This window comes from Agrobacterium sp. YIC 4121 (genome assembly GCF_002008205.1).
Classification (GTDB): domain Bacteria; phylum Pseudomonadota; class Alphaproteobacteria; order Rhizobiales; family Rhizobiaceae; genus Agrobacterium; species Agrobacterium leguminum.
The window spans coordinates 53,546-279,149 of the sequence record NZ_MRDI01000001.1; the positions used below are offsets into that span (position 1 = coordinate 53,546).

Annotated in this window: 214 protein-coding genes, 2 tRNA genes and 1 pseudogene (1 of these 217 only partly in view); 102 read left to right on the forward strand and 115 right to left on the reverse strand. The window is 60.8% G+C overall.

Annotation, left to right across the window (positions count from 1 at the left end; translation table 11 throughout):
- Together BTE54_RS00320 and BTE54_RS00325 are read left to right on the forward strand one after the other, a co-directional pair.
- A protein-coding gene (locus BTE54_RS00320; protein WP_078051115.1) for a heavy metal translocating P-type ATPase crosses the window boundary here: on the forward strand, nt 1-1,104 show its final stretch. The gene continues 1,647 nt to the left of window position 1, outside the view; only the last 1,104 of its 2,751 coding nucleotides appear in the window; its start codon lies off the left edge, out of view; the stop codon is at nt 1,102-1,104.
- A 153-nt stretch (nt 1,105-1,257) separates the two neighbouring features.
- Nucleotides 1,258-2,040 (forward strand): glycosyltransferase, encoded by a 783-nt coding sequence (locus tag BTE54_RS00325; protein WP_198939036.1) that lies wholly within the window; start codon nt 1,258-1,260, stop codon nt 2,038-2,040.
- 85 nt (nt 2,041-2,125) lie between these two features.
- Here BTE54_RS00325 and BTE54_RS00330 read toward each other — a convergent pair whose 3' ends face one another.
- From BTE54_RS00330 to BTE54_RS00345, 4 genes are all read right to left on the reverse strand, one after another.
- Nucleotides 2,126-3,091: an alpha/beta fold hydrolase gene (locus BTE54_RS00330; RefSeq protein ID WP_078051117.1), complete on the reverse strand. Its 966-nt coding sequence runs from the start codon at nt 3,089-3,091 to the stop codon at nt 2,126-2,128.
- A gap of 171 nt (nt 3,092-3,262) precedes the next feature.
- Nucleotides 3,263-4,888: a cisplatin damage response ATP-dependent DNA ligase gene (locus BTE54_RS00335; RefSeq protein ID WP_078051118.1), complete on the reverse strand. Its 1,626-nt coding sequence runs from the start codon at nt 4,886-4,888 to the stop codon at nt 3,263-3,265.
- A 1-nt stretch (nt 4,889) separates the two neighbouring features.
- Nucleotides 4,890-5,906, reverse strand: coding sequence for a ligase-associated DNA damage response exonuclease (locus tag BTE54_RS00340; protein WP_185740704.1), 1,017 nt, complete (start codon nt 5,904-5,906; stop codon nt 4,890-4,892).
- A gap of 308 nt (nt 5,907-6,214) precedes the next feature.
- On the reverse strand, nt 6,215-7,744 hold the full coding sequence (locus BTE54_RS00345; RefSeq protein ID WP_198939037.1) for an MDR family MFS transporter: 1,530 nt from the start codon (nt 7,742-7,744) through the stop codon (nt 6,215-6,217).
- Between the two features lie 141 nt (nt 7,745-7,885).
- Here BTE54_RS00345 and BTE54_RS00350 point away from each other — a divergent pair, with 141 nt between their 5' ends.
- Together BTE54_RS00350 and BTE54_RS00355 are read left to right on the forward strand one after the other, a co-directional pair.
- Nucleotides 7,886-8,401 (forward strand): MarR family transcriptional regulator, encoded by a 516-nt coding sequence (locus BTE54_RS00350; RefSeq protein ID WP_078051119.1) that lies wholly within the window; start codon nt 7,886-7,888, stop codon nt 8,399-8,401.
- An 82-nt stretch (nt 8,402-8,483) separates the two neighbouring features.
- A complete protein-coding gene (locus BTE54_RS00355; RefSeq protein ID WP_078051120.1) occupies nt 8,484-9,143 on the forward strand; it encodes a glutathione S-transferase family protein in 660 nt (219 codons plus the stop codon).
- A gap of 150 nt (nt 9,144-9,293) precedes the next feature.
- Here the strand turns inward: BTE54_RS00355 and BTE54_RS00360 are convergent, their stop codons facing one another.
- Both BTE54_RS00360 and BTE54_RS00365 read right to left on the reverse strand, forming a co-directional pair.
- Nucleotides 9,294-9,914 (reverse strand): glutathione S-transferase family protein, encoded by a 621-nt coding sequence (locus BTE54_RS00360; protein WP_078051121.1) that lies wholly within the window; start codon nt 9,912-9,914, stop codon nt 9,294-9,296.
- A gap of 134 nt (nt 9,915-10,048) precedes the next feature.
- Nucleotides 10,049-11,047 (reverse strand): asparaginase, encoded by a 999-nt coding sequence (locus BTE54_RS00365; RefSeq protein WP_078051475.1) that lies wholly within the window; start codon nt 11,045-11,047, stop codon nt 10,049-10,051.
- Nucleotides 11,048-11,120: 73 nt separating this feature from the next.
- Between BTE54_RS00365 and BTE54_RS00370 the strand changes: the two genes are divergently transcribed.
- Complete coding sequence (locus BTE54_RS00370; RefSeq protein ID WP_198939038.1) at nt 11,121-11,873, forward strand: DUF3750 domain-containing protein; 753 nt, start codon at nt 11,121-11,123, stop codon at nt 11,871-11,873.
- A 4-nt stretch (nt 11,874-11,877) separates the two neighbouring features.
- Here BTE54_RS00370 and BTE54_RS00375 read toward each other — a convergent pair whose 3' ends face one another.
- Nucleotides 11,878-13,221: a chloride channel protein gene (locus tag BTE54_RS00375; protein WP_162934038.1), complete on the reverse strand. Its 1,344-nt coding sequence runs from the start codon at nt 13,219-13,221 to the stop codon at nt 11,878-11,880.
- Between the two features lie 151 nt (nt 13,222-13,372).
- Here BTE54_RS00375 and BTE54_RS00380 point away from each other — a divergent pair, with 151 nt between their 5' ends.
- Both BTE54_RS00380 and BTE54_RS00385 read left to right on the forward strand, forming a co-directional pair.
- Nucleotides 13,373-13,645: a YlcI/YnfO family protein gene (locus BTE54_RS00380; RefSeq protein ID WP_078051123.1), complete on the forward strand. Its 273-nt coding sequence runs from the start codon at nt 13,373-13,375 to the stop codon at nt 13,643-13,645.
- Nucleotides 13,642-13,941, forward strand: coding sequence for a type II toxin-antitoxin system RelE/ParE family toxin (locus BTE54_RS00385; protein WP_078051124.1), 300 nt, complete (start codon nt 13,642-13,644; stop codon nt 13,939-13,941). The genes BTE54_RS00380 and BTE54_RS00385 overlap by 4 nt, the downstream gene beginning before the upstream one ends.
- A gap of 3 nt (nt 13,942-13,944) precedes the next feature.
- On the opposite strand, the gene betA is transcribed toward BTE54_RS00385, so the two are convergent.
- From betA to betI, 3 genes are all read right to left on the reverse strand, one after another.
- Nucleotides 13,945-15,594 (reverse strand): choline dehydrogenase, encoded by a 1,650-nt coding sequence (gene betA / locus BTE54_RS00390; RefSeq protein ID WP_078051125.1) that lies wholly within the window; start codon nt 15,592-15,594, stop codon nt 13,945-13,947.
- A gap of 231 nt (nt 15,595-15,825) precedes the next feature.
- Entirely contained in the window at nt 15,826-17,289 is a 1,464-nt protein-coding gene (gene betB, locus BTE54_RS00400; RefSeq protein ID WP_065654830.1) for a betaine-aldehyde dehydrogenase, read from the reverse strand.
- 30 nt (nt 17,290-17,319) lie between these two features.
- Nucleotides 17,320-17,940 (reverse strand): transcriptional regulator BetI, encoded by a 621-nt coding sequence (betI, locus tag BTE54_RS00405; RefSeq protein ID WP_065654279.1) that lies wholly within the window; start codon nt 17,938-17,940, stop codon nt 17,320-17,322.
- A gap of 368 nt (nt 17,941-18,308) precedes the next feature.
- On the opposite strand from betI, the gene BTE54_RS25210 reads away from it, so the two are divergent.
- From BTE54_RS25210 to BTE54_RS00430, 5 genes are all read left to right on the forward strand, one after another.
- Complete coding sequence (locus BTE54_RS25210) at nt 18,309-18,539, forward strand: type II toxin-antitoxin system ParD family antitoxin (RefSeq protein ID WP_078051127.1); 231 nt, start codon at nt 18,309-18,311, stop codon at nt 18,537-18,539.
- Nucleotides 18,540-18,705: 166 nt separating this feature from the next.
- A complete protein-coding gene (locus BTE54_RS00415) occupies nt 18,706-20,508 on the forward strand; it encodes an EAL domain-containing protein (protein WP_065654280.1) in 1,803 nt (600 codons plus the stop codon).
- 88 nt (nt 20,509-20,596) lie between these two features.
- Nucleotides 20,597-21,610: an NAD(P)H-quinone oxidoreductase gene (locus BTE54_RS00420; RefSeq protein ID WP_198939039.1), complete on the forward strand. Its 1,014-nt coding sequence runs from the start codon at nt 20,597-20,599 to the stop codon at nt 21,608-21,610.
- A gap of 62 nt (nt 21,611-21,672) precedes the next feature.
- The gene (locus BTE54_RS00425) at nt 21,673-21,954 is read left to right on the forward strand and encodes a DUF6516 family protein (RefSeq protein WP_078051128.1); all 282 of its coding nucleotides are present in this window, start codon (nt 21,673-21,675) and stop codon (nt 21,952-21,954) included.
- Nucleotides 21,951-22,316 carry a helix-turn-helix domain-containing protein gene (locus BTE54_RS00430; protein WP_078051129.1) on the forward strand — a complete coding sequence of 122 codons (366 nt, stop codon included), beginning with the start codon at nt 21,951-21,953 and terminating at the stop codon, nt 22,314-22,316. The genes BTE54_RS00425 and BTE54_RS00430 overlap by 4 nt, the downstream gene beginning before the upstream one ends.
- Nucleotides 22,317-22,835: 519 nt before the next feature.
- Here the strand turns inward: BTE54_RS00430 and BTE54_RS00440 are convergent.
- The 5 genes from BTE54_RS00440 to BTE54_RS00460 all read right to left on the reverse strand — a co-directional run bounded on the left by BTE54_RS00440 (nt 22,836) and on the right by BTE54_RS00460 (nt 27,520).
- The gene (locus BTE54_RS00440) at nt 22,836-23,876 is read right to left on the reverse strand and encodes a sulfate/molybdate ABC transporter ATP-binding protein (RefSeq protein WP_078051130.1); all 1,041 of its coding nucleotides are present in this window, start codon (nt 23,874-23,876) and stop codon (nt 22,836-22,838) included.
- A gap of 11 nt (nt 23,877-23,887) precedes the next feature.
- Complete coding sequence (gene cysW, locus BTE54_RS00445) at nt 23,888-24,760, reverse strand: sulfate ABC transporter permease subunit CysW (RefSeq protein WP_078051131.1); 873 nt, start codon at nt 24,758-24,760, stop codon at nt 23,888-23,890.
- Complete coding sequence (gene cysT, locus BTE54_RS00450) at nt 24,753-25,610, reverse strand: sulfate ABC transporter permease subunit CysT (protein ID WP_003494311.1); 858 nt, start codon at nt 25,608-25,610, stop codon at nt 24,753-24,755. The genes cysW and cysT overlap by 8 nt, the downstream gene beginning before the upstream one ends.
- Nucleotides 25,611-25,808: 198 nt before the next feature.
- Complete coding sequence (locus BTE54_RS00455; protein ID WP_065654285.1) at nt 25,809-26,834, reverse strand: sulfate ABC transporter substrate-binding protein; 1,026 nt, start codon at nt 26,832-26,834, stop codon at nt 25,809-25,811.
- Nucleotides 26,835-27,079: 245 nt separating this feature from the next.
- Nucleotides 27,080-27,520: an Rrf2 family transcriptional regulator gene (locus BTE54_RS00460; protein WP_003520468.1), complete on the reverse strand. Its 441-nt coding sequence runs from the start codon at nt 27,518-27,520 to the stop codon at nt 27,080-27,082.
- Between the two features lie 204 nt (nt 27,521-27,724).
- Between BTE54_RS00460 and BTE54_RS00465 the strand changes: the two genes are divergently transcribed.
- Genes BTE54_RS00465 through cysN form a run of 3 tightly spaced genes read left to right on the forward strand, consistent with a single transcriptional unit; the run spans nt 27,725 to nt 30,969 of the window.
- Complete coding sequence (locus BTE54_RS00465; protein WP_198939040.1) at nt 27,725-28,507, forward strand: phosphoadenylyl-sulfate reductase; 783 nt, start codon at nt 27,725-27,727, stop codon at nt 28,505-28,507.
- A 27-nt stretch (nt 28,508-28,534) separates the two neighbouring features.
- The gene (gene cysD / locus BTE54_RS00470) at nt 28,535-29,488 is read left to right on the forward strand and encodes a sulfate adenylyltransferase subunit CysD (protein ID WP_003520470.1); all 954 of its coding nucleotides are present in this window, start codon (nt 28,535-28,537) and stop codon (nt 29,486-29,488) included.
- Nucleotides 29,488-30,969, forward strand: coding sequence for a sulfate adenylyltransferase subunit CysN (gene cysN, locus BTE54_RS00475; RefSeq protein ID WP_078051132.1), 1,482 nt, complete (start codon nt 29,488-29,490; stop codon nt 30,967-30,969). The genes cysD and cysN overlap by 1 nt, the downstream gene beginning before the upstream one ends.
- Before the next feature lie 847 nt (nt 30,970-31,816).
- Here cysN and BTE54_RS00480 read toward each other — a convergent pair.
- Nucleotides 31,817-31,893: transfer RNA gene (locus tag BTE54_RS00480), tRNA-Pro, on the reverse strand.
- Between the two features lie 264 nt (nt 31,894-32,157).
- Here BTE54_RS00480 and BTE54_RS00485 point away from each other — a divergent pair.
- Both BTE54_RS00485 and mqo read left to right on the forward strand, forming a co-directional pair.
- Complete coding sequence (locus tag BTE54_RS00485) at nt 32,158-32,580, forward strand: hypothetical protein (protein WP_003520473.1); 423 nt, start codon at nt 32,158-32,160, stop codon at nt 32,578-32,580.
- Between the two features lie 388 nt (nt 32,581-32,968).
- Complete coding sequence (gene mqo, locus BTE54_RS00490; protein ID WP_164865343.1) at nt 32,969-34,702, forward strand: malate dehydrogenase (quinone); 1,734 nt, start codon at nt 32,969-32,971, stop codon at nt 34,700-34,702.
- A 446-nt stretch (nt 34,703-35,148) separates the two neighbouring features.
- Here mqo and BTE54_RS00495 read toward each other — a convergent pair.
- Nucleotides 35,149-35,223 (reverse strand) — tRNA-Gln (locus tag BTE54_RS00495).
- 202 nt (nt 35,224-35,425) lie between these two features.
- Between BTE54_RS00495 and BTE54_RS00500 the strand changes: the two genes are divergently transcribed.
- Nucleotides 35,426-36,334, forward strand: a complete 909-nt coding sequence (locus BTE54_RS00500) for an MBL fold metallo-hydrolase (protein WP_078051133.1) — start codon at nt 35,426-35,428, stop codon at nt 36,332-36,334.
- Between the two features lie 264 nt (nt 36,335-36,598).
- Here BTE54_RS00500 and BTE54_RS00505 read toward each other — a convergent pair whose 3' ends face one another.
- Nucleotides 36,599-37,519: a DUF1499 domain-containing protein gene (locus tag BTE54_RS00505; RefSeq protein WP_078051134.1), complete on the reverse strand. Its 921-nt coding sequence runs from the start codon at nt 37,517-37,519 to the stop codon at nt 36,599-36,601.
- A 519-nt stretch (nt 37,520-38,038) separates the two neighbouring features.
- On the opposite strand from BTE54_RS00505, the gene BTE54_RS00510 reads away from it, so the two are divergent.
- The 4 genes from BTE54_RS00510 to BTE54_RS00525 all read left to right on the forward strand — a co-directional run bounded on the left by BTE54_RS00510 (nt 38,039) and on the right by BTE54_RS00525 (nt 41,183).
- Nucleotides 38,039-39,403 carry a dicarboxylate/amino acid:cation symporter gene (locus BTE54_RS00510; RefSeq protein ID WP_078051135.1) on the forward strand — a complete coding sequence of 455 codons (1,365 nt, stop codon included), beginning with the start codon at nt 38,039-38,041 and terminating at the stop codon, nt 39,401-39,403.
- Between the two features lie 149 nt (nt 39,404-39,552).
- Complete coding sequence (locus BTE54_RS00515; RefSeq protein WP_078051136.1) at nt 39,553-39,951, forward strand: hypothetical protein; 399 nt, start codon at nt 39,553-39,555, stop codon at nt 39,949-39,951.
- A 193-nt stretch (nt 39,952-40,144) separates the two neighbouring features.
- Nucleotides 40,145-40,741 carry a demethoxyubiquinone hydroxylase family protein gene (locus BTE54_RS00520; protein ID WP_078051137.1) on the forward strand — a complete coding sequence of 199 codons (597 nt, stop codon included), beginning with the start codon at nt 40,145-40,147 and terminating at the stop codon, nt 40,739-40,741.
- A gap of 169 nt (nt 40,742-40,910) precedes the next feature.
- On the forward strand, nt 40,911-41,183 hold the full coding sequence (locus BTE54_RS00525; RefSeq protein ID WP_035260597.1) for a hypothetical protein: 273 nt from the start codon (nt 40,911-40,913) through the stop codon (nt 41,181-41,183).
- On the opposite strand, the gene ppdK is transcribed toward BTE54_RS00525, so the two are convergent.
- Nucleotides 41,161-43,887, reverse strand: a complete 2,727-nt coding sequence (gene ppdK / locus BTE54_RS00530) for a pyruvate, phosphate dikinase (protein ID WP_003520484.1) — start codon at nt 43,885-43,887, stop codon at nt 41,161-41,163. The genes BTE54_RS00525 and ppdK overlap by 23 nt on opposite strands.
- Nucleotides 43,888-44,115: 228 nt before the next feature.
- On the opposite strand from ppdK, the gene BTE54_RS00535 reads away from it, so the two are divergent.
- Nucleotides 44,116-45,093: a VOC family protein gene (locus BTE54_RS00535; RefSeq protein WP_078051138.1), complete on the forward strand. Its 978-nt coding sequence runs from the start codon at nt 44,116-44,118 to the stop codon at nt 45,091-45,093.
- A 323-nt stretch (nt 45,094-45,416) separates the two neighbouring features.
- Here BTE54_RS00535 and BTE54_RS00540 read toward each other — a convergent pair whose 3' ends face one another.
- The 4 genes from BTE54_RS00540 to BTE54_RS00555 form a co-directional block, all read right to left on the reverse strand.
- Nucleotides 45,417-48,884 (reverse strand): chromosome segregation SMC family protein, encoded by a 3,468-nt coding sequence (locus tag BTE54_RS00540; RefSeq protein ID WP_078051139.1) that lies wholly within the window; start codon nt 48,882-48,884, stop codon nt 45,417-45,419.
- A gap of 84 nt (nt 48,885-48,968) precedes the next feature.
- Nucleotides 48,969-49,649 (reverse strand): DsbA family protein, encoded by a 681-nt coding sequence (locus BTE54_RS00545; RefSeq protein ID WP_003520487.1) that lies wholly within the window; start codon nt 49,647-49,649, stop codon nt 48,969-48,971.
- Nucleotides 49,650-49,856: 207 nt separating this feature from the next.
- Nucleotides 49,857-50,315 (reverse strand): hypothetical protein, encoded by a 459-nt coding sequence (locus BTE54_RS00550; RefSeq protein WP_078051480.1) that lies wholly within the window; start codon nt 50,313-50,315, stop codon nt 49,857-49,859.
- Nucleotides 50,316-50,427: 112 nt separating this feature from the next.
- Nucleotides 50,428-50,958 (reverse strand): DUF721 domain-containing protein, encoded by a 531-nt coding sequence (locus BTE54_RS00555; RefSeq protein WP_078051140.1) that lies wholly within the window; start codon nt 50,956-50,958, stop codon nt 50,428-50,430.
- 97 nt (nt 50,959-51,055) lie between these two features.
- Between BTE54_RS00555 and mutY the strand changes: the two genes are divergently transcribed.
- Both mutY and BTE54_RS00565 read left to right on the forward strand, forming a co-directional pair.
- Nucleotides 51,056-52,156 (forward strand): A/G-specific adenine glycosylase, encoded by a 1,101-nt coding sequence (gene mutY, locus BTE54_RS00560; RefSeq protein ID WP_078051141.1) that lies wholly within the window; start codon nt 51,056-51,058, stop codon nt 52,154-52,156.
- Nucleotides 52,157-52,238: 82 nt separating this feature from the next.
- Complete coding sequence (locus BTE54_RS00565; protein ID WP_078051142.1) at nt 52,239-52,853, forward strand: HAD family phosphatase; 615 nt, start codon at nt 52,239-52,241, stop codon at nt 52,851-52,853.
- Between the two features lie 330 nt (nt 52,854-53,183).
- Here the strand turns inward: BTE54_RS00565 and BTE54_RS00575 are convergent, their stop codons facing one another.
- On the reverse strand, nt 53,184-54,329 hold the full coding sequence (locus BTE54_RS00575; protein WP_078051144.1) for a site-specific DNA-methyltransferase: 1,146 nt from the start codon (nt 54,327-54,329) through the stop codon (nt 53,184-53,186).
- A gap of 237 nt (nt 54,330-54,566) precedes the next feature.
- Between BTE54_RS00575 and BTE54_RS00585 the strand changes: the two genes are divergently transcribed.
- The gene (locus tag BTE54_RS00585; RefSeq protein WP_078051145.1) at nt 54,567-55,667 is read left to right on the forward strand and encodes a hypothetical protein; all 1,101 of its coding nucleotides are present in this window, start codon (nt 54,567-54,569) and stop codon (nt 55,665-55,667) included.
- Here the strand turns inward: BTE54_RS00585 and BTE54_RS00590 are convergent.
- Both BTE54_RS00590 and BTE54_RS00595 read right to left on the reverse strand, forming a co-directional pair.
- Complete coding sequence (locus tag BTE54_RS00590) at nt 55,627-56,088, reverse strand: DUF1284 domain-containing protein (RefSeq protein ID WP_078051146.1); 462 nt, start codon at nt 56,086-56,088, stop codon at nt 55,627-55,629. The two genes, BTE54_RS00585 and BTE54_RS00590, sit on opposite strands and share 41 nt — an antisense overlap.
- A gap of 45 nt (nt 56,089-56,133) precedes the next feature.
- Nucleotides 56,134-56,814, reverse strand: coding sequence for a GntR family transcriptional regulator (locus tag BTE54_RS00595; protein ID WP_065654301.1), 681 nt, complete (start codon nt 56,812-56,814; stop codon nt 56,134-56,136).
- Between the two features lie 222 nt (nt 56,815-57,036).
- Here BTE54_RS00595 and BTE54_RS00600 point away from each other — a divergent pair, with 222 nt between their 5' ends.
- Nucleotides 57,037-57,726: an HAD family hydrolase gene (locus tag BTE54_RS00600; RefSeq protein ID WP_003520496.1), complete on the forward strand. Its 690-nt coding sequence runs from the start codon at nt 57,037-57,039 to the stop codon at nt 57,724-57,726.
- A gap of 13 nt (nt 57,727-57,739) precedes the next feature.
- Nucleotides 57,740-57,931: pseudogene (locus tag BTE54_RS25475) on the forward strand (hypothetical protein); the annotation flags it as partial.
- A 251-nt stretch (nt 57,932-58,182) separates the two neighbouring features.
- On the opposite strand, the gene BTE54_RS00610 reads toward BTE54_RS25475, so the two are convergent.
- Entirely contained in the window at nt 58,183-58,722 is a 540-nt protein-coding gene (locus tag BTE54_RS00610) for a hypothetical protein (RefSeq protein WP_035236805.1), read from the reverse strand.
- A gap of 265 nt (nt 58,723-58,987) precedes the next feature.
- Between BTE54_RS00610 and thrC the strand changes: the two genes are divergently transcribed.
- The 4 genes from thrC (at nt 58,988) to BTE54_RS00630 (ending at nt 65,310) form a co-directional block, all read left to right on the forward strand.
- The gene (gene thrC / locus BTE54_RS00615) at nt 58,988-60,385 is read left to right on the forward strand and encodes a threonine synthase (RefSeq protein WP_078051149.1); all 1,398 of its coding nucleotides are present in this window, start codon (nt 58,988-58,990) and stop codon (nt 60,383-60,385) included.
- 21 nt (nt 60,386-60,406) lie between these two features.
- Nucleotides 60,407-61,705, forward strand: coding sequence for a pitrilysin family protein (locus tag BTE54_RS00620; RefSeq protein WP_065654303.1), 1,299 nt, complete (start codon nt 60,407-60,409; stop codon nt 61,703-61,705).
- Between the two features lie 93 nt (nt 61,706-61,798).
- Nucleotides 61,799-62,398: a GNAT family protein gene (locus BTE54_RS00625; RefSeq protein WP_003509108.1), complete on the forward strand. Its 600-nt coding sequence runs from the start codon at nt 61,799-61,801 to the stop codon at nt 62,396-62,398.
- Nucleotides 62,395-65,310, forward strand: coding sequence for a sensor domain-containing phosphodiesterase (locus BTE54_RS00630; protein ID WP_078051150.1), 2,916 nt, complete (start codon nt 62,395-62,397; stop codon nt 65,308-65,310). Before BTE54_RS00625 ends, BTE54_RS00630 begins: the two co-directional genes overlap by 4 nt.
- Before the next feature lie 196 nt (nt 65,311-65,506).
- Here BTE54_RS00630 and BTE54_RS00635 read toward each other — a convergent pair whose 3' ends face one another.
- The 3 genes from BTE54_RS00635 to BTE54_RS00650 all read right to left on the reverse strand — a co-directional run bounded on the left by BTE54_RS00635 (nt 65,507) and on the right by BTE54_RS00650 (nt 67,909).
- Nucleotides 65,507-66,613 carry a putative zinc-binding metallopeptidase gene (locus BTE54_RS00635; protein WP_078051151.1) on the reverse strand — a complete coding sequence of 369 codons (1,107 nt, stop codon included), beginning with the start codon at nt 66,611-66,613 and terminating at the stop codon, nt 65,507-65,509.
- A 393-nt stretch (nt 66,614-67,006) separates the two neighbouring features.
- Nucleotides 67,007-67,198 carry a CsbD family protein gene (locus tag BTE54_RS00645; protein ID WP_003521119.1) on the reverse strand — a complete coding sequence of 64 codons (192 nt, stop codon included), beginning with the start codon at nt 67,196-67,198 and terminating at the stop codon, nt 67,007-67,009.
- 105 nt (nt 67,199-67,303) lie between these two features.
- The gene (locus tag BTE54_RS00650) at nt 67,304-67,909 is read right to left on the reverse strand and encodes a YqgE/AlgH family protein (RefSeq protein ID WP_003521117.1); all 606 of its coding nucleotides are present in this window, start codon (nt 67,907-67,909) and stop codon (nt 67,304-67,306) included.
- Nucleotides 67,910-68,069: 160 nt separating this feature from the next.
- Between BTE54_RS00650 and BTE54_RS00655 the strand changes: the two genes are divergently transcribed.
- Entirely contained in the window at nt 68,070-68,918 is an 849-nt protein-coding gene (locus tag BTE54_RS00655) for a protein-disulfide reductase DsbD domain-containing protein (RefSeq protein ID WP_078051153.1), read from the forward strand.
- Between the two features lie 199 nt (nt 68,919-69,117).
- Nucleotides 69,118-69,603 carry a peroxiredoxin gene (locus tag BTE54_RS00660; protein WP_078051154.1) on the forward strand — a complete coding sequence of 162 codons (486 nt, stop codon included), beginning with the start codon at nt 69,118-69,120 and terminating at the stop codon, nt 69,601-69,603.
- Nucleotides 69,604-69,835: 232 nt separating this feature from the next.
- On the opposite strand, the gene BTE54_RS00665 is transcribed toward BTE54_RS00660, so the two are convergent.
- From BTE54_RS00665 to coxB, 12 genes are all read right to left on the reverse strand, one after another.
- Entirely contained in the window at nt 69,836-70,144 is a 309-nt protein-coding gene (locus tag BTE54_RS00665; RefSeq protein ID WP_065654307.1) for a Dabb family protein, read from the reverse strand.
- Nucleotides 70,145-70,279: 135 nt separating this feature from the next.
- Nucleotides 70,280-70,720: a ribonuclease HI gene (rnhA, locus tag BTE54_RS00670; protein ID WP_065654308.1), complete on the reverse strand. Its 441-nt coding sequence runs from the start codon at nt 70,718-70,720 to the stop codon at nt 70,280-70,282.
- On the reverse strand, nt 70,717-71,685 hold the full coding sequence (locus BTE54_RS00675) for a homoserine kinase (protein ID WP_078051155.1): 969 nt from the start codon (nt 71,683-71,685) through the stop codon (nt 70,717-70,719). The genes rnhA and BTE54_RS00675 overlap by 4 nt, the downstream gene beginning before the upstream one ends.
- Nucleotides 71,686-71,777: 92 nt before the next feature.
- On the reverse strand, nt 71,778-72,824 hold the full coding sequence (ispH, locus tag BTE54_RS00680) for a 4-hydroxy-3-methylbut-2-enyl diphosphate reductase (protein ID WP_003521111.1): 1,047 nt from the start codon (nt 72,822-72,824) through the stop codon (nt 71,778-71,780).
- 77 nt (nt 72,825-72,901) lie between these two features.
- Nucleotides 72,902-73,636 carry an SURF1 family protein gene (locus BTE54_RS00685; protein WP_065654834.1) on the reverse strand — a complete coding sequence of 245 codons (735 nt, stop codon included), beginning with the start codon at nt 73,634-73,636 and terminating at the stop codon, nt 72,902-72,904.
- A gap of 10 nt (nt 73,637-73,646) precedes the next feature.
- Nucleotides 73,647-74,033 carry a DUF983 domain-containing protein gene (locus tag BTE54_RS00690; protein ID WP_003521108.1) on the reverse strand — a complete coding sequence of 129 codons (387 nt, stop codon included), beginning with the start codon at nt 74,031-74,033 and terminating at the stop codon, nt 73,647-73,649.
- Nucleotides 74,034-74,324: 291 nt separating this feature from the next.
- Nucleotides 74,325-75,200 carry a cytochrome c oxidase subunit 3 gene (locus BTE54_RS00695; RefSeq protein WP_003521107.1) on the reverse strand — a complete coding sequence of 292 codons (876 nt, stop codon included), beginning with the start codon at nt 75,198-75,200 and terminating at the stop codon, nt 74,325-74,327.
- Between the two features lie 61 nt (nt 75,201-75,261).
- On the reverse strand, nt 75,262-75,879 hold the full coding sequence (locus tag BTE54_RS00700) for a cytochrome c oxidase assembly protein (RefSeq protein ID WP_065654310.1): 618 nt from the start codon (nt 75,877-75,879) through the stop codon (nt 75,262-75,264).
- Between the two features lie 29 nt (nt 75,880-75,908).
- The gene (locus BTE54_RS25405; protein WP_003521105.1) at nt 75,909-76,040 is read right to left on the reverse strand and encodes a hypothetical protein; all 132 of its coding nucleotides are present in this window, start codon (nt 76,038-76,040) and stop codon (nt 75,909-75,911) included.
- Entirely contained in the window at nt 76,040-76,993 is a 954-nt protein-coding gene (gene cyoE / locus BTE54_RS00710; RefSeq protein ID WP_003521104.1) for a heme o synthase, read from the reverse strand. Before cyoE ends, BTE54_RS25405 begins: the two co-directional genes overlap by 1 nt.
- 385 nt (nt 76,994-77,378) lie before the next feature.
- Nucleotides 77,379-79,079 (reverse strand): cytochrome c oxidase subunit I, encoded by a 1,701-nt coding sequence (gene ctaD / locus BTE54_RS00715; protein ID WP_003521103.1) that lies wholly within the window; start codon nt 79,077-79,079, stop codon nt 77,379-77,381.
- A gap of 16 nt (nt 79,080-79,095) precedes the next feature.
- Nucleotides 79,096-79,992 (reverse strand): cytochrome c oxidase subunit II, encoded by an 897-nt coding sequence (coxB, locus tag BTE54_RS00720; RefSeq protein WP_104679333.1) that lies wholly within the window; start codon nt 79,990-79,992, stop codon nt 79,096-79,098.
- 410 nt (nt 79,993-80,402) lie between these two features.
- Here coxB and BTE54_RS00725 point away from each other — a divergent pair, with 410 nt between their 5' ends.
- The 4 genes from BTE54_RS00725 to BTE54_RS00745 all read left to right on the forward strand — a co-directional run bounded on the left by BTE54_RS00725 (nt 80,403) and on the right by BTE54_RS00745 (nt 84,118).
- Entirely contained in the window at nt 80,403-80,927 is a 525-nt protein-coding gene (locus tag BTE54_RS00725) for an invasion associated locus B family protein (protein WP_078051156.1), read from the forward strand.
- Nucleotides 80,928-81,384: 457 nt separating this feature from the next.
- Complete coding sequence (tldD, locus tag BTE54_RS00735; protein ID WP_078051158.1) at nt 81,385-82,800, forward strand: metalloprotease TldD; 1,416 nt, start codon at nt 81,385-81,387, stop codon at nt 82,798-82,800.
- 202 nt (nt 82,801-83,002) lie between these two features.
- Nucleotides 83,003-83,440, forward strand: coding sequence for a VOC family protein (locus BTE54_RS00740; RefSeq protein WP_003521098.1), 438 nt, complete (start codon nt 83,003-83,005; stop codon nt 83,438-83,440).
- Nucleotides 83,441-83,443: 3 nt separating this feature from the next.
- Entirely contained in the window at nt 83,444-84,118 is a 675-nt protein-coding gene (locus BTE54_RS00745) for an HAD family phosphatase (protein WP_078051159.1), read from the forward strand.
- Here BTE54_RS00745 and BTE54_RS00750 read toward each other — a convergent pair.
- A complete protein-coding gene (locus BTE54_RS00750; RefSeq protein ID WP_065654313.1) occupies nt 84,107-84,415 on the reverse strand; it encodes a MazG nucleotide pyrophosphohydrolase domain-containing protein in 309 nt (102 codons plus the stop codon). The genes BTE54_RS00745 and BTE54_RS00750 overlap by 12 nt on opposite strands.
- 154 nt (nt 84,416-84,569) lie before the next feature.
- Between BTE54_RS00750 and BTE54_RS00755 the strand changes: the two genes are divergently transcribed.
- The gene (locus BTE54_RS00755; RefSeq protein WP_035263541.1) at nt 84,570-85,349 is read left to right on the forward strand and encodes a sulfite exporter TauE/SafE family protein; all 780 of its coding nucleotides are present in this window, start codon (nt 84,570-84,572) and stop codon (nt 85,347-85,349) included.
- A 31-nt stretch (nt 85,350-85,380) separates the two neighbouring features.
- Here the strand turns inward: BTE54_RS00755 and pdxH are convergent, their stop codons facing one another.
- A complete protein-coding gene (gene pdxH, locus BTE54_RS00760; RefSeq protein WP_078051160.1) occupies nt 85,381-86,001 on the reverse strand; it encodes a pyridoxamine 5'-phosphate oxidase in 621 nt (206 codons plus the stop codon).
- A 137-nt stretch (nt 86,002-86,138) separates the two neighbouring features.
- Between pdxH and BTE54_RS00765 the strand changes: the two genes are divergently transcribed.
- From BTE54_RS00765 to BTE54_RS00780, 4 genes are all read left to right on the forward strand, one after another.
- Nucleotides 86,139-86,507 (forward strand): RT0821/Lpp0805 family surface protein, encoded by a 369-nt coding sequence (locus tag BTE54_RS00765; RefSeq protein ID WP_174035754.1) that lies wholly within the window; start codon nt 86,139-86,141, stop codon nt 86,505-86,507.
- Nucleotides 86,508-86,718: 211 nt separating this feature from the next.
- The gene (locus BTE54_RS00770; RefSeq protein WP_078051482.1) at nt 86,719-87,834 is read left to right on the forward strand and encodes a DnaJ C-terminal domain-containing protein; all 1,116 of its coding nucleotides are present in this window, start codon (nt 86,719-86,721) and stop codon (nt 87,832-87,834) included.
- Between the two features lie 131 nt (nt 87,835-87,965).
- Nucleotides 87,966-88,784, forward strand: coding sequence for an enoyl-ACP reductase FabI (fabI, locus tag BTE54_RS00775; protein ID WP_003521090.1), 819 nt, complete (start codon nt 87,966-87,968; stop codon nt 88,782-88,784).
- A 30-nt stretch (nt 88,785-88,814) separates the two neighbouring features.
- Nucleotides 88,815-89,408, forward strand: coding sequence for a histidine phosphatase family protein (locus BTE54_RS00780; protein ID WP_078051162.1), 594 nt, complete (start codon nt 88,815-88,817; stop codon nt 89,406-89,408).
- A 246-nt stretch (nt 89,409-89,654) separates the two neighbouring features.
- Here the strand turns inward: BTE54_RS00780 and BTE54_RS00785 are convergent, their stop codons facing one another.
- Entirely contained in the window at nt 89,655-89,915 is a 261-nt protein-coding gene (locus BTE54_RS00785) for a DUF1344 domain-containing protein (RefSeq protein ID WP_003521088.1), read from the reverse strand.
- A 40-nt stretch (nt 89,916-89,955) separates the two neighbouring features.
- On the opposite strand from BTE54_RS00785, the gene BTE54_RS25030 reads away from it, so the two are divergent.
- The 3 genes from BTE54_RS25030 to ribB all read left to right on the forward strand — a co-directional run bounded on the left by BTE54_RS25030 (nt 89,956) and on the right by ribB (nt 92,575).
- On the forward strand, nt 89,956-90,204 hold the full coding sequence (locus BTE54_RS25030) for a hypothetical protein (protein ID WP_162933995.1): 249 nt from the start codon (nt 89,956-89,958) through the stop codon (nt 90,202-90,204).
- A gap of 160 nt (nt 90,205-90,364) precedes the next feature.
- Complete coding sequence (aroC, locus tag BTE54_RS00790) at nt 90,365-91,462, forward strand: chorismate synthase (RefSeq protein WP_078051164.1); 1,098 nt, start codon at nt 90,365-90,367, stop codon at nt 91,460-91,462.
- 12 nt (nt 91,463-91,474) lie between these two features.
- Nucleotides 91,475-92,575 carry a 3,4-dihydroxy-2-butanone-4-phosphate synthase gene (gene ribB, locus BTE54_RS00795; protein WP_003521085.1) on the forward strand — a complete coding sequence of 367 codons (1,101 nt, stop codon included), beginning with the start codon at nt 91,475-91,477 and terminating at the stop codon, nt 92,573-92,575.
- 162 nt (nt 92,576-92,737) lie between these two features.
- Here ribB and BTE54_RS00805 read toward each other — a convergent pair whose 3' ends face one another.
- On the reverse strand, nt 92,738-93,931 hold the full coding sequence (locus tag BTE54_RS00805; protein ID WP_078051165.1) for a winged helix-turn-helix domain-containing protein: 1,194 nt from the start codon (nt 93,929-93,931) through the stop codon (nt 92,738-92,740).
- Nucleotides 93,932-94,044: 113 nt separating this feature from the next.
- On the opposite strand from BTE54_RS00805, the gene BTE54_RS00810 reads away from it, so the two are divergent.
- The 7 genes from BTE54_RS00810 to dxs all read left to right on the forward strand — a co-directional run bounded on the left by BTE54_RS00810 (nt 94,045) and on the right by dxs (nt 100,386).
- Nucleotides 94,045-94,725: an ABC transporter ATP-binding protein gene (locus BTE54_RS00810; protein WP_078051166.1), complete on the forward strand. Its 681-nt coding sequence runs from the start codon at nt 94,045-94,047 to the stop codon at nt 94,723-94,725.
- Entirely contained in the window at nt 94,722-95,327 is a 606-nt protein-coding gene (locus tag BTE54_RS00815) for an energy-coupling factor transporter transmembrane protein EcfT (protein ID WP_078051167.1), read from the forward strand. Before BTE54_RS00810 ends, BTE54_RS00815 begins: the two co-directional genes overlap by 4 nt.
- A 31-nt stretch (nt 95,328-95,358) precedes the next feature.
- On the forward strand, nt 95,359-95,922 hold the full coding sequence (locus BTE54_RS00820) for a biotin transporter BioY (RefSeq protein ID WP_078051168.1): 564 nt from the start codon (nt 95,359-95,361) through the stop codon (nt 95,920-95,922).
- 25 nt (nt 95,923-95,947) lie between these two features.
- Nucleotides 95,948-96,883: a histone deacetylase family protein gene (locus BTE54_RS00825; protein WP_078051169.1), complete on the forward strand. Its 936-nt coding sequence runs from the start codon at nt 95,948-95,950 to the stop codon at nt 96,881-96,883.
- 2 nt (nt 96,884-96,885) lie between these two features.
- Entirely contained in the window at nt 96,886-97,140 is a 255-nt protein-coding gene (locus tag BTE54_RS00830) for an exodeoxyribonuclease VII small subunit (protein ID WP_003503059.1), read from the forward strand.
- 303 nt (nt 97,141-97,443) lie between these two features.
- The gene (locus tag BTE54_RS00835; protein WP_065654322.1) at nt 97,444-98,367 is read left to right on the forward strand and encodes a pirin family protein; all 924 of its coding nucleotides are present in this window, start codon (nt 97,444-97,446) and stop codon (nt 98,365-98,367) included.
- A gap of 99 nt (nt 98,368-98,466) precedes the next feature.
- A complete protein-coding gene (dxs, locus tag BTE54_RS00840) occupies nt 98,467-100,386 on the forward strand; it encodes a 1-deoxy-D-xylulose-5-phosphate synthase (protein WP_078051170.1) in 1,920 nt (639 codons plus the stop codon).
- A gap of 42 nt (nt 100,387-100,428) precedes the next feature.
- Here dxs and BTE54_RS00845 read toward each other — a convergent pair whose 3' ends face one another.
- Nucleotides 100,429-100,791: a nuclear transport factor 2 family protein gene (locus BTE54_RS00845; RefSeq protein ID WP_078051171.1), complete on the reverse strand. Its 363-nt coding sequence runs from the start codon at nt 100,789-100,791 to the stop codon at nt 100,429-100,431.
- 107 nt (nt 100,792-100,898) lie between these two features.
- On the opposite strand from BTE54_RS00845, the gene BTE54_RS00850 reads away from it, so the two are divergent.
- Both BTE54_RS00850 and BTE54_RS00855 read left to right on the forward strand, forming a co-directional pair.
- Nucleotides 100,899-101,693: a helix-turn-helix transcriptional regulator gene (locus tag BTE54_RS00850; protein ID WP_078051172.1), complete on the forward strand. Its 795-nt coding sequence runs from the start codon at nt 100,899-100,901 to the stop codon at nt 101,691-101,693.
- A 5-nt stretch (nt 101,694-101,698) separates the two neighbouring features.
- Complete coding sequence (locus BTE54_RS00855) at nt 101,699-102,007, forward strand: putative quinol monooxygenase (RefSeq protein ID WP_078051173.1); 309 nt, start codon at nt 101,699-101,701, stop codon at nt 102,005-102,007.
- A gap of 45 nt (nt 102,008-102,052) precedes the next feature.
- Here BTE54_RS00855 and BTE54_RS00860 read toward each other — a convergent pair whose 3' ends face one another.
- Genes BTE54_RS00860 through BTE54_RS00870 form a run of 3 tightly spaced genes read right to left on the reverse strand, consistent with a single transcriptional unit; the run spans nt 102,053 to nt 103,339 of the window.
- Nucleotides 102,053-102,424, reverse strand: a complete 372-nt coding sequence (locus BTE54_RS00860) for a nuclear transport factor 2 family protein (protein WP_078051174.1) — start codon at nt 102,422-102,424, stop codon at nt 102,053-102,055.
- 39 nt (nt 102,425-102,463) lie between these two features.
- A complete protein-coding gene (locus tag BTE54_RS00865; protein ID WP_078051175.1) occupies nt 102,464-102,847 on the reverse strand; it encodes an ACT domain-containing protein in 384 nt (127 codons plus the stop codon).
- A 39-nt stretch (nt 102,848-102,886) separates the two neighbouring features.
- Nucleotides 102,887-103,339 carry an Lrp/AsnC family transcriptional regulator gene (locus tag BTE54_RS00870; RefSeq protein ID WP_078051176.1) on the reverse strand — a complete coding sequence of 151 codons (453 nt, stop codon included), beginning with the start codon at nt 103,337-103,339 and terminating at the stop codon, nt 102,887-102,889.
- 119 nt (nt 103,340-103,458) lie between these two features.
- Between BTE54_RS00870 and BTE54_RS00875 the strand changes: the two genes are divergently transcribed.
- Nucleotides 103,459-104,421: a nucleoside recognition domain-containing protein gene (locus BTE54_RS00875; protein WP_078051177.1), complete on the forward strand. Its 963-nt coding sequence runs from the start codon at nt 103,459-103,461 to the stop codon at nt 104,419-104,421.
- Between the two features lie 184 nt (nt 104,422-104,605).
- On the opposite strand, the gene BTE54_RS00880 is transcribed toward BTE54_RS00875, so the two are convergent.
- The gene (locus tag BTE54_RS00880; protein ID WP_078051178.1) at nt 104,606-106,627 is read right to left on the reverse strand and encodes a methyl-accepting chemotaxis protein; all 2,022 of its coding nucleotides are present in this window, start codon (nt 106,625-106,627) and stop codon (nt 104,606-104,608) included.
- Between the two features lie 268 nt (nt 106,628-106,895).
- On the opposite strand from BTE54_RS00880, the gene BTE54_RS00885 reads away from it, so the two are divergent.
- Together BTE54_RS00885 and BTE54_RS00890 are read left to right on the forward strand one after the other, a co-directional pair.
- On the forward strand, nt 106,896-107,648 hold the full coding sequence (locus BTE54_RS00885; protein WP_065654332.1) for a TlyA family RNA methyltransferase: 753 nt from the start codon (nt 106,896-106,898) through the stop codon (nt 107,646-107,648).
- Complete coding sequence (locus tag BTE54_RS00890; protein ID WP_078051179.1) at nt 107,645-108,895, forward strand: class I SAM-dependent RNA methyltransferase; 1,251 nt, start codon at nt 107,645-107,647, stop codon at nt 108,893-108,895. Before BTE54_RS00885 ends, BTE54_RS00890 begins: the two co-directional genes overlap by 4 nt.
- On the opposite strand, the gene BTE54_RS00895 is transcribed toward BTE54_RS00890, so the two are convergent.
- From BTE54_RS00895 to BTE54_RS00905, 3 genes are all read right to left on the reverse strand, one after another.
- Entirely contained in the window at nt 108,896-109,219 is a 324-nt protein-coding gene (locus tag BTE54_RS00895; protein WP_078051180.1) for a hypothetical protein, read from the reverse strand.
- An 89-nt stretch (nt 109,220-109,308) separates the two neighbouring features.
- A complete protein-coding gene (locus tag BTE54_RS00900) occupies nt 109,309-110,067 on the reverse strand; it encodes a crotonase/enoyl-CoA hydratase family protein (protein ID WP_078051181.1) in 759 nt (252 codons plus the stop codon).
- Between the two features lie 10 nt (nt 110,068-110,077).
- Nucleotides 110,078-111,862: an acyl-CoA dehydrogenase gene (locus BTE54_RS00905; RefSeq protein WP_078051182.1), complete on the reverse strand. Its 1,785-nt coding sequence runs from the start codon at nt 111,860-111,862 to the stop codon at nt 110,078-110,080.
- A gap of 221 nt (nt 111,863-112,083) precedes the next feature.
- Between BTE54_RS00905 and BTE54_RS00910 the strand changes: the two genes are divergently transcribed.
- On the forward strand, nt 112,084-113,079 hold the full coding sequence (locus BTE54_RS00910; protein WP_078051183.1) for a transporter: 996 nt from the start codon (nt 112,084-112,086) through the stop codon (nt 113,077-113,079).
- Between the two features lie 57 nt (nt 113,080-113,136).
- Here BTE54_RS00910 and BTE54_RS00915 read toward each other — a convergent pair whose 3' ends face one another.
- The 4 genes from BTE54_RS00915 to BTE54_RS00930 all read right to left on the reverse strand — a co-directional run bounded on the left by BTE54_RS00915 (nt 113,137) and on the right by BTE54_RS00930 (nt 116,842).
- Nucleotides 113,137-113,652, reverse strand: coding sequence for a BA14K family protein (locus tag BTE54_RS00915; RefSeq protein WP_065654338.1), 516 nt, complete (start codon nt 113,650-113,652; stop codon nt 113,137-113,139).
- Between the two features lie 217 nt (nt 113,653-113,869).
- On the reverse strand, nt 113,870-114,331 hold the full coding sequence (locus BTE54_RS00920; RefSeq protein WP_065654339.1) for a BA14K family protein: 462 nt from the start codon (nt 114,329-114,331) through the stop codon (nt 113,870-113,872).
- 176 nt (nt 114,332-114,507) lie between these two features.
- Nucleotides 114,508-115,590, reverse strand: coding sequence for a hybrid-cluster NAD(P)-dependent oxidoreductase (locus tag BTE54_RS00925; protein WP_035237666.1), 1,083 nt, complete (start codon nt 115,588-115,590; stop codon nt 114,508-114,510).
- 7 nt (nt 115,591-115,597) lie between these two features.
- Nucleotides 115,598-116,842 carry an aromatic ring-hydroxylating dioxygenase subunit alpha gene (locus BTE54_RS00930; protein ID WP_078051484.1) on the reverse strand — a complete coding sequence of 415 codons (1,245 nt, stop codon included), beginning with the start codon at nt 116,840-116,842 and terminating at the stop codon, nt 115,598-115,600.
- A gap of 332 nt (nt 116,843-117,174) precedes the next feature.
- On the opposite strand from BTE54_RS00930, the gene BTE54_RS00935 reads away from it, so the two are divergent.
- Genes BTE54_RS00935 through BTE54_RS00945 form a run of 3 tightly spaced genes read left to right on the forward strand, consistent with a single transcriptional unit; the run spans nt 117,175 to nt 120,298 of the window.
- Entirely contained in the window at nt 117,175-117,783 is a 609-nt protein-coding gene (locus BTE54_RS00935; protein ID WP_065654341.1) for a DUF6656 family protein, read from the forward strand.
- 53 nt (nt 117,784-117,836) lie between these two features.
- Nucleotides 117,837-118,814 (forward strand): L-threonylcarbamoyladenylate synthase, encoded by a 978-nt coding sequence (locus BTE54_RS00940; protein WP_078051485.1) that lies wholly within the window; start codon nt 117,837-117,839, stop codon nt 118,812-118,814.
- Nucleotides 118,815-118,864: 50 nt separating this feature from the next.
- Nucleotides 118,865-120,298 (forward strand): FAD-binding oxidoreductase, encoded by a 1,434-nt coding sequence (locus BTE54_RS00945; RefSeq protein ID WP_078051184.1) that lies wholly within the window; start codon nt 118,865-118,867, stop codon nt 120,296-120,298.
- Nucleotides 120,299-120,312: 14 nt separating this feature from the next.
- Here the strand turns inward: BTE54_RS00945 and BTE54_RS00950 are convergent, their stop codons facing one another.
- A complete protein-coding gene (locus BTE54_RS00950) occupies nt 120,313-120,831 on the reverse strand; it encodes a hypothetical protein (protein WP_003521054.1) in 519 nt (172 codons plus the stop codon).
- 289 nt (nt 120,832-121,120) lie between these two features.
- On the opposite strand from BTE54_RS00950, the gene BTE54_RS00955 reads away from it, so the two are divergent.
- The 3 genes from BTE54_RS00955 to BTE54_RS00965 all read left to right on the forward strand — a co-directional run bounded on the left by BTE54_RS00955 (nt 121,121) and on the right by BTE54_RS00965 (nt 124,526).
- Complete coding sequence (locus BTE54_RS00955; RefSeq protein WP_198939041.1) at nt 121,121-122,278, forward strand: PA0069 family radical SAM protein; 1,158 nt, start codon at nt 121,121-121,123, stop codon at nt 122,276-122,278.
- Nucleotides 122,279-122,614: 336 nt separating this feature from the next.
- A complete protein-coding gene (locus BTE54_RS00960; protein ID WP_078051185.1) occupies nt 122,615-123,268 on the forward strand; it encodes a ribonuclease HII in 654 nt (217 codons plus the stop codon).
- 82 nt (nt 123,269-123,350) lie between these two features.
- Nucleotides 123,351-124,526, forward strand: coding sequence for a peptidase S41 (locus tag BTE54_RS00965; protein WP_078051186.1), 1,176 nt, complete (start codon nt 123,351-123,353; stop codon nt 124,524-124,526).
- Nucleotides 124,527-124,857: 331 nt separating this feature from the next.
- Here BTE54_RS00965 and BTE54_RS00970 read toward each other — a convergent pair whose 3' ends face one another.
- From BTE54_RS00970 to BTE54_RS01025, 12 genes are all read right to left on the reverse strand, one after another.
- Complete coding sequence (locus tag BTE54_RS00970; protein WP_020810758.1) at nt 124,858-125,343, reverse strand: F0F1 ATP synthase subunit B; 486 nt, start codon at nt 125,341-125,343, stop codon at nt 124,858-124,860.
- A gap of 1 nt (nt 125,344) precedes the next feature.
- Nucleotides 125,345-125,986, reverse strand: coding sequence for a F0F1 ATP synthase subunit B (locus BTE54_RS00975; protein ID WP_059760786.1), 642 nt, complete (start codon nt 125,984-125,986; stop codon nt 125,345-125,347).
- Between the two features lie 79 nt (nt 125,987-126,065).
- On the reverse strand, nt 126,066-126,293 hold the full coding sequence (locus BTE54_RS00980; protein ID WP_003494147.1) for a F0F1 ATP synthase subunit C: 228 nt from the start codon (nt 126,291-126,293) through the stop codon (nt 126,066-126,068).
- 72 nt (nt 126,294-126,365) lie between these two features.
- Nucleotides 126,366-127,115: a F0F1 ATP synthase subunit A gene (locus tag BTE54_RS00985; RefSeq protein ID WP_003521045.1), complete on the reverse strand. Its 750-nt coding sequence runs from the start codon at nt 127,113-127,115 to the stop codon at nt 126,366-126,368.
- 61 nt (nt 127,116-127,176) lie between these two features.
- On the reverse strand, nt 127,177-127,542 hold the full coding sequence (locus BTE54_RS00990; protein WP_078051187.1) for an AtpZ/AtpI family protein: 366 nt from the start codon (nt 127,540-127,542) through the stop codon (nt 127,177-127,179).
- A 270-nt stretch (nt 127,543-127,812) separates the two neighbouring features.
- Complete coding sequence (locus tag BTE54_RS00995; RefSeq protein WP_065654347.1) at nt 127,813-128,976, reverse strand: cell wall hydrolase; 1,164 nt, start codon at nt 128,974-128,976, stop codon at nt 127,813-127,815.
- A gap of 367 nt (nt 128,977-129,343) precedes the next feature.
- Nucleotides 129,344-131,182, reverse strand: coding sequence for a potassium transporter Kup (locus tag BTE54_RS01000; RefSeq protein WP_333779989.1), 1,839 nt, complete (start codon nt 131,180-131,182; stop codon nt 129,344-129,346).
- Between the two features lie 96 nt (nt 131,183-131,278).
- Nucleotides 131,279-132,256, reverse strand: a complete 978-nt coding sequence (locus BTE54_RS01005; RefSeq protein ID WP_198939042.1) for a magnesium transporter CorA family protein — start codon at nt 132,254-132,256, stop codon at nt 131,279-131,281.
- 340 nt (nt 132,257-132,596) lie between these two features.
- On the reverse strand, nt 132,597-133,727 hold the full coding sequence (locus BTE54_RS01010) for an Mrp/NBP35 family ATP-binding protein (protein WP_078051189.1): 1,131 nt from the start codon (nt 133,725-133,727) through the stop codon (nt 132,597-132,599).
- Between the two features lie 118 nt (nt 133,728-133,845).
- Nucleotides 133,846-135,069: a CmpA/NrtA family ABC transporter substrate-binding protein gene (locus tag BTE54_RS01015; protein WP_078051190.1), complete on the reverse strand. Its 1,224-nt coding sequence runs from the start codon at nt 135,067-135,069 to the stop codon at nt 133,846-133,848.
- A gap of 78 nt (nt 135,070-135,147) precedes the next feature.
- Nucleotides 135,148-135,888 carry an autoinducer binding domain-containing protein gene (locus BTE54_RS01020; RefSeq protein ID WP_078051191.1) on the reverse strand — a complete coding sequence of 247 codons (741 nt, stop codon included), beginning with the start codon at nt 135,886-135,888 and terminating at the stop codon, nt 135,148-135,150.
- A 211-nt stretch (nt 135,889-136,099) separates the two neighbouring features.
- A complete protein-coding gene (locus tag BTE54_RS01025; protein ID WP_198939043.1) occupies nt 136,100-136,969 on the reverse strand; it encodes an IclR family transcriptional regulator in 870 nt (289 codons plus the stop codon).
- 71 nt (nt 136,970-137,040) lie between these two features.
- Here BTE54_RS01025 and BTE54_RS01030 point away from each other — a divergent pair, with 71 nt between their 5' ends.
- Genes BTE54_RS01030 through BTE54_RS01045 form a run of 4 tightly spaced genes read left to right on the forward strand, consistent with a single transcriptional unit; the run spans nt 137,041 to nt 140,276 of the window.
- A complete protein-coding gene (locus tag BTE54_RS01030) occupies nt 137,041-137,823 on the forward strand; it encodes an SDR family oxidoreductase (protein WP_198939044.1) in 783 nt (260 codons plus the stop codon).
- The gene (locus BTE54_RS01035; RefSeq protein ID WP_078051192.1) at nt 137,823-138,737 is read left to right on the forward strand and encodes a 2-dehydro-3-deoxygalactonokinase; all 915 of its coding nucleotides are present in this window, start codon (nt 137,823-137,825) and stop codon (nt 138,735-138,737) included. The genes BTE54_RS01030 and BTE54_RS01035 overlap by 1 nt, the downstream gene beginning before the upstream one ends.
- Before the next feature lie 17 nt (nt 138,738-138,754).
- Nucleotides 138,755-139,384: a 2-dehydro-3-deoxy-6-phosphogalactonate aldolase gene (locus BTE54_RS01040; RefSeq protein ID WP_003521032.1), complete on the forward strand. Its 630-nt coding sequence runs from the start codon at nt 138,755-138,757 to the stop codon at nt 139,382-139,384.
- 4 nt (nt 139,385-139,388) lie between these two features.
- A complete protein-coding gene (locus tag BTE54_RS01045) occupies nt 139,389-140,276 on the forward strand; it encodes an SMP-30/gluconolactonase/LRE family protein (RefSeq protein WP_003521031.1) in 888 nt (295 codons plus the stop codon).
- Between the two features lie 228 nt (nt 140,277-140,504).
- Here the strand turns inward: BTE54_RS01045 and BTE54_RS01055 are convergent, their stop codons facing one another.
- Together BTE54_RS01055 and BTE54_RS01060 are read right to left on the reverse strand one after the other, a co-directional pair.
- Nucleotides 140,505-141,857: an EAL domain-containing protein gene (locus BTE54_RS01055; RefSeq protein WP_003521030.1), complete on the reverse strand. Its 1,353-nt coding sequence runs from the start codon at nt 141,855-141,857 to the stop codon at nt 140,505-140,507.
- Nucleotides 141,858-141,943: 86 nt separating this feature from the next.
- The gene (locus BTE54_RS01060) at nt 141,944-143,563 is read right to left on the reverse strand and encodes a response regulator (RefSeq protein WP_198939063.1); all 1,620 of its coding nucleotides are present in this window, start codon (nt 143,561-143,563) and stop codon (nt 141,944-141,946) included.
- A gap of 409 nt (nt 143,564-143,972) precedes the next feature.
- Between BTE54_RS01060 and mutL the strand changes: the two genes are divergently transcribed.
- The gene (mutL, locus tag BTE54_RS01065) at nt 143,973-145,805 is read left to right on the forward strand and encodes a DNA mismatch repair endonuclease MutL (RefSeq protein WP_078051490.1); all 1,833 of its coding nucleotides are present in this window, start codon (nt 143,973-143,975) and stop codon (nt 145,803-145,805) included.
- A gap of 139 nt (nt 145,806-145,944) precedes the next feature.
- The gene (locus BTE54_RS01070; RefSeq protein ID WP_003521027.1) at nt 145,945-146,166 is read left to right on the forward strand and encodes a DUF2093 domain-containing protein; all 222 of its coding nucleotides are present in this window, start codon (nt 145,945-145,947) and stop codon (nt 146,164-146,166) included.
- A 193-nt stretch (nt 146,167-146,359) separates the two neighbouring features.
- Here BTE54_RS01070 and lpxK read toward each other — a convergent pair whose 3' ends face one another.
- The 6 genes from lpxK to BTE54_RS01105 form a co-directional block, all read right to left on the reverse strand.
- Nucleotides 146,360-147,406, reverse strand: coding sequence for a tetraacyldisaccharide 4'-kinase (gene lpxK, locus BTE54_RS01080; RefSeq protein WP_078051195.1), 1,047 nt, complete (start codon nt 147,404-147,406; stop codon nt 146,360-146,362).
- Between the two features lie 149 nt (nt 147,407-147,555).
- Nucleotides 147,556-148,293: an HAD family hydrolase gene (locus BTE54_RS01085; protein ID WP_065654358.1), complete on the reverse strand. Its 738-nt coding sequence runs from the start codon at nt 148,291-148,293 to the stop codon at nt 147,556-147,558.
- A complete protein-coding gene (waaA, locus tag BTE54_RS01090) occupies nt 148,287-149,609 on the reverse strand; it encodes a lipid IV(A) 3-deoxy-D-manno-octulosonic acid transferase (protein ID WP_003521024.1) in 1,323 nt (440 codons plus the stop codon). Before waaA ends, BTE54_RS01085 begins: the two co-directional genes overlap by 7 nt.
- A 216-nt stretch (nt 149,610-149,825) precedes the next feature.
- Nucleotides 149,826-150,065, reverse strand: a complete 240-nt coding sequence (locus tag BTE54_RS01095; protein WP_003494094.1) for a DUF4170 domain-containing protein — start codon at nt 150,063-150,065, stop codon at nt 149,826-149,828.
- Between the two features lie 61 nt (nt 150,066-150,126).
- Nucleotides 150,127-150,933 carry a 3'(2'),5'-bisphosphate nucleotidase CysQ gene (locus tag BTE54_RS01100; protein WP_078051196.1) on the reverse strand — a complete coding sequence of 269 codons (807 nt, stop codon included), beginning with the start codon at nt 150,931-150,933 and terminating at the stop codon, nt 150,127-150,129.
- A 93-nt stretch (nt 150,934-151,026) separates the two neighbouring features.
- The gene (locus BTE54_RS01105) at nt 151,027-152,373 is read right to left on the reverse strand and encodes a TldD/PmbA family protein (protein WP_003522934.1); all 1,347 of its coding nucleotides are present in this window, start codon (nt 152,371-152,373) and stop codon (nt 151,027-151,029) included.
- A 116-nt stretch (nt 152,374-152,489) separates the two neighbouring features.
- On the opposite strand from BTE54_RS01105, the gene BTE54_RS01110 reads away from it, so the two are divergent.
- Complete coding sequence (locus tag BTE54_RS01110; RefSeq protein ID WP_078051197.1) at nt 152,490-154,319, forward strand: monovalent cation:proton antiporter-2 (CPA2) family protein; 1,830 nt, start codon at nt 152,490-152,492, stop codon at nt 154,317-154,319.
- A gap of 175 nt (nt 154,320-154,494) precedes the next feature.
- Here BTE54_RS01110 and BTE54_RS01115 read toward each other — a convergent pair whose 3' ends face one another.
- The 3 genes from BTE54_RS01115 to BTE54_RS01125 all read right to left on the reverse strand — a co-directional run bounded on the left by BTE54_RS01115 (nt 154,495) and on the right by BTE54_RS01125 (nt 158,088).
- A complete protein-coding gene (locus BTE54_RS01115) occupies nt 154,495-155,421 on the reverse strand; it encodes a patatin-like phospholipase family protein (protein WP_065654361.1) in 927 nt (308 codons plus the stop codon).
- A gap of 188 nt (nt 155,422-155,609) precedes the next feature.
- Nucleotides 155,610-156,167: a 16S rRNA (guanine(966)-N(2))-methyltransferase RsmD gene (rsmD, locus tag BTE54_RS01120; RefSeq protein ID WP_035259743.1), complete on the reverse strand. Its 558-nt coding sequence runs from the start codon at nt 156,165-156,167 to the stop codon at nt 155,610-155,612.
- Nucleotides 156,148-158,088 carry a pseudouridine synthase gene (locus tag BTE54_RS01125; RefSeq protein WP_078051198.1) on the reverse strand — a complete coding sequence of 647 codons (1,941 nt, stop codon included), beginning with the start codon at nt 158,086-158,088 and terminating at the stop codon, nt 156,148-156,150. Before BTE54_RS01125 ends, rsmD begins: the two co-directional genes overlap by 20 nt.
- 71 nt (nt 158,089-158,159) lie before the next feature.
- Here BTE54_RS01125 and BTE54_RS01130 point away from each other — a divergent pair, with 71 nt between their 5' ends.
- Nucleotides 158,160-158,618 (forward strand): nucleoside deaminase, encoded by a 459-nt coding sequence (locus BTE54_RS01130; protein WP_078051199.1) that lies wholly within the window; start codon nt 158,160-158,162, stop codon nt 158,616-158,618.
- A 50-nt stretch (nt 158,619-158,668) separates the two neighbouring features.
- On the opposite strand, the gene BTE54_RS01135 is transcribed toward BTE54_RS01130, so the two are convergent.
- The 4 genes from BTE54_RS01135 to BTE54_RS01150 all read right to left on the reverse strand — a co-directional run bounded on the left by BTE54_RS01135 (nt 158,669) and on the right by BTE54_RS01150 (nt 164,517).
- Nucleotides 158,669-159,313, reverse strand: coding sequence for a hypothetical protein (locus BTE54_RS01135; protein ID WP_198939045.1), 645 nt, complete (start codon nt 159,311-159,313; stop codon nt 158,669-158,671).
- A gap of 142 nt (nt 159,314-159,455) precedes the next feature.
- A complete protein-coding gene (gene ileS, locus BTE54_RS01140) occupies nt 159,456-162,359 on the reverse strand; it encodes an isoleucine--tRNA ligase (protein ID WP_078051200.1) in 2,904 nt (967 codons plus the stop codon).
- 280 nt (nt 162,360-162,639) lie between these two features.
- A complete protein-coding gene (locus BTE54_RS01145; RefSeq protein WP_078051201.1) occupies nt 162,640-163,620 on the reverse strand; it encodes a bifunctional riboflavin kinase/FAD synthetase in 981 nt (326 codons plus the stop codon).
- Between the two features lie 48 nt (nt 163,621-163,668).
- Nucleotides 163,669-164,517 (reverse strand): TIGR01459 family HAD-type hydrolase, encoded by an 849-nt coding sequence (locus tag BTE54_RS01150; RefSeq protein WP_078051202.1) that lies wholly within the window; start codon nt 164,515-164,517, stop codon nt 163,669-163,671.
- A gap of 368 nt (nt 164,518-164,885) precedes the next feature.
- Between BTE54_RS01150 and groES the strand changes: the two genes are divergently transcribed.
- The 4 genes from groES to BTE54_RS01175 all read left to right on the forward strand — a co-directional run bounded on the left by groES (nt 164,886) and on the right by BTE54_RS01175 (nt 168,715).
- On the forward strand, nt 164,886-165,182 hold the full coding sequence (groES, locus tag BTE54_RS01160) for a co-chaperone GroES (RefSeq protein ID WP_004440196.1): 297 nt from the start codon (nt 164,886-164,888) through the stop codon (nt 165,180-165,182).
- 74 nt (nt 165,183-165,256) lie between these two features.
- Nucleotides 165,257-166,891, forward strand: a complete 1,635-nt coding sequence (groL, locus tag BTE54_RS01165; RefSeq protein WP_063947704.1) for a chaperonin GroEL — start codon at nt 165,257-165,259, stop codon at nt 166,889-166,891.
- A 791-nt stretch (nt 166,892-167,682) separates the two neighbouring features.
- Complete coding sequence (locus BTE54_RS01170; protein ID WP_078051492.1) at nt 167,683-168,117, forward strand: hypothetical protein; 435 nt, start codon at nt 167,683-167,685, stop codon at nt 168,115-168,117.
- A gap of 151 nt (nt 168,118-168,268) precedes the next feature.
- Complete coding sequence (locus tag BTE54_RS01175) at nt 168,269-168,715, forward strand: DoxX family protein (protein ID WP_003519535.1); 447 nt, start codon at nt 168,269-168,271, stop codon at nt 168,713-168,715.
- 60 nt (nt 168,716-168,775) lie between these two features.
- Here the strand turns inward: BTE54_RS01175 and hisG are convergent, their stop codons facing one another.
- Genes hisG through hisS form a run of 4 tightly spaced genes read right to left on the reverse strand, consistent with a single transcriptional unit; the run spans nt 168,776 to nt 172,505 of the window.
- Nucleotides 168,776-169,468 carry an ATP phosphoribosyltransferase gene (hisG, locus tag BTE54_RS01180; RefSeq protein WP_078051204.1) on the reverse strand — a complete coding sequence of 231 codons (693 nt, stop codon included), beginning with the start codon at nt 169,466-169,468 and terminating at the stop codon, nt 168,776-168,778.
- Nucleotides 169,465-170,592, reverse strand: a complete 1,128-nt coding sequence (locus BTE54_RS01185; protein WP_078051205.1) for an ATP phosphoribosyltransferase regulatory subunit — start codon at nt 170,590-170,592, stop codon at nt 169,465-169,467. Before BTE54_RS01185 ends, hisG begins: the two co-directional genes overlap by 4 nt.
- A gap of 16 nt (nt 170,593-170,608) precedes the next feature.
- Nucleotides 170,609-170,977, reverse strand: coding sequence for a VOC family protein (locus tag BTE54_RS01190; RefSeq protein ID WP_078051206.1), 369 nt, complete (start codon nt 170,975-170,977; stop codon nt 170,609-170,611).
- Between the two features lie 4 nt (nt 170,978-170,981).
- The gene (hisS, locus tag BTE54_RS01195) at nt 170,982-172,505 is read right to left on the reverse strand and encodes a histidine--tRNA ligase (RefSeq protein WP_078051207.1); all 1,524 of its coding nucleotides are present in this window, start codon (nt 172,503-172,505) and stop codon (nt 170,982-170,984) included.
- 156 nt (nt 172,506-172,661) lie between these two features.
- On the opposite strand from hisS, the gene BTE54_RS01200 reads away from it, so the two are divergent.
- The 5 genes from BTE54_RS01200 (at nt 172,662) to BTE54_RS01220 (ending at nt 174,786) form a co-directional block, all read left to right on the forward strand.
- Nucleotides 172,662-172,889 carry a DUF6290 family protein gene (locus tag BTE54_RS01200; protein ID WP_013635548.1) on the forward strand — a complete coding sequence of 76 codons (228 nt, stop codon included), beginning with the start codon at nt 172,662-172,664 and terminating at the stop codon, nt 172,887-172,889.
- Nucleotides 172,873-173,130: a type II toxin-antitoxin system RelE/ParE family toxin gene (locus BTE54_RS01205; RefSeq protein ID WP_078051208.1), complete on the forward strand. Its 258-nt coding sequence runs from the start codon at nt 172,873-172,875 to the stop codon at nt 173,128-173,130. The genes BTE54_RS01200 and BTE54_RS01205 overlap by 17 nt, the downstream gene beginning before the upstream one ends.
- Before the next feature lie 18 nt (nt 173,131-173,148).
- Nucleotides 173,149-173,913: a hypothetical protein gene (locus BTE54_RS01210; RefSeq protein ID WP_078051209.1), complete on the forward strand. Its 765-nt coding sequence runs from the start codon at nt 173,149-173,151 to the stop codon at nt 173,911-173,913.
- A gap of 209 nt (nt 173,914-174,122) precedes the next feature.
- A complete protein-coding gene (locus BTE54_RS25215; protein WP_245316558.1) occupies nt 174,123-174,353 on the forward strand; it encodes a hypothetical protein in 231 nt (76 codons plus the stop codon).
- Nucleotides 174,354-174,411: 58 nt separating this feature from the next.
- Entirely contained in the window at nt 174,412-174,786 is a 375-nt protein-coding gene (locus BTE54_RS01220; RefSeq protein ID WP_078051210.1) for a DUF305 domain-containing protein, read from the forward strand.
- 52 nt (nt 174,787-174,838) lie between these two features.
- On the opposite strand, the gene BTE54_RS01225 is transcribed toward BTE54_RS01220, so the two are convergent.
- Complete coding sequence (locus BTE54_RS01225; RefSeq protein ID WP_065654378.1) at nt 174,839-175,756, reverse strand: LysR family transcriptional regulator; 918 nt, start codon at nt 175,754-175,756, stop codon at nt 174,839-174,841.
- 81 nt (nt 175,757-175,837) lie between these two features.
- On the opposite strand from BTE54_RS01225, the gene BTE54_RS01230 reads away from it, so the two are divergent.
- On the forward strand, nt 175,838-176,881 hold the full coding sequence (locus BTE54_RS01230) for a YeiH family protein (protein WP_143240686.1): 1,044 nt from the start codon (nt 175,838-175,840) through the stop codon (nt 176,879-176,881).
- Nucleotides 176,882-176,896: 15 nt separating this feature from the next.
- On the opposite strand, the gene BTE54_RS01235 is transcribed toward BTE54_RS01230, so the two are convergent.
- Both BTE54_RS01235 and BTE54_RS01240 read right to left on the reverse strand, forming a co-directional pair.
- Nucleotides 176,897-177,340: a hypothetical protein gene (locus BTE54_RS01235; protein ID WP_078051211.1), complete on the reverse strand. Its 444-nt coding sequence runs from the start codon at nt 177,338-177,340 to the stop codon at nt 176,897-176,899.
- Nucleotides 177,337-177,966 (reverse strand): DNA-3-methyladenine glycosylase I, encoded by a 630-nt coding sequence (locus BTE54_RS01240; protein WP_078051212.1) that lies wholly within the window; start codon nt 177,964-177,966, stop codon nt 177,337-177,339. The genes BTE54_RS01235 and BTE54_RS01240 overlap by 4 nt, the downstream gene beginning before the upstream one ends.
- Nucleotides 177,967-178,202: 236 nt before the next feature.
- Here BTE54_RS01240 and BTE54_RS01245 point away from each other — a divergent pair, with 236 nt between their 5' ends.
- A complete protein-coding gene (locus BTE54_RS01245; protein WP_078051213.1) occupies nt 178,203-178,979 on the forward strand; it encodes a L,D-transpeptidase in 777 nt (258 codons plus the stop codon).
- A gap of 262 nt (nt 178,980-179,241) precedes the next feature.
- Nucleotides 179,242-179,901 carry an outer membrane beta-barrel protein gene (locus BTE54_RS01250; RefSeq protein ID WP_065654383.1) on the forward strand — a complete coding sequence of 220 codons (660 nt, stop codon included), beginning with the start codon at nt 179,242-179,244 and terminating at the stop codon, nt 179,899-179,901.
- Nucleotides 179,902-180,108: 207 nt separating this feature from the next.
- Here BTE54_RS01250 and glcF read toward each other — a convergent pair whose 3' ends face one another.
- The 3 genes from glcF to BTE54_RS01275 form a co-directional block, all read right to left on the reverse strand.
- A complete protein-coding gene (gene glcF / locus BTE54_RS01260; protein ID WP_078051214.1) occupies nt 180,109-181,410 on the reverse strand; it encodes a glycolate oxidase subunit GlcF in 1,302 nt (433 codons plus the stop codon).
- 3 nt (nt 181,411-181,413) lie between these two features.
- Entirely contained in the window at nt 181,414-182,628 is a 1,215-nt protein-coding gene (gene glcE, locus BTE54_RS01265) for a glycolate oxidase subunit GlcE (protein ID WP_078051215.1), read from the reverse strand.
- A 259-nt stretch (nt 182,629-182,887) separates the two neighbouring features.
- Nucleotides 182,888-184,321: an FAD-linked oxidase C-terminal domain-containing protein gene (locus tag BTE54_RS01275; protein WP_078051495.1), complete on the reverse strand. Its 1,434-nt coding sequence runs from the start codon at nt 184,319-184,321 to the stop codon at nt 182,888-182,890.
- Nucleotides 184,322-184,431: 110 nt separating this feature from the next.
- Between BTE54_RS01275 and BTE54_RS01280 the strand changes: the two genes are divergently transcribed.
- Complete coding sequence (locus tag BTE54_RS01280) at nt 184,432-185,331, forward strand: LysR family transcriptional regulator (RefSeq protein ID WP_020812657.1); 900 nt, start codon at nt 184,432-184,434, stop codon at nt 185,329-185,331.
- Between the two features lie 56 nt (nt 185,332-185,387).
- On the opposite strand, the gene BTE54_RS01285 is transcribed toward BTE54_RS01280, so the two are convergent.
- Nucleotides 185,388-186,662, reverse strand: a complete 1,275-nt coding sequence (locus BTE54_RS01285; RefSeq protein ID WP_078051217.1) for a DUF3422 family protein — start codon at nt 186,660-186,662, stop codon at nt 185,388-185,390.
- A 295-nt stretch (nt 186,663-186,957) separates the two neighbouring features.
- On the opposite strand from BTE54_RS01285, the gene BTE54_RS01290 reads away from it, so the two are divergent.
- From BTE54_RS01290 to BTE54_RS01320, 7 genes are all read left to right on the forward strand, one after another.
- Nucleotides 186,958-187,731 carry a FadR/GntR family transcriptional regulator gene (locus BTE54_RS01290; RefSeq protein ID WP_065654388.1) on the forward strand — a complete coding sequence of 258 codons (774 nt, stop codon included), beginning with the start codon at nt 186,958-186,960 and terminating at the stop codon, nt 187,729-187,731.
- Nucleotides 187,732-187,834: 103 nt separating this feature from the next.
- Nucleotides 187,835-189,181 carry a glycosyltransferase family 1 protein gene (locus tag BTE54_RS01295; protein ID WP_161987672.1) on the forward strand — a complete coding sequence of 449 codons (1,347 nt, stop codon included), beginning with the start codon at nt 187,835-187,837 and terminating at the stop codon, nt 189,179-189,181.
- Nucleotides 189,178-189,924 carry an HAD-IIB family hydrolase gene (locus tag BTE54_RS01300; RefSeq protein ID WP_078051218.1) on the forward strand — a complete coding sequence of 249 codons (747 nt, stop codon included), beginning with the start codon at nt 189,178-189,180 and terminating at the stop codon, nt 189,922-189,924. Before BTE54_RS01295 ends, BTE54_RS01300 begins: the two co-directional genes overlap by 4 nt.
- 299 nt (nt 189,925-190,223) lie before the next feature.
- Nucleotides 190,224-190,664, forward strand: a complete 441-nt coding sequence (locus BTE54_RS01305) for an NUDIX hydrolase (RefSeq protein WP_004432806.1) — start codon at nt 190,224-190,226, stop codon at nt 190,662-190,664.
- Nucleotides 190,665-190,826: 162 nt separating this feature from the next.
- Complete coding sequence (locus tag BTE54_RS01310) at nt 190,827-192,332, forward strand: inorganic phosphate transporter (protein ID WP_065654392.1); 1,506 nt, start codon at nt 190,827-190,829, stop codon at nt 192,330-192,332.
- A gap of 17 nt (nt 192,333-192,349) precedes the next feature.
- Entirely contained in the window at nt 192,350-193,087 is a 738-nt protein-coding gene (locus tag BTE54_RS01315) for a 16S rRNA (uracil(1498)-N(3))-methyltransferase (protein ID WP_065654393.1), read from the forward strand.
- A gap of 118 nt (nt 193,088-193,205) precedes the next feature.
- A complete protein-coding gene (locus BTE54_RS01320; protein ID WP_004432797.1) occupies nt 193,206-194,579 on the forward strand; it encodes a glutamate--cysteine ligase in 1,374 nt (457 codons plus the stop codon).
- Between the two features lie 223 nt (nt 194,580-194,802).
- Here the strand turns inward: BTE54_RS01320 and BTE54_RS01325 are convergent, their stop codons facing one another.
- On the reverse strand, nt 194,803-195,096 hold the full coding sequence (locus BTE54_RS01325; protein WP_004432794.1) for a DUF1127 domain-containing protein: 294 nt from the start codon (nt 195,094-195,096) through the stop codon (nt 194,803-194,805).
- A gap of 203 nt (nt 195,097-195,299) precedes the next feature.
- Between BTE54_RS01325 and BTE54_RS01330 the strand changes: the two genes are divergently transcribed.
- A complete protein-coding gene (locus tag BTE54_RS01330) occupies nt 195,300-196,250 on the forward strand; it encodes a LysR substrate-binding domain-containing protein (RefSeq protein ID WP_004432791.1) in 951 nt (316 codons plus the stop codon).
- A 108-nt stretch (nt 196,251-196,358) separates the two neighbouring features.
- Here BTE54_RS01330 and BTE54_RS01335 read toward each other — a convergent pair whose 3' ends face one another.
- On the reverse strand, nt 196,359-198,797 hold the full coding sequence (locus tag BTE54_RS01335; RefSeq protein ID WP_065654395.1) for a DUF1217 domain-containing protein: 2,439 nt from the start codon (nt 198,795-198,797) through the stop codon (nt 196,359-196,361).
- A 366-nt stretch (nt 198,798-199,163) separates the two neighbouring features.
- On the opposite strand from BTE54_RS01335, the gene BTE54_RS01340 reads away from it, so the two are divergent.
- Nucleotides 199,164-199,730 carry a DUF6101 family protein gene (locus BTE54_RS01340; RefSeq protein ID WP_003503226.1) on the forward strand — a complete coding sequence of 189 codons (567 nt, stop codon included), beginning with the start codon at nt 199,164-199,166 and terminating at the stop codon, nt 199,728-199,730.
- A gap of 78 nt (nt 199,731-199,808) precedes the next feature.
- Here BTE54_RS01340 and ubiA read toward each other — a convergent pair whose 3' ends face one another.
- From ubiA to BTE54_RS01360, 4 genes are all read right to left on the reverse strand, one after another.
- Nucleotides 199,809-200,762 (reverse strand): 4-hydroxybenzoate octaprenyltransferase, encoded by a 954-nt coding sequence (gene ubiA / locus BTE54_RS01345; RefSeq protein WP_020813621.1) that lies wholly within the window; start codon nt 200,760-200,762, stop codon nt 199,809-199,811.
- A gap of 121 nt (nt 200,763-200,883) precedes the next feature.
- Nucleotides 200,884-201,684 (reverse strand): MipA/OmpV family protein, encoded by an 801-nt coding sequence (locus tag BTE54_RS01350; protein WP_031234593.1) that lies wholly within the window; start codon nt 201,682-201,684, stop codon nt 200,884-200,886.
- Between the two features lie 88 nt (nt 201,685-201,772).
- Entirely contained in the window at nt 201,773-203,029 is a 1,257-nt protein-coding gene (locus BTE54_RS01355; protein WP_078051220.1) for a cyclopropane-fatty-acyl-phospholipid synthase family protein, read from the reverse strand.
- A gap of 168 nt (nt 203,030-203,197) precedes the next feature.
- Nucleotides 203,198-205,516: a Tex family protein gene (locus BTE54_RS01360; RefSeq protein WP_078051221.1), complete on the reverse strand. Its 2,319-nt coding sequence runs from the start codon at nt 205,514-205,516 to the stop codon at nt 203,198-203,200.
- 213 nt (nt 205,517-205,729) lie between these two features.
- Here BTE54_RS01360 and purD point away from each other — a divergent pair, with 213 nt between their 5' ends.
- From purD to BTE54_RS01375, 3 genes are all read left to right on the forward strand, one after another.
- Nucleotides 205,730-207,001 carry a phosphoribosylamine--glycine ligase gene (gene purD / locus BTE54_RS01365; RefSeq protein ID WP_065654399.1) on the forward strand — a complete coding sequence of 424 codons (1,272 nt, stop codon included), beginning with the start codon at nt 205,730-205,732 and terminating at the stop codon, nt 206,999-207,001.
- A 157-nt stretch (nt 207,002-207,158) separates the two neighbouring features.
- Complete coding sequence (locus tag BTE54_RS01370) at nt 207,159-207,668, forward strand: plant virulence effector HPE1-like domain-containing protein (RefSeq protein ID WP_065654400.1); 510 nt, start codon at nt 207,159-207,161, stop codon at nt 207,666-207,668.
- Nucleotides 207,669-207,994: 326 nt separating this feature from the next.
- On the forward strand, nt 207,995-209,818 hold the full coding sequence (locus BTE54_RS01375) for a methyl-accepting chemotaxis protein (protein ID WP_078051222.1): 1,824 nt from the start codon (nt 207,995-207,997) through the stop codon (nt 209,816-209,818).
- A 115-nt stretch (nt 209,819-209,933) separates the two neighbouring features.
- Here the strand turns inward: BTE54_RS01375 and BTE54_RS01380 are convergent, their stop codons facing one another.
- From BTE54_RS01380 to BTE54_RS01435, 12 genes are all read right to left on the reverse strand, one after another.
- A complete protein-coding gene (locus BTE54_RS01380; RefSeq protein WP_078051223.1) occupies nt 209,934-210,419 on the reverse strand; it encodes a DUF523 domain-containing protein in 486 nt (161 codons plus the stop codon).
- Between the two features lie 241 nt (nt 210,420-210,660).
- On the reverse strand, nt 210,661-212,814 hold the full coding sequence (gene glyS / locus BTE54_RS01385) for a glycine--tRNA ligase subunit beta (protein WP_078051224.1): 2,154 nt from the start codon (nt 212,812-212,814) through the stop codon (nt 210,661-210,663).
- A 98-nt stretch (nt 212,815-212,912) separates the two neighbouring features.
- Nucleotides 212,913-214,850, reverse strand: coding sequence for a DUF2207 domain-containing protein (locus tag BTE54_RS01390; RefSeq protein WP_078051225.1), 1,938 nt, complete (start codon nt 214,848-214,850; stop codon nt 212,913-212,915).
- Between the two features lie 21 nt (nt 214,851-214,871).
- Nucleotides 214,872-216,149 (reverse strand): 3-phosphoshikimate 1-carboxyvinyltransferase, encoded by a 1,278-nt coding sequence (gene aroA, locus BTE54_RS01395; protein WP_078051497.1) that lies wholly within the window; start codon nt 216,147-216,149, stop codon nt 214,872-214,874.
- 87 nt (nt 216,150-216,236) lie between these two features.
- Nucleotides 216,237-216,788 carry a LemA family protein gene (locus BTE54_RS01400; RefSeq protein WP_078051226.1) on the reverse strand — a complete coding sequence of 184 codons (552 nt, stop codon included), beginning with the start codon at nt 216,786-216,788 and terminating at the stop codon, nt 216,237-216,239.
- A 78-nt stretch (nt 216,789-216,866) separates the two neighbouring features.
- Nucleotides 216,867-217,799, reverse strand: a complete 933-nt coding sequence (locus BTE54_RS01405) for a glycine--tRNA ligase subunit alpha (RefSeq protein ID WP_006699475.1) — start codon at nt 217,797-217,799, stop codon at nt 216,867-216,869.
- Nucleotides 217,800-217,909: 110 nt separating this feature from the next.
- Nucleotides 217,910-218,326: a PIN domain-containing protein gene (locus tag BTE54_RS01410; protein WP_078051227.1), complete on the reverse strand. Its 417-nt coding sequence runs from the start codon at nt 218,324-218,326 to the stop codon at nt 217,910-217,912.
- Complete coding sequence (locus tag BTE54_RS01415) at nt 218,323-218,553, reverse strand: AbrB/MazE/SpoVT family DNA-binding domain-containing protein (protein WP_078051228.1); 231 nt, start codon at nt 218,551-218,553, stop codon at nt 218,323-218,325. The genes BTE54_RS01410 and BTE54_RS01415 overlap by 4 nt, the downstream gene beginning before the upstream one ends.
- A gap of 52 nt (nt 218,554-218,605) precedes the next feature.
- Nucleotides 218,606-218,800, reverse strand: a complete 195-nt coding sequence (locus tag BTE54_RS01420) for a hypothetical protein (protein ID WP_004432742.1) — start codon at nt 218,798-218,800, stop codon at nt 218,606-218,608.
- 20 nt (nt 218,801-218,820) lie between these two features.
- Entirely contained in the window at nt 218,821-219,687 is an 867-nt protein-coding gene (locus BTE54_RS01425) for a S49 family peptidase (protein WP_161987679.1), read from the reverse strand.
- Between the two features lie 91 nt (nt 219,688-219,778).
- Nucleotides 219,779-220,579, reverse strand: a complete 801-nt coding sequence (locus BTE54_RS01430; RefSeq protein WP_065654410.1) for a tRNA1(Val) (adenine(37)-N6)-methyltransferase — start codon at nt 220,577-220,579, stop codon at nt 219,779-219,781.
- A gap of 6 nt (nt 220,580-220,585) precedes the next feature.
- Nucleotides 220,586-220,816 (reverse strand): DUF2007 domain-containing protein, encoded by a 231-nt coding sequence (locus BTE54_RS01435; protein WP_003503261.1) that lies wholly within the window; start codon nt 220,814-220,816, stop codon nt 220,586-220,588.
- A 111-nt stretch (nt 220,817-220,927) separates the two neighbouring features.
- On the opposite strand from BTE54_RS01435, the gene BTE54_RS01440 reads away from it, so the two are divergent.
- From BTE54_RS01440 to moaB, 4 genes are all read left to right on the forward strand, one after another.
- Nucleotides 220,928-221,944 carry a polyprenyl synthetase family protein gene (locus tag BTE54_RS01440; RefSeq protein WP_035261923.1) on the forward strand — a complete coding sequence of 339 codons (1,017 nt, stop codon included), beginning with the start codon at nt 220,928-220,930 and terminating at the stop codon, nt 221,942-221,944.
- Nucleotides 221,945-222,133: 189 nt separating this feature from the next.
- Nucleotides 222,134-223,981: a tetratricopeptide repeat protein gene (locus BTE54_RS01445; RefSeq protein WP_078051500.1), complete on the forward strand. Its 1,848-nt coding sequence runs from the start codon at nt 222,134-222,136 to the stop codon at nt 223,979-223,981.
- A gap of 6 nt (nt 223,982-223,987) precedes the next feature.
- Entirely contained in the window at nt 223,988-224,872 is an 885-nt protein-coding gene (locus BTE54_RS01450; protein ID WP_078051229.1) for a 4-(cytidine 5'-diphospho)-2-C-methyl-D-erythritol kinase, read from the forward strand.
- Nucleotides 224,873-224,980: 108 nt separating this feature from the next.
- Nucleotides 224,981-225,526 carry a molybdenum cofactor biosynthesis protein B gene (moaB, locus tag BTE54_RS01455; protein WP_004432727.1) on the forward strand — a complete coding sequence of 182 codons (546 nt, stop codon included), beginning with the start codon at nt 224,981-224,983 and terminating at the stop codon, nt 225,524-225,526.
- The last annotated feature ends 78 nt before the right edge of the window (nt 225,527-225,604 follow it).

Sequence of the window (225,604 nt, forward strand, 5' to 3'; positions counted from 1 at the left end):
GGCGACTGGGATACGTGGATTTATCGCGGTCTCGCCCTGCTGCTGATCGGTTGCCCCTGCGCGCTGGTCATTTCGGTTCCCGCCGCCATCGCCTCCAGCCTTTCGGCAGCGGCACGCCATGGCATGCTGGTGAAGGGCGGCGCGGTCATCGAAATGCTGGCGCGCACCGAAACCGTCGCCTTCGACAAGACCGGCACGCTGACGCTCGGCGAACCTGTCGTGACCGACGTGGTGGCGCTGGACGGCAACGAGGCCGAGCTGATTGCGCAGGCCGCAACAATCGAGCACGAATCGAGCCATCCGCTCGCCCGCGCCATCGTCAATCATGCCGAAAAGCTGGGCGTGAAGCCCCTGCCCGGCTCCAACATCAAGGCGATTTCCGGTCGCGGCATGCAGGGCAATGTCGGCGGGAAAGACCTGTTCATCGGCGCACCGCGCTTTGCAACGGAAGTCGGCACCCTCTCGAAGGAACTGGCCGACCGTATTTCCGCGCTGGAAAGCGAAGGCAAGACGGTGGCGGTCGTGATGACCGGCGGCGCGGCAAGCGGCCTCTTCGCCATGCGCGATGAGCCGCGCAAGGATGCGGCCGAAGGCGTGAAAGCGCTGAAGGAAATGGGCATTTCCTCGCTGATGCTGTCGGGTGACAATGCCCGCACGGCGCGCGCCATCGGCAACAAGCTGGGCCTTGAGGCGCGCGGTGAACTCTTGCCGCAGAACAAGGTCGAGGAAATCCGCAAGCTTGCCGAAAAGAAGACCGTGGTGATGGTGGGCGATGGCATCAACGATGCGCCGGCCCTTGCGGCGGCCAGCGTCGGCGTCGCCATCGGTTCGGGCACTGACGTGGCGATGGAAGCTGCGGACGCCGCGCTGATGCGCAACAATGTCGGCGACGCCGCCCGCCTGATCGGCCTGTCGCGCGCCACCATGAGCAATATCCGCCAGAACGTGACCATCGCGCTCGGCCTGAAGGCGGTCTTCCTTGTCACCACCGTCACCGGCGTTTCGGGCCTGTGGCTCGCCGTCTTCGCCGATACCGGCGCGACGGTTCTGGTGACCGCCAACGCCATGCGGCTGCTCGGCTATTTCAACCGCAACAAGGGCTGACATTCCATTCGCATGCAAGACGGCCGGGTCTCGTCAATCGAGGCCCGGCCGTCTCATTTACGGCATATTGACAAACTAATTGCGTCCAATAAATACCGCGTACCGCCGTTTCCACGTGCGTGACAATCGATTCCACGCGCAGGAGCGCTGAACTTGGCAAAGCATGGCTATAACCGCATCGCGTACCGCGCGATCAAGATCGGTGGAAACATCGCCAAGGTCATCTTTTCCATCGATTTGTTCATCCGGCCCGGCAGAAGAAAAACGCTTCCGCAATATCAGCCAGCCAGACGCAGCCCGAAATCGAAAAAGGCCATTCCCCGCATCATCTGGCAGACGAATTACTCCAACCGGGTAACGACGCCGATCTATGCGAATTTCCTGTTCAACCGTTGGCTGACGCCGGAATTCGAATATCGCTACCATGATGACGAGGCGTGCCAGACCTATATCGACCGGCATTTTCCCGGACGTTACGCCGACGCCTTCCGTCGCCTGCAGGTGGGCGCCGCCAAGGCGGATTTCTGGCGTATTCTGGTGCTGTTGCAGGAAGGCGGCATCTATCTCGATATCGATTCCAATTTTGCGGCCCGCCCTGAGGATGTGATCGGCTCGCAGGAAGAGGCCGTTTTCATCGCCATGAAAAGCGGCGAGATCACGAATTACTTCATGGCCTCCAGGCCCGGCCACCCGGCGCTCAGGCTGATGGCCGACCGTATTTCCCAGAATATCGAAGATGGAACGCTCGCCAGCGTCTATGACATGACCGGCCCGACGGTGGTGCATGCCGTCGTCAAGGAGCTCGGCCTGCCGGTCCGCAATTACCGCGAAATGTGCACCCAGGGGCAGTTCACCAACAAGCGCGCCCAATATGCCGACAAAAAAGACGGCGCATGGTGGGCGGAGCAGGCCAAGACGTCCATCGTCAAGAACTAGGGCGTCTCCGGCAAACGTGCGAAGCGGTTTTACCGGACGTGCTCCTGAACCTCAGACGTTCCTAGACAGCGGCACAGTTCGCATTTCAGACGAAGGCGTTGAAAAGGCGGATGCTTTCCTCGACCGCATGCGGCACCACGCCGTTATGGGTGCCGGGCAACAGCTTCCTGTCGACCTTGAAGCCGGATGTCAGGGCGCGATCCACGAAAAGCTGGTGATCGGCATCGAAAGGCCGTTCCTCCGTACCACGTAGAAGCAGCGCCGGACATTTGAGGCTGGGGCCGAAACAGACGGAGGAGCGCATGATGAATTCGCGCTCGTCGGTCTCGTCGAAACAGATCTCGTCGCTATAGCGGTTGAAATAACGCCAGGAATTGACGCCGGCGGAGATGGGTGCTGCGGCGCGGAACCTGCGGCTCATGGCGGCCAGAAGCGTCAGCGTGCCGCCATTGGAATGGCCGGCGATGAAGAAGCGGTTTCTGTCGATACCGGGAAGGTTTTCCAGATAGGTGGCCGCCGCCAGCGCATCCGCCGTTTCGTCGTAGAAACCGGAATAATTGCCGCTCTGGCCGTTTTCACCACGGAAGGACGGCAGAAGCACGACATAGCCCGCTTCCCAATAGGGCTTCATCAGCGCCCAATGGCCGTCTCCGGTGGCGTTGCCGCCATGAAGAAAAAGTACGGCGGGCTTCAACGTTTTTGACGGCTGGTAATGGGAGAGCCAAGCGACAAGTTCGATGGAGCCATCCGGCCCGCCGGGATAGGTGACCCGTTCCGCCCCGGGCGGCGTGCCGAGCGCCGAGGATTTTTCCGGCGCAGCCATTTTTCGCAAGAGATGGGTGTGGAACCGTTTGCGTGCCTCCGCATAATCCTGCCGCTCCAGCGGCAACACCTCGGGCGCGGCAATGCCCGCTTTCGCACGGGGTGGTAAAAATGCGGCCGCCGACAGCCCCATGGCGCCGGCCAGAAGGCTTCGCCGGGTCAGGCCCGGCAAGACGGTGCCGCTCTCTTCCTGTCCGAAGGCTGAGGAAAGAAAGCGTTTGTCTGCCATATGGTCACCTGAAGGGATGGTTGTAACAGCAGTTCAACACTGCGGCGGGAGGCTGTCCAATCACGGATTCGCGAATGACAACAATGTATTCGCAGCCATCATGGCAATTTCTGGACAGCGTCTTCCCCGTTTCCGTGCCTGCCACGAAGGATGAGGGGTGGCCAAGGCATCCTACACTTCCACGCCATCGATCATCGCCACCAGCGTCGAAAGCCTGTCCGCCTCCGCCGGCAGCTTGTCGGCACGCAGCCGCGCAATGCGCGGGAAGCGCATGGCGACGCCGGATTTGTGGCGAGTGGAACGGTTGATGCCCTCGAAGGCCACCTCCAGCACGAAGCCGAAATCCGGCGTGGCGCGCACCGCCCGCACCGGGCCGAAACGCTCGACCGTGTTGTCGCGCACGAATTTGTCCAGCACCTCCAGCTCCGCATCGGTGAAGCCGAAATAGGCCTTTCCGACGGGCACGAGCTGTTCGCCATCCTCGCCTTCCGCCCAGACGCCGAAGGTGAAATCGGAATAATAGCTAGAGCGCTTGCCGTGGCCGCGCTGCGCATACATCATCACGGCGTCGATATTATAGGGATCGCGTTTCCACTTGAACCATGGCCCCTTGGCGCGGCCAGCCTGATAGGCGCTGTCGCGGCGCTTGATCATCACACCCTCGATCACCGGATCGGGAGGGGCGGCGCGCAGCGTGTCGAGTTCCTGCCAGCTGGAAAACTCGATCAGCGGCGAGAGGTCGAAACGGTCATGCGGTGCGTGCTCGATGATATCCGACAGGCGGCCGCGGCGCTCCATGTAGCTTTCGGCGCGAATATCGCTCTCTCCATCGAACAGCAGGTCATAGGCGCGAATGAAGGCGGGATAATCATCCAGCATCTTCGCTGTCACCGTCTTGCGGTTCAGCCGCTGCTGCAGGTCGGAGAAGGTGCGGGTGAGATTGTTGGAGCGCGCTGTGCCGCCAATCAGCAATTCGCCATCCATCACGCCTTCGAAATCGATCGCCTCCAGAACATCGGGAAAGGCGCCGGAAATATCGTCGCCGGAACGGGAATAGAGTTTTCGCGTGGCGCCGGAGCGGGACAATTGCACGCGAATGCCGTCCCATTTCCATTCGGCGGCGTAATCGGCCGGGTCCAGCGCATCGAGGTCGCCATCGGAAACCGGCGTCGCCAGCATCACCGAATGGAAGATGGCGGGTGTGGCCAGTACCGGACGATCGGACTTGCCCTCCAGCCAGGCGAAAAGCGGCGTATAGGGCGGCGTCAGCCCGTGCCAGAGGGTCTCGATTTCGGTGATGTCTTTCCCGGCGAAATCGGCCAGCGCCTGCCGTGCCAGCCGCGCCGAAACGCCGATGCGCAGGCTGCCGGTGGCGAGTTTGAGAAAAGCGAAACGCGAGGATGTATCGAGCCGGTCGAGAAGATCGCGCACCGCGCCGCGCACCTCCGTGCGGCCGAGTGAATTCATCAGTGTCACGACGTCGCCGAGGCGCGGGTCCTGCGCCTCGGAATCATCCGCGCCGCCGATATTGCCCCAGACCAGCGAAATGGTTTCGGCCAGATCGCCGACATAATCATAGGAATAGCGGAACAGAACCTCATCCATCCGCTCCAAGACCAATTCGCGCAGCAGGGCCGGTTTGACGCTTTTGAGGTCCAGCGTGCCGGCAATCGCCGCCAGCCCGTAACCCCGGTCGGGATCGGGCGTATCGCGAAAATAATCGGTCAGCAGCTTCAGTTTGCCGTTGCGCGAAGGGGTGAGAACGAGGCGGTCGAGCAGCGTGGCGAAGGCTTTCATCTCAATCCCCCTCATCCTCGTAACCGACAAGATGCAGCGGCTTGGCGGCAATGCCCTGTAACTCGCACCAGCGCACCAACGCCTCCTCACGGCCATGGGTGACCCAGACGGCCTGCGGCGAGATTTCCTTGATCGTCTCCAGCAGTTCCGGCCAGTCGCAATGGTCTGATATGACGAGCGGCAGTTCAACTCCGCCCTGCTTTGCCCTCTGCCGCACCATCATCCAGCCGGACGCGAAAGCGATGAGCGGTTCATTGAAGCGTCGCGCCCAGCGTTCCTGAAAAGCCGAGGGTGGACCGACGACGATGGCGCCCTTGAAGGCGGAAGGATCGCTTTTTTCAAGTGTTGCCGGGCGCAGATCGCCGAGATCGATGCCCTGCGAGACGTAATAATCGCAAAGCCGCGCCAGCGCGCCGTGAATATAAATGGGATCGGAATAACCGTTGTCCCGCAAAAGCCGGATGACGCGCTGCGCCTTGCCCAGCGAATAGGCGCCGACAAGGTGCGTCCGCTCGGGAAACTGTTTGATGGAGGTGAGCAGCTTGCCGATTTCCACGCGCGGCAACGGATGGTGAAACACCGGCAGGCCGAAGGTGGCCTCGGTGATGAAGACATCGCAGGGAACGATCTCGAAGGGTGCGCAGGTGGGGTCGACGCCGCGCTTGTAATCGCCGGACGCGACGATGCGCAGGCCGTTCATTTCCACCGAGATTTGCGCCGAACCCAGCACATGACCGGCGGGATGGAAACCGGCGGTGACGCCGTTCACCTCCACCGTCTCGCCGAATGCCACCGCCTGCTCGCTGCCGCAGAAATCCTCACCGTAACGGATACGCATGATATCCAGCGTCTGGCGCGTGGCCAGTACCGCGCCATGGCCGGCGCGGGCGTGATCGGAATGGCCATGGGTGATGAGCGCCCGCGCCACCGGGCGCACGGGATCGATATAAAAATCGCCCGCCGGGCAATAAAGGCCCTTGGGCGTGGAATTCAGGAGCTGTTCCGGCTTCATATTCATTGAGATAGGGCCGCCCGCGCGAATGTAAAGTGCTGCGAGCATAACGCGGAACGGGCGTTAAATTTCCAGTGGGGGTGTTTTTGTTTTACGGGACCATAGTGGTGAGACACATTGCACGGCCCCTACTTTCCCTCATTCCTGTGCTCGTCACAGGAATCCAGCCAACGCGCGTCCGCGCGGTGGGAAGAGTCTTTTCAGCCCAAGGACTTGGGCCGGCTGGATCCCTGTGACAAGCACAGGGATGAGGGTATGGTGAGTAACGTGAACAAGGTGCGTCAATCCCATCGCACCGTCTTAGGTGACAGCTCTTACTCCCCCGCCCCTTCGGCCGGCTTTGCCTGCACCGCCGCCGGCAGTCGCACCGGTTTCAGCATCAGCGCCGCCGCAAGGCCGATGGCGGCGGTTGCGGCTGCGGCGAAGAAGAGCGGCGTAAACGCATCCGAATAGAGCGAGGCGACGGCGGCCTGCGAGGCGGCGGGAAGTTCGGAGAGGATTTTAGGCGTCAGTTCCTCGATCTTGCCGACGCCGGGAATGTCGACCGCCACGCCCTTCAGGCTCGATGACACGATGGCGCCATAGACCGAAATGGCAATGGCAGCGCCACCCATGCGGGTCAGGGTCACCGCGCCGCTCGCCGCACCGATATCCGCCTTGGGCGCGGAATTCTGCACGCCGATGATCGGCGCCTGCTGGCCGAGGCCGACCGCAAAGCCTTGTGCCAACATGAGGACCGCAATAACCCAAAGCGGCGTTCCTGCATGCATCTGCGTGAAGAGCAGCATGGCGATGACGTTGATGGAGAGGCCCGCCACCGAGAAGGGCTTGTAGAGGCCGGTAATCGAAATCAGCCGTCCCGCCGAAAGCGAGCCCATGACGATGCCGCCGGTAACGGCGATGAAGAACAGGCCGGCATGGGAGGGTGAAAGCCCGGTCGTGGTCTGCAGGAACAGGGCATAATAATTGACCATGCCGATACCGATGCCGCCGCTGGTCAGCGACACGATCATCAACAGCGGAAAGGTGCTGTCCTTGAAGAGACGCAGCGGCACGACCGGTTCCGGCGCGCGGCGTTCCACCTGCACCCAGAGAAAGGCGGCGATGACGGCGAAAGCAATGATGCCGAGGCTGGGGGCTGCGATGAGCGAGCCGAACAATTCGCTGCTGTCGGCCCAGAAGACCACGCTGGCAATGGTGGCCGCCAAGAGCACCGCGCCGAGATAATCGATCTTCGGCTGGCGGGCCGGACGACGGTACGGCAGCATCAGCGCCAGCCCTGCAATCACGATAATACCGAGTGGCAGGTTGATGAGGAAGATCGACCGCCAGCCGAACAGGTCGCTCATCGTGCCGCCGAGGATCGGGCCGACGCTGCCCGACGCCATGATGGTGAGGCTGGAATAGCTCTGGTAGCGGGCGCGTTCGCGCGGTTCGAACAGATCCGCATTGACGGAAAAGATCGAGACCATGATGCCGCCGCCGCCAAGCCCCTGCAACACGCGGGCGGCAATCAGCGAATCCATCGACCATGCCAGACCGCAGGCGAGCGAGCCGAGCGTGAAGATGACGACCGCCGCGATCATCACATATTTGCGGCCGAACAGATCGCCGAGCTTGCCGTAGACAGGCATGACGGCGCTAGTCGCCAGAAGATAGGCCGAGCCGATCCAGCCGAAACGCTCCAGCGCGCCGAACTCGCCGACGATGGTGGGCAATGCTGTCGATACGATCTGGTTATCGAGGGTCGCCATGAACATGGCCAGCATCAGGAACAGAAAGACGATGAGCCTGCGCCGATGATCCGACACAAGCGGCGCCACGGGGGCGGTGGACATATCCATGAAAAATCTCGTTGGCTTCCGGCGGTTTTGCTGCGACAATTTGTGTGCTATCAGCATATATATGTCAATGGCAAGCTTTTGACATCTGTGCTAATGCCGCTAAATGTGATCGGAAAACAGCATCGAAAGGGACGATGAAGCGTGGCGACTGAGGAAAACTGGAACGAGGATCTGCCCGAGGACATCAAGCGGATCGGCAATACGATGACGCGTATGCGCATCATGATCGGCCGCCGCATCATCGGCCGCATGGCGCTTGCCAAGCTCGCTCCGGGTCTCGAACTTTCCCATATCGACGTTCTCGATATTCTGCGCCGGGCGGAAGGCGATGTCACCGTGGGTGCGATTGCCGAGGGCATGCGCATCGACCCTTCCCGCGGCAGCCGGGTGGTGGCGGATATGGTGGGGCGCGGCCTGCTGAAACGCGGCGTTTCCCAGAAGGACGGCCGCCGCAGCATTGTCGAGATCACGCCGCTCGGCACCAGTCTTTTGCAGGAAATGCGCCGGACCAAGATGAGCGTCATCGAGGATGTGATGGATGGATGGCCGGCGGAGGATGTGGAAACATTCGCCCGCCTGTTCGAACGCTTTATCGACCGTTTCGAAAATCGTCTGTCGCCGGATACGGACTTCTTCACGGATCAGAAAAAATCATAGCTGCCCCGGCGATCTGCAACTTCACTTTAAAACGACGAAACCGTAACGTGCCGTGGATCGAACTGGTCAAGGGGTAATTTCGATGTTGACGATCTACGGTGTCTACCGTTCCCGTGCCACGCGCACGCTGTGGCTTGCGGGTGAACTGGGCATAGAATTCAAGCATGTGCCCGTGATACAGGCCCGCCGCCTTGCCGATCCGCTGGCTGCGGATGCGCCGCTCAACACGCTGTCTCCCGCATTTCTCGCCGTCAACCCGATGGGCACCATTCCCTGCATCGAGGATGACGGCATGGTGCTTTACGAATCCATGGCCATCAATCTCTACCTTGCCCGCAAATATGGCGGACCGCTCGCCCCCATCGACCTGAAGGAAGATGCGGCGATGCTGCAATGGTCCTTCTTTGCCGCCACCGAAATCGAGACCAATTCGCTGAAGATTTCCTCCGCCATCGCCGAAGGCCTTTCGGAAAGCGATAGCGGCAAGGCCGTGATCGATGTCGCCGCCCGGCTGCTGAAGCGCCCCTTCCGGGTGCTGGAGCAGCATCTTTCCAGCCACGACTATCTGGTGGGCGACCGTTTCACCGTCGCCGATCTCAACGCGGCGGAAATCGTTCGTTACGCGCAGGGCCACAAGCCGCTGTTCGATGCCCATCCGGCGCTGAAAGCCTGGCTGGATCGCTGCCAGGCCCGCACAGCGTTCAAGACCATGTGGGATACGCGTGCGGCCGAGGCGGCCTGAGCGGGAGAGCCCTTTACCCCTCCGTCATGCCGGACCTGATCCGGCATCCAGCCAGCCCAAGTCCTTGGGCTGAAAGTGCTCTTCTCGCCGCGCAGACGCGCGTCGGCTGGATTCCGGCTCAGGGCCGGAATGACGGAAATACTGAGCCCCTCAGCCCCTCTCGCCCGCCAGCGCCCGCTGCACCGCCGGGCGGTCGTTCATGCGGCGGAAGTGGTCGTGCACTTTCGGGAAGCGGGCAATATCCACCCCATCGCTTTCCAGCCAGCCGGACATGACGAAAAGATAGGGATCGGCAACCGAATAGGCCGTGCCCAAAACCCATGGGCCGTGCAGCATGCCGTGCTCGATCAGTTCGAAGCACTCGCCCATGGTCTGCGGCACCTTGGCTTTCATATCGGCCAGCGAACTATCCTCATTCGCCCAGCGGCTGCCGCGTCGGCCATGCGCGTGGGCGACATGCACGGTGGAAGAAATGAAGGCGTTGAAGGACTGCATCAGCGCGAATTCGAATGGATCGTCGAGCGGCGCGAGCTTCTTTTCCGGCGCCATCTGGGCGATGAAGGCGAGGATGGCGGGCGTCTCCGTCAGCACGCCGCTTGCCGTGGCCAATGCGGGCACGCGACCCTTCGGATTGATCTTTAAAAATGCCTCGGAGCGTTGCTCGCCCTCCGCGAAATTGACGCGATGAGCCTTGTAAGGCAGGCCGGATTCCTCAAGCACGATATGGCTGGCGCGGGAGCAGGAACCGGGGGAGAAAAACAGTGTGAACATGGATATGCGACCTCCAGAGCAATGAAGCGCCCGTTTCTTCCTCATGCGGACGCCGCCCTTCGGCGGCCATGGGATGGCCGTCACACGCAGGGCACGTCATCATCGTGCCCGCAACCGGCCGCGTCAAAGGTTATTTAAAGCCCGACGACTCTGACATCGCCGACATGGATGCCGTTCCAGTTGCGCATCTGCCGGTTCGCCATGCCGCTCAAAGCCTGCTGCTCGGCGCTGCCTTCATCGAAATAGCGCGCAAGCAATGCCGAGACCATGGCTTCCGCCGCCCGCGTCGTGCCGTCTTCGCATTTCACCGCCATGGCAATGCCCTTTTCCGGCAGGGCGGCGACGAAGACGCCCTCCGCGCCGGTCTTTGCGAAGATTTTTCCCGGCGCGATCTGCATCAGTTTCGTGCAGGCGCGGCCGGTACCCGCCACGTAAAAGGGCTCCGCCATGCAGGCCTTCACGAGACGGCGCAAGGCTTTCGCACGGCCCGGTTCCAGCCCCCTGCCCGTCGCCATTTTCGCGAAACCATGCGCCAGCCCTTTGAGCGGTACGGCATAGGTGGGGATGGAGCAGCCATCCACGCCGCAATTGTCCTGACCGAGAGCAGCACCCGTCAGGCTTGCCATCGTGGCGCGGATTTCCTGCTGCAGCGGGTGATCGTAACCGACATAGCCCTTGGGGTCAGTGCCGGTGTGGCAGCAGGCGCAGATGAAACCGGAATGTTTGCCGGAGCAATTATTGTGAAGCGCCGTCGGCTTTTCCAGCGTGCGGGCCTGATGGATGATGGTTTTCTGGTCGGAAGACCAGTGCGCGCCGCATTCCAGCGTATCGGCATCCCTGCCCGCCTTCGCCAGCATCGAAGCGGCGAGCTCCACATGCGCGTCCTCGCCGGAATGGGAGGAACAGGCAAGCGCCAGTTCGCGGTTGCCGAAGCCGTAGGCATCCGCAGCGCCGCTTTCCACCAGCGGCAGCGCCTGCATGGCCTTGCAGGCGGAACGCGGGAAGATGCCGCGCTCGATATCGCCCGCCGAAAACAGCACGCCGCCATCGCCATCCACCACCACGGCAAGGCCCTGATGGCGGCTTTCCACGAGGTTGCCGCGGGTGACTTCGACGGTAACGGAATTGTTCATTTTCGCAGCCTCAAAAAATTCTGATTTCATGTGGTTGATACCGCAATTGATTTTTCGATGCACGGGGCTGTTCGTGAAATTTGCAAAACGTCTGCTGCTGGCGATTGCCGTTATCTATCTGCTTCCCGCGCTGGCATCGGCCGGGCTGTGGGCCATGAAAGACCATCCGCGCGGCTGGAACGCCGCAAGATGGTCGTCCTCCGGCATGCTGCCGGCGGCGTCCAGCAACGCCGAAGCCGCCGTTTACATCTTTTCCGCCATGACCGGCGGCTTCAAGGGCTCCGTCGCCAGCCACGCCTGGGTCGTGCTGAAAAAGCCGGGTGCCGCGAGCTATGACCGTTATGACAAGGTGGGCTGGGGCACGCCGATCCGCCACAATGGTTATGCGGCGGATGCCTACTGGTATTCCAACATGCCGCGCCAGGTGGTGGCCATTCACGGTGCAGAGGCGGAAAAGCTGATCCCCAAGATAGAAAAGGCGATTGCCGACTATCCCTATGGCAAGCCGGGCGGCTATCGCATCTATCCCGGCCCCAACTCCAACACGTTCGTCGCGCATGTGCTGCGCAGCGTGCCCGAGCTCGGCGTCGTGCTGCCGCCGGACGCGGTCGGCCGCGACTATCTGCCGGACGGCGCATTCTACCACATCGCCGACGACTGGAAGGATGCGAGCGTTTCGCTCGGCGGCCTGTTCGGCATTTCGGCCGGTGCGCGCAGCGGCTTCGAGATCAATTTCCTCGGACTTGTCGCCGGCATCGATTTCAGCCGGCCCGGCGTGAAGATACCGGGGCTCGGTTATTTCGGGGTGGCGGGCATCAGGGCTTGAGCCATCACGTTTCAGTGGCCTGAGCGGCGCGTCTGGCGCGGATGCTCTGGGCGATGAAGACCCGCGACAGGCCATGATAAAGCGGCTCGCGGGAGAAAAGCCGCGACGTCAGATATCCGAGCATCGATGCGGCCATGATGGGCATGACGCCTTCATGATTGCCGGTCATTTCAAGGATAATGACAAAAGCCGTCATCGGCGCCTGCACCACGCCGGCAAAATAACCCGCCATGCCGACAATGGCGCCAAGGCCGATGCTGGTGCCGAGCAGGGTGGCCATGGTGCTGCCAAAGCCCGCGCCTACTGACAGCGACGGCGCGAAAATGCCGCCCGGAATGCCCGACATCATGGCGAGGAACGTCGCCGCCAGTTTTTCGATGAAGAAGAATGCCGGCGCGGCCTCGCCCTCGATTGCCGCGCGTGCCTGTTCGTAACCGGTGCCGAAGGTCGCGCCGCCAGTCGCGATGCCGAGGACGGCGGAGGCAAGGCCGCAGGCGGCGGCGACCGCCAGCATCCGCTTCAGCGGCATGGTCTGGGCAAAACGGCGGATACGTGCCGAGAGCCTCAGGGCACCGGCGCTGAACAGCGCGCCGAACGCGCCGCCGCCAATGCCGCAGACCAGAACCAGCAGCCAGTCCATGGTCGTTTTCGCCATCACCGAACTGGTGCCGAAATAGGTATAGCTGCCGACCAGCGCCAGCGAAGCGAGGCCCGACAGGATGACGGCAGTGAGAACGAGGCCATTGGCGCGGGATTCATAGGTCTTGCTCATTTCCTCGATAGCGAAGACGATGCCGGCGAGCGGCGTGTTGAAGGCCGCCGCAATGCCCGCCGCCGAGCCAGCGAGAATAAGTCCCTTCGCCTGCGCCATGCCGCCCCAGCGGGCGGCCTGCAGCATGATCGAGGCGCCAACCTGAACGGTCGGGCCCTCACGGCCGATGGAGGCACCGGAGAGCAGGCCAGCAACGGTCAACACCACCTTGCCGAAAGCGAGCTTCAGCGACAGAAGTCGCGAACGGTCCGCATCTTCCCGCAGGTGCCGCGCGGCGATGGCCTGCGGGATGCCGCTGCCGCCGGCATTGGGGAAAACCGTGATCGCGAGCCAGGCGCAGAGCGTGAAGCCGAGCGGCGTGATGATGAGCGGCAGCAGAAACGCCCATTCGCCCGATGAGGTTGCCGCGAAGAAAAGGTGCTGGGCCCGATCCGCCGCCCACGCAAAGCCGACGCTGATAAGGCCGACCGCAATCGCGCCAATCCAGAAAACCGCCCTCGGCCTCCACACCCGCCACGAACCCCAAACGACACGGGAACGGCGGAGCATCTTCAGCTTTTTGTAGTCGACGGGCATGACGGTCCAGATCGGTGATTTTGGTATTGTTTCTCGGGCGGGATGCCCGTTTATCTGCCTCCCTGGGCTCGATTGCAAGGTTTTGCATTTGACAGGTCGCCCCTATCGGCGCATTCTTTGCATCGCAATTGCAACGCACGGAGACGTAGACATGAAAACGGCAACGATCCCTTCGCTGCGGGTGACGGCGGATTTTCGCGAGGCTGCTGAAAGCGTGCTGAAGGAAGGCGAGACGCTTTCTTCCTTCGTTGAAGAGTCCGTGCGCAGGCAGGTGGAAATCCGTAAATCCCAGGCGGAATTCATTGCGCGCGGGCTGGCGTCACTCGAGGAATCCAAACGCACGGGGATTTTTTATTCGGCCGAAGAGGTGCATGCGGAATTGCGGGCGATGCTCGCCGCCAAGAAAGCTGAGCGTGGCGAGTGACCTTCAATCTCCGGTACACGATTGCAGCCCGAGCGGACATAACCCGGCTATATGATTTTTTACTGGAAAAGGATTTTTCGACGGCGGAAAAAGCCGTGGACCGCATCATTTCGACGATTGAGGGACTGAGCGAGTTTCCTTTCGCAACGCGCAAGGCGCCTGGGGACAACGCACTCTTACGAGAACTGATCGTTCCGTTCGGATCTTCCGGTTACATCGTCCTCATTCAAATCGAAGATGCGGAAACCGTGTCCATCCTCGCGATCCGCCACCAGCGCGAGGACGATTACCATTGATCCTTACCGGTCGCTCACGGCCGCGCGCGGGTTTACCCACGGTTCCTGATTGGAGCGCGGCAGCGGGGTCTTGCCGAGAATATGATCCGCCGCCTTTTCGCCGGTCATGATCGACGGGCCGTTGAGGTTGCCATAGGTCACATGCGGGAAGATCGAGCTGTCCGCCACTCTCAAGCCCTCAACGCCAATCACCCGGCATTCGGGATCGACGACGGCCATCGGGTCGTCCCTGTCGCCCATGCGGCAGGTGCCGCAGGGGTGATAGGCGCTTTCCAGATGCTCGCGCAAAAAGGCGTCGATCTCCTCATCCGTCTCCACATTTTCGCCGGGCTGGATTTCCGGTCCGCGAAAATCGTCAAAGGCTTTCTGGCTGAAGATATCGCGCGTCAGGCGCACGCAATGGCGGAATTTTTCCCAGTCTTCCGGGTGGCTCATATAGTTGAAGCGGATGACCGGGTCGTCATGTGGGTCTGCGGAACGCAAGGTAACATTCCCGCGCGATTTCGACAGGTTGTAACCTACATGCACCTGAAAACCATGGCTTTTCGCCGCCGCTTTGCCATCATAGGAAATGGCAACGGGCAGGAAATGATACTGGATGTCAGGCTGCTTCAGACCGGCTGCTGAGCGCAGGAAAGCACAGGCCTCGAACTGGTTGGAAGCGCCAAGCCCGCCTTTCGACAGCAGCCATTGCGCACCCGCCACGCCCTGCCAGAACCATGGCAGCCAGGAATAAAGCGAGACCGGCTTGGTGGAGACCTGCTGGAAATAAAACTCCATATGGTCCTGAAGGTTCTCGCCCACGCCCGGGCGATCCGCCTTCACCTCAATGCCCATGTCTTTCAGGTGCGCGGCGGGGCCGATGCCTGAGAGCATCAGCAGTTTCGGCGAATTGAAGGAGGATGCCGAGACGATGACCTCGCGATTGGCCGGAATGGTTTCCACCACGCCCTTGCGCTCGATCTCGACGCCAACCGCGCGGCCATTCTCGATGACGATCTTGCGGGCGAAGCCGTTGACCAGCGTGACATTGCCGCGCTTCAGCGCCGGTTTCAGATAGGCATTGGCAGCGGACCAGCGGCGGCCATTATGGATGGTCTGCTCCATCAGGCCGAACCCCTCCTGCTTGGAGCCGTTATAGTCGTCGGTCAGCTCGAAACCGGCCTCAGCGCCCGCCTGAATGAAGGCGTGGAACAGCGGATTGTTGACCGGGCCGCGCTGCACATGCAGCGGCCCGTCCGTGCCGCGCCAGCCTTCTTCGCCGCCATGGCTGTGTTCCATGCGCTTGAAGTAAGGCAGCACATCCGCATAGGCCCAGCCATGCGCGCCAAGCTCTTCCCAGCGGTTGAAATCCTCGGCATGGCCGCGCACGTAAACGAGGCCGTTGATGGAGGACGAACCGCCGATAACCTTGCCGCGCGGGGCCGTGATGCGGCGATTGTCGAGGTTCGGCTCGGGCTCGGAGAGATAGCCCCAATTATAGCGCTTCATGCTCATCGGCCATGCGAGTGCGGCCGGCATCTGGATGAAGGGGCCGAAATCCGAACCGCCGGCCTCGATGACGATCACCGAATAGCGGCCGTCTTCCGACAGGCGATAGGCGATGGCGGAGCCTGCGGAACCCGAACCGACGATGACGTAATCTGCTTGCATGATCTGCTCTCTCCGATGAGCGTTGGTTCCGATGACCGTATGCGGCTGGGGTTTCACCCCCCTCTGCCCTGCCGGGCATCTCCCCCTCAAGGGGGGAGATCGGCAAGCGGCGCTACCGCCGCTTCATTCGCTGACGTTGAGATGGGCGCGACCTCGCCGCATATCGATCTCCCCCCTTGAGGGGGAGATGTCCGGCAGGACAGAGGGGGGTTAGCCCCACGCACCGCCCCATCAATAAGGCGCGTCCACCTTCCCAGTGCTCACATAAACCGTCTTCAACTCACTATAATGCTCCAGCGCGGCGGCCGAATTCTCCCGCCCGAAGCCGGATTGCTTGGAACCGCCGAAGGGGATTTCGACCGGGCAGAGATTATAGGTATTGATCCACAGCGTGCCCGCTTCCAGCTGGTCCACCACGCGATGGGCGCGGGCGAGATCGGCGGTGAAGACGCCGCCGGCGAGGCCGAATTCGGTGGCGTTGGCGCGGGTAAGAACCTCGTCTTCATCGTCGAAATCCAGCACGCACATGACGGGCCCGAAGATTTCCTCGCGGGCGATGGTCATGTCGTCGGTCACATCGGCGAAGACGGTCGGCTGCACATAAGCGCCCTCGCCCGAGACGTTGTTGGGAATGCCGCCGCCGGTGATGAGCGTCGCGCCCTCTGCCTTACCCTTTTCGATATAGGAAAGGACCTTCTCCTGCTGGGCCTTGGAGACCAGCGGGCCGAGATGGGTGGCGTAGTCGAGCGGATCGCCGAGGATCATCGCCTCCGTGCGGCGCTTCAGATTGTCGAGGAAACGCTCCTTCGCCTTTTTCTGCACGAAGACGCGGGTGCCGTTGGAGCAGACCTGGCCGGAGGAATAGAAGTTGCCGAGCATGGCCCCGCCGACAGCGCTTTCGATATCGGCGTCGTCGAAGACGATCAGCGGCGATTTGCCGCCGAGTTCCATGGTCACGTGCTTCAGATGCCCGGCAGCGGCGGCGGCTACCTTGCGGCCGGTCGGGACTGAGCCGGTAAGCGAGACCTTGGCCACATCCGGGTGGTTAACCAGCAGCGGGCCGGTATCGCGATCGCCCTGAATGACGTTGAACAGGCCCTTTGGCAGGCCGGCTTCGATGAGGATTTCGGCGATCTTCAAGGCGCCGAGCGGGGTGTTTTCCGAAGGTTTGAAGACCATGGCATTGCCGGCGACCAGCGCGGGAGCGGCCTTCCAGCAGGCGATCTGCTGCGGATAGTTCCACGCTCCGATGCCGACGCAGACGCCGAGCGGCACGCGCTTGGTATAGGCAAAATCGCCGCCGAGGGGGATGTAATCGCCGTTCAGCGCGGAAGGGGCGATGCCGCCGAAAAATTCGAAGGCATCCGCGCCGGAGGTCGGGTCAGCGACGATGGTTTCCTGAATCGGCTTGCCGGTATCCAGCGTCTCCAGCGTGGACAACGCATCGTTGCGCTCGCGCATGATATCGGCGGCGCGTTTGAGGATGCGGCCGCGCGCCATCGGGCTCATCGCCGCCCATTCCTTCTGCGCCCGTTTGGCCGATGCGATGGCGCGCTCGACGATGGCAGGCGTTGCCGCATGCAGCCTTGCAATCACCTCGCCGGTGGCCGGGAAGATGCTCTCGAACGGCGTGCCGGTCGTGTCTTCGACATAGTCCCCGTCGATGAAATGCGAGGCTTTCGGCTGCGCCTTCAGCGGTGTCGCGATGGTCATGTCGAAGTCTCCTTAAAGAACGCGGATGGACGGCTTTGGGCGCTGTCCATCGGGAAAAGATTTGAGTTGCATGTCGAAATAATCCTCGACAAGCGCCGGTGCGGAGGCAAGGCCGAGCGGGGCCGAGCGCAGGCTGTGGCGAATGTAAAGCCCGTCGATCAGGGCGGCCGCGCCTTCTGCGATGCGTGCGGCATCGTCTGGCGGGCAAAGCCGGTTGAGGCTTGCCATGAGGTTGGAGCGCAGACGACGCGAATAGAGCACGAGCAGGCGGCGGGTTTCTTCCGAGCGCTGCGCCTCGACATAAAAGGCAAGCCATGCCGCCACCGTTTCGGGCGTGAACTGGTCGCTCTGGAAGGAGACATGCACGATGGCGCTCAACCTTTCACGCGGGCCGGAAGCGCGGGTCAAAGCCGCGACCGCATCACGCCTGAGATCGCGCAGCAGGCTGCGAATGGTTTCCAGCAGAAGCTGCTGCTTGCTGCCGAAATAATGATGCGCGAGCGCCGCCGATACACCCGCTTCCCGGGCGATATCCGACATCGTCACATTCAGCGAACCATGGTGGCCTATGGTGCGAAGCGCCGCATCCACCAGCGCCTTCCGGCGCAGAGGCTCCATTCCGATCTTGGGCATAAGCGTCTCCTTGATGGCGGCAAAATATTCTTGATTGATCGATCAATCAATAAAAAACGCGCCATTTTATGTCGCTGATTTGCGATGGATCATATTTTCCGCCGCCGGACAGTGATAGTTTCGCAGGCATCGGCCAGCGCGGCGAGCCCCATGCAGCCGCCCGGTTCACGGGGGAAAAACTAAACCGTGATATACTGCGAATTGGGAATGGAATGCGTTTCGTGCTAATATCGCTGATGATACAAATTTCGCTGGAAGCGGCGCCAGACGAAAGACGATAAAAACGCCCGCCTAGACCACGACGGCGCCCGATCCGCAAACCGGACATCGAAGGACCGATCGCAGCGTTTAAAGAAGGGAGTGATATCATGCCAATGGTAACAGTATCGATTTCCCCGGAACAGGCAGCAAGGATGCGTGAGGCCGTAAATTGCGGAGCCTATGCTTCCGGCAGTGAGGTCGTTCGTGAGGCCCTGCGCCTGTGGGCGGCCTCCACCGCGCACGGAGCGGCTTCAAGACCAGCGGCGGATGCGGACCGGGAGCGGCTCAACGTTGCGGACCTTTACGCCGCACACACCGGACATGCGCGGAGGGCCTGAACCGCCGCGCAACAACCTTTAATATCCAAGGGGTTGTTATAAAAGGTTCACGAAAGCTTCACAGTGGTGAAAGCTTTTGTTGACCTGTGATCTGCAATTGTTCGCCCAAAAATAATGTGCGCCCAAGGATTTAAAACCGGGCGTAAGAACATGAGCGGAGAAACATATGCAGGCCGTCACGCTGGAGAACGATGTCATAAGGCGTTTTGCCTCCGGGCACATGTTTCCCATGGCGAAACTGGTGCTCGAAACGGCGTTTCAGCCGATTGTAGAGGCGACGACAGGCACGATTTTCGGTTATGAATCGCTGATGCGCGGCCATGACCGGCTCGGTTTTTCCAATCCGCTGGCGCTTCTCGACCAGGCTGCCGCCGATGGCGAGCTGAAGGCCTTCGAGCAGATGCTGGCGAGCCGGGCGCTGGCGAAATTTTCCACCCTGCCCGATTTCTCCTCCGCCACCCTGTTCCTCAATCTGGATGTGCGGCTGATCCCGCATGGCGACGCCATTCTCGACAAGCTCGTTGGCCATCTGGCGCGGGCCGGCATTCCCGCCTCCTCCATCTGCTTCGAGCTTTCCGAACGTTTCGACAATACCAGCGTGCCGGAATTCACGGCGCTGATTGCCCGCATGCGCAAGGAAGGCTTCAAGCTGGCCATCGACGATTTCGGCGCCGGCCATGGCGAGATGAAGCTGCTGTGCGATTTTCCGCTGGATTACCTGAAGATAGACCGGCATTTCATCACCGGAGTCGACCAATTGCCGCGCAAGCAGCACCTTGTCCGCAACATCGTCAACATCGCCCATGTTCTTGGCGTCAGGGTCATTGCAGAAGGCATCGAAACGGAGGCGGAGTTTCTGACCTGCCGCGAATTCGGCGTTGATCTGGTGCAGGGCTGGCTGATCGCGAGGCCCACGGTCTTCACCAGCGAGCTGCCGGAGAGCTTTCCCCACATCAACCGCATGGGCGTGGCGCGGCGCAGCAGCCAGACGCTGGATGAGATTCTCATTCGCCGCGAAATCGAGCGTCTTCCGACCGTCTTCGAGCATGACAGCGTCGACAGCGTCTTCGAACTGTTCCGCAGAAATCCGCAGCAGGCGTTTTTCCCGGTTCTCAACGCCAATGGCGAACCGCGCGGCGTCATCAACGAATATCACCTCAAGGAATATATCTACCGGCCCTTCGGCCGCGACCTGCTCAAGAACAAGATCTACGAGCGTACCATTTCCCATTTCGTCGATCCCGCGCCGATTGTCGGTCTCGATGCGGATGCCGATCAATTGATGAACATGTTCGCCAGCATGGGCGGCAGCGCCTGCATCATCCTCACCGAAAACATGCGTTACGCCGGCATTGTTTCCGCCGCTTCGCTCATCAAGGTCATCAACGAAAAACAGCTGAAGATGGCGCAGGATCAGAACCCGCTGACGGCGCTGCCCGGCAACCGCGCGATTGGCGGTTTCATTGCCGACCGTTGCAGCGATGGCGACGAGGCGCGCTTCTTCTGTTATTGCGACTTCGATAATTTCAAACCCTTCAACGACAAATACGGCTTCAACGCTGGCGACCACGCCATCACGCTGTTTTCGGCCCTGATGCGCCGTTACTTTTTTGCCGGCGATTGTTTCCTCGGCCATATCGGTGGCGACGATTTCTTCATCGGCGTGCGTGACTGGACGGTGGAGGAGCTGACGGAAATCCTCGAGCGGCTGCTCAGCGATTTTCACGACGACGTCGCCGAACTCTATTCGGACGAGGACCGCGCCGCCGGCTGCATGAAGGGCCAGGACCGCCACGGCAATGAGCGGGACTTCGCGCTGCTGCGCTGCTCTATCGGCGTTCTGACCTTGCCGAAAGGGCTGATCATCGCCAATCCCGAGCGGATCGGCAGCGAGATCGCTGGCGTGAAGGCGGCTGCGAAGGAAAACGAAGGCGGTCTCGTCGTCCGGGTCTTCGGCGAGACAAATTGACACTCGTGACAAACGGCCTCCTTCCCTAAGCGGCGCATCTGACCTACATCTTCAGGCGACGTCGACACGTGAGGAGTTGCCCCTGGCCATGCCCGACACCAAGACCCTGCCCGAAACAATGCGCTTCATCGACCTCCCTTCCCATGGCGGCCCGGAGGTGATGCGGCTTTCGCAAGCGCCTTTGCCGAAGCCCGCAAAAGGCGAGGTTCTGGTAAAGGTCGAGGCGGCGGGCGTCAACCGGCCGGATGTGGCGCAGCGACAGGGGACCTATCCGCCGCCGAAGGATGCAAGCCCGATCCTCGGCCTCGAAATCGCCGGCGAGGTGGTTGCGCTGGGTGAAGAAGTTACCGAATTCAAGCTGGGCGACAAGGTCTGCGCGCTCGCCAATGGCGGCGGTTATGCGCAATATTGCACCGTGCCGGCCGGGCAGGCCCTGCCCTTCCCCAAGGGTTACGACGCCGTCAAAGCGGCGGCTTTGCCGGAAACCTTCTTCACCGTCTGGGCCAATCTCTTCCAGATGGCGGGCCTCACCGAAGGGGAAAGCGTCCTCATCCATGGCGGCACCAGCGGCATCGGCACGACGGCCATCCAGCTTGCCAAAGCCTTCGGCGCCGAAGTCTATGCCACGGCGGGTTCTGCGGAAAAATGCGAAGCCTGCGTGAAGCTCGGCGCCAAACGGGCGATCAACTATCGTGAGGAAGATTTCGCCGCCGTCATCAAGGCCGAAACCGATGGCAAGGGCGTCGATGTCGTTCTCGACATGATCGGTGCAGCTTATTTCGAAAAGAACCTTGCCGCACTCGCCAAGGACGGCTGCCTGTCCATCATCGCCTTTCTGGGCGGCGCCGTGGCCGAAAAGGTCAACCTCACCCCCATCATGGTCAAACGCCTCACCGTCACGGGCTCCACCATGCGCCCCCGCACGGCCGACGAAAAACGCGCCATCCGCGACGACCTCGTCGCAGAGGTCTGGCCGCTCATTGAAAGCGGTCAGCTGGCACCTGTCATCAACCGGGTCTTCACGCTGGATGAGGTCGCGGAAGCGCACCGGCTGATGGAAAGCAGCAGCCATATCGGCAAGATCGTGATGCGGGTGTCGTGACGTTTTGAGCAAGATCGTTGTTTTCATTGACAACACAGCAAAGTGTTGTCAAGAATAACAACATGAAGGCCATTCTGCTCGAAAAGACGCGCAAAGTGATCGACCAGACGGCCTTCTTTGAGGTTGTCCTGTGGCATCTGCCTGAGCCTGTTCCCGGAAGTCTTCACCCGTTCAAATATCGGCTGGCGCTGGTGATCAAAGGGGAATGTGTTCTGCGTTATGACAATGAACGCGGCAAAGGCGATCATCGTCATATGGACGGGCGTGAAGACCCCATCGCCTTCACCACGCTCGAAGCCCTGTTCGATGCTTTTCAGGCGGATATGGAAAGGATTTTGTCATGACCGCACTCACCGTCCGTCTCAGCACGATCAAGGATATCAAGAGCCGCTTTGTTGCCGCCGGTAATCTGGCCATGTCTGGAAAGCCGGTGGAGGCGAAACCATCCGTCGAATTTTCCAGCTATGAGGACCTGCACCGCATTCTCGCGCCGCTTCGCCTTGCCATCGTCAAGGCTCTGGCGGGACAGGGACCGCTTTCTATCCGGGAGGTTGCCCGTCGGGTCGGACGGGACGTACAGGCCGTTCATCGCGACGTGACGTCGCTCCTCCATGCGGGCATTATCGACCGGAACGAGGCTGGCATCGAGTTTCCCTATGACAGCATCCACTTCGAATTCGACGTAAAGGCCGCAGATGCGGCATAGGGGCCGGGCGTCCCCTGGAAGTAATCCCTCTTGCATTACTGACGAATCGTACTACCTTCTAGTTATGTTCAACGTATCGGAAGGAGGTGATCCAATGTCTAGTGAGATTTCGGTCTCTGGTGCAGGCAATGGAAAGGGTGTGTTTTCGACGGGGCAGCCCTCGGCGTAAAACCTCTAGCCTTCGGAACGTTGAGAAACAGTCCCGGGTCTGTAAACAGGACCAAACTCATGGAAGGGTCGCTTCGGCGGCCCTTTTCCGTTTTTGCTTATTGCTTCGACGATTGGGGAAATCTGTGCCTCGAATGCCGGTGCGGCAAGCTCTATGCTCGATGCTACTCGTGACACGTCTCTTCCGTCATGCCGGGCTTGACCCGGCATCCAGCCGGCGCGCGTCTGCGCGACGAAAGGACTCCTTTCAGCCCAAAGACTTGGGCTGGCTGGATACCGGCTCAAGGCCGGTATGACGGAGAACTGGGGAGAGCGACAAATCATCGACCGTCAACTGCGGTCACCTCTCCCCTATTTCTTCCCGAACACCTTCCACCGCGTCGGCCGGAAGCGCAGTTCCGCGCCCACCGCCACGGCGGCGTTGAGCGGCACCTCGATTTCGAGGTGATAGGGTTCATGGCCGTTATTGGCGATGTCGATTTCGGCAATGCGGGTGCCCGCAAGGCGGCGACAGGTGGTGACCTTGCCGTAAAGCGCATCCTTTTCTTGCGTCAGCACCACATCTTCCGGGCGGAAGAAAAGCTCGCCCTCGCCAGAACCGCTTTCATCGATGCCGATGCTTTCGCCCTGGAACAGCACGTGGCCGTCGCGGATCGTCACCGGCAGGCTGGAAGATTCGCCGATGAAGGAGAAGACGAAGGGGGAGTTGGGCGTGTCGTAGACGTCATCCGCCGTGCCCACCTGTTCGATCTTGCCCTGGCTCATGACGACGACGCGGTCGGCCAGTTCCAGCGCCTCTTCCTGATCGTGGGTGACGAAAACGGTGGTGTGGCCGGTGCGGTCGTGGAATTCGCGCAGCCAGCGGCGCAGTTCCTTGCGCACCTTGGCGTCGAGCGCGCCGAAGGGTTCATCGAGAAGCAGGACCTTCGGCTCGATGGCGACGGCGCGGGCGAGCGCCACGCGCTGGCGTTGACCGCCGGAAAGCTGGGTCGGATAGCGCTTTTCAAGACCGGAGAGATGCACCATGTCGAGAAGTTCGGATACGCGTTTGCGGATCTCGGCTTTCGGCGGGCGGTTGGCGGAGGGGCGCACCTTGAGGCCGAAAGCGATATTGTCGGCCACCGTCATATGGCGGAACAGCGCATAGTGCTGGAACACGAAACCGACATTGCGCTCCTGCACCGTGCGGTGGGACGCGTCCTCATCACCGAAGAAGATTTGCCCCTGCGTTGGCTGCTCGAGGCCGGCGATGAGACGCAGCAGCGTCGTCTTGCCGGAGCCGGAAGGACCGAGCAGCGCGATCAGCTCGCCGGAACGAATGTCGAGCGACACGTCGTTCAGCGCCGGAAACCGATCGAACTGCTTGGTGATGCCGGAAACTTTCACTTCCATGAAGATGCCTTTCAGTGCTTGCCGGCTGCGTTGCCCGCGCCAAAGCGTATTTCGAGAATGGTTTTGAGAATGAGCGTCACCAGCGCCAGACCGGCGAGCAGCGTTGCCACCGCAAAGGCCGCGCCCATATTGTACTCATTATAGAGTATCTCGACATGCAGCGGCATGGTGTTGGTCTCACCGCGAATATGGCCCGATACCACCGAGACGGCGCCGAACTCGCCCATGGCGCGGGCGTTGCAGAGCAGCACCCCGTAAAGCAGGCCCCATTTGATATTCGGCAGCGTGACATACCAGAAGGTCTGCCAGCCCGAAGCACCGAGCGAAATCGCCGCTTCCTCATCGCCATTGCCCTGATCCTGCATCAGCGGGATCAGTTCGCGCGCGACGAAAGGAAAGGTGACGAAGATGGTGGCAAGCACGATGCCGGGAACCGCGAAGAGGATTTCGATGCCGTAGCTCTTCAGCCATGGCCCCAGCACGCTGTGGGATGAGAACAGGATGACATAGACGAGGCCCGATATGACCGGCGAGATCGAGAACGGCAGGTCGATGAGCGTGATCAGGAAGGCCTTGCCCTTGAACTCGAATTTCGCAATTGCCCAGGCGGCCATCACCCCGAAGACCAGATTAAGCGGCACCGAAATGGCGGCGACGAGCAGCGTCAGGCGGATGGCGGAGAGTGCATCCGGCTCGACAATCGCCTCCCAGAAGCTTTCCGCACCCTTGCGGAAGGCTTCGAAGAAGACCGAGACCAGCGGCAGAACCAGAAAAGCAGCGAGGAAGACGAAGGCAATCGCGATCAACGCCAGCCGGGCGGGAAAGCTCTCGCTGGCGGGGTCGCGGAACGGCCGGGAGGACGTGCGGGAAGCGGTCTCAGACATAACCGTACCTCTTGCGGCTCCAGGCCTGAATGAGATTGATGAGGAACAGCATGGCGAACGAGATGATCAGCATGATGGTGGCGATGCCGGTCGCGGCCGCATAATTGAACTCCTCCAGCCGGATGACGATGAGAAGCGGCGCGATTTCCGAGACATAGGGAATATTGCCGGCGATGAAGATGACCGAACCATATTCCCCGACACCGCGTGCGAAGGCGAGTGCGAAACCCGTGAGGATGGCGGGTGTCAGGCTCGGCAGCAGAACGCGGGTGATGGTCTGGAAACGGTTGGCGCCAAGCGTCGCCGCCACTTCCTCCACCTGCCGGTCGATTTCTTCCATGACCGGCTGCACGGTGCGGACCACGAAAGGCAGGCCGATGAAGATCAGCGCGATGACGATGCCGGTCGGCGTAAAGGCGATCTTGATCCCGAAGGGTTCGAACAGCGAACCGACCCAGCCGCGATTGGCGTAAAGCGTGGTCAGCGCGATACCGGCGACCGCCGTTGGCAGGGCAAAAGGCAGATCGACGATGGCATCGACGAAGCGGCGACCGGGAAAACGGTAACGCGTCAGCACCCAGGCGACGATGACGCCGAAGACCGCGTTGACCAGCGCGGCAAGAAATGCCGTTCCGAAACTGACACGCAGCGCATTCAGCGTGCGGCTATCCGTGGCAATCGCAATGAAATCTGAAAAACCCAGTTTTGCCGTGGACCAGACAAGGCCGCCCAGCGGAATAAGAATGATGAGAAACAGATAGGTGACTGTGTAACCAAGCGTCAGGCCGAAGCCCGGTATGACGCTCGACTGCCGCCATTTCCACCTGTTTCCGGATGTATTATTGCTCATCAAGGCTCCGGATAATCTTTAGTTTGGCGCATTTCCGGACAGGAAACCGGGGTCCGCTTTTCCTGGAAATGCTCTCTGGGAGCCGGTGTTCCCCGGCGTTTATTATAAAGTATCGACCGGCACGGTGTCCGGTCGATCAGGTTTTGTTTTCTGTTGTCCGTGCGGACGCGGGCGATCTCTTTTCAGCCCATCATCCGCTTACTTTGCGGGCTTGTAAATCTGGTCGAAGATGCCACCGTCACCAAAATGTTCAGGCTGCGCCTTTGCCCAACCGCCAAACTGCGGGTCGTCGATGGTGACGAGCTTGATGTCGGGCAGCTGCTTGAGCAGATCCTTGGAGACCACGGCCGGGTTGGACGGGCGGTAAAAGTGCTTCGCCGCAATATTCTGGCCCTCGTCGGAATAGAGATATTGCAGATAGGCTTCCGCCGCCTTGCGCGTGCCCTTGGCGTCGACATTGGCGTCCACCACGGCGACCGGCGGTTCGGCAAGGATCGAGATCGGCGGCACGACGATATCGAAGGCGTCAGCGCCGAATTCCTGACCGGCGAGATAGGCTTCGTTTTCCCACGCGAGCAGCACATCGCCGATCTGGCGCTGGGCGAAGGTGACCGTGGAGCCACGGGCGCCGGTGTCGAGAACCGGGGCGCGCTTGTAGAGCTCGCCGACATAGGCCTTGATCTTGTCCTTGTCGCCCTTGAATTCTTCATTGGCCCAGGCCCAGGCCGCCAGATAGTTCCAGCGCGCGCCGCCAGAAGTCTTCGGGTTCGGCGTCACGATCTGCACGTCGCCCTTCACCAGATCGCCCCAATTATGGATGCCCTTGGGGTTACCCTTGCGCACCAGGAAAACGATGGTCGAGGTGTAAGGCGAGGAATTATGCGGCAGGCGGGTGCGCCAGTCCTTGTTGATCTTGCCGGAATTCTGAACGATGGCGTCGATATCGCTCTGCAGCGCCAGCGTCACCACATCCGCTTCCAGACCGTCGATGACCGAACGCGCCTGCTTGCCGGAGCCGCCATGCGACTGCTGGATGGTGACGTCCTCGCCGGTATCGGCCTTCCACTTCTTGGCGAAAGCTTCGTTGAAGTCCTTGTAGAGTTCACGGGTCGGATCGTAGGACACGTTGAGCAGCTTGGTCTGCGCGGCGGCCGAGCCAGCTGCGCCAAGTGCCAGTGAGAGGCTAAGCGCAACAACGCTCAAACCGGACAGAAGCTTGGACATCGGTATTCCCTCCTGATTGCGATGGCTTAACTCTACCGGTTGAGTAGAGTTGGTCAATGAGGCCGAATACGATCGAAAAAGTGTTTCCCGAGAGCGTTTTCCCGGGCAACAAATACAGCGCAGCATAAGCGAAAGGCGCAACAAGCGTCGTGTAAAACTTTGCTGAATGCAAAACCGTTTCACATTTTTGACGATTTTTTGCGCTGGCGGCGAAAAATATTATGGGGTTTTAGACGATTTTTTCGTCAGGCCGTCAAAAGCTCGGGCACTTCGACACCGGCCACGGCATCGGCGATGGTGGTGTTGAAAAGGATGTTGCGGGTGGCATCGGCCACGCGGGCAAAGACGTGGCGGATCTCGCACTGCTTCTCGCCGTCGCAATCCTCGCAGCGGCGATAGGCGGTCTGCGACAGGCAGGGCAAGGGGGCAAGCGGCCCGTCGATGAGGCGCAGCACCTCGCCGAAGGTGATATCCGCAGCCGGGCGCGCCAAGAGATAACCGCCCTGCTTGCCGCGCCGGCTTTCGACGAGGCGTTCCTTCTTCATTTCGAGAAGGATCTGCTCCAGAAACTTTTTCGGAATGGCCTGTTCGCGGGCGATGTCGGAAATCTGCACAGGACAGGCCCCGTCGGCCTTGGCCAGCGAAAGGAGCGCCCTCAGCGCATATTTTGCCTTCTGCGAAATCATCGTAAAACCAGTAGACCACAAGCCCGGAAACCCGGCAATTCCGGCTTAGCGCAGAAGTTGTCACAATTCAAATCCAAGCTGCGAAGAAGGTGAACGGGTATCTTTTGCTCATACCCTGCGCGCGTGAGGTATTTTTGCTCTCAAGTGCAGCGCACAAAGACTGTCATTTCTGTTCCAAAGGCCGGATTTCAACAATAATCGGCCATGGAAATCCCGGACGTGACAATGACGATCAATTCAGCAAATGCCTCTGCCGATGCCGCTTCCCTCGACGCCACCCTTGCCGGGCTCGATCTGGCGGGTCGGCTTTCGTTTATCGCCGGCCTCGGCGGGCGGGCGGTCTTCACCACCAGCCTCGGCATCGAGGATCAGGTCATTATGGCCGCAATCGGTACGCATCGCCTGCCGATCGACGTCGTGACGCTCGAAACCGGCCGGCTGTTCAAGGAAACCGTCGATCTCATCGATGAGACCGAAGAGCGTTTCGGCATCGAAATCCGCCGCTTTCGTCCCGAGCAGGACGATATCGACGCCTATGCCGAAAAATACGGTCTGAACGGTTTTTACGAAAGCGTCGAAGCCCGTCACGCCTGCTGTCATGTCAGAAAGCTGATCCCGCTCGGCAAGGCGCTGGAAGGCGCCGCCTTCTGGATCACCGGCCTCAGACGCGGCCAGTCGGGCAATCGCGCCACGACGCCTTTCGCCGAGTTCGATGCGGAGCGCAATCTCATCAAGATCAACCCTTTGGCTGACTGGGACATCGACCTCATCCGGGCGCATGTCGCCCAGGAGAACATTCCCGTCAATCCGTTGCATCAGCGCGGTTACCCCTCCATTGGCTGCGAGCCGTGTACGCGCGCCATCAAGCCCGGCGAGCCTGAGCGCGCCGGACGATGGTGGTGGGAAAACGACGAGAAGCGCGAATGCGGTCTTCACGTCGCCGGTGCGGAGCAGACATCCGCCGTTTCCGCCATCCCGCAACGATAATCATTCAGTACATTCCCGGAGTTCACAATGTCCAACGCAGTCCACGAGACGGACAGCAAGAATACTGTCGCATCCAAGCCGCCGCTCGATCCCCATCTGAAGGCGCTTGAAAACGAAGCTATTCATATTTTCCGCGAAGTCGCCGCCGAATTCGACAAGCCCGTGATGCTCTATTCCATCGGCAAGGATTCATCCGTGCTGCTGCATCTCGCGCGCAAGGCGTTTTTCCCCGGCCGCATTCCCTTCCCGCTGCTGCACGTCAATACCGGCTGGAAGTTCAAGGAAATGATCGAATTCCGCGACAATATCGTCAAGGAATACGATCTCGACCTGATTTCCTACACCAACCCGCGCGGTGCGAGCGAAAACGTAACGCCCTTCACCCACGGTTCGGCGCTTTACACCGACATCATGAAGACCGAAGCGTTGCGCCAGGCGCTCGATGCCGGCCAGTTCGATGCGGCCTTCGGCGGCGCACGCCGCGATGAGGAGGCGAGCCGCGCCAAGGAGCGCATCTATTCCTTCCGCACGCCCGACCATAAATGGGACCCGCGCAACCAGCGCCCGGAACTGTGGAACATCTATAACGGCATGGTCCGCAAGGGCGAAAGCGTGCGCGCCTTCCCGCTCTCCAACTGGACCGAAGTGGATATCTGGCGTTACATCGAGGCGGAAAACATTCCGCTAGTGCCGCTCTATTACGCCGCCGAGCGCCCATATGTCGAACGCGACGGTATGATGATCCTTGCCGAAGACGAGCGGCTGGAACTGCTGCCCGGCGAAGAGATCAAGCACGGCTCGATCCGCTTCCGCACGCTCGGTTGCTTCCCGCTGACCGGCGCCATCCGTTCCGAGGCGGCGACGCTTCAGGAAGTGATCGCGGAACTCGAAATCGCTACCGTTTCCGAACGGCAGGGCCGCGCGATTGACCGCGACCAGTCCGGCTCGATGGAGAAGAAGAAGCGCGAGGGGTATTTCTGATGAGCGCCACAGCCGCCAACACCCCCTCTTCCGCAACCATTCTGCCCTTTGCCGAGCATTCGAAGGCAGCGCGCGACACGCGCCCGCTGCGTCTCATCACCTGCGGCAGCGTGGATGACGGCAAATCGACCCTGATCGGCCGTCTTCTCTGGGACACCAAGGCCGTCAAGGAAGACCAGGCCGCGACGCTCCACCGCGACAGCGGCAAGCAGAACGATCTCGGCCTGCCCGATTTCGCGCTTTTGCTGGACGGCCTTCAGGCCGAGCGCGAACAGGGCATCACCATCGATGTCGCCTATCGGTATTTCGCCACCGACCGGCGCGCCTTCATCGTGGCCGACACCCCCGGCCACGAGCAATATACCCGCAACATGGCGACCGGCGCTTCGACGGCCGATCTCGCCGTGCTGCTCGTCGATGCGCGCACCGGCATTCTGGAACAGACACGCCGCCACGCCACCATTGCGGCGCTGATGGGCATCCGGCAATTTGTGCTGGCCGTCAACAAGATCGACCTGACGCATTACGACAAGGCCGGTTTCGAGCTGATCGCCCATGAATTCCGCGATTTCGCGTCCAATCTCGGCATCAAGCAGATCACCGCCATTCCGATGTCGGCGCTAAAGGGTGAAAACGTCGTTCTCTCCGGCAAGGCCTCCATGCCCTGGTATGAAGGCCCGACGCTGGTGGAGACACTGGAGCTTGCCACGGTGCGCTCCGCGCAATCCGGCGGCTTCCGCCTGCCGGTGCAGCGCGTCTCGCGCCCCGGTGAAAGTTTCCGCGGTTATCAGGGCACGGTTGCCGGCGGTTCGGTAAAGCCGGGCGACAGCGTCGTCGTCCTGCCTTCCGGCATGGTCGCGAACGTCAAGCAGATCGTCACCTTCGATCTGGTGCGCAACGCCGCCGTCGCGGGTGATGCGGTCACGCTCGTCCTCGACCGTCAGGTGGATGTGTCGCGCGGTGACATGATCGTCTCCATCGAGGCGCAGCCGCAGACCGGCCTTGCCTTCGACGCCCAGATCGTGGCGTTGCAGCCGGGCGGCATCGAGGCAGGCAAGCGCTACTGGCTGAAAAGCGGCAGCCGCCGCCAGCGCGTCAGCGTGCAGCCCGTCAGCCAGCTGAACCTGAAGGAGGGCGAATGGCAGGCGCATGAAACCTCACTGCCGATGAACGCCATCGGCAAGGTGCGGCTTTCCTTCGACGAGACGGCGATCTTCGATCCCTATGAACAGAACCGCTCGACCGGGTCCTTCATTCTGATCGATCCCGACACCAACAACACGGTTGCGGGCGGCATGATCGCCGGTAAGCGCAGCGTCGGTGCGACGGAAGAAAAGGGTGACCGGGTCATTCTCTCGCTGCCCGCCGATCTTGCCGAAAAGCTGCTGGCCAGCGAACTCCTCGCCAAGCACCGCGACGAGATCGACATCCGCCGCACGGACGGCGCAACGGCCGCGCGGCTGATCGGCGATCTGGGCTGACACGCCCCCTCAAACAAACAAAAGGCGACCGTCAAACCGGTCGCCTTTTTCGTTGCAGGGCCCATTCCGTGTCAGAGACTGCGGATGGCTTAGAATACGAACATATAAAGCAGAATGATCACGAAGATCGGAACGCCCATAGCCCACAATGCGATACCCTTCAGCATGCTATCCTCCATTGTTGTATGGTTAGATAACGGCTGAGGCGGCTTTCCGATCCATGCCGCTCTCCTGATTTTTACGGGTTGTTTCTCGGCGGCATAAAAGCTGTTTGTTCATTCGACGTTCATGCACGAAAGACGAATTTGCATGCGGTCGCTCCGCCAAGCGGCCCAACAGAGGCTCGTTGTTTGAAAAAGCAGCGGGCCTCTTTTTGATCGCGATAAGTTGATCGCGAGGATGCCCCTGAAATTCAGGGCTCATGACGGTGATGGATAACTTCTTGGATTGTGAAGAAGAATTGAGGCTTCTAAGACGATTCCTGTCGCGCGTCCCCTGAAACAGGCCGCGACATTGAGGCCTGGCGCTTGGCGGAGCGACGGGCCTCTTTTGTTGGGGTGCCGGGTGGCGACAACAAACGCCCGCCGAAGCGAACCATCTGCTGTCTGACGGCGACGATTCGCATCCGTGAGCGGATGTGGAAAGAAACACTCTCTCCCAAAACGCATACCAGTTGAAGAACGGCGATTTGAACGCAGTTATTCGCATCTGCGCCCTGATTTTCAGACGCGGTCGGCGAATGCAGTCCAGCCGGCACAGGTTTTCACAGGTCCGGTTTCGGTGCGAGATTTCGATCTTGGAATTTTCGAGATGAGTTGCAAGCCGCTGAAACTATTGGGCTTCAAGCTGGTCGGAGTGAGAGGATTCGAACCTCCGACCCCCACGTCCCGAACGTGGTGCGCTACCAGACTGCGCTACACTCCGTGACCAGCGGCGCTTCTATAGACCAGCCTCCGGCATTCGACAAGCGGCTTATTGCATTTTTTGTGACAAGTTTTTCCCATCTGTTGAAACAACCCTGCCAGGGGCCTGTGGCACCGGCTGGAAGGCCTCAAAACGTTACAAAAAAGCAATTGTGGCAGGAAATTTTCATCGAGCCGCACACCTCCCCTGCCCGCCGTCTCCAAATCTGCTAGGGGAACGGAATGACCGGCGGGAAGCCGGACACGGCACAAAGGACATTTCACCATGCTATCTCGCAGCGTAACGCTTGCAGCGTTTGCCATTGCGCTCTCGGCCTGCACCACTTCCACGGGCGGTTCCACTCCCTCTTTTACCCAGAAGAGCCCCGTTGAGACCCGCTGGGTCGGCCAGTCCGCAGGCATTTTCTTCGCAAAATTCGGCCCGCCGCTCAGCGATACGGAAACCGGCAGCTCCACCGTCTATAACTGGCGCGGCGGCTACAGAAAGGCCACCATTCCGGCCAGGTTCGAAGAAGGCAAGGATGGCAAGAAAGGTCGCCAGATCTCGCCCGCCCGCACCGCCTCGCTCTCCTGCACGGTGCAGCTCGTCGTTTCCAGCGATTACAAGATTACCGCGGTGCGCACGGTTTCCGACCGCCCCGGTATCAACGGCCCGAGCTATTGCGCGGAATTCCTCGCCGCAGACTGATCTTCGGCCACAGGCCAGACGCAGCAAGGCCCGCCCGAACCGGCGGGCCTTTTCACTTTTTCGGAATTATTGTCATTTTTGTGAAAAAAATTTTGCCTATAGCCGCACCCCGCGACCCGGAACGCGCCGAAAACAGCGTTATATCCGCCTTTCCGCGATATCCCGCTCACAGAACCCTTTCAACCGTTTGAAAGCGTCGGCTAATCTTCGCCGTCATAAAAATGACGATCGGCAAAACCGCAAAATTGGCCGTTGCGACCATATGTCCCTGCAAAATCCGTGCAAAACTGCTTGAACTGGAGTGAAAGAGTCCGGGTTGTGCCGGTTTGCGCTTTGCTGTAACGGGGCGAACGGGAGGAATGTTTTTAACACAAAACAAGAATCAGGTATGGCCGTGACTCCCATCGATCAAGACAAATCCCAGCTCACTGATCTTTCCCAGGAAACATCCCTTTCCAACGCATTTCCCATGAACCGCCGACAGGTTCTGGGCGGCGCGCTTGCCGGCATTGCCGCAGCGGCGCTGCCAGTTACACCTCTTCTCGCCAACACGGCTGCCAAGAAGGTCGATGTGCTTTTGATCGGCGGCGGCATCATGAGCGCGACGCTCGGTGTTTGGCTGCGTGAACTCGAGCCCACCTGGTCGATGCAGATGCTGGAGCGGCTGGATGGCGTGGCGCTTGAAAGCTCTAACGGCTGGAACAATGCCGGCACCGGCCATTCGGCGCTTGCCGAACTCAACTACACGCCGGAAGACGACAACGGCAACATCAAGATCACCCAGGCCGTCAACATCAACGAATCCTTTCAGATTTCCCGGCAATTCTGGGCATGGCAGGTGCGCAACGGCGTTTTGAAGAACCCACGTTCCTTCATCAACCACACGCCGCATATGAGCTTCGTCTGGGGTGACGAGAACGTCGCTTATCTGGAAAAGCGCTATCAGGCGCTCAAAGCCAGCCCGCTTTTCGCCGGCATGGAATATTCCACCGATCCCGAGCAGATCAAGAAGTGGGTGCCGCTGATGATGGAAGGCCGCGATCCTTCCCAGAAGATCGGCGCGACCTGGTCGCCGCTCGGCACCGACATGGAATTCGGCGAAATCACCCGGCAATTCGTCTCCCATCTGCAGGGCGACCAGAATTTCGACCTTCAGGTCAATAGCGAAGTCTCTGACATCCAGCGTAATGCCGATGGCAGCTGGCGCGTGACCTATACCAACACCAAGACCGATGCCGAACAGGTGGTGGATGCGAAATTCGTGTTCATCGGCGCAGGCGGCGGCGCGCTGCATCTGTTGCAGATGTCCGGCATTCCGGAAGCTGACGATTATGCCGGCTTCCCCGTGGGCGGCTCGTTCCTCATCAACGAGAACCCCGACGTGACGATGCAGCATCTGGCCAAGGCTTACGGCAAGGCCTCGGTCGGCTCGCCGCCCATGTCGGTGCCGCATCTCGATACCCGCGTGCTGGGCGGCAAGCGCGTCATCCTGTTCGGACCTTTCGCCACCTTCTCCACCAAGTTCCTGAAGGAAGGTTCCTATTTCGATCTCGTCTCCTCCGTCACCACCAGCAATGCCTGGCCGATGGTGCGTGTGGGCATCGATGAATATCCGCTGGTGGAATATCTCGCCGGCCAGCTGATGATGTCGGATGACGACCGTTTTGCCGCGCTGAAGGAATATTTCCCGAATGCCAAGCAGGGCGAATGGCGTCTGTGGCAGGCTGGCCAGCGCGTGCAGATCATCAAGCGCGACGAAGAAAAGGGCGGCGTGCTACGGCTCGGCACCGAAGTCGTCGCCGCCAGGGACGGCAGCATCGCCGGCCTGCTCGGCGCCTCGCCGGGCGCTTCCACCGCCGCCCCGATCATGCTCAGCGTTCTGGAAAAGGTCTTCAAGGACAAGGTGGCAACACCGGAATGGCAGGCCAAGATCCGCCAGATCGTGCCGAGCTACGGCACGAAGCTCAATGACGACCCGGAAAAGGTGCAGCAGGAATGGGCCTATACCGCCGAACACCTGCAGCTGCCCACCCCGCCGCAGATCGACCTTGAGGCGCTGAAGGGCGCCGGTGCGGCGCCTGCGGGTGCGCCGGTGAAGAAGGTGCCGGATATCGCGCTTTAAGGCCTGGCTGCGATTTAGGATTGGACGCCGCGTGTCTCTGGATGCGCGGCGTTTTTATGAAATCTATACGCAAAACTCGGTGCTTAGATCACCTAACTTCTTATAAGGCTATTTCCGCTTAATAAACTTGAAATAGACAAAGAGCATCGCAGCAATTCCCCCTCCGATGATACACGCCCATTTCAACTCACCGAGATATGCAATTACAGCAAACACGACGATGGGAAGCACCCAGAAAATCCATTCGAAATCGGGCTTCTTTGGAAGTTCGTTGGGGGATGGTCTGGGTTCTAACGTCTGGGTCACTGCTATACACTCCTAATGTCTGAATTCAGACAATCATAAAAGTGTTGCGGAATCTACAAAGTACAATCTAAAATTGTTACAATTTACATATTCTCGTAAAAAGCGTGAAAACTATATGCGATAAAATAGAATGAGAATTTTGGCTGGGGCGCCAGGATTCGAACCTGGGAATGCCGGTACCAAAAACCGGTGCCTTACCGCTTGGCGACGCCCCAACAGGGCAGCGATGGCGAAACGCCGCTGCCTGAACCGCGCCTGATTAGCAAAGCCTGCCCGGCCCGGCAATGACCCGGCGACTTATTTTTTCACAAAATTAAAGCTTTTTGGATGCCGTGGCGAAGTTCGCATGTTAGGGCTTGGCGATGGCGCGGTTGAGGCTGCGGCTCAAGCTGGCATGGCATTTTTCAGGAGGTCTCGATGGCGGACCCGGCATTCGATCTCGATTTCAAGCCGGCCTATGGCGAGGCGGTTCCTGTCGCCCCGCTGATCCAGCGCATCACCGTCAACAATCCCTCCGCCTTCACCTTCCATGGCACCAACTCCTATATTGTCGGCGACCGTTCCGTCGCCGTCATCGATCCGGGCCCGGAGGATGAGGCGCATTTTCAGGCGCTGATGGCGGCGCTGAGGGGCCGCGAGCTCACACATATCTTCGTCAGCCATACGCACCGCGATCACTCGCCGCTTGCCCGCCGGCTGAAGGAGGCGACCGGGGCGATAACGGTGGCCGAGGGTCCACACCGTGCCGCCCGCCCGCTGCACGCTGGCGAGACAAACCCCTTTGCCGAAAGTTCCGATACGGCTTTTGCACCCGATATCGCGCTTGGCGACGGCCAAGGCCTTTCCGGCGACGGGTGGCGGCTTACCGCGCTGCATACGCCGGGACATACCGCCAACCACGCCGCCTTCGCGCTTGATGGCAGCGGTATCGTCTTTTCCGCCGATCATGTGATGGCCTGGGCCACCACCATCGTTGCGCCGCCGGATGGGGCGATGAGCGATTACATGGCCTCGCTTGAGCGGCTGCTCACCCGCGACGACCGGCTGTTCCTGCCCGGCCATGGCGGCCCGGTCACCGATCCCGCCGCCTTCATGCGGGGCTTGCGCGCCCACCGCCGTATGCGGGAAAAGGCGGTTCTGAAGCGTATCCGCGAGGGCGACCGGCTGATCGCCGACATGGTGAAGGTGATCTACGCCAGCACCGACAAGCGCCTGCATGGCGCCGCCGCACTTTCCGTGCTGGCGCATATTGAAGACCTAATCGAAAAGGGTGAAGTGCAGACGGATGGTGCGCCTTCGCTGCTGGGTGAGTATTTTCCGGCATAGCGGATATTTCTGGCACGCGAGATTTCAGGGCGCGTTGCGACCTCACCTCTCACTCCAAGCCTTGATTGGATCGAGCGGATGCCACTTGTTTCTTCTCCCCGACGGGGAGAAGTCCGCGGCAGCGGGATGAGGGGGCAAGGGTAGAGATATTCGGAGATGGTGCCCCCTCATCCGACCCTTCGGGCCACCTTCTCCCCCTCGGGGAGAAGAAACAGGCGGCGCCCGCTCGTCCCCATCAAGACGATGCGTAGCGTCAGCTACACATCAATTATCGTTCAAACCCTGCATCTCCGCATCCAGCGCATCGAGATAGGCTTCGGCAATCGCAGCACCCATGCCGAGATCGTGCGGGCCGTAGCGGGAGGCGACGCGGACATCGACGATGGTGGTTTCGGCCTCTTCCTTGAGGCGGATGAGGATATCGAAACGCAGGCCCCAGATGCGCGTGCGGGTTTCGCCCTGCATCAGCACCACGCCGCTACCGTTAAAGAAGGTGGGCAAAGGCGCGTCCGTCGGGCGGGCCATGGGCACCGGCACGATGGAGGGCAGATCCTCGACCGGCCCTTCTTCCGAAGGCTGCGTCCTGTCCTGCTCCGGAACGCCGACGGAGGGCGCATCTTCCGCCCCGATCACCCCCTTCGTGTGGGCGATGCGGATATTCTGGGCGACGGCCATTTTTTTGGCGGCGGCATAGATACGGTCGATTGCGCCTTCATAACGGCGGCCGGCGAGGCTGGCATAGGCTTCGGCCTGCGCGTCGCGGTCGGCATTGGTGACAGTCGCGGGCCGCACCAGCCATTGCTGGTTGGCGGCGGGCGTCACCAGCCATTCCGGCACGTCGGTGAGATCGGTGGAGATGTCGTAAATCTTCGGCTGCTGCCAATAAAGAAAGGCGCCGTAACCGACCACGCCGAGCGGCAGGGCCGAGAGAAGCAGCGCCGCCAGCGCCGAAACGCCGCCGCGTGCGCCCTTTGTCCACAGCCGCTCAAGCCCGATCAACGCCAGAAGTACGGCCGCGAGAGCGATGCCAGCGGCGATGATGAGGAGACCGACAAGATCTGGCGTCGTCAGCGGCCCGAAACGATGAATGCCGGCGGCGATGAGAAACAGCACAAGCGCCGCAAGACCCAGATAGCGGGAAAGATAGGCTGCAACCGAAAAAGGCCGGACGAAACGCACAGTCATGAAAGCGGATATCCGTTAGATCGCATTGGCTAAAAAGCGTTGCACCCGAATTCTGGCAGGGAATCACCTGCATATGATGTCATAGACCGGATTTGCGGCGAGGAAAACAAAGGAGGATGCGATCCCTACGCTAAAGCGCCCGAACTTCTCCGTCATGCCGGTCGCCGGAACAAGCCCGAGGATGATCCGGCATCCAGCCATGCTGCACCGTGAGGAATGAGTCTTTTTCGATCAAGGACTTGATCGCGCTGGACCCCGGATCAGGTCCGGGGTGACGGAATATCAGGCTATGACAGTGCCAAACTATAGGTTTTAGGACTCTGACGTCGAAGGCAACAAGACGCTGGAATATTTTTCCGCATTGCCTCACCTAAAGAGAATTATTCCCCGACAACGCAACAAATACGCATGTTCATCCCTTAATTGCTGAGGAAATCGGCGTATTCTCGGCGACCTCCCTCGAGAATGCGTGTAAAAAGTGCAACATTCTCGTTTTCTTGCACAATAAAGAGACATGTCATGTCACAGGCAACGACGTCCGCCGGCCCCTCCGGGCCTAAACCTTTTTATCGCAATTTCGGCTTTCAGGTTCTGATCGCCATGGTCATCGGCCTGCTGCTCGGCCTCGTTGCCCGCAACATCGGTCCCGATGCCGCCGGCAGCCCCAACTGGCTTTCGGTGACGCTGCAAACCATCGGCAGCATTTTCGTGCAGCTTTTGCGCGCGCTGGTTCCGCCGCTGATCTTCACGGCCATCGTCGCCTCCATCGCCAATCTCAAGAACCTCTCCAATGCGGCGAAGCTTGTGTGGCAGACACTCCTCTGGTTCGCCATCACGGCACTGATCGCCGTCGTCATCGGCATCGTGCTCGGCCTTGTCATTCAGCCCGGTGTCAACACGGCGATTGCCAATACGGCAGCGGCAGCACCCTCTTCCACCGGCTCCTGGCTGGATTTCCTGAAGGGGCTGATCCCGGCCAACGTCTTCGGCCTCGAAGCGTCTACCAAGCTCAATAATGGCGCGGCCAGCACCTCGTTGAACTTCAACGTGCTGCAGCTGCTCGTCGTCTCGATTGCCTTCGGCGTCGCGGCGCTGAAAGCGGGCAAGGCGGCGGAGCCGTTCCTCGCCTTCAACCAGTCGCTGCTCGCCATCGTGCGCAAAATCCTGTGGTGGGTCATCCGCCTCACCCCCATCGGCACCATCGGCCTGCTCGGCCGCGCGGTCGATCAATATGGTTGGACGACGCTGTCGCAGCTCGGCTGGTACGCGGCGGCCGTTTATATCGGTCTCGCACTGGTGCTTTTCGTGGTCTATCCGGCGCTGCTGATCGCCCATGGCCTGAAGCCGTCGCGCTTCTTTGCGGGCGCATGGCCGGCCATCCAGCTCGCCTTCGTGTCGCGTTCCTCCATCGGCACGCTGCCCGTCACCGAAACCGTGACGGAAAAGAGCCTCGGCGTGCCGCGCGAATATGCCGCCTTCTCCGTGCCGCTCGGCGCCACCACCAAGATGGATGGCTGCGCCGCCATCTATCCGGCGATTTCGGCGATCTTCATCGCGCAGTTCTTCCAGGTGCCGCTCGGAATTCAGGAATATGTGCTGATCGTCTTCGTCTCGGTGCTCGGTTCCGCCGCAACCGCCGGCCTCACGGGTGCCGTGGTGATGCTGACGCTGACGCTTTCCACGCTCGGCCTGCCGCTGGAAGGTGTGGGCCTGCTGCTCGCCATCGACCCGATCCTCGACATGGGCCGCACGGCGGTCAACGTCGCCGGCCAGGCGCTGGTGCCCACCCTCGTCGCCAAGCGCGAGGGCATTCTCAATGAGGCCGTCTATAACAACGCCAAGGATATCGACGCACTCGACGACCGGGAAGCAGCGCCGGCCTGACGGCGACAATCATGGGGCGTTTCCGGAACAGGGAGACGCCCCATGCGGACCACTCCCTTTCTTCCCTGATAGTTTGGGGTTGACGGTGCCAATTTGATCGATAGCGATAACGGCACGGGCAATAGCGCAATTTAGAGCGGAAACTGTGCATGGCGAAACGCAACTGGATTTATGTCGGCCTGCTCGCTTTCATCTCCCTCGGGCTTCTGATCGATGCGGCCGTCTGGCCTGCCGGGCCTCCAGCATCCTTTACCGCAAACGATCTGGTGCAGATGATCGGCATCATCACGCTATTTGCCTGGTGGCAGATAGAGGATGCCGAAAAGCGGAACATCCGGCGCAGCTCCGCCGCCAAAATCACCACCGTTCTGCTCGCACCCATCGGGCTTGCGATTTACCTCTATCAAACCCGCCGGTGGACCCGCGCCACGCTCGGCCTCTTCGCCTTTATCGGCGGCATCGTCCTCATCGCCATCCTCACGGTTCTGCTCGGCGACTGGCTCATTCAACAGGGTTTGTTTCCGCCGTCTTTCCTGCGTGATTCCTGAGCAGAATCAGGATGTTTGGTTTCGAAACCGGCGGAGGCTGCGATATCTGCATCTCCGCTCCGGCGGCTGTAGCTTTCCGTGCCAAATGGGGTTCTCCTCGCATCGAAACAGGCTTATCAATCGTGGTCACAGCCGCCTCTCATAGTGCCGGTAACATCTGCTGCATTTAGCTGGAATGGAACGCGCCTTGGTAATGTTTCGAACGTCCGGCAGTCCCGGCAAATACGACCCGGCGCTTACCGTTCGGCGTATCCTCAAGGTCAATCACGCCGGTGAGTTTGGCGCTATTCGTATCTACGGCGCGCAGATATGGATGGCCCGCCGGCTGTTTCCGGACATCGTACCCGCTCTTCAGGAAATGCGGGAACACGAGATCGATCATTGCCGCCGGTTTCGGGACGCCATGCCATCCAGAAACGCAAGGCCTTGTCGCGTCATGGCGTTTTGGAGCCTTGGAGGTCTCCTGCTCGGTTTTATGACCGCGCTCGGCGGACGAAACATGGTCTGGATTTGCACCGAGGCCGTTGAAAGCACCGTTCACCGCCATCTGGAAGATCAATTGGCCTTCCTGCAAACAAGAGATCCCGAGCTGCATAGGCTTATCGCTTCGATTCAGGAACAGGAATTGGCTCATCTGCACGAGGCCGAGAAAAACCAGACGACGCGCGGTTTGGGCCATATGCTTCTGCTGCCGGTTATCGGCTTTCTCACCGATCTGATGATCTGGCTCTCGACATGGGGAGACTCAAGCTGGATGCGCGCTGAAATGGCGCGTTCCAGACAGTCCTGATGCCGAGGCTCAGGCAAGTGGATGCCGGTTCAAGGCTCGCATGACGCGAAGAGGTTCGCTTACCAAACGCAACTTTCCGCCCCAACGCGGCTTTTCCCCGTATCAAAACAGGCGTATCAATCGCGGCAATAAAAGTGCCGTGCGGCTGTCATGTTAAGGGAGAAACAAAATGCGTGTTTCCATCGTCTTCGGTGCGCTTGCCGCCATGCTGGCGCTCACCGCCTGCCAGACGCTGACGCCGGAAGAGCGTCGGGCGCGGGATGAGGCGACTTGCCGGGGTTATGGTTTCCGCCCCGGCACGGACCCGATGGCCGGTTGCCTTCTCGATCTGGAAATGGACCGCCGCGCCGACAACCGCGCCTGGCAGGCGCAGATGAACCGCGACATGTTCTACCGCCCCGTGGTGGTGGAGCGGCGCATCATCGTCCAACAGAACCCCTGACGGGAATGAAGGCGACATTGCTCGCCACCCTGCCCTCATCCCTCTTTGCCGCCAGCGTTGCCTGCGCGGCGGCAAGCCGGGCGATGGGCACGCGGAAGGGCGAGCAGGACACGTAGTCGAGATCGGCATCCTCACAGAAATGGATCGAGGCCGGGTCGCCGCCATGTTCGCCGCAGATGCCGAGTTTCAGTTCCGGCCGCGTCTGGCGGCCGCGTTCGGCGGCGATGCGGATCAGTTCCCCCACGCCGTCGAAATCGAGCGATATGAACGGGTCGCGCTCGATGATACCCTTGCGCTGATAGGTATTGATGAAACGCGCCGCATCGTCGCGGGAAATGCCGAAGGTGGTCTGCGTCAGGTCGTTGGTGCCGAAGGAGAAAAATTCCGCCGCTTCCGCAATCACATGGGCGCGCAGGGCCGCGCGCGGCAGCTCTATCATGGTGCCGGTGAGATATTCGATCTCCATGCCGGTTTCCTGCGCCACCGCTGCGGCGACGCCATCGATGACCTCGGTAACGTAATCCAGTTCCGAGCGGAGACCAACAAGCGGCACCATGATCTCGGGCACGACCGGCGCGCCGGTGATACGTGCTGCGGCAACCGCCGCTTCGAAAATGGCGCGGGCCTGCATTTCGGCGATTTCCGGATAGGAAATGGCAAGGCGGCAGCCGCGATGGCCGAGCATGGGGTTGAACTCGTGCAGGGCATCCAGCCGCTGGCGGAACACCGTCTGCGGCATGCCCATGGCGGCCGCCACCTCGACGATTTCGCCATCGGTCTTCGGCAGGAATTCGTGCAGTGGCGGGTCGAGCAGGCGGATCGTCACCGGCAGGCCGTGCATGATCTGGAAAAGCTCGGTGAAATCCGAGCGCTGCATCGGCAGAAGCTCATCCAGCGCCGCCCGCCTGCCCTTTTCGCTTTCGGCGAGGATCATCTCACGCATGACGTGGATGCGGTCGCCCTCGAAGAACATATGTTCGGTACGGCAGAGACCGATGCCTTCCGCGCCGAAGGCGCGGGCGGCGCGGGCGTCGGCGGGTGTGTCGGCATTGGTGCGCACAGTCATGCGGCGTAGGCTGTCGGCCCACTCCATCAGCTTGCCGAAATCGCCCGAGAGTTCCGGCTGCGTCATCGGCACCTCACCCTTCAGCACCCGGCCGGAAGAACCGTCGATGGTGATGACATCGCCGCGCTTGAGCATACAGCCGACGCCGATCAGCACCTTGTTGCGCATGTCGACGCGCATGGAGCCGGCGCCGGTGACGCAGGGAATGCCCATGCCGCGCGCCACCACGGCGGCGTGGCTGGTCATGCCGCCGCGCGTCGTCAGAATGCCTTCGGCGGCGTGCATGCCATGAATATCTTCCGGGCTGGTTTCGATGCGCACCAGAATAACACGGCGGCCTTCGGCTTCCGCCGCAACCGCCTCTTCCGCAGTGAAGACGATTTCGCCCGTCGCCGCCCCCGGCGAAGCCGGCAGGCCGGAGCCGATGATCGGTCGCGATGTGCCGGGATCGATGGTGGGGTGCAGCAGCTGGTCGAGCGACGAGGGCTCGATGCGGCAGACGGCCTCCTCCTGCGAGATCAGCCCTTCCTCCACCATATCGACGGCGATCTTCATGGCCGCGCGGGTGGTGCGCTTGCCGGAGCGGGTCTGCAGCATCCAGAGCTTGCCGCGCTCGATGGTGAATTCCAGATCCTGCATGTCGCGATAGTGGTTTTCCAGCCGCTTGCAGATCGCCAGAAATTCGCTGAACGCCTCCGGCATCAGCTTTTCCATCGAGGGCTTGTCGGAGCCGGAGGCCAGACGCGCGGCCTCGGTGATGGATTGCGGCGTGCGGATGCCCGCCACCACATCTTCCCCTTGAGCGTTGACGAGGAATTCGCCGTAAAGCTCCGCCTCGCCCGTCGAAGGATTGCGGGTGAAGGCGACGCCGGTTGCCGAGGACGAGCCGAGATTACCGAAGACCATGGCCTGAACGTTGACCGCCGTGCCCCAGTCCCCCGGAATATTGTGCAAATGGCGGTAGGTCACGGCGCGGTGGTTGGTCCAGCTGGCGAAGACGGCGCCGATTGCGCCCCAGAGCTGAACATGACAGTCCTGCGGGAAGGCTTCGTCCAGCTCATCCTCGATCAGCTTTTTATAAAGCGAAACGACATGCTGCCATTCGACCGCCGACATGTCGGTGTCATATTCGTGGCCGAGGCGGCCTTTCTCGTCCTCGAGAATTTCCTCGAACAATTCGTGGTCGAGGCCCATGACCACATCGGCATACATCTGGATAAAGCGGCGGTAGCTGTCCCAGGCAAAACGGGCGTCGCCCGCATCGTGGCCCAGCGCCTCGACGGTGCGGTCGTTGAGACCCAAGTTCAGCACGGTATCCATCATGCCGGGCATGGAGGCGCGCGCGCCGGAACGGACGGAGATGAGCAGCGGCGAGTGGCTGCCGCCGAAGGTCTTGCCGGTCACGGTTTCCATGCCGTGCAGGCCAGCCATGACCTGCAGCTTCAGCTCTTCGGGAAGATCGCGGCCATTCTTGTGATAAAGCGCGCAGGCATCGGTTATGATGGTGAGGCCGGGGGGAACGGGAAGGCCGAGACTTGCCATTTCGGCAAGGTTCGCGCCCTTGCCGCCCAATATCGCAACGTCACCTGCCCTGCCTTCGGCAGCACCGTTGCCGAAGGTATAAACCCACTTTTTCATTCCACGCTCTCCACCCAGAAGCGTTGTTATTTTTCTATCATCTACAGCATTGGCGGCACGTTGGAAACGCCGCAACGTGCAGTTTACATCGCAGTGCAGCATAATTGCGGCAAATTGCGCGCAAGAATTGCCGCAAAGGCCGAATAACGGCATGATTGACGCATTCGTGTAATGCGCTGAACTGGAGTGTTGCCTAAGCCATTCAAATCGCCGACAAAGAGATTATTCATGCAATTTACCCGCCGCCATACGCTTAAATTTGCCGGAATTTCCTGTGCCGCCAGTGCGCTTGCCGGGGCGCTCAGAGCCGAAGGCGCAGTGCCCGTCGCGGGCGCCGCCTCCGCCCTTCCCTTTGCACTCACCACGCCGATGCATATCGGCCAGGCCGCGCTGCGCGTGCGCGATCTCGACCCGATGATCGAGTATTACCGTTCAGTGCTGGGCATGAACGAGGTGGAGCGCACGGCCAGAGGCGTGACGCTCGGCGTCGGCACCGTGCCGCTGCTCGATCTGGTGCACAAGCCGGCCGCGGATTTCGAAAGTCCCACCTCCGCAGGCCTGTTCCACATCGCCTATCTGATGCCCTCACGCAAGGATCTGGCGCGCTGGCTGGTGCATGCGGCGCTGAAGCAGGTGCCGCTTTCCGGTTTTGCCGACCACAATGTCAGCGAGGCGATTTATCTCAACGATCCCGAAGGCAACGGCATCGAGGTTTACAGCGACCGGCCGAAGGATACATGGGTGTGGAGCGGCCGCGTGGTGAAAATGGGCACCGAACCGCTCGATGTCGACGATCTGGTGGAGCTGACCGATACCAAAAGAAGCGATTACGAGGCTGCCCCGCCGGGAATGCGCATCGGGCATGTTCACCTGCGGGTCGGCGAAATCGCCCGCGCCCGCGCTTTTTATGAAACGGCCGTCGGCCTGCAACCGACACAGGATGCGCGCTCCGATGCCTCGTTTCTCTCTTCCGGCGGATATCATCATCATCTGGCGGTGAATACATGGAACAGCCGTGGCGCGAAGGAACGCAACGCCATGGAAACCGGCCTCGACTGGTTTTCTCTCACCATTCGCAACCCCGCCGATCTGGAGGCGCAGAAAACGCGGCTGCGGGCCGCCGGTTATGTGCTGGTGGAGATGGAAAATAACGTCGTGGAAGCGATAGACCCCTGGGGCACGCGGCTGCGGCTGATGCCAGGGTGAGTGGTCCATACGCTCGATGCGAAGCGGGCGCCACAAAAAATGCTTACACAACGTCGTCCGAAAACGACAGAGCCTCACCGCCCCCTTCCTCATCAAGTCAGTCGTATTCGTCAGCCGGCAAAAAGACCTTGCGAGGCCGTTGCAGCGGCCTCGCAAGGCAGTCCACCCGGTACAGGAAACCGGATGGCGGGGTTGGGAAAGCACACTGAGGCTCATGGCAAGATATAGCAAAATGCCGCGGGTTTGCGCTCACCCGAATGGGTGAGACGACGAGATAAATTCATGTTGAGCAAAAGTCAGGATCGAAATGCGGCCTGGCAGTTTCAGACGGCTTCGCGCAACTGCTCAGCGGTCTGCAAATCCACGGAGACGAGCTGCGACACGCCCTGTTCGGCCATGGTAACGCCGAAGAGGCGGTTCATGCGCGCCATGGTGATGGGATTGTGGGTGATGATGACGAAGCGGGTCTCCGTGGAGGCCACCATCTCATCCATCAGGTTGCAGTAACGTTCGACATTGTGGTCGTCGAGCGGCGCGTCCACTTCGTCCAGCACGCAGATGGGCGCGGGATTGGTAAGGAAGACCGCGAAGATCAGCGCCATGGCCGTCAGCGCCTGTTCGCCGCCGGAAAGCAGCGTCATGGTCTGCGGTTTCTTGCCCGGCGGGCGGGCGAGGATTTCCAGGCCCGCTTCCAGCGGATCGTCGGATTCGATCAGCTGCAATTCCGCCGTGCCGCCGCCGAAGAGATGGGTGAACAGCCGCTGGAACTGCGAATTGACCACATCGAAAGCGGCGATCAGCCTCTCACGGCCCTCGCGGTTGAGGTTCTGGATGCCGGCACGCAGCTTGCGCACGGCATCGATGATGTCGTCGCGCTCCTTGATCAGCGCCTCGAGCTTGGCGGAAAGCTCGGCCTGCTCTTCCTCGGCGCGCAGATTGACCGCGCCCAGCCTTTCGCGTTCGATCTTCAGCCGGTCGAGATCGCGCTCGACATCGCGAATATCGGGCTTCGGCTGGTCGGGACCGAGGCCGGTCAGGCGCAACGCCATATGCGGCTCGGTATTCAGCGTTTCGCGGATGCGGTGTTCGGTTTCCTGCCGCTTTTCGCGGGCGGAAACCAGACGTTCTTCGGCGCGGCCGCGTTTTTCGCGGGCTTCGGCCAGTTCCGAAAGCGCCGTTGCCGCCACCCGGTCGGCGGCGCGCTGCAGGTTTTCCGCCTCGGCCAGCCGGTCGGCGGCCTCGCGTCGGGCGTCTTCGGTCTTCTGCAATTCGTTGAGGAGGTTGCGGCGTTTCTCGTCGAATTCTTCCGGCGCTATGTCCAGCTCGGCGATTTCCTCGCGCGCCTCTTCCTCGCGTTCGCGCAATGTCGCGATATGATCAGCCGCACTTGCCGCACGCGATTGCCAGGTGGAGCGCTCCTGCCCTATCGTCTGAATTCTGCGCTGGCGACTTTCCGCCTCACGGCTCACACCCTCATGGCGGGCGCGGGCCTCCGCCAGAAGGCCGCGGTCGGTCGCGACTTCAAGCTGGCTTTCGCGCAGTCGCAGATCCAGCACGGAAAGATCGGGCGCGTCTTCCATTTCGATACGGGCGTTTTCTTCCTGAACGGCGATCTCATCGATCTGCGCGCCGATCTGGTTCAGTGCTTCGGACACGATATCGCGACGACGCAGCAGATCGCCAGAGGCCCGTTCGGCCGCAGTCAGCGCCTCGCGCGCCTCGGCAAGATGGCGGGTCGCAAGACGGCTTCTGTCGCGAACGTCCGAGAGCCGCAATTCGCTGCTGCGGATATCTTCGGTTTTCGCGGCAAGCTGGTCTTCGGCCTCGTCCAGAATGGAGCGGGCCTCATCCAGTTCTGTCTCGATTTCAGCGAGGCGGTTCTTCTGCGACAGGCGAAGCGCTGCGGCACCCGGCGCATCGGCACTGGCAATGTGACCGTCCCAGCGCAGCAGAGCGCCTTCGCGCGTCACCAGCCGCTGGCCAGCCTTCAAGTGCGGCAGCAGGCGCAGGGCTTCCGCCGTGTTGGCGACGACGCCGATCTGCGCCAAAGCGCGGCGCAGGGCTTCCGGCGCCTGCACATAATCCAGAAGCGGTTTCGCACCCTGCGGCAAGGCGGGATCACCCGCGCCATCGCCATTTCCGGCCCAATAGGCGGGTGCTGCGGGATCGAGCGGGCTTTCGAGATCGTCGCCGAGGGCGGCACCCAATGCCGCCTCGAAACCGCGCTCCACCGTCATTTCCTCCGCCACCGGCGTAAAGCTGCCATTGGCGGCGGCGCTGGAGGCGAGGATCTTGGTGATGGTGCGCGCTTCCGTGTCCAGCGCGTTCAGCCGGTTCCGCGCCGTTTCCAGCGGCGCGCGCGCCAGCGCTTCGGCGGAACGCGCATCCGCGACGGCGGCTTCGGCTTCCTCCACCACGATCAGGGCATCCTCGACCGCGATCTCCGCCGCCTCGACCGCTTCTCGCCGTTCGGAAGGATCGGGAAGACCGGAGAGCTTTTCGTCGATGGCATCGATCTCGGCGGATGCCTCCTGCGATTGCCGTTCCAGCCTCAGCTTGCGGTCCGAAAGATCGCGGATCGCCCGCTCCAGTTGCTGGCGCGCGGCGGACGCCTCTGCCCGCTCGGCGGTAATCGCGGTGAAGATGGCTTCGCTTTCCGCCAGTTTGACAGCGGCGGCTTCAAAGGCTTCGCGCATCTCTTCCGCATGGCGGCCGGAATCGGAGAGGATTTCCAGGAGTTCGGCCTCTTCCTCATCGAGCCGCGCGAGTATCTGGGCATTATCGGAGACCAGCCGTTCCTCGCGGATAATATCCTCGCCAAGCTGCGACAGGCGGCGGGCCAACTCATCGCGGCGGCGCAGCAAGCGGTTGGCCTCGTCATCCAGCTGGGTGCGGGCAATCTGCAGGCGTTGCAGGGCGGCGGCGACTTTCGCCTCGTCCTCGCGCAGCTCCGGCAGCTTCAGGCTGGCAATGCCCTGCTGCTTGGCCGCTTCCATCTGGGCCTGCGCTTTTTCGGCGACGATGTTGGTGGCCTGATTGAGCGCGCTTTCCGCCTCGCCTTCGGCTTCCTTCGCCTCGACCCAACGGATGTGCAGCAACGTCGCTTCGCGGGCGCGGATATCGGCTGACAGCATCTTGAAACGGTTGGCCTGCCGGGCCTGACGTTTCAGGCTTTCGATCTGGCTTTCCAGCTGGGCGGTGACGTCTTCCAGCCGCTCCAGATTGGTTTCGGCGGCGCGCAGGCGAAGCTCGGCTTCGTGGCGGCGGGAATGCAGGCCGGAAATGCCGGCCGCCTCTTCCAGCAGCTGGCGGCGGGCCTGCGGCTTGGCGTTGATGAGTTCGCCGATGCGGCCCTGCCCCACCATGGAGGGAGAGCGCGCGCCGGTGGAGGCATCCGCGAAGAGAAGCTGCACATCCTTGGCGCGGGCTTCCTTGCCGTTGATACGGTAGACGGAGCCGTTTTCGCGCTCGATGCGGCGCGTTACCTGAATTTCATCGGCATCGTTGAAGGCGGCAGGCGCGGTGCGGTCAGAATTATCGAGATAGAGGCCGACTTCGGCGGTGTTACGGGCGGGACGATTGCCGGACCCGGAGAAGATGACGTCATCCATGCCGGAGGCGCGCATGTTCTTGTAAGAATTCTCGCCCATCACCCAGCGCAGCGCTTCGACCAGATTGGACTTGCCACAACCGTTCGGACCGACAACGCCGGTAAGCCCCGGCTCGATGATGAATTCGGAAGGCTCAACGAAAGACTTGAAACCGACGAGGCGGAGCTTGTTGAACTTCATGCCGTCACGCCCCGGCAAGAATATGGGCAATAAAAAACGGGCGTGCGGAAATATCCGCCGCCCGTTTCTTTCAGGGTCCGGCGATCAGAGCAGCTTGTCGATGACAGCCGACATGGTTTCAACCGACATGTCTCCTGCGTATTTCTTGCCGTTGATGATGAAAGTCGGCGTGGAGTTGACGCCGAATTCCGTCGCACCGCGTTGCATCGTTGCGTTCACATCATCCAGAAGTTTCTGGTTCGTCAAGCAGGCCTCGAAAGACTCCTGTGAGAAACCGGCCATTTTCGACATTTGCAGCAGGGCGGCGCGCGCATCCTGTGCGACAGCCCAGCTCTGCTGCTGCTTGAACAGCATGGAAACGAAGGGGAAATACTGACCTTCCGGTGCGCAGCGTGCCAGCATGAAGGCGGCAGCGGCGCGCGGATCGAACGGGAATTCGCGCAGCACAAAATAGACCTTGCCGGTATCGATGTACTTCTTCTTGATCTCTTCGAAGGTTTTGTTGTGGAAGTTGGCGCAGTGCGGGCAGGTCATCGACATATATTCGACGATCTTGACGGGTGCGTTGGCATCGCCGAGCGCCGCTTCCGGGAGCGGGCCGGGCTTCATCACCGCAGCCATATCCACATCGCCGGTGGATTCAGGCAGTTCCTGCGCCTCGGCGATACCGGGCGTGAAGGCGAACGGCAGGGCCGTGGCAACGGCAGCAAGAGCAACGCCGCCGAGGAGGCTGCGTCTGGTAATATTCAATTCGGAAATCGGCATGGAAACACCCGTGTTGATTTGAAACTGCCTGATGCGCAATTCGCTAACCCGATACCACCAGCACCGGCAGCGCGACAAGCGGGCTATGGAACTTCCTTGTCAAAGAATCGTGACTTCGAGAAGGCGAAAACGCAAAAACAACGAAGAGAAACAAGCCCTGAATACAGAGGGTGCGGGCAATGGTCGCAGCGAGCGCCCCTTATGAGCTCAACGCGATAGACCAAACTGGATTTCGATATTGTGATAAGACGAGCCGTGCCCGTTCCAGCCGTGATAAATTTCACGACTCTCACCCGAGAAATGGTGGCGAGACATTTCTATCTCCGCAACCAGCGGGGCATATCCTTTGGTGAATAACGATCTCAGCGATCCTTGATGCACCCTGCTTGCAACGATGATTGGTTCGAGATGATGAAGCTCGATTGTCTCATCCCACTGCACGGGTTTTCTTATTGGGCGGCATATCTCCCAGTCAAACAGGGTTTTGCTATCTCTTGGCAGGTTGTGGGAAATGAAAATCCAAGGCCCATCGGCTTCCAGGCGGTGCTCGGCCAGCTGTCTGTCTATGATTGCCGAATATTCGGCAGCAGCCTGCCTGACATCGGGTATCCGCAGACGTTGACCAAAACGCACAACCCACATTTCTGGTGTTTCCTTGATTTCCATCGGCATACTCCTTTGAGCCATGGAGTAATTCGGAAATCGTCGGCCAACAAATTGAAATCGAGAATGAAATTCTATTTACCGCGTAATCAGAAGCCGCCTCTGAAATTTCTTCCTATTTCAAAGTTCGTTGCGGTGGCTTCTTCTGCAATACCGCCGTGCCCAGCCTCTCCACCGCCTTGCGTAGCGCCTCGCTCTCGATGCCGTCCATCATGTCGTCGAGACGTTTTGCCGCATCGCCGCGCAGGGGCTGCGGTTTGCGCCTTCGGTTGACGGTTTGCGACACCGGTTTCTGCACGATCCTGATCTGGCGCACCGCCGGAAAGCCGAAGAAGCCGTTGATGCGGGCAATGAGTTCGCCCTGCGCGTGGGTGAGAAATAGCGCGCGTGCGCCTTCGCAGGCGATCGTCAGCACGCCGGGCTGATAACCGCCGCGATCCGGCCCCTCGTCGCGGCGCGGCCAGGTGATTTTTTCCGGGCGGGTGCAATCGGCAAAGTCGTCACCGGCGATCTCGTCCCAGGAACCGAGCAGCGCGGTGTTGATGCCGGCGCGTTTCGAGAGCACGGGATCCATGATGCCATTGGCGACTTCGGCGATCTGCACGACGCCCTTCTTCTTGCCGGCATCACTCTGGGGATAACGCATGTTTCACTCGCGATTTTGGAGAGGGCGATCCACATTTTCTTGATCGCCCGCTACGGATGTCCCAACTATAGGCCAAATCGAACAGAAACGGCAAACCATGCTTCAAAAAACCGCCTCGTCGTCTTATGCGCAGATGCTGCTCGCATGGTACGACCGGCACCATCGCGAACTGCCATGGCGCACGTCCCCCGCCATGGCGGCACGGGGAAAACGCGCCGATCCCTATCACGTCTGGCTCTCCGAGGTCATGCTGCAGCAGACGACGGTGCAGGCGGTAAAGCCCTATTTCCTCAAGTTTCTCGCAGCGTGGCCAAGCGTCAACGATCTGGCGGCGGCACCAGTCGAAGATGTCATGGCCGCCTGGGCGGGGCTTGGATATTATGCCCGCGCCCGCAATTTGAAAAAATGCGCGGAAGCCGTGGCGAATGAGCATGGCGGCGTCTTTCCAGATACGGAAGAAGGTCTGAACCAGTTGCCCGGCATCGGCGATTATACGTCCGCCGCCGTCGCGGCCATTGCATTCAATCGTCAGGCGGCAGTGATGGACGGCAATGTGGAGCGCGTCATTTCCCGGCTCTTTGCCATCGATGCTCCCCTGCCCGGATCAAAGCCTGCGATGAAAGCTAAGGTAGCAGAGTTGACGCCTGCCGACAGGCCCGGGGATTTCGCCCAGGCGATGATGGATCTCGGCGCGACGATCTGCACGCCGAAACGGCCGGCCTGCGCGCTCTGTCCGTTCAACGGCCACTGTCTTGCGCTTGCCCATGACGAGCCGGAGCGTTTTCCGGTCAAGGCGGCGAAGAAGGCAAAGCCGGTGCGGCTCGGGGCCGCCTTCGTGGCGGTGAATGAAAGCGGCGAAATCCTGCTCCGCCGGCGCATCGAAAGCGGGCTTCTCGGCGGCATGACCGAGGTGCCGACAACGGCATGGACCGCCCGTATGGACGGCGGCACGGAGGCGAGCCATGCGCCCTTTGCCGCCGGCTGGCAGGCGGCGGGCGTTATCGTGCATGTCTTCACCCATTTCGAACTGCGGCTCACCGTCTATCGCGCGCAGGTGCCGGACGGCCTTAAAACCGGCCCGGATGACGGATGGTGGGAGCCGGTTACAAATCTTGACGCGCAGGCGCTGCCAACGGTGATGAAAAAAGTCATCACCCAAGCTATTCCATCCGCGTATCGGCCCGAAAATCGAAATTGATTTTCGATAGGAACGATACGCAACTCAAAGATTTAGAGCGTCTGAAAGACGCGCTAATGTTCGATGAAAGCAGGAAATTTCGATGACCAAGATTGAGCATATCGTATTCGACATCGGCAAGGTGCTGATCCACTACGATCCGCATATTCCCTATAGCCGCCTCATCCCCGATGCCGACGAGCGCAAATGGTTCTTCGAGAATGTCTGCACCCATGACTGGAACCTCGAGCAGGATCGCGGGCGCCGCTGGGAGGATGCCGAAGCGCTGCTGGTGGAGCAGTTCCCGGAGCGGGAAGAGCACATCCGCTCCTTCCGCAAGTTCTGGCACGAGATGGTCTCGCATTCCTATGACGACAGCGTCGCGATCATGGTCGCCCTGATCGACAGCGGCTACGACGTGACAATGCTGACCAACTTCGCCTCCGACACCTTCCGCGAGGCGCAGAAAATGTTCCCCTTCCTCACTTTGCCGCGCGGCGTCACCGTTTCCGGCGATGTCAAGCTGTTGAAGCCTGACGTGGCGATCTATGATCTGCACGCGAAGGAATTCGACCTCAATCCAGCCAACAGCCTCTTCATCGACGATACGCTCGTGAATGTGGAAGGCGCGAAAGCGGCGGGCTGGCAGGCGGTGCATTTTACCGGTGCTGAGAAGCTAAAGCAGGATCTGCGGGACTTCGGGGTGGAAGTCCGATAAATTCCCAGATCGGGAAAAGAAATTGGCGCAGGCGGAAATGGCGGTCTCCGGCCTGCGCCAGTCCTGCCGCAAGCGGCATCGGACGCAATGTTTTTGTGATTTTTCCGAACCGGATTTTCACAACCATTGCTCTGATTTGAGACAGTATTGCCGATCTCTTGCGCGAAACTTGTCTTGCTAAAATAGTATACTCGAAAACACCAACGCCCGACACCGAAGTGCCGGGCGTTGGTCGTTCTCCATCCGGGACTGAAGGTACTAAACCGGACGGAGACATAGGCTGACAAGGGCGGGCGGTGGATCGTTTCGTCCAAGCCTTTTGGGCTTTGACTATTCGGCCTTTGCCAGTTCACTGCGGATGATCGCTCTCAGATCGTCGATCGGCTTCAGCGTGTCGCCGTCTTCGAAATGCCAGAACGTCCATCCGTTGCATGCGTCGAGACCCTGCACCTTCGCGCCAAGGCGGTGAATGGAGCCGGCGGTCCCGGCGGATGCCAGAGTACCATCGGCACGAATAATGGCGCTATAACGGCGTCGTGCATCCGTCAGCACCTGGCCAGGACGGACGAGGCCGCTTTCCACCAGCGTGTTGAAGGCAACGCGCGGTTCGGCCTTCTTGCCGGTCATCACGGTCAGTTCCGCCTTGCCGAGCGGCTCGACGGCGGCGATGCGGGCCGATGCCGCATCGATGTAATCCTGTTCGCGCTCGATGCCGACGAAGTGGCGGCCGAGACGTTTTGCAACGGCACCCGTGGTGCCGGAGCCGAAGAACGGGTCGAGCACGATATCGCCCGGCTTGGTGGAGGCCATGATGATGCGCGCCAGCAGCGCTTCCGGCTTCTGGGTCGGATGCACCTTCTTGCCGTCGTCACCCTTTAGACGCTCGTTGCCGCTGCAGATCGGGAACAGCCAGTCGGAGCGCATCTGCACATCGTCGTTGGAGGCCTTCAGCGCATCGTAGTTGAAGGTGTAGTTCTTGGCTTTCGGATCGCGGCTCGCCCAGATCATCGTCTCATGGGCGTTCTGAAACCGGCGGCCCTTGAAGTTCGGCATGGGGTTGGTCTTGCGCCAAACGATGTCGTTCAGGATCCAGAAATCGAGGTTCTGGAGCATCGAGCCGACGCGGAAGATATTGTGGTAGGAGCCGATGACCCAGATGGTGCCGTTCGGTTTCAGCACACGGCGGCAGGCGAGCAGCCAGGCGCGGGTGAAGGCGTCATAGGCCTCGAAGGAGGCGAACTGGTCCCACTCGTCATCGACGGCATCGACCAGCGACTGATCGGGACGGTGCAGGGTGCCGCCAAGCTGAAGGTTATAGGGTGGATCGGCGAAAATCGCATCCACAGACTGGCTCGGGAGGGCATCCAAGGCAGCGACACAATCACCTTTGATGATGCTGTCTTTCCAGGCGTCGCTCTCGCCCGCACGATCAAAACCGGCACGCCGAAAATCGGCCAGCGGAAAAACTGCTGCCATTGGTACTCGCTCCATACGCTTACTCTCTACTGATGCTTATGGTTACCGAAGATGGTTATCAAAGCCTGAACAAGTCACGGAAAATGCGAAATAAATGGCTGCTGCGGCCCGCAGGCGCGATTTGCGGCGGCCGGCGGGGGAACCCGAAGTCGGGCAAAAACGTTGTGCACAACGGGTTCTTCTGTCCCCGCATATCGGCGCGGCAGGAAGAGCCATTATGGCAGGGGGTAATCCGCAATGGGGTCCGTGATGAAAATGGCTTCTTTTTCCATGAATGTCGTCTGCGCCGCACTTTTCGCAACGGCGCTGCCGGCGCCATCGCAGGCGCAGCAACCGGCCCCGCAATATAACGTCGTCACCGATGCGGTCCTGTTCGATGGCGGCCCCTCGCTCGGCAATAGCGACAGGGTGCGGTGGGATTTCTACAAGGCGGACCGTTCCGGCGGGCTTACCGACGACAATGCCGGCGGCTCCTATGACGCCACCTTCGAGGCGAAACTGCCGGCGGGCAAATATGTCGGGGTGGCGGCGCTGGGCAATGTGACCCGCGAAGTGGCGTTCGAGGTGAAGGACGGAAGCATCGCGAGGCCGAAGGTGAATTTCGACGCTGGGGAATTGACCGTCGTGCCGAAACGCAGCGCCGGCGGCGATGTGGAAACGCAGGCGAAGACGGAAATCACCAAGGACGATTTCAAGGACAGCGTCTATGGCCAGAATACCGTCTTCGTGCCGGCCGGAGACGTCGTCCTCACCGGCAGCATCGGCCCGGCGCGGGCTGAGGAGACGCTTGCCATCAAGGCGGGCGAGAAGATCAGCCACGAGCTGGTCATTCCAAGCGGCGTGGTGATCGCCAAGGCCGTTTATGCGGAAGGCGGCCGGGCGGTGGAAACGGACGATATCCGCTTCGAAGCGATGTCGGCCAGGGAAACGCTGGACGGCACGCGTGAGACCATCAACGGCATTTACGGCACCGGCAAGATCATGGAAATGCCCGCTGGTGACTTCGTCATGCGCGCGCGTCTGGGCAAGGTGACGGTGGAACAACCATTTACCGTGACTGCCGGAAAACGAACCGAAATCACCCTCGATCTCGATGCGGGCGTTCTCGCCATCAAGGCGCCCGGTGCAGAACGGATCGATATCGTTGAAACCACAAGGGATCTTCAGGGCACGCAGAAGGAGATTTCCGGCCGTTACGGCACGCAGCATCAGGAAACCCTGCATCCCGGGGAATATTCGGTGAAGGTGAGCTACGACAAGAAATCCGGCCGCGAGCCGAAGGAGATCAAGGCGACGGTCAAGGCCGCCGAGAGAACCGAGACGGATGTGCCGGAGTAGGCCTCGGCCTCCGGCCGGCCAGAGGCTCCGGACGTTCGCCGATTTTCACGCCTGCGAAACCTGATGCCGCGATACGGTCGCACAGTCTTATCCACTGACAGCCTCGACAAGCAGGCCTGATCTCGCCTGCGGCGAAAGCCAGACGCATCTTCGCAAGAAAGTCGGGCGTCGCCTGCAACCGCTTGCCGGCAGTCAGTGCCTCGCCCAAAAGCGCCGACACCGAAAGGCGGGCTGTCTCATCCCGCTGCACCACGCCTTCGTTGAAACAGTGGGCATGGCTTTCACACAACAGACCCTCGCAAATATCGTCCGGGCCATCCACCAGCTCGATGTCCTCCTCGCCGGCGTTCAGGCGGGCGGCGACACGGTCGTAATTTTCGACGAAGCCGGATGTATATCCCTTGCCCACATAGGTGAGCATACAGAGAAGATGGTGGGGCCGCAGGCGGACGGTCACGGGCCCGCCCTATCCAACGATGGCGAAGGCGTCGCGCACCGAGCCGGACGAGGTGCGGATCGCCTTGCGGCCAATCCATTGCACATGTCCGTCGAGGATACGCACCGCCTCTTCGGCGCGGCCGCCGCGCAGCGCATCGATGATCGCGCGGTGATCGGTATCGGTGCGGCGCTCCCAGCCGGCGCGCCAGGCGGAAAAGAGGAAGCGGGCGCTCGCCGCATGCAACCCGTCGATCGCCTCCATCAGGCGCGGCATGTTGCAGGGCGCGGTGATGAGACGATGGAAGCGGCGGTTGGCCTCCTCCCAATGCTGCACATCGACGGCGCTGTCGCCTTCGAGCGTTGCCGCCTCCGCCTGGTCGAGAATGGCGGGCGTCATGTTGGGAATGGCGTGGCGCAGCGCCAGAACTTCAAGGGCGGCGCGCATTTCCGCCACCTCGCGCACATCGTCAAGGCCGAAATCCGCCACCCGGACACCCCGGCGCGGAATGCTGGCGGCAAGCCCCTGCGCTTCCAGCCGGCGGAATGCCTCGCGCACCGGCACATGCGACGCGCCGAATTCGGCGGCGATGTGATCCTGCCGCAACCTTTCACCCGGCGACAGCTCACCGCGAACGATGCGGTCGGCGAGCGTGCGGCTGATGCGCGCGGCAATGGTGTCTTCGGGCGTGTTTTTCACTGTCTTGGGCATAACATCCCATAACGCATATGGCGCGACCGTGTGTAGCGGTTTTTGCGCGAAAGAGGAACGCCAAACCAAATATTCGAGGCGGCACAGTCGCTTACACAGGTCGACCGAGCTATGAGCCTGATGGGACCGACCTTTGCGGGTGAGCCGGTTGAGCTTGGCGCGGACATGGTCTAAAAGCCCGGCATCATTTTCTTCCAGCCAAATCCGATACAGGGAGCGCCCATGAGCGGCTTCGACCTCATTATTTTCGACTGTGACGGCGTTCTGGTCGATTCCGAAATCATCGCGGCGCAGGTGGAATCCCGCCTCTTGACCGAAGCGGGATATCCGATCTCCGTCGAGGAAATGGGCGAACGTTTCGCCGGCATGACCTGGAAGAACATTCTTCTGCAGGTGGAAAGCGAAGCCAGCATTCCGCTCTCCGCCTCGCTGCTCGACAAATCGGAAAAGCTGCTCGACATGCGGCTGGAACGCGACGTGAAGATCATCGAGGGCGTGAAATTCGCCCTGTCGCGCCTGACCACGCCGCGTTGCATCTGCTCGAACTCATCAAGCCACCGCCTCGACATGATGCTGACGAAGGTGGGCCTGAAGCCCTATTTCGCGCCGCATATCTATTCCGCCAAGGACCTTGGAGCCGACCGCGTGAAGCCGAAGCCCGACATCTTCCTGCATGGCGCGGCGCAATTCGGCGTTTCCCCCGACCGCGTGGTCGTGGTCGAGGATTCCGTGCACGGCATCCATGGCGCAAGAGCCGCCGGCATGCGCGTCATCGGCTTCACCGGCGCATCCCACACCTATCCGAGCCACGCCGACCGGCTGACGGATGCGGGCGCCGAAACGGTGATCTCGCGCATGCAGGACCTGCCGGCCGTGATTGCGGCGATGGCGGAGTGGGAAGGCGCTTTTTGAGGAGGTAGCTGTGGTGGCATCCCAGACGCAAAAGGAATTCGTACCCGGCCAAGGCTATACCGAAGCGGATTGGGATGCTGTCGACTTTCCCGAAATGACAGATGAAGAGCTGGCAAATGCGCGTCCCGCGAGGGACGTTTTGTCGCCAGCTTTTTTTGAGGCTGTGGAGGAGTATCGAAACTCCCGTAGCCGCCCGTCAGCGGAGAAGGCGACGACTGTGGGAAAACCCTCCGGTTAAAACGCATGGAAAATCGTAGACCTCCCCTCCGTCATGCCGGACTTGATCCGGCATCCAGTCACGGCGCGTCTGCGCCGTGAGAAGAGTCTTTTGCGATCAATGACTTGATCGCGCTGGACCCCGGATCAAGCCCGGGGTGACGGAATTCGGACCTTTGCGCGCAATCAGAACCGGAGCCCGCAAAAGCAGCCCCCGGTTTTTAAATCCAGCCCGTCAAATCACCGGCGCTTGGTCTTGGCCTTTGCGCCCTGCTCGGCGAAGCCGATGAAGACGCTGACCGACTTCGGTGCGCCGCCCGGTCCGTTGGGGATGGCGACGTGGTCGTTGTTGAAGATGAACTGCGTGCCGGCCCCGCCTGCCGGAACATCGACGGCAAAGGCGGTGGTTTCGCCGTATATCTCGCCGTCGCCGTCCTTCACCGTCACGCGGATCGGCACGGTCACGCGGCCGGGCTTGGCCATCGGGCCGGGAACGAGGCGGCCCTGGGCCAGCACGTTTACTGTCAGCGTCGATTCATTGGCGGTGCACGAACGCGTCGTATCGGACAGCGAGACCTGATAGGCGAGTTTCTGCGGATCGTCCTTGGCGCCACCGGCGTAGACGCGATGAACGGCGTTGGCATCGAGAACCGTCACGGCCGGGCAATTGGCCTGAACCACGGCAGCCGTCGGTGCGGCCTGCGCCGCCGGCGGGTTGACGGCAAGCGAGTCCGACGGGTTGGAGGAATTGCATCCTGCAACAACGACGAGAAGCGACATCGCGGCGGACAAACGCAAGAAATTCCCTGACACTCTTCTAATTCCCTCTCCATTGTCCCGGAACAGAACCGGAGACGCTGTTTATTGACCTTTCACCCAGGTTGGCGATGGTCTATAGCAGCGACGCCGGAAAAAATCGATTGGCATGTTCGGTTTTGCTTGAATTTTCAGAAAAGCCCTTCATTAGCTCGCCAATCGCCTCATTCCGGTGAGACGCTGCGGACAAAGACGCCGATCGCATCGGTAACGGATAAGGGACTATCTCGTGGAATATGTATCGACCAGGGGTGCGGCCCCTTCGCTTGGTTTTTGCGACGCGCTTCTGGCGGGCCTTGGCCGTGACGGCGGGCTTTACGTTCCGCGCAAATGGCCTTCCATGTCGAAGAAGGAAATCCGCAACCTGCGCGGCAAGTCCTATCAGGATGTCGCCTTCGAGGTTCTCTACCGTTTCACCGGCGGCGAGATTCCGGCAGACAAGTTCAAGGCGATGATTGACGACGCCTATGCGACCTTCCGCCATCCTGCCGTCGTGCCGCTGACGCAGACCGGCCCGAACACCTTCGTTCTCGAGCTTTTCCACGGCACCACGCTCGCCTTCAAGGACGTGGCGATGCAGCTTCTCGCCCGCCTGATGGACTATACGCTTTCCGAACGCGGCGAGCGCGCCACCATTGTCGGCGCAACCTCGGGCGATACCGGCGGCGCGGCCATCGACGCCTTTGCCGGGCGCGAGCGCACCGATATCTTCATCCTTTTCCCGAACGGCAAGGTCTCTCCGGTGCAGCAGCGCCAGATGACGACCTCGACCGCTTCCAACGTGCATGCGCTGGCGATCAACGGCAATTTCGACGATTGCCAGACGCTGGTGAAGGAGATGTTCAACGACGTGAAGTTCCGCGATGGCGTGAAGCTTTCCGGCGTCAACTCCATCAACTGGGCGCGCATCATGGCGCAGGTGGTCTATTATTTCACCGCGTCGCTTTCGCTCGGCGGCCCCGACCGGAAGATTTCCTTCACCGTTCCGACCGGCAATTTCGGCGATATCTTCGCCGGTTACGTCGCCAAGAAGATGGGCCTTCCGATCGACAAGCTCGTCATCGCCACCAATGACAACGACATTCTGGCGCGCACGCTGAAGACCGGGCGTTACGAGATGCGCGGCGTCAAGCCGACCACCTCGCCCTCCATGGACATCCAGATTTCATCCAACTTCGAGCGGCTGCTGTTCGAAGCCTATGGCCGTGATTCCGCTGCGGTAAAGGCATCGATGGACGGCCTCAAGCAATCCGGATCCTTTGAAATTCCGCCGCACGCGCTGAAATTCATCAAACGCGATTTCCGCGCCGGCCGCGCCACCGAAAAGCAGGTGGCGGCAACGATCCGCGACACGCTTGAGAAAACCGGCTACCTGATCGACCCGCATACGGCGACCGGCGTTTTCGTGGCGGAAAAGCACGAAAAGGCGTCAAGCCCGATGGTCGTTCTGTCGACCGCTCACCCGGCTAAATTCCCGGCCGCTGTAAAATCCGCTTGCGCAATCGAGCCTGCGCTTCCAGTATGGTTAGCTGACATTATGAACCGGGAGGAGCGTTTCGACATTCTGGATGCGGAGCTCAAAGCCGTGGAAACCTTCATCGGCAAACACGCACGCGCCGGCAAATAGAGACGCGGAAAGACGTTGAGTATGAGAGTAAATGTGACCCGGCTTTCGTCCGGGTTGACCGTTGTGACGGAAAAAATGCCGCATCTCGAAAGCGTCGCTCTTGGGGTGTGGATCAAATCCGGTTCCCGCAACGAGACGACTGCCGAACACGGCATCGCCCATCTTCTCGAACATATGGCTTTCAAGGGCACGGCGCGCCGCACTGCCCGGCAGATCGCCGAAGAAATCGAAAATGTCGGCGGCGAAGTCAACGCCGCGACATCGACGGAAACGACCTCCTACTACGCCCGCGTCCTGAAAGACCACGTTCCCCTCGCCGTCGATATCCTTGCCGACATCCTGACGGAATCGCTGTTCGATGAAGACGAGCTGGAGCGGGAGAAAAACGTCATCCTGCAGGAAATCGGCGCGGCGACCGATACGCCCGACGACGTGATCTTCGACAATTTCTCCGGTGTCGCCTATCGCGACCAGACCATCGGCCGCCCGATCCTCGGCACGCCGGAAACCGTGCAGTCCTTCACGACAGGCCAGATCAGGCATTATCTCGCCCGCAACTACACGACGGACCGCATTTTCGTCGTCGCGGCCGGCGCTGTCGATCACGAAAGCTTCGTGAAGCAGGTGGAAGAGCGTTTCGCCTCGCTGCCGCAGCTGCCCATTGCCACACCGGTTATGGAAAAAGCGATCTATACCGGTGGCGAAATCCGCGAAACCCGCGACCTGATGGATGCGCAGGTGCTCCTCGGCTTCGAGGGCAAGGCCTATCACGCCCGCGATTTCTATTGTTCGCAGATTCTCGCCAATATACTGGGCGGCGGCATGTCCTCCCGCCTGTTCCAGGAAGTGCGCGAATATCGCGGCCTCTGCTATTCCGTCTATGCATTCCACTGGGGCTTTTCCGATACCGGCATCTTCGGCGTGCATGCGGCCACCGGCGGCAACGACCTGCCGGAACTGGTGCCCGTCATTCTGGAGGAACTTCGCAAGTCCTCGCAGACCATCCATCAGGAAGAAATCGATCGCGCCCGGGCGCAGATCCGCGCGCAGCTGCTGATGGGCCAGGAAAGCCCGGCCGCCCGCGCCGGCCAGATGGCCCGCCAGATGATGCTTTACGGCCGGCCCATCCCCAATGAGGAGATGATGGAGCGGCTTGGCGACATCACCCGCGCGCGCCTGACCGATCTTGCGGGACGGCTGTTTTTCGATACAGTTCCGACATTGTCCGCAATTGGCCCGCTCGAACATCTGCCGCCTCTTTCCGACATCACTGCGGCGCTTTCCGCGCAGCAGCCCGCAAGGATAAAGGCGAACGGATAAACCGATATGAGAGCGGGATTTAAAGGCGAAGACCGCTCATCTTTTTCGCCATCCCGCTCGCGGATGGCGATGTCTGCCGCACAGGGATCGTGAATGCTGCGTTTTCTTTCCCGACATAGCGACACGCCCGAACTGCGCAGCGCCAATCACCTTCTCAGACTGCCGCGCTACGGCGATTTCAAGCAATGGCATGTGCTGCGCTCCGAAAGCCGGCAGTTTCTCCAGCCCTGGGAGCCGACCTGGCGGCCGGACGAGCTGACGGAAGGCGCCTTCCGCATGCGCGTGGTGCGCAACGGCCAGGAATTTTCCTCCGGCACCGCCGTTTCCTTCCTGCTGTTCGAGAAAGAAACGCTGCTGGTCGGCGGCATCACCATCGGTTACATCCGCCGGGGTGCGGCGCAAAGCTGCATGATCGGATACTGGATCGGCGAGCGGCACGCCGCCCAAGGCCATATGTCTGCCGCATTAAAATTGGTAATACCATACATCTTTAACGGACTTCAGTTGCACCGTATCGAGGCAGCCTGTATTCCGGAAAACTTCAAAAGCATCCGGCTTCTCGAAAATGCCGGGTTCCAGCGGGAAGGCCTCCTGCGGGAATATCTGAAAATCAATGGCCAATGGCGGGATCATATGATGTTTTCCCTTCTTGCCGACAAGCAAAGCTCCGGCGGAACGAAGTACGATACATGACCTACAATCACACTGCGCCTTGCCTTGCGAAACGTCTGACGGCAATCGCGCTGGCTGCGCCGTTTTTCCTGCTTTTCCTGCTTTTCTCTTCCTATTCCTACGCCTTCGAGCCGGTGAAGATTTCCCGTGACGACACGGCGCTCGACCTGACGGCCACCACGGATATCTATGCCAACCAGGGCGAAGCCTTCCAGGTCTCGACCGCGCCTGGCCCCGACGGCATTCGCCGCCGTATCGAGGTGCGCGCCAGTTCCACCGACCATCAGGGCGACTGGGCGGTTTTCGCACTCGCCAACGTCTCCGAAGAGCAGCTGGAGCGCGTCATCGTCGCGCCGCATTTCCGCCTCGTGAATTCCAAGCTGTTCTGGCCCGATCTCGGCTCGCAGCGCATCATGGCGATTACGCCGAGCGAAGGCTTTGCGCTCGACCGGCAGCCGAGCCCGGATGCCGACGTGTTCCGCATCACCCTCAATCCCGGCTCCGTCATCACCTTCGTCGCCGAGCTTTCCACGCCGCAGCTACCGCAGCTTTATCTGTGGGAGCCGGAGGCCTACAAGGACACGATCAACGCGTTTACGCTCTATCGCGGCATCGTGCTCGGCATTGCCGGCCTGCTCGCCGTGCTTCTGACCATCCTTTTCGTGGTCAAGGGAACCTCCGTTCTGCCGGCCTCGGCCGCGCTCGCATGGGCAGTTCTAGCCTATATCTGCGTCGATTTCGGCTTCCTCGAAAAGCTCATCACCGTCACCTCAAGCGATCAGCGAATATGGAGGGCGGGCGCGGAAGTGGCGCTCGCCTCCAGTTTCGTGGTCTTCCTGTTCACCTATCTCAATCTCAACCGATGGCATGCGCATCTGGGTTATGCGACCTTTGCCTGGGTGGTGGGTCTGGCGCTGCTGTTCGGTGTGGCGATCTACGATCCCTCCGTCGCCTCCGGCATTGCGCGCGTGTCCTTTGCGCTCACGGCAACGGCGGGCATCGCCCTCATCATCTATCTCGGTTTCAACAAATATGACCGGGCGATTTTGCTGGTGCCTTCCTGGGCGTTGATCCTCGTCTGGCTGTTCGGCAGCTGGCTGACGGTCACGGGACAACTGGACAACGACATCGTGCAGCCGGCGCTCGGCGGCGGGCTGGTGCTGATCGTGCTGCTGATCGGCTTTACCGTCATTCAGCACGCCTTTGCCGGCAGCGCCTATCAGCAGGGTCTCTTCTCCGATCTCGAACGCCAGTCGCTGGCCTTAACGGGCAGCGGCGATACGGTCTGGGACTGGGATGTGACACGCGACCGCATCGTCACCACGCCCGATATTTCCAACCGGCTGGGGCTGGAACCCGGCGCCATGCACGGTGCGGCACGCAACTGGTTGCCGCGCCTGCACCCTGATGACCGCGACCGGTTCAAGGCGACGCTCGACGTGCTGCTTGACCATCGCAAAGGCCGCCTCAACCACGAATTCCGCATTCGCGCCGAAGACGGTCATTTCCACTGGCTGCAAATCCGCGCCCGCCCGGTTCTCGGCTCCAACGGCGAAATCATCCGCTGCGTCGGTACCATCACCGACATCACCGAGCAGAAGAACTCCGTCGAGCGGCTGCTTCAGGATGCGATGAACGACAATCTGACCGGGCTTCCGAACCGGCAGGTCTTCCTCGACCGCCTGCAATCGATCCTCAACCTGTCTTCCGACAGCGACGGCGTGCGCCCGACCGTGATGGCCATCGATATCGACCGCTACAAGCTGGTCAACGATACGCTCGGCATTGCCGCCGGTGACAATATCCTCATTGCGCTGACCCGTCGTCTGCGCCGTCTTTTGAAACCGCAGGATACGCTGGCGCGTCTTGGCGGCGATGAGTTCGGCCTGATCCTGACCTCGGAGCGCGATCCGCAGCGTGTGGCCGATTTCGCCGATGCGGTGAACAAGGCGATCATGGTGCCGATCAATTTCGCCAATCGCGAAATCATCCTCACCGCCTCCATCGGCCTCGTTTCGTGGATCGACCAGCAGGAAAGTGCGGCCGGACTCTTGAGCGATGCGGAACTCGCCATGTATCGCGCCAAGCGCGCTGGCGGCAACCGCGTTGAGCCCTTCCGCCCTGCCTTCCGCACGTCGGGCACCGACCGGCTGCAGATGGAAAGCGACCTTCGCCGCGCCATCGAGCGCAAGGAGCTGTCGCTGGCCTACCAGCCGATCGTGAAGCTTGACGATGGCGAGCTGGCCGGTTTCGAAGCGCTGATGCGGTGGGAGCACCCCAAGCGCGGCAATATTCCGCCGAGCGAGTTCATTCCGATTGCGGAGGCCTCCGGCCTGATCGAGCCGCTCGGCATGTTCGCGCTGGAACGGGCGGCGACCGATCTGATGGACTGGCAGCACGCCATCGAGAAGATGCCGATCTTCATTTCCGTCAATATTTCCAGCGCGCAGCTGCTGAACAACGAATTGTACAACGACGTGCGCGGCATGCTGACCCGCACCCGTTGCAATCCGCAGCAGCTGAAGCTGGAACTGACGGAATCCGTCGTTATGGAGAACCCGGAGCAGGCGCGGCTGGTGCTTTCAAAGCTCAAGGAAACGGGCCTCAGCCTCGCCATGGACGATTTCGGCACCGGCTATTCGTCACTCGCCTATCTGACCCGTTTCCCCTTCGACACGATCAAGCTCGACAAGGCGCTGGTGGCCAACACCAGCGACAAGCGCAATGTTCTGCTGCGCTCCGTCATCGCCATGGCGCGGGCGCTCGACATGCAGGTCGTGGCGGAAGGCATCGAAACACCCGAGGATGCAGCGGAACTGGCGCGCATGAACTGCCATTTCGGCCAGAGCTTCCTGTTCGGCACTCCGGTTTCGGGCGATGCGGCGCTGAAGTTGCTGAGAGAGCGTTTCCAGCCGACGAAGCGGGCTTCGTAAGCGGAGTATTGGAACGCGAGGTAGGCTACCTCCGTCATTCCGGCCTTGAGCCGGAATCCAGCCAACGGGCGTCTGCCCGGCGGAAAGACTCCTTTCAGCCCAAGGACTTGGGCTGGCTGGATACCGGCTCAAGGCCGGTATGACGGGAGAAGAAAACCGCGCTTCTCCTGATCAGGACACTCCGCCTGCCGCACATTTACTGCACTACCGCATTCTGCACGGCCATCGGCGACTCATCCGCCGCCACCCTCCCATGCAGCAGGTCATGAATGAATTCCATCTTCACCACCACCGGCGGTGTCAGCACGAAGGGATAGAGGTCAGCCTCCCCCATGCTGCGCTGGATGGAATTGATGGCGACACTGAGCGGAATCCACGCCTTGACCAGCTGCGCGGCGCTGCGGGCTTTGTAAGGATCAAACGTCACCTCGGCCGCCATTTCCTCATGCCCATCAGGATCGATTGCGACGCCGAAGGCGCGCGCCGTCTCCAGCGTATCGACGATATGCAGGTAGTGAGCGAAACATTCGGCGAAATCCTCCCACGGGTGGACCGAGGCATAGGAGCTGATGAAACTCTCCTGCCAGTCGGGAGGCGGCCCCTCTTCGTAATTGCGTTGCAGAGCGGCGCCATAATCCTCGCTGTCGTCGCCGAAGACGGCGCGGCAGGCCTCCAGGCGGTTCTCATCGCGCACCAACTTGTTCCAGATGAAGTGCCCCACCTCGTGGCGGAAATGGCCGAGCATGGTGCGGTACGGCTCGTTCATATTGGCGCGCACCTGCTCGCGGGTGACATCGTCGGCTTCCGCGGCGCGAATGGCGATGAGGCCCTCATCGTGACCGGTCATGGCGGGAATGACGGAACCATCGGGCGCCACCGCATCCACCAGAAAGTCGAAGACGAGGCCACCGGCAGGGTCCGCATCGCGGTTGGGATGCGGCAAGCCAAGCCGCAGGATCGAATAGAACAGATGCCGCTGCGCCTGGCTGATGCGACGCCATTGCGCGATGCCCTGTTCGGTTGCGATATCCGGCACCAGACGGTTGTGGCTGCAGGCAGGGCAAAAGGCGCTGTCGCTTTGCGCCGGCACTGACCAGTTGCAGATATCGTTCACTTCATTGGCACAAAACCGCACCTGTTTTTGCGGGTCCGCGACAATCTGCCAGTTCGGCTCACCCGCGGGCGAAAGTGCCTCCATTGAAAGCCGCTCCGGCACGAAGGCCAGACGATGACCGCAGGAAACGCAGAAACGATTGTCGAAATGGACCGGCTGGCCGCAGGATGCGCAGGAAAAAAGCTTCATCGATGAAACCCTTGCGATGGATCGGGTGGGTGGAGGAAACATACGATGCCAACATGCACCGTAGACGACAGCTGAAAATCATTGACGCTCCTGCGCTCCGGGCTTACCCCCTCTGTCCTGCCGGACATCTCCCCCTCAAGGGGGGAGATCGGCAAGACGCTCTTCCACCACTCCATTCTCAAGTATTGAGATGGGCGAGACCTCGCCTCAGGTCGATCTCCCCCCTTGAGGGGGAGATGTCCGGCAGGACAGAGGGGGGTAAGCCCGGAGCGCATATGAAAGGCGTAACAGGCGACCGCCTTCGGAACATCCCAGACGACAAGAGCGCATGTGCGGTCAACACATGCGCTCCGAAGCGCCGCATCGAAAGAGGCGCGAGGCAGTCAGACGGCATTACATGCGGTCGACGGCGCCCTTGACGGCGTCTTTCGCCTTGCCAACGCTGGTCTGTACCTTGCCCTTGGCTTCCTGGGCAGCACCCTTGGCGCGCAATTCATTATTGCCCGTCGCTTCGCCGACGTTCTTCTTCACCTTGCCAGCAACTTCATTGGCTTTACCGGCGATCTTGTCAGATGTGCTACCCATAATACTACTCCCTTGTTGAGCCGTACTTTCTGTCCGGCTTTCCGGGTGAGTAACGTCAAGGGTCGGGATTTGGTTCCAGCCAAAACCGGCGGAGCATTCAGGGGCTCAGGCGTGCCCGGCATCCGTGGAAAGCATGCGCGCATCGACGCCCATGAGCGCCAGCGCCCGCTCGTATTTATTGTCCAGCCCACGGTCGAAGATCAGCTCTTCCGCAGCGGGGCAATTCAGCCAGCCATTATTGGCGATCTCGTTTTCCAGCTGGCCCGGACCCCAGCCTGCATAACCGAGCATCATGGTGGCCCTTTGCGGACCGCGGCCGTTGGAAATGGCGCGGACGATATCGAGCGTTGCCGTCAACGAAATGTCATCGCTGACCGGAATGCTGGATTCGCTTAAATAATCATCCGAATGCAGCACGAAACCCCGGCCGGATTCCACCGGGCCGCCGCACTGGATCGGGAATTCGCGGGTGCGGTTGGGCAGCATGATGGCGTCGTTGCTGTCCACCAGTTTCAGGTGCAGCAGAATATCCGTAAAGGTGATCTGCTGCGGCCGGTTGATGATGAACCCCATGGCGCCGGCATCCGAATGGGCGCAGATATAGATCACCGAACGGGCAAAATTGCCGTCGTCCAGCCCCGGCATCGCGATGAGGAACTGACCATCGAGAAAGCCACGTTCGCGTTTGTCCATCAGGGTTGAAAAGCTCACCGGCGCCTCCAGCAGACCGCATTCCGTCATTTAACGAAAACGGCGTTCGCACTTCGAGAAAGGACAGGATGCGGCATCGCGCCCGATCAATCAACCGAAAATGATGAACCGCACGAATTCGTAACTGGTCCGCCGGGCGATGTTGGGTTAGACGGAAACCATGAGCGCCAGAATATTCTTTCGATTTTCACATTTTCGTTTTGCAGCGGCATTTGCTGCCCTACTTGGCGGCGCTGAAGCCGCCCAGGCCGAAATTACCGACTGGGCGAGAAGCGAAGGCGGCCAGATGCGCGTGGCGAGCCTTGCCATGGATGCCGACGGCGTGGTGCGCGGCGTGCTGCAGATCGAGCCGAAGGACGGCTGGATCACCTATTGGCGCGAACCGGGCGAAGCGGGCATACCGCCGCAGATCACGCCCGATCCGGCAAGCGGCGTAACGCTCACCACCATGGCCTATCCGGTTCCGAAGCTGATCGAAAACGGCGACATCACCGATATCGGCTACGACCACGCCGTCAGCCTTCCGTTTCAGCTGAAAGCCACGGACCCGGCGGCAAGCGGGAAGATCGATCTCACCGCCTTCATCGGCGTGTGCCAGAACATCTGCATTCCCTTCGAGGCGAAGTTTTCAATCGAGCGCGGCAATGCCGGTGATGACGACCACGAGGAGCGGCGATTGCTGGAGGAGGCGCGCGAAACGCTGCCCGAGGCGGCCTCCGACGATTTCAAGGTGATCGATTTCCACATCACGCCCGACAAGACCATGCTCGGCGTACAATTGCAGCTTCCGGAAAACGCGCCGAAGGAGACCGAAATCTTCATCGCCGGTCCATCGGGCTTTGCCTATTACGAGCCGCAGAACCTGGTGCGCGACAAGCGCAAGCTCTCCTTCTACATGAACATCAAGGGCCTGCCGAAAACCTATCAGGTGCAGGGCAATAGCTGGCCCATCCTGGTCAAATCCGGCGATCGGGCCATGGAAACCATGCTGAACTTCCCGAAACCCTGAGCAGCGTTTCAGCGCTGGAAACCAGCTCGAAAACCGCATGGCAGACTTCATTACCGTGCTCAGGATCCTGTCAGCTTCATTCTCAATCTGACGGGATCCGGACGCCTTGTTTTCGTTTGTCTGCCCGGGAAAACCGGGTTCCACTTTTCCCTGCCAAACTCTATAGTCGCGCGAACCGAACGGCTATAGGAGCACGGACATGACCATCAAGATCGGCGAAAAACTGCCTTCCGCAACTTTCAAGGAAAAGACGGCCGACGGCCCGGTGGAAACCACCACGGACGCGCTTTTCGGCGGCAAGAAGGTGGTTCTCTTCGCCGTCCCCGGCGCTTTCACCCCCACCTGCTCACTGAACCATCTGCCGGGTTATCTCGAAAACCGCGACGCCATTCTTTCCAAGGGCGTTGACGATATCGCCGTCGTCGCCGTCAATGACTGGCACGTGATGGGCGCATGGGCGCAATCCTCCGGCGGTCAGGGCAAAATCCACTTCCTCGCCGACTGGGACGCGGCTTTCACCAAGGCGCTCGGCCTCGATGCCGATCTTTCCGCCGGCGGCCTCGGCGTGCGCTCCAAGCGTTATTCGATGCTGGTGGAAGACGGCGTGGTGAAGTCGCTCAACGTGGAAGAGAACCCCGGCCAGGCGACGGTTTCGGCCGCTGCGGCGATGATCGAGCAGCTTTGAGGGCGAGCCTGGTCCCTCGTTGCATGTAAAGGCTCCTGCTTCCCGTCATGCCGGACTTGTGTGGACGTATTGTGGTTTACTTGATGCATAGGCCGGGATGCGCATCCCGGCCTATGCATCAAGTAAACCACAATACGTCCACACAAGTCCGGGGTGACGGCGCCTTTCGTGATACGATTCTGCTATAGGCATTCACATTGCAGGAATAAAGGGCGGCCCCGCCGCCCTCCACTCAAACATTCATATCGAACACCAGAAGCCCGGCTAGACCGCCATCGGTGAGCGACACGAGACGTTCCCCCACTTCCATGTGCTTGGGATGGGCGAGATAGTCGTCGCGGGCCTCGGGGCTCTCCAGCGTCACGATGAAACCGTCGACAAAACCGCCATTCAGCCCCTCGGGTGAGACATTCTGGCCGTATTTCACATCGATGATGCCGGGTATCACATCTTTCAGGGCGGCAATCGCCTCGAATATTGCGTGTTTTTCAGAAGCGGCCGTTGCAGCCTTGAAGCGTAGAAATACACAATGCAGGATCATCCGGATTTCTCTCCTCCGTTGAGCGCTACCGGAGCGCCCCTTGACGACAAGATAGGTCGGGTTTCGGTTTTCACAACCCCCGATAACGGGGTCGCCGGCTCGGATTTGCCCGGCCCGAAATAGAGCAGGCTTCCATTACCGCCGTTTGAAGGGCTCCATGCCCTTTCGCGCCAATTCGTCGGCGCGTTCGTTTTCCGGGTGGCCGGCATGGCCCTTGACCCAGTGCAAGGTAACCTTATGGCGCTGCTGCGCCGCTTCCAGCGCCTGCCATAGTTCAACATTCTTGACCGGCTTGTTATCGGCGGTTTTCCAGCCCTTCTTTTTCCAGCCGAAAATCCACTTGGTGATGCCGTCCTTCACATAGGCGCTGTCGGTATAAAGATCGACCTCGCAGGGGCTTTTCAGCGCATTGAGCGCCGAGATCGCCGCCATTAATTCCATGCGGTTATTGGTGGTCTCGGCCTCGCCGCCCAAGAGTTCCTTCTCCACCTCACCGTAACGCAGCACGGCGCCCCAGCCGCCGGGACCGGGATTGCCGGAGCAGGCGCCATCGGTGAAAATGTCGACATGTTTCATTCGCCCGCCAGCCCATATTCGGCGACAGTGGCGATGGAACGGTGGAACCGCAGCTTGCGCAGATATTCCAGCGGGTCCTTCTTGACCACCAGCGCGCCTTCCGGCGTCGTCAGCCAGTCATAAAGGCGGGTGAGGAAGAAACGCAACGCGGAACCGCGCGCCAGAAGCGGCAGCGCCTCCAGCTCCGCTTCGCTCAGCGGGCGCACCGACTGGTAACCCTCCAGTAGCGCCTTGCCCTTGGTGACGTTGTAAGCGCCATCCTTTTCGAAGCACCAGGCATTGAGGCAGATCGACACGTCATAAGCGAGCAGGTCATTGCAGGCGAAATAAAAATCGATCAGGCCGGACAGTTCATCGCCAAGGAAGAACACATTGTCCTGGAACAGATCCGCATGGATGACGCCGGCCGGCAGATCTTTCGGCCAATGGGCGGCGAGATAATCGATCTCGGGGCGAATCTCGTCTTTCAGGCCCTTCTCCACCTCGTCGGCGCGCGCTTCGGACTTGTCCCAAAGCACCTTCCAGCCTTCGACGGAAAGCGCGTTCGGCCGCTTGATCTCGAACCCCTCGCCGGCCAGATGCATGGCGGCCAGCGCCTTGCCGACTTCGCGGCAATGTTTCGCTTCCGGCTTTCTCAGCCACATGCCCTCGAGAAAGGAGATGAGCGCCGCCGGCCGGCCCGATAGCTCTCCCAGCAACTCGCCATCCTTGCGCGGCAGCGGCAGGGGGCAGGACAGGCCCTTGGCGGCCAGATGCTGCATGAGGCCGAGGAAGAAGGGCAGATCGGATTTCTCCACGCGCTTTTCATAAAGCGTGAGAATCAGCGGATCCTTGGTGGTATGCAGCAGGAAATTGGAGTTTTCGACGCCTTCGGCAATGCCCTTGTAGGAGGTGAGGCTGCCGACGTCATATTGCGTGAGGAAATTCCTCAGATCATCTTCGGTGATGTCCGTATAAACTGCCAATTTCAAATCTCTTGATGAAGGATGGAGTGGAAATCTCGGGTGGAGATGACGCAGGTGGGACGGAAACCGCCCGCATTCAGCGCCATCCCGCTTCAGATGCCGGCGGCGGTTTTCGGCGGCAGCGCATCATTGGCATTGCCGTTCACGAAAGCCATGTCGTCCGTCGTCAGCTCGATGCTGCGTAGCTCGCGATTGACGAGGAAATGTTCCGTTTCCTCGACCGTCACGGCGAGATCGAGCGTTGTATCGAAACGCGCCTTGAAGGCCTCGATGATCTCATCGACGATGACCTCCGGCGCGGATGCGCCGGCCGAAAGGCCGACGGTGCGAATATCGCCGATTTCATTCCAGTCGATTTCCGAGGCCCGCTGCACCAGCACGGAGCGCTGTGCACCGGCCCGCAGCGCCACTTCTACAAGCCGCTTGGAATTGGAGGAATTGGGGGCGCCGACGACGATGAAGAGGTCGCAGCCGGGAGCCGCCTGCTTCACCGCATCCTGCCGGTTGGTGGTTGCGTAACAGATGCTGTCGGCGGCGGGCGCCTGAATGGCCGGGAAACGTTCCTGCAGCCTGGCGATGACGCCGGCCGTGTCATCGACCGAAAGTGTCGTCTGGGTGACGAAGCCGAGATTTTCGCGGTCCGCCGGTTCGTAACGGCCGGCGTCTTCCACCGTCTCGATCAGCGAAACCGTTCCTTCCGGAAGCTGGCCCATGGTGCCGATGACCTCGGGGTGGCCGGCATGGCCGATCAGCACCACATGGCGGCCAAGGCGCTGGTGGCGCATGGCCTGCTTGTGGACCTTGGAGACCAGCGGGCAAGTGGCATCGAGATAGAACAGATTACGCGCCTGCGCATCCTCCGGCACGGATTTCGGCACGCCGTGGGCCGAGAAAACCACCGGCTGCTCGCGGTGCTCGGCCGGAATTTCATGCAGTTCCTCGACGAAAACCGCGCCCTTGGCTTCCAGCCCTTCCACCACATAACGGTTATGTACGATTTCGTGGCGGACATAGACGGGTGCGCCATAGGCCTTCAGCGCCAGCACGACGATCTGGATCGCCCGGTCCACGCCCGCGCAAAAGCCGCGCGGTCCGCACAGCCTTATCGTCAAAGGGGGTTTGGAAACGGCGATGTTCATTCCAGCTCCTTGGCCTGCTCCTTGGGCCGTGCTTCATGGCCTTGCCCGACAAGCTGCCTTACCGGACGGGCTGTGCTTTATTCACCCTGCGCCTTACCGTTCCGGAAATAGGCAAAACCGGCGACGATGACAAGGGCCGCCGCCAACCCATACCACGTTATCGCATATTGCAGGTGATTGTTGGGCAAATCTATCAGCGTCACACCCCCCTGCGGCCAGCCGCCCGGGTTAGGCGCGGTGTCAGCATCCACGAAGAGGTGGACCAGCCGGTCGGGCGGGATATCGGCGCTGGAGGCCATGGCCGCCAGATCCTTCCAGTAGAAGATGTTCTTGGCGATATCGTTATCAGGCAGCAGCGAGGACGGTTTGGCAACCAGCGGCGCGCGCGAAAGCCCGGTGATCGTCACCTCACCGGCAACCTGCCCGTTGGGCCGTTTGGCCGGTTCTTTCATCTCGAAGGGCACGAATCCGCGATTGACGAAGAGAATGCGGCCATCGGCGAGTGTCAGCGGCGTATAGATGTAATAGCCCGTTTGCCCCTGATGGGTGGCGAAGAAATGCCGCTCGCGGGCATGATCGAAGGTGCCGGAAAGGCTGACCGTGCGGTATTCGATATCGCCGCCGCTTTTCGCGATCGCCTCTATATCGGAGAGGGGCACCGGGCTCGCGCTCCGCCGCTCCTCGATATCGGCAATCAGCGCCTCTTTCCAGTAGAGACGCTTCACCTGCCAGGTGCCGAGCCCGAGAAGAATGGCAAGCGCCAGCAGCACCAGCGGCGCGGCGAACCAGACCCGCCTTTCCGCCGCCTTCATGTGGGAAACGTCATTCACGATCAAGCCTGCCTTCGCTTGCATTGTTGCGGTATTGCAGCGCAATCATGATCCCTTTCAGCTTGCGCAGCAGCACAAGGGAGACAATCACCGTAAACGGCAACCACAGCATGACATGCACCCAGACCGGCGGCGCAAAACGCTGATCGAACCACAGCGCCAGCCCGACGACCAGAAAACCGACGATCAGCATGACGAAAACCGCCGGGCCATCGCCCGCATCGGCAAAACCGTAATCCAGTCCGCAGGCGCTGCAGGCGGGTTTTATGGTCAGAAAGCCGTCGAACAGCCGTCCGTTGCCGCAACGCGGGCAGCAGCCTTTCAAGCCCACCTTGATGGGATCGACCGGCGCGAAATTGCCGTTTGATGGTTCAGACATGACGACCTCCCGCGAAGTTGCCCAAAGCCCGAGGACGACAGCGAGCCTGTTGGAAGCGTGCTTCTAAACCAAGGCAGTCATCTGTCGCTCGGCTTTGCTGCTTGTTTCTTCTCCCCGCCGGGGAGAAGGTGGCCCGAAGGGTCGGATGAGGGGGCTAGCTCTCCGAATATCTCTACCGTAGCCCCCTCATCCCGCTGCCGCGGACTTCTCCCCGGCGGGGAGAAGAAACACGTGGCACCTGCTCGCTCCACAGGATGCCTTGCTGCGGACCCAGTCCTCTATCCGACGCAATCAGCCGTGCAGCGGCGCGCCCCAGCCACCCCAGATATAGATGGCGAAGAACAGGAACAGCCAGACGACGTCAACGAAGTGCCAGTACCAGGCAGCCGCTTCGAAACCGAAATGCTGCTTGGGCGTGAAACCACCGCCAACGGCGCGGAACAGGCAGACCAGCAGGAAGACCGTGCCGACGAATACGTGGAAACCGTGAAAACCGGTGGCCATGAAGAAGGTCGCGCCGTAGATCGAATTCTTGAAGTCGAACGGCGCGTGCATGTATTCGTAAACCTGCACGGTGGAGAACAGGACGCCGAGCGCGACGGTGAGCAACAGACCAGTGATCAGGCCCTTGCGGTCATTATGCAGAAGGGCATGGTGCGCCCAGGTGACGCAGGTGCCCGACAGAAGCAGGATGACGGTGTTGTAGAGCGGCAGGTGCCAGGGATCGATCACCTCGATGCCCTTGGGCGGCCATTGCCCGCCGGTATATTCGAGGCGCGACGCCTGAATTGCCTCGTGCGGGAAGAGGCTGGCATCGAAATAGGCCCAGAACCACGCCACGAAGAACATCACTTCCGAGGCGATGAACATGATCATGCCGTAACGCAGGTGAAGCGACACGACGCGGGTGTGGTTGCCCTCATGGGCTTCCTTGATCGTGTCGGACCACCATGCGTACATGGTGTAAAGCACGATGACGAGGCCGATATAGAACAGCCAGGGATTGGCCAGTTCCGCGCCGAACAGCTTGAAGGAGCCGCCCGACAGGTAACGCATGTAACAGACGCCACCAAAGGTCAGGATGAAGGCGCCGATCGAGGCCAGAAGCGGCCAGGGGCTTGGATCGATAATGTGGTAGTCGTGGTTCTTCTGATGCGTATCTGCCATTGCGACAATCCCCGAATGTCTCTTCCCTGATCCGGCCTTCGATAAAAGGCCAGATCTCCTCTCACAATTTGCTTTCGCCAGATGAAGTCTTTACCGGCAAGGACGCAACCGGTTTTTCGGTTTTGGCCGGATAAAACGTATAGGACAGCGTTAAAGTATGAATGCTCTTGGTCTCGCGCGCCGTGGCGATGTCAGGATCGACGAAGAACACCACCGGCATCTCCAGCGTTTCACCCGGCTGCAGCGTCGTTTCGGTGAAGCAGAAGCACTCCACCTTGTTGAAATAGGCGCCGGCTTCCATCGGCGTGACGTTGAAGACCGCCGTGCCCGTGGTCGCCACGGGTGAACGGTTCGTCGCCTTGAACGTCACCTGCACCGTTTCGCCGATCTTCGGCATGACCTTTTTGTCGACCGGCTGGAAATCCCAGTTGAGGCCGTTCGACGTATTGGCGTCGAAGGTGACGTTGATGGTCTTGTCGAGGATGACGTCGGAATATTGCTCGACGCGCTGGGTGGTGCCGTTATAGCCGGTGACACGGCAGAACAGCGTATAAAGCGGTACGGCGGCATAGGCCATGCCGATCATGGCGCAGAAAAACACCAGACAAAGCACGAGGATGGAGCGATTGCTCACCCGCTGCCTGCCGGTGCCTGCCGTCTGCGCTTCCATATTCGCCATCTCCTCCTCCTCTCCCCTCAATCAGCGCGTCAGTGCGAGCCGATCTTGATGATGGTGATGATGTAGAACAGCACCACCAGGCCGGCGAGCAGGACGCCGAGCGCGATGTTGCGCCCACGTCTCGATTTTTTCTGCGCCGCGCTCAGTTCCACCGTTTCCATCACAGGACTCCCGACATGACGGCCTTCAGGGCCGGCGCGAAATGATCGGCCAGAAGGCCGGAGAAAATCGCAAAAAGGTAAAGCACCGAATAGGCGAACATCTTCTTGGCCGGCAGCATCTTCTCGTCGCCCTCAGGCATGCGCCGGACATCGAGCGAACAGTAGACGAAGATAGCGCTCAGAACGGCGGCGAAAATGCCGTAACCGGCGCTCGCAAGGCCGGTGAAATAAGGCGCAACGGCCGCGGCCGCCGTCAGCACCGCATAAACGATCATCTGGTTCTTGGTGGAGCGTTCGCCGACCACGTTCGGCATCATGGGAATGCCGACGGCGCCGTAATCGCGCATCTTGAACAGCGCCAGCGCCCAGAAATGCGCCGGTGTCCACAGGAAGATGATGAGGAACAGGATGATGCTGTCCAGCGAAACGCCGCCGGTGACGCAGGCCCAGCCGAGCATGGGCGGGAAAGCGCCGGCCGCGCCGCCGATGACGATGTTCTGCGGCGTCGAGCGTTTCAGCCACATCGTATAGATGACGGCGTAAAAGAAGATGGTGAAGGCGAGCAGGCCGGCGGAGAACCAGTTGACCGCAAGGCCGAGAATGACCACCGAAAAGGCCGACAGCGTCAGCCCGAAGGCCAGCGCCTCGCGCGGCGCGATGCGGCCGGACGGGATCGGCCGCCGGGCGGTGCGGCTCATCACAGCGTCGATATCGGCATCGTACCACATGTTGAGCGCACCGGATGCGCCCGCGCCAACGGCGATGCAGAGAATGGCGATGATGCCGAGCACCGGGTTGATTTCACCCGGCGCCAGCACGAGACCCGCAAAGGCCGTGAAGACGACGAGCGACATGACGCGCGGCTTCAGCAATTCGAAATAATCGCGCGCGCCGGCTTCCGAAAGTTCGGAGCCCTTCACGCCCAGCATGTCGCGATTGTCGATAATGCTCATTTCCTGTCCTGTTTCCTTCGAACGCCGCGTGAAGCGACGTCCCCTGCACCGGCCCGAAAAAAATGTGATTTCCGGCATGCGCGATGCGTCAATTCATGGGTCCCGAACGTCCTGGCATGAGCGGCGCCGGGGAAAACCGATGCCATTTTCCGGCTTTTCGCCGCACGCTGCCGCCATTCGTCTGCGCTTGCATTTCATAAAGGCCAGATTTGGCATTTATCACGTCCGGGGCATGTATCACGTCGGACGGCAGGCATCGCTTGGACAAAATGTCACGCGGCAGGAGAGACTGCCCGTTCGGGAAACGGCACGGACCGAACCGCGCCGTCCCTCATTTTCAGCGCCGGGAATTCGCAGGCCCTGCCCGCTCCTTCCGGCCCGCGCATCAACGAATGCGCGGCAGCTGTTCCCACTGGTGGTAGGGCGGCGGCGAAGACAGCTGCCATTCGAGCGTCGTCGCACCTTCACCCCAGGGGTTGTTGCCGGCGATCCGCTTCTTTGCGAAGGCTTCCCAGACGCAGAAGAGGAAGATCAGCACGCCGACGGCCGAGATGTAGGAACCGTAGGAGGATACCATGTTCCAGCCGGCATAGGCATCGGGATAATCGATGTAGCGGCGCGGCATGCCCGCAAGACCGAGGAAGTGCTGCGGGAAGAACACGAGGTTCACGCCCACGAACATGACCCAGAAATGCAGCTTGCCGAGGAACTCGCTGTACATGTAGCCGGTGATCTTCGGGAACCAGTAATACCAGCCGGCAAAGATCGCGAAGACCGCGCCGAGCGACAGAACGTAGTGGAAGTGCGCCACCACGTAATAGGTATCGTGCAGCGAACGGTCGAGACCGGCATTGGCGAGCTGGACGCCGGTGACGCCGCCGACCGTGAACAGGAAGATGAAGCCGATCGCCCAGACCATCGGGGTCGAGAAGGTCAGCGAACCGCCCCACATGGTCGCAATCCACGAGAAGATCTTGATACCCGTCGGCACCGCTATGACCATGGTGGCGAAGACGAAATAACGCTGCGCTTCGAGCGACAGGCCGACCGTGTACATGTGGTGGGCCCAGACGATGAAGCCGACGGCGCCGATGGCGACCATGGCGTAGGCCATGCCGAGGTAACCGAAGACCGGCTTCTTGGAGAAGGTGGAGACGATGTGGCTGATGATGCCGAAGCCTGGCAGGATCAGGATGTAGACTTCCGGATGGCCGAAGAACCAGAACAGGTGCTGGTAAAGGATCGGGTCACCGCCGCCTTCCGGCGAGAAGAATGCCGTGCCGAAGTTGCGGTCGGTCAGAAGCATGGTGATGCCGCCTGCCAGAACCGGCAGCGAAAGCAGCAGCAGGAACGCGGTGACGAGGACCGACCAGGCGAAGAGCGGCATCTTGTGCAGCGTCATGCCCGGGGCGCGCATGTTGAGGATGGTGGTGATGAAGTTGATCGCACCGAGGATCGACGACGCGCCCGAAACGTGCAGCGCGAAGATCGCCAGATCCACCGCCGGTCCCGGCATGCCGCTGGTCGATAGAGGCGGATACATGGTCCAGCCGCCACCGACACCGTAGGCGCCCGCAGGGCCCTCGACGAAGAGCGAGAGAATGAGAAGGATGAAAGCCGGAACGATCAGCCAGAAGGAAATGTTGTTCAGGCGCGGGAAAGCCATGTCCGGAGCGCCGATCATGATCGGGATCATCCAGTTGGCGAAACCGCCGATCAGCGCCGGCATGACCATGAAGAAGATCATGATCAGCGCGTGCGCGGTGGTGAACACGTTGAACATGTGCTTGCCGCCATCGATGGCGGCGTCACCCTCGAAGCCGTAAACCATGGACGCCAGACCGTGGAAAATCTGGATGCCCGGCTCCTGCAGCTCCATGCGCATGACGACGGAAAGCCCGCCGCCGACGATGCCGGCGATGATCGCGAAGATCAGATAGAGAGTGCCGATGTCCTTGTGGTTGGTCGACAGGAACCAGCGGGCGAAGAAGCCCGGCGTATGGGAATGATGCGCATCATGCGAATGATCGTCATGTGCGGAATGACCATGCGAGTGATGATCGTCGTGTGCGGAAGGTCCAGCCATTGTCCTCACTCCAGAGTCAGTTGGTTTCGTTGGCGGCAACGTCGACGGTGCGCGGAGCGCCATCGACAGAGGCCATCAGCGCCCGGTTCGCGCCGCTCAGGTCAGAAGCGGCGGCGGTGAGCCAGGTGTTGTACTGCTGTTCGGAAACCACCCGAATGGCGATTGGCATGAAGGCATGGTCCTTGCCGCAAAGCTCGGAACACTGACCGTAATAAAGGCCCTCTTTTTCCGCCTTGAACCAGGTTTCGTTCAGGCGGCCGGGAACGGCGTCGATCTTGACGCCGAAAGCCGGCATGGCGAAGGAATGGATCACATCCGTCGGTGCGGCGGTGACGAGCAGGCGAACGGTCTTGCCGACCGGAACGACCATTTCATTGTCTACCGCCAGAAGACGCGGATAGCGGGCCCTGTCTTCCTTGCCCGCGGCGGCGCGATCCTGGTCCTTCAGCATGTAGCTGTCGAAGGAAACCGGCTCGGCGCCTTCGGCGGCCGTATATTCATAGCTCCACAGCCATTGCGTGGCGGTCGCCTTCAGCGTCACGTCGGGGTTTTCCGGCTGCGTGAGCTGCGCGTTCAAGAGATTGAACGACGGGAAAGCAAGGAACAGAAGAATGAGAACCGGCGCCAGCGTCCAGACCACCTCGATCGCCGTGTTATGGCTGGTCTTGGAAGCCACCGGATTTTTCGCGGCGCGGAATTTCAGGGCGACGACGATGAGCAGCGCAAGAACGAAAAGCGTAACCGGAACAATGAACCAGAGCGTATATTGTTCAAACCAGCGTATTTCGTGCATGATCGGCGTGGCGGCCTCCTGCATGCCCATTTGCCAATGCACCGGCTGATCGGCGTGGGCGCCGACAGCCGTGAGCAGACAGGTCATCCCCGCCAGTGCTGCGTAAATCCTATTCGTCACGGTACCCTCTCCCTCACGCGTCTGATCTAGATCAATCACAGACGCAGAATCCATGCTTATGGTACTAACTTCAAACCACAGTTTGTCCTCTGCCGCAATATGCGTCGGGACACGGATGCGCCCCAATTTTGCCATTGGTCAATCCACGGCGACTTTCTCTCACCCCACGCCTCACCGGACCGGCCGAACGCGGTTTCAAACAGCCCAAATGCGACAAAGCCCCTTCTCACAGCCGGTTTTGCCGCCAGTTTCATCGCCGGATAATGAATGTCGCGCCGGGCAAATCACACGCCCATCCCGCAAGACAGGTCCTATTTCCGCCCAACTCCGCTGGAATTGAAGGCCTGAGGCTTTTTTTTCCGGATTATGGCGTCAAAATAGCCGCACTGATTCGAATCCCAGAGGTATCCATGCGTCTTTCCCCGCTCGCGCGCACTTTTCTTGCCGCCGCCGGTCTTGCCATCATCGCTCCTGCCGCTGCGACGCTGGCGCAACAGCAGCCGCCCGGCACGCCGAAGTCGACGCACGGAGCATGGTCTGTCATCTGCGACAAGCCGGCGGGCGCGTCCGAAGAACAATGCGCGCTGATGCAGAACGTGATCGCCGATGACCGCCCGGAAGTTGGGCTTTCGGTGGTGGTGCTGAAGACGGCCGACCGCAAGTCGCGCATCCTGCGCATCCTCGCGCCGCTTGGCGTGCTTTTGAAGGATGGCATGGAGCTTTATATCGACAATAATAATATCGGCCGCGCCTATTTCACCCGCTGCTTCTCCGAAGGCTGCTATGTGGAAGTGGATATCGACGACGAGTTGCTGAAGGTTCTGCGCGCTGGCAAGAATGCCGTTTTCGCACTGCGCGAAGCCGTGGATCAGGATCGCGTGGGTATTCCGATCGAGCTTTCCGGCTTTGCCGAGGGATATGACGCGCTTCCCTGAGTAGAACGCCTTGCTTTTTCAGCTGATAACTATATCTTGAGAGTATAGTTTTAGTCATTACTGAAAAGCATGAGAGACAAAAGATCGCCAAGCTTACAATTCATCTGCGGCGTTGCCATATGTTATGCCGCAATTGCATTTATGGCGGCTTATGCTCGCAAGAACGGGATATTTTTCCGATCTCCACATGATTGGCAAAGCATCGAGCTTGCCCTAACGGTCGTGTCCGGCAACCAGCTTGCGTATTTTCACTGGCAGCGCCTAGCGCCTGACTCCAGCAATCATTGGTCACGGCTGGCATTCCCGATGCTCCTCCATCAACTGTGGATCTGCATTGCTGCTTTCGTTGTGGTGCATCTTATCTTCAAGCTAACCTAAACCCCGGTACGCTTTGGCTTGCCAGCGGCGCCACGCGATCCTACATGCTTGCCGGACACTATTCAGTTTGGAGCCTCCCATGACCGACGACCTTGTAAAACTCTTCGATTGCGACGAGACGCAATTGCGCAAGCTGGTCGGCGAGGCGCTTGCCGGCGCTGACGATGGCGAGCTTTTCATCGAACATGCCCAGGCCGAATCGCTTACTTTCGATAATGGCCGGCTGAAGGGCGGTTCTTTCAACACCGATCAGGGTTTCGGCCTGCGCGCCGTCGCAGGCGAGACGGTTGGCTATGCCCATGCGGGTGAGCTTTCGCAAAGTGCGCTGAAACGTGCTTCCGATGCAGTGGGCGCGGTGACCAAGGGTTATTCCGGCTCTTATGCCGCCGCACCGCAGCGCACCAACAAGAAGCTTTATGGCGACGAGAACCCCATCGGCAGCCCGAGCTTCGAGGAAAAGGTGAAGCTCCTCACCGATATCGATGCCTATCTGCGTGACAAGGACGACAAGGTCCGGCAGGTGACGGCGACCATTTCGGCAAGCTGGCAGGTGGTGGACATCCTGCGGGCCGACGGCCATCGCGTCAGCGATATCCGGCCGATGACCCGCATCAATGTTTCCGTCGTGGCGGGCGAAGGCGACCGGCAGGAAAGCGGCTCCTACGGCATTGGCGGCCGCGTCGGCTTCAGCGATTTCATCACCACGGAAAACTGGCAGCGCGGTGCGGATGAAGCGCTGCGCCAGGCGCTCGTCAACCTCACCGCCATCGATGCGCCGGCCGGCACCATGGATGTGGTGCTTGGCTCCGGCTGGCCGGGCGTCATGCTACACGAGGCGGTGGGCCACGGTCTGGAAGGCGATTTCAACCGCAAGAAAACCTCGGCCTTTGCCGGCCTGATGGGCGAAATGGTTGCCGCCCCCGGCGTGACCGTGGTGGATGACGGCACCATCGACAGCCGCCGCGGCTCGCTGACGATCGACGATGAAGGTACGCCTTCCGGCTATAATGTGCTGATCGAGAACGGCAGGCTGGTCGGTTACATGCAGGACCGACAGAACGCCCGGTTGATGGGCGCCAAGCCCACCGGCAACGGCCGCCGGCAGGGCTACGCCTATGTGCCGATGCCACGCATGACCAATACCTACATGCTTTCAGGCGACAAGACGCCGGAAGAGATCATCGCCTCCGTGAAGAAGGGCATCTATGCCGTTTCCTTCGGCGGGGGCCAGGTGGATATCACCTCCGGCAAATTCGTGTTCGGCTGCACCGAGGCCTACCTCATCGAAAACGGCAGGATCGGCGCGCCGGTAAAGGGCGCGATGCTGATCGGCAACGGGCCGGATGCGATGAAGCGCGTCTCGATGATCGGCAACGATTCCAAGCTCGATACCGGCATCGGCAATTGCGGCAAGGCCGGACAATGGGTGCCGGTCGGCGTCGGCCAGCCGCATCTGCGCATGGACCAGATCACCGTCGGCGGTACGAAGGCTTAGTTCCGCGGCGCATGCGCGGTCGCGGAAAATGTCGAAACTGCCGTGACAGCCCTCACCCGCAGCGTCGCCATCCCGTCAGCCCCTAAACCCACACATGGCTGCCATGATGAGGTTTCCTCTGGCATGCGGCCGGGAAGGCGGTAAGATCATCCCTCATGGCAGGCCCCTCCTCCCACCCCGGGCCTGCGCGGCAAAGGAGACCATGACCATCATACGAAATGCCCTCGTTCCTGAACTCGCCGTCAGCGACTGGCAGAAAAGCCGCGCCTTTTATTGCGACCTGATCGGTTTTCATGTGGTCTATGAGCGCCCCGAGGAGGGTTTCACCTATCTGGCGCTGGGGGATGCCCAGCTGATGATCGACCAGATCGGCGCGACCCGGACATTTGTGACGGACAATGCCGCGCTCGAATTTCCGCTCGGCCGCGGCATGAACCTGCAACTTGCCGTCCCTTCCCTGCAACCCATTCTCTCCCGGCTGGAGCGATCCTCCATCGACCTCGTCATGCCGCTGGAGGAAAAATGGTACAGGCGCGGCACGGTCGAAGTGGGCAACCGGCAATTCATCGTCGCCGATCCGGACGGTTATCTGATCCGCCCGTTCGAGAGCCTTGGCGAACGCCCCTTCCGGTTCGGTTAAGTCATGCTGCCTTTTCTTCCGCAGGCCGTGGTTTTCGACATGGACGGATTGCTGATCGAGAGCGAGAGGCTCTATCGCGATTCATTTCTGGCTGCCTCGGATGAAGGGGGCCATGGCATGAAGGTCGAGACCTATCAGAAGGTCTGCGGCAGCCCGTGGGACGTCATCACCGGCACCATCTTTGCCGATTATGGTGCGGATTTTCCCATCGACAGCTTCCGCGACGCCTGGCTCCGGCATCTTGGCGTGATGATGGCGGAAGGCGTGGCGCTGAAGCCGGGCGTCATCGACATTCTCGATCTGCTCGACCGGCTCAATATCCGCCGCGCCATCGCCACCTCGTCGCGGCACGATTCGGTGACGCGCCATCTCGGGCCCCACGATCTTCTCAGACGTTTCGACACCATCGTCGCACGCGGCGACTATACCGAACCGAAACCCGCACCCATGCCCTATCTCACCGCAGCCCGAAGGCTTTCCCTCGATCCGGGCCGCTGCCTTGCGCTGGAGGATTCCTATTCAGGCGTGCGCTCGGCGATATCGGCGGGCATGATGACGATCATGGTGCCGGACGTGGCGCCGCCGACCGAGGAAATGCGGGAGAAGTGCATTGCCGTTGCAAGCGACCTGCATGCGGTGGCGGCCATGTTGGAAAAGCTGGAGTCTTCAGGGTTTTGACGGCGTAAAGCGCCACTTACGCTCGATCGCACCTTCAATATCGAGACCGTTATAATGGGCCAGTAACAGCACATGGCCGAGCAGATCGGCGGCTTCATCGGCCAGATCCCGCTTCATCTCCTCTTTGCTCCTGCCCTTAATGCGCCCCCGTCCTGTCAGCCGATTCCAGGCCTGTGTGACCTCGCCAACCTCTTCCTGAAGCTTGAGCATGTACCAGTCCGGGTCGCGGAATATTCCGTTTTCAGCGGCATATTTTTGCGAGGCCTCTTCAAACCGAGGCATCATGTCAGCAAACATTTGTTCATCCTTTGTTCATGCGCTACAACTCTAATCATGATTCTCTGACGGCGTCGACCCGTCAGGGCGTCACGCAGCCCTGAACTGAAAATTCCGCGACATGTACATGCAGGCGGGATAGAGAAAACATATTCGAACAACCGTGCCATCGCCCATGTCCCACCTCGATTTTTTCTCGTCCCTCATCACCGCGCATAGTCCGACTCTGCTCGCCATGTTCGCGGGCGCCGCCTTTCTCGCCGGCCTTGCCCGCGGCTTTTCCGGTTTCGGTGCGGCGCTCATCTTCATCCCGCTCGCAAGCGCCATCGTCGGGCCGCGTGTCGCCTCGGCAGTGCTGCTGGTGGTGGACGCCGTGCTGACGCTCGGCATGATACCGCCCGCATGGCGCATGGCGGACCGACGCGAAGTCTTCATCATGGCGGCCGGCGCCTTTGTCGGCGTGCCGCTTGGAACCATGCTGCTTTCCAACGGCGATCCGCTGACGCTGCGCTGGATCATCTCCGCCGTCGTCGTGATGCTGCTGTTGTTTCTGCTTTCCGGCTGGCGTTACAGCGGCCGGCCGAAGACACCGCTGACCCTCTTCACCGGGTTTCTGGCCGGGCTGTTTTCGGGTGCTGCGCAACTGGGCGGTCCACCGGTCGTCGCCTATTGGCTCGGCGGCGCGCTCAAAGGCGCCTTCGTGCGCGCCAATGTCATTTTATATTTCGCGATCTCGACCGTGATCTCCACCGGCAGCTATTTCGTCAGCGGCCTGTTCACCGCCGATGTCTTCGTCTTTTTCCTGCTCGCCCTGCCCTTTTACGGGGCCGGGCTTTATGCCGGCGCGCGACTGCACGGGCTTGCCGACGAGGCGGCGTTCCGGCGCATCTGCTATGGGCTGATCGCCATCTCCGCCGTCATCGGCCTGCCGCTGTTCGATTCGCTGCTGAAATAGGCAGGCCGTAAATGGCCTGCCCTGACCGCCCTTAGGGATACATGCGGACCTTGGACCATGCACCGTCAGGCGTCTCGCGGCGGAATTCTATGCGGTCGTGCAGGCGGAACTTGCGGTCGTGCCAGAATTCGATGCTGACGGGGCGGATGCGGAAGCCGGACCAGTAGGACGGACGCGGAATATCGCCGATGGCATATCTGGCGGTATATTCCGCCACGGCCTTTTCCAGCGCGAAACGACCTTCCAGCGGCCGAGACTGCTTGGAAGCCCAGGCGCCGATGCGGCTGCCGCGCGGGCGCGAGGCGTAATAGGCATCCGCCTCCTCGTCGCTCACGATCTCCACCTCACCGCGCAGGCGCACCTGTCGCCGCAGGCTTTTCCAGTGGAAACACATGGCCGCTTTTTTCTGGCCGAGGATCTCCTGGCCCTTCTGGCTTTCGAAATTCGTGTAGAAAACAAAGCCGCGGTCGTCGACGCCTTTCAGCAGCACCATGCGCACATTCGGCAGGCCATTTTCGTCCACGGTGGCAAGGGCTACCGCGTTGGGATCGTTGATTTCGGAAGCCGTTGCATCCTTCAGCCATTCGGCAAAAAGCGTGAACGGTTCATTTTCTTCCGTGAAGTCACTGGATGTTAACCCCGTTTCCGACATATTGACTAAAATGCTCCCGAGCTGATTTGGACCCCAGAGATGATCTCTGGTGAAAGATGGTGACCGTCATAGCAAAGTCGAACAGTCGAACAAAGAGCCTCCTTTCGTCGGTAGCGGAAGTTTCCGCCGTCGTGTCAATGCTTGTGATGCTGAGCGGCTGCGTCAGCCTCGACCTGTTCGGCGGCGACAAGGTCGACCGCTCGCTTTCCACGGCCTCCATTCCCAACCAGCCGAACAATGCGCCGCAGACGGACGATGCGACGATCCGCAATGCGGTGACGTCGGCCGATCTCGCCAAGCTCGCCGACCAGCCGCTGCCCTGGGCCAATGCCGCCACCGGCAGCGCCGGCGTCGTCACCGCCATTCACGAAGACAAATCCAGCGGCTTCGTCTGCCGCGATTTCAGGACGACGCGACACTCCTTCGAGGGCGTTGCGAGCTATGCGGGACAGGCCTGCCTCTCAGAAACCGGCGAATGGCTGCTGACCCGCTTCGAGCAGAAATAATCTGTTTACCCTTAAATATGGAATAGAGCCGGCCCGGGTGCGGCGCGCTTCCTCCGTAAAGGAGTGATTAGCAACTTATTGCAACAGTCGACGTTGATTAAACCGAGGGCGTGCAGGCGAATGATCGCGGGCATCCCTTTTCGGAGGGGTTAGTTTCAGGATTGCGCCATGAAGGGCGGCAGCGCCTGAGCCAACGTAACTGGTGTTTCGCATGCGCGATCCATATTCGATCCTCGGCGTAAAACGTGACGCCCGCCACGAGGAAATCAAGGCCGCCTGGCGCACGAAGGCGAAAACCGTCCATCCGGACGCCAATCGCGACGATCCCGACGCATCGGCGCGATTCGCCGAGATCGGGCAGGCCTATGATCTTCTCAAAGACCCGAAAAAGCGCGATCTCTACGATCAGGCCCGCAGGGCGGCCGAAAAGAAACAGCGCGGCGAAACCATCATGCAGCAGCGGGAAGCCGCGCGCGAGGCTGCCGAGCGCGCCAAGGCCGCCGAAAAGCTGATGGAGGAACTGGCCCGCGCCGACGCCCGCAACCGGGCGCAGACCGGCCAGAAAACCGACGCCAAGGCGGAAACCGCCGAAGATATCGTCGAACGGATTTTTGGCGCGGAAGCACAGAACGATCCCAAGGTGCAGCAGGCGGCCGAAGCGGCAAAGGCTGCCGCGGGCACCGCAAAAAGCGATATGCCGGGTGCCGGCGAGACCGCGCAGCCCGGCGCCGGCGATGACAGGACAGCGCCCGCATCGCTCGCCGCCAATCTTTTCAGCGCTCTGGTGCGCCGTTTCCGCACGCCGCAGCCGGCTGCCGAAAAAGCGCCGGACATCACTGCGGAGGCCACCGTCACGGTCGCCGATCTGCTGGAACACAAGTGGATTACCGTGTCGCTTGCCGACGAACGCGAGGTTCGCTTCCAACTCGAAGCCGGCATGACCGACGGACACGTGGTGCGGCTGAAGGGACAGGGGCTGAAGCTACCCAACATGGCGCGCGGCGATCTTGCCGTGACATTGCTGACCGCCCGTGACGACGCGTTTTCCCTTCGTGGCTTCGATATTCACACGACGCTGCCGATCTCGCTCAGCGATGCGGTTCTGGGGTGTGAAACGAAAGTCAGGACTCCGCTCGGTGAGGAAAACATCACCATTCCGGCCTGGTCCGGCTCCGACCGTGTGCTGAGGCTTACCGGCAAGGGGCTCGCCGACGGCAAGGGGGGACAGGGCGATCTCGTCATCGAATTGCGCATCGTTCTCTTGGAAAAGCCGGACGAAAAGGTGACCGACCTGATGCGGCACATGCGCGAAGGCCTTTATTTGTGAAAGTTTTGCGAATAGCCGGGACAACGCACCCTTTGTTACGCTCCCTAACAGTTGATGATCTTTGGCAATCTTGAACAGGATTGCAGCCTATGCCATAGGCAGGACCGATCAAAAGTACTAGGGAGCATAAAATGGCTCAGGCATCCGGCCTCATGGCTGGCAAACGCGGCCTCATCATGGGTGTCGCCAATAATCGTTCCATCGCTTGGGGCATCGCCAAGGCCTGTGCCGACGCGGGCGCGGAAGTTGCGCTGACCTGGCAGGGCGACGCGCTGAAGAAGCGTGTCGAGCCGCTGGCGCAGGAACTGGGCGCCTTCATGGCCGGTCACTGCGATGTGACCGATCTCGAGACGATCGATGCGGTTTTTGCCGGGCTGGAAAAGCACTGGGGCAAGATCGACTTCGTCGTGCACGCCATCGCCTTTTCCGACAAGGATGAGCTGACCGGCCGTTACCTCGATACCAGCCGCGACAATTTCAACCGCACCATGGACATTTCCGTCTTCTCGCTGGCCGCCGTTGCCAAGCGCGCCGAGCCGGTCATGAATGACGGCGGCTCGATCATCACGCTGACCTACTACGGCGCCGAAAAGGTCATGCCGAACTATAACGTCATGGGCGTGGCCAAGGCTGCTCTCGAGGCCAGCGTGCGTTATCTCGCCGTCGACCTCGGCAATCGCGGCATCCGCGTCAACGCCGTTTCCGCCGGCCCGATCAAGACGCTTGCAGCTTCCGGCATCGGCGACTTCCGCTACATTCTGAAATGGAACGAATATAATGCGCCGCTGAAGCGCACCGTTTCCATCGAGGAAGTCGGCAAGTCGGCGCTTTACCTGCTGTCCGACCTTTCGACCGGCGTGACCGGCGAAATCCACCATGTCGATTCCGGTTACCACACCATCGGCATGAAGGCGGTGGATGCGCCTGACATTTCGGTGGTGAAGGACTAAGCCTGAAAAGTGTAAGAACGGGGTATCGCCTTGCTCGTCTATGTGATCCGGCACGGACAAACGGACTGGAATGCGATACGCCGGCTTCAGGGCCAGAAAGACATTCCGCTCAACGATTTCGGCCGCCAGCAGGCGGTCGGTAACGGCAAACTGCTTGCGCAGCTGCTGGGGGAACAGGCCACGGATTTCGACTACGTGGCAAGCCCGCTCGGGCGCACGCGCGAGACCATGGAACTGATGCGCGGCGCGATGGGCCTCGATCCCAAGGCCTATCGAACCGACGATCGCCTGATCGAAGTTTCGTTCGGCGACTGGGAAGGGCAAACCCTGCCGGAGCTGAAAAAAGAGTTCCCGGACCGGGTGAAGGCGCGCAAGGCCAACAAGTGGGATTTCATTCCCCCCGGCCAGGATGCCGAAAGCTATGAAATCCTCTCCTGGCGCATCGGCGCATGGCTTTCCTCCGTCGAGGTTCCGACGATATGCGTCTGCCACGGCGGCGTCATCCGCTCGATCTTCCGGCTGGTCTCCGGCATGGACAAGGACGAGGCGTCAAGGACGCAAATTCCGCAGGACCGGATTTTGAAGGTCGAGATCGACAGGAGCAGCGCGGAGTGGATTTGGTGAGGCGCAGGGCATAACCCTCTGCATCGTCCTACTCGAGCAGCCCGTATATTTGGCGCAAAGGCCGCCGCGTATTTCTTCTCCCCGCCGGGGAGAAGGTGGCCCGAAGGGTCGGATGAGGGGGCAACTATAGCTATAGACCGCACCCTTGCCCCCTCATCCCGCTGCCGCGGACTTCTCCCCGACGGGGAAGAAACAAGAGGCATCCGCTCGTTTCACAACGGAGGTTTTGGCGTGAGGGGCTGGTGCTTACTGCACGACCTGAAGATCGTCGACCACGCGTTTCCCATCCACTTCCGTGTAGAAAACCACGACCTTCACGCCCGCTTTCAGACCTTCGAAATTAAACTCTTCCGGCACGCGATAGGTCTTGCCGTCGTTGAGCGTAATGCTCAGCCCATTTGCATCGATCTTGCTGATCGTGCCTTCCACGTCGACGCTCTGGGCGTAGCCGTTGATGGGCATCAGGAGGTTGGCGGTGGCCAGAAGGGCGGCAATCATCATACGCATCGATCTAGCTTTCGTGGATTTGCGTGAAAACCTTACATGCATGAAGAATTGCCTTTCGAATGTGGCGGAAATTGCCCGCAACCATGACATTTTCGGCCCAATTGATGAACGGATTTGGGATCGTGTTCAAGCCGTTAGTGATTTTTACACCGCATTTCCCGGCAATATTGGAAAACTCCGGATTAACGTGGAAAACGACGGCGCTTTTACATTTTCGTCATTTCGAAAAACGTCTCCGGCCGGCGCGAATCGCCCCGTTGCCCTCTTCCCCGTGCCACGCCAGAAATGAGGGCGCGGACATGCGGGTCTCCAGTCAGGGCGCCGTGCCCTGCACTTATCCCACGGCAGCGAAAGAAAGGCTTTTGCCTTGCCCGGATTTTCCACTAAGACAAATCCGCTTGTCTTAAACGGCGCTCCCCGCAGGCGCCCTGTTTTCCGGTTTTGAAAATATGTCGCATAACAGTTTCGGTCATCTTTTCCGCGTTACCACCTGGGGAGAAAGCCACGGGCCTGCACTTGGCTGCGTGGTGGATGGCTGCCCGCCCGGCATTCGCTTCACCCTTGCCGAGGTGCAGCACTGGATGGACAAACGCAAACCGGGCCAAAGCCGTTTCGTGACGCAGCGCCGCGAGGATGACATCGTCAAGGTTCTCTCCGGCGTGATGCTGGATGAGGACGGCGAGACGATGATAACCACCGGCACGCCGATTTCCATGCTGATCGAAAATACCGACCAGCGCTCCAAGGATTACGGCGAGATCGCCAAGCGCTTCCGCCCCGGCCATGCGGATTTCACCTATGACCTGAAATACGGCATTCGCGACTATCGCGGCGGCGGACGTTCTTCCGCGCGCGAGACGGCGGCGCGTGTCGCGGCCGGTGCGATTGCCCGCAAGGTGGTGCCGAGCCTCAATGTGCGCGGCGCGCTGGTGCAGATCGGCAAGCACAAAATCAACCGCGACAACTGGGATTGGGATCAGGTCGACCAGAACCCGTTCTTCTGCCCGGATGCCGCCATGGTGCCGGTGTGGGAAGAGTATCTCGACGGCATCCGCAAGGCCGGCTCCTCCATCGGGGCCGTCGTCGAAGTGGTGGCTGAAGGGGTTCCGGCCGGCATCGGCGCGCCGATCTATGCCAAGCTCGATCAGGATATCGCCTCCAGCCTGATGTCGATCAACGCCGTCAAGGGCGTGGAAATCGGCGAAGGTTTCGCATCGGCCGAGCTTTCCGGCGAGGAAAATGCCGATGAGATGCGCATGGGCAATGACGGCAAGCCGATCTTCCTCTCCAACCACGCCGGCGGCATTCTGGGCGGCATTGCGACCGGCGAGCCTGTCATCGCCCGCTTCGCTATCAAGCCCACCTCCTCCATTCTGACGGAGCGTCTTTCCATCGATACCGACGGCAACAATGTGGATGTGCGCACCAAGGGCCGCCACGACCCCTGCGTCGGCATCCGCGCCGTGCCTATCGGCGAAGCGATGATCGCCTGCACCGTTGCCGACCATTATCTGAGGGATCGCGGCCAGACCGGCCGTTTGAAGTGAGGGGATATCGCCATGGCCTATGACCAGAAACGCGTCGTGGACGCCATCCGCGCTTTCGAAGCCGGTGAAATCGTTGTCGTGACCGATGATGACGACCGTGAGAACGAAGGCGATCTGATCATTTCGGCGGTTCACTGCACGCCGGAGAAAATGGCGCTGATCGTGCGCCACACGTCCGGTATCGTCTGTGCGCCCATGCCGCGCGAGGAAGCCAAGCGGCTGAACCTCAACGCCATGGTGGCGGAAAATGACAGCGCGCATACCACGGCCTTCACCGTCAGCGTCGATTTCAAGCACGGCACCACGACAGGCATTTCCGCCGATGACCGCACGCTCACGGTGCGCAACCTTGCCAATCCCAATGTTGGTGCCTCCGATTTCACCCGGCCGGGCCACATCTTCCCGCTGATTTCCCGCGAGGGCGGCGTATTGATGCGCTCCGGCCATACCGAAGCGGCGGTCGATCTCTGCCGGCTCGCCGGCCTGCCGCCCATCGGCGTCATCAGCGAGCTGGTGAATGACGACGGCACGGTGATGCGCGGACCGCAGGTGCTGGATTTCGCCGAAAAACACGGCATGAAGCACGTTTCGGTCGCCGATCTCATCGCCTATCGCCAGCGCAAGGAAACGCTGGTGGAGATGGAGTCCTCCTTCACCATCGAGACGCCCTTCGGACCCGCCAAGGCGCAGACCTATTCCCTGCCCTGGGATCCGATGCAGCATATGGCGGTGATTTTCGGCGATATCCGCGACGGCATCGACATTCCCGTGCGCCTGCACCCCGAAAACGTGGCCGACGATGTGTTCGGCGACCGCCAGCCGGTGCGGCATTATATGCAGAAGATCGCCGAAGAAGGCCGCGGCGTCATCGTCTATCTGCGCGAAGGCTCGGTCGGCGTCGGCCAGGTGGCCGGACGTCGCAAGGCCCGTGATCCGGATGAGGCGCATGCGCAGGCCCGTTCGCGCGAAAACGAATGGCTGGAAATCGGCCTCGGCGCGCAAATCCTGAAAGACCTCGGCATCAGCTCCATCAAGCTGATGACCACCCGCGAGCGGCATTACGTCGGTCTCGAGGGGTTCGGCATCAAGATTTCGGCGACTGATATCGGTTGATTTGGGGTCGTCGCGGGAGCGCTTCGGTTTGGTGCGCTCTCCGCCCGCTCTACGTCATCCTCGGCCTTGTGCCGAGGATCTGCGAACGCTTTCAACACGTTGTCCGTTGCAGATGCTCGGGACAGGCCCGAGCATGACGAAAGACCGTGGCCTGGGAAGCAATTATACCTCCCGCCACCCCTCCAGATAGTTCACGCTCTCGACCCCTGTGAACTTCGCAAGCCGCGACAATTCCGCATCGAGCTTCTCCAGCCGACCAGCCGAGGCACGGACACCAGGCTCCAGCCACAGGCGGCGCACATCCAGCGTGCCGCGCTTGCGATCCGCCTTCATGTCGATGCGGCCGATCAGCCTGTCACCCTCCAGAAGCGGGAAGACATAATAGCCATATTGCCTTTTCGGCTCGGGCACGAAGACCTCGATGCGGTAATAGAAGCCGAACAGCCGCTCCGTGCGATTTCGGTCGCGCAGCAGCGGGTCGAAGGGGCTGAGAACACGGACGCGGGCGGAAGGTTCCGGCACGTCGGTCAGGTCGGCGGTGAAATCGGCAAAGGCAAAAGACGGGCGGGCATTGTCTCCATCGCTGGAGAGAAGCGAGACCTCGCAGAGTTCATCGCGATGGCTTTTGACCCAGTCCCTCGCCTCCTGCGGCGTGACGAGATCGAAAAACGCGGCGATTTCGCCATGGGTGGCGAAACCCAGCCGCTTCAGCGCCTCACGGCAGGCCCAGTCGACAAATTCGGTCTGTTCTACCTCGGTTTCGTGATGCTCGCCGGGAATGACCCGTTCGGCGAGATCATAGACCTTCTGGAAATTGACGCGGCCGGCAATCGCGAGCTTGCCGGTGTGCCAGAGATATTCGAGTGCGGTTTTGGAGGGATGCCAGTTCCACCAACCGCCGGACTGATGCCCCTCCTCCTTCAGTTCACGCGCCAGAACCGGACCGGTGGCAGCGATGCGCTCCAGCGTTTCGCCGAATGCGGCATCGAAGCCCTCGCCGTGCCATTTGCGCCAGCGCTCCTGAATGATCGGCTCGCGGCGGCGGAAACGATGTTTCCAATAGGGATAAAATTCCGTCGGCAGGATGGAGGCGTCATGCGTCCAGTGCTCGAAAAGCGCCCGGTCCTTTTCCAAAAGCGTGGTCAGATGGCCGCGCCTGTAGGTCTGGTTGCGGGAGAAAATAATCTGGTGGTGGGCGCGCTCCACCGTGCCGATGCTGTCCACCTGCACAAAACCGATATCGGTGATGAGCTGCAACAGGCCATCCTTGGAAAGCGCCTTGCCGGGCGGAGAGGAAAGCCCCTGCCGCGCCAGAAAAATCCGCCTTGCCGCTTCGTTCGAAACCTTGATCGCCATGGCGCAGAAGGTAGAACGGCTTTTTCGCGATTGCAATGTTCTTTTTTTGTTCCTTGTTTCACTTCTGTTGATGACGGGGTATAGAACCGGAAAAAGAGCGTGAGGATGTAAGCTTGGAAATCCGTTTTACCGCCGCCGGCGTCGCTTTCGAGGGCCGGCAGGCCCTGCAGCCGCTGTCTGTGACATTGACGGAACGGCGCATCGGCGTGATCGGCCTCAATGGTTCCGGCAAGACCACCTTTGCGCGGCTGATCAACGGGCTGAACAAACCGAGCGAGGGCAAGGTTTCGGTGAACGGCCTCGACACCGTGAGCGACGCCAAGGCGGTCTTGCAGGCGGTCGGCTTCATCTTCCAGAATCCGCAGAACCAGATCATCCTGCCAATCGTGCGTGACGATGTCGCCTTCGGGCTGAAGCGGCTCGGCCTCGGCAAGGCCGAAACCGAAGCCCGGGTGAAAGCCGTTCTCGCCCGGCTCGACATACCTCACCTCGAAGAACGGCGCGCGCATGAGCTTTCCGGCGGCGAATTGCAGCTTGCAGCGCTGGCGGCGCTTCTGGTCACCGAACCGCAGCTCCTCATTCTCGATGAGCCGACCAACCAGCTCGATCTCAAAAACCGAGCCACCGTGGAAAAGACCATGGCGGCGCTGTCGCAGGCGCTGATCGTCATCACCCACGATCTGCCGCTGGTTGCGGGTTTCGACCGGGTGCTGGTGTTCCATGAAGGCGCACTGGTCGCCGACGCCGCACCCGAGGAAGCGGTGGCGCGCTATCTGGAGGTGGCATCGCGATGAAATCGCTACATGTGGAAGGCACTGGCTGGCTCTACCGCGTCTCGCCGCGCCTCAAGCTGCTGACGCTCATGGGTTTCAGCATCGCATTGTTCCTCACCCGCGATCTGCTGGCTCTTGTATGCGCGACGGTTCTGGCCGCCCTTATTCTGGGCGCTACGCGGCTGCCTTTCAAGGATATCGGCCTGCGGCTGCGGCCGGTGATGCTGACCATCTTCCTCGTCGCCGCCTTCAGCTACCTCCTGCTTCCGGCCCATGATGCCAGTGTCAATCTTTTGCGGCTGACGGCGCTGGCGCTGCTTGCCACCGCCGTCACCATCACCGTCAGCATCTCGCAATTCATGGACGAGATCGCGCTTGCCGCCGCCCCGCTGGAAAGGCTGGGGCTGGTGAAGGCCGCCGATATCGGGCTTGCGGTCGGGCTCGTCGTGCGGTTCGTGCCTGAAATCGTCAACCGTTACCATGCGGTGCGCGATGCGCATCGGGCGCGCGGCCTGCCTGTGCGGATGGCCACCATCATCGTGCCGCTGGTGATTATGACGTTGAAGGATGCCGATGCCATTGCCGACGCCATTGACGCGCGCGGTTTCAGAGGCCAAAGCTGACGGCCAGATAACCATCCGGAGTTTCCGAGCCATGACGACCCGCGACCTTGTGCTGATTTCGCTGTTTTCCGCCATCATCATCGCACTCGGGCTTCTGCCGCCGATCACGCTCGGTTTCATCCCCGTGCCGATCACCGCGCAGTCGCTCGGCGTCATGCTGGCCGGTGTCGTGCTGGGCGCGAAGCGCGGTACGCTGGCGGTTCTCCTGACGATCCTGATTGCCGCCATCGGCCTGCCGGTGCTTTCGGGCGGACGCGGCGGTCTTTCGATTTTCACCACGCCGACCACCGGCTTCCTGATCGGCTGGATCGCAGCTGCCTTCGTCACCGGCACGCTCTCGGAAAAGCTCGTCAATCGCGGCCAGTCCGCTCTCACACAGGGCATCGGTTTCTTCGTCGCCAGCCTGATTGGCGGCGTGGTCGTGCTTTATGCTTTCGGCATCACCTATCTGGCTGTGGTCGTCGGGCTTGGTTTCGAGAAGGCCTTCATGGGTTCGCTCGCCTTCATTCCGGGCGATGCGCTGAAGGCCGTGCTTGCCGCACTTGCCGGCCGCGCCGTGATGGCCGGTTATCCGCTTCTGCCGCAGCGCGCCTGAACGGACTTTCTTCGGGAGGAAAAGAATGGCGACGCGTTTATACGAACATCCGATCTTCCTGGAGCATATCACGCCATCCGGCCACCCCGAGCGGCCGGACCGCCTGCGGTCGCTGAACATCGCGCTCGAACACCCGAATTTCGAGCGGCTGGAACGCAAAGAAGCCCCGCAGGCGAATGAGGATGCGGTGCTGCTGGCGCATCCGGAGGAGCATCTGCTTGCCATCATGCGGCAGATCCCCGAAGAGGATGGCGAGATCAACCGCGTCGAGGCCGACACCTACGTCTCGCACAAAAGTCTGCAGGCGGCGCTGACCGGCATCGGTGCGGCCATGGCGGCAGTGGATGACGTGTTTACCGGCGCTGCCGACAATGTCTTCGTCGCCGCCCGCCCGCCCGGCCACCATGCCGAAACCGCAAAGGCCATGGGCTTCTGTCTTTTCAACAATGTGGCGATTGCCGCCCGCCATGCGCAGAAGGCGCACGGCGCAGAGCGCGTCGCCGTCATCGACTGGGACGTGCATCACGGCAACGGCACGCAGGATATTTTCTGGAACGACACATCCGTGCTGTTCTGCTCCACCCACCAGATGCCGCTTTATCCGTGGAGCGGCGACAAAAACGAAACCGGCGTGAAGAACAACATTGTCAACGCGCCGCTTTCGCCCAACACCGGCAGCGAATATTTCCGCGAGGCCTTCAAATCCCGCGTGTTGCCGGCGATTGCCGATTTTTCGCCCGATCTCATTCTCATCTCCGCCGGTTTCGATGCGCATCACCGCGATCCGCTCGCGCAGATCAATCTGGTGGGCGAGGATTTCGACTGGGCAACGGGCCGGCTTCTGGAAATGGCCGATAAATACACGTCGAACCGGGTCGTCAGCCTGCTGGAAGGCGGTTATGATCTGGAAGGGCTGGCGGAATCGGCAGCCATGCATATTTTGAGAATGATGAAGGGTTGAACATGACGGAAAATGCCAACACAGCCGATGTCAGCGGTTATTCCTTTGAAAAAGCCGTCGCCGAGCTGGAAAGCATTGTCGCACGTCTGGAACGCGGAGACGTGGCGCTGGACGAATCCATCGCCATCTATGAGCGCGGCGAAGCCCTGAAGAAGCATTGCGAAACACTGTTGAACGCTGCCGAAAAGCGAATCGAGAAGATTCGCCTCGACCGGGCCGGCAAGCCGCAGGGTGTAGAGCCGCTGGACGGGGAGTGATTGTCCGGCAGGCGGAACGTTTCGTTGCTTCGACAAACGACCCCACCCTCCCTCATTCCTGTGCTTGTCACAGGAATCCAGTCGACGCGCGTCTGCGCGGCGGGGAAAGTCTTTTCAGCCCAAGGACTTGGGCTGGCTAGATTCCTGTGACAAGCACAGGAATGAGGGAGTTTGTAGGTTAAGCAGAGTTAAATTCGCTCCCCCCATCTGCTAACGACGCACAAACACAGCGTTCGATATCCCGATGCTCCCCCGCACCATCAGTTGTGATAAACTCCCGTTCGAAGATACGAGGAGCAAAATATGTCCTTCTTTCCCGGTAACGATCCCGTCGCGGGTGATGCCTTTGCCTGCGACGCCATCGAAAACCTCATCATTCCGCGCACCAGCGACATTGGGGGCTTTGCCGTGCGTCGTGCGCTGCCGACCCGGCAGCGGCGTCTCGTCGGCCCCTTCATCTTTTTCGATCGCATGGGCCCGGCGATCCTGAAAGCGGGCGAGGCACTCGACGTCAAACCGCATCCGCATATCGGGCTTTCCACCGTCACCTATCTGTTCGACGGCGAAATCAAGCATCGCGACAGTCTCGGCACCGAACTCGTCATCCGCCCCGGCGACATCAACCTGATGACGGCCGGGCGCGGCATCGTTCACTCGGAACGCACGCCCGAAAACCTGCGCGGCCATCCGCTTTCCATGTCCGGCCTGCAGACATGGCTTGCCCTGCCGGACCACATGGAAGAAATCGACCCCGCCTTTGCCCATACGGCCAGGGAAGACATGCCGCTGATCGATATCAAAGGCGCGACCGGCCGCGTGGTGATCGGCGAATTCGAAGGCCTCACCTCCCCGGTTTCGGCCTTTACCGATACGCTTTATGTCGACCTGACGCTGGAGCCGGGTGTGAAATTTCCCTTCTCCGCCGATCACGAGGAGCGGGCGATCTATATTCTGTCCGGTTCGCTGGATGTGGCAGGTGACATTTTCGCCGCCGATCAGTTGCTCGTCTTCCGGCCCGGCGACGACATCACGTTGCAGGCCGGCAGCAATGGCTGTCATATCATGATCTTCGGCGGGGCGGCGCTCAATCAGCGTCGGTACATCTGGTGGAACTTCGTTTCGTCATCAAAAGAACGCATAGAGCAGGCCAAACAGGAGTGGAGAACCGGACGCTTCGATATCGTTCCCGGCGACGAAGAAGAGTTTGTCCCTTTGCCGGAAGGTTGAAATTCTATAGAAGTGTACGACATGCAGGAATGGACCGTCGGCTTTCACCATGAAAGACGCTCCGGTGCCCCCTGCTGACCACGAGAAAAGGCCGAACGATTGACCGGAATGCCCCAGACCCCACTGCTCGACCGGGTGAATTTTCCCTCCGATCTCAAGGAGATCGACGATCGCGACCTGCCGGAACTGGCACGGGAACTGCGCGACGAGATGATCGACGCGGTGTCGAAGACCGGTGGCCATCTGGGTGCCGGCCTTGGCGTGGTGGAATTGACGATTGCCATTCACAAGGTCTTCAACACGCCCGAAGACCGGCTGATCTTCGATGTCGGCCACCAATGTTATCCGCATAAAATCCTGACCGGTCGGCGCGACCGCATTCGCACGCTGCGGCAGGAAGGCGGGCTTTCCGGCTTCACCCGGCGGGCCGAAAGCGACTATGACGATTTCGGCGCCGGCCATTCTTCCACCTCCATTTCCGCCGGTCTCGGCATGGCGGTGGCGGCGGGCCTTGATGGCAGCGACCGCAAGGTGATCGCCGTCATCGGCGACGGGTCGATGTCCGCCGGCATGGCGTTTGAGGCGCTCAACAATGCCGGCGCGCTCGATGCGCGGCTGATCGTCATCCTCAACGACAACGACATGTCGATTGCGCCGCCGACCGGCGCGATGAGCGCTTATCTGGCGCGCCTCGCCTCCGGCCGCACCTATATGGGCTTCCGCGATTTCGGCAAGAAACTCACCGCCTATCTCGGCAAGACCATCGACCGCGCCATTACCCGCGCCGTGACACATGCGCGCGGTTACGTGACCGGCGGCACGCTGTTCGAGGAGCTTGGCTTCTATCACATCGGCCCGATCGACGGTCACTCCTTCGATCACCTGCTGCCGGTGCTGCGCAATGTGCGCGACAACCAGAAAGGCCCCGTCCTCATCCATGTGGTGACGCAGAAGGGCAAAGGTTACGCACCGGCGGAAGCCGCAGCCGACAAATATCACGGTGTTAACAAGTTCGATGTCATCACCGGCGCGCAGGCGAAAGCCAAACCGAATGCGCCGAGCTATACCAGTGTCTTTGCCGAAGCGCTGATTCAGGAAGCCACCCTCGACGACAAGATCATCGGCGTCACCGCCGCCATGCCGAACGGCACCGGCCTCGACAAGATGGCCGAGCTTTTCCCGGCCCGCACCTTCGATGTCGGCATTGCCGAGCAGCATGCCGTCACCTTTGCGGCGGGGCTTGCGGCTGACGGTTACAAGCCGTTCTGCGCGCTTTATTCCACCTTCCTGCAACGCGGTTACGACCAGTTGGTGCACGATGTCGCCATCCAGAGCCTGCCGGTGCGTTTCCCCATCGACCGCGCCGGTTTTGTCGGTGCGGATGGGCCGACCCATGCCGGCTCCTTCGACACGACGTTCCTCGCCACCCTGCCCGGCATGGTGGTGATGGCGGCGGCCGACGAGGCGGAGCTGAAACATATGGTGCGCACGGCTGCGGCCTATGACGAAGGCCCGATTTCCTTCCGTTACCCCCGCGGTGAAGGCGTGGGCGTCGAGATGCCCGCACGCGGTGAGATTCTGCAGATCGGCAAGGGCCGCATCATCAAGGAAGGCACCAAGGTCGCGCTGCTCTCCTTCGGCACCCGTTTGGCGGAGTGCCTGGCGGCGGCCGAAGACCTTGAAGCGGCCGGCCTTTCCACCACGGTTGCCGATGCGCGCTTCGCCAAGCCGCTCGATATCGACCTTATCCGCCAGCTTGTGGCCCATCACGAAGTGCTGGTGACCATCGAGGAAGGCTCCGTCGGCGGTTTCGGCGCGCATGTGCTGCATTTCATGGCGAGCGCCGGCCTGCTAGACCATGGCCCGAAGGTGCGGACGCTGACCCTGCCCGACCAGTGGGTGGAGCAGGCAAAGCCGGAGACCATGTATGCCAATGCCGGCCTCGACCGGGCCGGCATCGTTTCCACCGTGTTCAATGCGCTCGGCCAGCGTCAGGCCGGCGTCGGTTTCGCCGGCTAAAAAGATTGCCGGGACAGGAGGCGGGACGATCCCGCCTCTGCCTCAGGATGCAGCGCCGTCGAGAAAACCGACGACATTTTCGATCCGCCCCTCGCCATTCAGGCTGACGACATCGGTACCACCCGCAACATCATCCCCATCAGGCGAAATGAGCTGCCATGAGAAACGGGTGAAATTGCCGTGGCCATCCGGGGTGCCGGCAAGAACGAAACGATATCCCGGAAACTTCTGCCGCGCCGCCTCGATCATCGCAGCGATCCCCTGCTGGCCTTCGCCCTGCATCAGCGGATCGACGTAGCGCGTATTTTCTGCCCATGCCTGACCGACGAGATGCCTGCGGCGTTCATTGTCCTCCTCGTTCCATGCTGCGAGATAGGTTTCGGCGATTGTGAGATGCGGCGTCATGATTGCGCTCCTTCTGGTTGACGGCCCAAACATGCCGGGGGTCGGGAAGCGGAACAATTACCTCAGAGGTAATCGCATTGCCGCTCTCTTCTGCTAGGCTGCGGGGCATGACACATCATCGAGAACATGTCGGCCAGGTGCTGAAGGAATGGCGTGCGCGCCGCAGGTTGAGCCAGCTCGATCTGGCGATGGAGGCGGATATCTCCGCGCGCCATCTGAGTTTCGTGGAAAGCGGGCGATCATCCCCCAGCCGCGAGATGCTCGTGAAACTGGCGGAGCAGCTTTCCATGCCCGCCCGCGCCGCCAACCGGCTGATGCTGGCGGCGGGTTATGCGCCTGTTCATTCCGAACGGCCGATGGATGCGCCCGATATGGCGGCGGCCCGGCAGGCGGTCGAAACCGTGGTGCACGGGCATATGCCCTTCCCCGCCCTTGCCGTTGACCGGCACTGGAACGTCGTTCTCGCCAATGGGGCGATCACGTCGCTTCTGGCCGGCGTTTCAGAAGAGCTGCTTCGCCCGCCGCTCAACGCCTTGAGGCTGAGCCTGCATCCGCAGGGCCTGAGTTCGCGCATCGTCAACCTCGCCGAATGGCGTCATCACCTGCTGGAACGCCTACGCCGTCAGGTCGAAGAGACGGGAGACGAGGTGCTTTCCCGGCTACATGCGGAGCTTGCGGCCTATCCTGCACCAAAGGCCTCGCCCCATGCGGCCGGGGCCGACCCTCTGGCCATACCGCTCCAGCTTCGCGATCCGTCTTCGGGCGGCATATTGAGCTTCATTTCAACCACCACGGTTTTCGGAACGGCCACAGACGTCACGCTGTCCGAACTGGTGCTGGAGTGTTTTTATCCCGCCGACGCGGCAACCCGCGAAGCACTGATGCAAGGCACCAAGGAGTAAGACCCGTGCACACCACCTATCTCATCGGCTTTCAGGTCCGTCCCGGCCAGCGCGAGCGCTTTCTCGAATTGCTGAATGCACTGCTCGACGCCATGCGGCACGAAAAGACCTTCGTGAACGCAACCCTGCACCGGGACGGTGAAAACGTGAACCGCTTCCTGCTGCATGAGACCTGGAGCGACCATCAGGACGTCATCGACGTTCAGATTCACCGGCCCTATCGGCAGGCATGGCACGACGCCCTGCCCGAGCTTCTGGACGCCCCGCGCGATATTTCCGTCTGGCACCCCATGCGGGCGGATTACGCCGCATAGCGACGTGGATCATAAGGAATCCCACGCGCGCACCCTTTGCGCGCGCTAGGATTTTCGCGACAATATCCGCGGTTCGCCGATTTTGAACCAGGCCTTGGCGATCCTGCCGTTCTCAACTTCATAGATACAGGCAACGTCGACCTCTCCCTTTCCTTCCGGAAAGTTGCGGGTAACCGTTTCGTGGTCGATGACGACATTGTCAACGACAATGCGCGTCAGCAGTTTCCCATAGAGATCCGGTTCCTTGAAGCGCTCGATGTGACGTTCCCGAATCTCTGCCGCGCTTCCTGCCAGAAGCGTCGCCGGGAAAGCGTAATACTGACAATCATCCGCCCACCAGAGCATGAAGGCATCGATGTCACGGGCATTGTAGGCCTCAAGCTGCTTTTGCACCGGCAGTTCGATTTCACTATTCAAAACGCACCTCTTCAAAAAACATCGTGGCGAAATGGATTCCTAGACGAGGGAATGCCCTGCATTTGCCAGCAGGTCGAGCGCTTTCTCCAGATCATTCGACTTCACCAGAAGGTGGTCGCCGTCGAAAGTCGAAACCACGAATATTCCTATCCCATTGGTGGACAACGGCGCGATGACCGACAAAACGATACCGGTCTCATCAAAGGTAAACGGGCCTTGAAACTTGAAACACGACCAACCCGCATCGACCCGCACATCAAGCGGTATGCGCTCTGCCCGGCAGACGATGGAAAGCTCGTCATCGGTCCGGGTGATACTAACAAATCCACCGCCATCGGCCCATGCCGGAATGGCTTCGGACGCATGAAGCCGGGCTATCCCATATGAACCGTCCAGAATGTGTAGCTTAACGCGAGGCGCCATCTGGAAATTACCTTTCTGGAAAACCGCGAAGGGCTCCGGTTAAAGCCTTATGGCCGTTTCCTCTTTCGCCGTCTTGATGACGACCATGGTGACAAAGCGCGCGACATTGTGCTGGTCGCGGAAGAGCCGGTCGCACAGGGCGTCGAATTCTTCCATATCCCGCAGGCGCAGCATCAGCACGACATCGGTTGCGCCGGTGACGGCATAGGCCTGCGACACGGCCTCTTCGGCGCTCACAATATCCAGAAAGCGGCGCATATGCTGCTCGCCGTGCAATTTCAGCTCCACCGTCACCAGAGCCTTGATCACCCGTCCCGCCTTTGCGGGGTTGAGGATCGCCACGATGCGGTCGATCACGCCAGACTTGCGCAGCCGCTGAAGGCGGCGCAGGCAACTGGATGGAGACAGCCCGACTTCATCGGCCATATCCACATTGGTGCGCGACGCATCGTTCTGCAAAAGGTTCAGAAGTTTCCGGTCGATCCGATCCATGCCGGCAGCATATCGCCCGCCACCAGATTTGCAATAAAATTGCATAAAACTGCAATCTTTGACCGCAAATGCGAACGCGCCGGGATTAGTGAATGGGAACAACCTTCAGGGAGCCTCACATGTCACTTTTCCTGCCCGTCTGGCAAAAAACGCGGGAAACGCTTGCAATCTACTGGGTGCTTGTGCGGATCACGGTTCCGATTGCCATTCTGACCGAGCTGTTGTCGAGGATGGGCGCAATCGAGGCGGTGGCGCCTGCCTTTGCGCCGGTCATGAACCTCATCGGGCTGCCGCCGGAGCTTGGTCTTGCCTGGCTGACAGCAATGCTGGTCGGCATATGGGGTGCGGTGCCGCTCATCTTCACGCTTGTGCCCGCATCGTCACTCACCGTTGCGGATATCACCGTTTTTTCGGCACTCATCCTGTTCGCGCATGGCCTGCCCATCGAACAGAAGATCATTGAAAAGGCGGGACCGGGCATGATCGTCACCACGGCGCTGCGCGTCGGCGGCGGATTGCTCTATGCCTTCATGCTGCATCACGTTCTGGAGGCGATGGGATGGCTGTCAGGCCCGGTAAACCCCGCCTGGATTGCGATGAGCGCCACGCCTGAATGGACCGCCTATTTCCTCGGCCTCGGGGAAACCATGGTCTGGGTGCTCGTCATCCTGCTTGCACTTTCCCTTTGCCTTGAAATCCTAAGGCTGACCGGCCTTCTGGCGCTGATGATGAAAGCGCTCTCGCCCCTGCTGCGTCTTGCGGGCATTCGCGGCGAGGCTGAGCATCTCACCGCCATCGGCTTGTTTCTCGGCATTTCCTACGGCGCCGGCTTCCTGATCCGCGAGGCGCAATCGGGGACGATCTCGCCGCGTCAGGTGTTTCTGTCCTGCGTGTTCATGGGTTTTGCCCATAGCGTGATCGAGGACACGCTCGTGGTGATGTCGCTTGGCGCGGATGTTTATGGCGTTCTCGCCGGGCGGCTAGTTTTCGCCATTGCCGCGACCGCCGGCATTGCCGCCCTGCTTCACCGCCTGTCGGACGAGCTGTTCTTTGCGCGGATGTTCCGGCCACAGGGCACATAGAACATTTCCAGAAAAAGTGGACCCCGGTTTTCCGTCCGGAAATGCGCCAAAACAAAGAGTTAGAGTGTTTTCGCGATTCGAAGAAAAGCGAAAAAACTCCAAGCGGCGTTTCCCGTCTGAAATGACCGACGCAAAAAGGGGGCCTTTCGGCCCCCAATCCATAGGTTCAATCTGAAAGCCCGGCTCAGAACTCCGTCCAGTCCTGATCCTTGGCAGCCGGTGCTTCGGCAGCACCGCCGAAGGCGCGGGCGAGGCTCTGGCCAAGGGCACGGGCCGGCGAGGCGACAGGCCTTGCGGTTGCGGAGGCCGATTTTACCGGAGCCTTGCGGGCCGGTGCGGCCGGCGCGGACTGGAAGGCGGGTCTGGCGGAAGACTGGCGCGGCGCGGAATAGCCGCCGGCACTGGCAACGGCAGCGCGTGCGCCATCCATTCTGAACTGGCCGAGCAGGCTGTTAAGCGCTTCCGCTTCGCGGGCCAGCGAATGGCTGGCGGCGGTCTGCTGCTCCACCATGGCGGCATTCTGCTGCGTGCCCTGGTCCATGGTGTTTACGGCTGTATTGATCTCCTGCAGGCCGGTCGCCTGTTCGCGGGCAGCGACAACGATGGCGCTGACATGGGCATTGATCTCCTCGACTTCCGCTACGATGAGTTCCAGAGCCTTGCCGGTCTCGTCGACCAGATTGACGCCGTTTTCCACCTGCTGGCTGGAAGCGCCGATCAGCGTCTTGATTTCCTTGGCGGCATTGGCGGAACGCTGGGCAAGTTCGCGGACTTCCTGCGCAACCACCGCAAAGCCCTTGCCGGCATCACCGGCGCGAGCGGCTTCGACGCCGGCGTTCAGCGCCAGCAGGTTGGTCTGGAAGGCGATATCGTCGATGACACCGATGATGTTGCCGATTTCGCCCGAGGACTTTTCGATTTCGCGCATGGCAGCAACCGCCTTGCGGACCACGACGCCGGACTTTTCCGCACCGGCGCGGGCGCGCTGGACCAGATTGCCGGCATCTTCCGCGCCGCGGGCGCTATCGCGCACCGTGGTGGTGACTTCTTCCAGCGCTGCGGCGGTTTCCTCGATGGAGGCCGCCTGCTGTTCGGTGCGGCGCGACAGGTCGTCGGCGGCGGAGAGCATTTCCGAAGCGCCGGCATTGATCGCGGCTGCGTTCTCACCGACGGTGCGCAGCGCCTGCTGGAGTTTTTCGACAGCACTGTTGAAATTCACGCGAACCGGATCGATGGCAGGCGCAAAAGGCGTCTCGATGCGATAGGAAAGATCGCCATCCGCGAGAGCAGCAAGGCCCTTGCCAAGCTCGGCGCTGGCAAAAGCGCTGGCGGCCTCGTCCTTGGCCTTTTCTTCCTCGTTGCGGCGGCGTTCAGCCTCCGTCGCGGAGCGCATGCGATCGGTCTCGCCGGCAAGGCGGGATTTTTCCAGCCCGGCTTCCTTGAAGACCAGAACGGCCTTCGCCATCTTGCCGACTTCGTCGCCACGATCCGTGGCCGGAACTTCCGTCGTCAGATCACCATCGGCAAGCCTGCTCATCGCCGCCGTCATGCCAACGATGGGCGTGACGATGGAGCGCGACAGCGCCCAGATGAGGGCAACGGCCAGAAGACCGGCAACGGCACCGCCACCCAGAAGCGCATATTTCAGGTTCATTGCGGCGGCCTGCTGTTCTGCCGCGTAAGCGGTGGACAGGCCGTTCAACTGTTCCTTGATCTTGGCGGCGGAGGCGCGGAAGCCATCGAGCTGGCCCTTGGCCTGATTGCGGCCGATCTCGATAATTTCGGAAATCGGCGCTTCGGTCGTCTTGCGTGCGGCGATCTGCGGTTCCGCCAGTTCCTTGAAGAACACGGTGGCGGATTTCTGCATGTCGTCGATGGATGTCAGAATGTCCGGCCGGCCGACGGCCAGCGCGCGGGCTTCGTCCAGCTTCTTCAGCATCAGATCGCGCTGGGCGAATACATCGTTATAGGTGCTGTCGCTGCGAAACAGCAGGAAGCCGCGCTGATTGACGGCCTGTTCCAGCATGGCTGCCGTCGCGCCATCCACGGCCTGGATGATATCCTTCGTACGGTTGTTTTCGATGGTGACACGCTCGCTCCCCAGCGTCTGCCAGAATACGACCGCGGACGCGAGCAGGCACACACTCATCAAGGCACAGAAGGTGGCTATGAGCTTCAGATTGATGGGGAGGTTTTTAAGCGACATCGCAAACTCTCTCGGCGACCCGATGCCTCGAAGCAAGCGTCTGCGCTGCAACGGCCGCAATTTTGTGGATGGGAGGAGATGCCGTCATGGCAGGTTCCGGTGGCCGCACGGGCCTTGTGCACAAAGTGCAATACAAGCCTTTATATTGGATTAATCGAACATTCTGACTTTGCGGTGCAACATCAATGGGCGACAGCGGGCATCGTCGGTCCCTTTCAGCGATAAATCGCTTGCATCGGCGGGGTTTGGCGGTCATTGACACGGGACCATGTCCAAAACATCTGAAAATGAACGGCTTGACCAGCTTCTCGTGTCGCTCGGCCACTTTGCCAGCCGCTCGCGTGCCCGCGACGCGGTTGCGCGCGGCACCGTGAGCGTCAACGGCAAAATCGTCACCAAACCGAGCCAGACCGTCGCTGGCGATGCCGAAATCGCCATCAGCGATCCCGCGCAGGCCTATGTTTCGCGCGCAGCGCTGAAGCTCGTAGCCGCGCTCGATCATTTCCGGCTCGATCCGAAGGGCCATGACTGTCTCGATGTCGGCGCTTCGACCGGCGGTTTCACCGAGGTGTTGCTGGAGCGCGGCGCCAAACACGTCACCGCCATCGATGTCGGCCACGGGCAGATGCATGCCAGAATCGAGAACGATCCGCGGGTGACCAATCTGGAAGGGCTGAATGCGCGCTTCCTGACGGCGGAAGATATCGATGACCGGCCCATCGGCTTCATCGTCTCCGACGTGTCCTTTATTTCGCTGAAGCTTGCGCTTGCGCCGGCACTCGAGCTTGCGGAAACCGGCGCTCTCGCGGTTCTGCTGGTGAAGCCGCAATTCGAGGCGGGGCGTGACGCCATCAGCAAGGCCGGACTGTTGAAAGAACCGGAAACGGCGCCTGCCGTGGCCGCCGAACTGGAACGCTGGCTGACCGAGGACATGGGCTGGAAAAGCCTCGGCCTCATTCCCTCGCCGATTTCCGGCGGCGACGGCAACATCGAATTTCTTCTCGGAGGCGAAAAGCCATGAGCACACAGACCGTCACCATCAAGAGCCTCGGCGCGCAGGGCGACGGCATCGCGCACTGTCCCGACGGCCCGGTCTATGTGCCCTTCGCGCTGCCCGGCGAAACGGTCGCGATTGCGAAGGTGAAAGATCACGGCACCGTCATGTCGATAACGGAGGCCTCGGCGGAGCGCCGTGAACCGGCCTGCCGCCATTTCGGCCCCGATGGCAAGAACGGCACCTGCGGCGGCTGTTCGCTGCAGCATCTTTCCGATCAACCTTACCATGCCTACAAGCGGGAGCTGGTGGTTTCGGCACTGAAATCAAAGGGCCTGACGCCGCCGGTGGACGATCTCGTCATCTGTCGCCCCGGCGAGCGCCGCCGCGCGGTGTTTGCCGCCCGCAAGACGGAAAAGGGTCTGCTGCTCGGTTTCAGCCAGGCGAACAGCCATCACATCGTCGCCATCGAGGAATGTCCCGTCACCTCGCCCGGCATCGTCTCGCGGCTGGATGCCATTCGCGCCATCGGGCTTTCCATGGTGGCGAATGCCGAACCGTTTCGCATCACCGTTCTCGAAACGCTCTCGGGCCTAGATATTTCGGTCGAGGGCATCAAGTCGGTCAGCGACAAGCAGCGGCGCACCCTCACGGAAACGGTGCTCGCCATGCGCGGCATTGCCCGTGTTTCGCTCTCGGGTGAAATCCTGATCGAACCGCAAAAGCCGATCATCGAATTCGGCGGCGTTGCGGTTTCACCCCCGGCCGGCAGTTTCACGCAGGCGACGAAGCAGGCGGAAGACGCCATGGCCGAGCTGGTGCTTGCCCATATCGGCAAATCGAAGCGCATTGCCGATCTCTTCTGCGGTTCCGGCACCTTCGCGCTGAGGCTCGCACGCATCGGCAAGGTGCATGCGGTGGAAGCAGAAGACAAGCCGCTGAAGGCGCTGGATTTTGCCGCCCGCAACACGCAGGGCCTCAAACCGGTGAGCGTCGAGAAACGCGATCTCTTCCGCCGACCGCTGATGACAAGCGAACTGAAGAATTACGATGCAGTCGTGTTCGATCCGCCGCGCGCCGGTGCGGAATTCCAGTGCAAGGAACTGGCCCGCAGCACGGTGAAGAAGATCGTTGCGGTGAGCTGCAATCCGCTGACGCTTGCGCGCGATCTCACCATCCTTATGGAAGGCGGCTATCGCATCACCCGCGTCACGCCGGTCGACCAGTTCCTGTGGTCGCCGCATGTGGAAGCGGTGGCGACGCTGGAGAAATAATCACCAGGCCGTATCGACCGTGCCGTTACCGACCACGCCCGAGCAGCGGCAGGCGCCGCCCACGCGGCCCCGCTCGATAGGGCAGACATAGGGCCGGCGGCGATTGGCGCTCTCCGGCGGGGTGATGACGCAGACGAAACGGGCGCGGCGCTGGCGGTCGCGATTGCGGCCGGAATAATAATCCGAGCCATCATCTTCGGTAATGACGGATTGCGCCAGAATGATATTGCCGGCGGAAGCCGCCGGAGGGCGCGTTATAGCCGCCGCTTCGGTGACAGTGGCGGCGCAGAGGAAGACGGACAGGGCGAAAACGACGGGACGCATGCGGGTGGCTTTCGGGCGATGACGTTGCATTATTTAACCCAACCGATATTGCCCGGTTGCTTAACCGCAAGGAATTCCTGCCGGAACGCTTAACGACGCATGAATGCCTCGAAGGCGGCGCGCGCTTCGGCGCTTTGCAGTTGCGCGATGAAATGGCGGCCTTCCTCTTCGATGCGGGCGAGAAGATCGTCCGGATTGCCGCGAACCAGATCGCGGGCGATCTTCAGCGCCTGCTGCGGTTTGGCCGCAAGCCGGGTGGCAAGCGCCAGCGTTTCGCTCTCCACATGTTCAGGGGCAACGACTTTCCAAATCATTCCGGCCTGCAATGCCTGCTCGGCGGAAAAACCTTCGCCCATGGCAAGCAGCGCAAAGGCGCGCTGGTGTCCCATCAGCTTCGGCACGAGCAGGCTGGAGGCCGCTTCCGGCACCAGCGCCAAATCCACGAATGGGGTCTTGAACAGGCTGCGGCTGGAAGCGACCGTCAGGTCGCAATGCAGGTTCAGCGTCGTGCCGATGCCGATGGCGAGCCCGTCGACGCCGGATACCATTGGCTTGTCGAAAGCGACGAGCGCTTTCAGAAGCTCGAGCGCGGCGAGCTTGCCCTTGCCGCCCGACATGGCGAAGGCCAGAAAATCGGCCATGTCGTTACCGGCGGAGAAGCAGCCTTCCGTGCCGAGAAAGGCGACGACGCGGATTTCCGGGTCCGCATTGGCGGTTTGCAGGGCGTCTGCCATGCGCAGATACATGGCATCGGTGATGGCGTTTTTCTTGTCCGGCCGGTTGAAGCGGATGGTCAAAACTTCCGGCGCATGGCCGACGCGCTCGACGAGAATGTGTTCGTCCGACATCTGAGCCTCCTCAAGCCAATACGGTGCGGGCGGCGGCAAGGCTTGCCGCGCCGGCGATAACGCGATCCTTCAGCGCCGCCGTTTCCCCCAGCAGATTTTCCGCTGCGAAACGGCAAAGGGCTGCGCGATGCCCGCTCCTGCCATCATCGACGGCGGCCAATGCGCCCTTGGCGAGATAGGCGCCGGTGAGCGCCAGGCCGAAGAGGCGCTGATAGGGCGTCGCGCCGGCGAGCGCAGTTTCGGTTTCGCCTGCCTTGATGCGGTCCAACAGCCAGTCAGTCGCCGTTTCCAGATCGGCAAGGCTTGCTTCGAGATAACGGCCGGTCTCGCCGAGATCGTCGCGGTTCGACGCGGCTGTGCGGGCGGCGATCTCACGCAGTTCGGCGATGAAACCGCGCACCTGCGCGCCTTCGGAGAGCGGCAGCTTGCGCAGCACCAGATCGATGGCCTGAATGCCATTGGTGCCTTCATAAATCGGCGCGATACGGGCATCGCGCAGATAACGCGCCGCACCGGTCTCCTCGATGAAGCCCATGCCGCCATGCACCTGAATGCCCATGGAGGCGACATCGACGCCGGCATCGGTGGAGAAGGATTTGGCGATGGGTGTCAAAAGGGCAGCGCGCTCCTGCCAGTGAGCGCGCTGCCGGGCGTCTTCGCTCGCGTGCGCCATGTCGATGGCGTGCGCGCAGCTGAAGGAAATTGCCCGCGATCCTTGCGTCAGCGCCTTCATCGTCAGAAGCGTTCTGGCGATATCGGGGTGTTCGATGATCGGGCTCATGCCGGAACCCTGCCAGCCGGGCGCCTTGCCCTGCGTGCGCTCCCTGGCATATTCGATGGCCTTCTGAGTCGCCGCTTCGCAGATCGCCACGCCCTGCATGGCGACGGCAAGGCGGGCGTTGTTCATCATGGTGAACATGCAGGCGAGACCCTTGTTCTCTTCACCGACCAGCCAGCCGAGAGCGCCCTTCTCTTCGCCGAATTTGCCGTCGCCGAAGATCATCGTGCAGGTGGGCGAGCCGTGAATGCCGAGCTTGTGTTCGAGCGAATGGCAGAACAGATCGTTACGGCTGCCCGGCGCACCGTTTTCATCGGGCAGGAATTTCGGCACGAGGAAAAGCGAGATGCCGCGCGTGCCGGCCGGCGCATCCGGCAGGCGGGCGAGAACGAGGTGGATGATATTGTCCGCCGCGTCGTGTTCGCCCCAGGTGATGAAAATCTTCTGGCCGAAGATGCGGTAGGTGCCGTCGCCATTGCGCTCCGCCCGGGTCTTCAGGACGCCGAGATCCGAACCCGCATGCGGCTCGGTGAGGTTCATCGTGCCTGTCCATTCGCCGGAGACGAGTTTCGGCAGATAGGTGCGCTTGAGGTGATCGCTGCCGTGGGCGACAAGGGCTTCCACCGCGCCCATGGTCAGCGTCGGGGCCAGCGCAAAGGCCATGGAACCGGAATTCCACATTTCGAGTGCGGCGACATTCAGCATATGCGGCAGGTTCTGGCCGCCGAATTCTTCCGGCGCCGTCAGGCTGTTCCAGCCCGCTTCCGCCCAGCGGCGGTAAAGATCGGCCCAGCCATCCGGTGTCGTCACCTTGCCGTCGGCAAGCTTTGCGCCCTGGCGGTCGCCGATCTCGGCGAGCGGCGCGACCTCTGCGGTGGCGAAACGGCCGGCTTCGTGCAGAATGGCATCGACCAGATCTTCCCCAAGGTCTCCCAGCGCACCCGTCGACAGCGCGTCTTCGAGACCCGCTACATGTTTGAGTGTGAAGGCGATATCGTCCACCGGCGCGCTATACATGCTGCCTCCTCCCGAAGCTCTGGCATCTTGCTACTGCCTTCGGGCTAAATGATTTTTACGTAAACGTCAATTTGAAAATTCCCGTCATTTCGGCGGGATTGTTATAAAACTGTCATATTAATTTGCTCAGCATGCGCTGAAAGGCGCCTCGCCGCACGCCGCTCCCACCCCGGAACGACAGACGCCTCCCTCCTCCCATCCAGCCGGTCAGGACTGCCACGATGGATCTCGTAACACCCGTTATTCCCGGCCTCGTCTGGGCCTATCACTTTCATCCCGGCACAGCCCCCTGCCGGCGGCTCGCGCCCGATGCCGGCTTTCACGAAATGGCCGAGTGCGAAGGCTTCTTCTGGCTGCATCTCAATCTCGCCGATCAGCGTGTGGCGGGTTTTCTCGAGACCATACAAGGTCTCGATCCGGCGGCGCGGGCAATCCTCACCACCCATGAGACGCATCCGTCCATCGTGGTCGATGAAAAATCGCTTTACGGCACGCTTGTCGATTTCCAGCGGGAATTCGACAAGGAAACGCGCGATTTCGGCTGGCTGCATTTTGCGGTGAGCGACCGTTTCATCATCACCACCCGCCTGCAGCCGCTGCATTCGGTAGACCGGCTGAAAGCGGCGGTCGACAAGAATTCCAACCGTTACCTCACGCCATCACATGTGTTCGAGGGGCTGGTGGCGGAATTCCAGCGCTCGCTCATCAATCTGGTGATGGAGACGACGGAAGAACTGAACGCCATCGAAGATATGGTCTATGACAGCGAGAACCGTGACGAACGGCGGCGTCTTGCCCCGCTGCGCCGCACGGTGGTTCGCCTGCACCGGCATCTGCGCACCGTCCTGACCCTGATGCGGCGGGCTTCGGCCGCCGATGATGACGAGATGCCGAATGGTTTCGAGGATGTCGCCTCACGCCTGATGGGCCGTCTGGAGGCTGTCGACCACGACGTCTACGCCCTGCAGGAGCGGGCAAGGCTGCTGCATGAAGAAATCGATTCCAAACTCTCGTCCGAAACCAACCGGCACCTTTATATCCTGTCGCTGATGACGGCATTCCTGCTGCCGCCCTCGCTGGTCACCGGTTTCTTCGGCATGAATACGGATGAGCTGCCGTTTACCGTCGGCACGGGCGGCACATTGTCGGCCAGCATCTTCATCGCGATTTCGGTTGCTCTCGCCTGGTTCGTGCTGAAACGCGCGCGAATCCTGTAACGCAAAGAGCCGCCCGGCAATGACCGGACGGCTCTTTCAATTTCAGCCTGTATTCTATCAGCTGTAAGGCGAATAGCAGGGCTGGCGCGGACCATGGTAAGGCTGGAACGTGTTGCTATAGGCATCGTAGGAACGATAACGGCCATAGCACCAGTTCACATGCGCCTGGCTCAGCCCGCCGCGGCGGACCGGGCGATATTCGCGATAGACCGGGCGCGGACGATATTCCGGTACCGGGCGGTACACTTCACGCGGCTGCGAGAGTGCGCCGCCGATGATCGCGCCCGTCGCAAAGGCTGCGAGCGGGAACCAGTAACCGTCATGGTGACGATAGCCCGGACGGTAATCGCGATAACCACGGTGGCCGCGATACCAGCCGCGGCGATCGCCCCAGCCATCGCGATCACGCCAGTATTGGACGTTGACGATGTTCTTGCTGGCGTCGTTGCCGGTGGATTCAACGCTCTTCGGCGCGACGGGCACCGGCATGGCGGCTTCGGCCGGAACGATCGCGCCTGCAACCACGATTGCAGAAAGACCGACAGCCAGGATATTCTTCACATAGCTTTTCATCTGACTTCCTCCATTCACGACGGTCGACAGGCCGTATAACGTGAATTTTTGTTGTTCTGATTTCCGCCTTTGTGTGGGCGGTGTCGTATACTTCTACAGCCTAGGGACGTGTGGCTGAACCCACGATTAACGGAGCGATCACGCTTCGTTTATCAAAACCCCGACAATTCCGGGCTCAGACAAAAGCCCGGTAAAGACCGGGCTTTAGCTTTTGCAATTAACGGCTGTATGGCGAGACGCAGATGCGACGCGGGCCGCTGTTGGGCTGATAGGTGTTGTCGTAGGCGCGATACGAACGCCAGCGGTTCTGACACCAGGAGACATGGCTGCCGCCATACGCCGGACGGGGCTGCTGCATTGCGCCGCCGATGATAGCGCCGGTGGCAAAAGCAGCGAGCGGGAACCAGTAACCGTTGTGATAACGGTAGCCCGGACGACGGTCACGGTAGCCGCGGTGACCATTGTAAAACCCGTCGCGATGCGGGGGCGGACGACGCATATGACGACCGTCCCAATGGCGGCGGCGATCCCACTCACGGTACTGTACGGGCACAACGTTTTCGGTCGCTACCGCCGGCTTGGAGATTGGCACCGGCACCTGAAACGCCTGCGATGGCGTGAAGCTGGTGAAGAACACGACAATCGCTGTAGCGACGCTCGTTGTCCGGAAATTCAGCATGATCTTCCTCCATTTGCTTTGACGCCTTTGTCAGCGCCTTTCACCGCTCTCTTGCCGGAGATCAGGGTCAGCCCCTTGCCCGAGAAGAATTCGATGACGTGCAAACGAGTTTCGGAAAATTTGGTTCCAAGACACCCATCCGGTGAAAGACGTATGAAATGAAACGCCTGCTCGTATCAGGCTTCCACCTTTACGTCGGTCAACGGGCGTGAGCAGCAGGCGAGAATATAGCCCTCCTCGATTTCCTCATCGAGAATGCCGCCATTGTGGTTCATCTCCACCTCACCGGAAAGCTTCAGCACCCGGCAGGTGCCGCAAATCCCCGATTCGCAGGCCGCCCCGATACGGACCCCGGCGGCGCGCGCCGTCATCAGAACCGTCTGGCCGGGCTGACAGGGCATTTCTTTGCCGGAAAGGGTGAAGCCCACCATCGACAGCGCTTCGCCATCCGCACCGGTGAGAACTGTTTCACCAACGGTGACCGGCGCGGCCGGCGCGAAGCTCTCCTGATGATAGCGGCTCATGTCGAAGCCGGAGGCATCGAGCATCGAGCGGACGGCGGCCATGAACGGCTCCGGCCCGCAACAGAAGACGGTGCGCTCCATGAAATCATGCGCGAGCAGCGCGATCTTGGCCTTGTCCACCATGCCCTTCAGGCCGGACCACAGATCGGTGCGGCCGCATTTCTCGACAATGAAGCCGAGAGACAGGTTCGGCATGAAGCGGGCGAGATATTCCAGCTCGTGACGGAAGACGATATCGCCGGGTGTGCGCGAACAATTGATGAAAGCAATATCGCTCTGCGGGGCGCGGTCGCTCATGTCGCGCACCATCGACATCATCGGCGTAACGCCGGAGCCTGCCGAGATGAACAGATATTTGTCGCCGGGATGCTTGACGTAGGAAAAGTCGCCGAGCGGCCCGAGCGCCCGGATTTTCATGCCGGGCTTCAGATTGTCGAACATCCAGCGCGTGCCGATGCTGTTGGCCTGTGCCTTAACCGTGACCGACAGCGCATAGGGCCGCGACGGGCTGGAGGACAATGTGTAGGTGCGGTAAAGCGGCTCCTTGCCCACCGGCAATTCCAGCGTGACGAACTGCCCCGGCAAATAACGGAACCAGTTCTGATCTTCCGAGCGGAACAGGAACGTCATCACATCAGGCGTCTCGGGCGTCACCGAGATGCACTCCAGAAGCTGGAGCTTGTCGCTCCATGGCTTCATCTCGTCAATATGCTTATAGGTCACAACCATATTCATCTTCGCATCACGCTACAGCCGAAAGCCGGGCCTTATCGCCGGAGAGCCGGTCGACCATGAAATCGGAGTACCAGTTGACGAACTGCATCACGCCGCCCTCGTCCTCCATGGAATAGGGGCCCGGCTCATAGGCGGGGGAACGAATGCCGAAGGCATTTTCCTCGACGATGCGGCGGTCCTGATCGTTGGTCTCGTTCCAGACATGGGTGAGGTCCTCGAGATCGTAGTCCACGCCTTCGACGGCATCCTTGTGCACCAGCCATTTGGTGGTGACCATGGTTTCCGTGGCGCTGAGCGGCAGCACCCGGAAGGAAATGGTGTGGTCGCCGAGGAAGTGGTTCCAGGTCGTCGGATAATGGAACAGGAGCAGCGCGCCGATATGGCTGATGCTGACATCGTCAGACAGCGGCCGGCGCACGGCGCGCTTGCCGGACATGGTGTAGCTTTCCGCCTCGCCGATCAGCGGCATGCGGGCGACGCGGAACTGGCCCTTTGGGTCGATCTTGAAACGGCTCGGCAGGCCGGCGGCCTCGCAGCGCGCCCAGTGGCCGCCGATCTCGGGATCGCTCGCCCCGCCGTCCGTTCCCGTGACGCTCGGGTTTTCGGGATAGGTGCGGCAGAGTTCCGGATGGTTGGCGGCGCAATGGTAGCACTCGCGGTTATTTTCCCAGACGAGCTTCCAGTTACCCTTTTCGATGATCGTGCTCTCATGCGCGACCTTCGCCTCCCAGATGCGGTGCGGCGCCATGTAGCTCTCGACTTCCTTGCGCATGGGCTCGAAATCGGCCGGCTGATCGGCAAGGCAGATGAAGACGTAACCGGCGACGGTTTCGCAGGCGACCGGCTTCAGGCCGAAATCGCCCTTGTCGAACTCTTCGCCCATATGGCGCGCAAACAGCAGCTTGCCGTCGAGATCGTAGGTCCACTGGTGATAGGGACAGACGAGGCGGGCAGACTGGCCCTTCTGTGTGGTGCAGACGCGCGAGCCGCGATGGCGGCAGGAATTGTGGAAGGCGCGGATCTGCCCGTCACGGCCGCGAACGATGACCACGGAATAGGCCCCGACCTGCACGGTGAAATAGCTGCCGGATTTCTGCACTTCGCAATCATGGCCGACAAACAGCCAGTCGCGATACCAGATCGTTTCCATATCCAGCTTGAAATAATCCGGGTCCGTGTAGAAGGGCTGTTCCAGGCTGAAGCCTTCGCGGCGGTTTTTCAGCTGGCGCAATACGGTATCACGCAATTCCATGGCCAAATCCTCGATCAAACCGCCCTGCCCGACACCATTTGCGGGGTTGCGGAAGCATGTGCTCATCTAAACACCGGCGCTCATTTGCGGCAGCACAAACAGCGACATTACCTTCCGCATTGGCGACAAATTGCGACATGCTCAATTCGCCCTCTCAGCCCATTCCGCTGGGAAATCCAACAGCTATTCAATGACGGAAATGACGTCGCAATATGACGCATGATGGCGCGCGTCCTGCTCCCCACCCGTTAGAAAACGGGGGATGCGGCGCAACGGAGTATTAACGCGCCCTAAATTATCTTGCCGGATCGACAGCAACGAGGGTGTTCCCGGTGGAGAAGGCGACACGCATACGCTATTTCGATGCGAGCAGGCATTCGGTCACACCGATACGCTCGAAGACCGCGCATTCCGATTTCCTGCGCACAGGGCGTATCAGCCGTTATGAAGAACGATGGCTGCCGAAAGAACGCGTCTATTACAGCCATGACGAAGTGGCTGCGCTGACCGGGCGAAAGCTGGAAGCTGCCGCCGATGCCACCCATAGCCGTCTGAACGGCTTTCACCAGTCCATCCGTTTTCCCAAGATGGTTTTTCACCATCTGCTCAATGACCGGCCGCATCTCGGCTATTGTCACGTCACGGCGGCGAAAACCAGCTTCGATGCCGAGCGCCATGTGCTCTGGTCCTTCTATTTCGCGAATTTCTTCGCTGAGCTGAGCGGGGCCGAAAACTTCTTCGAAAATATCGATGCGCGCTATTCCCGGATGTATTTCGCCGTCGCCATCAACGCGCTTCCCGATCAGGAACTCGCCGTCGATACCTCCGTGCATCGCGGCGGCCTGCTGTTCCAGACCCACGATCCGCGGGTGGCGCTGAAAAACGTGCTCATGCTCGGCGCGCGGTCCGAGGAGATGCGCAGGATCATCAAGGCGATATAAAACTTTCCATAGGCCTCTGAAATACGCTATTGACCGCCCTGAAAGGCAGCATCATGGCGCGTCATATCGATATAGAGAAAGAGCGGGAAACGGCCCTGCAGGCATCCGTGGCGGAGCTTGCCGCCGGTCAGCCCATCGCCCTGCCGACGGAAACCGTCTACGGCCTTGCCGCCGACGCCACCAATCCGGCGGCGATTACCCGCATTTACGAGACAAAAGGCCGGCCGCAGTTCAACCCCCTGATCTGCCACATGGCCGATATCGCCATGGCCGAACGTTACGCCGTCTTCGACCCCATATCGCTAAAGCTGGCAGAAGCCTTCTGGCCGGGCCCGCTGACGCTGGTGCTGCCGCTGAAACCGGCGAGCGACATTCATTCGCTGGCGACAGCCGGCCTCGATACGGTCGGCATTCGTGTGCCGCAGGGTTTTGCCGGCGATCTTATCCGCCGTTTCGACAGGCCGCTCGCCGCCCCCAGCGCCAATAGTTCCGGCAAGATCAGCCCGACAAGTGCCTCCCATGTGGAGGCGGATCTCGGCCAGAAGATCAATCTCATTCTCGATGGCGGCGCGGCCGCTGTCGGTGTCGAATCCACCATCGTCAAGGTGGAAGAGGATGGCCGGGTGCGGCTGCTTCGTCCCGGCGGCATCGTTACCGCGGACATAGAGCGCATTGCCGGCAAACGGCTTGAACGGCCGAAAAAAGCAGCCGCCGCCATTGAAGCGCCGGGAATGCTGGCCTCGCATTACGCGCCGGGTGCGGCCGTGCGCCTTCACGCCACATCGGTTCTGCCGGGCGAAGCGCTGATCCGCTTCGGCGGCATCACCGTTGCCGGCGAAGAGACGGCGCGCACCGTGCTCGATCTCAGCCCTTCCGGCGATCTTTCCGAGGCCGCCGCCAATCTGTTCGATTATCTGAAAGCCGCCGATGCAAGCGGCGCAGACATGATCGCCATCACCGCCATTCCTACCCACGGTCTTGGAGAGGCGATCAACGACCGCCTTTCCCGCGCCGCCGCGCCGCGAGGCTGACGGCACCCAATCCTTTCGCCCATGTTTCAAAAGACAGCGAGACGCCGCCCATGACGACCACCGCCATCCCCTCCTCCGACATCCTCGACCGCTTTGCCGCCATTGTCGGCGAAAAAAACGCGGTCCGCGACCCGGCGGAAATGGCGCCGCGTCTGGTGGAAAATCGCGGGCTTTATCGCGGCGCCTCGCCGCTGCTCATCAAGCCCGGTTCGGTTGAAGAGGTTGCTGCCATCCTGAAGCTGGCCAGCGAGACCGGCACCGCCATCGTGCCGCAGACCGGCAATACCGGCCTCGTGGGCGGCCAGACGCCACGCGCCGAAGGAACAGATATCATTCTGTCGCTGGAGCGCATGAACCGCGTTCGCGATATCGATCCGGTCGCCAATATCATCGTCGCCGATGCCGGCTGCATTCTCGATGACATCCACAAGGCTGCTGATTCCGTGGAGCGGATGTTCCCGCTGTCGCTCGGCTCTCAAGGGTCCTGCCGCATCGGCGGCAATCTCGCCACCAATGCCGGCGGCACGGCGGTGCTCGCCTATGGCAATATGCGCCAGCTTTGCCTTGGGCTGGAAGTGGTGCTGCCGACTGGCGAAATCTGGAACGGGCTGCGCCGGCTGAAAAAGGACAATACGGGTTACGATCTGCGCGATCTCTTCATCGGTTCCGAAGGAACGCTTGGCATCATCACCGGCGCGGTGCTGAAACTCTTCCCGAAACCGCTCGGCCATCAGGTGGCCTTCGCTGGTCTCAGCTCCACCGAAGATGCGCTGAAGCTGTTCGAGATGGCTTCCAATCTCTGCGGCACGGCGCTGACCGGTTTCGAACTCATGCCGCGAATCGGCGTCGAATTCACCGCGCGGCATATTCCCGGCGTGCGCGATCCCCTGGAACAGCCGCATGACTGGTACGCGCTCATCGATATTTCCACCTCCGACTCGGCCGAAACGGCAGATAGCATGATGCAATCGCTGCTGGAGCGCGGTTTCGAGGCCGGGCTGGTTCAGGATGCGGTGATCGCCGCGTCCGAAGCGCAGCGGCAGGCGCTCTGGCACATGCGCGAAAGCATGTCGGAGGCGCAGAAACCCGAAGGCGGCTCGATCAAGCACGATGTTTCCGTTCCGGTGTCGAAAATACCGGAATTCATGGCGACGGCGGAAAAGGCGGTTCTTGCCGCCATACCCGGCGCCCGCGTCTGCGCCTTCGGACATCTGGGCGACGGTAATATTCACTACAATATTTCCCAGCCGGTGGGTGCCGACAAGGCCGAATTCATTGGCCGCTGGCGGGACATGAACGAGATCGTGCATGGCATCGTGCTGTCGCTGGGCGGTTCCATTTCGGCCGAACACGGCATCGGGCAATTGAAGCGCGACGAACTGGCCGCCATCCGCCCCGGCATCGAAATGGAACTGATGCGGCGCATCAAGCACGCTTTCGATCCCGCCGGCATCATGAACCCCGGCAAGGTTCTGGCCGGGTAAAGCAGGCCCCGAGGTTAGGCCGAGGCCCGCAGCGCCCAGGCGGGCACCATTTCCGCATTCAGCCGGCGCGGTTTCTGCGCGCCGACAAATTGCGTCAGGCTCATGCCCGATTTCGCAATCGACACGGCATGCTTCTTCGGCAGAAGATACCCATGTTCCAATGGCGGAATACGTCGCAGCATACGGCTGAAGACATTGCGCCGGTGATAGCGAGAGGGCGAGAAACGGGCCGGCTGCGCGCAGATCGCCACATATTCGAGAATCTCGTCGATCCAGCCCGCCTGCGGGCGCGCGCCCGGCTCGATCAGAAGCAGCCAGCCGCCGCGTGCGGACTTCACGACGTCTTCGATATCCCACTGCCCATAAAAACGGCAACCGGCGGCATCGGCGACGCGCGACGATCCATCGCGCGAACCGTGATCGAGGATCACAACATCGCTTACAAGCCCTTCCACGGCCCCGGTTACAAGCGCAGACAATGTGTGCGCCAGTTCCGGCTCGTGATCCCGGCATTCCATTATGACTGTCAACATCTGCATAGCTCTAACGCATCGCACAATAAATTGCCACTATGCTCATCGCGGTAAAAATACGCGGCTTCCCATGCCCACCGACCGCACGGCCTCCGACGTGGCCCTGCCCGTCGCGGTCACCCATCCTTCTCTGAAGAACGGCCGAATTTGCAATTTTGTTCTTGTATTGTTCTCATTCCTGATGTAGGAATTTAATCATTCGGAAGGCGGTTGAAAGCCTGTCCGGATGGAAACGGTTTAGGGCGTTGAGCGGGCCTTGAGAGGCGTGCGGCGTCCTGGGAGCATCCAGATGAGAAACCATACGCTTTCGGGGCAGGCTGCCTTCCAGCCGAGCCATATGCCGGATATTGCCAATGCGCTGGCCGATGCATCCGGCCTGCGCATTGAGATCGACCGCCGTCGCGGCCGTGGCGCCGGGCTGAACCCGGATGGACGCTTCGAGACCCTGCAGCACGAGGTTTTCGACGATGGCTGGCAGACTCTCGAGGACATGCCGGAATTCCGCACCGAGGTGCAGGTGGAAAAGCCGCGCAGCATCATCACACGCAATGAATCGCCCGACATTCCCTTCGACCGCTCCATCAATCCCTATCGCGGCTGCGAACATGGCTGCATCTATTGCTTTGCGCGCCCAACGCACAGCTATATGGGGCTTTCGGCCGGGCTGGATTTCGAGGCCAAGCTTTTCGCCAAGCCGGATGCGGCGAAGCTGCTGGAACGGGAACTGGCAAAGCCGGGCTACAAGCCGCGGGTGATCGCCATCGGCACCAATACCGACCCCTATCAACCGATCGAGCGCGAATGGCGCATCATGCGGCAGATACTGGAAGTGCTGGCCAAAGCCGATCATCCCGTCGCCATCGTCACCAAATCGGCGCTGATCAAGCGGGATATCGATATTCTGGCGCCCATGGCCAAAAAGGGGCTAGCCAAGGTCGGTATTTCCGTCACCACGCTGGACCGGAAGCTTGCACGCAACATGGAACCGCGCGCCGCCACGCCCGAGAAGCGGCTGGAAGCCGTCAAGGCGCTGACCGAGGCCGGCATTCCCGTGGCCGTTATGATTGCGCCGGTCATCCCGGCGCTTAACGATCATGAGATCGAGCGTATTCTCGAGGCCGGCAAGGCCGCCGGCGCCACCGAAGCGTCCTACGTGCTGCTGCGCCTGCCGCTGGAGGTGAGCCCGCTGTTCCGCGACTGGCTGCTGCGCAACTATCCAGACCGCTACCGTCATGTCATGTCGCTGGTGCGCTCCATGCGCGACGGCAAGGATTACGACGCGGAATTCGGAAAACGCATGAAGGGCGCCGGCCCCTATGCCTGGCAGATCGGCAGGCGTTTCGAGATGGCGACAAAAAGGCTCGGCCTCATCCGCCGCGGCATCCATCTGCGCGACGATCTCTTCGTGCCGCCGGGCGGTGCAGGCGTGCAATTGTCGCTGCTTTGAAAGACCGAGGCTGAAAACAACTCCGCCTGATCGAAGCACCATACGGAACGTGCGGCGATATCAGGCAGAACATGACAGGAAGCGGCGGCCTCTTTTTTAGACTGGCCACGCTCCCACGACATGCCCGGTGGGTTTTCCCTGGCCCGCCGGACATCGCTCCCGGAACCGCCGCCTCGCGTGCGATCGTTTTTCCTCCGCCGCCCCGTTGGAGGATCAAAGGTCATGATGACCTTCGGGGCACGGCGAGCCACGCCCCTTGACCCCGGCTCACCGCGCCCGTCATCGCCCGCTTCCGGGGGCTTGCAGGAGATCGGGTGTGTGTGCCAGTTTCGCCGCATGAAACGCACGGCCACACCCGATTCTCCTGCTCTTTTTGATATTGCCGATACCGGTCCGGATTTTTCCTTCGAACTGGAAGCGAAAAAGAAGGGCCTCTGGCCCGTGGCCGGCACGGATGAGGCAGGACGGGGACCTCTGGCCGGACCGGTGGTTGCGGCCGCCGTCATTCTCGATCCGGACAATATTCCTGAGGGGATGGACGATTCCAAGAAGCTGACGAAGCAGAAGCGGGAAAGCCTGTTCGTACAGATCATGGAAACCTCGATCGTATCCGTCGCCTCTTCCGGCCCCGGCCTGATCGACAGCATGAATATCCTGCGCGCCAGCCTCGACGCCATGCGCCGCGCCGTGCTCGGTCTCGAAATCTTCCCTGCCCTCGTTTTGGCCGACGGCCGCGACCGCCCGCCCGGCATCGCCTGCGAGGCCAAAGCCGTCATCAAGGGCGATTCCCGCTCCCTCTCCATCGCCGCCGCCTCGATCATCGCCAAAGTGACCCGCGACCGGATGATGGAACGCGCGGGTGTGGTGCACACATCCTACGGCTTTGAAGGCCATGCTGGTTACGGCACTCCAGCCCACCTGCGCGCCATCGAAAGCCACGGGCCTTGCCCGCTGCACCGGATGAGCTTCAGGCCGCTGAAGCGGGATTGATGACAAATAATGGAGTTCCAGCCAGAACCTCCGCTATCGACCCGATCTGGACATCGACGAGCAACTATGTGCACCGTAAATCATGTCCCTGACGCAAGACCTCGAGAAAATTCTGGAAACTGTCCTGCCAACCGATCCCAGTTTTCGGCGGATCGAACAGGCGACGATAGACAGCTGCATTTGTGACACTCGACGATACGCTTTGGAGGGCTCCAAAGAGGCCTTTCTGTTCTCCGCGATGCGCCTGCTCGCACTTCCCGACAACGGACACACACGGATGATCCCGAACGATTCCATCTCGGTGCTCCCGCTGAGGTTTGTCAGCCTCGGAACGGTGGTGCAGTTAACTGACACGGCACTGGAAACGACTGCGCCAAGAGGAGAGCTGATAGCAGTCAACGGCAGACCTTTGGGCCATATTGAAGCCGCCGCAGAGAAATTTCTGGCGGGAACGCGCCAGAGGAAGCGGGTCATCGGACCGATTCTTCTGGCATGGCCGTATGCGTTGGCCCATCTCGGTTTTTCTTCAAAAGAGAATACGACCGAATATCGCGTGAAAGACGAGAATGGGCGAATAACCGATTTGAAAGTGGAGAACGGGCATACGGTTCCTGCATCGATGCTCTACCCGAGAAACGAGCATGGCAAGGCTGATCCGGCCTGGAAGCCCGAGAGATTTGTGGAGATCAAGGACTGGCAGGGGCTTGGGCTTTCAATATCATTGCCAAGTTTCTTCGATCCAGGCGAAACTGCGCTGCCGAAGGCCATCTCTGGTGCAGCGGAGCATGTAAGCACCTGCCCGAACAAAAAACTCTTGATTGACGTTCGCGGAAACACGGGTGGCGACTTCCTTCAAACGATGCCCTTGATCGACGCCATCTCTGAAAACGCAGGCGGGCAGGTTGCTGTGCTTGTCGACAAATTCACGTTTTCCGCAGCGATAGTGTTCGTAGCCATCCTCAAACATCGTTTGGGACGTAGGCTCAAACTTATCGGGGAAGAAATGGGCGACGGGTTGAGGTTTTTTGCCGAGGGAGGGTTGCTGGATTTGCCGATCAGCGGAGCGGTCGTTCGATACTCATCGGCCTTTCACGACTGGGAGAACGGAACCAGCGACGAGACCACACCGGTTGAGATCGCGCAGCAACTGGTCCCGCTAGGAAAACTGAATTTGGATTGGGAATGGATCGTAAGGTCTACTGCTGAGAATGCACAAGGCGCGTTCTATCAACAAGTTCTAAAGAGTCTGAACGATTAGACGAACGGCGGCTAAGCCCACACTGTTGACGGTCGACCCTTGGAAAATGCTGCGCCAGGCATGGAATGGCCGCCTTCGCTTTCGGCGCCGCGGCAATCAGGCGATGCACACTTCATCCGTCCGCTTCTGGCGCAAAGCGGAAACGCAATCCGACATTCAGCATCAAAAACACTAGAGCCGATCACCGCCACCTCCGAGGGAGGCCTGCTGGAGCGCATGCCGCATTTCCATAGCGCAGGCGGCACCATATCCCGAACCAGCTTTTCCACCTCAAACGAAAAACCCCTCACGGCTTGCGCCGGAGGGGTTTTGAACAATACCGAGATAAATCTCAGTTCAGCTTCGACTTCACTTCGCCGATCGTGGCGGTGAAAAGCTTGGCCTTTGCGGCGGCGGTGGTCTTTTCGGCAATGAGCTTCTCGGAAGCGGCAATGGCGATATCCACGGCGGCGGCGCGGACGGCGCCGATGGCGTCGTCTTCGGCCTGCTTGATCTTCTGCTCCGAAAGGGCCGTGCGGCGGGCGACGAATTCTTCCGTCTTCTGCTTGGCTTCTTCCGTCAGGGCTGCGGCTTCGCGCTCGGCGGCGGCAACGATACCTGCGGCTTCGGCTTCTGCTTCCTTACGCTTGCGCTGATATTCGGCCAGCAGGTGCTGGGCCTCTTCGCGCAGGCGCTTGGCTTCGGCCAGCTCGTCCTGAATGTTCTGGGCGCGCTCGTCCAGAGACTTGGCGAGCATGCCGGGAACCTTGAGATAGGCGACCAGAACGAAGAAGAGGACGAGACCGACGAGAGCGAAAAATGATGCATCAAATGCCATATCAGGCTCCCTTCACGTTCGAAGCGGCGGCAATCGCTGCCTTCACATCCGTGTCCTTGACCTTGGCGCCGACCAGCTGGTCGACGATGGCGGTCGCGGTTTCTTCGGCGATTGCGCCGACATCGGCGAATGCCTGTTCCTTGATGCCGGCAATGCGCTTTTCGGCGGCGGCGAGCTTTTCAGCAAGACCGGCTTCGATAGCGGCGCGGTCGGCATCGGCCTTCGCCTTTGCGGCGTCACGGGCCGCAGCGCCGATGGAACCTGCCTTGGCGCGGGCTGCCGCGAGTTCTTTTTCATAGGTTTCGACGGCAGCGTCGGCTTCGCTTTTCAGCCGTGCCGCTTCATCGAGATCCTGTGCAATGCGTCCGTGGCGGTTTTCGAGAATGCCGCCGACGCGCGGAACGATGACCTTCTGCATGAGCAGGTAGAAAAGGCCGAACGTGATCGCCAGCCAGAGAACCTGCGATGCATAAGTAGACTGATCGAACGGCGGGAATACGCCGGAAGCGCCGTGTTCGGCGCCGTGCGCCACACCGGTTTCCGTGTGCGTGGCTTCCGGTTGCGGCTGGCCGACAGCCGGAGTTTCCGTATGCGTTTCACCTACGGTCGGTGCTGACTGGGCATAAGCCTCGGTCACGAACATGCTCACCTCCAGGGGTACTGCAAATGCGAAAGATCACGGCACGCCATTTGCGGGCCGTGATCCAGACCTGATGCCGATATTAAACAGCGAACAGGAGAAGGAGAGCAACGAGCAGCGAGAAGATGCCCAGAGCTTCCGTAACGGCGAAGCCGAATACCAGACGGCCGAACTGGCTGTCGGCAGCAGAGGGGTTGCGCAGTGCGCCGGACAGGTAATCACCGAAGATACGGCCGAGTGCGAGGGACGTACCAGCCATGCCGAGGCATGCGAGACCTGCGCCGATGTACTTTGCTGCTTCCGCTTCCATGTGAGACTCCTTGAGATATTGGTTGTTGCGGCTGTTTTTGACGCCCGTTGCCGGGGCCAGCGACTTTACTTCTCAGTGACCACCATGCACGGCGTCGTTCAGGTACATGCAAGTCAGTACCGCGAAGACATAAGCCTGCAGGAAGGCAACGAGAAATTCGAGAGCGGTCATGGCGACCGTCATGATGAGAGGCAGGACAGCACCGCCGACACCGAGCGCGCCGAGCGCGCTCATGGAGGCGACGAAGCCTGCGAAAACCTTGAGAGTGATGTGGCCGGCCAGCATGTTCGCGAAGAGACGAACCGAAAGGCTGATCGGGCGCGACAGGAACGAGATCATTTCAATCGACGCCACAAGCGGCAAAAGCGCCTTGGGCACGCCCGAGGGGGCGAAGATGCCGAAGAAATGCAGGCCATGCTTCCAGAAACCGTAAACCAGGACCGTGCCGATGACGAGGCAGGCGAGCGCGAAGGTGACGATGATCTGGCTGGTGACCGTGAAGAAATACGGGAACATGCCGAGAAGGTTGGCCGTCAGCACGAACATGAACAGCGAGAATACGAAGGGGAAGAACACCATGCCCTTTTTGCCGGCGCCTTCGCGCAGCATGGAGGCGATGAACTCGTAGGACATTTCAGCAACGGACTGCATGCGGGTCGGGATCAGACCGCGGTTCGACGTTGCGAAATAAAGGAAACCCGAAGCAGCAGCCACGGTCGCGACCATGAAGAGCGACGCATTGGTGAAGGAAAAATCGACGCCGCCAATTTCGATCGGAATGATCGGCTGCACCAAGAACTGATGGGTCGGATCGTTTGCCACCGGCTGCCCTCTTTACCTGTCGCCGCACATTGCGGCATCTCAAATGTAAGGAAAAACAGCCCTAGAGGCCGCGTTTTCCACCCTCGTCTCGTCTGTCCGCCTTCTCCAGCAGCGGCGGCTTGGCCACCGCGCCGGTCGAGCGCAACACATTCAATACGCCTGCGCAGAAACCGAGAAGAAGAAGAACGATCATCCCCCACGGCGACGTGCCGGCAAAATAGTCCAGAAGATAACCCAGCATAGCGCCGACCACGATGGCCGAAATGAACTCCGATGAGAGCTTAACCGCCATCGCAAAGCCCTTCCGGCTTTCCGCAGCGTTGGTCTCCGCCCTCACTTCCGCCTCATCCTCCGCCTTCACCTTGGCCAACTCGTCAGCAAGGCGCTTGCGGCGCTCGTCCAGACTATCGTCACGGTTGCCAGTCATCTTAAAATCCCACCCATTTTCTCCGTTCCAGCCATGCCAGAACCCTTTGGAGTTGTAAACGGTGACGGATTAAGCCTGTTCCAGCCCGCTCTGAAGTCGCGCGCAACATAGTTTTAGGGGCTTCTCTAGTCAAGGCACTGGCGACGGTTGTTGCAGCACAAATTAATCACGCAAAAACAACAGCTTGACCTCAAATCGCTGTTTGACCGCGATGTTTCGCAAAGGAATCGGCATTTTTGACACGCAAAATGCGACAAATCGGCGGTGGTATCAGCTCCAGCCGCCACCATAGGTACGGTAAAAGACGTGCAATCCGATTCTGCCGACCTTCTTCATCGTGCGGCCCCAGGCGGGACGCACATAAACGGCGTGATAATGGGTTGCCGAACCCACTTCCTTCATCCAGATTTTGCCGGCGGTGGTGGCCATGGCCACTTCGCGCGCCATTTTCCAGTGGCGTTCGGAATTCACGCGGTCCTTGATATTGTCGCAGGCGAAGGAAAACTGGCAGCGGTTACGCCAGTCCTTGTTCTGATAGACGACGCCGCAGATGGTTTTCGGATAGGCGGGATTGCGCACGCGATTGAGAATGACCTGCGCCACCGCCGCCTGCCCCTTCACCGATTCTCCGCGCGCCTCGAAATAGATGCCGGAGGCAAGGCATTGCTGTTCGGCTGCGGAAAACACGGTGGCGGGCAGCGGGGTGGCTGCCCAGGCGTGGTCGTCCTCGGCGATCTGCGGCACGAAACGGCCAGCCTCGGGCTTTTTGAGAATGGCGTCGAAGGGCGACTCGCGGGCGAAATCCGGTTCGGCCGGCGCATAGGCCGTGGCGAGAATATCCGGCGTGCGATTGGTGATGAGTTCGGCCAGCATCGGCGAGACGCTTCTGTCCGCCTTCTTTTCCTCACGGCGGAAATAGAAGGAGGCGAGTTCCACGTCCTTGCCGCGCTTCGGCTTGACGAAAGCGGTGCGGTCCTTGCGCTTCAGCGGCTCGATATCCAGCATGCTGGTGCGCTGCAGGACGGAACCGGCGGTGAAGGCCTTGGGCGGCTGCATGATTTCGGTGGCGACGATGCGACCCTTCTTCGCGGCGCGGTTGACGCGCTCGCTGTCGGGCGTCGTTGCCTCACCCTTCTTGTTGGTGACGAAGGCGACCTTGCTGCCATTGGGCAGGGTCATGCCGCCGCCGTGCAGCGCCGCCTCCCCTGCCGCATCGTTAAAGGTAAGCGAGGCATTGTGCACCGAGCCCGCCGGAGAGGCCGTCAGCACCATGCGCCATTGCTCGCCGCCCTTGTCCAGACCAGCCAGAAGCGAGGCCAGATCCGCGCGCGCAGCGAGGGAGGGAAAAACGAGCCAGGCGGCAAGGCCGAAGACGACGGGCGAGGTCCATTTTGACGCCCACCCCTGAAGGGACACGGGGGACCGACGACGCATTACTCTTTTCGAACGCAAAACCAGCACTCCGAACACCGACAACCATATTTGCTACAGGTGTTCGAGAATCTCTTATTAACCTTGATGCTTGGTTAACGCCGCGCGTGGACGCGGCTTCACGTTAATGTGTAACCATCTTCTAATGCGCGTGGCGTGGCGTCGAGTTCGCTTGTGCCGATCATAACTGTCCCGCAGGGCATCTCCACATCCGTCATTCCGGCCTCGAGCCGGAATCCAGCCGACGCGCGTCGGCGCGGCGTAAAGACTCCTTTCAGCCCAACGACTTGGGCTGGCTGGATACCGGCTCAAGGCCGGTATGACGGAAAGAAGGAGACCGCCCAGCTACATTGAGGGCATGCCCACTTCATCAGACGACGACGTGCGAACCCAGTTCCACCACGCGGTTGGCCGGCAGACGGAAATAATCGGACGGATCGGCGGCGGTTTCGGCGAGCGCGATGAACAGGCGGTTCTGCCAGCCCGGCATGCCAGATTTCGGGTCCGGCACCAGCTTGCGGCGGCCGAGATAAAACGAGGTCGACATGATGTCGAATTTGTAGCCGGTGCGCCGAAGATACCCCAGCGCCTGGGTGACATTCTGGGTTTCCATGAAGCCGAAATGCAGTTCGACCACGGCGAAACGGTCGCTCAGTTTTGTCAGCGTATATCGTTCGGCAGGATGAACGCGGGGCTGGTCTTCAGTGCGGATCGTCAGGATGACGTTCTTGTCGTGCAGCACGTGGTTATGCTTGAGATTGTGCAACAGTGCGGCCGGCGCCGTCTCGGGATCGCCGGTGAGGAAGATGGCGGTGCCGGGCACGCGCACCGGCGCATGCGGGCTTTCCTTTTCCACAGAGGCGACGAAGGCCTTCAACGGCACATCGGTGCGGCGGGTCTTGGCGAAGAGGATTCTCGAACCGCGCTGCCAGGTGGTCATGATGACGGTGAAGGCAATTGCCAGCAGCACCGGCACATAACCGCCGTCGTGAATCTTCAAGAGGTTCGCGCCGAGGAAGATCAGCTCCAGCGCCAGAAGCGGAGCCAGCACGGCAATGGCCAGCCAGACCGACCATTGCCAGCGCTTGCGCACGAATTCGAAGAACATCAGGCTGGTGACGACCATCGCGCCGGTGACGGAAATACCATAAGCGGTGGCCAGCGCATCCGAACTCTTGAAGGTGAGCACCAGCGCCACAACGCCGAACAGCAGGATGGTGTTGACGGCCGGCAGGTAAATCTGCCCGGTATTGGTTTCCGAGGTGAAGAGGATTTCCATGCGCGGCAGGTAGCCGAGATGGATCGCCTGACGCACGAGCGAAAACGCACCTGTTATGACCGCCTGGCTGGCGATGATGGTGGCGGCAGTCGCCAGAATGACGGCCGGCAGGATCGCCCATTGCGGGAACATCAGGTAGAAGGGATTGGACATCGCCGCCGGGTCTTTCAGCACCAGCGCGCCCTGCCCGAGATAATTCAGCGTCAATGCCGGGAAAACCAGACAGAACCACGCCCACTGGATGGGACGGCGGCCGAAATGGCCGAGATCGGCGTAAAGCGCTTCCGCCCCGGTAATCGTCAGGAAAACCGCGCCAAGCACAACGATGCCGTAGAAGCCTTCACTGGCCAGAAACTCCACCGCATGCCACGGGTTGAAGGCGAAGAGGATGCTGAAATCATCGGCAATATGAAGGAGACCGGCCAGACCCATGACGATGAACCAGACGGCAGTGATCGGTCCGAAGAATTTCGCCACCGTGCCCGTGCCGTGGGACTGGATGGCAAAAAGGCCGATGAGAATGCCGACTGAGATCGGGATGATGAAGGCGTCCATTTCCGGCGTGACGAGCTTCAGGCCCTCCACCGCCGAAAGCACCGATAGCGCCGGGGTGATCATGGCGTCGCCCAGAAACAGCGCCGCGCCGATGAGGCCGAGTACGATGAGAACGCCGCGATGGGTGCCCGCCGTTTTCATCAGCAGCGCCAGCAGCGACAGCGTGCCGCCCTCGCCGTCATTGTCGGCGCGCAGCAGCAGGGTAATGTACTTGAAGGTGACGATGATGGTCAAAGACCAGATCATCAGCGATGTGAGGCCGATGACTTCTTCCTGCGTCACGCCGTCATAGGCGATGGGCCGCAGCGCCTCGCGGAAGGCGTAGAGCGGGCTGGTGCCGATATCGCCATAAACGACGCCGATGGAACCAAGGATTGCGGCGTAAAGCCCCTTGTTCTTGTGCTCGTCATCCGCATCCGGTTTCTCGGCAACATCCTTGTCAGCGATCTGGGACATGATGATCCTGGCTCCTCAGAGCCAGCCCTTCCAACGAAAAAAGAGAAACGGGATGATGGCGGACATCAGCATGACGATGAGCGCGAGTGGGTAACCGAATGTCCAGTTCAACTCCGGCATGAGCTGAAAGTTCATTCCATAAACAGAGGCCACCAGCGTCGGCGGCAGGAACACCACCGAAGCGATGGAGAAAATCTTGATGATGCTGTTCTGCTCGATGTTGATGATACCAAGCGAGGCGTCCAGCAGGAAGGTCAGATTGCCGGAAACGAAGGAGGCATGTTCGTTCAGCGACTGAATATCGCGGCCGATCGACTTGCCCTGCTCCCGCGCACCCTTGTCTTCGCGCACCTGATCGCTGGTGGACAGAAAGGTCTGCAGGCGCGCCAGAGATGCGAGGCTCACGCGGACCTTCGATATCAGCCGGTGATAGGCGGCGATGTTGCCGAGGCGGTCTTCGAGATAGCGCGGCGCCTTGCGTTTGGAACGAGCTTGGCTGCCGAGAATGTCGGCAGCGAGATTGTCGATGCCGGCGACCGAGTTTTCGAGAATTTCAGCCGTGCGGTCGACGATCGTTTCGAGCAGCTTCAAAAGCAGCGCCGTGCCGCTGCGCATTTCGTGCGGCGCGCGGGTAATGGCGGCAATGAAAAGGTGGAACGATTTCGGCTCGGCATAACGGATTGTCACCAGACGCTTGCCAACCAGAACGAAGGCGACGTCGGTGAGACGGGGATCATCCGAATCCGCCTTCCATACCAGAGACGCGGTCATGAAGACATTGGCGTCTTCCATATAGAGACGACTGGAAGGCTCGATATCCTTCAGGTCTTCGCGCGTCGGCAGTTCCACGCCCAGCAGCTTTTCCACATGCTGCTCTTCCGCCCTGTCCGGATTGACGAGATCGATCCAGACGATGTCGTCGGGAATCTGTCCGGAGCCGTCGTTAGACGACAGGCTGATCGCCTCGCAATTGGCGCGATAGGCTTTTATCAATCCGTTTCTCCGCTCCACATTGCAGGCTTCAGCCGCAATGCTGCTTAACATATCCTGTTTGCGCTCGGCAAACCCTTGGACGACACTTCAGGGAACGCCGGAACGAGCGGGATTTTCACAATCTCGCTAGCCCGATGGACCAAGAGCCAAACGGCGCAGGCGTATGCGCCCAAAGCGAGATGCAATCAAGCAATATTTTTTCTCGACAGCATTGCAGGCGAAGCATTTCTGCAGCTCAAATCCGGAAAGCCTGCCCGATACTGGCGATTAGTCTTCTGTTTTCAAAGGATTATTCAAAGCGGGCAGACACCTGCCCGATTTTGTGTCCGTGATTGCCGCGCTATTCGAAAACGATCTTCGGCGCCGCTTTTCTCTCGCCCGCACCGATGCGCGCCCAGACTTTTTCGGCAATATCGCGATAGATCGCGGCCTGCGGGCCATTGGGCTCGGCGGCGACGACCGGCGTTCCAGCGTCCGACATTTCGCGGATGGAGATGGTGAGCGGAACTTCGCCGAGGAAGGGCACGCCGATCCTTTCAGCCTCCGCCTTCGCGCCGCCATGGCCGAAAATATCGTAGCGCGCGCCGGTATCGGGCGCGATGAAATAGCTCATGTTCTCGATGACGCCCAGGAGCGGAACCTCCACCTTGCGGAACATGGTGATGCCCTTGCGTGCGTCGATCAGCGCCAGATCCTGCGGCGTGGAAACGATGACGGCGCCGGCGAGCGGCACCTGCTGCGCGATGGTCAGCTGCGCATCGCCAGTGCCGGGCGGCATGTCCAGCACCAGCACATCCAGTTCGCCCCAGGCCACTTCGCGCAGCATCTGCATCAGGGCGGACTGCACCATCGGCCCGCGCCAGATCATCGCGGCTTCCTCATCCACCAGAAAGCCCATGGACATGACCTTCAGCCCATAATTTTCCATGGGAAGAATGATGCGGTCTTCCTGCTGCTGCGGGCGGCCGGAAATTTTCAGCAGTCGCGGCAGCGAAGGGCCATAAATATCGGCATCGAGCATACCGACCTTGAGGCCGAGGGCCTGAAGACCGAGCGCCAGATTGACCGCGGTCGTCGACTTGCCCACCCCGCCCTTGCCCGAGGCGACGGCGATGATGGCCCGCACACCCGGAACGCCGACCTTCGAGGAGCCGGGCTGTTGGGCCGGCCGGCCGGTTGCGGCGGCGGGGCGCGCGGGTGCGGGTTGCTGCTGGCCAGGCTTGCGGTCGGCCGTCAGCGCCACGACCGCGCCGACGATACCTTCCACGCTTTTGGCCGCCTGTTCGGCGGCAAGCCGCAGCGGCTCCATCTCCGCAGCCTTGTCGGCCGGGACAGTGATCGAGAAATAGGCCTTCGCATCGGCGATGAAGATTTCCGAGACCATGCCGAGTGCGACGATGCTCTTGCCGCTGCCGGGATAAATTACCGCTTCCAGCGCCTTTTCCACCTGGCTCTTGCTGACCTCTGCCATATTCCTGCTCCGCTTCATCATCCGACCGGTATTGCGTGCCATCCATAGAGAAGCCGGAGCGCTTCGCCAATGCCAAAGCGCGACAGTCCGGCATTCGCGACGATTTAACGCTGCGGTTTCAGATTTCGTCGTCCATCGCCAGCGTTTCCGGATCGAAAACATGGCCGTCGAAAAAACAGTCGGGGCCGAGCACCAGACCCGTTCGCGATGCGCCGACGTGAACAGGCTCGCGCAGCGTGCCCTCGAGCTTCAGATTAGCACCCGGCACCGGCACGAAAAGCGGCTTCATCGCCTTGCGGAAAATATCCGGCCGGTAGGCGTTGCGGGCCGCCTCCACCACGGCGGGATCGAACCGGTAATCGGCGGAAACCTCGCCCCAGCGCAACATCTGGCTGAAGAACCACAGGGCTTGGCTCTGCCATGGAAAATTGGCGGCCTTGGCGCTGGTCACGAAAAACTCCTGAAAACGCTGCATGTCCCGCTGCGAGGTTGAAATATAGCCCGTCAGCGCCGGCAGCAGGAATTCGCCGTTCTCATCCATATATTGAGGGGCGGCGAGGATGCCGGCCAGTTCCTCGATATTGGCGGCATTGGCGCACCATTCGCCGGCACGGTAAAGGGCACGCAGCAGCCCTTCCAGAAGGGCGGGATTGTCCTCCACCCAGCGCTTCTTCGCAGCCAGTATCTTTTCCGGCGCATTATGCCAGATCAACGCCCCGGTGGTGACGATCCGGCCCGCGCCGCCGAGCACCACGGCGCTGCCCGCGGGTTCGGCGGTACAGAGCGCATCGACCTCGCCGCTTTCCAGGAGCGCCGGCATCGCCTTCGGCAGGGCCTCGACGATTTCCATATCCCGGCCGAGCAGCACGCCGCAGCTTCCGAGCAGGTAACGCAGCGCATAAAACGGCGTGGAGACGATATCCTCGACCGCAAAGACCGGCGGATTTTTCCCCGCCGCCCGGCGCGCGGCGCAGACACGGGCCATGGCGCGTCCAAAAGTCGCCGGGTCCGGCAGCTTCAGCCCTTCGCGGTAGAGCTCGTCATAAAATCCGTGGGAAACGGTCGTTGCGGATCCACCGAGCGAAAGCGTGAAAACGCCGACAATATCGGCCGGCAGGTCATCGAGGCCGACAGCGGAGCCGACGGGAACCGGAGCGGGCAGATGCGCGACGTGAACGCCATCCTCGCCAAGCGCCGCAAGCACGGCGCGGGCGGACTGTTTTCGGAAAAGTTCGAGTTCTATGCCTTCATCGGCAGCAAAGCCTTTTTCGGCAGCGGCTATCAGCACGGCGCAATCGATAGTCGGAGAAAATCCTGCTTTTACCTTATGCCGTTCCGGCAAACGATTTCTCCTTTCCGGTGATTCGAAAAGAGGATCGCCCAGGAAGCGGTTTATCACAATGATAAAATTAAGATTTCGCTATTTTATCAGGCCGACCCGCAGCGCTTTTGCGACGGCCTGGGTGCGGTTGACCGTGTCGAGTTTTTTCGTCGCACGGTTCAGGTAATGATTGATGGTATGTTCCGACAGCATCATGATTTCAGCGATTTCGGCGCTGGTCTTGCCGGCGGCGGTCCAGTTCAGGCAGTCAATCTCCCGCTCGCTCAAGGTTTCGGGAACCCTGAGATCGAGGCGGCGGATTTCAGACAGCCGGGCAAAGACATGGCTGGAAATGTAAAAAAGCTCCGCAAGCCGGCTGGCGGGCACAGCCGTCTTGTTGCCGGAAAAGGATACCGCGCCCCGTCGCATGGTGATGTCGTGAACGGGGAACCAGACCGAATTGATCATTTCGAACCGTTCGAAAAGGTTGATTACGGTTTTCCTGGCGATTTCTCCGTCGCCCCTGACCAGAAAATCCATGGAGACGGAAAAGGGCACGGTCGATTTTTTCAACTGCGCCATCACCCGGCTGGTCTGGAGCATGCCCTCTTCATCGTAACGCTGCAGAAGCTCGGCCGGCCAGCTGGTGATGATCGTATATTGCGACAGTTCGCTCGCCACTTCCGAAGACAGGTCGAGTACCATGAAAGCCTTGAATTCCCAGGCCTCCGTCAGCCGTTTCAAAAACCGGAATATATCGAACTGCGTGTTGAGATCGGCGATCTCGCGAACGCAATCAACACCAATCGACTGAACGGCGGCCGTCTCTGTTTTCTGCATCAAAGCTGTTCTTCGAGAATGAGAAAATGCCGCCGCAAAGGCCCGCCCTTGCCCGGAAATCGTTGCGGATGTTACTCAGCAAAACGATTCATGCAAACAAAAGTTGAAAACTTAATTCATAATAGTCGAAAATAATGTCGAACGCATAAGAATGGGTGCATGGCCGGCGGTTCCGGACGGGCAAATCCAGGGACTGCGCGCCCTGTTTTCTTCAACCATCCGCAACCGGGGATAATCTGCAGGCTAGATCGTCGGAAATCCTGTCGGCGGTCTCGCGCACCAGGGGGGCCCATTTGCGAAGCTGCTCCACATCCACGCGATAGGCCGGACCGGTGACGGAAATCGCCGCGCGAAAATTGCGGCCGGGCGCCCGGACGGGTGCTGCGACGCAGTGAATTCCGATCTCGTGCTCCTGAAGGTCGAACCCGTAGCCGTTGTCGCGAATGGTCGCCACCTCCGCCATCAGCGCTTCCGGCGTCGTGAGCGTGCTTTCCGTGAAGCGATGAAAATCCAGCTCCGTGGCCAGCTGCGCCAGATCGTCGGCGGAGAGCAGCGACAGCGCCGCCTTGCCCACCCCGGTGCAATAGGCTGGCGAGGTTTTGCCGACCTGCGAATGCATGCGCAATGTATGCTGCCCCTCCATCTTGTCGAGATAGGTGACCTGCCTGCCGTTCAGCACGGCGAGATGCACCGACTCCTGGGTCACCTCCTGCAACGCCGCCAGATGGGGAGCCGCGACGCTGCGCAGGTCGTTGCCGCTCCAGGCTTTCGCGGCCAGTTGCAGCAACCTCAGCCCCACGGCATAGGTCTGATCGGCAGCGTGATCGACAAGGCCTTCGGCAACGAGATGGGCGAGCTGGCGGTGAACCGTGCCGCGCGGCTGGCCGCAGGCTTCGACCACATCGGTAAAGCGCATCGGTTTTTCAGCAAAGGCGATCAGCTCCAGCAACGAGACGGCCTTGCCGAGCGTGCCCGTCTCAACTCCGGCTTTCCGTTGCATCACCGTAACCGCATCAGGCTTCTGCCGATTGGGCTTTTTATTATCGGGCATGGCAACATCCACCATCATCTGCCTTGACATAAGCGTGACGCCAAGAGAATAATTCCATTTAGTAAAATATAGTTCCAAATAATGGAACAATCAAGCCTTTCATGGACGAGATGATGCCGATGACGCAAGCCCAATTTCCGGACCTCAAGGATGCGGGCGTGCTCGTCACCGGCGGCGGTTCCGGCATCGGGGCATCGCTGGTGGAAGCCTTTGCGATGCAGGGCGCGAAGGTTTCGTTCATCGATATCGCCGAAGAGCCGAGCCTGGCGCTCGTCAAGCGGCTTGCGACAACGACGAAGCATCCCGTCCACTTCTTCAAAACCGACCTTCGCGATATTGCGGCGATCGGACAGACGGTGGAGGCCGCGGCCTCCGCCACCGGCGGCATCAAGGTGCTAGTCAACAACGCCGCCTGGGACGACCGCCACGACATAGACACAGTGACGGAGGCCTATTGGGACGCCAATCAAGCAGTCAATCTCAAGCAGATGTTCTTCACGGTTCAGGCAGCCCTGCCCTATCTGCGGCAGTCGAAGGACGCCTCCATCGTCAATTTCTCGTCCATCTCGTTTCTGCTCAACATGGGCGAGTTGCCCTCCTATGCGGCGGCCAAGGCCGGCATTATCGGGCTGACGAAAAGCCTCGCCGGCCGGCTGGGCCCGGAAAACATCCGCGTTAACACGCTGCTGCCCGGCATGATCGTGACGGAGCGGCAGAAGGAACTTTGGCTGACGGATGAGGGCATTGCCGCCACCACCGCGCGGCAATGTCTGAAACGCACGCTCGTCGCCGCCGATCTGGCGGGCCCGTGCCTGTTTCTCGCATCATCGGCATCGAGCGCCATCACGGCGCAATCCATAATCGTAGACGGAGGCCTCCTATAATGTCTGAACCCGCTTTCATCGCCGTCGACTGGGGCACGACCAGTTTCCGGCTCTGGCTCATGAGCCGATCGGGCGCGGTGCTGGCGGAGCGCAGAAGCACGGAAGGCATGACCACCGCCATGCGGACCGGTTTTGCCGATGTGCTGCAATCGCATCTCGACGCCATCGGCGCGCCGGAAGGTTCGCCGGTTCTCGTCTGCGGCATGGCAGGCGCGCGGCAGGGCTGGGTCGAGGCGGGTTATATCGATGTGCCGGCATCGCTTTCGGCGGTTCTCGATGGCGCGGTTCGCGTGCCGGGCCAGGCGCGGGATGTGCGCATTCTGCCGGGGCTGGCGCAGCGGGATAAAAACGCGCCCGACGTGATGCGCGGCGAGGAAACGCAATTGCTCGGCGCTCTCGCCTCCTCGGACGCCGGTGAGAAACTTGTCTGCATGCCCGGCACCCATTCCAAATGGGTGACCGTGAAGGATGGCGGCGTGACCGGCTTCGCCACGTTCATGACCGGCGAACTCTTCGAAGTCGTCTCGAAACAGACCATCCTTTCCCATGCGGTGGCCGAGGCCGAAGCCTTTACCGGCGAGCATGCGGCTTTCACGGCGGCGGTGCGCGACATCTATGCCAATCCGCAGCTTGCGACCAATCGCTTTTTCACCCTTCGCTCCGGCCAATTGCTGCACGGCCTCACCGCCACCGACGCCAAGGCCAAGCTCTCCGGCATCATGATCGGGCTGGAAATCGCCGGCGCGCATTCCACCGCCCGGCGCGAGACACCGGTGGTGCTGATCGGTTCCGGTGCGCTCGGCGCCCTTTACGAAGGCGCCTTCACCGCCCTTGATATTCATTATACGGTCATCGATGCAGACGAGGCCGTGCGGCGCGGATTGCTGGCCGCTGCAAATGCCATCTGGCCATAAGAAGAGAAAGATCGACCATGCGTATTCCCTTCCCTTCCATCAAATATCCGCTGATCGCCATCCTGCGCGGTCTGAAACCCGAGGAAACCGAAGGCGTCGTCGGCGCGCTGATCGAAACCGGCTTCCGGGCCATTGAAATCCCGCTCAATTCGCCCGATCCGTTCCGCTCCATCGAGATCGCCGCGAAGATGGCGCCCGCCGATTGCCTGATCGGCGCGGGCACCGTGCTCAGCGTGGAAGACGTGGCCTCGCTGGATGCGGCCGGCGGCAAGCTGATGGTGAGCCCCAATGCCGACGCCGATGTGATCGTCGCCGCGCGCGTCAAGGGCATGGTGACGATGCCGGGTGTTCTCACCCCCACCGAGGCGCTGGTGGCCGCGAAGGCCGGTGCGACGGGGCTGAAGTTCTTTCCCGCCAGCATCATCGGCCCCGCCGGCATCAATGCGATCCGGACGATCCTGCCGAAGGATCTGGTCATCGCCGCCGTCGGCGGCGTCTCGGACAAGAATTTCGCTGAATATACCTCGGCCGGTATCGTGGCTTTCGGGCTTGGCACCAGCCTTTACAAGCCGGGCATGACGGCGGCGGAGGTGCGCGAACGCGCCACTGTCACACTTTCAGCCTATGATGCAGCCATCGGAGGATAAGAGCTTGGCGACTGTTTTTCCCTTTGCCGGACGTGTTCTGGATGAAACGCCGATGCTGCTCGGCGAAGGCCCGACCTTCGACCCTGCGACCGGCACCGCCTGGTGGTTCAATATTCTCGAGCGGGAACTGCATGAGCTGCATCTCGCCTCCGGCCGCAAGACCGTGCACGCTTTGCCCTTCATGGGCAGTGCGCTCGCCAAGGTCAGCGACAGCAAGCAGTTGATCGCCTCCGATGACGGGCTTTTCCTGCGCGACACGGCAACCGGCGTGCTGACGCTGCATGCGGAGCTGGAAAAGGATTTGCCCGGCAACCGCTCCAATGACGGGCGTATGCACCCTTCCGGCGCGCTGTGGATCGGCACCATGGGCCGCAAGGCGGAGACCGGTGCGGGCAGCATCTATCATGTCGCGAAGGGCACCGTGACCAAGCTGTTTGCCGAGATCAGCATTCCGAATTCGATCTGCTTCTCGCCCGATGGCGCGACGGGATATTACGTCGATACCAAGGTGAACAAGCTGATGCGGGTGCCGCTCGATGCCGATACCGGCCTTCCCGCAGGCAAGGCTGAAGTCTTCATCGATTCCACCGGTATCAAAGGCGGCATCGACGGGTCGGTCTGCGATGCCGAAGGGCATATCTGGAACGCCCGCTGGGGCGTGGGTGCCGTGGATCGTTACGATACGGACGGCAATCACATCGCCCGATATGAGGTGCCCGGCGGACAGACGACCTGCCCGGCCTTCATCGGACCCGACGCATCGCGCCTTCTCGTCACCTCGGCGCGCGAACATCTCGACGACGACGCCATTGCCGCCAATCCGCAGCATGGGTTGACGTTCGAGCTGGGGGTTGAGGTGAAGGGCCGGTTCGAGCCGCTTTATCGGTTGTGAAGCGCGGCGTAGGCCGCCCGCAACAAAACGCGGAGCGCCTTCTGGCAAGGGTTGTTCCCGAAACGACCTCCCTCATTCCTGTGCTTGTCACAGGAATCTAGCCAGCCCAAGTCCTTGGGCTGAAAGGAGTCGTTTCGCCGCGCAGACGCGCGTCGGCTGGATTCCTGTGACAAGCACAGGAATGAGGGTTGGGGGCTGCCTCGCCCCACATTCATGGTCACCCGGTTTTCAGGAAATATCCGACAATATCTCGCGGTAATTCTCGTGCAGATACCGCTGGGTCGCGGCGGCATCGGCGGGGCGGCCGTAGAAATAGCCCTGCCCCATGGCGCAGCCGAGTGCGCGCAGCTTTTCCTCTTCCGCCCGTTCTTCGATCCCTTCGGCCACGACCTCGAGATCGAGCCCTTCGCACATGGCGACGATGGCCTTGATGATATGTTCCGAGGGGCGGTCGCTGCTGATACGAGAAACGAAGGCGCGATCGATCTTCACCTTGTCGAAGGTGAAATCGCGCAGGCGGCCGAGGCTCGACTGGCCGGTGCCGAAATCATCCAGCGAAATGCGAACGCCGGCGCTCTGCAATTCGCTGATAATGCGCTGGGCGGTATCGGCGGAAGTCATGACAGCCGTTTCGGTGATTTCAAGCTCCAGCCGGTGCGGGTCGAGACCGACACGCGAGAGGATGGAGAGAATATTGTCCGCCGTGCTGGGGTCCATCAATTGCGCGGAAGAGAGGTTGAAGGACAGGAAGAGTTCACGCGGCCAGAACAGGGCCGCCTCTGCCGCCTTTCGGAGCAAAGCTTCCGACAGCGCATCGATGAAACCGCGCTCTTCCGCAAGCGGCACGAAAACAGCGGGCGATACGAAACCGAGGTCCGGATCGTTCCAGCGGGCCAACGCCTCGAAACCGATGACCTTCGCCTCTTCCAGCCTGACGATGGGCTGGAAATGCACATCGATGGCATCGGTGATGATGGCGTTTCTGAGCGCCTGTTCCAGTTGCGTCGCCCGCTTCATTTCCTGCGCGATTTCGCGCGAATAGACCGTGATCTGGCCGCGGCCACGTCTCTTGGAGCGATAGAGCGCCGTCTCGGCGCTTTTCAGCAAATCCTCGAATTCATCGCCGGCGAAGGGATAGATGGCAAAACCGAAGGAGGAGGACAGGCGGACATTGCGGTCGCCGAGATCGTAAGGGGCAGAAAGCACGTCCTTGATCATGTTGCCGATGCGCTCGGCGCCCGTGCGCTCGAACACCAGCGGCAGCACGAAGGCGAATTCGTCGCCGTCATGGCGCGTCACGACCGCGCCATCGGGAATGCAGGCCTTCAGCCGGTGCGCGACCTGGCAGAGGATTTCATCGCCCGCCTGCACCCCGAACAGATCGTTGATGGGTTTGAAGCCATCTATATTGGCGATGCCGACCGTGAAGGGCGCGGGATCGCTGGAGCGCTCGCTGGCAAGCATGCGAATCTTGTCCCGCAGACGGTAGCGGTTGCCGAGCCCCGTCAGCGGGTCGCTGTAGGCCATCGCCTGCAGCTCGTTCTGGCTGACCTGCAACGTTTGCGGCTCTGCCCGTTTCATTCCTGCATCTCGTGAATCCTGTGTCGACCGCGCTCACAATGCAGGGCAAGTATTAAAAAAGCCATAGCCTCCTGACAAAGGCTACGTCATGCCTGCAGCCGCAGGACATCCTTGCCGAAAAGCCGCAGGAAAACCGCCTCGACCATATCCGGGCTGACGGGCTTCAGCAGCATGTCGTCCATGCCGGACGCCCGGCATTTATCGAGATCGCCCTCGAAAGCGTGGGTGATGACACCGACGATGGGAATGTGCTTTTCGCCGCAAAGGCTGCGCATGCGGCGCGCGACCTCGAAGCCGTCGATATCGCCCAGCGTCGTGTCGAGCAGGACGGCGGAAGGCGGCTGTTCGGCAAAGAGACGCAGGGCTTCCTCGCCCGAAGTGGCAAGCCGCCAGGAAAGCCCGAGACCCTCGAGTATCTGCGAAAAGACGATCTGGTTGACCCTGTTATCCTCGACGAGAAGTATATCGCAGACACCGCCGGTCTTGAGGATTTCAGGCAGGTCCTCCGTCATGATCTCCCAGTCCTCGTCAGCGGTTTTCTCCTTCGGGGACGATTGCAGCCCGGCCGCAAGATAATGCAGCAGCGAAGCGTCTATTTCCTCTTCCTCGATGGTGACGACGGGCAGATCATGCGCGGCGGCAATATCGAGGCAGGCGACGCTCATCTGGGCGTCGACAACGACCACATCGATGCTCACACCGGCGGAGGCCGCGACATCGATGAAGGCGCGCTGCTCGTCCTCGCTCGTCACCGCCGCATGGTCCATGCCGCCAGCCGTCAGCCGGCGACCTGCGGCTTCCGCAAAGCGTCCGTTTTCAGAGACGATCAGCACCGCCTTGCTCTTTAAAACCCCGCCGCGCTTATCCGTTTCCTCATCCCTGCCGTAAGTGGAGGCGACGAAAGGGACATGTTCGAGCGAGGGGATGACGGGCATGCCGTTGGCATCGATGGTGGCGAGAGCGGTCACGTCCTCCATCGTCGTCACCAGGAAATATCGGCCGGGCCTGCCCACACGCTGTTTGCGGGTGATGGTCAGCACCTCTTCGCCGTTCAGCCGCCGCACCCTTTCGGGTATGACGCTCGGCGTGCCGCTATCCAGCACCATACGATCGGCAATATCGATCCGTCCGGCGACCTTGCGCGAGTGGAGATCGAAAACGGTGCGGCCGAGAATGCTCTCGGGGCTGGTTTCGACCAAGGCGCAGGCGGATTTGTTGACGGCGGCATAGGCCATGTTCCGGTCCTTGACGAAGACGGGAAACGGCAGATTGTCGAGAATATCCTCGATGAGCTGCACGCGCTCGAGGTCGATGCGCCATTGCTCTTCGCGCTTCTTCTGTTCGGAAATATCCGCCACCACGCTGATGCCGAGGCCCGACGGCAGGCGGTTCATGACGAAGCGCAGGAAGCGTTCTCCCTTCAGCCGCTCGGTTTTTTCCGATCTTTCCTTCCAGTGCAGGGCCAGCCGCTCGCCGATCCATTCCTCCCGGCCGAGCGGGCGAGCATTGGCGGAGAGGCTTTCCGCCTCGAGCAGATAACAATCGTAAAGCGCGCTCAGGTAGTCGCGCAGCCGTGCGCCCGGGCCAACGACGGCCTCTTCCAGCGGAAAAAAGCTCAAGAGTTTCCGGCTTGCGAAAATAATGTGATCGTTCCGGTCGTAAACGACGATCGCCGCGCCAAGCGCGTCGCAAAGGGCATCAAGCATCACCGTATGAACGCCCGCGCCAGAGGACGCCAAATCACTCAACTGCAAACTCCCGCCTGTTTTTCAGGGGTCAGGCTTATGTTTCTAGTGGAATCGTCCGGAGCTGATGCCGGGATGAAACGAAAAATTCCGAAAAAGAGACATCAGGGTTTGCAACTTGAAGCAGTCTTGAGGGGAAGATGACGCTCACCCATAGTCGACGTCACACACCGCCCGGCGAAGGCGGCCCCGTTCCTGCGGTCATTTCAAGCCGCCTCACCATAATCAAGGCCGATTAAAGGCGGATTAACGCTTAACGCCAAGTTGACGGAAATGATCGAATGCCGGACAGGCCGTAAAACATGTGCAAATTTCCGCAGTTCGAGTTTTTTGCTTTCGAAGCCACGGCGAATCCGCGAAAATGACGATCATGGCCATCAAGCAGCTTTCAGAAACCCTCATCAACCAGATCGCCGCCGGCGAGGTCATCGAAAGACCCTCCAGCGCCACGAAGGAACTGGTGGAAAACGCCATCGACGCCGGCGCGACCCGGATCGAGATCGCTACGGCGGGCGGCGGCAAGGGGCTGGTGCGGATCACCGACAACGGCTGCGGCATGTCGCCCGCCGATCTGGAGCTTGCGGTTAGGCGTCACTGTACCTCGAAGATTTCCGATACGCTTGATGACATCCGCACACTCGGATTTCGCGGCGAGGCGCTTCCCTCCATCGGCTCGGTCGCCAAGCTGACGATTACCAGCCGCCAACAGGGTGCGGAACAGGGTTCGGTGATTTCCGTCACCGGCGGCAAGGTGTCCGATGTGCGGCCCGCCGCCTCGAATGCCGGCACAATCGTCGAGGTGCGCGACCTGTTCTTCGCCACGCCGGCGCGGCTGAAATTCCTGAAGACGGAACGGGCGGAGGCGGCGGCCATCACCGAGGTCGTCAAACGGATGGCAATCGCCTTTCCGCATATCCGTTTCGTACTTTCCGGCACCGACCGCTCGACGCTCGAAATCCCTTCGACCGGTGACGACCATCTTGCCCGCATGGCGCAAATCCTCGGTGCCGAGTTCAAGGACAACGCCATCGAAATCGATGCCGGGCGCGAGGATGTGACGCTCACCGGTTTTGCCGGCGTGCCGACCTTCAATCGCGGTAACTCGGCGCATCAATATGTCTTCGTCAATGGTCGCCCGGTGCAGGACAAGCTGCTTTTATCCGCCATTCGCGGCGCTTATGCCGAAACCGTGCCGCATGGGCGATATCCGGTCGCGGTGTTGTCCATCACGCTCGATCCCGCCTTTGTGGACGTGAACGTGCACCCGGCAAAATCCGATGTGCGTTTTCGCGATCCAGGCCTCATTCGCGGGCTGATCGTCGGCGCGATCCGGCAGGCGCTGACCCGTGACGGCGACAGGGCCGCAACGACGGGTGCGAACCAGATGATGAACGCCTTCCGCCCCGGCTACAGCCCGTCCGGCCTCCGGCCCTCGCCTTCCATGGCGGCCCCCGCGCCATGGTCCGCGGCCACGTCCCCGTCACGGCCGCTCGCCGTTTCCGGAAACATGCAATTTGCCGAAGCGGTGCAATCGCGCTTTTCCGATATCACCATGCCGACGGCCCGGGCCGAACCGCGCGAGGCTTACGAGGCCTTCCCTAACTCTTCACCAGAGCCGGTGGTGTATCCGCTTGGAGCGGCACGGGCGCAGCTGCACGAGAACTACATCATCGCGCAGACGGAAAACGGCCTCGTCATCGTCGACCAGCATGCCGCGCATGAGCGGCTGGTGTTCGAACAGATGCGCAATGCGCTGCATTCAAGGCGGCCGCCTTCGCAGGTGCTGCTCATCCCTGAAATCGTCGACCTGCCGGAAGAGGATTGCGACCGGCTGATGGATCATGCCGCCGGTTTCGATGCGCTGGGCCTCGTCATCGAGCGTTTCGGGCCGGGCGCGGTTGCCGTTCGCGAAACGCCCGCCATGCTGGGCGAGGTCAATGTACAGGGACTGGTGCGCCAGCTTGCCGACGAGATCGCCGAATGGGACGCCGCTTCCACGCTTGCCAACAAGCTGGAATATGTCGCAGCCACCATGGCCTGCCATGGCTCCGTGCGCTCCGGCCGGCGCATGCGGCCGGAGGAGATGAACGCGCTTCTGCGGCAGATGGAAAACACGCCGGGTTCCGGCCAGTGCAATCACGGCCGTCCGACCTATATCGAACTGAAACTTTCCGATATAGAACGGCTCTTCGGTCGTAGCTGACGCCGCAAGCAGGCGGAGCTGGCCTTGCGCCGCGCCGGGCTATATAAATTTGAGATACTGGAACACCCAATTGTTCAGGAAAACGCTGCGCCGTTTCGGACTGGGTGCCCTGACGGGACAGAGCAGGAGACGAAAACGGATGAACAGATTTGAAGGAGGCGGCAACCGCCTCGCCGTCATCGAATATCTCGACGGTGACTTCCGCATCGTCCAGACCGGCTCGCACGTCATCTGCGCCGTGACAGGCAAGACAATCCCCGTAGATGAGCTGCGCTACTGGAGCGTGGCGCGGCAGGAAGCCTATGTGGATGCGGCGGCTTCGCTGGAAGCCGAAAAGAAGGCTGGCAATTTGCCGGCGTGAGTTGGGAAGCGGCGCATTGAGTATGGCGCGTGTGCCTCCCCTCATCCCTGTGCTTGTCACAGGGATCCAGCCAGCCCAAGTCCTTGGACTGAAAGAACTCTCCCCGCCGCGCGGACGCGCGTCGACTGGATTCCTGTGACAAGCACAGGAATGAGGGGAAGTGAGTATACGGCGGTTTATCTTCTTCGGTGCTCTAAAGCGACGTCCGCGCATTGTCCCGCAGGAGACGCGCACGGCAGTTCCTCACCGCCGTATCGATGATCGTCGCGGCCGCGTTGGGGTCGTCGAACACCATGTCGATTTCGATCACCAGGCTGTTCCACAGCAATTCTTCCGCCCGGCCGTGGTGGCCGTTGAGCCGCACCGCGTCCTTGGCCGTCGTCACCAGTTGCAGGTTCTCTTTATCGGCGTCCTGCAGAAGATCGGCGATCTCGTCGTCGCTGAAATGGTGATGATCCGGGAAAGAGCGCTGCAGCACGATATCGCCGCCGAGCGCCTCGACAGTTCGATAGAACTTGGCCGGGTCGGCGATGCCCGCATAGGCCAGCACGCGCCTTCCCCTGAAATCCTGCGGCTCCTGCGGCGTGATCGCCGCCACGAAGACGGGTTTGGCGGCCTTTGCCGCCTGCCGGACCAGGGCATCGGCCGCATGGCCATTGCCGACCTTCAGGAGCCCGGTCATGTGCCGCATCTGCTCGGCAAGCGGCGCCCTCACCGGACCGCCCGGCACAAGATGGCCGTTGCCGATGCCGCGCATCGTATCGATGACGACGAGCGCATAATCCAGCGTCAGGCGTGCGCTCTGGAAGCCGTCATCCATGATGATGAGATCAACGCCTTCCTTCACCAACCGGTGTGCGCCTTCCACGCGCTTGCGGGAAATGACCGTGACCGCCTCCCGCGCCAGGAGCAGCGGCTCATCGCCGACATCGGCCGAGCGGTGCTGTCCGGGATCGACAAGGGTGGTGACGTCGAGCGTGCCGCCGTAACCGCGGCTGAGAAATCCGGGTTTCAGGCCCTTTGCAACGGCGGCTCTCGCAATTGCCATCGCCGTCGGCGTCTTGCCGGCGCCGCCCACGGTGAAGTTGCCGATGCAGATGACCGGAACGACAACGCTTGCCCTCTTCGCCGTTCGCATCCGCCGGCCGGCGATCTTGCCGTAAAGAAGCGAGAAAGGAGACAGGAGCCACGCCTGCCAGCCCGCTTTCTGCCACCAGAACGGCGGCGCTTCAGAAACCATCTATTCCCGCTCCCGGCCGCGTCGCCCACGGCATTCCGTTCGCCCGTCACATGTCAGGAGGTTGTTTGCCAGAAAAAACCGTAAATTGCAAAAATGGAATAAACGGGCTTGATGGAGCCGCACCCGGCCCGGCGGAAATTCCACCGGGCTCAGAGAGCCCGTTCCGGCAAAAGCGCTTCAAGCGCCGTGATGTCATCGAAACAAAAATCGGCATCTGCGCCAAGGCTTTCGCGTGAGCCTGTTCCGGTCAAAACGGCGATACGCAAACCGGCACCGGCGTTCTTCGCCATATGCAGATCGTGATTATTGTCGCCGACCACCGCCACACGCTCCGGCGGGAAGCCTATCGCCTCGCAGAAACCGAGAACCATGCCGGGCTGCGGCTTGGTGCCGTAACCGCTGTCATATCCCGCGACAAAATCGACGTCGTTTTCGAAACCGAAGCGGATGGCCGTCTGGCGGATGGAGTTTTCATTGTCGCTGGAGGCGATGCCGAGCTTGTAGCCGCGGGCCTTCAGCCTTGCGAAAAACGCCTTGAGATCGGTCACCGGCACGGATTTATCCGCCGCCTCGGTGAACAACCGGTCGAGGCGCGCCGTCAGCTCCCCGACATCGCAGGGCGAGCCGGCGGCAACCAGACCGGCGGCGATTTCCGCGGTGTTGCCGGCGGCCAGAAGGCTGTCCGGCACCACATGACCGGTAACGGGGTCCATGCCGCAGGCGGAAAGAAGCCGGTCGGCAAGAGCGGGATCGCCCTTGGCGGCAATCGCCGCAAGCTCGCGGTTCACCGGACCCCAGCTGGCGTCATAACCGAGAAGCGTTCCGTCCTTGTCGAAAAGGACTGCGGCGATCGATTGCGCCGCGTTGAGTTCGATATCCGCTACCATGAACCGATGGCGCTCCGCGGTTGCAGCTTGGCGGAAACGGTGAGCGGATTGATATAGGGTTCCAGCGCCTTGACGGTGGAGGACAGCGCACCGCGCATATCCTGAATGACCCGGTTGCCGGCATCGATCATCTTGTAACGCTCATTGTCGTTGACCAGCAGATAATGCACCGCCTTGGCCAGCATCTCCACATCGCGGATGATACGACCGCCGCCGGCGCGGATCAGCTTCTGATAGGCCTCGCGGAAATTCTGCACATGTGCACCAGACAGCACGGCGCAGCCGAGCATGGCCGGTTCCAGCGGGTTCTGCCCGCCCTCGGCAGTCAAGGAGCGGCCGACGAAGGCAAGCTCGGTCAGGCGCAGATAAAGCCCCATTTCGCCGATGGAATCGCCGAGGAAAATATCGGTTTCCGGCGTAATCACGTCATTGCGGCTGCGGCGGGCGACCGAAAGATTCATGCCCTTCAGCATCGCCTCGACATCGTCGCCACGCTCGGGATGGCGCGGCACGATGATGGTCAGTTGCCCATTGCGCGACTTGATCGCCGCATGAACGGTGGCGGCCGCCTTCTCCTCGCCGTCGAAAGTGGAGATGGCGGCCCATGTCTTGCGATTGCCGACCTGCTTGCGATAGCTCTCCAGCAGCGCCTCGTCGCATGGCGGCGGGTCGGTGTCGCCCTTCAGGTTGCCTGAAATCACCACCGGCCAGGAGCCGAGATCGCGGAAACGTTCGGCATCGAGATCGGACTGCGCAACCACCAGCGCCAGCTTGGAAAACAGCGATTCAGCAATGTCATGCCGGGCTTTCCAGCGGTCGAAGGAACGGTCGGAGAGGCGCGCATTGACCCGGATCTGCGGAATGTGCCGGCGTTCCAGCTCCATCATCGTCACCGGCCAGATTTCCGATTCCGCAGTGATGGCTGCATCCGGTGCCCAGTAGGTCAGGAAACGGTTGACCGCGATTTTGATATCGAGCGGCACATATTGATGGATCACATCGTCGCCCAGCCGCGTGCGGGTCAGTTCGGCCGAGGTGACGGTTCCGGTGGTCAAAAGCACGAAGATATCGCGCTTGCGGATTTCGCGGATCAGCGGAATAAGCGCCAGCGTTTCACCCACGCTTGCGGCATGGAACCAGACCAGCGGCCCGCGCGGGCGCTCGGCGCTGGCATAACCGAAACGCTCAAGCCGACGGCGCTTGTCTTCCTTGCCCTTCGCCGCCCGATAGGAAAGATAGGGCTTCGCGAACGGGTAAGCGGCGATACCGGCAATGCGGTAACCGGAAAGAGCGAAACGTGCGATACGGCTGCTCATGACATTCTGCCCTTGATCATTCCGCGCAATGCCCTTCCCCTGTTTTTGGTTGTTATCGCCGCCTACTTCTTCTCAAATTGCGTCATTTTTTGTCATCGGAAACGAAAGCGCGATCACATTTTCTCGCCGCGGTATTCCCGGCCTGCGCCGCTCGCGCAGGAATCACGGAAAAACTCGCTTTCACCCAATAGTATTACAACGCAAGGGCAAAAGGACTCAAATTTTGTCGTCCGGATTGAGAAGACGGTGCATATGCACGATAAAATAACGCATATGGGCGTTATCGACGGTCATCTGCGCCTTGGACTTCCATGCGGTGAGCGCGGAAGCATAGTCCGGATAGATACCGACGATATCGAGCGCGTTCAAATCCCGGAACTGAACATCCTGAAGGTTTTCCAGTTCGCCGCCGAATACGAGGTGCAGCAGCTGTTTCTGTTTGCCAGATTCCGTCATGTCTTTGTCTCTTTCTTAAACTCTGAGAGAGGCCTTCATCTGCGGGATTTCCCGGCAAACGTCAACTGTCAGACAGATGTGAAAACGCTTTCAAAAGTGCAGGCAGCGCATAATCTGCTGCAGCGCACAATGCGGGGTGGTTCACCTGCCGGCGATTATACATCAGAGGTTTTCCATCCAGCCCGACCAGCCGGCCGCCGGCCTTCTCCAGAATAAGGTCGGCGGCGGCGAGATCCCACTCGTGCGAGTTGGCCTTGACCAGCGTTCCGTCGATGCGGCCATCCGCCACCATGGCCAGCCGGTAGGCGAGCGAGGGTACGTGCGGAATGCGCTTGACGCCACCCCGCACCTCTTCCGGCAGATGCGTGATCACGTCTTCGGGCGCCGCCAGATGGAAGATGCCGGCATTTTGGCGCGCGGCAAAAACGGACGCCCCGTTTTTCAGCGCTTCGCCGCCTTCCAATGCGGTGAACTCCTCGGCAAGCGCCGGAGCGACAAGGGCCGCGACCACCGGCCGCCCCTCATGCACCACCGCAACGCTGACGCACCAGGTATCCCGGCCGCCGATGAAGGCGCGGGTGCCATCGATGGGGTCGACAACGAAGACGGTGGAACGGGAAAGCCTGTCCGTATCGTCATCCGTCTCTTCGGAAAGCCAGCCGTATTCCGGCCGGGCGGAGCGCAGGATGGTTTCGAGGATTTCATTGGCGGCGTAGTCGGCCGCGCTGACCGGCGAAAGCCCGCCATTCTTCCACCAGACCTCGGGATCCTTGCGGAAGAAACCGAGGGCCGTCTCGCCCGCCTTGCGGGCGGCTTCAAGCACCAGCCTCAGATCGGAGGCCCAGCGGGCCTCAGCCATATCGTTCATTTTGCCGTCTTTTCCGCGCGCCTCACACGGCGCGCCCGTTTTTCTTCTCGCACTTGCACACAAAGTGCCGGCGAAAACAACCCGCGGGCCGTCTCACTTGCCCGCTATCGTCATGCCTTCAATGGCGAGCGTCGGGGCAGCGACGCCGTATTTACGGTCGATGTCATTAGCCGGCGTGACCCGCATGAACATGTCCTTCAGGTTCGAGGCGATGGTGACCTCGGAAACCGCAAAGGTCTTTTCACCATTCTCGATCCAGAAACCGCTCGCCCCGCAGCTATATTCACCCGTGATCATATTGGCGCCGTGGCCGATCAGCTCGGTGACGTAAAAGCCGGTTCCGACCTGTCGCAGCAGGTCCTCCGGCGAGAGATCGCCCGGCTCCAGCGCCAGATTGGTGGAGGCCGGCGAAACCGCCGTGCCGCCGCGCACGCCGCGACCGTTGGTTTCAAGGCCGAGTTCCCGCGCCGCCGAGGTGGACAGGAACCAGTGCTTGAGAACACCGTCCTCAATCATCGTCATCTTCTCGCCGCGCACGCCCTCGCCATCGAAGGGACGCGAGGACGGGCCGCGCACGATCTGCGGATCGTCGGTGAGATAAAGGCCCTTTTTCAGAACCTGCTGCCCCATCTTATCGCGCAGGAAGCTGGTCTTGCGGGCAACCGACGCGCCGTTGATGGCGCCGGCAATCGCACCGACAAAACCGCGGGCGATGCGCGGATCGAAAACCACGGTGATGTTGCTGCCGGTATCGACCTGGCGCGGGCCGACACGGCGCACGACTTTTTCCCCGGCGCGGCGGCCGATTTCTTCGGCGGCATCCAGATCGGCATAATAAAGGCGGCTGTCGAAATCGTAGTCGCGCTCCATCTTCGTGCCTTCGCCGGCGATGACGCTGACGGAACGACTAAAGCGGCTGCCCATATAGCTGCCGGAAAAACCGTGCGAGGTGGCAAGCACGAGGCCGCCCATGCCGCTCGATGCGCCGGCGCCGGAGGAATTGCTGACGCCCTTGACCGCAAGTGCTGCCTCTTCAGAGGCAAGGGCTGCCTCACGCAGCTGATCGGCCGACACTTCCGTCGCATCGAAAAGCTGAAGATCGTCATAGGAAGTGGCCAGCCGTTCCTTGTCCGCGAGGCAGGCAAACGGGTCTTCCGGCGAAACCTTCGCCATCGCGACGGCCCGTTCCGCCAAGGTCTTCAGGTCGAAGCCCGGATTGGCCGAAACGCTTGCCACCCGGCGGCCAACGAAGACACGCAGGGAAAAATCGTCGCTTTCGGAGGATTCGGTGCTTTCCACCTTGCCGAGCCGCACGCCGACCGATTGCGAGCGGGAGCGGACGACAACGGCATCCGCCTCATCCGCACCGGCGGCGCGGGCAAGATCGACAAGCTGGCTGGCGCGATCGAGAAGTTTGGAAGAATCTATTTCTGAGGACATGAGTTGGCCTTTCATTCCTGTTCCATTTATTGTGCCAACAACCCCGCATCAAGGGCGAAACGCCGCTTTCTCCATTCGGACGGTATTGTCGCCACCCTATTCGAAAGTCCGCCCGCATGACCGAGCACGACGCTCTCTTTTCCGAACCCCTGCTGCTTCTGGCCGGCGCGGTCATCGCGGCCTCGGTTTTCCGCAAGCTCGGGCTCGGCACCGTGCTCGGTTATCTGGTGGCGGGCATCATCATCGGGCCGTTCCTGCATCTGGTCACGGATGCGAAGGACATCTTCAATGTCTCGGAACTGGGCGTGGTTTTCCTGCTCTTCATCATCGGTCTCGAACTGAAGCCGTCGCGCATCTGGCAGATGCGGCGCGATATCTTAGGGCTTGGGATGGCGCAGGTGCTGGTGACAGGCAGCGTGCTGGCGGCCATTGCCTGGTGGGCAGGGCTGATCGACTGGCGCGGCAGCCTCGTCGCAGGTTTCGGCCTTGCGCTTTCCTCCACCGCCTTTGCGCTGCAAATCCTTGCCGATGACGGCGACATGAATACGCGGCACGGCAACCGCTCCTTTTCGATCCTGCTGTTTCAGGACCTCGCCATCGTGCCGCTTCTTGCCCTCGTCACCATTCTTTCCAACCGGCCGGATGTGCCGACGGATTCGATGGTGTCCGATCTCATCGCCTCCGTCGTCGCGGTGGCCGGCATGGTGCTGGCCGGGCGGTATCTGCTGACGCCGATGTTCCAGATCATCGCCCGCACCGGCGCGCGGGAGGTGATGATCGCCGCCGCCCTCTTCGTCGTCATCGGCGCCGCCGCCATCATGGAGGCGGTGGGTTTGTCGATGGGCATGGGCGCGCTGCTGGCGGGGCTGATGCTGTCTGAATCCTCTTACCGGCACGAGCTGGAGGCCGATATCGAGCCGTTTCGCGGCCTGTTTCTGGCGCTGTTCTTCATGGCTGTCGGCATGTCGCTGCATATCCATATCGTCTATGAGCATATTCTGCTCATCCTGATCGCCGTGCCGGCGATGATGGCGGCGAAGGCGGCACTGATCTATGGCCTTTGCCGCATCGCCGGCTCGTCGCGTTATGCATCGAGCCGCATCGCGCTGCTTCTGGCGCAGGGCGGCGAATTCGGCTTCGTGCTCTTCACCACCGCTGCCGCCTCCGGGCTGTTTCCGCAGGCGACGGCCTCGATCCTCGTTGCCGTCGTCACGCTTTCCATGGCGCTGACGCCCCTTCTGGCGGTGATTTCACGCCGGCTGACGGCGGAGGATGCGGAAGAGGACAAGCTGGAAGAGGATTTCGACGGGGCGGGCGCGGATGTGCTGATGATCGGCTTTTCCCGCTTCGGCCAGATCGCCTCGCAGATCCTTCTCGCCGGCGGGCGCGACGTGACTGTCATCGACAGCTCGGCCGACCGCGTGCGTCAGGCCGCCCGTTTCGGCTTCCGCATCTTTTTCGGCGATGGCACCCGCAAGGACGTGCTGATCGCCGCCGGCATCGAGCGGGCCGACCTGGTGGCGGTCTGCACGCACAAGAAGGAAGTCACCGACCGTATCATTGACATGATCCAGTCGGAATTTCCAAGCGTGCGCATCTATGCACGCTCCTATGATCGCATTCATTCCATCGATCTCAGGAAAAAGGGCGTGGAATATGAAATCCGCGAGACGCTGGAATCCGGTCTGCTGTTCGGCAGGCGCATTCTGGAGGGGCTGGATATGGATGGCGAAAGGGCGCTCGCCATCTCCGACGACATTCGCGAACGGGACGAGGAGCGATTGCAGCTACAGGCCGTGGAAGGCCTCGCCGCCGGCCGGCAGATGCTGCACAACAAGCCGGTGCGCGAGGTGAAGCCCGAACCGCTGATGAAGCCGAAGACCAAGGCGGAAAAGTGGGAAGAAGAAGAGGATGCGGAGGACAGCGAGACGGAAGTTTCGCTGTGAATTGAGTTCAACTTAGTGACTGGGAGCGCCGCGCTTGTTTCTTCTCCCCGCCGGGGAGAAGTCCGCGGCAGCGGGATGAGGGGGCAAGAGTAGCGATATTCGGAGAGGGTACCCCCTCATCCGGCCCTTCGGGCCACCTTCTCCCCCTCGGGGAGAAGAAAACTCGCCTCACTCGTCACGCCTCCACACCCTGCCCGCGGTGAAACAGTTCCACCTGCATGTCGATCTGCCGTTTCAGATCGTCCTTGATGCCAGCCGATGCGTTCAGCACCTCTTCGGACTTCAGGAAATCCAGCACACCGAAACGGTGCACGGGCGGGCGCAGGAAAATATGCGGCGGGCGTAGCCTCAGTTTCAGGGCAATCGCCGCCTGCATCATCAGCTGGCTGGCGCCGAACAGGCTGTCCAGCCGGTTCGGCATGGTGGTTCCATCACCTTCCGGGCCACCGACGACATCAACGCCGATGACGATATCGGCGTGATCGAGCAGATGCTCATAGGGCACCGGATTAAAAATGCCGCCGTCGATCATGATGCGGCCATCGATACGCACCGGCATGAACAATGCGGGAATGGCGGCAGATGCGGCCAGCGCCTGGATGATCTCGCCGCGTTCCACCACCACTTCGGTCTGGGCGTAATAATCCGTGGCTATCACTTTAAGCGGAATGGCAAGCTCGGAAAAATCCTTCGGCAGAGCCTGCGGCATCAGGGCGTGCAGGATGAGTTCGAGGTTGAACTGCCCGAGGCGAAAACCGTCCACCGCATGGCGCATCGATGCCGGGCCGAGGCTCCAGAGCCGGTTGGCGACCGAGCCTTTTCGTCCCATCAGTTCAAGTGTGTATTCACGGATTTCCCGGCCGGTCATGCCGGCCGCCATGCCAGCGCCGATGATGGAGCCGATGGACGAACCGGAAATCGCCACGGGCCGGATGCCGAGTTCGTCCAGCGCCTCGATGACGTTGATGTGGCAGATGCCGCGTGCGCCGCCGCCGCCGAGCGCCAGTCCAAAGGTCGGCTCATGGCCGCCCGCACCGTCACCTTCGAGAACCTCTTCCCCGGCGCGGACGATCGTTATGCTCTCGTTTACACCCTGCTCCATGCGAATACCCAAATTCTTTCCACGGCAAAGACTCTGCCTATTGCGCAAACAAGACAAGACCGTGGCGTGACGGGAAGGTGTTCCTGTTAGAGCGTTCTCGCTTTTCTTCGAATCGCGAAAACACTCTAACTCTTTGTTATGTCACATTTCCGGACGGAAAACCGGGCTCCGCTTTTCCTGGAAATGCTTTAGGGCTCGTAACGGTAGAAATGCATTTTCGTATCGCCGAAGATGCGGCTTTCGAGCGGTTTGAAAACCGGATCGACCTTGACCGTCACATCGCCGCGCTCTTCGAGGATGGCGAGCGCGCCGGGGTTCAGCCAGCCGCCGCCATGGGCGGCCGCGAAAGCCTTCTCGCCATGGCCATAGCCATAGGGCGGATCGGCGAAGAGAAGATCGAAGGGTTCGATATTGTTGACGCCGCCGAGCTTGGTGGCGTCACGCCGCAGGATACGGGCGCGGCCATGCAGACCCAGCGCATCGATATTTTCCCAGAGCAGCCCCCTGCCCTCGACGCCGTTTTCGACGAAGAGCGCCACGCGACAGCCGCGCGAAAGCGCCTCCAGACCGACCGCACCGGTTCCGGCAAAAACATCCAGAACGCGCGTGCCATCCAGACTTTCCGGATAGGCATGGCTCAGAATATTGAAGAGGCTTTCCCGCGTCCTGTCGATGGTCGGACGAATGGAATTCGATTTCGGCGCGGCCAAACTCCGGCCGCGGAACTCACCGCCTACGATCCGCATTACGTGTCATTCCCCTGCCTCCAGAAGGTTTGCCACCCGGGCCTTTGCCGCCCGGCTTGCCGCCGCCGGGACCACCGGGGCCTTTGCTCTTGCCTGAGAAACCCGAACGTTCGCCACGCTCGCCCGACTTTCCGAAAGATGGCTTGCCGAATCCGGATTTACCGGCCGGCTTGCCGCCACGGGGCTTTTCGCCCGCCGGGCGCTCGCCGCGTGGGCGGTCACCGTCTTCACGGGGTCTGTCGCGGAACGGACGGTCACCGAAAGGTTTTTCACCGCGAGCGGTGCGATCACCAAAACTCTTCTCGCCACGTGGGCGGTCGCTGCGCGGGCGATCACCCTCTTCGCGCGGCTTGTCACGGAACGGCCGGTCGCCGAAAGGTTTGCCGCCGCGTGCCGGGCGGTCGCCGAAGCTCTTTTCACCGCGCGGACGATCACCCTCTTCACGCGGCCTGTCGCGGAATGGCCGGTCGCCGAACGGCTTTCCGCCGCGCCCACCACGATCACCAAAGCTCTTTTCGCCACGCGGACGGTCGCCGCGTCCGCGGCCACCTTCTTCTTCGCGGGGGGAATCCGAACGGATCCACTCGCCCTCGGCATCCGCATGCCGCACGACATTGCGCCGCGCTTCGTCCTGGGCGGAAGGCTTCTTGAAGAGGTTTTCGGCTTCCGCGCGGGCGGAAGACTTGCGCTCCTTGCCGTCACGGGTGGGCCTTGCACCGGGCGCCATCCAGACATTGGCCGTGCGGCTCGTGCCGGCGGCCTGGCGTGGGCGGCGGTCGTCGCCTTCATCCTCGCTGCGGCCCTTGGCGCCAAATTTCCCGGCGGGCTTCGAGCCGAACTTGCCGGCCGGCTTGTCGCCGCGCTTGGTGTCGAGACGGCCGAGCGCCTTTTCACGACGATCCTCGGACTTGCCGCTCTTTTCGAAGCGCGGCTTGCCTTCCGGCGCATCGCTCTTTGCCCATTCGGATTTCACGGGCCGCTTCGGCGCGTCGTCTTCTTCATCCTCAACGGGCGCATTGTAGATCGGCGCGTCGAAATTGGCGCCAGCCTGTTCGATCAGACGCGGGCCGAGCTGGTCGCGCAGCATCCGGCCGCGCACTTCCAGCACCTTGCCTTCAGCGAGATCGCCGAGCTGGAACGGACCGTAGGAAACGCGGATCAGCCGGTTGACCTCGAGACCGAGCGCGCCGAGCACGTTCTTGATTTCGCGGTTCTTGCCTTCACGCAGGCCCATGCTGATCCAGACATTGTGGCCCTGGGTACGGTCGAGCGTGGCGTCGATTGCGCCGTAGAGCACGCCGTCGACGGCAATGCCTTCCTTCAGCTTGTCGAGCGCGGCCTGATCGACCTCGCCATGGGCGCGCACGCGGTAGCGGCGCAGCCAGCCGGTGGTCGGCAGTTCCAGCACGCGGGAAAGTCCGCCATCGTTGGTGAGCAGCAGCAGGCCTTCGGTATTGATATCGAGACGGCCGATGGACAGAACGCGCGGCAGTTCACCGGGCAGATTGTCGAAAACGGTCGGGCGGCCTTCCGGGTCGGAGTTGGTCGTCACCAGACCGGCGGGCTTGTGGTAAAGCCACAGGCGCGTGCGCTCGGCGCCGCGAATCGGCATGCCGTCGACTTCGATCTTGTCGGAGAGTGTGGCGTTCACCACCGGCGTATCCAGCTTGACGCCGTTCAGCGACACGCGGCCTTCCATGATCATGCGCTCGACATCGCGGCGCGAGGCCACACCGGCGCGCGCCATGATCTTGGAAATGCGCTCGGGCTTGGAAGCGCCAACGGTTTCCGGCACCGGGGCGGCCTTTGCCTCGGTCGGTTTCTTTTCGCGCTCTGGGGCGGGCTTGCCGGGGCCTTTCGGCTTCCTGTCGCGGCTAAATGTCTTGCCGCCGTCACGCTTCGGCTTGTCTTTAAAAGTCATTTGCTGTTTGCCTGTTGTTTGGGCTGTCCTATCAGGTCCAAGCACAAGGGTTAAGAGGAAATTGAAACGCAATGGCCGAAAGGACGCATTTCATGGAGCTGGCGCTTTCGGAAGCCCGTGCCGCGGCTAAGCGGCAGGAGGTTCCGATAGGCGCGGTACTGGTTATGGACGGCCGCGTCATCGCCCGTTCCGGCAACCGCACCCGTGAATTGAAAGATGTGACGGCTCACGCCGAAATCGCCGTGATCCGCATGGCCTGCGAAGCGCTGGAGCAGGAACGCCTGCCCGGCGCCGATCTCTACGTGACACTGGAGCCCTGCACCATGTGTGCGGCGGCAATTTCATTTGCCCGTATCCGCCGGCTCTATTACGGCGCGCGAGACCCGAAGGGCGGCGCAGTGGAGAGTGGCGTGCGTTTCTTCAGCCAGCCGACATGCCACCATGCGCCGGATGTCTATTCGGGACTGGCGGAAAGCGAAAGTGCGGAAATCCTGCGGCAATTTTTTCGCGAGAAACGCCTCGACGATTGAGCGGCCGGCGGGAGACGCAAGCTTTCCCGCAGGCCATCAGCCATTCGTTATTACTGGAAGGGGTTCCACCAGCTCTTGCCGGTATTTGCCACGGCCGCTTCTTTCTTGCGGCGCTTTTCCTTCTTCAGCTCCGGTTCGCCGAGATCGGTCAGCTGATCCTGCGGAACGCTGCGGTATTCAGCCGGCGGATCGGTGAGGAACCTGCGCTGGGCGTTGACGACGGAGCCGCCCTGGGCTTCGGCCTTGGCCTTGCGGAAGGCTTCCCATTTCTGGGTTTCGGTCATCTGGCCGGCGGTGCCGTTGCCTGCAAGCAGCGGCGAGCGATAATGCGGGTTGTTCTTGTTGGCATCCGCCTCTTCGCGCAGGCGTTCGCGGGTTTCTTCCGGCGATTCGACCCATTGCGGATTGTTTTCGCGGCTTGCCATGTTCTGCTGCGGCGTGGCCAACTGTTCGGCACGGGCCTGAGCAGGAACGACGAGGCCCGGGCGGGGGCTGTATTTCAGGTTGCGCTTTTCCTGGTCACTGCCGGTGATCGAGGTCGCGTTGCCAAGATCGTCGACAAGCTGTTCCGCCGCCGTCTTGCCCGTGCCGTAGGTCGGGCTCGTGCACGCGCCGAGCAACACGCCTATCGTCGTGATGCCAACAACCGTGCGAAACATGCCCAAACCCTGCGCATTACCCTGCATCGTCTTCATTGAAACCCTTCCAGCCGTCCGTCCCACTTCGCCAGACATCGTCTTTCGGCAGGCGGCAGCCCGCATTGCCGTGCAAATCCGGCCATTTTCAGGCAGGTGTACCGGATGAAGAGGCAAAGCGCAATTCATCCGGTCATTTTCGTTACGAGAGTGCGGCAAGCTCACGCAGGGCCGCTGCATCGCGGGCAGAAACGTCAGGATAATCCGGATCGGACCCGACATCGGTGGTGATGCGCCACGAACGCGCGCATTTTTCACCTTCCGCGAGCTTCTGCTCGACCACAACCTTCGGCACTTCCGGCAGGCGGAAGCCATCGGCAGGGCCTTCGTCACCCACAACCGTGATGGCCGAGGTGATGCAGATTTCGGCGAAGTCCTGATCCTTCAGCGCGGCCAGCAGATCGGCGTCGGCGATGTGGACGACAGGTGCCGCCTCCAGCGAGGAGCCGATGCGCTTTTCACGGCGCTCGACTTCAAGCGCGCCCGTCACGACGGTACGGACCTTGCGGATTTTCTCCCACTTCGCTTCCAGCGCATCGTTCTTCCAGTTTGCCGGGATTTCCGGGAACTGGGCGAGATGCACCGACTCCGCATCCGGGTAACGCGACAGCCACGCTTCTTCCGTGGTGAAGGGCAGCATGGGGGCAAGCCACGTCACCAGGCAATCGAACAGCTTGGCAATGACCGACAGGGCCGCGCGGCGCTTCAGCGACGACGGCGCGTCGCAATACAGCGTGTCCTTGCGGACGTCAAAATAGAAGGCCGAAAGCTCGACATTGGCAAAGTCGATCAGCGCGCGGGCGATCTTCTTGAACTCGAAGCCGTCATAACCTTCACGGACAACGCCATCCAGTTCGGACAGGCGGTGCAGCACCAGCTTTTCCAGCTCCGGCAGATCGTCATAGGCGATCTCCTCGCCCTCAAAATGGGCGAGCGTGCCGAGCATCCAGCGGATGGTGTTGCGCAGCTTGCGATAGGCATCGACATTGGTCTGGATGATGGCCTTGCCGAGGCGCTGGTCTTCCCAGTAATCCGTGGTCATCACCCACAGGCGCAGGATGTCGGCACCCGACTGGCTCATGACTTCCTGCGGGGCGACCACGTTGCCGAGCGACTTCGACTGCTTGCGGCCCTGCTCGTCCATGGTGAAACCGTGGGTGACAACGGCATTGTAAGGCGCACGGCCGCGCGTCGCGCAGCTTTCAAGCAGCGACGAATGGAACCAGCCGCGATGCTGGTCGGAGCCTTCGAGATAGACATCCGCCGGCCACTTCAAGTCTGGGCGGTCTTCCAGCGTGAAGGTGTGGGTGCAGCCGCTGTCGAACCAGACGTCGAGGATGTCCATGACCTGCTGCCACTTGGCGTGGTCGTGATCATTGCCGAGGAAGCGTTCCTTGGCGCCTTCGGCGAACCAGGCGTCCGCACCTTCGGCCTCGAAAGCCTCGAGGATGCGGGCATTGACCGCCTCGTCGACCAGAACCTCGCCCTTGTCGTCGGCGAAGACGGCGATCGGCACGCCCCAGCTGCGCTGGCGCGACAAGACCCAGTCCGGGCGGCCTTCGATCATGGCGCGCAGACGGTTCTGGCCGGAGGCCGGAACGAAACGCGTCTGGTCGATGGCGGAAAGCGAACGCGAGCGCAGGGTCGTGCCGTCGCCCAGTTCCTTGTCCATATAGACGAACCATTGCGGCGTGTTGCGGAAGATGACCGGCTTCTTGGAGCGCCAGCTATGCGGGTAGCTGTGCTTCAGGCGGCCGCGGGCAAACAGGTTGTTTTCCGCGATCAGCGCCTTGATGACGCGGTCATTGGCATCGCCCTTCTTGCCGTTATCATCCATGACACGAGCAGCACCGCCTTCGGCCGACGGGCCGAAACCGGGGGCGTCTTCGGTGTAGAAACCGTCATCGCCGACCGTGAAGGGGATCTTGGAGGAGATGCCGCGCGCTTCCAGATCGCGCGCCTGCGCCATCCACGCGTCAAAGTCTTCGCGACCATGGCCTGGAGCAGTATGCACAAAGCCGGTACCGGCATCGTCGGTGACGTGATCGCCATCGAGCACCGGAACAGGGAAGGTGTAACCCAGCGATGCCAGCGGGTGGGCGCAGCTGACAGCCGCGAGCTCTTCCGCCTTCACGTCGCGCAGGCGTGTAAATTCGAGCTTTGCCTTGGCAAAGCATTCCGCTGCCAGCTTGTCTGCGAAGACGAGTTTTTCACCCGGCTGCGGCCCGAAATTATTCGCAGCCGCCGTGACCTCATAAAGGCCATAGGCGATGCGTGACGAAAACGAGACGGCGCGGTTGCCGGGGATCGTCCACGGCGTGGTCGTCCAGATGACGATGGAAGCGCCATTGAGCTCCGCAGAACCTTCAACGACCGGGAACTTCACCCAGATCGTGTCGCTCTCGACGTCATGATATTCGACTTCCGCTTCCGCCAGCGCCGTGCGCTCCACGACCGACCACATGATCGGCTTGGAACCGCGGTAGAGCTGGCCGCTCTTGGCAATCTTCAGCAATTCGCCGGCGATGCGCGCTTCGGCGTGGAAGTTCATCGTCGTATAGGGGTTTTCAAAATCCCCCTCGATGCCGAGGCGTTTGAACTCCTCGGACTGGACCTTGATCCAGCCGGCCGCAAACTCACGGCACTCCTGGCGGAATTCGTTGACCGGAACTTCGTCCTTGTTCTTGCCTTTGGCGCGATAGGCTTCCTCGATCTTCCATTCGATCGGCAGACCGTGGCAATCCCAGCCCGGCACGTAATTGGCGTCGTAACCGCGCATCTGGAACGAGCGGGTGATGACGTCCTTCAGGATTTTATTGAGCGCATGGCCGATGTGGATATTGCCGTTGGCGTAGGGCGGGCCGTCATGCAGCACGAATTTTTCGCGGCCGGCGGCGGAGGCGCGCAGGCGTTTGTAGAGGCCCATTTCCTGCCAGCGTTTCACCGTTTCCGGTTCCTTCTGCGGCAGGCCGGCGCGCATCGGAAAATCCGTCTGCGGCAGATAGAGGGTGGAGGAGTAATCCAGTTTTTCTGCGGTGTCGCTCATAATCGTACCGTTGTTGCGCGCCGTGTCGGTCGCGCCGTCTCAATTTCAAAGAGGGCAAATACGGAAAGCGCCATGACCAAAGTCATGACAAGCGCCAAAATCCCGGACCTTCCGGCTCGTCAGAGCGGGCGGAAGGCCGGGCCAATAATTCGGCCAATCTGAGTTTTGAACATCAACCGGTATTGGGACATTGCCGGTTGTTTATGCGGTTTTCCGGCAAAAAGGAAGAGAAAAGCGACGGCAATATCGGCTGGAACAGAGGCTGACCGGCCTTACCCGGTCAGAACGCGATCCTGGCGTCCAGTTCGCTGAGCGGACGCACGCCCGATAACATCGCCCTCGCCTCTTCTTCATCGCGCCTGATCTGGGCGACGAGCGGATCGAGACCGTCGAATTTCAGCTCGTCGCGCAGGTGCCCGAAGAACGAGACCGAACAGACCTCGCCATAGAGATCGCCGGAAAAATCGAAGACGAATGTTTCAAGCAGCGCCGCGCCGTTTTCAGTGACGGTCGGGCGATAACCGAAGCTCGCCACGCCATCGCGGATCGAACCGTCCGGGCGGCGGAACCGCACGGCATAGATGCCCGCTTTCAGTTCCGTTTCCGGCGCCAGCGCCATATTGGCGGTGGGATAACCCAGCGTGCGGCCGAGCTTCTGGCCGCCGATGACTTCGCTTTCCACCGTGAAGCGATAACCGAGCAGGCCTGCGGCGCCCGCCACATCGCCTTCGCATAGAAGCGAGCGAATCCGGCTGGAAGAGACGACATCCGCACCCTCGTCGCGGAAGGCATCCACCAGCGTCACGTCGAAGCCATGGCGTTTGCCGGCCTCCATCAGAAATGCCGGGCCGCCTTCGCGGCCCTTGCCGAAATGGAAATCGAAGCCGGTGACGACAGCGCTGGCGTGGAGCCAATCGACCAGAATGGACTGGACGAATTCTTCCGCCGAGCGCTGCGAAAATTCCCGGTCGAAGGGATATTCGATGACGGAGCGGAAACCGATGGCCTCAAGGATGCGCGCCTTGAGGGGCGCGGGCGTGAGACGAAAAACCGGCGTATCGGGACGGAAGACGGAACGGGGATGCGGCTCGAAGGTCAGCACCAGCGCGGGAACGCCACGGGCGTCCGCCAGTTCCAGGGCACGATCCAGCACAGCCCGGTGGCCGCGATGCACGCCGTCGAAATTGCCGATGGCGATGACGCCGCCGCGAAGAGCTTCCGGCAGCGGCTCCTTTTTTTCATTGCGGTGAAAGACGGTCATGGCAATCGATCCATTCCTGCGCCAGCTATTCCTTGAGGCGAGATGTCCTCAGGCGAGACGGGGCATCCACCAGCCGGGAGCAGCACCCTGCCCCTTGAGATAGGCGTTGAGAAGCGCCTCGTCCGTCTGGCCGTTCAGCGTATATTCGGCGGCGTGAATGCCGCCGCTGATATAAAGAAGGTTGAGACCGCTCGCAATCGCGCCCTTCACATCCGTTGGCATGCCGTCGCCGATGGCAAGCACGCGATCCTTGGCGAAAGCGCCGCGCACTTCTTTGGCCGCCGCAAGGCAGGCTTCATAGATCGGCGCATGCGGCTTGCCAGCAATGCGGACCTCGCCGCCGAGCTGTTCGTAGTAAGCGGCCATGGCGCCGGCGCAGGGAATGATGCGCTCGCCGCGCTCCACCACCAGATCGGGATTGGCGCAGATCATCGGCACGTTGCGGGCAATGAAGCCCTTGAGCATTTCGGTATAATCCTCGGGCGTTTCCGTCTCGTCATCGAAAAAGCCGGTGCAGACCACGGACTGCGCTTCCGCCTCGCTGACACGCTCGACATCGAGACCGTCCAGCAACGGCAGATCCCGCTCCGGGCCGAGCAGGAATACTTTTTTCGGGCCTTCCGCAATCAGGCCGCGGGTGACGTCACCGGAGGTGATGATGCGGTCATAGGCCTCATCCGGCACGCCGAGAACGCGAAGCTGGGCGATGACGCCGGGAGCGGGGCGCGGCGAATTGGTGATGAGCACCACCGTCTTGCCGGCCTCGCGCGCTTCCCGCAGCGCAACTGCCGCATCCGGAAAAGCGCTGACGCCATTGTGCAGCACGCCCCAGACATCCGAAAGAATAACGTCGAACCCAGCCGTAATTTCGCCGAGAGTGAGAATGCGATGGGCCATGAGATGCTTTCCGGATGCGAGAAGAGGGTGAGCGTCACATCGCAAAGCGGGACGCCGATGGCAAGGAAAAAAGCGCCGCCAGACCGGTCTTTGGCCCGCCTGACGCAGCATGAACACAAATGCCCCTTAGATGCGATGCGGCCGCAACGGGCAAAAAGAACGACGTCGCCGCGCTCGTCCGCGCATGGGAAATTTCTGTCATGGAACGCTGATAACCATAAGCCATGAAATTTTTCAGACAGGGCGTTCTTGACTCCGGCAGAAGCCCTCCTTATCTCGGTTCCGCTGGCACTCGATAAAGGAGAGTGCTAACACCCATCAGGCGAGTTCCAAAAGCTCGCGCAGTCATTTGATCGAGGGATTAGACAATGACAAGCACCAATTTCCGCCCGCTTCACGATCGCGTCGTCGTTCGTCGCGTTGAGTCCGAAGAAAAGACCAAGGGCGGCATCATCATTCCCGACACCGCCAAGGAAAAGCCGCAGGAAGGCGAAATCGTCGCCGTCGGTTCCGGCGCACGTGACGAGGCCGGCAAGGTCGTCGCTCTCGACGTCAAGGTTGGCGATCGCGTTCTGTTCGGCAAGTGGTCGGGCACCGAAGTCAAGCTCAACGGCGAAGACCTTCTGATCATGAAGGAAGCCGACATCATGGGCATCATCGGCTGATTTCAGTCGACCCATCGTTTCCTTAAATTTCAAGCCGGACCCGGTCCGGCCATTCGAAACCAGGAGTTTTGAAAATGGCAGCCAAAGAAGTAAAATTCGGCCGCACAGCACGCGAAAAGATGCTCAAGGGCGTCGACGTTCTTGCTGATGCAGTGAAGGTAACCCTCGGCCCGAAGGGTCGTAACGTCGTCATCGACAAGTCCTTCGGCGCTCCGCGCATCACCAAGGACGGCGTTTCCGTCGCCAAGGAAATCGAACTGGAAGACAAGTTCGAGAACATGGGCGCACAGCTCGTTCGCGAAGTTGCCTCCAAGACCAACGACATCGCCGGTGACGGCACCACCACCGCGACCGTTCTGGCCCAGGCCATCGTTCGCGAAGGTTCCAAGGCAGTTGCTGCCGGCATGAACCCGATGGACCTGAAGCGCGGTATCGATCTGGCCGTTGCTGAAGTCGTCAAGGACCTTCAGGCCAAGGCCAAGAAGATCAACACGTCTGAAGAAGTTGCGCAGGTTGGCACGATCTCTGCAAACGGCGAGCGTCAGATCGGTCTCGACATTGCTGAAGCAATGCAGAAGGTCGGCAACGAAGGCGTCATCACCGTTGAAGAAGCCAAGACCGCTGAAACCGAACTCGAAGTCGTCGAAGGCATGCAGTTCGACCGCGGCTACCTGTCGCCCTACTTCGTGACCAACCCGGAAAAGATGGTTGCGGACCTCGAAGACGCATACATCCTTCTGCACGAAAAGAAGCTCTCGAACCTTCAGGCCATGCTGCCGGTTCTCGAAGCCGTCGTTCAGACCGGCAAGCCGCTCGTCATCATCGCTGAAGACGTCGAAGGCGAAGCTCTTGCAACGCTCGTCGTCAACAAGCTGCGTGGCGGCCTCAAGATCGCTGCTGTCAAGGCTCCTGGTTTCGGCGACCGCCGCAAGGCCATGCTGGAAGACATCGCCATCCTGACCGGTGGTACCGTCATTTCCGAAGACCTCGGCATCAAGCTCGAAAACGTTACCCTCGACATGCTCGGCAAGTCGAAGAAGGTTTCGATCTCCAAGGAAAACACCACGATCGTTGACGGCGCCGGCCAGAAGTCCGACATCGAAGGTCGTGTTGCCCAGATCAAGGCCCAGATCGAAGAAACCACCTCCGACTACGACCGCGAAAAGCTGCAGGAACGTCTTGCCAAGCTCGCTGGCGGCGTTGCCGTTATCCGCGTCGGCGGTTCGACGGAAGTTGAAGTGAAGGAAAAGAAGGACCGCATCGACGACGCTCTCAACGCGACGCGCGCGGCCGTTCAGGAAGGCATCGTACCGGGCGGCGGCGTTGCCCTGCTGCGTTCGTCCACGAAGATCACCGCAAAGGGTGAAAACGACGACCAGGAAGCCGGTATCAACATCATCCGCCGCGCCCTGCAGGCTCTGGTTCGCCAGATTGCAGACAACGCAGGTGACGAAGCTTCCATCGTTGTCGGCAAGATCCTCGAGAAGAACGAAGACAACTACGGCTACAACGCCCAGACCGGCGAATATGGCGACCTGATCCAGCTCGGCATCGTCGACCCGGTCAAGGTTGTTCGTACGGCTCTGCAGAACGCAGCTTCGGTTGCTTCGCTGCTGATCACCACCGAAGCCATGATCGCCGAGCTTCCGAAGAAGGACGCTCCGATGCCGGCAATGCCGGGCGGCGGCATGGGCGGCATGGACTTCTAATCAGTCCTGTCACCGGATTAAGAAAGGGCGGTCTCCGGATCGCCCTTTTTTCGTTGCCGCCCATGCCCTTTAAGTGGTCCGGCGTCGCAAGCGCGCCCGACGGGCGGCATGGACTTCTAATCAGCCCTGTCACCGGATTAAGAAAGGGCGGTCTCCGGACCGCCCTTTTTCTTTGCCGCCCGTGCCCGTTAAGTGCGTCCGGCGTCGCAAGCGCGCCCGACGGGCGGCATGGACTTCTAATCGGTCCTGTCACCGGAATTAAGAAAGGGCGGTCTTCGGACCGCCCTTTTCTTTGCCGTGCCTGTGGGATTGCCGGAAGGCGGCGCACCTTATCGACGCTCTCGCAAGAGATGCCTCATGAAATCAACAGGTTGCATAATTCTGAAGGCCGAAAGCGGAAGGGTTCGTGTATTGTCCCGTTTTGGAACAGGCCTGATTTTATCCGGCTATTTTTGCAACCCCATGCAATAATGGGGCACATCCAAGAGCGAATCACCGCCCCATACGGGGCCGATTTCCACTCGGATCGGCTTATAAGTGCGCTATTTAGTTGTGCTTTTTCGCATGTCTCGCGATTTTGAAGAAGAAATACATAATATTTTTGATTTTCTCACTGACTGGTTGTTGTAGGCAGGGGAAAATAAACTATAAGTCAGCCCCCGTAAGGGTTCCGCGACGGGGCGGCCAGCATTGAAAGGGGTTTCGATGCCTGGCAAATACGTTCGACTGCGGGTGGCGGTAAAGGTTCAACCTGGCAGTGGCGCTTGAATTGGCGGCGCTGGCACGTGTTCATGCGGGGGCGCGATTTGTTTGAAATATCAAGACGCAACGATGCTCTGCCTGCGGCGGTAACAGCCACGCCCGATCCCCGCACCCTGTCGCATTTCTTCATGTCGGAGGAGTGGAGCAGCGATCTTTCCAGTGGCGTCATCCGCCTCGGCGAACACGCATCGTTCATGCACGGCCTGCCGCCGGGCGAGTGCGGATTGCTCAGCCTTGTCCGCTGTTACGACCGCGCTGACCACGCCCGCGTTCTGGAACTTTTCGAGCAGGTTTCCACCGCACCTTCACGTTTCTGTTTTTCATCCGGCCTCTCCATCTTGCCGGCGATGCGGCAGCCGGTCATCTGCATGGGAGAATCTTCCGGCTTCGACGACGGCCAGCAAGGGCGCATATCAGGGCTTTTCCTGTTTCCGCGCTTTGAGGATATTCGCTTCGCCGCCTGAACATGGCGGGACAGACGCCCAGCACCGTTCACAAAATGAAGACGATTTGTCTTCTATTGTTCATCTTTATGGGCGGATGATTTTCGGTCATTGATGTCTCCAGACATTGCAGTTCAACCGGCGACACGCCGATTATTTACCGGAGATATCCATGTCCAGCAGCCAGAACGTTCTCGTTCTCATCGCCCGTATTCTGCTTTCCTTCATCTTCATCACCTCGGGCTTCAGCAAGCTCGTCGATCCGGCCGGTACGGCCGGCATGATCACGGGTGCCGGCCTACCCGCTGCAACCGCGCTTGCCTATATTGCAGGCCTGTTCGAACTCGTTGCCGGTCTTGCCATTCTCGCTGGTTTCCAGACCAAAATCGCTGCCTGGGCGCTTGCCGTCTTCTGCGTCTTCACCGGTCTGGTGTTCCACAGCGGCACCGTTGCCGTACCCGGCTGGCCTGAGCCGGCTCTTGGCTGGATCAACACGCTGAACGGCATCATGATGGTGAAGAACATCACACTTGCCGGCGCTTATATCCTGCTTGCCGCCTTCGGCCCCGGCGCCTACTCCGTCGACGCCAAGCGCGGCGCGGCTGTGGCCCACGCATAAGCCAAATGGATCGACCAATAAAAAAGCCGCCGGATCGCTCCGGCGGCTTTTTTTACGTCGTCAGACCGCAGCCCTGATGCGCGAGGCGATCTCCTGAACCGCGGCATCGCCGTCATGTTCCGGCTTGCGGGCGCGCACGAAGCAGGCTTCCGAACGGACGATGATGCCGTCGGAGAGAATTTTCAGGTGGTTGGCCTTCAGCGTCGAGCCGGTCGAGGTGATATCGACGATGATATCCGCCTGCCCTGCGGCCGGTGCACCTTCGGTCGCGCCAAGGCTTTCAACGATGCGATAAAGCTGAATGCCGTGCTGGCGCGAAAAGAACTGCTGCGTCAGCCGCCAATATTTGGTGGCGATGGCAAGCCTGCGGCCATGACGGGCGCGGAATTCCGAAGCGACATCGCCGAGATCGGCCATGCTGTCCACATCCAGCCAGATTTCCGGCACGGCGACCACGACATCCGCATGGCCGAAACCGAGGCGTGCGCAGAACTCCACCTGCGCATCGGCATTGGTCAGCCCCTCGCGTACGAGGTCCTCTCCCGTCACGCCGAAATCCACAGTGCCGGCACCGATCTCGCGGGCGATCTCGGAAGCCGAGAGATAGGCGATCTCGATATCGTCGCGCCCTTCGATGCGGCCGCGATAGGAGCGGTCATTGCCGACAGCCGCGACTTTCAGCCTGGCGCGTTCCAGAACGGCGGAGGCGTCTTCTTTCATCCGGCCCTTGGAGGGCAATGCGATGGTAATCATGGCTTGTCGCTCCCGCGCACCGTTTCGATGCGATCCAGCCAGAGCGAAAAGCCCACGGCCGGGATTTTTTCCTGTGCGCCGAGCAGGGTCAGCAGCCGGTCGAAACGGCCGCCACCGGCCAGAACGCTGTCTCCGCCCGCTTCCACCACCTCGAAAACGAGGCCGGTATAATAATCGAGCGGGCGACCGAAGGCCGCGCCATAGGTGACGGTTTCGAGATCGACACCGGCATTGGCAAGCGCTGCGACGCGTTTGTCGAAAGCGGAAAGCGCGCCATCCAGTTTCAGCTTCGCCTTTGCGGCAAAATCCGCCAGAACCTGCGAGGCCTGCGGCAGAGGCGCCTTCAGGGCCAGGAACTGCTTGAGCAGCGCGAAGCTTTCATCCGGCAGGCGCGTGGCGGCAAGCGCCAGTTTTTCCCGCAGGCGGCGGGCGATTTCCTGCGGCGCGCGGCTGGCATTGGTGGAATAGCCGGTCTCCTGCATCACCGTATCGAGATAATCGACCAGCACTGTCTCGTCGCCCGTCGCCAGAAGGCCGGCGACGCGGGCATCGAGACCGGTCATGGGTTTGGGATGCACAAGACTTTCCAGCAGCGCTTCCAGCTGCGCCATATCGCCGAATGCCTGCACCAGCCGCTTCTGCCAGCCGAGCGGCAGGCCGAGGGCGGCAACAACCGCTTCGAACACCTGCTGGTCGCCCAGAGTGACGGCAAGCGACCGGCCCGGCAGCAGGCGCTGCAGAATGCCGGTGGCGTCAATGACGGCACGGGCATCGGCAGCGGCGATATCGGTATCGCCAAGATCCTCGATACCGGCCTGATAAAACTCGTTGGCACCTTCGCGGCGCTGGCGGAAGACTTCGCCGAGATAGGAATAACGCTTCGGCGTGCCGGTCGCCGTCTCGATATGGCGCAGGCAGACGGGAATGGTGAATTCGGGGCGCAGGCACAGGCTCTCACCCGTTTCGCTCTCCGTCATGAAGATACGGCGGCGCAAATCCTCGCCAGCCATATCCAGAAACGGTTCGGCGGGCTGGATGACGGGCGTGTTCACACGGCTCGTGCGGCGCGCGGCGAATTCTTCCAGTAGCTCTCCGGAAAATTCCGGCATGTCGATCAGGGGCATGGAACGGTACTTTTCGTCACGGTTCGAGCGGCTGCATCATTTCGATGCGGTTTCCGAAAGGATCATGGACATAAAACCGGTGATACCCTTCAAGCGGCTCATCCTCAACCACATGGCAGCCTGCTGTTTCAAGTGTTTTTCGCAAGGTTGCCATATCATCGACCAGAAAGGCCGGATGGGCTTTCTTCGCCGGGCGGAAATCCTGCTCGACGCCGAGATGCAGTTTTATCGAACCATGGCTGAACCAGCACCCGCCGCGCGCGGCGAGATTGGCGGGCTTGGCCTGCTCCGCAAAGCCGAGCAGGCCGCCATAAAAAGAGCGCGCCTCATCTTCGCGGCCCGCCGGCATCGCTAGTTGAATATGGTCGAGCGCAAGGATCGCCATGGCTTCAGCGCCCTTCGGCGGCGCGGCGAACGTCCTCTGCCTGATGCTCCAGAATCTCGCGGACCTTCGCCACCAGCTCGGCTTCCGGCACGCTGACCTGCGCCACGCGCGCCTCGCGCCAGCTGGCATTGTCCTCGATCTCGCCGGACAGGCGCTTGCCTTCGATCAGATCCTTGATCTGCACCACACCTTCGGCGCGCTCGTCACCGCCCTGGATGATGGCGATTGGGGAGCCGAGGCGGTCGGCATATTTCAGCTGGTTGCCGAATTTCTTCCAGTTGCCCTGATACATTTCAGCGCGGATGCCTTCCGCGCGCAGTGCCTGCGTGAAGCGCTGGTAACGGCCCATGCTTTCCACATCGCCATCCATGACGGTGATGAGAACGGGAGCGAGCGGCTTGACCTGACCGAGCTTGCCGAGGTTCTTCAGCGCCGTCATCAGGCGCGAAACGCCGATCGAGAAGCCCGTGGCCGGAACCGGCTGGCCCATGAAGCGCGAAACGAGGCCGTCATAACGCCCGCCGCCGCCAACGGAACCGAACACGACCTTTTCACCCTTTTCATTGGTGACGTCGAAGCTCAGCTCGGCCTCATAGACGGGGCCGGTATAATATTCGAGGCCGCGAACGACCGAGGGGTCGATCTTGATGCGCGTTGCATCGTAACCGGCACTGGTGACCAGAGCGCCGATGATGTTCAGCTCCTCAACGCCTTCCTCACCTTTCGAGGTGCCCGCGACCAGTTTGGCCAGATCGTCGGCGCTTTCCGCATAATCCTTGATGCCGACGAAAAACAGCACCTTTTCGATCTGCTCCTCGCCAAGACCAGCGCCCTTTGTGAAGTCGCCGGATTCATCCTTGCGGCCGGGGCCGAGCAGCAGCTTCACGCCTTCGGGACCGAACTTGTCGAGCTTGTCGATGGCGCGCAGAACGTTGAGGCGACGACCGGCATTGTCCTCGCCGCCGAGGCCGATGGCTTCCATGACGCCATCGAGCACCTTGCGGTTGTTGACGCGAATGACATAGTCGCCGCGCTGAATTCCGAGCGCTTCCAGCGTATCGGCCATCATCATGCACATTTCGGCATCGGCCTGCACACCGGCGGCGCCCACCGTATCGGCATCGAACTGCATGAACTGCCGGAAGCGGCCGGGGCCGGGCTTTTCATTGCGGAACACGTAACCGGCGCGATAGGTGCGGTATGGCAGCTGGATTTCGTTGAAATTTTCCGCGACATGGCGGGCGAGCGGCGCGGTCAGATCGTAGCGCAGGCTCATCCATTGGTCGTCATCGTCCTGAAGCGAAAACACGCCTTCGTTCGGACGGTCGCTATCGGGCAGGAACTTGCCGAGCGCATCGGTATATTCGAACAGCGGGGTTTCCACCGGATCGAAACCGTAAAGCTCATAGACCCTGCGGATCTTCTCGATCATCTCATTGGTGGCATGAATATCGGCAACCGAGCGATCCACGAAGCCGCGCGGCAGGCGGGCTTTCAGTTTCTGAGGCTTTTTTGCTTTTTCGCTCATGGGGCCGATCCGATATTTTCCTGAAATCAAGCCGGTGTATTAGAGGATGAAGTCCGGTGCGGCAAGCCGCAAAGGCTCCGGTCTTACTGGCTCACGCAGCCAAGCGGGCTATATGGGATGCATGTATCCCAATTCGGATCGGGAAGGACGCGACCCATGAGCAAACAGACGGCCATACGCCTGCCTGATGAGACCTATGAGCGGCTGAAAGCGCTTTCTGAGCGCACCGGCCGCACATCCGCCTATTACATCCGCGAGGCGATCGAGAAACATATCGAAGATATGGAAGATCTCTATCTTGCGGAAGAGGCGACGCGGCGCATTCAGCGTGGAGAATCGAAGGTTGTAAGCGCCGAGGAGTTCTGGCGTGATCTGGACAATTGAATATCACACGCTTGTCCAGAAAGAGATGCGCAAGATAAATCCGGAAACGCGCCAGCGAATCCGGAGTTTTCTGCATGAACGATTGGTGGCACTGGATGATCCACGCCAGACCGGCGACGCCCTGCAAGGCTCCGAGCTCGGAAATTTCTGGCGCTACCGGGTGGGCGATTACCGCATCATCTGCGATATACAGGATCACAAGCTCGTCGTGCTGGTGGTCGAAATCGGCCATCGCCGTTAAATCTACCGTTAGGCATTCATGATCCTCGAAGCCCTGCAATATGCCGCCACACGCGCGGTCACGCCGAAAGAATTCCGGCCGCATATCCGCTATTCCGTCAACCTCTGGGCGCGCGCCAACCGCTGCGCCAAAGCCTGGGCGGAGCATGAAAACAACAGCCGGCAATTCGTGCTGCACTCGGCCAGAAAGCTGAAGCAGCGGCGAACGGCCGTTGTGCTGGGCTCGGGCCTGTTGCGCGATGTGCCCTATGATGCGCTGGTGGCGATGTTCGATACGGTCGTGCTGGTCGATCTGGTGCATCTCGCCAGCGTGCAGGCGAAGCTGCGCCTCAATGCCAAAAAGAATGTCCGCATCGCCAACCGCGATCTTTCCGGATTTGACGACGTTCTCGCCGGCCGGCCGGCCGAACCGCTCGATTTCCTGCGGCGGGTGCCCTATCTCGATCTCGTGGTATCGGCCAATCTCCTGTCACAGATCGGCACCGGCGCACGCCACCGGCTGGAGCGGGAAAAGATCGCAAATGCCCCGGACGATCTTCTGCCGAAGCTCATTCACACCCATCTGGAAGCGCTGGCTGGCCTGCCCTGCAAAGCCTGCCTGATAACGGACACCTCCTTCGACGTCATCGGCAAAGACGGCAACCTGCACCAGCATGAAGACCTGCTGCATGGCATCGTTCCTCCTGCCCCCGCCGCCGCATGGAAGTGGCCGCTTGCCCCGTTTGGCGAGGAAAGCAGGGATTACCGCATCGTGCATCACGTCATTGCGCGTGAACTGACCTGATGGCCATGCTTATTCCATAATTCCAGCGGTAAATTCACGCCATGTCCCAGGTGGTCCGCACATTGATGTTCCTTGCCTGCCTGCTATACGGCGCAATGCCGGCGCAGATGGCGATGAGCATGCCGATGGCCACAGGCATGGCAGCTTCCTCGCAGGTGCCGATGAAACATGAAGATGCCCATTCGCATCGAGCCGCGGATCGGGACCAAGTGTCTCGGGCGCATGCGGAAAATGGGGCTCATGGAGCAGGCACGGGCGGTTGCTGCCCGCATGGTGGCGATGCCGCACATCCCGGTTCCTGCGCCGCCTGCCTGATCGTGGTTCCGCGAACGATCTTCGCCGATAGCGGCCGGGTGACATTCGCCTATCCGAAGCCGCAGCGCGGCATCGTCTTTGACGGCAAGGCTTCCGCGCCGCCGCTACCGCCTCCCCGCGCCTGACCCCAGATTTTTTCAGACCCATCTTCGAAAAATCCGTCAGACACAGGAAGGATAATCCATGTCTATCAAGACCATTACGCTCGCCGCCGCTTTTGCAGCCTCCCTCGCCATGCCCGTTCTCGCACAGGAAGCGGGCGGCCATGCCGGACACGACATGTCAAAAGGCACTATGAGCGACAGCACTTCCACCAAGGCCTTCATGGAAGCCAGCAAGAAAATGCATGGCGATATGGCCATCGATTATAGCGGCGATGCCGATGTCGATTTCGTGCGCGGCATGATCCCGCACCATCAGGGCGCGATCGATATGGCCAAGGTGCAGTTAAAATACGGCAAGGACCCGGAAATCCGCAAGCTGGCTGAAGAAGTCATCAAGGCGCAGGAAGGCGAGATCGCCATGATGAAGGCCTGGCTGAAGTCCAAGGGCAAGTGACGACCGCAATTGTCAAACGGGGAGCGCCGGCTGGCGCTCCCTCCCCACAAGGTTACAACCCTGCGAGACCGGCCTTGTAGTCCTCCGAGGCCGCACGGCTGAGGCGCTCCAGCTCCATGGCCGCCCGGCTGGTATGGCGTTCCTTGTGGCGCAGCAAAGCGAAGTTGCGGGCAGGCAGATCGATGCCGGCTCGGACCAGCAGCCCCTGCCGCAAAAACAGCGAGGCGACGGAGGCGGAAACCGCCGTGGCCGCACCGCCGGAGCGTGCCGCCATCACCACCGCCTCGTTAGACGGCAGTTCGAGCATGACGGAAAGCTCGCCGGGATCCACCCCCATCTGCCGCACCGCCGCCTCGAAGGCGGAGCGGGTGCCGGAGCCCTGCTCGCGCAGGACCCATGAGGTGCCGTAGAGCATATCGAGCGCGGTGAGATAACGGCCATCCGCGAAGGGATGGGCCGAACCGGTGACCACCAGAAGCTTGTCGGAGACGACCGGCTGCACCATCAAGGCCGGCTCATCGATCCTGCCTTCGATGAAACCGACCTCTGCCAGACCGTCGAGCACGGCCTGTGTAACCGTCTTGGTATTGCCGATATCGAGCCGCACGGTCACGCCCGGATAAAGCTTCTTGAACTGCATCAGGATCGGCGGCAGCCAGTAGCTTGCAATCGTCTGGCTGGCGCAGACGGTGATTTCGCCGCGCGTAAGCCCGCCCATTTCAGAAAGAATCAATTCGGCATTGCGCACACGCGCCAGAGTCGCCTTCGCTTCGCCCAGAAACGCCCGGCCGCTTTCCGTCAGTTCGATGTTGCGGCCGACGCGATGGAACAGCTCGACATTATAAAAGGCCTCGAGATTCTTGATGGCGGAGCTGACGGCGGAGGCGGTCAAACCGATGGCTTCGGCGGCCCTTGTAAGGTGCTCGCGTTCGGCAACGGCGATGAAGATGCGGAGTTGTTCGAAGGTCATGGCTTTTCATTCGATTTTATCGAATAATATATGCCATATTATTTTATAGAATAAAACAGGTCGCTACGGCATTGTCTGGCCATGGCACAACATCGCACCCTCGCTCATCCCTTTCAGTTTTCGCTTCGCTGGCTCACCCCGCTTCTGCCGGGCATTCTCATCTGCGCGGCGGTCAGCTGCGCCGCCATTCTGGCGGAGCGCTTTCAGGTGCGGCTTGCAGGCCATGCATGGCTCGGCGATCTGGTGCTCGCCATTCTGATCGGCACGCTGCTGCGTTCGCTGGTGTCTCTGCCCGCGGTTGCCTCGGCCGGCATCAAATTCAGCGCCAAGACGCTGCTTGAAATCGCGGTGGCGCTTCTTGGCGCATCCTTGAGCCTCTCCATCCTCAAAGGTGCCGGCGGTTTGCTGATCGGCGGCATTGCGCTGATCGTCGCGCTGTCGCTGATCGTCAGCTATGCCGCCGGGCGGATGCTCGGTCTGCCGCCCAAGCTTGCGACGCTGATTGCCTGCGGCAACTCCATCTGCGGCAATTCCGCGATTGCCGCCGCCGCACCCGCCATCGGTGCCAAGCCGGAAGATGTCGCAGCCTCGATTGCCTTCACCGCCGTTCTCGGTGTTGTCGCCGTGCTGCTGATGCCGTTTCTGCCGCAGCTTCTGGGTCTCGACGCCACCCAATATGGCATTTTTGCCGGCCTGACGGTCTATGCCGTGCCGCAGGTTCTGGCCGCCACAGCCCCGCTCGGCGCAATCGCCGTGCAGACCGGCACCATCGTCAAGCTCATCCGCGTGCTGATGCTGGGGCCTGTGATCGCCGCCCTCTCCGTCATCCATGGCCAGTCCGGCACGGAACGCCTGAGATTGCAGCAGATGGTTCCGTGGTTCATCATCGCCTTCGTGCTGATGATCATGGCCCGGTCCTTCGGTCTCATTCCTGAGGCTCTGATCGGCCCTGTCGCCTCGCTTTCCAACATTCTCACCATCATGTCGATGGCGGCGCTGGGCCTTTCGGTCGATATTCGCAGCCTTCGCCATGCCGGCGGCAAGGTCATCGTCGCCGCCAGCCTGTCGCTGGTGCTGCTGGGCGTTCTGAGTTTTGGCCTGATCCTGCTGACACAGACGACCTAAGCAAAAGGCGGGCTGTTATTTCCCGGTGCTGACCGTCAGCGTGTAATGCGCGCCGAGACCGCGGCGCGGCGATCCCAGGATGAGCGTCGGGCGGATCAGCCATTCCGTATCCGCCTTCGGCGTCAGGGTTGCGACCTTGCCTTCGGAATCGCTGAAGAAGATCGCGTCCTCATCCGGCGTCGAAAAATCGAAGACCGCCATCAGCACGAATTCGCTGGAGGCGGCAAGCTCGATCTTCACCGTCTGCCCGGCCTTCACCTTCAGGCGATAGACATCGCCGCGCCCGCGCCGCGTCCAGCCGTCAAGCTTCAGCGGCCCGGCCGGCGGCAGCGCCACCTGCTTCAGCCTTTCGCCGTCATCGAGCCATATGCCGTCGACATTGCGGCCTTCCGCGAAGGAGGCATGCGGCACGGCGGCCACGGCCATGGTGAGAGCCAGAAGAAGGGAGGTTATCTTCATGGGCGTACAAACTCCCGCCGCATGGCCTCTATCGGCTGGCGGCAATGACAGCCTTCGATATGGTCGTTGACCATACCCATGGCCTGCATGAATGCATAGACGGTCGTCGGGCCGACGAAACTCCAGCCCCGCTTCTTCAAGTCCTTCGAAAGACGGATGGAGGCGTCGCTGGTGGGGTTGGCCCTTAACGTCGCATAGTCCAGCCTTTGCGGCCTTTCTGCGGCGGCCGGTTCGAAACCCCAGAAATAATGGGCGAGCGAACCGAATTCATCGCGCAACTCCATGGCGCGGCGGGCATTGTTGATGGTCGAGACGATCTTGCCGCGATGGCGGATGATGCCCTTGTCGGCAAGGCAACGCTCGATATCGGCGTCACCGAATTCCGCCACCTTTTCGAATTCGAAATTGGCGAAGGCAAGACGGAACGCCTCGCGCTTGCGCAGAACCGTCAGCCAGGAAAGGCCGGACTGGAAACCTTCCAGACAGATCTTCTCGAAAAGGCGGCGATCGTCGGTGACGGGATAACCCCATTCCTCGTCGTGGTAACGGCTGTAATCCGCAAGCCCCTGCTGCCAGAAACACCGCACAAGGCCATCCGCGCCCGTTTCAAGTCCCGCTTCATTCATTCCGCAACCACCCTTTTCCGCTCCCGCCCGTGACCGGTTCGGACCGCGCACTTACCACTCATTCACCACGTTTCAAAACCGGGTGCTAACCTTAAATCCAGCTTTCCCTAATCAAGCGCTTTTTAATGAACAGCCATTTACGATTCGCTGGCGTCAAGGTGCGAACGTGTCCGGCAAAGCGGGCGAACAGTCCCGCAAATCCATAGTTGCGACATCCCGCAGAGAGAGTCCACCCGATGACGATGAAGTCCGTTTTTCTGGCGCTGAGCCTCGTTTCCACCTTTGCCGCCCCGGCCGCCATGGCCAATGAGCGTTATCGCGAGCGCCCGCCCGTCGTCGTCAGCCCGGATCTTTCGGCGCCCTGGGTCACCCAGCTCGGCGGTCGCGGCAATGTGCGGCCCGTGGTTTATCCGCGCGCGCCTGCCGCACGCCAGCCGTTCTTCCAGCAGCGCCAGGCCGCTATGCCGCAGCGCCCCAGCTCCGGCGTCACATCGCAGCGCCCGGCACGGGTGCAGAATGCCGCCGTCCGCCCCAACGCGCCGGTGCGCACCCAGATCGCGCCGCAATTCCTGCCGCAGATCGTCACCTACCCGACCGATGAAAAGCCCGGCACCATCGTCATCGATACGCCGAACCGTTTCCTCTATCTCGTGCTCGCCGATGGCAAGGCCCGGCGGTACGGCGTTGGCGTCGGAAAGCCCGGTTTCGAATGGGCCGGCACCCACAAGGTAACCCGCAAGGCGGAATGGCCGAGCTGGACCCCGCCGAAGGAAATGATCAGCCGCGAGGCGAGGAAGGGACACTATCTGCCGGCCTTCATGGAAGGCGGCCCGGCGAACCCGATGGGCGCGCGCGCCATGTATCTCGGCTCGACGCTTTATCGCATCCACGGCACCAACCAGCCGTGGACGATCGGCAGCAACAATTCCTCCGGCTGCATCCGCATGCGCAACGAGGATGTCACCGATCTTTACGAGCGCGTCAACGTCGGAACCAAGGTCATTGTGATATGACGGCAACGGTTCAGCCTTTCCGGCCGCTTCAGAGCCGGTGTGGCGGCGTATCCGCTTGAATTGCCGCCTTGCGGCGGTACAATCCGGCTCACTTCATTGGAATGAAACTTGGCGGGGGACGCCAGGAGCCGGACCTCTCTCAGGGGATGATGGAACGGCCTTAAAACGGGTGGTCAATCGGCCGCCCGTTTTTCGTTTCTGTCATTCAAATGTTATCAAAAAACGGTTTGGTGAATTACTGATATCAATCTGGATTCACTCCATGCCGCGCCATTGTTTATTTGTTTGCGCCCTGCTGTTCAGCGGCGCTTCCTTTTCTGCCGCAATCGCGGGCGAATTTGAAATTTCCGGTTATGGCGGCTGGCAAAGCGCGCCGCACAGCGATGTGAAGGTCTCCGACGGTCCGGATTTCCGGGCCGGATGGGAAGGCAAGTCGTTTTCCAATCCGCCCTATTGGGGCGTGCGCGGCACCTACTGGTTCGACGAGGGCCAGCTGCGAAATTTCGGCATCTCGCTCGATTTCACCCATGACAAGGTCTATGCCGATGACCAGACGCTTGCCCGCTCAGGCTGGTCGCATTTCGAATTCACCGATGGCCTGAACCTTCTGACGCTCAATGCGCTCTACCGTTTTCCGCTGGAATCGCTGCCCATCACCCCTTACGTTGGCGCCGGCGTCGGCATTAACGTGCCGCATGTGGAAGTATATCGCCCGTCAGGCAAGACCTTCGAATACCAGTTCGGCGGCGCAACCCTGCAGGCGCAGGCCGGCCTCAGCTACCGCATCACCGACAACTGGTCGACCTTCGTGGAATATAAGGGCACCTATTCCTTCGTCGACGTCGATATCGACAATGGCGGCTCGTTGAAAACCGATATCATCACCAATGCGGTGAATTTCGGCGTGGCGTATAAGTTCTAGCTCTCTTCCCTCATTCCTGTGCTTGTCACAGGAATCCAGCCGACGCGCGTCTGCGCGGCGGGAAGAGTCCCTTCAGCCCAACGGCTTGGGCTGGCTGGATCCCTGTGACAAGCACAGGGATGAGGGGACAAAGAAAGCCCTTACGACCCAATCTTTGCGCCACATGTTATGGCGCGCTGGATCACTGCCCTATGAGCACACCACGCTCTAAACCAAAAGCCTCGCCGGTTTCGGCCCGCCATAGGCCCAGTCCAACAGCTCCACCGTGTGCAGGATAGGCATATCCGTGCCGGTTCCGATCTGCGTGATGCAGCCGATATTGCCGGTGGCGATGACATCCGCCCGGGTGGCCTCGATGTTCTTCACCTTGCGCGCCTTGAGTTTGGCGGAAATCTCCGGCTGCAGGATGTTGTAGGTTCCGGCCGAGCCGCAGCAGAGATGCCCTTCCGCCGGATCGCGCACGGTAAAACCCGCCGCCTTCAGGAGTTGTTTCGGCGCAAGCGTGATCTTCTGGCCATGCTGCATGGAGCAGGCCGAATGATAGGCGACCGTGAGACCCTGGCTTTGCCCTTGCGGCAGATCGAGGGTGGCGAGATATTCAGTGATGTCCTTTGCGAGCGCCGAGACCCGCGCGGCTTTTTCGGCGTAAGCCGGATCGAGCCGCAGCATATGGCCGTAATCCTTGATGGTGGTGCCGCAGCCGGAAGCGGTGATGATGATGGCGTCGAGACCGCCGCTTTCCATCTCACGCGTCCAGACATCGACATTGCGCCTTGCCGAGGCGAGCGCCTCTTCCTCGCGGCCCATATGATGCACCAGCGAACCGCAGCAGCCCTCCCCCTTCGGCACCACGACCTCGATGCCGAGCCGCGCCAGAAGGCGCAGCGTCGCCTCGTTGATACCGGGATCGAGCACCGGCTGGGCGCAACCGGTGAGGATGGCGACGCGTCCACGCTTCTCGCCCTCGGCCGGCCGCTCTCCCGGACGGGTTGACGCGGAGGCCGCAGGCACGGCGGCGGGGGCGAGAGCGAGCATGGATTGCAGCGGCCTCAGCGCCGGAACTTTGGCAAGCAGGCCGGAGAAAGGCCGCGCCAGCCGGGCCAGATGCAGCGCCAGCCGGAAACGGGCTGGATGAGGCAGGACAGCAACCAGAAGATTGCGGATCAGCCGATCCATAAAGGGGCGCTTGTAGGTCTGTTCGATATGGGCGCGGGCATGATCGACCAGATGCATGTAATCCACGCCGGAGGGACAGGTGGTGGTGCAGGCAAGGCAGGAAAGACAGCGGTCGATATGGGTGACGACCTCGCGGTCTGCCGGGCGGCTGTTTTCCAGCATATCCTTGATGAGGTAGATGCGGCCGCGCGGGCTGTCCAGCTCGTTACCGAGCGTGACATAGGTGGGACAGGTGGCGGTGCAGAAACCGCAATGCACACATTTGCGCAGGATTTTTTCGGATTCCGCCACATGCGGATCGGCCAGCTGTTCGGGCGTGAAGGATGTTTGCATGGTTCAGACGGCCCTTTCCATTGTTACGGCCATCTTGCCGGGATTGAAGATGCCCGCCGGATCGAGCTTCTCCCTGATACGCGCAGAAAGCAGCGCTTCCGCCGCCGGGCGCGGTTCGAAGGCAGCGACCGTGGCGCGCACCGCATCGCTCGCCCTCACCAAAGTTGCATGGCCGCCGCCAAGCGCCCGGATCGCGCCGCGCAGCAAATTCGCCTCGGGGTCGGCCTCCATCTGCATCCAGACGAGACCGCCCTGCCAGTCATAGAAGGCATCGATGCCCGCTTCCATGCGCAGCGCCGCGACAAGCTGATGACCAACCGAAGGCGCGACCGATACTTTCCACAAGGGCTTCGCCGCCTGTCCGGCATAGGGCGCGACATCGCGCACCTGCCGCCACAAAAGCCTGCTTTCCTCGCCCTCCAGCAGCGCCCACGGTCCGACCCGGTCCATGACGGAAAGGAGTTTGGCCGTGCGCGCCTCCACCGAAGCGGAAAGCCCTTCCAGCCGCAGGATGGTCGCCGGGCCGTCCGGCAATCCGCCATCGATGAAACGGGAACGAACGCTTTCCGGCAGATGCGCCGCGCCGGAAACCTCGACACTCATCGCCATCGCCGCCGCCATGATGCGCGTCGCCGCTTCATCGTCGAGACTGGAAACGACCACGGTTTTTTCCGCAGGCGGTTTCGGCAGCACGCGGAAGGTGACTTCGGTGAGGAAACCGAGCGTGCCGAAAGACCCGGCCAGGAACTTCGACAGATCGAGCCCGGTGACATTCTTCATCACCCGGCCGCCGGCCTTGATGACCTCACCGCTGCCATTGACGAAACGGATACCGAGCAGGCTGTCACGAGCCGCACCGGCCACATAACGGCGGGGGCCGGAAACATTGGCGGCAAAGATACCGCCAATGGTGGGCTCGCCTTCGGTGCCCATGATCGGGCGGTGATCCATCGGCTCGAAGGCCATCATCTGGCGGTTTTCTGCAAGGGCGGCTTCGACGGTTGCGAGCGGAGTGCCGGCCTTGACGGTCATGACCATTTCGGCGGGCAGGTATGAGACGATGCCGTTCATCGCGCGGGAAGAGAGTGCTTCATCTGCTGCGACAGCATTGCCGAAACCGGAGCGGGTGTTGCCGCCGATGATTTTCAGCGCGGCTTTTCGGGCGGCGTGGTCGCGGATGATGTCGGCGACCTGGGTTTCTGCGTAGGGGGTCAGCATGGGGTGGTGGGCTCCGAGCATCGGACAGCGACGTTTGTGTGGGAAACACTGCGCTCGGAGCAAGAGACACCCCCCTCTGCCCTGCCGGGCATCTCCCCCTCAAGGGGGGAGATCGACTCGCGGCAAGGTCCCGCGTTTTTCTTCGGTCGAGATGGAGCGACGCAGGTGCGTCTCGCCAATCTCCCCCCTTGAGGGGGAGATGCCCGGCAGGGCAGAGGGGGGTAAACCACACCCACCACCGTCACGAAATTCACACCCATCATCCCCTCCCCTCCAGCGGAAACACCTTGGAAGGGTTCATCAGCCAGTCCTCGTCGAAAGCCGCACGCACCGCCATCTGCTGGGCAAGATCCGCCTCACCATACTGGTGGCGCATCAAATCCCGTTTTTCGATGCCCACACCATGTTCGCCGGTCAGACAGCCACCGGCATCGACGCAGAGCTTCAATATTTCATTGCCTGCCTCTTCGGCGCGGGCCGCATCCTCCGGATCGTTGGCGTTGAACAGGATGAGTGGGTGCATATTGCCATCGCCGGCATGGAAGACATTGGCGACGCGCAGGCCGAGGCGGTCGGTGATTTCGCTCGTCTTTTTTAGCACATAAGAAAGCTGGGAGAGCGGCACGGTGCCATCCATGCAGATGTAATCCGCGATGCGGCCGGTTGCGCCGAAGGCGGATTTGCGGCCTTTCCAGATCGCCGCCGCTTCCATGGCCGACTGACATTCCTTCACCGTCTTCACGCCATGTTTTCGGGCAATCGCCACGATGTCGGCCAGCATTGCGTCCATTTCCGCCTCGGAGCCTTCGACCTCGACAATCAGAAGCGCGCCGACATCCAGCGGATAGCCCGCTTTGGCGAAAGCCTCGCAAATTTCGATGGCCGGCTTGTCCATGAATTCGATGGCGACCGGGATGATGCCCGCGCCGATAATATCGGCCACGCAGGAGCCGGCTTCCTCCGACGTCTCGAAGCCGAACAGCACCGGTCGCGCGCCTTCCGGTCTGGCGATCAGCCGCACCGTCGCTTCCGTCACGATACCGAGCTGGCCTTCCGAGCCGCAGACGAGGGCGAGCAGATCGTAGTCGGCGGCATCGAGGTGCTTGCCGCCCAGTTCCAGCACTGTGCCATCCACCAGCACCATTTTCACGCCGAGCAGATTATTGGTGGTAACGCCGTATTTCAGGCAATGTGCGCCGCCGGAATTCATGCCGATATTGCCGCCGATGGTGCAGGCAAGCTGCGAGCTGGGGTCCGGCGCATAAAAGAAACCTTCAGCACCTGCCGCATCGGAAATGGAAAGATTGGTGACGCCCGCCTGCACCCGCGCCGTACGGTTATAAAAATCCAGCTCGAGGATCGAGGCCATCTTGGAAAGGCCGATCACCACCGCATCCTCCTGCGGGATCGCGCCGCCCGAGAGCGAGGTGCCGGCCCCGCGTGGCACGACCGGAATGCCGTAACGGTGGCAATATTTCATCACCGCCGCCACCTCTTCCGTCGTTTTCGGCAACGCCACGGCCAGCGGCAGGCGGCGATAGGAAACGAAGGCGTCGGTTTCGAAAGGCACGAGTTCGCGCGGTTCGTGCACAAGACAGTCCGCCGGCAGAATATCCTTGAGGTCCGCTATGATGCGGTCGCGGCCGGCGACGACTTTCGCGCGCGGCTCCAGAAACTTGATCGGCTGCGTCACCGCGCCTCCTCCCTGCCATTTTCCCAACTGGTATTCTTTCTTTACCACTTTGAAACGGCGCAATCAAATGTTATGGATTTTTTCCATTCTGGAAACAATCGAGGGCAACTATGACGAATCTGGGCGATCTGGAAGTCTTCGCAAGCGTTGCCGCTTCCGGCAGCATGTCGCTGGCCGCAAGGGAGCTTGGATATTCGCCCGCCGTCATTTCCAAGCGCATCAAGCGGCTGGAAGAAAAGCTCGGCGCGCGGCTTTTCCAGCGCACCACACGGCAAATCTCGCTGACCGAAGCGGGACAGGGCTTTTACGAGCGGGTGCTTGCGGTGCTGGAAGGGCTGGAGGAGGCCGAGGATTTCGTGTCCGGCCGCGCCAATACGGTCAACGGCACGCTGAAGGTTTCCGCGCCGACCTCCTTCGGGCGCATGCATATCGCGCCGCATCTGAAGGGTTTCATGGAGCGGCATCCTGATCTTTCGGTCAATCTGGTGCTGAGCGACGAATTCATCGACATCATCGAAGGCGGCTATGATCTGGCCATCCGTATCGCCGATCTGAATTCCTCCAGCCTTGTGGCCCGCAGGCTGGCGCCAGTGCGCCGCGTACTCTGCGCTTCGGCGGAATACGTTGCGGCCCATGGTATGCCCGCGACAATCGAGGATCTGAAAAAGCACCGCTGCCTGCCGGCTCATAATAACGATGTCTGGCGGCTGGAAGGACCGGGCGGCGCGATGAGCATTCGCCCGGAAGGGATGCTCATCACCAATTCCAGCGAGGTGATCCGCGAGGCGGTGATATCAGGGCTCGGCATTGCGCTGCGCTCCACCTGGGATATCGGCCATGAATTGCGCAGCGGCAAGCTGGTGCAGGTTCTGCCGGGTTATGAGGGATCGCGAAACGTGACGCTCTCGGCGGTTTATCCGAGCCGGCAGTTCCTGCCTGCGAAGGTTCGGCTGTTCATCGATTATCTGGCCGGGCTCTATGGGCCTTCACCCTATTGGGAGCAGGGCTGAAACGGGTCCACTCCCTCATCCCTGTGCTTGTCACAGGGATGAGGGAAACTTGGCCCTCAGTGCCCGCCCTCGGCATGGGAGCGGCGGATGCGGCGCACCACCCACCAGACGCCGAGAACCGCGAAAGGAACGGAGATGCCGGTGACGACGGCGGGGTCGAGCGGCAGCACATCATGGCTGATCGCCTTGGTGAGATAACCGATCAGACCGACGACATAATAGGAAATGGCGGCGACCGAGAGGCCTTCGACCGTCTGCTGCAGGCGAAGCTGCATGGCGGCGCGCTTGTTCATGGTGTTGAGCAACACCGTATTCTGCCGTTCCAGCTCCACGTCGATCCAGCTTCGGACGAGCGCCGTGGCGCGATAGAGCTTGCGCGACAGGTTGGCCTGCCGCTCCTCCACCGACTGACAGGTGCGCATGGCGGGCGCCATGCGCCGTTCCAGAAAGCTGCCCATGGTCTCGTGGCCCTGCACCGGGGTTTCCGCAAGCGCCCGGATGCGTTCGCGCACGATGCCGTCATAAGCGCGGCTGGCGCCGAAACGATAGAGGCTGAGCGCGGCATTCGCTTCCAGTTCGGCTGCAAGCCGGGTCATTTCCGCCAGCAGCGCATCGGCCTCGTCGCGCGCGCCGTTTTTCATGCGCTGGGTGATGCCGGTCAGGCCATCTTCGATGCGACGGATTTCCGGCGAAAGCGTCTGCGCCATCGGCAGGCCGAGCATGGCAAGGGTGCGATAGGTCTCGATATCCAACAGCCGCTGCACCAGCGCGCCGCGGCTGTAATCGCTCAAGCCCCGGTCGATCAGCAATATCTGTGTCAGCCCGTCGCGATCCTGCCGGAAATCGGTGAGGATCGCCGCCTGACCGTCGCGCACGTCGCTGTGACAGAGGCTGGTCGGCTCGAAGATCGTCTCCGCCTGAGACGCCACGCCATTTTCCGGGCGGATTTCCAGCCGCACGCCCGAGATCAGCGAGCCGGGCGGCGAAAAGCCGTCGCCGAAGGGATCGCCGGCAATCTCGCCGCCGAATTTTTCCGGCGCGGGGCCATCCCAGAACCAGGTCGAGAATTCGGTATGCCGCTCCCAGCGCAAGGTCCCCTGCCCCCAGGGCATGGCATGGTGACGGGCATCGCGCTCCGGCGGCGCAACACCGCGGCTGCGCGACATTTCCGCGATGACCGAGTGATGCACGGCCGAACCGCCATCCATCATGAAGGCGAGCTGGACGATGATGCGCGACGGCGCGAGAAGCACCGTCGGCCGCGCATGAACCTCCCCGAGCGCCAGCGATCTTTCCGGCGCGCTTGCGAAAGCAAATCTACCCTTGGCCATTGCAATATCGTCCCCGCCTGTTGCGCCGGTTTTATTAAAACATTGATCACGATGAAAACACCGCAATCGAAGCCGCTGTCATTGTTTTGATCCACCTGGCGGAAAAATCCGCCATCGTCACCCTGTCCTGCTGCTGCTTTAACAAAAGCCAATTCGAAAAGGCAGATGCCGTGTTGCCGCAGGCATGGCACGGATGAGGCGCGGAACTGGATAGAATATTTGACCAGTGCGATGCTTCGCTGATAATTTGCCTCCCATCGAAATACGGGTCGGGATTTCGCCGGAGACTTCTGCGATGGACGAAACGCTTTTTGCGCGCATCGAGCACAGCCGCACATCGCAGGAGGTGATCTTACGTTTCGAGGAACTGATCCTCGACGGCATATTGCGGGATGGCGACAGGCTGCCCGGCGAGCGCGAACTGGCGCAACGCCTCGATGTCTCGCGGCCTATCCTGCGGGAAGCGCTGAAGGAGCTTGAGACCCGTGGCCTTCTTACCAGCCGGCATGGCGGCGGCACCTATGTCGCCGATATTGTCGGCCCGGTCTTTTCCGATCCCTTGAGCGCGCTGATTACCCGCCACAGCCGGGCGACGCGCGATTTCCTCGAATATCGCCGCTATATCGAAGGCATGACCGCCGAACTTGCCGCACAGCGCGCGACCGAGCCGGACAGGCGCAACCTTGCCGCCATCGTGGACAGAATGCGGGAAGCGCATGAGGCGGGCCGTTTCGAAGAAGAGCTTGCGGGCGATGTGGAATTTCACAACGCCATCGGCGAAGCGGCGCATAATATCGTGCTGATGCACACGTTGCGCTCCTGCTATCGGCTTCTGAGCGATGACATCTTCTACAATCGCCATCTCATCTTCACTGTCGCGGGCGCCCATGACGAGGTGCTGAGGCAACATATCGCCATCCACGATGCGATTGCCGCCGGCGATGCGGCTGCGGCAAGGGCGGCGGCGGAGGCCCATATCGACTTCATCGTGGAGACGACATCCAAGGCGCATCAGGCGCGGGAATGGGACCGGATTTCGCGCCTGAGGCAGCAGCAGCGAAGCCCCTGAAAACGCCATCCGGCGAAATGCGGCACCCGGTTTTTTCAGATTTTGATGGAACCTTTTGTGCGCTTTGGTCTTTTTATCGGGTTAATTGGAAAAATTTACCAAGATGGGACCCATGACGACCACGAGCGAAACTGAACGCTATCCGCGGATAGCTCTCATATCGACGCATGGCTATGTCGCCGCGCACCCGCCGCTGGGCGCTGCGGACACCGGTGGACAGGTGGTTTATGTGCTTGAGCTTGCACGCAAACTCGGCCAGCTAGGTTATACTGTCGATCTTTACACCCGCCGCTTCGAAGACCAGCCGGAATTCGATGAGGTCGATGAGCGCGTCCGCGTGGTGCGCATTCCCTGCGGCGGGCGCGATTTCATTCCCAAGGAATATCTGCACCGTCACCTGATGGAGTGGTGCGAAAATGCACTGCGCTTCATCAAGAAAAACGACCTGAATTATTCGTTCATCAACAGCCATTATTGGGATGCGGGCGTCGCCGGCCAGCGGCTTTCCGAAGCGCTGAAAATCCCACATTTGCACACGCCGCATTCGCTCGGCATCTGGAAAAAGCGCCAGATGGAAACCGACTATCCGGAAAAGGCCGATACGTTCGAACTGGAATTCAACTTCAGGGAACGTATCCAGCACGAGCTGATCATCTATCGCAGCTGCGATATGGTGATTGCCACGACGCCGGTGCAGCTCGACGTTCTGATCGAGGATTACGGTCTGAAGCGCAAGCACATCCACATGATCCCGCCGGGTTATGACGACAACCGTTTCTTCCCGGTTTCCGATGCGACGCGGCAGATGATCCGGCAGCGTTTCGGTTTCGAGGGCAAGACGGTGCTGGCGCTCGGACGCCTTGCGACCAACAAGGGTTATGACCTGCTGATCGACGGTTTCTCCGTTCTTGCCGAGCGCGAACCGGAAGCCCGGCTGCATCTGGCGGTCGGCGGCGAGAATATGGACGAGCAGGAAACCACGATCCTCAACCAGTTGAAGGAGCGGGTGAAAGCGCTCGGCCTAGAGGATAAGGTGGCGTTTTCCGGTTATGTCGCGGATGAAGACCTGCCGGACATCTATCGCGCCGCCGATCTTTTCGTGCTTTCCAGCCGTTACGAACCTTTCGGCATGACCGCTATCGAAGCGATGGCGAGCGGCACGCCAACCGTCGTTACCATTCATGGCGGGTTGTTCCGGGCCGTCAGTTACGGCCGCCATGCGCTGTTTGCCGATCCTTTCGACAAGGAAGACCTCGGCATCACCATGATGAAGCCGTTCAAGCATGAGCGACTTTACGGGCGGCTTTCCCGCATGGGGGCTCACAAGGCGCGCAGCCTGTTCACATGGACCGGCATTGCCCAGCAGCTTCTCGCCCTTGTGGAAGGCAGGACCATGATGCCGGTTCTGGAAGAAGCCGATTGGGCCGAACCATGGAACGACGGCGATTGAAACCGCTTCGCCTTTTTTCCACCGATCTCGACGGAACCGTCGTCGGCGATAACGACGCCACGCGCCGGTTCCGCGATTTCTGGCATTCGTTGCCGGAGGGTCAACGTCCCCTTCTGGTTTTCAATAGTGGCAGGCTGATCGACGACCAGCTTGCGCTTCTCGAAGAGGTGCCGCTGCCGCAGCCCGACTACGTCATTGGCGGGGTCGGCACCATGCTGCACGCGAAAGAGCGAGGCGAGTTGGCAAACGCCTATACACAGTCTCTCGGCACCGGTTTCGACCCCCAGAAGATTGCCGAGGTCATGGCCGGAATTCCCGGTGTGACGATGCAGGAAGAGCGTTACCAGCACGGCTTGAAATCGAGCTGGTTCCTGCATGACGCCGATGACGCCGCGCTCGAAGAGATTGAGGCCGCGCTTGCGGCGGCCGATATCGATGCCCGTATCGTCTATTCCAGCGACCGCGACCTCGACGTCTTGCCGAAAGCCGCCGATAAGGGTGCCGCGCTGACATGGCTATGTGGACAACTACAGATCGGCCTCGACGAATCAGTGGTTGCAGGCGATACTGGCAATGATAGGGCGATGTTTGAGCTAAAGAATATTCGCGGCGTGATCGTGGGCAATGCCCTGCCGGAGCTCGTCTCGCTGACATATCATGATACGCGCTTCTTTCACTCGGCTGCGAAGGAAGCGGACGGTGTGGTCGAAGGCCTCCGGCACTGGGGATTAACCCCGGACTAAAACCAGCCCCGGCTACAATTCATAGCGGCTTTGCAATCCGTATGCCTGAAGGCGGGCGGAGAGGGTATTACCGCATCGGCTGTCCGGCCGGGGAACCACCCGGTCGCAGCTTTGTTCGCATATCTACCATGCCCACCTTTGCCCGCAGGCTTCATCAGCGTGAAGACAGTAGTGGGTTATGGGTGAAAGGGGATTGGCGGAACTTACGGCACATCTATATTAGCAATTATCACTACCCGGCAAAAAAGGATCAATCCGGATTGAAGATTTTGAATCGATTGGCGACAGATGTTGGCTTGATGTTGCGCAGACCGCCGCGACAGCAATATGCGGCGCTGTGCTATCGATTGTCCAAGAAGAACCCGGAGCCGGAAGTGTTGCTGCTGACCAGCCGGGATACGGGGCGCTGGGTCATTCCCAAGGGCTGGCCCATGGCCAACAAGAAGGCCCATGCGGTGGCCGAACAGGAAGCCTATGAGGAAGCCGGTGTCAAAGGCACGGTGGAAAAGGCGCCCTTCGGTTATTACGAATATGAGAAAAAGCTGAACAGCGGCGTCAACGTGCCGTGCAGGGTTCAGGTGCATCTGCTCGAAGTTTCGGAGATGCAGGAAAGCTTTCCCGAAAAACAATCCAGACGGCTGGAATGGGTCAGCCCCCAGGAAGCGGGAAAACGCGTCAACGAGCCGGAATTGAAAGCACTGATGCTCGCTTTCGACAAACGGATGACGCATTCGAAATAGCGCGCCCGCCTCGAACGTGGCAATGTGCAGTTTGTTTTTCCAACATGGCTTTTATCGTCTTTCCTTTTGGAAAGATGTGCGAGATGTAACAGTCTTTCTGTAAAATTGCCTTTAACCTGCGACACTGCCGGACGAAAGGGAATGCTGGCAAACGAGGTCTGAATGGCAATCAAGCCGCCATCGAATATGAAACCGACGCTCGACAAGGATCTCGACAAGATTACCCGTGTCGAAGAGGCGACGCTGCATGTCACGCAGCAGCTTGCCGGCCTTGGCGCGGGGTTCATGTTCGTTGTCCTGGCGGCCATCTTCGCCGGCGTCTTCGTCACCGGCACCGCGGGTTCGGTCATCATCATCGCCGCCGTCGCCATCGGCGCCTATATGGCTATCAATATCGGCGCGAATGACGTCACGAACAATGTCGGCCCGGCGGTTGGGGCCAAAGCCATGCCGCTTGCCGCCGCCCTCATCATTGCCGCCATCTGCGAGATTGCCGGCGCGCTGATCACCGGCGGCAATGTGGTCGAGACCATTTCCAGCGGCATCATCAACATCGAGACAATTCCCGACAGGACCGCCTTTTCATGGGCGATGCTGTCGGCGCTTCTCGCCGCCGGCCTTCTCGTCAATATCTCGACATGGACCAAGGCGCCGATTTCCACCACCCATACGGTGGTGGGCGGGGTTGCGGGCGCGGGAATGGCCGCCTATGGGGCGAAGGCGGTCGACTGGATTTCGCTCGGCAGCATTGCCTTCGCATGGGTTCTGGCACCCTTTATCAGCGCCATCATCGCCGTCGCCATCCTTGCTTTCATCAAGGAATTCATCATTTACCGCGAGGACAAGCTCACCTCCGCCCGACTGTGGGTTCCGGTTCTCATCGGTTTGATGGCGGGCGTCTTTATGGCCTATCTCATCTGGGTGGGATTGCGGCAGCTCATGCATGTGTCGCTTGGCCATGCCAGCCTCACTGGGCTGGTGACAGGGCTCGTGGTCTGGCGGCTCTGCGTGCCGATCATCCGCAAACAATCGGAAGGATTGGAAAACCGCAACCAGTCGCTTCGAATCCTGTTCCAGTGGCCGCTGGTTCTCGCCGCCGGCCTTATGTCTTTCGCCCATGGGGCGAACGACGTTTCGAATGCCATCGGGCCCGTTGTTGCCATCGTGCGGGCCCTGCATGACGAGGCGGTGAGCACATCCGCCCGCGCACCGATGTGGGTAATGCTGGTCGGTGCCTTCGGGCTTTCCTGCGGTATTCTTCTTTATGGCCCGCGCCTCATCCGTCTCGTCGGCGAGCAGATCACCAAGCTCAATCCGATGCGCGCCTTCTGCGTTTCCGTGGCCACGGCGCTCACCGTGCTCGTTGCCTCACGCTTCGGCCTGCCGGTCAGCACCACCCACACGGCAATCGGCGCGGTGTTCGGCGTCGGTTTCTTCCGCGAATGGTACACGCAATCGTCGCGGCGGCGGCAGGAGCTCGTTCAGGCTGGTGACGGCAGGCCCCGCCGGTCCGAAAGATATGCCGACAATCCTTCCGAAATACGCCGCCGTTATCTCGTCCGCCGCTCCCACTTCATGACGATCATCGCCGCCTGGCTGGTCACCGTTCCTTCCAGTGCAGCGCTTGCGGCGCTGCTTTACTGGCTCATGTCGTCCCTCTTTCTCTGAACCAGAAACAGAATCCCATGCGCGCCAATTTCCGGATGCAACGCCTGTATATCGAAGCCAGCCTTGTCGAAGGCGTCGCGCAGGAGGCGACGGGGGAACAGTTCAACTATCTCGCCAATGTGCTGCGCATGACCGACGGTGCGGAAATCCTGCTGTTCAACGGTCGCGATGGCGAATGGAAAGCGAAACTTGCCTTTCCGAGCCGCAAGAAGATCGTGCTCGTCCCCCTCGAGCAGACACGGCCCCAGCCGAACGCCCCGGACCTGCATTATCTTTTCGCGCCGCTGAAAGTCGGGCGCATGGATTATCTGGTGCAGAAGGCGGTGGAGATGGGCGCCGGCCTGTTGCAGCCGGTGATGACGCAGCATGTTCAGGGCAAAATCCATAACACCGAAAAACTGCGCGCCAACGCCATCGAAGCCGCCGAGCAGTGCGGCATACTGTCCCTGCCCGAGGTGGCCGAGCCGGTGAAACTGAAGGACATGCTCGAGAGCTGGCCCCACGACCGGCGCATCATCTATTGCGACGAAGGCGATGCGGGGCAAAATCCGCTGCCGATCCTGCAAGCCGTCACGGAGCGCAAACTTGCCCTGCTGGTCGGCCCGGAAGGCGGATTTTCCGAGGAAGAAAGGGAGCTTCTGCGCGGCCTTGCCTTCGTTACCCCCATTCCGCTGGGGCCGCGTATCCTGAGGGCCGATACGGCCGCCGTCGCTGCGCTCGCGGTCATTCAGGCGGCGATCGGCGACTGGAATTGAATGGCCCCATTGCGCTTCATGCATCTTTAAAAGAAATTCATTTGCCTCCGGATACGATCCGGCCCTATCTGCCAATCATATGCCTCGCCGCAACAGAGACGTCATAACAAGGTAAGCCATGGCACGCGACACGACCGACCAGACCCCCCTCTCCTCCGTCACGGAGCTTACAGATTATCTGGCGGGCGGTTGCAAAGCTGAAGCCGACTTCCGCATCGGCACCGAACATGAAAAATTCGCGTTTTTCCGCGAGGATAACAGTCCCGTTCCCTATTTCGGCGAAGCCAGCATTTCAGCACTTTTGAAGGGCATGCAGGAAAAGCTCGGCTGGGAGCCGATCATGGACGGCGGAAACATCATCGGCCTTGGCGAGCAGCACGGCATGGGCGCCATTTCCATCGAGCCGGGCGGCCAGTTCGAGCTGTCGGGCGCGCCGCTCGAAAACCTGCACCAGACCTGCAAGGAATCCAACCAGCATCTGGCGACACTGCGCGAAGTGGCCGAGCCGATGGGCATCCGTTTCCTCGGCATCGGCGGCAGCCCGCTGTGGAGCTATGACGAAACGCCACGCATGCCGAAATCGCGTTACGCGATCATGACGCGCTATATGCCGAAAGTCGGGACCAAGGGTCTCGACATGATGTACCGCACCTGCACCATTCAGGTTAATCTCGATTTTTCCTCCGAAGCGGACATGCGCCGGAAGATGCGCGTTTCCATGAAGCTGCAATCGCTGGCAACAGCGCTTTTCGCCTCCTCGCCCTTCACCGAAGGCAAGCCGAACGGTCTTCTTTCCTGGCGCGGCGATATCTGGCGCGACACCGACAATCGCCGCTCGGGAGTGCTGCCCTTCACCTTCAGCGATGACTTCGGCTTCAAGGACTATGTGGAATGGGCGCTCGACGTGCCGATGTATTTCATCGTGCGCGACGGCAAATATCATGATTGCACCCATGTCACTTTCCGCCAGTTCATGAACGGTGCGCTGAAGGGTGAAATCGCCGACTGGCAGCCGACCATGGGTGACTGGACGAACCATCTTTCCACCCTGTTCCCGGATGTGCGCCTGAAGCGCTTTCTGGAAATGCGCGGTGCGGATGGCGGCCCGTGGAGACGCATCTGCGCCCTTCCCGCTTTCTGGGTCGGCCTTCTTTACGATGACGAGGCGCTGACAGCTGCCGATGCGCTGACCGCCGGCTGGAGCTTCGATGAGGTCATCGCCCTTCGCGATGCCGTTCCGGCCAAGGGTCTTTCCGCCGAGATCGCCGGCAAGCCGCTTCTCGGTCTCGCCCGCGAGGTGCTGGATATTTCCCGCACCGGCCTCAAAAACCGCAAGCGCCTGAACGGCGAAGGCCAGGACGAAACCGTGTTCCTGTCGTCGCTGGATGAAGTTCTTGCCAAGAAGACCACGCTCGCCGAAGACCTGCTTGCGCTTTACAACGGTCGCTGGGGCGGCTCCGTGCTGCCGGTGTTCGAAGAATATCAGTATTGAGGCAGTGCCGCTAAAATTGCGCCGCCATTAAAAAAGCCCGGCGCGGCCGAGGGGCCTGACACCGGGCAAAGGCAGGGCTATTGGCAAATCACCCTGCGGGGAAAACTTTTCCGTTCGAAAGCAATTCCGGCGGCTGGAGGTCTGCCGGAATTGCCCGAACATTCTGGAACGTTTTGGCGCATTTCCGGACGGAAAACCGGGGCCCGCTTTTCCTGGAAATGCTTTAAACGGTCTTGAACCGGGTCACCGCGCGGTTGCGTGCGGCGCGGGTCAGATGGGCGGTCGGATCCTCGAGCAGGCCGGTATTCAGCGCATCCCTCACATCCGAGCGCGCCAGACCGATATCGGCCAGAAGGCGGTCATCGAGTTCCGTGAGACCATTGGCCACGATACGATTGTAGATGCGCTGCAAGAACGTTTTGACGCGGAAAGCAAAGAGGCCGGCGACACGACGAAGCGTATCGTTCTGCCTGGAGGTTGCGAGTTCCAGTTCCATTCTCCGTTCTGCCGTGCGCATGACACTTATCCTTTCGTAACGGCACGATGCGGCACCGCCCCCGGCGCACCACGCGCGAGAAGCTGCCTCGGGTTGGGGGCCTGACGTTTCGCCGGCCCGGGGTTGATATTGATTTGCTGGGTGTCAAAATGTCGCAAGACTATTGATCAGTCCAACGAATGTTTCTAATGTGAGGCATCAATCATTCTGATGGATGACCATCCATGTCCGCACCTCTCGACATAGATCAGCTGCATACCTTCATCGCCATCGTCGATACGGGCAGCTTCACCAAGGCCGCAGACCGCGTTTTCAAGACGCAATCCGCCGTTTCCATGCAGATGCGACGGCTGGAAGAACGGATCGGCAAGCAGCTTTTCGCCAAGGACGGGCGTGGCAACCGCCTGACGGCGGAGGGCGAGAAGCTGATGAATTACGCCCGCCGCATCATCCGCCTCAATAACGAGGCAATCGCCGCCTTCGACGACAACCGGCTGGAAGGCATGCTGCGCATCGGCACACCCGATGACTATGCCGACCGCTACATGCCGGAGATTATCGGGCGCTTCGCCAAGACCCATCCCAATGTCGAGCTTTATATCGTCTGCGAACCTTCGGTCAGCCTTGCCGAAAAAATGGCGCGGGGCGAGCTGGATATCGCCCTCGTCACCCATAATCCGCGCGCGCGCTCCTCGGATGTGGTGCGCACCGAACCGCTCTGCTGGGTCGCTTCCGCCAACCATCCGCTGAAGGACGATGCACCCGTGCCGCTCGCCGTCGGGCGGCGCGATTGCCACTGGCGCCAGCTTGCCTGTTCAGCGCTCGATGCCGATGGGCGGGACTATCAGGTCCTGTTCACGAGCTGGTCTTCCACCGTCGTCGCCGCTGCCGTGCTGGCGGGCATGGCCGTCTCAGTGCTGCCGGAATCGGCGCTGCGCACCGGCATGAAGGTTCTGACCGCCGCGGACGGCTTCCCGCCCCTGCCGCCGGTGCAGATCGGCCTGATGAAACGGCCCGGCCTTTCCCCCTCGCTGGTGAACGCCATCACCGATCACATCACCGCCTGCCTCGACAATATCTCGCCGATGAGCGTTGCCGACGAAATGGACAGCGATGTAAAGACCTACCCCAAGATGCCGCGCCTGCGCGCCGGGCACATGCTGCCGGGGTGGTAAGAGGATAGTACAAATCCCGGGGATGGCGTCCGCCTATGCGGGAGGCATCGTCATCAGCCTCAAGCCGGCTAACCCCGCTCCTCCCCTCGCTCGTCCGCGCTTTCTGTGTTACCGCGCCCGCAGCGTGGCAACCGCCAGCAGCGTATCGGCGCTGATGCCCACCGAACCGCTGCCGTTGAAGAGCGTCATGATCGGATCGGTGGTGTTCTGCTGATTGTCGTACATGATGGTGAAACGGGCGACCAGCTTCTTGACCTTTTCCGGATCCTGAAAATCCTCGATGTCGAAATATTTCTTCATCATCGTCACCTGCGTATCGACCTCGGCATTGGCGAGCTCGTCCGGAATCCCGAAAGTGGTATTGATGAAGCTCTGGAGCGCCGTGTCGGCGAGGATCGAGTAATAGGACGTCGTTCCGGCCGCCATGCGCTGGAAATAGAGCGCCAGGCGCACGCCGGCATTTTCTTCGCCCGCCTGCGTTTCCAGCGTCTGGGTGAGGTAGTTGTCCAGCGTCTCGTAAAGGCCGCGCCGCGTCTGGATCAGGCTGCGGTCCTCGTGAAGAAGCGTACCGTCGGTATTGAAGTTGAAGGCGGTGACGAGGCGGCGGAAGACCGGATCCATCTCCTTGTTGACGTAACTGTCCTTGTCATCGAGCTTCGAGGTGAAGGCCTTTTCGAGCTGTTCCTTCGTCACGCTTTCGGGATCGATGCCGAGCGATTCCATCGCGAATTTCGTCAGGCGATCATCGCTCAGGAATTCCTTGAGCGTCTTGATCTTCTGCATCTCGGCCGTGAAATATTCCGATTCCTTCTTCGCCGTTTCCTTGTCCTTTTCCGTGCCGAAAGCCGATTTTTTCTTGATGTAGTCGGCCGACATGGTCTGCATCTCGATTTCCGACTGCGCCAGAACCGGTGTTCCGACGCTGCCATCGGAGGCGAAATTGAACAGCTCCGCCAGCTTGACATAACGCTCGTCTTTCAGCGTGTAGACGAAGCTCTTTTTATCCTGCAGATCGCTGGTGAGGACCTTGCGAATATCGGCAGAATTCACCTTGGCCGGATCGAGGCCGACGGCTTTCAGCGCATAGGTATAGACCGCGCTGCTGTCGATGAAATCCTTGACGGATGTGACGCTGGCTATATCGCTCTTGAACAGCTTCAGCGCCTTCTCGTCGGCGGCGTCATCCTTGTCGTTATAATAGGTCATATAACCGCTGGTGGTGGTCGCGGTCTGTGCCGTCGTCTGTGGTGTCGTGCCGGCTGCCAGCGTTCCGTCGGTCTGGAAATTGAAGGCATTTCTCAAGGCAATATAACGCTTGTCGTTCTTGCCAACGGTCGCGATGTAGTTGCTCGGATCGCTCAGATCGCTGGTCAGGATATTCTGGATCGTTGCCGTGACGACTGTGAGGTCGTTCAGGTCGAAGGCCGTCCTGATATAGTTGAGAAGCCGGGTATCCGACGTCAGTTCGGTTACCGTCTTGATCGAACCGATCTTTGATTCGAAATAATCGCGGTTCAGCGTGGCGACGGTCGGCGTCACGCGCGGGGCGCTGCCGATATAGGCATCCGTCAGGGCCTTGAGATTATCCGCCGTCTGCGCTTGACCGGCGGTCACCGTGCCGTCGTTCTTGAACTCGAAGGCGGTGGCGAGCTGCGCCATCTTGTTATATTGCGTCACGGTGCTGGTGAGCGTCGTCTGCTCGGCCTTGATGGCGGCGAGCTTCGCTTCCCACTCATCCTGCGGCGGCAACACCGCCTCGAGCTGGGTCAGCTGGTCCTGGCGCGTCACCTTTTCCGCCTCCAGCGCCGTGCGCTCCTCGGCCGTCAAACCGGTGCCGGCGAGTTCGGTGTCGATTGCGGTAATCCGGGCGGTGACCTGCGCGTGCAGCTCGATATTGCCCTTCATCGTCAGTTTTTCGACCGCGTCATTATAGGCCGCGCCGTATTTCTGGTTGATGTAGCTGTCGGGATCGTTGATGTCGCTCGTCATCAATCCCTTGATATGGGCATAGGAATAGGTCTTCTCATCGATGCCGAAGACCTGAAAGATATAGGCGCGGGTGCGGTCGTTGCGCAGCAGCTGGTCGACATTGGTCACCGTGCCGACGATCGCCTTGTAATAACGGGTCTCTTCCGCAAGGCTGTCATCGAGATCGGTTATCGACGTATCGTAAAGCCCGATCATCTTGTCGAGCTGCGCTTCCGTCTGAACCGTCTTCGTCGATGTGGTGAAGTTGAAGGCTGCGGCGAATTCCCGATACCGCTCATCGGTGAGCTTGTTGGCGAAGCTGTTCTGGTCGTTCAGATCGCTTTCCAGCACCTTTTTCATGAAGGCCTTGGCATAGGTCATCTCGCCGAGACCAAAGGCATCCATGGCATAGGAATAGAGCTGGTAATTGTCGAGGAACTCATCGACGCTTTTCACATTGCCGATGTTTTCCTTGTAATATGTCGTCTGCCGCTCGATGAGCCCCTGCTGCGACACGCGCGACAGGCTTGCCTTCATATCGCGGTTGATGAGGTCGTAGCTGAGATAAGTCGATACCATCCGAATGCCCCCTGGAGACCCGCGCGTCGCTTCAGACGCCGAATGCTCCGGTTTTCAATCCACCCATCGCGCCTCCATCGGGACGCACGGCAAGCCTTTGCCTGACTATGCGGGAGACGCCTTGCCCGGAGCTTGAAAGAGCACAATTTCGGCCGGGATAAAAACCGCATTGTCCCGATCTCTTTTACCTAAGCGAAACCATGCCACAGTGTGTTTTGCTAACCATTTGGGAATGCAAAGTTTTCTTAACCGCGATTTTTAAGCAGTCTCGAACATGCGGCGGATATTCTCCCGACATCAGAGGACGAAAAGTCCCGATGAGAAGACCGGAAACCGGCTCTCAGGTAAAACAAGGGTAGAATAAACATGACCAAGACCGTTCTGAAGCCCGACTGGGCCGTCGCCACTCTCAGACTCGACCCGGCACGTTTTCCGCAACAGGTCACTTATGGAAAAGGCAATGGCGCGACCGATGTCGCCGTCACTCTCGATGAACGGGGCGCCGTTCTGAGAAAGGTTCTGTCCTCTTCCGGCCTGCCTTTGTCCTTCGCTTTGCCAGCCCGCGCCTTCAAGGGCGTTGCCGCCCGCGCCATCGACCATGGCGATGGACAGGTAACGGTGACGCTGGAGCTGCACCATGACGATCCGGATCTCTGCGTTCCGCTTCTCGTCGCCCACGATCTCTGCGATATCGCCGCCGACTGGCGCAGCTGGTCCGAGGCCTACCGTATTCCCATGCTGATGGTGGAAGCCGATGGCGTCGCCCGTCCGCTGGAAGAACATCTCGGCAAGGTGCGCACCCAGAATACCCGCCCGCGCCGCCGCCATTCCTATTTCGCGGAGCGTCGCCCGCGCTTCCTCGTTCGCCGCTCCACCGGTTCGCTGGGCATGAGTATGAAGATCGAGGGCAAGGAAATCATCGCCCGCAGCTGATAATCTTCAGCCAGACAAATCAAAAAAGCCCGGCGCGGATGACGCGGCCGGGCTTTTTCATTCCGTGTTTTCACAGGCTTACGCCAGCAGGAGCGGCAGGATGAGGCCCGCGAAAATCAGCACGCCGACGCGGTTGTTGGATTTGAACAGCACGAGGCACTGGTCGACATCGTCGATATTAAGCACCCAGACCTGCCGGAACAGCATGATGGCCGCGGCGGCAAGGCCGCTATAGGCAATGACGTTAACACCCGCGACCCAGAACGACAGGAACATCATGACAAGGGCTGTGCCATAAAGGAAAACCAGCCAGCGATGTGTGTTCTCTCCAAACAGCAGGGCGGTCGAACCGATGCCCACGGCGGTGTCGTCTTCCTTGTCCTGATGGGCGTAGATTGTATCATAACCGATCGTCCAGGCGATGGAGCCGACATAAAGCAAGACAGCCGGCCAGGCGATCGATCCGAACTGTCCCGCCCACCCCATCGGCGCACCCCAGGAAAAGGCAAGGCCGAGGAAAAATTGCGGCCAGTTGGTGAAGCGCTTGGCGAAGGGATAAATCGCCACGAAGATCAGCGAGAATATGCCAGTCGCGATTGCGAAACTGTTGAACTGCAGGAGCACGACAAGCCCCGCAAGCGCCTGCAGGACGATGAAGAGCTTGGCCTGCGACCGGCTCACACGGCCGGAAGGCAGCGGCCGCGAACGGGTGCGCGCCACGGCCATGTCGATCTTGTGGTCAGCCAGATCGTTATAGGTGCAACCCGCGCCGCGCATCGCCACCGATCCGATGAAGAACAGCACCAGATGCCAGATCAGCGTCGCCCAGGAAAAGCCGCCGCTCGCCATCGCGACATTTGCCGCAAGGGCTGCGGACCAGAAACATGGCCACATCAGCAATTGCCAGCCGATGGGGCGATCCCAACGGGCCAGCTGCGCATAGGGCCAGAGGGGCCTCGGCAAAATCCGATAGACCCAGTTATTGGATGGCGCGTCGGAGACGCGATCTGACAAATCGCTGTGGTGAACCATGGGATGGTTCTACAGCATCGGCAGGAAAATCGGAATGGATTTCAGCACCCGGCCGCACACGCGGAAAAGCCCCGCAGCGGTTTCGTGACGGGGCTTTGCAGGACGATATCTCGGCTATTTATCAGGGCAGCGAGAAATTGAACTTGTAGCTCGCCTGAACGCCGATGATGAACTGGTTCTTCGAGCCGCGCTCGCGCACTAGCGAACTGTCGGCGGCGTCACCGGTCAGGCGGCGATATTCCGCAAACGAGCCGACTTCGGCGTTTTCGGTGACTTTCCAGGTGATGGCAGCGCCGATGCCGGCGGAATGCAGGCCGCCGCCCGGGCTATAGGGCGATGGCGCGCCGGCAGCCGTCTGCGCGGCGCTTACGCCGTAATAACGCTCATTGTATTTGCTGCTCACCCATGTCGCGCGCGGACCGGCAGAAATCTGGATGCCGGGGGCGATATCGGTGAAGGCATCGACGGCAACATCGCCGACCACGCCGCTATGGCTGCGAATGCCCTGACGGACTTCGCCGCGAACGCGCAGCCAGTCGGTCGGATAGGCCTCGGCGAAACCGCCAAGCTCGCCGCCGCGCTTGATGCGAGTCATGCCCTTCAGATCGGACGAGTCGCCCTCGTCACGCGGGGATACCAGCTTTCCGGCAAGACCCATGCTGATCGGGCCATTGTCCAGAAGCGAAATCGAGGCGCTGTCGTTACGCGAGGTGAAACGCGCGCCCTGGCCCTGACGGCCGAGCGAAATGATGGGCGAAAAGCCGAATTCATTCTTGTTGTCGCCCTGATATTTCGGTGCGGTAAAACCCGCGCCGCCGAGCTTCAGATACCAGTCGCCGGAAAACCAGCCTTCCGCATGGGCATTGCCCACGGCAAAAAGCGACAGGACACAGGCGGCGGCTGCCGCTGATGGCTTGAACATGAAAGAACCCCAGAAACGCAATACAGACAGGTGTCCGTAGAATTAGAGGGATTGTCTTTCCATTCCATTAACCGTCACTGGGCCCTCGTCAGAACGTCACCTTCTCCAGCGGCGTGCGCGTCTTCTCGAATTCCAGCAGCTTCGCTTCGTTCTGCGCAATGTAGTCGCGACTATGCGGCACGGCATCGCGATCCTTGGCGATCTGGATCTGGAAAATGTGGAAGTTTTCGTGGGTAAAGGCCATTTCCGACCCCGCCAGATAAAATTCCCACATGCGGAAGAAGCGTTCGTCATAAAGCGCTACCGCTTCTGCCCTGCGCGCCACGAAACGCTCCCGCCAGTGGCGAAGCGTATGGGCGTAATGCATGGGCAGGATTTCGATATCCTTCACCAGCAGCCGCGATTTTTCGATGGCCGGCAGCACCTCGGCAAGCGAGGGAATATACCCGCCGGGGAAAATATATTTTTCGATGAAGGGGTTGGTCGCCAGCGCCGGATAGGGCTGGCCGATGGAATGCAGCACCATCACGCCCTTGTCGTCGAGCACCTCCGCCACCTTGTCGAAATAATCGCGATAATGGGTCGGCCCGACATGTTCGAACATGCCGACGGAGACGATGCGATCGTATTTTTTCGAAGCCGGCAGGTAGCGATAGTCCTGCAATTCGAACCGGACATTTGCCGCAAGGCCGCGTTTGGCGGCGCGGTCGCGGGAAACGCGCAGCTGTTCTTCGCTGAGCGTAATGCCGGTCACATCCGCACCGGCGCTTTCGGCAATATACATCGCCATGCCGCCCCAGCCGGAGCCGATTTCCAGCACGCTCTGGCCCGGCTCGGTCATCAGCTTGGCGGCTATGTGCCGTTTTTTCGCGACCTGCGCTTCATAGAGACCGATGCCGGGCGGATTGAAATAGGCGCAGGAATATTGCCAGTCCTCATCGAGGAAAAGATCGAACAGCTTGGCGCTCAGATCGTAATGATGGGCGACGTTGCTCTTGTTGTGGTTGACCGGCAGATGCATCTTGATGCGGGCGGCGATGATGCGGGCCATGCCGCGCCAAATCATGCCGAAGGACAGCGCCTCGCTCAGCGTATTGCCTTTGACCAGCGCCAGAAAATCGTAGATGTCGCCTTCCGCGACCTTCGCCCGACCTTCCATATACATTTCAGCCAGCTTCAGCGCCGGATCGGCGGCGATCTCCTGCATGGCGGCTTCGTCGGTGAAGTTCAGAACCACCTTTTTTCCCGCGCCGTTGCCGAATGTACGGCTGCCGCCCGGGCTGTTGACGGTGAGATCACCGGTCTTGATTATCTTTTCGAGAAGAACATGCAGAGACGACGCCATGGCACCCCCAATTGCTAAGTCTCACTTATCAATTTCGCTGACCGTATTCCTTTCGGCACAAGTTTCAAGATAGTCTTATTTCAAAAAAATTGAACGATTTCATCAAGCAAAAAGCCCCGCCGGGGTATTTGGCGGGGCTTTTTGGTAAAAAATCATTTCAACCGCAGGTCAGCGTCGCTTCATGGCTTCAGCCAGAGCGGCGGCAAGCGCACCACCGGTTTGCGACCCCTCGTTGCGCTCTTTCGGCTTGGATGTCGCGTGCCGCATGGCGCTGGCATTGCCCTTTTCGCGCATCGGCTGCGGCGCTGCCTCGCCGCCATCCTTGCGCATGGTGAGACCGATGCGCTTGCGCTTCACATCCACTTCCACGACCCGCACCTTGACCACATCGCCCGCCTTCACGACCTCATGCGGGTCTTTCACGAAACGGTCGGCTAGTTGCGAGACATGCACCAGCCCGTCCTGATGTACGCCGATATCCACGAAAGCACCGAAGGCGGCGACATTGGTGACGGTGCCTTCCAGAAGCATGCCCGGTTTCAGATCGGTGATCTCGTCTACACCCTCGGCGAAGGTCGCGGTCTTGAAGCTCGGGCGCGGGTCGCGGCCGGGCTTTTCCAGTTCGGCGATGATGTCTTTCACGGTCGGCAGGCCGAATTGCTCGTCGATGAACTTCTTCGGATCGAGCGCCTTCAACGCGGCGCTATCGCCCATCAGCGAGCGCAGATCGCGGCCGCAGGCGGCGACGATCTTTTTCGCCACGCCATAGGCTTCCGGGTGAACCGAGGAAGCATCCAGCGGCTCCTTGCCGTTCGGGATGCGCAGGAAGCCGGCGCATTGTTCGAAGGTGCGCTGGCCGAGACGCGGCACCTTCAGCAGTTCCTTACGGCTGGCGAAGGGGCCGGTCTGGTCGCGATGGGCGACGATGGCATCGGCAATCGAGCTGCCAAGACCGGATACCCGCGCCAGAAGCGGCGAAGAGGCCGTATTGAGATCGACGCCGACAGCGTTCACCGCATCTTCCACGACAGCATCGAGCGAGCGGCTGAGACGGCCCTGATCGACATCATGCTGGTACTGGCCGACCCCGATGGATTTCGGCTCGATCTTCACCAGTTCCGCCAGCGGATCCTGAAGGCGGCGGGCGATGGAGACGGCGCCGCGCAGCGAAACATCGAGATTGGGAAATTCGGCCGCCGCCCGTTCCGAAGCGGAATAGACCGAAGCGCCCGCCTCCGAGACGATGACCTTGGTGGGCTTCGCGCCCGAAGCGGGCATCTGCGCCAGAAGATCGGCGACCAGCTTTTCCGTCTCGCGGCTGCCGGTGCCATTGCCGATGGCGATCAGTTCGACATTGTGCTTGCGGATGAGGACAGCAAGTTCCGCCTGCGTGCCGCGCACGTCGTTCTTCGGCGGGAAGGGATAAACCGTCGTGGTGTCCAGAAGCTTGCCGGTGCCATCCACCACAGCCACCTTGACGCCGGTGCGGATGCCCGGATCGAGCCCCATGGTGGCGCGGGAGCCGGCGGGGGCTGCCAGCAGCAAATCCTTGAGATTGCGGGCGAAAACATGGATCGCCTCTTCTTCCGCGCGCTCGCGCAATTCGCGCATCAGATCGAGCGAGAGCGACATGGAAAGCTTCACCCGCCAGGTCCAGCCAGCCACTTCCATCAGCCATTGATCGGCGGGGCCGGCATTGCGGATATCGAAGGCGGCGGCGATGGTACGCTGTGCGGGTTTGACCGGTGAGGGATCGTCCGCATCGACATCGATTGTCAGCGTCAGCACTTCCTCGTTCCAGCCGCGCAGCATGGCCAGCGCCCGGTGGCCCGGCACCGTCGCCCAGCGCTCGAAATGATCGAAATAGTCGGAGAACTTCTCACCCGCCGCCTGCTTGCCATCCACCACCTTGGCGCGGAAGGTGGCGTTCTGGCGCATGTAATCGCGCAGGCGACCAAGCAGATCGGCATTTTCCGTCATGGTTTCCGCCACGATGTCGCGCGCGCCCTCCAGTGCCGCCTTCACATCGGCCACCTCACCCCGAACATATGCTTCCGCCAGTTTCGCCGGATCGGCGGCGCGGTTCTCCCATATCGCTTCTGCCAGCGGGTCGAGACCGCGTTCGCGGGCGATTTCGGCACGGGTGCGGCGCTTGGGCTTATAGGGCAGGTAGAGGTCTTCCAGCTCCGCCTTGGTGCCCGCCTGCATGATCTTGACCATCAGTTCATCGGTCATCTTGCCCTGACCGGTGATGGAATCGACGATGGAGGCGCGGCGCGCATTAAGTTCGCGCAGATAGACAAGACGTTCCGAAAGCGTGCGAAGCTGGGTGTCGTCCAGCCCTCCCGTCACTTCCTTGCGGTAACGGGCGATGAAGGGAACGGTTGCACCCTCGTCCAGCAGCGCCACCGCCGCCTTTACCTGATCGGGGCGGGCGTTGATTTCGGTGGCGATGAGCGAGGCGAGGCGGGCATTGTCTGCGGTCATAGGGGACTCTTGGGGGTTCTCTGCTTTCACGTCTGGAGCGGCGAACATAATGTCTGATTGTGGCGTGACAACAAGAGGCGGCAACGATTCCACAGGAAAGGCGGCCTTCAAGGGAAAGACGGGTATTTGCGGCGCTTTCTCCTTGACCTTTCGCCCCCCTGCCCTTAACGCCCCTGACACAAGGTTACTGGCGAATTTGCAGGGATATTGACCATGAAAGTTCTGTTGATCGGTTCCGGCGGACGCGAACATGCGCTGGCGTGGAAAATCGCCCAGTCTCCCCTGCTCGATGAGCTTTATGCCGCTCCCGGCAATCCCGGCATTGCCGACCATGCGACACTGGTGGCGCTTGATGTGGAAGACCATGCGGCCGTCATCGCCTTTGCCAAGGAAAAGGCAATCGACTTCGTCGTCGTCGGTCCGGAAGCGCCGCTGGTTGCGGGTCTTGCGGATGACCTGCGCGCCGCCGGCATCGCCACCTTCGGCCCCTCGAAAGCCGCCGCCCAGCTGGAAGGCTCCAAGGGCTTCACCAAGGATCTCTGCGCGCGCTACGATATTCCGACCGGCGCCTACCAGCGTTTCAAGACCGCCGAACCGGCCAAGGATTATGTTCGTCAACAGGGCGCTCCCATCGTCATCAAGGCGGACGGGCTTGCCGCCGGCAAGGGCGTGACCGTGGCCATGACGGAAGCGGAAGCGCTTGCCGCGATTGACGACTGTTTCGACGGCGCTTTCGGCGCGGCCGGCGCCGAAGTGGTGGTGGAGGCCTTTCTCGATGGCGAAGAAGCAAGCTTCTTCTGCCTTTCCGACGGCAAGACCGCGCTGGCGCTCGCCACCGCGCAGGATCACAAGCGCGTCGGCGATGGCGATACCGGCCCGAATACCGGCGGCATGGGTGCCTATTCCCCCGCTCCTGTGATGACACCGGCCATGGTGGAGCGCACCATGAAGGAGATCATCGAGCCGACGATCTCGGGCATGGCCAAGGATGGCAACCCCTTCTCCGGCGTGTTCTTCGCCGGGTTGATGATTACCGCCAAGGGCCCGGAACTTATCGAATACAATGTGCGTTTCGGCGATCCCGAATGCCAGGTGCTGATGATGCGCCTGAAAAGCGATCTGCTGCCGATCCTCTACGCCACCGCCACCGGCACGCTGGACAAGGTTGAGGCGGAATGGCGCGACGATGCGGCGCTGACCGTCGTTCTCGCTTCGAAGGGTTATCCCGGCGCTTACAACAAGAACACGCCGATCGCCCATATTCCCGAGGCCAGCGAAGAGGCGAAGGTGTTCCATGCCGGAACCGCGCTGAAGGACGGCGGGCTGGTGGCGACGGGCGGACGCGTGCTGAACGTTACCGCCCTTGGAAAGACCGTCACGGAAGCGCAGTCCCGCGCCTATGCGCTGGCCGACAAGGTGGAGTGGGAAAACGGCTTCTGCCGCCGCGATATCGGCTGGCAGGCCGTCGCCCGCGAAAAGGCCTGATCCTTAAGGTAAACGGGATTGGGCGCGAATATTTCGTTCAATTTTTACCAAGTTTGCTGACCCGATGGAAACGAAACATCGGTAATACTTGCCGGAACATTGAATGGCGCATTGCGTCTCGATCATGAGGCCGCGCCGTCATTTCGGGGGTTTTTCGATGCGTCGTCTTTTTCTGACAGCGATTGTCGCGCTGACCGGCGGGTCGGCGATGGCGTCTTCCATCGAATATATAAACGGCGTGCATGTGGCCAACGGCAGCTTCATTCGTCGCGATTGCGCGGGCTGCAAGCCCATGAAGGGCAAAGCCGTGGCGCAGGGTTACGCCGTTCCCTCCATTGAGCCGGGCACGCAGCACACGGAAATGCGCGAAGTCGACGGCAAGCGCACCCTGCTGCGCACCGAAGCCTGGCTTGGCGGCGCGCCCGTTACCTTCGTCAGCACCAATCCGGCATGGATGGCGGAAACCCCGAGCACGGCCATCGCGACCTATGACGACGCAGAACCCGTGGCACATCCCGCTGAGACGGTTTCGACATCGGCCGGTATCGACGTGACGACGACCACGGCAGCCGTCAAGGAAATTTCCACCGAAAACGCAGCCGAACCGGCCAGCGCCTCGGTGATCGCCGCCCCCCAGTTCCCGGATTTCCAATTGCGCGGCAATTGACCGGCCGATGACGTCTTTCATGACGAAGGTCAAATAATCGCGTCATCGCTGCATTCCCGAAATGGCGCCGCAACCATACGGGGAATATTGCTTTTTCTCCCGCATATTCTACCTGTCGGGCCTGATAAAGCTTTCGCTAATTAAATATTTATTCAAATTTTTAGCCGCTAAGTGCGTCTATAGTGCGATGCAGCACAGAATGAGGCCACGGCGCGGACACGCGCTTTTGGGCCCTTTTATCGCGCATCATGCGCCTCTCCCTTCTCCGAAACATCGGTACCGCGCGGCGTTTTCGGGCGCGCGATCCCAAACGCTTGTGAGCGCCCATGAAGAACCTTTCCATTTCCCGTCAGTTGATCGTTCTCGTGGTGGCCCTGATGGCCGCCTTCGCCGTGGCGACGTTTTACCAGCTGAAATCCGCCACCGATGCTATCTATGAGGAACGCTACGGCATGCTGCGGACGCAGGTGCAATCGGCGATCTCCATCCTGCAATCCTTCCACGACAAGGAAAGGGCCGGAACGCTTTCGCGCGACGAGGCCATGAAACAGGCTTACGCGACTGTCAGCGCCATGCGCTTCACGCCGGACGGCTATCTGTTCGGTTACGATTACGACGTGACGATGAAGTTCCATCCCGATGCCAAGCGCGTCGGCGAAAGCTTCAAGGGCAAGCCGGACAGCAAGGGGTTCGCCTATCGCGACGAGCTGGTGCGGCTTGGCCGCAATGGCGGCGGCCAGACGGATTTTTACGGTCCGAAGCCCGGCATGGAAGGCAATGACTACGCCAAGAGCTCCTATGCGCTTGCCTTCGAGCCGTGGCAGGTGGTGGTCGTGACCGGCGTTTATATCGATGATCTGAACGCGCAGGTGCGCGGCGATGTGATGAAGGCGCTGTCGATAGGCGCGCTGATCTTCGTGCTGGCGCTTGCCGCAGCCTTCTACGTCATCCGTGGCATTTCGAAGCCGCTCGGCGACATCCACCGCGCACTTGGTGAAGTGGCCAATGAAAACGTTTCGCTCGCCATTCCCCATACCGGCCTGACCAACGAGGTGGGCATGATGGCGAAGGCCACCGCCTCGCTGCAGGACAAGGTGCGCGAGCGCCATGCCATGCAGCGCCGTGAGGAAGAACAGCAGCGACAGCTCAATGCCGAGCGCCAGAACAATCTCGACATGCAGCGCGACGAGGCGGAATTGCAGGCACGTGTCGTCACCACCATCGGCGAGGCGCTGGAGAAGCTCGCCGGCGGCGATCTGACCGTACGTTGCGGCGATCTCGGCAATCGTTATGCGGCGCTGCGCGACAATTTCAACGAGGCCCTGATCCATCTCGACGCCGCCATGGCCAAGGTGAATTCCAAGAGCATCGACATCGGCGGCTCCAAGGAGGAAATCCGCAAGGCTTCCAACGAGCTTTCGCAGCGCACCGAACGGCAGGCTGCCAATCTGGAAGAAACCTCGGCCGCTCTCGATGAATTGACGGTTGCGGTGCGCCAGACGGCGGAAGGGGCGGCCGACGCCGCCAAGCGCGTCACCACCGTAAGCTCCGAAGCCATCCGCAGCGACCGGGTGGTGGAAGAAGCGATCACCGCGATGAGCGGTATCGAGCAGTCATCCGACCAGATTTCCAACATCATCGGCGTGATCGACGACATTGCCTTCCAGACCAACCTTCTGGCGCTGAATGCCGGTGTGGAAGCGGCGCGTGCCGGTGAGGCCGGCAAGGGCTTTGCCGTGGTGGCGCAGGAAGTGCGCGAACTGGCGCAGAAATCCGCCGCCGCCGCCAAGGAGATCAAGGACCAGATCGCCCGCTCTTCCGCCCAGGTGGAAAACGGCGTGCGCCTTGTCGGCGAGGCCGGCGATGCGCTGAAACGCATCTCGGATCAGATCAAATCCGCAAACGAAATCGTCAGCAAGATCGCCCATTCGGCCGCCGAACAGGATACGACGCTGCGCTCGATCTCCTCGTCGCTCAACCAACTCGATGTCGCCACCCAGCACAATGCGGCAATGGCGGAAGAAACCACGGCTTCGGCGGAAGCGCTGGCCGTCGACACCGAGGAACTGCTGAACCTCATCCGCGGTTTCCGTGTCTCTTCCGGCCACCAGCTGCATGCGATGGCGCATGAGATGCGCATGGCGGGGTGATGCGCCCGAGAGCTATCGATGAATACAGGCGCCGGGGGAAACCCCGGCGTTTTCTTTTCAAGCATTCCAGGAAAAGTTGAGCCCGGTTTTGCGTCCGCAAATGCTCCAAAACACTCTAACGGGTCAGCGCATCCAGCCGGTCGATATCGGCAGGTGAAAATACGGCAATACCGGCTTTTTCGAGCACCGCCGCCGTCACCCCATTGCCCGCATGTTTGACGCCGGAAAACGACCCGTCATAGATTGCAACGGATCCACAGGACGGGCTGCCGTCAATCAGAAGCGCATATGTGCAGCCATTGGCCCTGGCGAAGGCCAGCGCCCTTTCCGCACCTGCGATAAATTGCGCCGTGACATCGCCACCGGTCACTTCCAGCACGCGGGCGCAGCCCTCCAGCACATCGAGACCGGAGGCACCATTTTCGATTTCCGCCGGAGGCCGCGGCACGGGCATACCGCCCGCCATCTCCGGACAGATCGTGACCAGCCTGCCCTCGCTTCGCCAGCGGTCTATCGCCGGGTGGGCGAAGGGTTTGCCTCTGCCGTCATAGCGGACCGGTTGGCCGAGGAGGCAGGCGCTGATGAGGATTTTGGGGGTCATGTCGATAAATCTAAAACGCTCCCGGCAAGCGTGGAAGCCGAAAATACCCCCCTCTGCCCTGCCGGGCATCTCCCCCTCAAGGGGGGAGATCGGCAAGAGGAAGGCTCCCCGCAAAAATCGCGACATTAGAGGTAATCGAGAGGCTGCCGCGGGTCGATCTCCCCCCTTGAGGGGGAGATGTCCGGCAGGGCAGAGGGGGGTGAACCGCACACACTGACATGTACGTCTACCCCGAAACCCCTCACCCCGTTATCTTCGAGAAATCCGCAACCGTTCCGGTCGCTTCGCGAATAGCCTTCAGCAACGCCAGACGGTTGGCACGGATGGCCGCATCCTCGTCATTAACGAGCACATCCTCAAAGAACTTATCGACGGGCGCGCGAAGTGTGGAGAGCGCCTGCATGGCGGAGCGGAAATCCTCGCCCGCAACAGCCTTCGCAGCGTCGGCAGATGCGGTCTTGATCGCCGTATAAAGCGCCTTTTCGGCATCGAGCTTCAACAGCTCTTCCGAGACGCCATCGGCCACCACGGTGCCCTTCTTTTCCTCTGCCGCCAGAAGCTGGGTGGCGCGCTTGGCGCCTGCCAGAAGGTTGCGGCCATCCTCGCCGGTGATGAAAGCGGTGAGCGCCTCGACACGGCGGGCGATCATCAGCAAATCGTCGGATTCCGGCGTCAGGACGGCGTCGATCAGATCGTAACGCGCGCCGAGGTCGCGGAGATAGACCTTCAGGCGATCATGGAAGAAGGAGAGAAGGTCCGGGTCCTTCGCAACGCTTAGCAGCGGAAGCCGCACGTTTTTCTCAAGCAGAATGCGGACCACACCCAGCGCCGCACGACGAAGCGCGAAGGGATCCTTGGAGCCGGTCGGCTTCTCGTCAATGGCCCAGAAACCGACGAGTGTATCGAGCTTGTCGGCGAGAGCGACCGTGATCGCCACCTTGTCGGCCGGCAGGCGGTCGGACGGGCCCTGCGGTTTGTAGTGGTCTTCGATGGCGGCCGCGACGCTTTCGTTTTCGCCCAGCAGCGTCGCATATTTGCGGCCCATCAGGCCCTGAAGCTCGGGGAATTCGCCGACGGCTTCAGTGCGCAGGTCGGCTTTCGCCAGCACCACGGCGCGGTCCACCAGAGCGGCATCGGCACCAACAACAGGAGCCAGCGCCTTGGCGAGTTCGCGGATGCGAGCCACGCGCTCACCCTGCGTGCCGAGCTTGGCGTGGAACGTCACGTTCAATGCGTCGAGTTTGGCCATACGCTGGTCGAGCGGCTTATTGAGGTCGAGGCCGAATTTCGCGGCCGAGTCCTTCAGCGTCTCAAGATCAGGCAGATCGCCCTGGTCACGGGTCCAGAAGTGGCGGGCATCCGACAGGCGGGCGCGAACCACCTTGCCATTGCCATGGATGATTTCCTTGCCGCCATCGCTTGCCTCGATATTCGAGATCAGGATGAAGCGGTTGGAAAGACCCTCTTCCGCACCCTGATTGCGGGTGACGAAACACTTCTGGTTGGTCTTGATGGTGAGGCGAATGATTTCCGCCGGGATCTGCAGGTAATCTTCCTCGAAGGTGCCCATCAGAACCTGCGGCCATTCGACGAGGCCAGAGACTTCTTCCAGCAGGCCTTCATCTTCCACCAGTTCAAGACCGTTGGCGAAAGCGAGATCCTTGGCGTCGTGCAGGATGATATCCTTGCGGCGTTCGGCATCGAGAACGACCTTCGCCTTTTCGAGGCTCGAGACATAATCCTCGAAACGGCGCACGGTGATCGGACCGGGTGCATGGAAACGATGGCCATAGGTGACGTTTCCGGCGACGATGCCGTCGATGGCGAAAGGAATGACCTGCGTTTCGTCATGTTCGGGGCCGAACAGGCAGACGATGGATTGCAGCGGGCGCACCCAGCGCAGGCTTTCCGAACCCTTGCCTTCGATACCGGCATAGCTCGAACCCTTCGGCATGGAGGCGGGGCCGGAGCGCATGGATTTCGGCCAGGGGAAGGAGCGGATGATGCCAGGCATCACTTCCGCAATGATCTCTTCCGCCGGGCGGCCGGGCTTGTTGATGATGGCGATGTAGAAATCGCCCTTCTTCGGATCGGAAACGACCTGCGCTTCCGAAATGTCGTTGAGGCCGGCGCCGCGCAGAAAGCCCTCGATGGCCTTTTCATTGGCGTCGGTGCGCGGACCCTTCTTTTCCTCACGCACATCGGCGGAGCGGGCATTAAGGCCGCGAATATCCAGTGTCAGGCGACGCGGCGTCCAATATTCGCGCGCACCTTCATAGGTCAGCCCTCTCTCCACCAAGGCATCGGTGACGAGTTTCTTCAGATCGCCCGCCGCCTTGCGCTGCATGCGGGCAGGGATTTCCTCGGAGCGAAGTTCAAGCAGAAGATCGGGCATGGGATAAGGACTTTAATCTGTTGCAAAAGAGTGTCGCGGACTTAGCAAGACCAGCGGCAAAAGTCACCAGCTATCGGTTAAATTACCGCCGGCGGGCGTTACCAGCCGCCGCCGCCACCACCACCGCCGCCGGAGCCGGAAAAACCGCCGCCACCACCGCCCGAAAAGCTGGAACCGGAAGAACTGACGGGCTGGGGAATGGTGGAGGCGATGGTATTGGCCATGGAGGTGGAAAAGCCGCCGATCCTGTCGCCAAAGGTTCCGTAATTGCTGCCCGCATACCAGCCGGGCGCATAACTTGCAGCAGCGGCACCGGCAGCGGCCGTTGCAAGCCATGCCTCGAAGGTGCGGCTCCACGGTTTTTCAACGCCGAGCGCCACGGCATAGGGCAGCAACGTCTCGAAATGCTGCGGCGACATGGCGGGCGCGCCGGCCATGTTCATCCGGTCTTTTTCCGCCAGCGTCAGATAGGTTCGGAGGCCCTCAATGCCATCCATCAGCTTGCGGCCGAGCGGCGTCGGCGCGCCCATCAGGAACAGGAACAGCGCGTTGGTGAGCACGATGCCGCCGATGGCGGCCAGTGCCAGCGACTTGGTGTCATGCGTCACATCCAGCAGGATTTGTGTGGCGATGCCGCCAATGGCGGAAAAGGCCACGAAACCGGCAAAAGCCAGCATGACAATGCCGCCTATCCGCTTGCGTAGCGGTGCGCCGCGCGAAAACTGGCGGCCGATGCCGATCGACAGGATGCTGAAGAAGAAGGCGAAAAAGCCGAAGACCAGCACGGCGGCAATGGCGCTTTCATCCAGATCGCCGAAGATCAACGTCGCGACGATGAGGGCGATGCTGAGGAAGATGCCGAAGACGATGTAACCGGCATTGCTGCGGTAATATTTGCCGCGATGCTCTTTCTCTATCGCCGCGCGGAACTGTTTTCCGACCTTTTCAACTTCCGCACCATGGGCCTTGTCGATGGTCAAAGTCTCGCCCGGACTGCCGATGGAGGCAAGCAGCGTCTTCTGGCCGGTCGGCAGATCGGCGGCGGTTGCCTTTTCCGTGCGGCGAATGACGATGGCGTTCTTCAAATCCTCCAGAACGACATAACCCTTTACCGCAAGATCAAGGGCCGAGGCAGAGAGCGCTGTCCAGCCGGCACCTGAAAACCCGCGATTATCGACGTAATTGACCAGAGCCGGCGAGAGCCCCTCCGGTGCATCCCAGCGCGGCACGACCACGCCCTTCGCCGGATCGCGGCCGACGGCGAACCAGGCGCGCAGGTAATAAAGCAGCACGGCGAAAAGCCCGCCGCCCGAAAGCAGGATGGCGAGATTATCCCGCAGCCACCAGCCCGCCTCCTGTGAGGTGTCTGGTGCCGCAATCGCGCCCTTGGGCAGCTTGACGGCGACTGTCATGCCCTCGCCAACCGTAAACGGGCGGGTGGAGGCGAAGAATACCTCGTTACCTTCGCTCAAGATGCGCGCATCCTTGCCCTTCGCGCCCAGCGGACCGGTGAAGACGGCCGTATCTGTCGCCCTGACGCCCTGCGGCAGAGTGATGGTGGCGGAAATCTCGCCCATGGGGAATTGCCAGCCATTGCCGGTGACATTCCAGGTCAGCTCATCATAATCGCTGAAATAGCGGATCTGCCGGGCGGTGGTGTAAGTGATCTGGAAGATATGCTCGCCGGTCGGCAGAAAACGCTCGGCGCTGCCGGTATAGATGCGGATGCCGCCATCGATATTTTCGGTGCGCCAGTTTTCTGGCGCGCCATCGCGCTCCACCGAAACGACGTTGAAATCCACCTTGGTGCGGCGGTTATTCGCATCCAGCGCATAAAGCGGAAAATCGCGGAAGATGCCGCGTTTGATGTTCTGCCCTTCCGCGCGGGCGGTGATGGTTTCCGTCACCGTCAGCTTGCCATCCGCCGCCAGCTCGATGACGGAATGGTAGGAGCGGATGAATTCCTCCGCGAAGGCCGGGAAGGCCGCGCCCAGGAAGACGAACAGCGCGAGAAGTCTTGCGGCGATGGTCTTCACGGGCGGTCCCTCCTCAATGGCTCAGTGCTGCGGCTCGGCAGCGCTTTCCTTTTCGGTGTAGTCGACGCCGAGCGAAGCAAGCGCCTTCCAGTAACCGGGATAGGTCTTGCCGACGCAGGCCGGATTCTGGATGGCAATGCCGCCGACTTTCAGCGCCGCCAGCGCAAAGCTCATGGCGATGCGGTGGTCGGCAAAAGTATCGATGGAGGCCTTGACCGTCTGGCCTGCAAGGGCCGGATCGGCATGCACGATCAGGTCGTCGCCTTCCTCATGCGCCAGACCATTACGGATTTCGTTGAGGCCAAGCGAGACGGCGCGGATACGGTCGCATTCCTTGACGCGCAGATTGGCGATGCCGACGAAACGCACCGGCGTCTCGTTGAAGGCGGCCAGAACCGCGATGGTCGGAATGGCGTCCTGCATCTGCGAGCCGTCGATTTCGGCGGGCAGGTGCGGAAACTTGGCCATGACATCATAAGCCTTGGCGTCCGGCTGGGTGAATTTATCGGCCGGCGTGCCGATATCGATCGCGCCGCCGGTCAGCAGTTCCGCGCCCCAGAGATAGGTGGCGGCGGAGGCATCCGGCTCGATGTGGAAATCGGTCGCCGTGTAACCCGTCGGATGCACGCGCCAGATGGCGTTGCTGACCCGCTCAATCTTCGCACCGAAAGCCTCCATGGCCGATGTGGTGAGATCGATATAACCCTTGGCGCCGATTTCCTCGCCCTTGAGGATGATATCGACAGGCTTGTCGCCGCAGGCGGCCGCCATCAGAAGCGCCGACACGTATTGGCTGGAGAGGTTGGCATCGATGGTGACGCTGCCCTTCGGGAAACCCGTGCCCTTGCCGCAGACGGTGACGGGCGGGCAGCCGGTCGGCGCTTCCGCCTCGACACCGAGGGAGCGCAGGGCCTCCACCAGCGGCATGATCGGGCGTTTGCGCATATGCTCGTCGCCATCGATGATGACAGCGCCATCCACAAGCGCGGCAGCAGCGGTGAGGAATCGTGTGGCGGTGCCGGCATTGCCGAGGAAAAGCGGCTTTTCCGGCTGCTGCAAAACGCCAGTACCCTCCACGACGAAAGTGGTGGCATCTGGCTCGGTTACCTTCACGCCCATCTCGCGCAGGGCTTCGGCCATATAAAGCGTGTCGTCGCTTTTCAGTGCGCCGGTCAACCGGCTTTTGCCCTTGGCAAGACCGGCCAGGAGAAGCGCACGGTTGGTGATGGACTTGGAGCCGGGCGGCTCGACCTTGCCGGAAAGCGGATGGTCGGGCGGGGTGATGGTCAGTTCGATCATGATTGTCGTCTTGTCAAAGAATGCGGCGAAGAGCCGGATTATCGGAATTTGAACGGGAGGTCTCAAGCCGCCGAGGGAACAGTGCGCTTAGAATTTCACAGTCGGCACGGCGCGGTCGGCCGGGTTGTCGATCTCGAAATAGGGCGCCTTGGCAAAACCGAACTGGCCTGCGACCAGATTGGAGGGGAAGCTTTCCACCTTGACGTTGAGGTCGCGGGCGGCGCCATTATAATAACGGCGCGACATCTGGATTTCGCTTTCGATGGTTTCCAGCGAACGCTGCAATTCCAGAAAATTCGTATTGGCCTTGAGATCGGGATAGGCTTCGGCAAGCGCAAAGAGCTTGCCGAGCGCCTGCGACAGCAGCCCTTCCGCCTGGGCGCGACCTTCGACATCGCCCGCCGGCACGGCCTGCGCTCGGTTGCGCATGGCGATCACCTCCTCGAAGGTGCTCTTTTCATGCGCCGCGTAACCCTTCACTGTCTCGATGAGATTGGGAATAAGATCAGCGCGGCGCTTCAGCTGCACGTCGATGCCCGACCACGCCTCTTCCTTCATCTGCCGCGCCTTGACCAGCCCGTTATAAATGAAGACGACATAAAGCGCGATTGCCGCGATGATTGCCAGCGTGATGAACATTCCCGACCCCTCCTCAAGAGGCGCGGACACCGTAGTGGCGTCCGCACGTTAGACTGTTGCCCCGCCTTACATAAACGTTCAGGCGGCCCTGTTCCAGTTCAGCCCGCCCGCATCCGTCAGCAGGAAGGCTTCGCCGCAGGCTTTCGCCAGTGTGCGCACGCGCAGGATATAGCTCTGGCGTTCCGTGACCGAAATTACGCCGCGTGCATCCAGAAGGTTGAAGACGTGGCTGGCCTTGATGCACTGGTCATAGGCCGGGAAAACGCATTTGTGCAGGCGCTGGTTGTCGTTGTCACCGGGCGCGCCGGCGGCGAGAAGCGCCTGGCATTCCTTTTCGGCGTCGATGAAATGGCGATGCAGCATGGCCGTATCGGCAAATTCGAAATTATGGCGGGAATATTCCTGCTCCGCTTGAAGGAAGACGTCGCCATAAGAAATCTTCTCTTCGCCCTCGCGGCCGTTGAAGTTCAGGTCGTAGACATTGTCGACGCCCTGGACATACATGGCCAGACGCTCCAGACCATAGGTCAGCTCGCCCGCAACCGGCGAGCATTCGATGCCGCAGACCTGCTGGAAGTAAGTGAACTGCGATACTTCCATGCCGTCGCACCAGCACTCCCAGCCAAGGCCCCAGGCGCCGAGCGTCGGGCTTTCCCAGTCGTCTTCGACGAAGCGCACATCGTGCAGCAGAGGGTCGAGGCCGATGGCCTTCAGCGAACCCAGATAGAGTTCCTGCAGGTTCGAGGGGTTTGGTTTCAGGATCACCTGATACTGGTAATAGTGCTGCAGACGATTGGGGTTCTCGCCGTAACGCCCATCGGACGGGCGGCGCGAGGGCTGCACGTAAGCGGCCTTCCATGGCTTTGGCCCGAGTGCCCGCAACGTCGTAGCCGGATGAAACGTACCCGCGCCCACTTCCATATCGTAGGGTTGCAGCACCGCGCAGCCCTTGTCGGCCCAGTAATTGTGCAGCGTCAGGATCAGCGCCTGAAAGGAACGCTTCGGGTTCATATGGTCGGGGACATCGGTCATTTCAGTCATCGCGGCGTTAGGAGGACAAGTAAGCATTGACTTACTTCGGATGCGGACACGTGCCACGGCATGGCGTGAGGGTCAAGGTTTTATGCGTGGAGAGGGGCGGTGAACGGGTTGACGATCTTCATTCGCCCTTCGACGGTGAGGCCATCCTGCATGTCTTCGGAGAGGAAAACATTGCTTTTCGCCTTCAGCGCTGCCGCCAGCATCAAGGCGTCGTAAAAAGCAACATTGTATCTCTGCACAAGATCAAGCGCGTCCATGTGCAGACCAACGTCCAGCGGCACAATCTGCGCCGCCGCCGTTCTGAAATCTTCCAAAGCGGAACGTATACCGCTCCATTCCATTCGCAATTTTTTACGCGCGACAACCGAAAACTCGTTAAGTGCCTGGACGCTGATAACGAATGGCTGCGATATTATCGTATTGGCCACCTCGGAGCGCGGGTCGGAGGTCGAAGCATAGACCAGAATATTGGTGTCAACGAAGGGCGCCTTGCTCAACGCTCATTAGCCTCGTCACGATCAAATTTATAGTCCGGCGGCAATGTCCATCGCAGGGAACGAATTTTTTCAAGCGCCAGTCGCCGCTCTTCGTCGGTCGTCGCGTTGACAACCGCATCGGTTGCAGCAACGACATCCACCTCGTCGCCTTCCTTGATATGCAAGGCTTCCGCGACATCCGCCGGGATGCGGACCGCAAGACTATCGCCCCATTTCGTGACACGCATGACAGCCTCCTTACTCGAAAGCGACTATAGCAAATTCTGCGTTACAGGAAAATTACGCCTCATCCTCGCGCTTCACGCGGTATTCGCCGGTTTCCGGGTCCTTGATCAGCGTGCCGATGGCGCCGGTCTCCCGTTCCTTCTCGCGCTGCTTCGATTTCGCCGAGAGCTTTTCCGCATCGCGGACGAAGCGGCGGTAAAGGATGACGGATCCCACCACCAAAAGAATAATTGTAATGAGCTGCGCCATAAGGCTTTATTCCTGAGACATCATAGACCGAAACGCGACCACAATGCCTTTTCTTCGGCGACCTCCGCAAGCCCCGATACCGCACCGGCGGCCAGCCTTTCGGCATTCACGTCCAGAGCAGCATTGACGCCCGGCACCTTTTTGCCGAACAGAGTGCGACCGCCACTGACGAGCTGCAGCTTGACCTTGGTGCCGTAACGGCGGCGAAGAACCTCGCGCATGTCGCCCAGCCCGTCGATCAGGCCGAGGTCGAGGCCGCGCATGCCGGTCCAGAACAGGCCCGAGAAGATCGCCTCGTCGCCCTTCAGTTTCGAGCCGCGACGCATCTTCACCATATCAATGAAAACATTGTGGATTTCGACCTGAAGCGACTTCAGGTAATCGATATCGCCTTCCTTTTCCGGCTGGAAGGGATCGAGGATGACCTTGTTCTCGCCGGCCGTATAGACACGGCGCTCCACGCCGATCTTCTTCAGCATTTCCGGAAAACCGAAACCACCGGAGACGACGCCGATGGAACCAACGATGGAGGTGGGATCCGCGATGATTTCATCACCGGCAAGCGCGATCATGTATCCGCCGGAGGCCGCAACATCCTCGACGAAGATCAGGACCTTCTTTTCCTTTTCCTCGGCGAGCTGGCGGATGCGGTTATAGATCATGCGCGCCTGCACCGGCGAACCGCCGGGCGAGTTGAGCGAAATGGCGACAGCCGGGGCATCCTTGACGGCGAAGGCCTTTTCCAGAAGCGGCGCATAGGAGGCGAGATTGAGGGCGGGGCGGAACTGGTTGCCGCCGGCCATGATCGCACCGTGCATGCGCACCACCGGGATGACGAGCTCTTTTTTACGAAAGCGTTTCGGCACCAGATACTTCAGAAAACCCACTACTCAATCCTCGCAGCATTTATCCGTTCGTCACGGATGTATGTATCGCCCCGGAAAACACAATGGTTTGCGGCCGGCGGAACGGCGATATTTATGACGCCGGCCGGATTGCCCTTACATTACGCGAATAGGCGGCGCGGCCATTGTTCAGGTCATCGACGAATGGGGTGAAGGCATGGCTGCCGGTCTCATGCATGATGAGCGGCGCACGGAAGGACAGCCGCGCCCGTGAACCTTTGATGGCGGTGACGAGCATGCGCACCGCATCCTCGCCAGGGCGCGGATGAATGAGGGTGATTTCGAGGCCGCCGAAACGGCTGCCGCAGGCGGCGATGATCTCCGCCACCGATTGCGGCCTTGAAATCAGGGAAAGCTGACCACCCGGCACCATGATCGCGCCTGCGGTCCTGATCCAGTCTTCGAACAGGCCATCGGTCATGGCATGCGCTTCGGCCTTCAGGGCATCCGGCGTGCGGCGGTCGCCCGCATCGTTATAGGGCGGGTTCATGATGACGTGATGGAAATGCTCGTCGGGCAACCCCGCTTCGGCGCGTGCTTTCGCCCGCAGCGTCACATCGGCTTCGCGCACGCTGACGCGCGCAGAAAATGCAGCATTCTCAGGCAGTTCGAGGCTGCGTCGGGCAAATTGCGCCATTTCCGGCGAGCGTTCGTACAGCGTCACCTCAGCCTTTTCGAGCCGCGTCGCAACCGCCATGCCGGCGGCACCTGCGCCCGCGCCGAGATCGGCTATCCGGCAGGCACGCTCATCCGCCACCAATGACGCCAGAAGCATGGCGTCCATGCCGGCCCGGTGTCCCCTGCCCTTCGGCTGGATGACGTGAAACCGGCCCCGGTGAAAGGCGTCGATCGTTTCGGAAATGCCGTCGCCCACCGCCGTTCAAGCCTCTTCGTTGCGCAACTCGTCGCCGAGCCCGGCATCGATGAGAATGCGGCGGGCCTGATCGGCCCGATCTTCCTCCACCAGAAACCTTCGCGGCAAAAGACCGAGCGATCCTTCCAGAATGCTCATCGCCTGATCGGCGATGAGGCAATGGATGCCGGCATCCTTCATCAGGCTTTCGGCGAAGGAGAGCAGCACGGCATCGTTGGTACGGATCAGTTCACGCATGGATAGACCTTAAATTCCCATCTTTTTGAATGGCTAGCGGCAATTCGCCCCTTGCCGCGCAAGGCGTCAGTTTTTATTGTCGAATTCAAATTCGAACTGGAGTCCTGTCCCTTGGGCGTCGTCATACCGCTTGAAGAAAGCAAAAACAAACTCGCATCCGTCAAGCCGCTTGTCGACCTGACCCGCCCCGATATGGAACGGGTGAACCAGCTTATCCTTTCCAAGGCCGGTTCCGATGTCCAGATGATACCCGAGGTGGCCAACCACCTCATCTCTTCCGGCGGCAAGCGCCTGCGGCCGATGCTGACGCTCGCCTCGGCCTCGATGTTCGGTTACGAGGGCGACAACCACATCAAGCTCGCCACCAGCGTCGAATTCATGCACACGGCGACGCTTCTGCATGACGATGTGGTGGATGAAAGCGATCTGCGCCGCGGCAAATCCACCGCCCGCACCATCTGGGGCAACCAGGCGAGCGTTCTCGTCGGCGACTTCCTGCTCGGTCAGGCCTTCCGCATGATGGTGGATGTCGGCTCCCTCGATGCGCTCGATGTGCTGTCCACCGCCGCCTCGGTGATCGCCGAGGGCGAGGTGCTGCAGCTTTCTGTCGCCAAGAACATGGAAACGACGGAAGACGATTATCTGCAGGTGATTCGCGCCAAGACGGCCGCCCTTTTTGCGGCGGCGGCGGAAGTCGGCCCCATCGTCGCCAAGACGGACAAGGCCACCCGCAGCGCGCTGAAATCCTACGGCATGAATCTCGGCCTCGCCTTCCAGCTTGTCGACGATGTGCTGGACTATGGCGGCAAATCCGCCGATCTCGGCAAGAATACCGGCGACGATTTCCGCGAAGGCAAGATCACCCTGCCAGTCATCCTCTCCTATCGTCGCGGCACGCAGGATGAGCGCGCCTTCTGGCGCAACGCCATCGAAAAGGGTGAAAGCAGCGACGAGAACCTTGAAAAGGCGCTGGGCCTGATCACCAAATACAACGGTCTTGGCGATACGATCGGCCGCGCCACGCATTACGGCACCATCGCCCGCGATGCGCTCGCACCGCTGCCGCAGAGCCCCTGGAAAGATGCGCTTCTGGAAGTGATCGACTTCTGCATCGAGCGTCTGAACTGACGCTAGAGGCCGGGCGAAAGGCGGATGGAAAAGACCATCCGCCCAATGTTCCGGGCTAGCTTCTCCGCAAGGCGTGATTGTGGCCGGGGCCATAATTTCTTGCGGGGCTGCTTCAAAAAAGCCATTCTATCGTGACCAACAATGGAAACTGATTTTTCCGTGCTTCTGCACAAAGGCAAAGGTTCCCTCATGCGGCGTAAACCAGCACTCCGTCTTCTCTGCAGCGCGGCTCTTGCCGCTGCTCTCGCAATCGGCGCGGGTGCAAGCCCCGGCTTTGCGGAGACGAAGGCGACACCGGAAGACAAGGCCGTTACGTTCGATCCCGGCAAGGTCAACACCTTCTCCGGCGCCTTCCTCGCCGGGCGCAATGCCGATGTCGATCAGGATTATCCCACCGCGATTTCGCTTTACAAAAAGGCGCTGGAATTCGATCCGGCCAATACGGAAATCCGCCAGCGGCTGATGATCGCCGAACTTCTCAGCGGCAATTTCGAGGCCGGCGCCAAGATCGCCGATTCGATGAAGGACGATACCTCGGTGGAGCGCGTGACGACCATCGTGCGCGGTCTCGACGCCATCAAGGATAAGGAATTCGCCAAGGCCGAGAAGATTCTGAAATATACCGGTCCGAACGATCTCGACCGCATGGTCAACACGCTTTTGACCGCGTGGGCGCGTGCCGGTTCCGGCAAGCCGAAGGAAGCGCTGGCGCTGGTCAACAATATGAAGGGCCCGGGCTGGATTTCGATCTTCCAGAAATACAATGCGGCGGCCATCGCCCTTGTTTCCGGCAACAATGAAGCCGCCCGCAAGAGCCTGAACGAAGCGGTGACGGACCGCGAAGGCGGGGCAACCGCCTCCGATACCTATATGCGCGCTGTGATGGCGCTTGCCCGGCTGGAGGCTTCCGCCGGCAACAAGCAGAAGGCGCTGGATGCGATTGCGGTCGGAGACACTTTCGCACCGAATTACGCGCCGCTGAAAGCGCTTCGCCAGTCCATCGAAAATGGTGAAAAGCCGGAACAGCAGATCACCAACGCGGTGGAAGGCGCCGCCAGCGTGATGTTCTCCATCGCCGGCGCGCTGAACCGCGAAGGCGCGGAAGAGATCGTGACGCTTTATCTGCAGACGTCGCGCGCGCTCGATCCAAAGAGCCCGGATACGCTCATCCTTCTCGGCGGCCTTTCCGAAGCGCTGAAACAGCCTGACCGCGCCATTGCCTTCTACCGCGAGGTGCCGAAGGATTCGCCGATGTATCGCATCTCCGAGCTGCAGCTCGGACTGACGCTTGCGCAGACCGGCAAGGTGGATGAGGCGCGCAAGCACCTCAAATCCCTGCTCGAATCCGATCCGAAGGACATTCGTTCCTATCTCGCCTATGGCAGCGTGCTTTCGGACGCCAAGGACTACAAGGCGATGGCCGAGAACTACGACAAGGCCATCGAGGTCATCGGCTCCGTGCCGCAGAAATCCGACTGGTCCGTTTTCTTCCAGCGCGGCATCGCCTATGAGCGGCTGAAGGAATGGGACAAGGCCGAACCGAATTTCAAGCGGGCGCTGGAGCTGAACCCGGAACAGCCGCAGGTTCTGAACTATCTGGGCTATTCCTGGGTGGACAAGGGCATCAATCTCGATGAAGGCATGAAGATGATCAGCCGCGCCGTCGAGCTTCGGCCGAATGACGGCTACATCGTCGATTCGCTCGGCTGGGCGCATTATCGCCTCGGCGCTTTCGATGAAGCCGTGACCGAGCTGGAGCGGGCGATCGAACTGAAAGCCGGCGATCCGACCATCAATGACCATCTGGGCGACGCCTACTGGCGGGTCGGCCGCAAGATCGAGGCGGTCTATCAGTGGAACCGCGCATTGATCGGCGACAGCGACGACGTGGACAAGGCCAAGGTGAAGGAAAAGATCGCCAACGGCCTGCCGCCGGTGGAAAAAGATGCCGAAAATACCGCCAAAAAGGAAGTCGCGCCGGTGCCACCGGCTCCTCCGGCACCGGCACCGGCTGCCACTCCGGACAAGAAATCCTGACGCCGCATGCGCGGACATGAGGTTTCCGGGGCCATCGAGACCATCGAGGCGGCCCCGGCCAAAATCAATCTGGCGCTGCATGTGACCGGCCAGCGAGCGGATGGGTATCACCTGCTCGAAACGCTGGTGACCTTTACTGAAGCCGGGGACACGATCCGTATTCGCGACGCCGATGCCGACAGTTTCTCCATCTCAGGCCCTTTCGGCGATCTTTTGCGCGCGGGCGATGGCGGCGATAACCTCGTCACCCGCGCTAAGGACCTGTTGCGCGATGCGCTTGCATCGACAGGGCAACCTGCACCCCCGGTCGCCATTCATCTTGAAAAGAACCTGCCGGTGGCTTCCGGTATCGGCGGCGGCTCGGCGGATGCGGCAGCGACACTGCGCGGGCTTTTGCGGCACTGGCGTGCCGGGATCGCGCCGGATGCGCTTGCATCCATGGCGCTGACGCTCGGGGCGGATGTACCGATGTGCCTTGAGAGCCGATCCCTGATCGCGCGCGGCATCGGCGAGGACATCGAACCGGTCACCGATCTGCCGGAACTGGTGATGGTTCTGGCCAATCCGCTGAAGGCGGTCTCGACGCCGGAGATTTTCCGGCGATTGCAGACCAAGACCAATGCGCCCCTGCCCGCCTCTGCGACAATCGGCTGGATGGATTTTCTCGCGCAAAGCCGTAACGATCTGCAACCGTCGGCGCAGGCGCTTCTGCCGGAAATCGGGGAAATCATTGGGTTGCTGTCGCAGGAAGGTGCTGCGCTTGTGCGCATGTCCGGTTCGGGGGCGACCTGTTTCGGAATTTTTCATTCCCTTGAAGCGGCTAAAAAAGCGGAAACATCGCTTCGGAAGAAACGCCCCGGCTGGTATTTTCAGGCGACGCGGACCATTTGAAGATTAGAGCGGCGGGCCCGCCGCTCCCAGTTCTGTTTGAGCATCGGATTTTCCGAAAACCGCAATACACTTTTCGGTCCGATGCTCCCGGCATTCGAGGATAAGGCCATGGCAGGCGAAAGACCCTTCATTCCCCTTGGCATTGCGGTTTTGACCGTTTCGGACAGCCGCACGCTGGAGAATGACAAATCCGGTGATACGCTCGTCGCAAGGCTGGAGGAAGCGGGCCACAGGCTCGCGGCCCGCGCCATCGTGCCTGATGACAGGGCAGCGATTGCCGGCACGGTTCGCGACTGGACGCTCGCTGAAGGCGTGGATGTGGTGATCACCACCGGCGGCACCGGCTTTACCGGCCGCGATGTGACGCCCGAAGCGCTGGAGCCGCTGTTCGAAAAGCGCATGGATGGGTTTTCCGCCCTCTTCCACCGCATCTCCTATGACAAGATCGGCACCGCCACCATCCAGTCACGCGCGACCGGCGGCGTGGCGAACGCGACCTTCATCTTCGTGCTGCCCGGCTCACCGGGTGCGTGCAAGGATGCGTGGGACGGCATTCTGAAAGCCCAGCTCGATTATCGCCACCTGCCCTGCAATTTCGTGGAGATCATGCCAAGGCTCGATGAGCATTTGAAGCGTGGGGCTGGGGGCGTTTAGATCAGCGGATTGAGGGCGCGTGGGGCTTACCCCCCTCTGCCCTGCCGGGCATCTCCCCCTCAAGGGGGGAGATCGGCA

What these genes read in the sequence shown, in the direction of transcription:
- BTE54_RS00330 (WP_078051117.1), bottom strand. Translation starts at nt 3,091, where the DNA reads ATGGCAGACAAACGCTTTCTTTCCTCAGCCTTCGGACAGGAAGAGAGC.
- BTE54_RS00335 (WP_078051118.1), bottom strand. Translation starts at nt 4,888, where the DNA reads ATGAAAGCCTTCGCCACGCTGCTCGACCGCCTCGTTCTCACCCCTTCG.
- BTE54_RS00340 (WP_185740704.1), bottom strand. Translation starts at nt 5,906, where the DNA reads ATGAATATGAAGCCGGAACAGCTCCTGAATTCCACGCCCAAGGGCCTT.
- BTE54_RS00345 (WP_198939037.1), bottom strand. Translation starts at nt 7,744, where the DNA reads ATGGATATGTCCACCGCCCCCGTGGCGCCGCTTGTGTCGGATCATCGG.
- BTE54_RS00355 (WP_078051120.1), top strand. Translation starts at nt 8,484, where the DNA reads ATGTTGACGATCTACGGTGTCTACCGTTCCCGTGCCACGCGCACGCTG.
- BTE54_RS00360 (WP_078051121.1), bottom strand. Translation starts at nt 9,914, where the DNA reads ATGTTCACACTGTTTTTCTCCCCCGGTTCCTGCTCCCGCGCCAGCCAT.
- BTE54_RS00365 (WP_078051475.1), bottom strand. Translation starts at nt 11,047, where the DNA reads ATGAACAATTCCGTTACCGTCGAAGTCACCCGCGGCAACCTCGTGGAA.
- BTE54_RS00375 (WP_162934038.1), bottom strand. Translation starts at nt 13,221, where the DNA reads ATGCCCGTCGACTACAAAAAGCTGAAGATGCTCCGCCGTTCCCGTGTC.
- BTE54_RS00380 (WP_078051123.1), top strand. Translation starts at nt 13,373, where the DNA reads ATGAAAACGGCAACGATCCCTTCGCTGCGGGTGACGGCGGATTTTCGC.
- betA (WP_078051125.1), bottom strand. Translation starts at nt 15,594, where the DNA reads ATGCAAGCAGATTACGTCATCGTCGGTTCGGGTTCCGCAGGCTCCGCC.
- betI (WP_065654279.1), bottom strand. Translation starts at nt 17,940, where the DNA reads ATGCCCAAGATCGGAATGGAGCCTCTGCGCCGGAAGGCGCTGGTGGAT.
- BTE54_RS25210 (WP_078051127.1), top strand. Translation starts at nt 18,309, where the DNA reads ATGCCAATGGTAACAGTATCGATTTCCCCGGAACAGGCAGCAAGGATG.
- BTE54_RS00415 (WP_065654280.1), top strand. Translation starts at nt 18,706, where the DNA reads ATGCAGGCCGTCACGCTGGAGAACGATGTCATAAGGCGTTTTGCCTCC.
- BTE54_RS00420 (WP_198939039.1), top strand. Translation starts at nt 20,597, where the DNA reads ATGCCCGACACCAAGACCCTGCCCGAAACAATGCGCTTCATCGACCTC.
- BTE54_RS00425 (WP_078051128.1), top strand. Translation starts at nt 21,673, where the DNA reads ATGAAGGCCATTCTGCTCGAAAAGACGCGCAAAGTGATCGACCAGACG.
- BTE54_RS00430 (WP_078051129.1), top strand. Translation starts at nt 21,951, where the DNA reads ATGACCGCACTCACCGTCCGTCTCAGCACGATCAAGGATATCAAGAGC.
- BTE54_RS00440 (WP_078051130.1), bottom strand. Translation starts at nt 23,876, where the DNA reads ATGGAAGTGAAAGTTTCCGGCATCACCAAGCAGTTCGATCGGTTTCCG.
- cysW (WP_078051131.1), bottom strand. Translation starts at nt 24,760, where the DNA reads ATGTCTGAGACCGCTTCCCGCACGTCCTCCCGGCCGTTCCGCGACCCC.
- cysT (WP_003494311.1), bottom strand. Translation starts at nt 25,610, where the DNA reads ATGAGCAATAATACATCCGGAAACAGGTGGAAATGGCGGCAGTCGAGC.
- BTE54_RS00455 (WP_065654285.1), bottom strand. Translation starts at nt 26,834, where the DNA reads ATGTCCAAGCTTCTGTCCGGTTTGAGCGTTGTTGCGCTTAGCCTCTCA.
- BTE54_RS00460 (WP_003520468.1), bottom strand. Translation starts at nt 27,520, where the DNA reads ATGATTTCGCAGAAGGCAAAATATGCGCTGAGGGCGCTCCTTTCGCTG.
- BTE54_RS00465 (WP_198939040.1), top strand. Translation starts at nt 27,725, where the DNA reads ATGGAAATCCCGGACGTGACAATGACGATCAATTCAGCAAATGCCTCT.
- cysD (WP_003520470.1), top strand. Translation starts at nt 28,535, where the DNA reads ATGTCCAACGCAGTCCACGAGACGGACAGCAAGAATACTGTCGCATCC.
- cysN (WP_078051132.1), top strand. Translation starts at nt 29,488, where the DNA reads ATGAGCGCCACAGCCGCCAACACCCCCTCTTCCGCAACCATTCTGCCC.
- BTE54_RS00485 (WP_003520473.1), top strand. Translation starts at nt 32,158, where the DNA reads ATGCTATCTCGCAGCGTAACGCTTGCAGCGTTTGCCATTGCGCTCTCG.
- mqo (WP_164865343.1), top strand. Translation starts at nt 32,969, where the DNA reads ATGGCCGTGACTCCCATCGATCAAGACAAATCCCAGCTCACTGATCTT.
- BTE54_RS00500 (WP_078051133.1), top strand. Translation starts at nt 35,426, where the DNA reads ATGGCGGACCCGGCATTCGATCTCGATTTCAAGCCGGCCTATGGCGAG.
- BTE54_RS00505 (WP_078051134.1), bottom strand. Translation starts at nt 37,519, where the DNA reads ATGACTGTGCGTTTCGTCCGGCCTTTTTCGGTTGCAGCCTATCTTTCC.
- BTE54_RS00510 (WP_078051135.1), top strand. Translation starts at nt 38,039, where the DNA reads ATGTCACAGGCAACGACGTCCGCCGGCCCCTCCGGGCCTAAACCTTTT.
- BTE54_RS00515 (WP_078051136.1), top strand. Translation starts at nt 39,553, where the DNA reads ATGGCGAAACGCAACTGGATTTATGTCGGCCTGCTCGCTTTCATCTCC.
- BTE54_RS00520 (WP_078051137.1), top strand. Translation starts at nt 40,145, where the DNA reads ATGTTTCGAACGTCCGGCAGTCCCGGCAAATACGACCCGGCGCTTACC.
- BTE54_RS00525 (WP_035260597.1), top strand. Translation starts at nt 40,911, where the DNA reads ATGCGTGTTTCCATCGTCTTCGGTGCGCTTGCCGCCATGCTGGCGCTC.
- ppdK (WP_003520484.1), bottom strand. Translation starts at nt 43,887, where the DNA reads ATGAAAAAGTGGGTTTATACCTTCGGCAACGGTGCTGCCGAAGGCAGG.
- BTE54_RS00535 (WP_078051138.1), top strand. Translation starts at nt 44,116, where the DNA reads ATGCAATTTACCCGCCGCCATACGCTTAAATTTGCCGGAATTTCCTGT.
- BTE54_RS00540 (WP_078051139.1), bottom strand. Translation starts at nt 48,884, where the DNA reads ATGAAGTTCAACAAGCTCCGCCTCGTCGGTTTCAAGTCTTTCGTTGAG.
- BTE54_RS00545 (WP_003520487.1), bottom strand. Translation starts at nt 49,649, where the DNA reads ATGCCGATTTCCGAATTGAATATTACCAGACGCAGCCTCCTCGGCGGC.
- BTE54_RS00550 (WP_078051480.1), bottom strand. Translation starts at nt 50,315, where the DNA reads ATGGAAATCAAGGAAACACCAGAAATGTGGGTTGTGCGTTTTGGTCAA.
- BTE54_RS00555 (WP_078051140.1), bottom strand. Translation starts at nt 50,958, where the DNA reads ATGCGTTATCCCCAGAGTGATGCCGGCAAGAAGAAGGGCGTCGTGCAG.
- mutY (WP_078051141.1), top strand. Translation starts at nt 51,056, where the DNA reads ATGCTTCAAAAAACCGCCTCGTCGTCTTATGCGCAGATGCTGCTCGCA.
- BTE54_RS00565 (WP_078051142.1), top strand. Translation starts at nt 52,239, where the DNA reads ATGACCAAGATTGAGCATATCGTATTCGACATCGGCAAGGTGCTGATC.
- BTE54_RS00575 (WP_078051144.1), bottom strand. Translation starts at nt 54,329, where the DNA reads ATGGCAGCAGTTTTTCCGCTGGCCGATTTTCGGCGTGCCGGTTTTGAT.
- BTE54_RS00585 (WP_078051145.1), top strand. Translation starts at nt 54,567, where the DNA reads ATGGGGTCCGTGATGAAAATGGCTTCTTTTTCCATGAATGTCGTCTGC.
- BTE54_RS00590 (WP_078051146.1), bottom strand. Translation starts at nt 56,088, where the DNA reads ATGCTCACCTATGTGGGCAAGGGATATACATCCGGCTTCGTCGAAAAT.
- BTE54_RS00595 (WP_065654301.1), bottom strand. Translation starts at nt 56,814, where the DNA reads ATGCCCAAGACAGTGAAAAACACGCCCGAAGACACCATTGCCGCGCGC.
- BTE54_RS00600 (WP_003520496.1), top strand. Translation starts at nt 57,037, where the DNA reads ATGAGCGGCTTCGACCTCATTATTTTCGACTGTGACGGCGTTCTGGTC.
- BTE54_RS00610 (WP_035236805.1), bottom strand. Translation starts at nt 58,722, where the DNA reads ATGTCGCTTCTCGTCGTTGTTGCAGGATGCAATTCCTCCAACCCGTCG.
- BTE54_RS00620 (WP_065654303.1), top strand. Translation starts at nt 60,407, where the DNA reads ATGAGAGTAAATGTGACCCGGCTTTCGTCCGGGTTGACCGTTGTGACG.
- BTE54_RS00625 (WP_003509108.1), top strand. Translation starts at nt 61,799, where the DNA reads ATGCTGCGTTTTCTTTCCCGACATAGCGACACGCCCGAACTGCGCAGC.
- BTE54_RS00630 (WP_078051150.1), top strand. Translation starts at nt 62,395, where the DNA reads ATGACCTACAATCACACTGCGCCTTGCCTTGCGAAACGTCTGACGGCA.
- BTE54_RS00635 (WP_078051151.1), bottom strand. Translation starts at nt 66,613, where the DNA reads ATGAAGCTTTTTTCCTGCGCATCCTGCGGCCAGCCGGTCCATTTCGAC.
- BTE54_RS00645 (WP_003521119.1), bottom strand. Translation starts at nt 67,198, where the DNA reads ATGGGTAGCACATCTGACAAGATCGCCGGTAAAGCCAATGAAGTTGCT.
- BTE54_RS00655 (WP_078051153.1), top strand. Translation starts at nt 68,070, where the DNA reads ATGAGCGCCAGAATATTCTTTCGATTTTCACATTTTCGTTTTGCAGCG.
- BTE54_RS00660 (WP_078051154.1), top strand. Translation starts at nt 69,118, where the DNA reads ATGACCATCAAGATCGGCGAAAAACTGCCTTCCGCAACTTTCAAGGAA.
- BTE54_RS00665 (WP_065654307.1), bottom strand. Translation starts at nt 70,144, where the DNA reads ATGATCCTGCATTGTGTATTTCTACGCTTCAAGGCTGCAACGGCCGCT.
- rnhA (WP_065654308.1), bottom strand. Translation starts at nt 70,720, where the DNA reads ATGAAACATGTCGACATTTTCACCGATGGCGCCTGCTCCGGCAATCCC.
- ispH (WP_003521111.1), bottom strand. Translation starts at nt 72,824, where the DNA reads ATGAACATCGCCGTTTCCAAACCCCCTTTGACGATAAGGCTGTGCGGA.
- BTE54_RS00685 (WP_065654834.1), bottom strand. Translation starts at nt 73,636, where the DNA reads ATGAAGGCGGCGGAAAGGCGGGTCTGGTTCGCCGCGCCGCTGGTGCTG.
- BTE54_RS00690 (WP_003521108.1), bottom strand. Translation starts at nt 74,033, where the DNA reads ATGTCTGAACCATCAAACGGCAATTTCGCGCCGGTCGATCCCATCAAG.
- BTE54_RS00695 (WP_003521107.1), bottom strand. Translation starts at nt 75,200, where the DNA reads ATGGCAGATACGCATCAGAAGAACCACGACTACCACATTATCGATCCA.
- BTE54_RS00700 (WP_065654310.1), bottom strand. Translation starts at nt 75,879, where the DNA reads ATGGCGAATATGGAAGCGCAGACGGCAGGCACCGGCAGGCAGCGGGTG.
- BTE54_RS25405 (WP_003521105.1), bottom strand. Translation starts at nt 76,040, where the DNA reads ATGGAAACGGTGGAACTGAGCGCGGCGCAGAAAAAATCGAGACGTGGG.
- cyoE (WP_003521104.1), bottom strand. Translation starts at nt 76,993, where the DNA reads ATGAGCATTATCGACAATCGCGACATGCTGGGCGTGAAGGGCTCCGAA.
- ctaD (WP_003521103.1), bottom strand. Translation starts at nt 79,079, where the DNA reads ATGGCTGGACCTTCCGCACACGACGATCATCACTCGCATGGTCATTCC.
- BTE54_RS00725 (WP_078051156.1), top strand. Translation starts at nt 80,403, where the DNA reads ATGCGTCTTTCCCCGCTCGCGCGCACTTTTCTTGCCGCCGCCGGTCTT.
- tldD (WP_078051158.1), top strand. Translation starts at nt 81,385, where the DNA reads ATGACCGACGACCTTGTAAAACTCTTCGATTGCGACGAGACGCAATTG.
- BTE54_RS00740 (WP_003521098.1), top strand. Translation starts at nt 83,003, where the DNA reads ATGACCATCATACGAAATGCCCTCGTTCCTGAACTCGCCGTCAGCGAC.
- BTE54_RS00745 (WP_078051159.1), top strand. Translation starts at nt 83,444, where the DNA reads ATGCTGCCTTTTCTTCCGCAGGCCGTGGTTTTCGACATGGACGGATTG.
- BTE54_RS00750 (WP_065654313.1), bottom strand. Translation starts at nt 84,415, where the DNA reads ATGTTTGCTGACATGATGCCTCGGTTTGAAGAGGCCTCGCAAAAATAT.
- BTE54_RS00755 (WP_035263541.1), top strand. Translation starts at nt 84,570, where the DNA reads ATGTCCCACCTCGATTTTTTCTCGTCCCTCATCACCGCGCATAGTCCG.
- pdxH (WP_078051160.1), bottom strand. Translation starts at nt 86,001, where the DNA reads ATGTCGGAAACGGGGTTAACATCCAGTGACTTCACGGAAGAAAATGAA.
- BTE54_RS00765 (WP_174035754.1), top strand. Translation starts at nt 86,139, where the DNA reads ATGCTTGTGATGCTGAGCGGCTGCGTCAGCCTCGACCTGTTCGGCGGC.
- BTE54_RS00770 (WP_078051482.1), top strand. Translation starts at nt 86,719, where the DNA reads ATGCGCGATCCATATTCGATCCTCGGCGTAAAACGTGACGCCCGCCAC.
- fabI (WP_003521090.1), top strand. Translation starts at nt 87,966, where the DNA reads ATGGCTCAGGCATCCGGCCTCATGGCTGGCAAACGCGGCCTCATCATG.
- BTE54_RS00785 (WP_003521088.1), bottom strand. Translation starts at nt 89,915, where the DNA reads ATGCGTATGATGATTGCCGCCCTTCTGGCCACCGCCAACCTCCTGATG.
- BTE54_RS25030 (WP_162933995.1), top strand. Translation starts at nt 89,956, where the DNA reads ATGAAGAATTGCCTTTCGAATGTGGCGGAAATTGCCCGCAACCATGAC.
- aroC (WP_078051164.1), top strand. Translation starts at nt 90,365, where the DNA reads ATGTCGCATAACAGTTTCGGTCATCTTTTCCGCGTTACCACCTGGGGA.
- ribB (WP_003521085.1), top strand. Translation starts at nt 91,475, where the DNA reads ATGGCCTATGACCAGAAACGCGTCGTGGACGCCATCCGCGCTTTCGAA.
- BTE54_RS00805 (WP_078051165.1), bottom strand. Translation starts at nt 93,931, where the DNA reads ATGGCGATCAAGGTTTCGAACGAAGCGGCAAGGCGGATTTTTCTGGCG.
- BTE54_RS00815 (WP_078051167.1), top strand. Translation starts at nt 94,722, where the DNA reads ATGAAATCGCTACATGTGGAAGGCACTGGCTGGCTCTACCGCGTCTCG.
- BTE54_RS00820 (WP_078051168.1), top strand. Translation starts at nt 95,359, where the DNA reads ATGACGACCCGCGACCTTGTGCTGATTTCGCTGTTTTCCGCCATCATC.
- BTE54_RS00825 (WP_078051169.1), top strand. Translation starts at nt 95,948, where the DNA reads ATGGCGACGCGTTTATACGAACATCCGATCTTCCTGGAGCATATCACG.
- BTE54_RS00830 (WP_003503059.1), top strand. Translation starts at nt 96,886, where the DNA reads ATGACGGAAAATGCCAACACAGCCGATGTCAGCGGTTATTCCTTTGAA.
- BTE54_RS00835 (WP_065654322.1), top strand. Translation starts at nt 97,444, where the DNA reads ATGTCCTTCTTTCCCGGTAACGATCCCGTCGCGGGTGATGCCTTTGCC.
- BTE54_RS00845 (WP_078051171.1), bottom strand. Translation starts at nt 100,791, where the DNA reads ATGACGCCGCATCTCACAATCGCCGAAACCTATCTCGCAGCATGGAAC.
- BTE54_RS00850 (WP_078051172.1), top strand. Translation starts at nt 100,899, where the DNA reads ATGACACATCATCGAGAACATGTCGGCCAGGTGCTGAAGGAATGGCGT.
- BTE54_RS00865 (WP_078051175.1), bottom strand. Translation starts at nt 102,847, where the DNA reads ATGGCGCCTCGCGTTAAGCTACACATTCTGGACGGTTCATATGGGATA.
- BTE54_RS00870 (WP_078051176.1), bottom strand. Translation starts at nt 103,339, where the DNA reads ATGGATCGGATCGACCGGAAACTTCTGAACCTTTTGCAGAACGATGCG.
- BTE54_RS00875 (WP_078051177.1), top strand. Translation starts at nt 103,459, where the DNA reads ATGTCACTTTTCCTGCCCGTCTGGCAAAAAACGCGGGAAACGCTTGCA.
- BTE54_RS00880 (WP_078051178.1), bottom strand. Translation starts at nt 106,627, where the DNA reads ATGTCGCTTAAAAACCTCCCCATCAATCTGAAGCTCATAGCCACCTTC.
- BTE54_RS00885 (WP_065654332.1), top strand. Translation starts at nt 106,896, where the DNA reads ATGTCCAAAACATCTGAAAATGAACGGCTTGACCAGCTTCTCGTGTCG.
- BTE54_RS00890 (WP_078051179.1), top strand. Translation starts at nt 107,645, where the DNA reads ATGAGCACACAGACCGTCACCATCAAGAGCCTCGGCGCGCAGGGCGAC.
- BTE54_RS00895 (WP_078051180.1), bottom strand. Translation starts at nt 109,219, where the DNA reads ATGCGTCCCGTCGTTTTCGCCCTGTCCGTCTTCCTCTGCGCCGCCACT.
- BTE54_RS00900 (WP_078051181.1), bottom strand. Translation starts at nt 110,067, where the DNA reads ATGTCGGACGAACACATTCTCGTCGAGCGCGTCGGCCATGCGCCGGAA.
- BTE54_RS00905 (WP_078051182.1), bottom strand. Translation starts at nt 111,862, where the DNA reads ATGTATAGCGCGCCGGTGGACGATATCGCCTTCACACTCAAACATGTA.
- BTE54_RS00910 (WP_078051183.1), top strand. Translation starts at nt 112,084, where the DNA reads ATGGATCTCGTAACACCCGTTATTCCCGGCCTCGTCTGGGCCTATCAC.
- BTE54_RS00915 (WP_065654338.1), bottom strand. Translation starts at nt 113,652, where the DNA reads ATGAAAAGCTATGTGAAGAATATCCTGGCTGTCGGTCTTTCTGCAATC.
- BTE54_RS00920 (WP_065654339.1), bottom strand. Translation starts at nt 114,331, where the DNA reads ATGCTGAATTTCCGGACAACGAGCGTCGCTACAGCGATTGTCGTGTTC.
- BTE54_RS00925 (WP_035237666.1), bottom strand. Translation starts at nt 115,590, where the DNA reads ATGAATATGGTTGTGACCTATAAGCATATTGACGAGATGAAGCCATGG.
- BTE54_RS00930 (WP_078051484.1), bottom strand. Translation starts at nt 116,842, where the DNA reads ATGGAATTGCGTGATACCGTATTGCGCCAGCTGAAAAACCGCCGCGAA.
- BTE54_RS00940 (WP_078051485.1), top strand. Translation starts at nt 117,837, where the DNA reads ATGGCGCGTCATATCGATATAGAGAAAGAGCGGGAAACGGCCCTGCAG.
- BTE54_RS00945 (WP_078051184.1), top strand. Translation starts at nt 118,865, where the DNA reads ATGACGACCACCGCCATCCCCTCCTCCGACATCCTCGACCGCTTTGCC.
- BTE54_RS00950 (WP_003521054.1), bottom strand. Translation starts at nt 120,831, where the DNA reads ATGTTGACAGTCATAATGGAATGCCGGGATCACGAGCCGGAACTGGCG.
- BTE54_RS00955 (WP_198939041.1), top strand. Translation starts at nt 121,121, where the DNA reads ATGAGAAACCATACGCTTTCGGGGCAGGCTGCCTTCCAGCCGAGCCAT.
- BTE54_RS00960 (WP_078051185.1), top strand. Translation starts at nt 122,615, where the DNA reads ATGAAACGCACGGCCACACCCGATTCTCCTGCTCTTTTTGATATTGCC.
- BTE54_RS00965 (WP_078051186.1), top strand. Translation starts at nt 123,351, where the DNA reads ATGTCCCTGACGCAAGACCTCGAGAAAATTCTGGAAACTGTCCTGCCA.
- BTE54_RS00970 (WP_020810758.1), bottom strand. Translation starts at nt 125,343, where the DNA reads ATGGCATTTGATGCATCATTTTTCGCTCTCGTCGGTCTCGTCCTCTTC.
- BTE54_RS00975 (WP_059760786.1), bottom strand. Translation starts at nt 125,986, where the DNA reads ATGTTCGTGACCGAGGCTTATGCCCAGTCAGCACCGACCGTAGGTGAA.
- BTE54_RS00980 (WP_003494147.1), bottom strand. Translation starts at nt 126,293, where the DNA reads ATGGAAGCGGAAGCAGCAAAGTACATCGGCGCAGGTCTCGCATGCCTC.
- BTE54_RS00990 (WP_078051187.1), bottom strand. Translation starts at nt 127,542, where the DNA reads ATGACTGGCAACCGTGACGATAGTCTGGACGAGCGCCGCAAGCGCCTT.
- BTE54_RS00995 (WP_065654347.1), bottom strand. Translation starts at nt 128,976, where the DNA reads ATGCGTCGTCGGTCCCCCGTGTCCCTTCAGGGGTGGGCGTCAAAATGG.
- BTE54_RS01010 (WP_078051189.1), bottom strand. Translation starts at nt 133,727, where the DNA reads ATGGCAGAGGTCAGCAAGAGCCAGGTGGAAAAGGCGCTGGAAGCGGTA.
- BTE54_RS01020 (WP_078051191.1), bottom strand. Translation starts at nt 135,888, where the DNA reads ATGCAGAAAACAGAGACGGCCGCCGTTCAGTCGATTGGTGTTGATTGC.
- BTE54_RS01025 (WP_198939043.1), bottom strand. Translation starts at nt 136,969, where the DNA reads ATGTCAAGGCAGATGATGGTGGATGTTGCCATGCCCGATAATAAAAAG.
- BTE54_RS01030 (WP_198939044.1), top strand. Translation starts at nt 137,041, where the DNA reads ATGGACGAGATGATGCCGATGACGCAAGCCCAATTTCCGGACCTCAAG.
- BTE54_RS01035 (WP_078051192.1), top strand. Translation starts at nt 137,823, where the DNA reads ATGTCTGAACCCGCTTTCATCGCCGTCGACTGGGGCACGACCAGTTTC.
- BTE54_RS01040 (WP_003521032.1), top strand. Translation starts at nt 138,755, where the DNA reads ATGCGTATTCCCTTCCCTTCCATCAAATATCCGCTGATCGCCATCCTG.
- BTE54_RS01055 (WP_003521030.1), bottom strand. Translation starts at nt 141,857, where the DNA reads ATGAAACGGGCAGAGCCGCAAACGTTGCAGGTCAGCCAGAACGAGCTG.
- BTE54_RS01060 (WP_198939063.1), bottom strand. Translation starts at nt 143,563, where the DNA reads ATGCTTGATGCCCTTTGCGACGCGCTTGGCGCGGCGATCGTCGTTTAC.
- mutL (WP_078051490.1), top strand. Translation starts at nt 143,973, where the DNA reads ATGGCCATCAAGCAGCTTTCAGAAACCCTCATCAACCAGATCGCCGCC.
- BTE54_RS01070 (WP_003521027.1), top strand. Translation starts at nt 145,945, where the DNA reads ATGAACAGATTTGAAGGAGGCGGCAACCGCCTCGCCGTCATCGAATAT.
- lpxK (WP_078051195.1), bottom strand. Translation starts at nt 147,406, where the DNA reads ATGGTTTCTGAAGCGCCGCCGTTCTGGTGGCAGAAAGCGGGCTGGCAG.
- BTE54_RS01085 (WP_065654358.1), bottom strand. Translation starts at nt 148,293, where the DNA reads ATGGTAGCGGATATCGAACTCAACGCGGCGCAATCGATCGCCGCAGTC.
- waaA (WP_003521024.1), bottom strand. Translation starts at nt 149,609, where the DNA reads ATGAGCAGCCGTATCGCACGTTTCGCTCTTTCCGGTTACCGCATTGCC.
- BTE54_RS01095 (WP_003494094.1), bottom strand. Translation starts at nt 150,065, where the DNA reads ATGACGGAATCTGGCAAACAGAAACAGCTGCTGCACCTCGTATTCGGC.
- BTE54_RS01100 (WP_078051196.1), bottom strand. Translation starts at nt 150,933, where the DNA reads ATGAACGATATGGCTGAGGCCCGCTGGGCCTCCGATCTGAGGCTGGTG.
- BTE54_RS01105 (WP_003522934.1), bottom strand. Translation starts at nt 152,373, where the DNA reads ATGTCCTCAGAAATAGATTCTTCCAAACTTCTCGATCGCGCCAGCCAG.
- BTE54_RS01110 (WP_078051197.1), top strand. Translation starts at nt 152,490, where the DNA reads ATGACCGAGCACGACGCTCTCTTTTCCGAACCCCTGCTGCTTCTGGCC.
- BTE54_RS01115 (WP_065654361.1), bottom strand. Translation starts at nt 155,421, where the DNA reads ATGGAGCAGGGTGTAAACGAGAGCATAACGATCGTCCGCGCCGGGGAA.
- rsmD (WP_035259743.1), bottom strand. Translation starts at nt 156,167, where the DNA reads ATGCGGATCGTAGGCGGTGAGTTCCGCGGCCGGAGTTTGGCCGCGCCG.
- BTE54_RS01125 (WP_078051198.1), bottom strand. Translation starts at nt 158,088, where the DNA reads ATGACTTTTAAAGACAAGCCGAAGCGTGACGGCGGCAAGACATTTAGC.
- BTE54_RS01130 (WP_078051199.1), top strand. Translation starts at nt 158,160, where the DNA reads ATGGCCGAAAGGACGCATTTCATGGAGCTGGCGCTTTCGGAAGCCCGT.
- BTE54_RS01135 (WP_198939045.1), bottom strand. Translation starts at nt 159,313, where the DNA reads ATGAAGACGATGCAGGGTAATGCGCAGGGTTTGGGCATGTTTCGCACG.
- ileS (WP_078051200.1), bottom strand. Translation starts at nt 162,359, where the DNA reads ATGAGCGACACCGCAGAAAAACTGGATTACTCCTCCACCCTCTATCTG.
- BTE54_RS01145 (WP_078051201.1), bottom strand. Translation starts at nt 163,620, where the DNA reads ATGACCGTCTTTCACCGCAATGAAAAAAAGGAGCCGCTGCCGGAAGCT.
- BTE54_RS01150 (WP_078051202.1), bottom strand. Translation starts at nt 164,517, where the DNA reads ATGGCCCATCGCATTCTCACTCTCGGCGAAATTACGGCTGGGTTCGAC.
- groES (WP_004440196.1), top strand. Translation starts at nt 164,886, where the DNA reads ATGACAAGCACCAATTTCCGCCCGCTTCACGATCGCGTCGTCGTTCGT.
- groL (WP_063947704.1), top strand. Translation starts at nt 165,257, where the DNA reads ATGGCAGCCAAAGAAGTAAAATTCGGCCGCACAGCACGCGAAAAGATG.
- BTE54_RS01170 (WP_078051492.1), top strand. Translation starts at nt 167,683, where the DNA reads ATGCGGGGGCGCGATTTGTTTGAAATATCAAGACGCAACGATGCTCTG.
- BTE54_RS01175 (WP_003519535.1), top strand. Translation starts at nt 168,269, where the DNA reads ATGTCCAGCAGCCAGAACGTTCTCGTTCTCATCGCCCGTATTCTGCTT.
- hisG (WP_078051204.1), bottom strand. Translation starts at nt 169,468, where the DNA reads ATGATTACCATCGCATTGCCCTCCAAGGGCCGGATGAAAGAAGACGCC.
- BTE54_RS01185 (WP_078051205.1), bottom strand. Translation starts at nt 170,592, where the DNA reads ATGCCCCTGATCGACATGCCGGAATTTTCCGGAGAGCTACTGGAAGAA.
- BTE54_RS01190 (WP_078051206.1), bottom strand. Translation starts at nt 170,977, where the DNA reads ATGGCGATCCTTGCGCTCGACCATATTCAACTAGCGATGCCGGCGGGC.
- hisS (WP_078051207.1), bottom strand. Translation starts at nt 172,505, where the DNA reads ATGAGCGAAAAAGCAAAAAAGCCTCAGAAACTGAAAGCCCGCCTGCCG.
- BTE54_RS01200 (WP_013635548.1), top strand. Translation starts at nt 172,662, where the DNA reads ATGAGCAAACAGACGGCCATACGCCTGCCTGATGAGACCTATGAGCGG.
- BTE54_RS01210 (WP_078051209.1), top strand. Translation starts at nt 173,149, where the DNA reads ATGATCCTCGAAGCCCTGCAATATGCCGCCACACGCGCGGTCACGCCG.
- BTE54_RS01220 (WP_078051210.1), top strand. Translation starts at nt 174,412, where the DNA reads ATGTCTATCAAGACCATTACGCTCGCCGCCGCTTTTGCAGCCTCCCTC.
- BTE54_RS01225 (WP_065654378.1), bottom strand. Translation starts at nt 175,756, where the DNA reads ATGACCTTCGAACAACTCCGCATCTTCATCGCCGTTGCCGAACGCGAG.
- BTE54_RS01230 (WP_143240686.1), top strand. Translation starts at nt 175,838, where the DNA reads ATGGCACAACATCGCACCCTCGCTCATCCCTTTCAGTTTTCGCTTCGC.
- BTE54_RS01235 (WP_078051211.1), bottom strand. Translation starts at nt 177,340, where the DNA reads ATGAAGATAACCTCCCTTCTTCTGGCTCTCACCATGGCCGTGGCCGCC.
- BTE54_RS01240 (WP_078051212.1), bottom strand. Translation starts at nt 177,966, where the DNA reads ATGAATGAAGCGGGACTTGAAACGGGCGCGGATGGCCTTGTGCGGTGT.
- BTE54_RS01245 (WP_078051213.1), top strand. Translation starts at nt 178,203, where the DNA reads ATGACGATGAAGTCCGTTTTTCTGGCGCTGAGCCTCGTTTCCACCTTT.
- BTE54_RS01250 (WP_065654383.1), top strand. Translation starts at nt 179,242, where the DNA reads ATGCCGCGCCATTGTTTATTTGTTTGCGCCCTGCTGTTCAGCGGCGCT.
- glcF (WP_078051214.1), bottom strand. Translation starts at nt 181,410, where the DNA reads ATGCAAACATCCTTCACGCCCGAACAGCTGGCCGATCCGCATGTGGCG.
- glcE (WP_078051215.1), bottom strand. Translation starts at nt 182,628, where the DNA reads ATGCTGACCCCCTACGCAGAAACCCAGGTCGCCGACATCATCCGCGAC.
- BTE54_RS01280 (WP_020812657.1), top strand. Translation starts at nt 184,432, where the DNA reads ATGACGAATCTGGGCGATCTGGAAGTCTTCGCAAGCGTTGCCGCTTCC.
- BTE54_RS01285 (WP_078051217.1), bottom strand. Translation starts at nt 186,662, where the DNA reads ATGGCCAAGGGTAGATTTGCTTTCGCAAGCGCGCCGGAAAGATCGCTG.
- BTE54_RS01290 (WP_065654388.1), top strand. Translation starts at nt 186,958, where the DNA reads ATGGACGAAACGCTTTTTGCGCGCATCGAGCACAGCCGCACATCGCAG.
- BTE54_RS01295 (WP_161987672.1), top strand. Translation starts at nt 187,835, where the DNA reads ATGGGACCCATGACGACCACGAGCGAAACTGAACGCTATCCGCGGATA.
- BTE54_RS01305 (WP_004432806.1), top strand. Translation starts at nt 190,224, where the DNA reads ATGTTGCGCAGACCGCCGCGACAGCAATATGCGGCGCTGTGCTATCGA.
- BTE54_RS01310 (WP_065654392.1), top strand. Translation starts at nt 190,827, where the DNA reads ATGGCAATCAAGCCGCCATCGAATATGAAACCGACGCTCGACAAGGAT.
- BTE54_RS01315 (WP_065654393.1), top strand. Translation starts at nt 192,350, where the DNA reads ATGCGCGCCAATTTCCGGATGCAACGCCTGTATATCGAAGCCAGCCTT.
- BTE54_RS01320 (WP_004432797.1), top strand. Translation starts at nt 193,206, where the DNA reads ATGGCACGCGACACGACCGACCAGACCCCCCTCTCCTCCGTCACGGAG.
- BTE54_RS01325 (WP_004432794.1), bottom strand. Translation starts at nt 195,096, where the DNA reads ATGCGCACGGCAGAACGGAGAATGGAACTGGAACTCGCAACCTCCAGG.
- BTE54_RS01330 (WP_004432791.1), top strand. Translation starts at nt 195,300, where the DNA reads ATGTCCGCACCTCTCGACATAGATCAGCTGCATACCTTCATCGCCATC.
- BTE54_RS01335 (WP_065654395.1), bottom strand. Translation starts at nt 198,797, where the DNA reads ATGGTATCGACTTATCTCAGCTACGACCTCATCAACCGCGATATGAAG.
- BTE54_RS01340 (WP_003503226.1), top strand. Translation starts at nt 199,164, where the DNA reads ATGACCAAGACCGTTCTGAAGCCCGACTGGGCCGTCGCCACTCTCAGA.
- ubiA (WP_020813621.1), bottom strand. Translation starts at nt 200,762, where the DNA reads ATGGTTCACCACAGCGATTTGTCAGATCGCGTCTCCGACGCGCCATCC.
- BTE54_RS01350 (WP_031234593.1), bottom strand. Translation starts at nt 201,684, where the DNA reads ATGTTCAAGCCATCAGCGGCAGCCGCCGCCTGTGTCCTGTCGCTTTTT.
- BTE54_RS01355 (WP_078051220.1), bottom strand. Translation starts at nt 203,029, where the DNA reads ATGGCGTCGTCTCTGCATGTTCTTCTCGAAAAGATAATCAAGACCGGT.
- BTE54_RS01360 (WP_078051221.1), bottom strand. Translation starts at nt 205,516, where the DNA reads ATGACCGCAGACAATGCCCGCCTCGCCTCGCTCATCGCCACCGAAATC.
- purD (WP_065654399.1), top strand. Translation starts at nt 205,730, where the DNA reads ATGAAAGTTCTGTTGATCGGTTCCGGCGGACGCGAACATGCGCTGGCG.
- BTE54_RS01370 (WP_065654400.1), top strand. Translation starts at nt 207,159, where the DNA reads ATGCGTCGTCTTTTTCTGACAGCGATTGTCGCGCTGACCGGCGGGTCG.
- BTE54_RS01375 (WP_078051222.1), top strand. Translation starts at nt 207,995, where the DNA reads ATGAAGAACCTTTCCATTTCCCGTCAGTTGATCGTTCTCGTGGTGGCC.
- BTE54_RS01380 (WP_078051223.1), bottom strand. Translation starts at nt 210,419, where the DNA reads ATGACCCCCAAAATCCTCATCAGCGCCTGCCTCCTCGGCCAACCGGTC.
- glyS (WP_078051224.1), bottom strand. Translation starts at nt 212,814, where the DNA reads ATGCCCGATCTTCTGCTTGAACTTCGCTCCGAGGAAATCCCTGCCCGC.
- aroA (WP_078051497.1), bottom strand. Translation starts at nt 216,149, where the DNA reads ATGATCGAACTGACCATCACCCCGCCCGACCATCCGCTTTCCGGCAAG.
- BTE54_RS01400 (WP_078051226.1), bottom strand. Translation starts at nt 216,788, where the DNA reads ATGTTCATCACGCTGGCAATCATCGCGGCAATCGCGCTTTATGTCGTC.
- BTE54_RS01405 (WP_006699475.1), bottom strand. Translation starts at nt 217,799, where the DNA reads ATGAACCCGAAGCGTTCCTTTCAGGCGCTGATCCTGACGCTGCACAAT.
- BTE54_RS01415 (WP_078051228.1), bottom strand. Translation starts at nt 218,553, where the DNA reads ATGCGTGTCACGAAATGGGGCGATAGTCTTGCGGTCCGCATCCCGGCG.
- BTE54_RS01420 (WP_004432742.1), bottom strand. Translation starts at nt 218,800, where the DNA reads ATGGCGCAGCTCATTACAATTATTCTTTTGGTGGTGGGATCCGTCATC.
- BTE54_RS01435 (WP_003503261.1), bottom strand. Translation starts at nt 220,816, where the DNA reads ATGCGTGAACTGATCCGTACCAACGATGCCGTGCTGCTCTCCTTCGCC.
- BTE54_RS01445 (WP_078051500.1), top strand. Translation starts at nt 222,134, where the DNA reads ATGCGGCGTAAACCAGCACTCCGTCTTCTCTGCAGCGCGGCTCTTGCC.
- BTE54_RS01450 (WP_078051229.1), top strand. Translation starts at nt 223,988, where the DNA reads ATGCGCGGACATGAGGTTTCCGGGGCCATCGAGACCATCGAGGCGGCC.
- moaB (WP_004432727.1), top strand. Translation starts at nt 224,981, where the DNA reads ATGGCAGGCGAAAGACCCTTCATTCCCCTTGGCATTGCGGTTTTGACC.